The organism is Rugamonas rivuli, from assembly GCF_009380165.1.
GTDB lineage: Bacteria > Pseudomonadota > Gammaproteobacteria > Burkholderiales > Burkholderiaceae_D > Rugamonas > Rugamonas rivuli.
Map to the genome: position 1 here is coordinate 628,157 of NZ_WHUF01000002.1, position 225,727 is coordinate 853,883.

At 64.6% G+C, this 225,727-nt stretch carries 207 protein-coding genes, 9 tRNA genes and 2 riboswitches (2 of these 218 cut by a window edge); of the genes, 122 read left to right on the top strand and 94 right to left on the bottom strand.

The window, feature by feature from the left end; all coding sequences use genetic code 11:
* The 7 genes in view from GEV01_RS07975 to ispF are tightly spaced (at most 33 nt apart) and all read left to right on the top strand, a layout consistent with a single transcriptional unit that may run on beyond the window.
* Window positions 1-634 carry the 3' end of an NADH-quinone oxidoreductase subunit M gene (locus GEV01_RS07975; protein WP_008450331.1) on the top strand. The gene continues 872 nt to the left of window position 1, outside the view, so 634 of the gene's 1,506 nt are visible here — the last part of the coding sequence; its start codon lies beyond the left edge, outside the window; it ends in the stop codon at window positions 632-634.
* Window positions 635-650: 16 nt separating this feature from the next.
* Window positions 651-2,156 carry an NADH-quinone oxidoreductase subunit NuoN gene (gene nuoN / locus GEV01_RS07980; RefSeq protein WP_152803227.1) on the top strand — a complete coding sequence of 502 codons (1,506 nt, stop codon included), beginning with the start codon at window positions 651-653 and terminating at the stop codon, window positions 2,154-2,156.
* Window positions 2,156-2,461, top strand: coding sequence for a DUF2818 family protein (locus tag GEV01_RS07985; RefSeq protein ID WP_008450326.1), 306 nt, complete (start codon window positions 2,156-2,158; stop codon window positions 2,459-2,461). Before nuoN ends, GEV01_RS07985 begins: the two co-directional genes overlap by 1 nt.
* A 33-nt stretch (window positions 2,462-2,494) precedes the next feature.
* Complete coding sequence (locus tag GEV01_RS07990) at window positions 2,495-3,049, top strand: NUDIX domain-containing protein (protein ID WP_152803229.1); 555 nt, start codon at window positions 2,495-2,497, stop codon at window positions 3,047-3,049.
* Window positions 3,046-3,768: a hypothetical protein gene (locus GEV01_RS07995; protein ID WP_152803232.1), complete on the top strand. Its 723-nt coding sequence runs from the start codon at window positions 3,046-3,048 to the stop codon at window positions 3,766-3,768. Before GEV01_RS07990 ends, GEV01_RS07995 begins: the two co-directional genes overlap by 4 nt.
* A 5-nt stretch (window positions 3,769-3,773) precedes the next feature.
* A complete protein-coding gene (ispD, locus tag GEV01_RS08000) occupies window positions 3,774-4,487 on the top strand; it encodes a 2-C-methyl-D-erythritol 4-phosphate cytidylyltransferase (protein WP_152803233.1) in 714 nt (237 codons plus the stop codon).
* A gap of 15 nt (window positions 4,488-4,502) precedes the next feature.
* On the top strand, window positions 4,503-4,991 hold the full coding sequence (ispF, locus tag GEV01_RS08005; RefSeq protein WP_152803235.1) for a 2-C-methyl-D-erythritol 2,4-cyclodiphosphate synthase: 489 nt from the start codon (window positions 4,503-4,505) through the stop codon (window positions 4,989-4,991).
* Here ispF and GEV01_RS30920 read toward each other — a convergent pair.
* The 3 genes from GEV01_RS30920 to GEV01_RS08020 all read right to left on the bottom strand — a co-directional run bounded on the left by GEV01_RS30920 (window position 4,931) and on the right by GEV01_RS08020 (window position 6,468).
* Window positions 4,931-5,440 (bottom strand): DUF433 domain-containing protein, encoded by a 510-nt coding sequence (locus tag GEV01_RS30920; protein WP_217428373.1) that lies wholly within the window; start codon window positions 5,438-5,440, stop codon window positions 4,931-4,933. The genes ispF and GEV01_RS30920 overlap by 61 nt on opposite strands.
* Window positions 5,376-5,663: a BrnT family toxin gene (locus tag GEV01_RS31510; RefSeq protein WP_408014824.1), complete on the bottom strand. Its 288-nt coding sequence runs from the start codon at window positions 5,661-5,663 to the stop codon at window positions 5,376-5,378. The genes GEV01_RS30920 and GEV01_RS31510 overlap by 65 nt, the downstream gene beginning before the upstream one ends.
* Before the next feature lie 79 nt (window positions 5,664-5,742).
* Window positions 5,743-6,468: an SDR family oxidoreductase gene (locus tag GEV01_RS08020; RefSeq protein WP_152803239.1), complete on the bottom strand. Its 726-nt coding sequence runs from the start codon at window positions 6,466-6,468 to the stop codon at window positions 5,743-5,745.
* Window positions 6,469-6,605: 137 nt separating this feature from the next.
* Here GEV01_RS08020 and GEV01_RS08025 point away from each other — a divergent pair, with 137 nt between their 5' ends.
* The gene (locus GEV01_RS08025; protein WP_152803240.1) at window positions 6,606-7,511 is read left to right on the top strand and encodes a LysR family transcriptional regulator; all 906 of its coding nucleotides are present in this window, start codon (window positions 6,606-6,608) and stop codon (window positions 7,509-7,511) included.
* A gap of 55 nt (window positions 7,512-7,566) precedes the next feature.
* Window positions 7,567-7,869, top strand: a complete 303-nt coding sequence (locus GEV01_RS08030) for a hypothetical protein (RefSeq protein WP_008450309.1) — start codon at window positions 7,567-7,569, stop codon at window positions 7,867-7,869.
* Here GEV01_RS08030 and GEV01_RS08035 read toward each other — a convergent pair whose 3' ends face one another.
* A complete protein-coding gene (locus GEV01_RS08035; RefSeq protein WP_152803241.1) occupies window positions 7,870-9,114 on the bottom strand; it encodes an MFS transporter in 1,245 nt (414 codons plus the stop codon).
* A gap of 103 nt (window positions 9,115-9,217) precedes the next feature.
* On the opposite strand from GEV01_RS08035, the gene GEV01_RS08040 reads away from it, so the two are divergent.
* Window positions 9,218-9,829, top strand: coding sequence for a TetR/AcrR family transcriptional regulator (locus GEV01_RS08040; RefSeq protein WP_152803242.1), 612 nt, complete (start codon window positions 9,218-9,220; stop codon window positions 9,827-9,829).
* Between the two features lie 123 nt (window positions 9,830-9,952).
* Window positions 9,953-10,561, top strand: a complete 609-nt coding sequence (locus GEV01_RS08045; RefSeq protein ID WP_152803243.1) for a PEP-CTERM sorting domain-containing protein — start codon at window positions 9,953-9,955, stop codon at window positions 10,559-10,561.
* A gap of 72 nt (window positions 10,562-10,633) precedes the next feature.
* Here the strand turns inward: GEV01_RS08045 and GEV01_RS08050 are convergent, their stop codons facing one another.
* From GEV01_RS08050 to GEV01_RS08065, 4 genes are all read right to left on the bottom strand, one after another.
* On the bottom strand, window positions 10,634-11,626 hold the full coding sequence (locus GEV01_RS08050) for an FHA domain-containing protein (protein ID WP_152803244.1): 993 nt from the start codon (window positions 11,624-11,626) through the stop codon (window positions 10,634-10,636).
* Window positions 11,623-13,068 carry a S1 family peptidase gene (locus GEV01_RS08055; RefSeq protein WP_152803246.1) on the bottom strand — a complete coding sequence of 482 codons (1,446 nt, stop codon included), beginning with the start codon at window positions 13,066-13,068 and terminating at the stop codon, window positions 11,623-11,625. The genes GEV01_RS08050 and GEV01_RS08055 overlap by 4 nt, the downstream gene beginning before the upstream one ends.
* A gap of 20 nt (window positions 13,069-13,088) precedes the next feature.
* Window positions 13,089-13,742 carry a GTP cyclohydrolase II gene (gene ribA, locus GEV01_RS08060; RefSeq protein WP_116988059.1) on the bottom strand — a complete coding sequence of 218 codons (654 nt, stop codon included), beginning with the start codon at window positions 13,740-13,742 and terminating at the stop codon, window positions 13,089-13,091.
* 123 nt (window positions 13,743-13,865) lie between these two features.
* Entirely contained in the window at window positions 13,866-14,567 is a 702-nt protein-coding gene (locus GEV01_RS08065) for a pirin family protein (protein WP_152803248.1), read from the bottom strand.
* A gap of 121 nt (window positions 14,568-14,688) precedes the next feature.
* Between GEV01_RS08065 and GEV01_RS08070 the strand changes: the two genes are divergently transcribed.
* From GEV01_RS08070 to GEV01_RS08100, 7 genes are all read left to right on the top strand, one after another.
* Entirely contained in the window at window positions 14,689-15,633 is a 945-nt protein-coding gene (locus tag GEV01_RS08070; protein WP_152803250.1) for a LysR substrate-binding domain-containing protein, read from the top strand.
* Between the two features lie 68 nt (window positions 15,634-15,701).
* A complete protein-coding gene (locus GEV01_RS08075) occupies window positions 15,702-16,682 on the top strand; it encodes an EAL and HDOD domain-containing protein (RefSeq protein WP_152803251.1) in 981 nt (326 codons plus the stop codon).
* Entirely contained in the window at window positions 16,675-18,849 is a 2,175-nt protein-coding gene (locus tag GEV01_RS08080; RefSeq protein WP_152803253.1) for a putative bifunctional diguanylate cyclase/phosphodiesterase, read from the top strand. Before GEV01_RS08075 ends, GEV01_RS08080 begins: the two co-directional genes overlap by 8 nt.
* Window positions 18,850-18,927: 78 nt before the next feature.
* Entirely contained in the window at window positions 18,928-19,623 is a 696-nt protein-coding gene (locus GEV01_RS08085; protein WP_152803256.1) for a glutathione S-transferase N-terminal domain-containing protein, read from the top strand.
* A 100-nt stretch (window positions 19,624-19,723) separates the two neighbouring features.
* On the top strand, window positions 19,724-20,305 hold the full coding sequence (locus tag GEV01_RS08090; RefSeq protein ID WP_152803258.1) for a BPSL1445 family SYLF domain-containing lipoprotein: 582 nt from the start codon (window positions 19,724-19,726) through the stop codon (window positions 20,303-20,305).
* An 88-nt stretch (window positions 20,306-20,393) separates the two neighbouring features.
* Window positions 20,394-20,759 carry a glutaredoxin domain-containing protein gene (locus GEV01_RS08095; RefSeq protein ID WP_152803260.1) on the top strand — a complete coding sequence of 122 codons (366 nt, stop codon included), beginning with the start codon at window positions 20,394-20,396 and terminating at the stop codon, window positions 20,757-20,759.
* A complete protein-coding gene (locus tag GEV01_RS08100; protein WP_152803262.1) occupies window positions 20,759-21,148 on the top strand; it encodes a PPC domain-containing DNA-binding protein in 390 nt (129 codons plus the stop codon). The genes GEV01_RS08095 and GEV01_RS08100 overlap by 1 nt, the downstream gene beginning before the upstream one ends.
* Here the strand turns inward: GEV01_RS08100 and GEV01_RS08105 are convergent.
* Window positions 21,145-21,450 carry a protealysin inhibitor emfourin gene (locus tag GEV01_RS08105; protein WP_152803264.1) on the bottom strand — a complete coding sequence of 102 codons (306 nt, stop codon included), beginning with the start codon at window positions 21,448-21,450 and terminating at the stop codon, window positions 21,145-21,147. The genes GEV01_RS08100 and GEV01_RS08105 overlap by 4 nt on opposite strands.
* A 10-nt stretch (window positions 21,451-21,460) precedes the next feature.
* Entirely contained in the window at window positions 21,461-22,480 is a 1,020-nt protein-coding gene (locus GEV01_RS08110; RefSeq protein ID WP_152803266.1) for a M4 family metallopeptidase, read from the bottom strand.
* Between the two features lie 131 nt (window positions 22,481-22,611).
* On the opposite strand from GEV01_RS08110, the gene GEV01_RS30735 reads away from it, so the two are divergent.
* The gene (locus GEV01_RS30735; RefSeq protein ID WP_175022979.1) at window positions 22,612-22,788 is read left to right on the top strand and encodes a hypothetical protein; all 177 of its coding nucleotides are present in this window, start codon (window positions 22,612-22,614) and stop codon (window positions 22,786-22,788) included.
* Window positions 22,789-22,790: 2 nt separating this feature from the next.
* Here the strand turns inward: GEV01_RS30735 and GEV01_RS08115 are convergent, their stop codons facing one another.
* Window positions 22,791-23,009, bottom strand: coding sequence for a DUF3820 family protein (locus tag GEV01_RS08115; RefSeq protein ID WP_152803268.1), 219 nt, complete (start codon window positions 23,007-23,009; stop codon window positions 22,791-22,793).
* Window positions 23,010-23,184: 175 nt separating this feature from the next.
* On the opposite strand from GEV01_RS08115, the gene GEV01_RS08120 reads away from it, so the two are divergent.
* From GEV01_RS08120 to GEV01_RS08135, 4 genes are all read left to right on the top strand, one after another.
* Window positions 23,185-24,396: an MFS transporter gene (locus tag GEV01_RS08120; protein WP_152803271.1), complete on the top strand. Its 1,212-nt coding sequence runs from the start codon at window positions 23,185-23,187 to the stop codon at window positions 24,394-24,396.
* Between the two features lie 73 nt (window positions 24,397-24,469).
* A complete protein-coding gene (locus GEV01_RS08125; protein ID WP_152803273.1) occupies window positions 24,470-25,915 on the top strand; it encodes a sodium:solute symporter in 1,446 nt (481 codons plus the stop codon).
* 51 nt (window positions 25,916-25,966) lie between these two features.
* A complete protein-coding gene (gene sppA / locus GEV01_RS08130; protein WP_152803275.1) occupies window positions 25,967-27,850 on the top strand; it encodes a signal peptide peptidase SppA in 1,884 nt (627 codons plus the stop codon).
* Window position 27,851: 1 nt separating this feature from the next.
* Window positions 27,852-28,394, top strand: coding sequence for a GNAT family N-acetyltransferase (locus GEV01_RS08135; RefSeq protein ID WP_152803277.1), 543 nt, complete (start codon window positions 27,852-27,854; stop codon window positions 28,392-28,394).
* On the opposite strand, the gene GEV01_RS08140 is transcribed toward GEV01_RS08135, so the two are convergent.
* Genes GEV01_RS08140 through GEV01_RS08150 form a run of 3 tightly spaced genes read right to left on the bottom strand, consistent with a single transcriptional unit; the run spans window position 28,357 to window position 30,860 of the window.
* Window positions 28,357-29,634 carry a sensor histidine kinase gene (locus GEV01_RS08140; protein WP_152803279.1) on the bottom strand — a complete coding sequence of 426 codons (1,278 nt, stop codon included), beginning with the start codon at window positions 29,632-29,634 and terminating at the stop codon, window positions 28,357-28,359. The genes GEV01_RS08135 and GEV01_RS08140 overlap by 38 nt on opposite strands.
* Window positions 29,634-30,347 carry a response regulator gene (locus GEV01_RS08145; protein WP_175022981.1) on the bottom strand — a complete coding sequence of 238 codons (714 nt, stop codon included), beginning with the start codon at window positions 30,345-30,347 and terminating at the stop codon, window positions 29,634-29,636. Before GEV01_RS08145 ends, GEV01_RS08140 begins: the two co-directional genes overlap by 1 nt.
* A 42-nt stretch (window positions 30,348-30,389) precedes the next feature.
* Window positions 30,390-30,860 carry a Spy/CpxP family protein refolding chaperone gene (locus GEV01_RS08150; protein WP_152803283.1) on the bottom strand — a complete coding sequence of 157 codons (471 nt, stop codon included), beginning with the start codon at window positions 30,858-30,860 and terminating at the stop codon, window positions 30,390-30,392.
* 251 nt (window positions 30,861-31,111) lie between these two features.
* On the opposite strand from GEV01_RS08150, the gene GEV01_RS08155 reads away from it, so the two are divergent.
* The 6 genes from GEV01_RS08155 (at window position 31,112) to GEV01_RS08180 (ending at window position 44,779) form a co-directional block, all read left to right on the top strand.
* A complete protein-coding gene (locus GEV01_RS08155; RefSeq protein ID WP_152803285.1) occupies window positions 31,112-32,473 on the top strand; it encodes an efflux RND transporter periplasmic adaptor subunit in 1,362 nt (453 codons plus the stop codon).
* Window positions 32,473-35,580, top strand: coding sequence for an efflux RND transporter permease subunit (locus tag GEV01_RS08160; protein ID WP_152803287.1), 3,108 nt, complete (start codon window positions 32,473-32,475; stop codon window positions 35,578-35,580). Before GEV01_RS08155 ends, GEV01_RS08160 begins: the two co-directional genes overlap by 1 nt.
* Window positions 35,577-38,867 (top strand): efflux RND transporter permease subunit, encoded by a 3,291-nt coding sequence (locus GEV01_RS08165; protein ID WP_328595459.1) that lies wholly within the window; start codon window positions 35,577-35,579, stop codon window positions 38,865-38,867. Before GEV01_RS08160 ends, GEV01_RS08165 begins: the two co-directional genes overlap by 4 nt.
* A complete protein-coding gene (locus GEV01_RS08170) occupies window positions 38,864-40,291 on the top strand; it encodes an efflux transporter outer membrane subunit (protein WP_008450239.1) in 1,428 nt (475 codons plus the stop codon). Before GEV01_RS08165 ends, GEV01_RS08170 begins: the two co-directional genes overlap by 4 nt.
* A gap of 155 nt (window positions 40,292-40,446) precedes the next feature.
* Window positions 40,447-43,032, top strand: coding sequence for a chemotaxis protein CheB (locus GEV01_RS08175; RefSeq protein WP_235914278.1), 2,586 nt, complete (start codon window positions 40,447-40,449; stop codon window positions 43,030-43,032).
* 1 nt (window position 43,033) lies between these two features.
* On the top strand, window positions 43,034-44,779 hold the full coding sequence (locus GEV01_RS08180; RefSeq protein WP_152803288.1) for a sensor histidine kinase: 1,746 nt from the start codon (window positions 43,034-43,036) through the stop codon (window positions 44,777-44,779).
* Between the two features lie 30 nt (window positions 44,780-44,809).
* Here the strand turns inward: GEV01_RS08180 and GEV01_RS08185 are convergent, their stop codons facing one another.
* The 3 genes from GEV01_RS08185 to GEV01_RS08195 are packed head-to-tail and all read right to left on the bottom strand — an operon-like array spanning window position 44,810 to window position 47,624.
* Window positions 44,810-45,517 carry a hypothetical protein gene (locus GEV01_RS08185; RefSeq protein WP_152803290.1) on the bottom strand — a complete coding sequence of 236 codons (708 nt, stop codon included), beginning with the start codon at window positions 45,515-45,517 and terminating at the stop codon, window positions 44,810-44,812.
* On the bottom strand, window positions 45,517-47,100 hold the full coding sequence (locus GEV01_RS08190) for a hypothetical protein (RefSeq protein WP_152803292.1): 1,584 nt from the start codon (window positions 47,098-47,100) through the stop codon (window positions 45,517-45,519). Before GEV01_RS08190 ends, GEV01_RS08185 begins: the two co-directional genes overlap by 1 nt.
* A gap of 11 nt (window positions 47,101-47,111) precedes the next feature.
* Complete coding sequence (locus GEV01_RS08195) at window positions 47,112-47,624, bottom strand: SMI1/KNR4 family protein (protein ID WP_175022982.1); 513 nt, start codon at window positions 47,622-47,624, stop codon at window positions 47,112-47,114.
* 247 nt (window positions 47,625-47,871) lie between these two features.
* On the opposite strand from GEV01_RS08195, the gene GEV01_RS08200 reads away from it, so the two are divergent.
* On the top strand, window positions 47,872-49,980 hold the full coding sequence (locus tag GEV01_RS08200) for a S46 family peptidase (protein ID WP_152804028.1): 2,109 nt from the start codon (window positions 47,872-47,874) through the stop codon (window positions 49,978-49,980).
* Between the two features lie 91 nt (window positions 49,981-50,071).
* Here the strand turns inward: GEV01_RS08200 and GEV01_RS08205 are convergent, their stop codons facing one another.
* Entirely contained in the window at window positions 50,072-51,061 is a 990-nt protein-coding gene (locus tag GEV01_RS08205) for a hypothetical protein (RefSeq protein ID WP_152803296.1), read from the bottom strand.
* A 214-nt stretch (window positions 51,062-51,275) separates the two neighbouring features.
* Between GEV01_RS08205 and pnuC the strand changes: the two genes are divergently transcribed.
* The 3 genes from pnuC to GEV01_RS08220 are packed head-to-tail and all read left to right on the top strand — an operon-like array spanning window position 51,276 to window position 53,127.
* On the top strand, window positions 51,276-51,887 hold the full coding sequence (gene pnuC / locus GEV01_RS08210) for a nicotinamide riboside transporter PnuC (protein ID WP_152803298.1): 612 nt from the start codon (window positions 51,276-51,278) through the stop codon (window positions 51,885-51,887).
* The gene (locus tag GEV01_RS08215; protein ID WP_152803300.1) at window positions 51,884-52,405 is read left to right on the top strand and encodes an AAA family ATPase; all 522 of its coding nucleotides are present in this window, start codon (window positions 51,884-51,886) and stop codon (window positions 52,403-52,405) included. The genes pnuC and GEV01_RS08215 overlap by 4 nt, the downstream gene beginning before the upstream one ends.
* The gene (locus GEV01_RS08220; protein ID WP_152803302.1) at window positions 52,402-53,127 is read left to right on the top strand and encodes a hypothetical protein; all 726 of its coding nucleotides are present in this window, start codon (window positions 52,402-52,404) and stop codon (window positions 53,125-53,127) included. Before GEV01_RS08215 ends, GEV01_RS08220 begins: the two co-directional genes overlap by 4 nt.
* Here the strand turns inward: GEV01_RS08220 and GEV01_RS08225 are convergent.
* Window positions 53,124-55,262 carry a TonB-dependent siderophore receptor gene (locus GEV01_RS08225; protein ID WP_152803304.1) on the bottom strand — a complete coding sequence of 713 codons (2,139 nt, stop codon included), beginning with the start codon at window positions 55,260-55,262 and terminating at the stop codon, window positions 53,124-53,126. The two genes, GEV01_RS08220 and GEV01_RS08225, sit on opposite strands and share 4 nt — an antisense overlap.
* A gap of 53 nt (window positions 55,263-55,315) precedes the next feature.
* A riboswitch (TPP riboswitch) is annotated at window positions 55,316-55,414 on the bottom strand.
* Between the two features lie 175 nt (window positions 55,415-55,589).
* Between GEV01_RS08225 and GEV01_RS08230 the strand changes: the two genes are divergently transcribed.
* Window positions 55,590-56,087 carry an Imm26 family immunity protein gene (locus GEV01_RS08230; RefSeq protein WP_152803306.1) on the top strand — a complete coding sequence of 166 codons (498 nt, stop codon included), beginning with the start codon at window positions 55,590-55,592 and terminating at the stop codon, window positions 56,085-56,087.
* Window positions 56,088-56,105: 18 nt separating this feature from the next.
* Here the strand turns inward: GEV01_RS08230 and GEV01_RS08235 are convergent, their stop codons facing one another.
* From GEV01_RS08235 to ompR, 3 genes are read right to left on the bottom strand one after another with little or no spacing between them, the layout of a single operon-like run.
* Window positions 56,106-56,807, bottom strand: coding sequence for a hypothetical protein (locus GEV01_RS08235; protein WP_152803308.1), 702 nt, complete (start codon window positions 56,805-56,807; stop codon window positions 56,106-56,108).
* Window positions 56,807-58,168 (bottom strand): sensor histidine kinase, encoded by a 1,362-nt coding sequence (locus tag GEV01_RS08240; protein WP_152803310.1) that lies wholly within the window; start codon window positions 58,166-58,168, stop codon window positions 56,807-56,809. The genes GEV01_RS08235 and GEV01_RS08240 overlap by 1 nt, the downstream gene beginning before the upstream one ends.
* Before the next feature lie 15 nt (window positions 58,169-58,183).
* Window positions 58,184-58,951 carry an osmolarity response regulator transcription factor OmpR gene (gene ompR, locus GEV01_RS08245; protein ID WP_008450215.1) on the bottom strand — a complete coding sequence of 256 codons (768 nt, stop codon included), beginning with the start codon at window positions 58,949-58,951 and terminating at the stop codon, window positions 58,184-58,186.
* A gap of 171 nt (window positions 58,952-59,122) precedes the next feature.
* On the opposite strand from ompR, the gene GEV01_RS08250 reads away from it, so the two are divergent.
* The 3 genes from GEV01_RS08250 to GEV01_RS08260 all read left to right on the top strand — a co-directional run bounded on the left by GEV01_RS08250 (window position 59,123) and on the right by GEV01_RS08260 (window position 63,576).
* Window positions 59,123-59,521 (top strand): hypothetical protein, encoded by a 399-nt coding sequence (locus tag GEV01_RS08250; protein WP_152803311.1) that lies wholly within the window; start codon window positions 59,123-59,125, stop codon window positions 59,519-59,521.
* A 233-nt stretch (window positions 59,522-59,754) separates the two neighbouring features.
* The gene (locus GEV01_RS08255) at window positions 59,755-61,599 is read left to right on the top strand and encodes a flagellar assembly protein A (protein ID WP_152803313.1); all 1,845 of its coding nucleotides are present in this window, start codon (window positions 59,755-59,757) and stop codon (window positions 61,597-61,599) included.
* Window positions 61,600-61,731: 132 nt separating this feature from the next.
* A complete protein-coding gene (locus tag GEV01_RS08260; protein ID WP_152803315.1) occupies window positions 61,732-63,576 on the top strand; it encodes a flagellar assembly protein A in 1,845 nt (614 codons plus the stop codon).
* Here the strand turns inward: GEV01_RS08260 and GEV01_RS08265 are convergent.
* Entirely contained in the window at window positions 63,573-64,469 is an 897-nt protein-coding gene (locus GEV01_RS08265; RefSeq protein WP_152803317.1) for a LysR family transcriptional regulator, read from the bottom strand. The two genes, GEV01_RS08260 and GEV01_RS08265, sit on opposite strands and share 4 nt — an antisense overlap.
* 74 nt (window positions 64,470-64,543) lie before the next feature.
* Here GEV01_RS08265 and GEV01_RS08270 point away from each other — a divergent pair, with 74 nt between their 5' ends.
* A complete protein-coding gene (locus tag GEV01_RS08270) occupies window positions 64,544-65,308 on the top strand; it encodes a sulfite exporter TauE/SafE family protein (RefSeq protein ID WP_152803319.1) in 765 nt (254 codons plus the stop codon).
* Here GEV01_RS08270 and arfB read toward each other — a convergent pair.
* A complete protein-coding gene (gene arfB / locus GEV01_RS08275) occupies window positions 65,298-65,687 on the bottom strand; it encodes an alternative ribosome rescue aminoacyl-tRNA hydrolase ArfB (RefSeq protein WP_008450209.1) in 390 nt (129 codons plus the stop codon). The two genes, GEV01_RS08270 and arfB, sit on opposite strands and share 11 nt — an antisense overlap.
* Window positions 65,684-66,757, bottom strand: coding sequence for a CaiB/BaiF CoA transferase family protein (locus tag GEV01_RS08280; protein WP_152803321.1), 1,074 nt, complete (start codon window positions 66,755-66,757; stop codon window positions 65,684-65,686). Before GEV01_RS08280 ends, arfB begins: the two co-directional genes overlap by 4 nt.
* A 126-nt stretch (window positions 66,758-66,883) precedes the next feature.
* Here GEV01_RS08280 and GEV01_RS08285 point away from each other — a divergent pair, with 126 nt between their 5' ends.
* Complete coding sequence (locus tag GEV01_RS08285) at window positions 66,884-67,378, top strand: chemotaxis protein CheW (protein ID WP_152803323.1); 495 nt, start codon at window positions 66,884-66,886, stop codon at window positions 67,376-67,378.
* On the opposite strand, the gene GEV01_RS08290 is transcribed toward GEV01_RS08285, so the two are convergent.
* From GEV01_RS08290 to GEV01_RS08305, 4 genes are all read right to left on the bottom strand, one after another.
* Window positions 67,375-69,348: an ATP-binding cassette domain-containing protein gene (locus tag GEV01_RS08290; protein ID WP_235914279.1), complete on the bottom strand. Its 1,974-nt coding sequence runs from the start codon at window positions 69,346-69,348 to the stop codon at window positions 67,375-67,377. The genes GEV01_RS08285 and GEV01_RS08290 overlap by 4 nt on opposite strands.
* Before the next feature lie 114 nt (window positions 69,349-69,462).
* Complete coding sequence (gene prmB / locus GEV01_RS08295; protein ID WP_008450202.1) at window positions 69,463-70,350, bottom strand: 50S ribosomal protein L3 N(5)-glutamine methyltransferase; 888 nt, start codon at window positions 70,348-70,350, stop codon at window positions 69,463-69,465.
* 58 nt (window positions 70,351-70,408) lie between these two features.
* Complete coding sequence (gene dapE, locus GEV01_RS08300; protein WP_070268991.1) at window positions 70,409-71,542, bottom strand: succinyl-diaminopimelate desuccinylase; 1,134 nt, start codon at window positions 71,540-71,542, stop codon at window positions 70,409-70,411.
* Window positions 71,543-71,544: 2 nt separating this feature from the next.
* Window positions 71,545-71,898 (bottom strand): ArsC family reductase, encoded by a 354-nt coding sequence (locus GEV01_RS08305; RefSeq protein ID WP_152803328.1) that lies wholly within the window; start codon window positions 71,896-71,898, stop codon window positions 71,545-71,547.
* Between the two features lie 194 nt (window positions 71,899-72,092).
* Here GEV01_RS08305 and GEV01_RS08310 point away from each other — a divergent pair, with 194 nt between their 5' ends.
* The 4 genes from GEV01_RS08310 (at window position 72,093) to GEV01_RS08325 (ending at window position 76,709) form a co-directional block, all read left to right on the top strand.
* Window positions 72,093-72,743 carry a PEP-CTERM sorting domain-containing protein gene (locus GEV01_RS08310; RefSeq protein WP_152803330.1) on the top strand — a complete coding sequence of 217 codons (651 nt, stop codon included), beginning with the start codon at window positions 72,093-72,095 and terminating at the stop codon, window positions 72,741-72,743.
* A gap of 195 nt (window positions 72,744-72,938) precedes the next feature.
* Entirely contained in the window at window positions 72,939-74,237 is a 1,299-nt protein-coding gene (locus tag GEV01_RS08315) for a sensor domain-containing diguanylate cyclase (RefSeq protein WP_235914280.1), read from the top strand.
* The gene (locus GEV01_RS08320) at window positions 74,224-76,197 is read left to right on the top strand and encodes a TonB-dependent receptor plug domain-containing protein (protein ID WP_328595460.1); all 1,974 of its coding nucleotides are present in this window, start codon (window positions 74,224-74,226) and stop codon (window positions 76,195-76,197) included. The genes GEV01_RS08315 and GEV01_RS08320 overlap by 14 nt, the downstream gene beginning before the upstream one ends.
* On the top strand, window positions 76,194-76,709 hold the full coding sequence (locus tag GEV01_RS08325) for a YfiR family protein (RefSeq protein WP_152803332.1): 516 nt from the start codon (window positions 76,194-76,196) through the stop codon (window positions 76,707-76,709). Before GEV01_RS08320 ends, GEV01_RS08325 begins: the two co-directional genes overlap by 4 nt.
* A 6-nt stretch (window positions 76,710-76,715) precedes the next feature.
* On the opposite strand, the gene GEV01_RS08330 is transcribed toward GEV01_RS08325, so the two are convergent.
* The 3 genes from GEV01_RS08330 to dapC all read right to left on the bottom strand — a co-directional run bounded on the left by GEV01_RS08330 (window position 76,716) and on the right by dapC (window position 79,974).
* A complete protein-coding gene (locus GEV01_RS08330; RefSeq protein WP_008450190.1) occupies window positions 76,716-77,858 on the bottom strand; it encodes a PilT/PilU family type 4a pilus ATPase in 1,143 nt (380 codons plus the stop codon).
* A 62-nt stretch (window positions 77,859-77,920) separates the two neighbouring features.
* The gene (gene dapD / locus GEV01_RS08335; protein WP_008450189.1) at window positions 77,921-78,748 is read right to left on the bottom strand and encodes a 2,3,4,5-tetrahydropyridine-2,6-dicarboxylate N-succinyltransferase; all 828 of its coding nucleotides are present in this window, start codon (window positions 78,746-78,748) and stop codon (window positions 77,921-77,923) included.
* 11 nt (window positions 78,749-78,759) lie between these two features.
* Entirely contained in the window at window positions 78,760-79,974 is a 1,215-nt protein-coding gene (gene dapC / locus GEV01_RS08340; RefSeq protein ID WP_328595461.1) for a succinyldiaminopimelate transaminase, read from the bottom strand.
* A gap of 160 nt (window positions 79,975-80,134) precedes the next feature.
* Here dapC and GEV01_RS08345 point away from each other — a divergent pair, with 160 nt between their 5' ends.
* Both GEV01_RS08345 and GEV01_RS08350 read left to right on the top strand, forming a co-directional pair.
* Window positions 80,135-81,961, top strand: coding sequence for a DUF4153 domain-containing protein (locus tag GEV01_RS08345; protein WP_152803336.1), 1,827 nt, complete (start codon window positions 80,135-80,137; stop codon window positions 81,959-81,961).
* Window positions 81,958-82,503: a DUF7010 family protein gene (locus GEV01_RS08350; protein ID WP_152803338.1), complete on the top strand. Its 546-nt coding sequence runs from the start codon at window positions 81,958-81,960 to the stop codon at window positions 82,501-82,503. The genes GEV01_RS08345 and GEV01_RS08350 overlap by 4 nt, the downstream gene beginning before the upstream one ends.
* Here the strand turns inward: GEV01_RS08350 and GEV01_RS08355 are convergent.
* On the bottom strand, window positions 82,500-82,862 hold the full coding sequence (locus GEV01_RS08355) for a MerR family transcriptional regulator (protein ID WP_152803340.1): 363 nt from the start codon (window positions 82,860-82,862) through the stop codon (window positions 82,500-82,502). The genes GEV01_RS08350 and GEV01_RS08355 overlap by 4 nt on opposite strands.
* A gap of 78 nt (window positions 82,863-82,940) precedes the next feature.
* Here GEV01_RS08355 and GEV01_RS08360 point away from each other — a divergent pair, with 78 nt between their 5' ends.
* Window positions 82,941-83,336, top strand: coding sequence for a hypothetical protein (locus GEV01_RS08360; RefSeq protein WP_152803342.1), 396 nt, complete (start codon window positions 82,941-82,943; stop codon window positions 83,334-83,336).
* Between the two features lie 5 nt (window positions 83,337-83,341).
* Here GEV01_RS08360 and GEV01_RS08365 read toward each other — a convergent pair whose 3' ends face one another.
* Genes GEV01_RS08365 through GEV01_RS08380 form a run of 4 tightly spaced genes read right to left on the bottom strand, consistent with a single transcriptional unit; the run spans window position 83,342 to window position 88,260 of the window.
* Window positions 83,342-85,450: a TonB-dependent receptor plug domain-containing protein gene (locus GEV01_RS08365; RefSeq protein ID WP_152803344.1), complete on the bottom strand. Its 2,109-nt coding sequence runs from the start codon at window positions 85,448-85,450 to the stop codon at window positions 83,342-83,344.
* 28 nt (window positions 85,451-85,478) lie between these two features.
* Complete coding sequence (locus GEV01_RS08370) at window positions 85,479-86,894, bottom strand: PepSY-associated TM helix domain-containing protein (protein ID WP_152803346.1); 1,416 nt, start codon at window positions 86,892-86,894, stop codon at window positions 85,479-85,481.
* 57 nt (window positions 86,895-86,951) lie between these two features.
* Window positions 86,952-87,326 carry a DUF2946 domain-containing protein gene (locus GEV01_RS08375; RefSeq protein ID WP_235914282.1) on the bottom strand — a complete coding sequence of 125 codons (375 nt, stop codon included), beginning with the start codon at window positions 87,324-87,326 and terminating at the stop codon, window positions 86,952-86,954.
* Between the two features lie 16 nt (window positions 87,327-87,342).
* Window positions 87,343-88,260, bottom strand: coding sequence for a LysR family transcriptional regulator (locus GEV01_RS08380; protein WP_328595462.1), 918 nt, complete (start codon window positions 88,258-88,260; stop codon window positions 87,343-87,345).
* Between the two features lie 93 nt (window positions 88,261-88,353).
* Between GEV01_RS08380 and GEV01_RS08385 the strand changes: the two genes are divergently transcribed.
* The gene (locus GEV01_RS08385) at window positions 88,354-89,520 is read left to right on the top strand and encodes a mandelate racemase/muconate lactonizing enzyme family protein (RefSeq protein WP_328595463.1); all 1,167 of its coding nucleotides are present in this window, start codon (window positions 88,354-88,356) and stop codon (window positions 89,518-89,520) included.
* A gap of 6 nt (window positions 89,521-89,526) precedes the next feature.
* On the opposite strand, the gene GEV01_RS08390 is transcribed toward GEV01_RS08385, so the two are convergent.
* On the bottom strand, window positions 89,527-90,516 hold the full coding sequence (locus tag GEV01_RS08390; protein WP_152803351.1) for a dipeptidase: 990 nt from the start codon (window positions 90,514-90,516) through the stop codon (window positions 89,527-89,529).
* Window positions 90,517-90,637: 121 nt separating this feature from the next.
* On the opposite strand from GEV01_RS08390, the gene GEV01_RS08395 reads away from it, so the two are divergent.
* Window positions 90,638-91,903 (top strand): DEAD/DEAH box helicase, encoded by a 1,266-nt coding sequence (locus tag GEV01_RS08395; protein WP_152803353.1) that lies wholly within the window; start codon window positions 90,638-90,640, stop codon window positions 91,901-91,903.
* A 12-nt stretch (window positions 91,904-91,915) separates the two neighbouring features.
* Here the strand turns inward: GEV01_RS08395 and GEV01_RS08400 are convergent, their stop codons facing one another.
* On the bottom strand, window positions 91,916-92,905 hold the full coding sequence (locus tag GEV01_RS08400; RefSeq protein ID WP_152803355.1) for a GlxA family transcriptional regulator: 990 nt from the start codon (window positions 92,903-92,905) through the stop codon (window positions 91,916-91,918).
* Between the two features lie 107 nt (window positions 92,906-93,012).
* Between GEV01_RS08400 and GEV01_RS08405 the strand changes: the two genes are divergently transcribed.
* Window positions 93,013-93,630 (top strand): cysteine hydrolase family protein, encoded by a 618-nt coding sequence (locus GEV01_RS08405; RefSeq protein WP_152803357.1) that lies wholly within the window; start codon window positions 93,013-93,015, stop codon window positions 93,628-93,630.
* Here GEV01_RS08405 and GEV01_RS08410 read toward each other — a convergent pair.
* The 6 genes from GEV01_RS08410 to GEV01_RS08435 are packed head-to-tail and all read right to left on the bottom strand — an operon-like array spanning window position 93,627 to window position 97,886.
* Window positions 93,627-93,977 carry a translation initiation factor Sui1 gene (locus GEV01_RS08410; RefSeq protein ID WP_152803359.1) on the bottom strand — a complete coding sequence of 117 codons (351 nt, stop codon included), beginning with the start codon at window positions 93,975-93,977 and terminating at the stop codon, window positions 93,627-93,629. The two genes, GEV01_RS08405 and GEV01_RS08410, sit on opposite strands and share 4 nt — an antisense overlap.
* Before the next feature lie 27 nt (window positions 93,978-94,004).
* On the bottom strand, window positions 94,005-94,502 hold the full coding sequence (locus GEV01_RS08415) for a DUF2867 domain-containing protein (protein WP_152803361.1): 498 nt from the start codon (window positions 94,500-94,502) through the stop codon (window positions 94,005-94,007).
* Between the two features lie 44 nt (window positions 94,503-94,546).
* Window positions 94,547-95,197 (bottom strand): hypothetical protein, encoded by a 651-nt coding sequence (locus GEV01_RS08420; RefSeq protein WP_152803363.1) that lies wholly within the window; start codon window positions 95,195-95,197, stop codon window positions 94,547-94,549.
* The gene (locus GEV01_RS08425; RefSeq protein WP_152803366.1) at window positions 95,194-96,162 is read right to left on the bottom strand and encodes an MlaD family protein; all 969 of its coding nucleotides are present in this window, start codon (window positions 96,160-96,162) and stop codon (window positions 95,194-95,196) included. The genes GEV01_RS08420 and GEV01_RS08425 overlap by 4 nt, the downstream gene beginning before the upstream one ends.
* Before the next feature lie 13 nt (window positions 96,163-96,175).
* Window positions 96,176-96,964, bottom strand: coding sequence for an MlaE family ABC transporter permease (locus GEV01_RS08430; RefSeq protein WP_152803367.1), 789 nt, complete (start codon window positions 96,962-96,964; stop codon window positions 96,176-96,178).
* A 52-nt stretch (window positions 96,965-97,016) separates the two neighbouring features.
* Window positions 97,017-97,886, bottom strand: coding sequence for a LysR family transcriptional regulator (locus GEV01_RS08435; protein WP_152803369.1), 870 nt, complete (start codon window positions 97,884-97,886; stop codon window positions 97,017-97,019).
* Window positions 97,887-97,995: 109 nt separating this feature from the next.
* Here GEV01_RS08435 and GEV01_RS08440 point away from each other — a divergent pair, with 109 nt between their 5' ends.
* Complete coding sequence (locus GEV01_RS08440; protein WP_152803371.1) at window positions 97,996-99,384, top strand: MFS transporter; 1,389 nt, start codon at window positions 97,996-97,998, stop codon at window positions 99,382-99,384.
* On the opposite strand, the gene ribB is transcribed toward GEV01_RS08440, so the two are convergent.
* Window positions 99,381-100,043 (bottom strand): 3,4-dihydroxy-2-butanone-4-phosphate synthase, encoded by a 663-nt coding sequence (gene ribB / locus GEV01_RS08445; protein WP_070360301.1) that lies wholly within the window; start codon window positions 100,041-100,043, stop codon window positions 99,381-99,383. The two genes, GEV01_RS08440 and ribB, sit on opposite strands and share 4 nt — an antisense overlap.
* Window positions 100,044-100,140: 97 nt before the next feature.
* Window positions 100,141-100,290: riboswitch (FMN riboswitch) on the bottom strand.
* Between the two features lie 96 nt (window positions 100,291-100,386).
* On the opposite strand from ribB, the gene GEV01_RS08450 reads away from it, so the two are divergent.
* From GEV01_RS08450 to GEV01_RS08460, 3 genes are all read left to right on the top strand, one after another.
* Window positions 100,387-103,212: a M16 family metallopeptidase gene (locus GEV01_RS08450; protein WP_235914283.1), complete on the top strand. Its 2,826-nt coding sequence runs from the start codon at window positions 100,387-100,389 to the stop codon at window positions 103,210-103,212.
* Between the two features lie 52 nt (window positions 103,213-103,264).
* Window positions 103,265-103,465 carry a hypothetical protein gene (locus GEV01_RS08455; RefSeq protein ID WP_008450136.1) on the top strand — a complete coding sequence of 67 codons (201 nt, stop codon included), beginning with the start codon at window positions 103,265-103,267 and terminating at the stop codon, window positions 103,463-103,465.
* Window positions 103,466-103,598: 133 nt separating this feature from the next.
* The gene (locus GEV01_RS08460) at window positions 103,599-104,600 is read left to right on the top strand and encodes an alpha/beta fold hydrolase (protein WP_328595464.1); all 1,002 of its coding nucleotides are present in this window, start codon (window positions 103,599-103,601) and stop codon (window positions 104,598-104,600) included.
* Window positions 104,601-104,619: 19 nt separating this feature from the next.
* On the opposite strand, the gene GEV01_RS08465 is transcribed toward GEV01_RS08460, so the two are convergent.
* Window positions 104,620-105,012, bottom strand: coding sequence for a hypothetical protein (locus GEV01_RS08465; protein ID WP_152803376.1), 393 nt, complete (start codon window positions 105,010-105,012; stop codon window positions 104,620-104,622).
* A gap of 16 nt (window positions 105,013-105,028) precedes the next feature.
* On the bottom strand, window positions 105,029-105,421 hold the full coding sequence (locus GEV01_RS08470) for a VOC family protein (protein WP_152803378.1): 393 nt from the start codon (window positions 105,419-105,421) through the stop codon (window positions 105,029-105,031).
* 80 nt (window positions 105,422-105,501) lie between these two features.
* Between GEV01_RS08470 and GEV01_RS08475 the strand changes: the two genes are divergently transcribed.
* The 3 genes from GEV01_RS08475 to GEV01_RS08485 are packed head-to-tail and all read left to right on the top strand — an operon-like array spanning window position 105,502 to window position 107,968.
* Complete coding sequence (locus tag GEV01_RS08475; RefSeq protein WP_152803380.1) at window positions 105,502-106,935, top strand: cytochrome P450; 1,434 nt, start codon at window positions 105,502-105,504, stop codon at window positions 106,933-106,935.
* Between the two features lie 49 nt (window positions 106,936-106,984).
* A complete protein-coding gene (locus GEV01_RS08480; RefSeq protein WP_152803382.1) occupies window positions 106,985-107,509 on the top strand; it encodes an SRPBCC family protein in 525 nt (174 codons plus the stop codon).
* 18 nt (window positions 107,510-107,527) lie between these two features.
* Window positions 107,528-107,968 carry a hypothetical protein gene (locus GEV01_RS08485; protein WP_152803384.1) on the top strand — a complete coding sequence of 147 codons (441 nt, stop codon included), beginning with the start codon at window positions 107,528-107,530 and terminating at the stop codon, window positions 107,966-107,968.
* Here GEV01_RS08485 and GEV01_RS08490 read toward each other — a convergent pair.
* Window positions 107,965-108,984 carry an AraC family transcriptional regulator gene (locus GEV01_RS08490; RefSeq protein ID WP_152803386.1) on the bottom strand — a complete coding sequence of 340 codons (1,020 nt, stop codon included), beginning with the start codon at window positions 108,982-108,984 and terminating at the stop codon, window positions 107,965-107,967. The genes GEV01_RS08485 and GEV01_RS08490 overlap by 4 nt on opposite strands.
* Window positions 108,985-109,106: 122 nt before the next feature.
* Here GEV01_RS08490 and GEV01_RS08495 point away from each other — a divergent pair, with 122 nt between their 5' ends.
* From GEV01_RS08495 to GEV01_RS08510, 4 genes are read left to right on the top strand one after another with little or no spacing between them, the layout of a single operon-like run.
* Window positions 109,107-110,699 carry an FAD-binding oxidoreductase gene (locus tag GEV01_RS08495; RefSeq protein WP_152803388.1) on the top strand — a complete coding sequence of 531 codons (1,593 nt, stop codon included), beginning with the start codon at window positions 109,107-109,109 and terminating at the stop codon, window positions 110,697-110,699.
* Window positions 110,696-112,318 carry a glycerol-3-phosphate dehydrogenase/oxidase gene (locus GEV01_RS08500; RefSeq protein ID WP_152803390.1) on the top strand — a complete coding sequence of 541 codons (1,623 nt, stop codon included), beginning with the start codon at window positions 110,696-110,698 and terminating at the stop codon, window positions 112,316-112,318. The genes GEV01_RS08495 and GEV01_RS08500 overlap by 4 nt, the downstream gene beginning before the upstream one ends.
* Before the next feature lie 31 nt (window positions 112,319-112,349).
* Window positions 112,350-113,912 (top strand): FGGY-family carbohydrate kinase, encoded by a 1,563-nt coding sequence (locus tag GEV01_RS08505; protein ID WP_152803392.1) that lies wholly within the window; start codon window positions 112,350-112,352, stop codon window positions 113,910-113,912.
* Between the two features lie 49 nt (window positions 113,913-113,961).
* On the top strand, window positions 113,962-114,915 hold the full coding sequence (locus GEV01_RS08510; protein WP_152803394.1) for a hypothetical protein: 954 nt from the start codon (window positions 113,962-113,964) through the stop codon (window positions 114,913-114,915).
* A 9-nt stretch (window positions 114,916-114,924) separates the two neighbouring features.
* On the opposite strand, the gene GEV01_RS08515 is transcribed toward GEV01_RS08510, so the two are convergent.
* The 4 genes from GEV01_RS08515 to GEV01_RS08530 all read right to left on the bottom strand — a co-directional run bounded on the left by GEV01_RS08515 (window position 114,925) and on the right by GEV01_RS08530 (window position 119,372).
* Window positions 114,925-116,229: a diguanylate cyclase domain-containing protein gene (locus GEV01_RS08515; RefSeq protein WP_051077422.1), complete on the bottom strand. Its 1,305-nt coding sequence runs from the start codon at window positions 116,227-116,229 to the stop codon at window positions 114,925-114,927.
* Between the two features lie 325 nt (window positions 116,230-116,554).
* On the bottom strand, window positions 116,555-117,748 hold the full coding sequence (locus tag GEV01_RS08520; protein ID WP_008450111.1) for an aminotransferase-like domain-containing protein: 1,194 nt from the start codon (window positions 117,746-117,748) through the stop codon (window positions 116,555-116,557).
* 101 nt (window positions 117,749-117,849) lie between these two features.
* Window positions 117,850-118,311 carry a RidA family protein gene (locus GEV01_RS08525; protein ID WP_152803395.1) on the bottom strand — a complete coding sequence of 154 codons (462 nt, stop codon included), beginning with the start codon at window positions 118,309-118,311 and terminating at the stop codon, window positions 117,850-117,852.
* 107 nt (window positions 118,312-118,418) lie between these two features.
* Entirely contained in the window at window positions 118,419-119,372 is a 954-nt protein-coding gene (locus tag GEV01_RS08530; protein ID WP_175022986.1) for a DMT family transporter, read from the bottom strand.
* A gap of 118 nt (window positions 119,373-119,490) precedes the next feature.
* On the opposite strand from GEV01_RS08530, the gene GEV01_RS08535 reads away from it, so the two are divergent.
* The 3 genes from GEV01_RS08535 to GEV01_RS08545 all read left to right on the top strand — a co-directional run bounded on the left by GEV01_RS08535 (window position 119,491) and on the right by GEV01_RS08545 (window position 125,190).
* Window positions 119,491-121,137 carry an aminotransferase-like domain-containing protein gene (locus GEV01_RS08535; protein ID WP_152803397.1) on the top strand — a complete coding sequence of 549 codons (1,647 nt, stop codon included), beginning with the start codon at window positions 119,491-119,493 and terminating at the stop codon, window positions 121,135-121,137.
* Between the two features lie 68 nt (window positions 121,138-121,205).
* A complete protein-coding gene (htpG, locus tag GEV01_RS08540) occupies window positions 121,206-123,125 on the top strand; it encodes a molecular chaperone HtpG (protein ID WP_152803399.1) in 1,920 nt (639 codons plus the stop codon).
* Window positions 123,126-123,192: 67 nt separating this feature from the next.
* Complete coding sequence (locus GEV01_RS08545; protein ID WP_152803401.1) at window positions 123,193-125,190, top strand: CocE/NonD family hydrolase; 1,998 nt, start codon at window positions 123,193-123,195, stop codon at window positions 125,188-125,190.
* On the opposite strand, the gene GEV01_RS08550 is transcribed toward GEV01_RS08545, so the two are convergent.
* The 5 genes from GEV01_RS08550 to kynU form a co-directional block, all read right to left on the bottom strand.
* The gene (locus tag GEV01_RS08550; protein WP_152803404.1) at window positions 125,191-125,787 is read right to left on the bottom strand and encodes a CHRD domain-containing protein; all 597 of its coding nucleotides are present in this window, start codon (window positions 125,785-125,787) and stop codon (window positions 125,191-125,193) included. It lies immediately after the preceding gene.
* 58 nt (window positions 125,788-125,845) lie between these two features.
* On the bottom strand, window positions 125,846-126,391 hold the full coding sequence (locus GEV01_RS08555; protein ID WP_152803406.1) for an RBBP9/YdeN family alpha/beta hydrolase: 546 nt from the start codon (window positions 126,389-126,391) through the stop codon (window positions 125,846-125,848).
* A 98-nt stretch (window positions 126,392-126,489) separates the two neighbouring features.
* A complete protein-coding gene (locus GEV01_RS08560) occupies window positions 126,490-127,059 on the bottom strand; it encodes a hypothetical protein (RefSeq protein ID WP_152803407.1) in 570 nt (189 codons plus the stop codon).
* Between the two features lie 161 nt (window positions 127,060-127,220).
* Entirely contained in the window at window positions 127,221-128,084 is an 864-nt protein-coding gene (gene kynA, locus GEV01_RS08565) for a tryptophan 2,3-dioxygenase (protein ID WP_152803409.1), read from the bottom strand.
* A gap of 29 nt (window positions 128,085-128,113) precedes the next feature.
* Window positions 128,114-129,370, bottom strand: a complete 1,257-nt coding sequence (kynU, locus tag GEV01_RS08570; RefSeq protein WP_152803411.1) for a kynureninase — start codon at window positions 129,368-129,370, stop codon at window positions 128,114-128,116.
* Between the two features lie 590 nt (window positions 129,371-129,960).
* Between kynU and flhD the strand changes: the two genes are divergently transcribed.
* The 17 genes from flhD to GEV01_RS08655 all read left to right on the top strand — a co-directional run bounded on the left by flhD (window position 129,961) and on the right by GEV01_RS08655 (window position 144,750).
* Window positions 129,961-130,278: a flagellar transcriptional regulator FlhD gene (flhD, locus tag GEV01_RS08575; protein ID WP_008450090.1), complete on the top strand. Its 318-nt coding sequence runs from the start codon at window positions 129,961-129,963 to the stop codon at window positions 130,276-130,278.
* Window positions 130,279-130,304: 26 nt separating this feature from the next.
* Entirely contained in the window at window positions 130,305-130,850 is a 546-nt protein-coding gene (gene flhC / locus GEV01_RS08580) for a flagellar transcriptional regulator FlhC (RefSeq protein WP_152803413.1), read from the top strand.
* A complete protein-coding gene (locus GEV01_RS08585; RefSeq protein WP_328595465.1) occupies window positions 130,847-131,644 on the top strand; it encodes a class I SAM-dependent methyltransferase in 798 nt (265 codons plus the stop codon). The genes flhC and GEV01_RS08585 overlap by 4 nt, the downstream gene beginning before the upstream one ends.
* Before the next feature lie 131 nt (window positions 131,645-131,775).
* Window positions 131,776-132,636 (top strand): flagellar motor stator protein MotA, encoded by an 861-nt coding sequence (gene motA, locus GEV01_RS08590; RefSeq protein ID WP_008450084.1) that lies wholly within the window; start codon window positions 131,776-131,778, stop codon window positions 132,634-132,636.
* Between the two features lie 21 nt (window positions 132,637-132,657).
* A complete protein-coding gene (gene motB / locus GEV01_RS08595; RefSeq protein WP_152803415.1) occupies window positions 132,658-133,605 on the top strand; it encodes a flagellar motor protein MotB in 948 nt (315 codons plus the stop codon).
* Between the two features lie 38 nt (window positions 133,606-133,643).
* The gene (locus GEV01_RS08600; protein ID WP_008450081.1) at window positions 133,644-134,192 is read left to right on the top strand and encodes a hypothetical protein; all 549 of its coding nucleotides are present in this window, start codon (window positions 133,644-133,646) and stop codon (window positions 134,190-134,192) included.
* 65 nt (window positions 134,193-134,257) lie between these two features.
* Window positions 134,258-134,623 carry a response regulator gene (locus GEV01_RS08605; RefSeq protein WP_008450079.1) on the top strand — a complete coding sequence of 122 codons (366 nt, stop codon included), beginning with the start codon at window positions 134,258-134,260 and terminating at the stop codon, window positions 134,621-134,623.
* Between the two features lie 45 nt (window positions 134,624-134,668).
* Window positions 134,669-136,870 (top strand): chemotaxis protein CheA, encoded by a 2,202-nt coding sequence (gene cheA / locus GEV01_RS08610; RefSeq protein ID WP_152803417.1) that lies wholly within the window; start codon window positions 134,669-134,671, stop codon window positions 136,868-136,870.
* Window positions 136,871-136,889: 19 nt separating this feature from the next.
* Window positions 136,890-137,378 carry a chemotaxis protein CheW gene (locus tag GEV01_RS08615; protein WP_152803419.1) on the top strand — a complete coding sequence of 163 codons (489 nt, stop codon included), beginning with the start codon at window positions 136,890-136,892 and terminating at the stop codon, window positions 137,376-137,378.
* A gap of 139 nt (window positions 137,379-137,517) precedes the next feature.
* Window positions 137,518-139,245, top strand: coding sequence for a methyl-accepting chemotaxis protein (locus GEV01_RS08620; protein ID WP_152803421.1), 1,728 nt, complete (start codon window positions 137,518-137,520; stop codon window positions 139,243-139,245).
* Window positions 139,246-139,316: 71 nt separating this feature from the next.
* A complete protein-coding gene (locus tag GEV01_RS08625; protein WP_008450071.1) occupies window positions 139,317-140,186 on the top strand; it encodes a CheR family methyltransferase in 870 nt (289 codons plus the stop codon).
* A gap of 9 nt (window positions 140,187-140,195) precedes the next feature.
* Entirely contained in the window at window positions 140,196-140,795 is a 600-nt protein-coding gene (gene cheD, locus GEV01_RS08630; RefSeq protein WP_008450069.1) for a chemoreceptor glutamine deamidase CheD, read from the top strand.
* Between the two features lie 39 nt (window positions 140,796-140,834).
* Entirely contained in the window at window positions 140,835-141,905 is a 1,071-nt protein-coding gene (locus GEV01_RS08635) for a protein-glutamate methylesterase/protein-glutamine glutaminase (RefSeq protein ID WP_008450068.1), read from the top strand.
* A 143-nt stretch (window positions 141,906-142,048) separates the two neighbouring features.
* Window positions 142,049-142,438, top strand: coding sequence for a chemotaxis response regulator CheY (cheY, locus tag GEV01_RS08640; protein ID WP_008450066.1), 390 nt, complete (start codon window positions 142,049-142,051; stop codon window positions 142,436-142,438).
* Window positions 142,439-142,440: 2 nt separating this feature from the next.
* Window positions 142,441-143,088: a protein phosphatase CheZ gene (gene cheZ / locus GEV01_RS08645; protein ID WP_008450064.1), complete on the top strand. Its 648-nt coding sequence runs from the start codon at window positions 142,441-142,443 to the stop codon at window positions 143,086-143,088.
* A 45-nt stretch (window positions 143,089-143,133) separates the two neighbouring features.
* Window positions 143,134-144,342 (top strand): EAL and HDOD domain-containing protein, encoded by a 1,209-nt coding sequence (locus GEV01_RS08650; protein ID WP_152803423.1) that lies wholly within the window; start codon window positions 143,134-143,136, stop codon window positions 144,340-144,342.
* A 63-nt stretch (window positions 144,343-144,405) separates the two neighbouring features.
* Complete coding sequence (locus GEV01_RS08655) at window positions 144,406-144,750, top strand: hypothetical protein (protein WP_152803425.1); 345 nt, start codon at window positions 144,406-144,408, stop codon at window positions 144,748-144,750.
* Here the strand turns inward: GEV01_RS08655 and panC are convergent.
* From panC to GEV01_RS08670, 3 genes are read right to left on the bottom strand one after another with little or no spacing between them, the layout of a single operon-like run.
* A complete protein-coding gene (gene panC / locus GEV01_RS08660) occupies window positions 144,747-145,586 on the bottom strand; it encodes a pantoate--beta-alanine ligase (protein WP_070361329.1) in 840 nt (279 codons plus the stop codon). The genes GEV01_RS08655 and panC overlap by 4 nt on opposite strands.
* 45 nt (window positions 145,587-145,631) lie before the next feature.
* The gene (locus GEV01_RS08665; RefSeq protein ID WP_235914284.1) at window positions 145,632-146,552 is read right to left on the bottom strand and encodes a segregation and condensation protein A; all 921 of its coding nucleotides are present in this window, start codon (window positions 146,550-146,552) and stop codon (window positions 145,632-145,634) included.
* Window positions 146,553-146,572: 20 nt separating this feature from the next.
* Window positions 146,573-146,782 carry a DUF3460 family protein gene (locus GEV01_RS08670; RefSeq protein WP_008450053.1) on the bottom strand — a complete coding sequence of 70 codons (210 nt, stop codon included), beginning with the start codon at window positions 146,780-146,782 and terminating at the stop codon, window positions 146,573-146,575.
* A 147-nt stretch (window positions 146,783-146,929) separates the two neighbouring features.
* Between GEV01_RS08670 and GEV01_RS08675 the strand changes: the two genes are divergently transcribed.
* Window positions 146,930-147,829, top strand: coding sequence for a DMT family transporter (locus tag GEV01_RS08675; RefSeq protein ID WP_152803426.1), 900 nt, complete (start codon window positions 146,930-146,932; stop codon window positions 147,827-147,829).
* On the opposite strand, the gene GEV01_RS08680 is transcribed toward GEV01_RS08675, so the two are convergent.
* Complete coding sequence (locus GEV01_RS08680) at window positions 147,830-148,735, bottom strand: LysR family transcriptional regulator (RefSeq protein ID WP_152803428.1); 906 nt, start codon at window positions 148,733-148,735, stop codon at window positions 147,830-147,832. It abuts the gene before it with no gap.
* A gap of 120 nt (window positions 148,736-148,855) precedes the next feature.
* Here GEV01_RS08680 and GEV01_RS08685 point away from each other — a divergent pair, with 120 nt between their 5' ends.
* Entirely contained in the window at window positions 148,856-149,488 is a 633-nt protein-coding gene (locus GEV01_RS08685; RefSeq protein ID WP_152803430.1) for a glutathione S-transferase family protein, read from the top strand.
* Between the two features lie 12 nt (window positions 149,489-149,500).
* A complete protein-coding gene (locus GEV01_RS08690) occupies window positions 149,501-151,543 on the top strand; it encodes a 2Fe-2S iron-sulfur cluster-binding protein (protein WP_152803432.1) in 2,043 nt (680 codons plus the stop codon).
* Window positions 151,544-151,547: 4 nt separating this feature from the next.
* Here GEV01_RS08690 and GEV01_RS08695 read toward each other — a convergent pair whose 3' ends face one another.
* Together GEV01_RS08695 and GEV01_RS08700 are read right to left on the bottom strand one after the other, a co-directional pair.
* A complete protein-coding gene (locus GEV01_RS08695; protein ID WP_152803434.1) occupies window positions 151,548-153,287 on the bottom strand; it encodes an extracellular catalytic domain type 1 short-chain-length polyhydroxyalkanoate depolymerase in 1,740 nt (579 codons plus the stop codon).
* Between the two features lie 114 nt (window positions 153,288-153,401).
* A complete protein-coding gene (locus GEV01_RS08700) occupies window positions 153,402-154,337 on the bottom strand; it encodes a LysR family transcriptional regulator (RefSeq protein ID WP_008450047.1) in 936 nt (311 codons plus the stop codon).
* A 159-nt stretch (window positions 154,338-154,496) separates the two neighbouring features.
* Between GEV01_RS08700 and GEV01_RS08705 the strand changes: the two genes are divergently transcribed.
* The 5 genes from GEV01_RS08705 to GEV01_RS08725 all read left to right on the top strand — a co-directional run bounded on the left by GEV01_RS08705 (window position 154,497) and on the right by GEV01_RS08725 (window position 161,854).
* Window positions 154,497-155,288 carry a putative hydro-lyase gene (locus GEV01_RS08705; protein WP_328595483.1) on the top strand — a complete coding sequence of 264 codons (792 nt, stop codon included), beginning with the start codon at window positions 154,497-154,499 and terminating at the stop codon, window positions 155,286-155,288.
* Between the two features lie 83 nt (window positions 155,289-155,371).
* The gene (locus GEV01_RS08710) at window positions 155,372-156,643 is read left to right on the top strand and encodes an MFS transporter (RefSeq protein WP_152803438.1); all 1,272 of its coding nucleotides are present in this window, start codon (window positions 155,372-155,374) and stop codon (window positions 156,641-156,643) included.
* A gap of 36 nt (window positions 156,644-156,679) precedes the next feature.
* On the top strand, window positions 156,680-160,291 hold the full coding sequence (locus GEV01_RS08715; RefSeq protein WP_152803440.1) for a hydantoinase B/oxoprolinase family protein: 3,612 nt from the start codon (window positions 156,680-156,682) through the stop codon (window positions 160,289-160,291).
* A gap of 21 nt (window positions 160,292-160,312) precedes the next feature.
* The gene (locus GEV01_RS08720) at window positions 160,313-161,389 is read left to right on the top strand and encodes a porin (RefSeq protein WP_152803442.1); all 1,077 of its coding nucleotides are present in this window, start codon (window positions 160,313-160,315) and stop codon (window positions 161,387-161,389) included.
* 9 nt (window positions 161,390-161,398) lie between these two features.
* Window positions 161,399-161,854, top strand: a complete 456-nt coding sequence (locus GEV01_RS08725; RefSeq protein ID WP_152803443.1) for a cache domain-containing protein — start codon at window positions 161,399-161,401, stop codon at window positions 161,852-161,854.
* A 10-nt stretch (window positions 161,855-161,864) separates the two neighbouring features.
* Here the strand turns inward: GEV01_RS08725 and GEV01_RS08730 are convergent, their stop codons facing one another.
* Entirely contained in the window at window positions 161,865-162,344 is a 480-nt protein-coding gene (locus tag GEV01_RS08730) for a GNAT family N-acetyltransferase (RefSeq protein WP_152803445.1), read from the bottom strand.
* A gap of 8 nt (window positions 162,345-162,352) precedes the next feature.
* Window positions 162,353-164,542, bottom strand: coding sequence for a methionine--tRNA ligase (gene metG, locus GEV01_RS08735; RefSeq protein ID WP_235914285.1), 2,190 nt, complete (start codon window positions 164,540-164,542; stop codon window positions 162,353-162,355).
* A gap of 122 nt (window positions 164,543-164,664) precedes the next feature.
* Here metG and apbC point away from each other — a divergent pair, with 122 nt between their 5' ends.
* The 13 genes from apbC (at window position 164,665) to GEV01_RS08800 (ending at window position 170,448) form a co-directional block, all read left to right on the top strand.
* Window positions 164,665-165,753 (top strand): iron-sulfur cluster carrier protein ApbC, encoded by a 1,089-nt coding sequence (gene apbC / locus GEV01_RS08740; RefSeq protein WP_152803449.1) that lies wholly within the window; start codon window positions 164,665-164,667, stop codon window positions 165,751-165,753.
* A gap of 16 nt (window positions 165,754-165,769) precedes the next feature.
* On the top strand, window positions 165,770-166,162 hold the full coding sequence (locus GEV01_RS08745) for a DUF4399 domain-containing protein (RefSeq protein ID WP_175022988.1): 393 nt from the start codon (window positions 165,770-165,772) through the stop codon (window positions 166,160-166,162).
* A 116-nt stretch (window positions 166,163-166,278) separates the two neighbouring features.
* Window positions 166,279-167,295: a DUF3667 domain-containing protein gene (locus GEV01_RS08750; RefSeq protein WP_152803451.1), complete on the top strand. Its 1,017-nt coding sequence runs from the start codon at window positions 166,279-166,281 to the stop codon at window positions 167,293-167,295.
* 162 nt (window positions 167,296-167,457) lie between these two features.
* On the top strand, window positions 167,458-167,850 hold the full coding sequence (locus tag GEV01_RS08755) for a VOC family protein (RefSeq protein ID WP_152803453.1): 393 nt from the start codon (window positions 167,458-167,460) through the stop codon (window positions 167,848-167,850).
* Between the two features lie 30 nt (window positions 167,851-167,880).
* On the top strand, window positions 167,881-169,296 hold the full coding sequence (gltX, locus tag GEV01_RS08760; protein WP_152803455.1) for a glutamate--tRNA ligase: 1,416 nt from the start codon (window positions 167,881-167,883) through the stop codon (window positions 169,294-169,296).
* Between the two features lie 84 nt (window positions 169,297-169,380).
* Window positions 169,381-169,456: transfer RNA gene (locus tag GEV01_RS08765), tRNA-Ala, on the top strand.
* 23 nt (window positions 169,457-169,479) lie between these two features.
* A tRNA-Glu gene (locus GEV01_RS08770) sits at window positions 169,480-169,555 on the top strand.
* A 121-nt stretch (window positions 169,556-169,676) separates the two neighbouring features.
* Window positions 169,677-169,752: transfer RNA gene (locus tag GEV01_RS08775), tRNA-Ala, on the top strand.
* 42 nt (window positions 169,753-169,794) lie between these two features.
* Window positions 169,795-169,870 (top strand) — tRNA-Glu (locus GEV01_RS08780).
* A gap of 58 nt (window positions 169,871-169,928) precedes the next feature.
* A tRNA-Ala gene (locus GEV01_RS08785) sits at window positions 169,929-170,004 on the top strand.
* Window positions 170,005-170,026: 22 nt separating this feature from the next.
* A tRNA-Glu gene (locus tag GEV01_RS08790) sits at window positions 170,027-170,102 on the top strand.
* Between the two features lie 151 nt (window positions 170,103-170,253).
* Window positions 170,254-170,329 (top strand) — tRNA-Glu (locus GEV01_RS08795).
* A 43-nt stretch (window positions 170,330-170,372) separates the two neighbouring features.
* A tRNA-Glu gene (locus GEV01_RS08800) sits at window positions 170,373-170,448 on the top strand.
* A gap of 45 nt (window positions 170,449-170,493) precedes the next feature.
* Here GEV01_RS08800 and GEV01_RS08805 read toward each other — a convergent pair.
* The 3 genes from GEV01_RS08805 to GEV01_RS08815 form a co-directional block, all read right to left on the bottom strand.
* Window positions 170,494-172,509, bottom strand: coding sequence for a S8 family serine peptidase (locus GEV01_RS08805; protein ID WP_152803457.1), 2,016 nt, complete (start codon window positions 172,507-172,509; stop codon window positions 170,494-170,496).
* An 11-nt stretch (window positions 172,510-172,520) separates the two neighbouring features.
* Window positions 172,521-172,814, bottom strand: a complete 294-nt coding sequence (locus tag GEV01_RS08810) for a hypothetical protein (RefSeq protein ID WP_152803459.1) — start codon at window positions 172,812-172,814, stop codon at window positions 172,521-172,523.
* A gap of 103 nt (window positions 172,815-172,917) precedes the next feature.
* Complete coding sequence (locus GEV01_RS08815) at window positions 172,918-174,096, bottom strand: hypothetical protein (protein ID WP_152803461.1); 1,179 nt, start codon at window positions 174,094-174,096, stop codon at window positions 172,918-172,920.
* Between the two features lie 177 nt (window positions 174,097-174,273).
* Between GEV01_RS08815 and earP the strand changes: the two genes are divergently transcribed.
* From earP to GEV01_RS08830, 3 genes are all read left to right on the top strand, one after another.
* Window positions 174,274-175,428 carry an elongation factor P maturation arginine rhamnosyltransferase EarP gene (gene earP / locus GEV01_RS08820; protein WP_152803463.1) on the top strand — a complete coding sequence of 385 codons (1,155 nt, stop codon included), beginning with the start codon at window positions 174,274-174,276 and terminating at the stop codon, window positions 175,426-175,428.
* A gap of 132 nt (window positions 175,429-175,560) precedes the next feature.
* Window positions 175,561-176,136 carry an elongation factor P gene (locus tag GEV01_RS08825; protein ID WP_008450015.1) on the top strand — a complete coding sequence of 192 codons (576 nt, stop codon included), beginning with the start codon at window positions 175,561-175,563 and terminating at the stop codon, window positions 176,134-176,136.
* 192 nt (window positions 176,137-176,328) lie between these two features.
* Window positions 176,329-177,936, top strand: coding sequence for an amidase (locus GEV01_RS08830; RefSeq protein WP_152803465.1), 1,608 nt, complete (start codon window positions 176,329-176,331; stop codon window positions 177,934-177,936).
* 7 nt (window positions 177,937-177,943) lie between these two features.
* Here the strand turns inward: GEV01_RS08830 and GEV01_RS08835 are convergent, their stop codons facing one another.
* From GEV01_RS08835 to msrB, 8 genes are read right to left on the bottom strand one after another with little or no spacing between them, the layout of a single operon-like run.
* Window positions 177,944-178,678, bottom strand: a complete 735-nt coding sequence (locus GEV01_RS08835) for an ABC transporter ATP-binding protein (protein ID WP_152803467.1) — start codon at window positions 178,676-178,678, stop codon at window positions 177,944-177,946.
* Complete coding sequence (locus GEV01_RS08840) at window positions 178,668-179,426, bottom strand: ABC transporter permease (protein WP_152803469.1); 759 nt, start codon at window positions 179,424-179,426, stop codon at window positions 178,668-178,670. The genes GEV01_RS08835 and GEV01_RS08840 overlap by 11 nt, the downstream gene beginning before the upstream one ends.
* A 9-nt stretch (window positions 179,427-179,435) precedes the next feature.
* On the bottom strand, window positions 179,436-179,903 hold the full coding sequence (locus tag GEV01_RS08845; protein ID WP_235914286.1) for a cupredoxin domain-containing protein: 468 nt from the start codon (window positions 179,901-179,903) through the stop codon (window positions 179,436-179,438).
* A complete protein-coding gene (locus tag GEV01_RS08850) occupies window positions 179,900-180,484 on the bottom strand; it encodes an SCO family protein (RefSeq protein ID WP_152803471.1) in 585 nt (194 codons plus the stop codon). The genes GEV01_RS08845 and GEV01_RS08850 overlap by 4 nt, the downstream gene beginning before the upstream one ends.
* Window positions 180,481-181,530: an ABC transporter substrate-binding protein gene (locus GEV01_RS08855; RefSeq protein WP_152803473.1), complete on the bottom strand. Its 1,050-nt coding sequence runs from the start codon at window positions 181,528-181,530 to the stop codon at window positions 180,481-180,483. The genes GEV01_RS08850 and GEV01_RS08855 overlap by 4 nt, the downstream gene beginning before the upstream one ends.
* A 47-nt stretch (window positions 181,531-181,577) precedes the next feature.
* Complete coding sequence (msrA, locus tag GEV01_RS08860) at window positions 181,578-182,291, bottom strand: peptide-methionine (S)-S-oxide reductase MsrA (RefSeq protein ID WP_152803475.1); 714 nt, start codon at window positions 182,289-182,291, stop codon at window positions 181,578-181,580.
* A gap of 15 nt (window positions 182,292-182,306) precedes the next feature.
* Window positions 182,307-184,118, bottom strand: coding sequence for a cytochrome c biogenesis protein DipZ (locus GEV01_RS08865; protein WP_152803477.1), 1,812 nt, complete (start codon window positions 184,116-184,118; stop codon window positions 182,307-182,309).
* 15 nt (window positions 184,119-184,133) lie between these two features.
* Window positions 184,134-184,628 (bottom strand): peptide-methionine (R)-S-oxide reductase MsrB, encoded by a 495-nt coding sequence (msrB, locus tag GEV01_RS08870; RefSeq protein WP_152803479.1) that lies wholly within the window; start codon window positions 184,626-184,628, stop codon window positions 184,134-184,136.
* 151 nt (window positions 184,629-184,779) lie between these two features.
* On the opposite strand from msrB, the gene GEV01_RS08875 reads away from it, so the two are divergent.
* On the top strand, window positions 184,780-185,496 hold the full coding sequence (locus tag GEV01_RS08875) for a response regulator transcription factor (RefSeq protein ID WP_043481087.1): 717 nt from the start codon (window positions 184,780-184,782) through the stop codon (window positions 185,494-185,496).
* A complete protein-coding gene (locus GEV01_RS08880) occupies window positions 185,493-186,983 on the top strand; it encodes a sensor histidine kinase (RefSeq protein ID WP_152803481.1) in 1,491 nt (496 codons plus the stop codon). Before GEV01_RS08875 ends, GEV01_RS08880 begins: the two co-directional genes overlap by 4 nt.
* On the opposite strand, the gene GEV01_RS08885 is transcribed toward GEV01_RS08880, so the two are convergent.
* Entirely contained in the window at window positions 186,980-187,789 is an 810-nt protein-coding gene (locus GEV01_RS08885) for an AraC family transcriptional regulator (protein WP_152803483.1), read from the bottom strand. The genes GEV01_RS08880 and GEV01_RS08885 overlap by 4 nt on opposite strands.
* Window positions 187,790-187,851: 62 nt before the next feature.
* On the opposite strand from GEV01_RS08885, the gene GEV01_RS08890 reads away from it, so the two are divergent.
* Window positions 187,852-189,057 carry an MFS transporter gene (locus tag GEV01_RS08890; protein ID WP_152803485.1) on the top strand — a complete coding sequence of 402 codons (1,206 nt, stop codon included), beginning with the start codon at window positions 187,852-187,854 and terminating at the stop codon, window positions 189,055-189,057.
* A 6-nt stretch (window positions 189,058-189,063) separates the two neighbouring features.
* Here the strand turns inward: GEV01_RS08890 and dbpA are convergent, their stop codons facing one another.
* The 4 genes from dbpA to GEV01_RS08910 form a co-directional block, all read right to left on the bottom strand.
* On the bottom strand, window positions 189,064-190,473 hold the full coding sequence (dbpA, locus tag GEV01_RS08895) for an ATP-dependent RNA helicase DbpA (protein WP_008449985.1): 1,410 nt from the start codon (window positions 190,471-190,473) through the stop codon (window positions 189,064-189,066).
* Window positions 190,474-190,547: 74 nt separating this feature from the next.
* Window positions 190,548-190,772, bottom strand: coding sequence for a hypothetical protein (locus GEV01_RS08900; RefSeq protein ID WP_008449983.1), 225 nt, complete (start codon window positions 190,770-190,772; stop codon window positions 190,548-190,550).
* 78 nt (window positions 190,773-190,850) lie between these two features.
* A complete protein-coding gene (locus tag GEV01_RS08905; RefSeq protein WP_328595466.1) occupies window positions 190,851-192,515 on the bottom strand; it encodes an acid phosphatase in 1,665 nt (554 codons plus the stop codon).
* A 117-nt stretch (window positions 192,516-192,632) separates the two neighbouring features.
* A tRNA-Met gene (locus GEV01_RS08910) sits at window positions 192,633-192,709 on the bottom strand.
* Between the two features lie 225 nt (window positions 192,710-192,934).
* Between GEV01_RS08910 and GEV01_RS08915 the strand changes: the two genes are divergently transcribed.
* Window positions 192,935-193,642 (top strand): hypothetical protein, encoded by a 708-nt coding sequence (locus tag GEV01_RS08915; RefSeq protein ID WP_152803488.1) that lies wholly within the window; start codon window positions 192,935-192,937, stop codon window positions 193,640-193,642.
* 2 nt (window positions 193,643-193,644) lie between these two features.
* Here the strand turns inward: GEV01_RS08915 and GEV01_RS08920 are convergent, their stop codons facing one another.
* From GEV01_RS08920 to GEV01_RS08935, 4 genes are all read right to left on the bottom strand, one after another.
* Window positions 193,645-194,826 carry a methyltransferase gene (locus GEV01_RS08920; protein WP_152803490.1) on the bottom strand — a complete coding sequence of 394 codons (1,182 nt, stop codon included), beginning with the start codon at window positions 194,824-194,826 and terminating at the stop codon, window positions 193,645-193,647.
* 113 nt (window positions 194,827-194,939) lie between these two features.
* Window positions 194,940-195,875, bottom strand: a complete 936-nt coding sequence (locus GEV01_RS08925; protein ID WP_152803492.1) for a hypothetical protein — start codon at window positions 195,873-195,875, stop codon at window positions 194,940-194,942.
* Window positions 195,876-195,952: 77 nt separating this feature from the next.
* Complete coding sequence (locus tag GEV01_RS08930) at window positions 195,953-196,162, bottom strand: hypothetical protein (RefSeq protein WP_008449977.1); 210 nt, start codon at window positions 196,160-196,162, stop codon at window positions 195,953-195,955.
* 41 nt (window positions 196,163-196,203) lie between these two features.
* Complete coding sequence (locus tag GEV01_RS08935) at window positions 196,204-196,824, bottom strand: putative metalloprotease CJM1_0395 family protein (protein WP_152803494.1); 621 nt, start codon at window positions 196,822-196,824, stop codon at window positions 196,204-196,206.
* Window positions 196,825-196,970: 146 nt separating this feature from the next.
* On the opposite strand from GEV01_RS08935, the gene GEV01_RS30740 reads away from it, so the two are divergent.
* On the top strand, window positions 196,971-197,126 hold the full coding sequence (locus GEV01_RS30740) for a hypothetical protein (RefSeq protein ID WP_175022989.1): 156 nt from the start codon (window positions 196,971-196,973) through the stop codon (window positions 197,124-197,126).
* On the opposite strand, the gene GEV01_RS08940 is transcribed toward GEV01_RS30740, so the two are convergent.
* The 4 genes from GEV01_RS08940 to GEV01_RS08955 form a co-directional block, all read right to left on the bottom strand.
* Entirely contained in the window at window positions 197,116-198,267 is a 1,152-nt protein-coding gene (locus GEV01_RS08940; protein WP_152803496.1) for a serine hydrolase domain-containing protein, read from the bottom strand. The genes GEV01_RS30740 and GEV01_RS08940 overlap by 11 nt on opposite strands.
* Window positions 198,268-198,299: 32 nt before the next feature.
* Window positions 198,300-202,076: an AAA family ATPase gene (locus tag GEV01_RS08945; RefSeq protein ID WP_152803498.1), complete on the bottom strand. Its 3,777-nt coding sequence runs from the start codon at window positions 202,074-202,076 to the stop codon at window positions 198,300-198,302.
* Entirely contained in the window at window positions 202,073-203,314 is a 1,242-nt protein-coding gene (locus GEV01_RS08950; protein WP_152803500.1) for an exonuclease SbcCD subunit D C-terminal domain-containing protein, read from the bottom strand. Before GEV01_RS08950 ends, GEV01_RS08945 begins: the two co-directional genes overlap by 4 nt.
* Before the next feature lie 98 nt (window positions 203,315-203,412).
* On the bottom strand, window positions 203,413-206,070 hold the full coding sequence (locus GEV01_RS08955) for a diguanylate cyclase domain-containing protein (protein WP_235914287.1): 2,658 nt from the start codon (window positions 206,068-206,070) through the stop codon (window positions 203,413-203,415).
* Between the two features lie 144 nt (window positions 206,071-206,214).
* Here GEV01_RS08955 and GEV01_RS08960 point away from each other — a divergent pair, with 144 nt between their 5' ends.
* The 7 genes from GEV01_RS08960 to clpB all read left to right on the top strand — a co-directional run bounded on the left by GEV01_RS08960 (window position 206,215) and on the right by clpB (window position 217,472).
* Window positions 206,215-207,465, top strand: coding sequence for a winged helix-turn-helix domain-containing protein (locus GEV01_RS08960; protein WP_152803502.1), 1,251 nt, complete (start codon window positions 206,215-206,217; stop codon window positions 207,463-207,465).
* A 13-nt stretch (window positions 207,466-207,478) separates the two neighbouring features.
* Window positions 207,479-208,468, top strand: coding sequence for a DUF2804 domain-containing protein (locus GEV01_RS08965; RefSeq protein WP_152803504.1), 990 nt, complete (start codon window positions 207,479-207,481; stop codon window positions 208,466-208,468).
* 38 nt (window positions 208,469-208,506) lie between these two features.
* Window positions 208,507-210,915 (top strand): bifunctional acetate--CoA ligase family protein/GNAT family N-acetyltransferase, encoded by a 2,409-nt coding sequence (locus GEV01_RS08970; RefSeq protein WP_152803506.1) that lies wholly within the window; start codon window positions 208,507-208,509, stop codon window positions 210,913-210,915.
* Window positions 210,916-211,165: 250 nt separating this feature from the next.
* On the top strand, window positions 211,166-211,786 hold the full coding sequence (locus GEV01_RS08975; protein ID WP_235914288.1) for a hypothetical protein: 621 nt from the start codon (window positions 211,166-211,168) through the stop codon (window positions 211,784-211,786).
* Window positions 211,787-211,864: 78 nt separating this feature from the next.
* Window positions 211,865-214,351 (top strand): DUF349 domain-containing protein, encoded by a 2,487-nt coding sequence (locus GEV01_RS08980; RefSeq protein WP_152803510.1) that lies wholly within the window; start codon window positions 211,865-211,867, stop codon window positions 214,349-214,351.
* On the top strand, window positions 214,348-214,809 hold the full coding sequence (locus GEV01_RS08985) for a molybdenum cofactor biosynthesis protein MoaE (RefSeq protein WP_152803512.1): 462 nt from the start codon (window positions 214,348-214,350) through the stop codon (window positions 214,807-214,809). Before GEV01_RS08980 ends, GEV01_RS08985 begins: the two co-directional genes overlap by 4 nt.
* 74 nt (window positions 214,810-214,883) lie before the next feature.
* Window positions 214,884-217,472: an ATP-dependent chaperone ClpB gene (gene clpB / locus GEV01_RS08990; protein WP_152803514.1), complete on the top strand. Its 2,589-nt coding sequence runs from the start codon at window positions 214,884-214,886 to the stop codon at window positions 217,470-217,472.
* Here clpB and GEV01_RS08995 read toward each other — a convergent pair.
* Both GEV01_RS08995 and GEV01_RS09000 read right to left on the bottom strand, forming a co-directional pair.
* A complete protein-coding gene (locus GEV01_RS08995) occupies window positions 217,469-218,392 on the bottom strand; it encodes a GGDEF domain-containing protein (protein ID WP_152803516.1) in 924 nt (307 codons plus the stop codon). The genes clpB and GEV01_RS08995 overlap by 4 nt on opposite strands.
* Window positions 218,393-218,490: 98 nt before the next feature.
* Entirely contained in the window at window positions 218,491-219,279 is a 789-nt protein-coding gene (locus tag GEV01_RS09000; protein ID WP_152803518.1) for a helix-turn-helix transcriptional regulator, read from the bottom strand.
* A gap of 93 nt (window positions 219,280-219,372) precedes the next feature.
* Between GEV01_RS09000 and GEV01_RS09005 the strand changes: the two genes are divergently transcribed.
* The 4 genes from GEV01_RS09005 to aceA all read left to right on the top strand — a co-directional run bounded on the left by GEV01_RS09005 (window position 219,373) and on the right by aceA (window position 223,434).
* Window positions 219,373-220,593, top strand: coding sequence for an MFS transporter (locus GEV01_RS09005; RefSeq protein ID WP_152803519.1), 1,221 nt, complete (start codon window positions 219,373-219,375; stop codon window positions 220,591-220,593).
* Window positions 220,594-220,629: 36 nt separating this feature from the next.
* The gene (gene rraA / locus GEV01_RS09010; RefSeq protein ID WP_008449949.1) at window positions 220,630-221,127 is read left to right on the top strand and encodes a ribonuclease E activity regulator RraA; all 498 of its coding nucleotides are present in this window, start codon (window positions 220,630-220,632) and stop codon (window positions 221,125-221,127) included.
* 123 nt (window positions 221,128-221,250) lie between these two features.
* Window positions 221,251-221,853, top strand: a complete 603-nt coding sequence (locus GEV01_RS09015; protein ID WP_152803521.1) for a PEP-CTERM sorting domain-containing protein — start codon at window positions 221,251-221,253, stop codon at window positions 221,851-221,853.
* A gap of 285 nt (window positions 221,854-222,138) precedes the next feature.
* Window positions 222,139-223,434: an isocitrate lyase gene (gene aceA, locus GEV01_RS09020; protein ID WP_152803523.1), complete on the top strand. Its 1,296-nt coding sequence runs from the start codon at window positions 222,139-222,141 to the stop codon at window positions 223,432-223,434.
* 45 nt (window positions 223,435-223,479) lie between these two features.
* Here the strand turns inward: aceA and GEV01_RS09025 are convergent, their stop codons facing one another.
* On the bottom strand, window positions 223,480-223,707 hold the full coding sequence (locus GEV01_RS09025) for a hypothetical protein (protein WP_152803525.1): 228 nt from the start codon (window positions 223,705-223,707) through the stop codon (window positions 223,480-223,482).
* A complete protein-coding gene (locus GEV01_RS09030; protein WP_008449939.1) occupies window positions 223,704-223,961 on the bottom strand; it encodes a hypothetical protein in 258 nt (85 codons plus the stop codon). The genes GEV01_RS09025 and GEV01_RS09030 overlap by 4 nt, the downstream gene beginning before the upstream one ends.
* Before the next feature lie 177 nt (window positions 223,962-224,138).
* Between GEV01_RS09030 and GEV01_RS09035 the strand changes: the two genes are divergently transcribed.
* Complete coding sequence (locus GEV01_RS09035) at window positions 224,139-225,068, top strand: 23S rRNA (adenine(2030)-N(6))-methyltransferase RlmJ (protein WP_008449937.1); 930 nt, start codon at window positions 224,139-224,141, stop codon at window positions 225,066-225,068.
* Window positions 225,069-225,172: 104 nt separating this feature from the next.
* Window positions 225,173-225,727, top strand: the 5' portion of a protein-coding gene (locus GEV01_RS09040) for an EAL and HDOD domain-containing protein (protein WP_152803527.1). Its footprint extends 714 nt past the window's final position; only the first 555 of its 1,269 coding nucleotides appear in the window; the start codon lies at window positions 225,173-225,175; its stop codon lies beyond the right edge, outside the window.

Genomic DNA, 225,727 nt, shown 5'->3' on the forward strand with positions numbered 1-225,727 from the left:
CGCCGTGATCTACATCGGCCTGGTCGCGCTGGTACAGAAGGACATGAAAAAGCTGGTCGCCTACTCGTCGATCGCGCACATGGGCTTCGTGACCCTGGGCTTCTTCGTCTTCAACGCCATGGCAGTGCAGGGCGCCATCGTACAAATGATCTCGCACGGCTTCATCTCCGGCGCGATGTTCCTGTGCATCGGCGTACTGTACGACCAGGCGCACTCGCGCCAGATCGCCGACTACGGTGGTGTGGTCAACAAGATGCCGAAGTTCGCCGCGCTGTTCATCTTCTTCTCGATGGCCAACTGCGGTCTGCCTGCGACTTCCGGCTTCGTCGGCGAGTTCATGGTGATCCTGGGCGCCACCCAGTTCAACTTCTGGATTGGCCTGCTGGCCGCGACCGCGCTGATCTTCGGCGCAGCGTACTCGCTGTGGATGGCCAAGCGCGTCATCTTCGGCAAGGTCGCCAACCACCATGTGGCTGAACTGGTCGATGTCAACGGCCGCGAATTCCTGATGCTGGGCATTCTGGCTGTCTGCGTCCTGGCCATGGGTCTGTACCCAGCGCCGTTCACCGACACGATGCAAACCTCGGTTGCAGACCTGCTGGCTCACGTTGCACACAGCAAGCTGCCTTACTGAAAACGGAAACACATAAATGACTACTCCAATTCCACAAGCAGTTATCGACCTGGTGCCGCTGTACGCAGAGGTAGCTCTGCTGATCGGCGCCTGCGCGATCCTGTTGATCGATATGTTCCTGTCGCAGGGTAAGCGCTCGGTGACTTACGTGCTGTCGCTGATCACGTTGCTGGTCTGCGCCGCATTGAGCTACCACGACTTCGCGGCCGGCACCACGGTCTACACCTTCAATGGCATGTTCGTGTCCGACCCGATGTCGAACCTGCTCAAGCTGTTCACCTACCTGGCTGTCGGCCTGACGCTGGTCTACTCGCGCCAATACGCGGACGACCGCGGCATGTTGAGCGGTAATCTGGGCGGCGAGTTCTATGTGCTGGCGCTGTTCGCCATGCTGGGCCAGATGGTCATGATCTCGGGCTCCAGCTTCCTGTCCGTGTACCTGGGCGTGGAACTGATGTCGCTGTCGCTGTACGCGCTGGTGGCCATCCGCCGCGACAACCACAAAGCCACCGAAGCCGCGATGAAGTACTTCATCCTGGGCGCGCTGGCATCCGGTTTCCTGTTGTACGGTATCTCGATGCTGTACGGCGCGACCGGCACGCTGGACATCGCCAAAGTGGCAACCGCTGTCGCCGCCGGCACCATCAAGCCGACCATCCTGGTGTTCGGCCTGGTGTTCCTGGTCGCCGGCCTGGCGTTCAAGCTGGGTGCAGTACCGTTCCACATGTGGGTGCCTGACGTCTACGAAGGTTCGCCTACCGCAGTGACCCTGCTGCTGGGCGGCGCTCCGAAGATCGCCACCTTCGCCATCTGCATCCGCCTGCTGGTGGAAGGCCTGCTGCCGATGGCAGTCGATTGGCAGCAGATGCTGATGGTGCTGGCGGTTATGTCGCTGGCCATCGGTAACATCACCGCGATCGCGCAGACCAACTTGAAGCGTATGCTGGCTTACTCCACCATCGCGCAAATGGGCTTCGTGCTGCTTGGCCTGCTGGCAGGCGTCGCTGGCGCCACCGACCGCACCGGCGCCGCTTCGGCCTACAGCGCCGCGATGTACTACACCATCACCTACGTGCTGACCACCATCGGCAGCTTCGGCATGCTGATGCTGTTGTCGCGCGCCGGCTTCGAAGCCGAGACCCTGAACGACTTCAAGGGCCTGAGCAAGCGTAACGGCTGGTTCGCCGTGGTCATGTCCATCCTGCTGTTCTCGCTGGCCGGCGTGCCGCCGATGATGGGCTTTGCCGCCAAGTTCTCGGTGCTGACCGCCGTGCTGGGCACCGGTCAGATCTGGCTGACCGTGCTGGCTGTGATGTTCTCGCTGATCGGCGCGTTCTACTACCTGCGCGTCGTCAAAGTGATGTGGTTCGATGAGCCGGTCGACAATGCGCCGATCGTGGTGAAGGGCGACATGAGCTTCGCACTGAGCCTGAACGGCCTGGCCATCGTAGCCCTGGGCGTTCTGCCAGGCCCGCTGCTGGCGGCCTGCCTGAAAGCCATGACCCTGACGCTGAACACCTGATGGATGTTTCCGTCGCAAGCTGGTTGGTGATCGCCGCTGCACTGGTGGCCGCCAACCTGCCGTTCTTCAATGACAAAGTATTCGCACTGGTGGCCACTCGCTGGCCCCGCAAGCCGCTGTTCGTGCGGCTGGCGGAAATGACGGTGCTGTACTTTGTCGTTGGCCTGATCGGCTTCGCCCTCGAAGCGCAGATCGGCAATCGCTTCCAGCAGACCTGGGAGTTCTACGCCATCTCCGCCTGCATCTTCATCGTCCTGGGCTTCCCGGGATTCATTGTCCGCTACCTGCGCAAGCGTCACGGCTGATACACTATCGTTCTTCAACGACGTGGAGCAGGCATGGACAAGCATCTGACAGAAACCCGTATCGACGGTGAATTGGTCTACAACGGCCACTTCCTCAAAGTCCAACGCGACACTATCGAACTCCCCGACGGCAAACACACCGCGCGCGAATACGTGCTGCATCCCGGCGCCGTGGTGATCCTGCCGCTGCTGGACGACGGCACGGTGCTGATGGAACGCCAGTACCGCTATCCGCTGCACCAGGTGTTCATCGAATTCCCGGCCGGGAAAATCGATCACAACGAAGACCCGCTGGCCAGCGCCAAGCGCGAGCTGGAAGAAGAAACCGGCTACACCGCCAGCGAGTGGCAGTTCGTCAGTAAGATTCACAACGCCATCGCCTACTCGGACGAGCATCTGGACCTGTATCTGGCGCGCGGCCTCAAGGCCGGCCCGCAGAAGCTGGACGACGGCGAGTTCCTCGAAACCTTCACCGCCACCATCGACGAACTGCTGCAATGGGTACGCGAAGGGAAGATCACCGACGTGAAAACAGTCATCGGCATCTTCTGGCTGGACAAGCTGCGCGCGGGCGACTGGAAGCTATGAAGCCGCTGTGTGCCGCCATCGTTTTCGGCCTGTCGGCCGTTGGCGGCGCGGTGCATGCTGCCACTCCGGCTACGGCCGCTGCGGCGCGCACGCCGTTCCAGATTCGCTGCGAAGACAGTATCGCCAAGACAGTCTCCGTGCTGTCGGCAAAACAGAACGGCTACACCATTAACAACCAGCTGCCGTATCGTGCGCTGACCGCGAAGTCCGGCAATATGGACAACCGGATGGTGACGCTGGGGCTGACCGTCACCAAGGGCCAGTACTCGGTCGATCTTGGCGGGCCGGTTTTGCAGGATACCGCCAGCGGCTACGAGTGCATCGCGCCGCGCGTGGATGTGAAGCTCACTTACTCGCCGGTGCTGATCTATGTCGGCAACGAGTTCGCGCCAGGCACCTGCGGCTACAACGCGATCCTCGAACACGAGCAGCGGCATTTGCAGGCGTATATGGAAAACCTGGCGCGCGTGGAGAAGGTGGTGCGCGAAGCGCTGAACAAACGCTTCGAAGCCAAGCCGCTGTACGCGCCGTCCGGCACCGCGATGTCGGCGCTGGAGCATGAGATCAACGGCACCTGGTTCCCGTTCATCCGCGATGAATTCGAGAAGGGCCGGCCGAAGCAGACGGAGATCGATACGCCGGAAGAATACGCCCGCATGGGCAAGGTGTGCGATGGCGAGATCGCTGCGATCCTGCTGCGCCGCCATAAAAACAATTGAAGAATATGACTGCATCCAAAACGACACCACGCTACTTTGCACTGCTGCCCGCCGCCGGCGTCGGCGCGCGCATGGCGGCGGACGGACCCAAACAATACCTGACGGTCGGCGGCAAGCCGATGCTGCGCCACGCAGTCGACGCCTTCCGCGCCAGCGATCTGGTGGCGCACACCTATGTGGTGGTCAGCGCGGCCGACGGCCAGATCGACGGCGTGCTGCCGGCGGACCTGGACGGCGTGACGGTGCTGCGCTGCGGCGGCGCCACGCGCATGGACACGGTGCTCAACGCCTTGCGCGAGCTGCAGGGCGTGGTGGCCGGCGGCGACATGATCATGGTGCACGACGCTGCGCGTCCCGGCCTCACGCCGGCGCTGATCGCCAAGCTGATAGACGGCGTGGGCGACGATGCTGCGGGTGGCCTGCTGGCGCTGCCGGTGGTGGACACGGTTAAGCGCGCGACGGGTGTAGTGCCTGTGGCCGCGACGACGGTGTCGCGCAACGGCCTGTGGCTGGCGCAGACGCCGCAGATGTTTAGCTACGAGCTGCTGCTGCGCGCCCTGGGCAGCGCGCCGGATGCCAACGCCATCACGGACGACGCCAGCGCGGTCGAGATGCTTGGCCTGTCGCCACGCCTGATCGAAGGCCATCCACGAAATTTGAAAGTCACGCTGCCAGCCGACATCCGCATCGCGGAAATGTACCTGGCCGCCGGCGAATAACAGAGGATAGAAAACATGAGCAAACTCCCATTCCGCATCGGCCAGGGCTATGATTGCCACGCACTGGCGGAAGGCCGCAAGCTGATTATCGGCGGCGTCGACATCCCGCATCATGTGGGCCTGCTGGGGCATTCGGATGCCGACGTGCTGCTGCACGCGATCACCGATTCGATACTCGGCGCGGCTGCGCTGGGCGACATCGGCAAGCATTTTCCGGATACCGATCCGCAGTTCAAGGGCGCCGATTCGCGTACCTTGTTGAAGGAGGCGGCGCGGCGCGTGGTGGCCACCGGCTACAGCATCGGCAACATCGACGCGACCATCATCGCGCAACGTCCGAAGATGGCGCCGCACATCGCCAGCATGTGCGCGAATATCGCGGAGGATCTGGGCGTGGCTGTCGGCCAGGTCAACATCAAGGCCAAGACCAATGAGAAGCTGGGTTACTTGGGCAGGGAAGAGGGCATTGCCGCAGAGTCGATTGCTTTGCTGATCGCTTCGTAAAACAAGGTTGTCGCGTTATCCCTTACGCCGACGGCCATGTCGCGGGAGACCGATGGGTAGTCTGCTAAAAAGTCATCCATTGGTTTGTCCGCCAATAAATAGTCGAACATCCGCTTGATGGGTACCAGCGTGTTCTTGAATACAGGCATGCCGCCCAGAATATCGGGTTCCATCTGCACCAGCGGCGTGATTGACTTCATGTAGGCCAGCCATTCCGGGTCGAATGGATCTGTGGGGGATTTTCGTGGCGGAATGATCCTACCCTTGAATTTATGTACCGGCGTGGTGAAATATCTGGGATCGTATTCCGGCCCATCTTCATCGATTACGATTTCGTCGTCATAGTTTGGCATGACATTTAGCCAGCTATCTGGCGCTGGCTCGTCAAAATATTCTGTTTGCTTCTCGTCTCGTTGCTTTTCTAAATGAGATGATTCGTACTTCATCATTTTCCTCCGTGTAAGTGATAACAACAGGATAGACTTGGAAATAGCCATACGCGTTATAGCGGCGTTCGCTGTAACGGAAACGAGCGTCCTCAACAGTGCTATCCGCACTCTCTATCACCTGCGGCGCATCGGCGAAATCCAGGCCGTGCTTGCGCAGGTTGCTTAGACGCTTGGATTCGTTCCACGTGTACGTTGTCATTTCAGTGTAGTGGCTTGAGGACATCCTTCAAGCGGCACTGAAAAAAACAGGCGCAGGACATCGTTTTGATATCCTGCGCCTGCCATTCTCAACCGTCTTCGGTCTAGATCAATAGTGCTCCGCCGTCGACGATGTGGGTCTGGCCGGTGGCGAAGCCGCTGCTCATCAGGAACAGGTAGGCGGCGGCGATGTCTTCCGCCGAACCTACACGGCCAACCAGCAGCGCATCGCCGACATCGTCGAACATCTGCTGGCGCTGTACCTGAGGCATGTCCGCCCACAGGTTCGTCGCGGTCACGCCCGGCGACACGGCGTTGACCCGCAGCGGCGCCAGCTCCACCGCCAGTGCCCGCGTCAAGGCCTCCATGGCGCCGCACACGCTGGCCCCCAGCACCCATCCCGACTGCGGCCGCATCGCTGCGATGCCGGTCGTGAACGTGATCGAACCGCCCGACCTGATATGCCGCGCACCATGCTTGGCCGCCGCCAGCGCACCCCAATAGCGCACGTCAAATGCCGAACGCGCAGCGGTCAAATCGGTCCCGGACAGCGCGCCGATTTGCAGCGCATCGCCCGCCGTGTAGACCAGATGATCGAACGCACCGGCGGTGGCGAAGAAGCGTTCGATGGCCCGTTCGTCCAGCAGGTCCAGCGCGCAGCCTTGCGCCTTGCCGCCAAGGTGCTCCAGCGCCTTCTCGATCCGCGAGATCTGGCTCGACACCACCAGCACTTCTGCGCCTTCACGCAGCGCCTCGCGCGCCACCGCCAGCCCGATGCCCGACGAGGCGCCGAGTACGATCACGCGCTGCCCAAGCAGACGGCCGCTCATGCCAGTACCCATTTTTTCATTGCATCCATCGTGTTCTCCTTGAGTGAAGCGGTAAGTCCGCATGCAAGAATTCTGATGCAAAATCACCGATACTCCGATAGCATGCGACTCATATCATTCATGACCAATTGGCATATATGGCTTTCGACGAACGGGTAGTGAACGGCATGCGCGTGCTGGCGGCGATTGTCGATGCCGGCAGCTTCGTGCGCGCGGGCGAGGCGCTGGAGATGTCGCAGTCCGGCGTCAGCCGCGCCATCGCCAAGCTGGAGGCTCGGCTCAATATCAGGCTGTTCGACCGCACTACGCGCAAGGTCTCCCTGACGGACGAGGGGCGCCGTTTCTACGCACAGATAGGACCATTGCTGGCCGGGCTGGAAGAGGCGGTTGCCTCGGCGGGCGAGGGGGCGGTTGCAGTGCGCGGACGCCTGCGCGTCAACGTCGAGCCGCTGCTGGCGCGGCTGCTGCTGGGCCCCAAGCTGGGCGGCTTCCTGAAACGATATCCGGAGCTGGACCTGGATGTGGTGGCGCGCGACCAGCTGGGCGACATGGTTGGCGACGGCTTCGACCTGGCGATACGCTTCGGTCATCCGCAATCGTCGTCGCTGATCGCCCGCAAACTGCTGGACACCCGCGTACTGACGGTCGCCACGCCGGCCTACCTGCGCCGCCACGGCGTGCCGAAGAAGCCCTCCGACCTCGAAGGCCCGGAACACACCTGCATCCACTTCCGCAATCCGGCGACGGGTAAGCCTTACGAATGGGAGTTTCATCGCGGCGGCAAGACCACCATCGTCAACCCGCGCAGCCAGCTGACGCTGAACGACGCCGGCACCATGGAAAGCGTACTGCTGGCCGGCTACGGCCTGGCGCAGGTGATCGACCTGGCGGTCGAGCCGCTGCTGCGTTCCGGCGCCGTCGTACCGGTGCTGACGGCATGGCCGGACGAGCGCTTCCCGCTGTACGCCTACTACCCGTCGCGCTACCACCCGCCCGCGAAGACGCTGGCCTTCCTGGACTTCGTCGCCACGCTGGTGGGCTAGAGCGGCGCCGTAAGCGATCTGCTACCATGGCGCTTTTGACGGCAGGGGATGAACAATGGCGCGTGATATCTACGCTTATCGGCAGGTGGCGGTGCACTCGGTGGCGCCCGAGGGCAAGGTGGAGATCCATCCCGTGCCGGGGCAGGCGTTCTCGCCCGCGCTGCATGTGCAGTGCTCGCGCCGCATGAGCGACGTCGAGCTTTACCCGTTGGGCACCTGCTTCCTGCTGGACGCCAAGCTGACCGACCGCATGGGCGGCATGCAGTACCTGTATGCCTGGCACGGCGATGAAATCAAGGTGCTGTCAGCCAGTGAGACCGAGACCTTCCTGGCTGCCTTCAAACGCGGACGAATTTGATCAGTGCACGGCGTGCAGCTTGCCCAAAGGCTTGCCGTCGTCCTTGGCCCATGCAGCGATGACGGCTGCCATCGCCAGCGCGAACAAGCCGCCGACCACCATCGCACTCGATACACCCAGATGATCGACTGATATGCCGCCTACCAAGGCGCCGCTGGCCAGCGAGATCTGCGCGGTGGAGACGAATACCGCGCCGCCACTTTCCATCGCATCCGGCGCGGCCTTGAACATCCAGGTCTGCACCGAGATCGGCATCATGCCGAAGGCCAGGCCCCAGATCACGATCAACACCGTCGCACCGGCTGCGCTGGCGCCGAACAGCGGCATCGCCGCGGCCGACAAGCCCATGACGACGCCGGTGGCGATCAGCGAATTTTTCACGCTCTTCGCCACTGCCCAGCCGCCGATCAGATTACCGACGAAACCAGCCGCGCCGTAAATCAGCAGCAGCACGCTGATGCTCTTGGCGCTCAAGCCCGCGACCTGGCTCAGGAACGGCGTCACATACGTGTAGGCGGCGAACTGGCCGATGAAGATCAGCAGCGTGGCCAGCATGCCCAGCCGCGCCTTCTGCACGCGCAGCAGCGCAGGCAGTTGGCCGAAGGTCAGGGATGTCGTGGTCGGCAGGCGAGGCAGCAGCCACATTTGCGCGGCCAGCACCAGCAGCGAGACCGCAGTCGCGGCGAAGAAGGCCATGCGCCAGCCCACCAGTTCACCGATCATCGCACCGGCCGGAACGCCGGCCACAGTGCCCAGCGAGATGCCGGCGAAGATGATGGAGGTGGCGCGCGCGGCCGACGCCTCCGGCACCAGCCGGTTGCCCAGCGCGCCGCCAATGGCCCAGAAGCCGCCTACGCCTATGCCGAGCAGTGCGCGTCCGAGCAGCACCAGCGGATAGGAATGCGACAGCGCGACGATCAGGTTGGAGGCGATCAGCGTGGCGGTCAGGCCCCAGATCACGTAGCGGCGGTCGGTCTTGCCGACGCCTATCGTCACCAGGATGGCGGCGAAGGCGGCCACCAGGCCGGGCACCGTCACCATCATGCCGGCGACGCCTTCGGTCACGCCCAGCTCGGAGGCGATGGACGGCAGCAGGCCGACCGGCAGGAATTCCGTCGTCACCAGCGCGAACGAGCCGACGGCGACCGACAACACGGCCAGCCAGGCGGCGCGGGTGGGGGAGCTTGAGATGGGGAGGGGCGCGTCGTCGCGGAGGGCGGCTTGGGCGCTGGTGTTGTTTTTCATTTGAGATTTTTCCTATCGACTGTAAAAATACTTGAGTTTTTTACTGATCGGTTCATAATGATCTTCGCAGGGAACTTTGTCAATGAATTTTTAACCGAACGGTATGAAAGATAATTCCGCATCAGCACGCAAGTCGGGCCGCCCGCGCACTTTTGACGCGGAAACGGCCCTGGACAAGGCCATGAAAGTGTTTTGGGAGAAGGGCTACGAAGGCAGCTCCCTGCCGGAACTGACCGAGGCGATGGGGATGAACCGGCCCAGCTTGTACGCGGTATTCGGCAACAAGGAAAACCTGTTCCGCATGGCGCTGGAGCGTTACGGCGCGACCCACGATCCGCTGTTCAACGCGGCGCTGGCGCAGCCGACGGCGCGCGCCGTGGTCGAGCATTTCTTGCGCGGCAATGCCGACGCCCAGACCGAAACCGAGAATCCGCATGGCTGCCTGGTGATCAACGGCGCGCTGGCTTGCAGCGACGATGCGTTGCCGATACGCGACTCGCTGATCGAGCGCCGCGCCGCCAGCGAGGCCAAATTGCGCGCGCGGCTGGAGCAGGCCAAGGCCGACGGCGACTTGCCTGCCGACAGTTGCTCGGGCCAGATGGCGCGCTATGTGATGACGGTTTCCAATGGCATGGCGGTGCAGGCGGCGGCCGGCGCCACCCGAAAACAGCTGCAGGAAGTGGTGGATCAGGTGCTGCGCGGATGGCCTTCTTGACCTCGTAGAAATGTTGCCTTAAAAATATATTCAGTAACAAAATGAAATTTTAGTTGTGCTTTTGAAATTTATCGGTAGAATGGCTGCATTGGGTCGCCGTTCTATCTTTTTGAAAGTCACATCATGAAATTGTCTAAACTGTTCCTGGCTGCAGCTGTTACCGCATTGACCGCTTCGGGCGCTGCATCGGCCACCAACCTGATCCAGAATGGCGACTTTGAAAACGTCAGCGGCGTCAATCTGAACAACTACGTCCGCGTGGGCGCAGGCGAGGGCGCGATTGCCTTCTGGAGCGTCGGCGGCAACTCGGTCGACGTCATCAACAACAGCTACAACTCGATCTCGGGCAATAGCATCGACATGCTGGGCACGCCAGGTCCGGGCGTGCTGTCGCAATCGTTCAACGCCATTGCCGGCGTCACCTATACGCTGTCGTTCGACCTGACCCACAATCCATACTCGCACGGCGCCGGCCTGGACGTGTTCGTTGGCGGCAACCACTACGCGTTCGAAGGTAGCACCCCTGTCACCAACTACACCTTCAACTTCACCACCACCGGTGGTTCGCAAGCGCTGGTGTTCAGCAGCGTTGGTGGCGACGGTTACTCGGGCGCAGTGCTGGACAATGTGTCCGTCACCGCCGCCGTACCTGAGCCGGAAACCTACGCCATGATGCTGGCCGGCCTGGGCCTGGTAGGTGCCATCGCCCGCCGTCGCAAAGCCGCCAAGTAATTCGCTGGCTTAAAATTAAAGAAGGGGGCTGACCTGTCGGGTCAGCCCCCTTTTTCGTTGTGCGGCCTGGATTTACTCGGCGCCGTCGTCGTCGTCCTCTGTTTCCGGCGTGCCGTCCTTGATGGCGTGGGCGCGGGCTGCGTCGGCGCCGGTTTTCAGTTTGGCGGCATCGGCCATGAACTGGTCGACGCTGCGATCCGCGCTGTGCCGCACTTCAGGCGGCAGCAGTACGGACATGTACAGCTCGTCCGCGGCACGCCCTGTGCCTTGCAGGTTGGTCATCAGCATCAGCCCGGCCCCCGCCACCAGCATCACCCAGCAGCTGACCGCGAAACGTCGCGGATGGTGCGGCTTGATCGTGATGAGGTGGAAGAACAACATGCCGCAGGCGATCGCCAGCGTCACCAGGTTGCCGTAGCGCGTGAAGGTCTCGGCCGACCAAGCATAGGCCAGCGCCGCGCTGCCGATCTTCCACAATCCCACTGTCGCCAGGCCGCTGCCCAGGATGAACAGGTGCCGCCCCAGCCGCGCATGGCTGCCGAACAGGCGGTTGGCCAGCGCCCACAAGCCGCTCCACAGCAAACCGGCCGCCAGGCTGGACGCCAGCACCAGCAGGTAGCGTATCAGCGCGAACGGTTCGACGTCGGACAGCCAGGTCTCCAAGCAGGTGAAGATGGCGATCAGCGCCAAGCCGATGGCGGCCGGCACCGTGCCTTCCCAGCCGTGCATGGTGGTGTCCGCGATTTCGGCGGCCACCGGGAAGTCGGCCGCGCGCACGCGCAGCCGCGTGTGGCCCAGGCGCACCATGGTGTCGCCGCCCAGCACTACGCTGGTCTGGCGCTTGCCTTTCAGGTAGGTGCCGTTCTGGCTGCCCAGGTCGCGCAGCACCAGCTCGCCTTGTTCGTTGACGTCGACGATGGCGTGGGCGGCGGCGCTGTGGGCGTCGTCGAGGATGACGTCGTTATCGTAGCTGCGGCCCAGGCGGATCGGCAACGCGGCCACCTTGTGCCGGTGCAGCACGTCGCCGTTGCGGGCCAGGATTTCGATGAAGTAGGGGGCTTTCATCGCGCGCCTCCCTTGGCTGGCTTGGCGGGCGAGGCGACCACGGCGGGCTTCTTCGCCGCCGGCGCCAGGCCCAGCGAGTCGATGAACACGCGCGACAGGCGCAAGCCGTTTTCGTACGAGACGCCGCGCGCATCGAGCCGGCTTTGCAGGCTCATCAAGCCCTGGTCGGTGGTGGCGGTCAGCAGCGCGAAGTCGTACAGGCCGGCGAACTTGCGATAGGCGCGCACGCACAGCACGGCGCGCAGCGGCACGTCCTTGTTCTTGACGAAGTCCTCGGTGCATTGCGGGCCGGTCAGGCGGGTGTCCTTGTTGGTGCCGAAGTGCTCGTTCTTGAACGAGGCGCTGGCCAGTTGCGCGAAGCGCAGCTTGTCCAATCCGGTGCCGCGCAGGAACTGGTGGCGGATGCTGAGCTGGCCCGTTTGCAACGAACCGCTGATGAAGATCGCCGATTCCATCGCGCAGCTGGCGTCGTCCACCGTGAACGGCTTGTCGGCCTTGACGTTGGAGCGGCCCCAGCAGCGCATCTGTTCGGACTCGCGCACCGGCACCTGATAAGGCCCCATGGGCTTCAGGCTCAGCGGGCTGGCCAGCAGCTGGTCGACCATGGCGCGCTGGTGGTTCAGCAGCTGCGCGGCGACGATGGACGTGAAGTCGGTCGGGGTTTTCTTTTGCTGCTCCACGCGCTTGAGCAAGTCCTGGGCAAAGCGGGCCGGCACCAGGAAGCTGACCAGCTCGCCATCGAGGCGCTTGGAGACGTTGACGCCGGCCACCGCGCCATCGACCGTCACGCTGGGGCCGCCGCTCATGCCGGAGTTGATCGGGCCGGTGAACATCAGCTGGTCGTAGAAGCCGCGCGCGATCACGCCGTTGTAGGCGCCTTCGGAAATGGCGAAGCCCAGGTCCAGCGGATTGCCCAGCGAGTACAGGTACTGGCCCTGCGTCAGCTTGGCCAGTTGATCGGGAATCTTGAAGAAGCCGGTGCCGTTGCGGCTGACGCGCAGCACGGCCAGGTCGTGCAGCACGTCCACCGCCAGCAGTTCGACATTGCCGCGCTGGCCGCTGGTGTCCACCCATTCGCCGACGTAGGTGTCGGGATCGAGCGCGAATTGCGACACCACATGGTAATTCGTTACCACCAGGTTGCTGGTGCCGATCAGGAAGCCAGAGCCCACCGACGATTGCGTGCGGCCGCTCTTGAGCAGCGAGCGCACTTGCAGGATGTCGTTTTTGGCGGAACCGTAGAGATGCTGGGCCGCGCTGGAGGGCGGCGGCAGCGGGGCGGCGTCGGCATTGTCGGCGGCGGGCGCCGAAGCCTTGGCGGAGGACTGCGCCGCCGCAGCCAGTTGTGCGGGCGCGGCCGGCGGATGGTCGGCGGGCGCCGCCAGCGCGCCGGCGCTGGCCCAGGTCAGGGCGAGGGTAACGGCAAGCTTGTTAAATTTCATGCAGTCCTTAAAAATCAACCTTACAGCGCGCCATCCTCCACCGGGGCCGGGGTCAGCGGCGTCATCATGTGGCCCAGCTTGGCGGCCTTGGTATTCAGGTAGTGCTGGTTAAAGGCATTGCGGTTGACCAGCAGCGGAACGCGCTCGGCCACCTCGATGCCCAGTTTGGTCATGGCATCGATCTTACGCGGATTATTGGTCATCAGGCGCAGGCTTTTAACGCCGAATTGCGCCAGCATAGGCTGGACCAGCCCGTAGGTGCGCTGATCCGGCTTGAAGCCCAGCTGTTCATTGGCCTGCACCGTGTCGGCGCCGGCCTCCTGCAGGCGGTAGGCGCGGATCTTGTTGATCAGGCCGATGCCCCGGCCTTCCTGGCGCAGGTACAGCAGCACGCCGCGGCCTTCGGCGGCGATCTTCTTCAGCGCGCCTTCGAGCTGGGCGCCGCAATCGCAGCGCTGTGAGAACAGCACGTCGCCGGTCAGGCATTCGGAATGGACGCGCGCCAGCACCGGCTCGCCGTTGCCGATATCGCCCAGCACCATCGCCAGGTGTTCCTTGCCGGTGGCTTTTTCGACAAAGGCGTGCAGCGTGAACTGCGCCCAAGGGGTCGGCAGGGCGCACGAAGTCATGTAATCCAGTTCGTCGGTTGCCGGGGTTGCTGCGCTCTGCGACATAGCTATGCTCTTCAATTAGTGATATTCAAGGTGAAAAAGGCACGCCGGGCTGTTCAAACAGACCCGGCGTGCCCTTCATGATACCAAAACTGGCGGAAAGTTTTTTTAGGCCGCCCTCTAGCCTCAGGCGGGGAGGTCGAACAGCAGCACTTCCGCATCCTTGGCATCCTGCAGCGACACCAGCGTTTCACCGCTGATTTTCAGCGCATCGCCACCTTTCAGCGCCGTGCCGTTGACCGTCACCTCGCCACGGATCACGTGCACGTAAGCCTTGCGCCCGCCGGCCAGCGTGTGTTGCAGGCTGTCGCCGGCCGCCATGATGGTGGCGTAGATCGCCGCATCCTGGTGGATCAGCACCGAGCCTTCGCGGCCGTCGCTGGAGGCGATCAGGCGCAGCTGGCCTTGTTTGCTTTCCGGCGTGAAGTGCTTTTCCTCGTAGCTCGGTGGAATGCCGGTCTGGTTGGGCTGGATCCAGATTTGCAGGAAATGCACCCGCTCGTCCTGCGAGTGGTTAAACTCGCTGTGGCGCACGCCGTTGCCGGCGCTCATGCGCTGGACATCGCCGTAGTGCAGCACCGAACCGGTGCCCATGCTGTCCTTGTGGGCCAGCGCGCCGTCGAGCACGTAGGAAATGATTTCCATGTCGCGGTGGCCGTGGGTGCCGAAACCCTGGCCGGCCGCTACCTGGTCTTCATTGATGACCAGCAGCGGGCCGAAACCGACATGTTCAGGATCGTGGTAGCTGCCGAACGAGAAGGTATGGCGCGACTGCAGCCAGCCGTGGTTGGCGACGCCGCGTTCTTCACTTTTACGAATTTGCAACATGGTAGGGCTCCGTTTCTTTTAAATTAATGTGCGATAATTTCGCATCCATGAACCACAGTGTACGCCTGTGTTTTGGAATAAAAAAACGGAAAATTTACCACTCTACTATCGAAAAAATCGAATGCTCAGACTCAGCCTGGAAGCCCTGCAAATCGTCGACGCCATCGACCGTCGCGGATCGTTCTCCGCCGCCGGCAAGGAGCTGCACCGCGTGCCCTCGACCATTTCCTACACCGTCGGCAAGCTGGAGGACGATCTGGGCGTGCAAGTGTTCGAGCGCAACGGCCCGCGCGTGGAGCTGACGGCGGCCGGCGTCGAGCTGCTCAAGGAGGGGCGCTACCTGCTCAAGGCCGCGCAAGACCTGGAGCACCGGGTGCGCCGCGTGGCCTCCGGCTGGGAGACCGAACTGGCGGTCGGCATGGACAGCATGTTCTCGGCCAGCCTGTTCATCGATGATATCAACGCTTTCTACCAGGTCGCCCAGCAGACCCGGCTGCGCATCGTGCAGGAGGCGCTGTCCGGCACCTGGGAAGCGCTGCTGGACCGCCGCGCCGACCTGCTGGTGGGGGTGGCCGGCGACGGCCCGGCCGGCGGCGGCTATGTCTCCCTGCCGATCGGCAAGATCCCCTTCGTGTTCGCGGTGGCGCCGACGCACCCGCTGGCCTCGGTGCAGGGCAAGCTGGACCGCGTGCAGCTACAGCAGCACCGCGCCGTCAGCGTGGCCGATTCGGCCCGCAAGATGGCGCCGCGCACCGTCGGCCTGCTGCTGGGGCAGGACACGCTGACCGTGCCCGACATGAAAACCAAGTTCCAGTACCAGCTCGACGGCATGGGCTTCGGCTTCCTGCCGGAGCCGTGCGCGCGCGCCGCCATCGCCGCCGGCCTGCTGGTGGAAAAGGAAGTGGAGGAGCCGAAGCCGGCCGAAACCTTCTACCTGGCCTGGCGCAGCGGCGAGCACGGCGCCGCGCTGCAATGGTGGCTGGCCCGCATGAAACAGCCCGGACTGTTCGAACGGCTGCTCGCCCATCTGCCGCATCGTTTGATCTTGCCCGCTTCATTTCCATAATGTTGGCCGACGCCAATAATTTCGGAGTACCATAGCGGGATCACCGACTGTTATACGCTGGACATTCCATGACCGCTACGACTGCCATGCCGCCCGTGTTTTTGCATCCTCTGGCCGACCGCAACGGCGTGCCGTCGGCGCTGCTGCTCGACGCCGCCAGCCTGCAGGCCGGCGCGGTGCAGACCAGTCTGCTGCAGGAGCTGGCGTCGGGCAGCATGAGCTGCTACTACCGCGCCGGCCAGGCCGAGGCGGTCCATCAGATTCTGGACGAGGCCGGCTGGAAGCCGCTGCCCGCCGACAAGCTCCACCACAGCGACACCGCGCTGGCCGCCGACCTGCCGGCCAGCGTCGCCTGGATCGACGGCGACTGGTTCCTGGCGCCGCCGCCCAAGCCGGTCGGCAACCAGGCCGCCTCGCGCGCGCTGGCGCTGCAGCTGGTGCAGCTGGTCTCGGCCGATGCCGACACCCACGAAATCGAAGCGCTGCTGCGCCAGGATCCGACGCTGTCCTACCATCTGCTGCGGCTGGTCAATTCGCTGGGCATGGGCACCGGCCGCCGCGTCACCAGTTTTTCGCAAGCCATCCTCATCCTCGGACGCTCGCAGCTGCGGCGCTGGCTCAACCTGATGCTGTTTTCATCGCGCGAGGCCGACCAGCGCTCGGCCATGCTGCTGGCGCGGGTGTCGGTGCGGGCGCGGGCGATGGAGCTGCTGTCCAAGGCCGCCGGCCAGGACAAGCCGCACCAGGAGCAAGCCTTCATGACCGGCATGTTTTCGCTGCTGGGCGTGCTGTTCGGCATGCCGCTGGCCGAGGTGCTGAAGCCCTTGTCCATCAGCGTCTCGGTGCAGCAGGCGCTGCTCGCGCGCGAGGGCGAGCTGGGCCAGTTGCTCGACGTGGTCGAAGCAGCCGAGCACGACGACCTGGCCGCGCTGACGCAGGGCTTGCAGGCGCTGCAGATCGACAACGCCGGCTTCAACCAGATCCTGGCCGACGCCTACCTGTGGATGCAGGGCGTCTCGGTGGGCAAGGCGGGCGCTCCCCATGCGTGACATGCTGGAGCGTTGTCTGGCGCTGAGCCGGCAAGCCCGCAAAGAGTCGGGCACGGCGCTGGCGGCGACGCTGGCCGAGCTCGATGCATTGCTGGCGGCGACGCGCTCCGGCATCGCCGATGCGAACACGGAGCCGACCGCCGACGCCGAGCTGGAGCTGGACCTGGCCGGCTATCTGACCGGCTGGAGCGCCGGCGCGCAGCGCATGTTCGGCTACGCGCCCGAGGAGGCGCTGGGCCAGCACGTGCTGTTCCTGTACGCCGAGAACGACGACGACGGCAATATCGCCGAACTGTTCTTCGAGCCCAGCGCCGACAACAGCGGCGCTACCGGCGACGCCCGCACCGAGGTGCGCCGCCGCAAGAAGGACGGCGAGCTGATCTGGGTAAAGCTGCGCCTGCTGCTGCGCCACGACGAGGCCGGCGATCCGGTCGGCATGCTGGTCGAGCTGAACATGGCCGATGCCGCGCTGTCGGCCTCGGACAAGATCAACCTGCATGCGCGCATCATCGAGGACAGCGACCAGGGTGTGCTGATCACCGACGCGCACGAGCGCATCGTCTCGATCAATTCCTCGTTCACCCGCATCACCGGCTACACGCCGGAAGAATCGATAGGCAAGACGCCCGACCTGTTGCGCTCCGGCGTGCACGACGCCGAGTTCCGCGCCAAGGTGCGCTCGGCCATGCAGGGCGAGGGGCCGTGGCGCGGCGAGATCATCGGCAAGCGCAAGAACGGCGAGCTGTTCCCGCAATCCGTGACCATCAGCGTGGTGCGCGACGAGCAGGGCAAGATCAGCCATACCTTCTCGCTGTTCTCCGACATCAGCGTGCACAAGGACGCCGAGGCGCGCATGCAGCGCATGGCCAATTACGACTCGCTGACCGGCTTGCCGAATCTGTGCCTGCTGAACCAGCTGGTCGGCCAGGCGCTGACCGAGACCAAGCGCTCGCAGGAGCACGGCGCGCTGCTGGTGATCGACATCACCCGCATCGGCGCCATCAGCGACACGCTGGGCCACGAGGTCGGCAACGGCCTGCTGTGCGAGATCGGCCGGCTGTTCCGGCTGTCGCTGCGCGAGGCCGACGTGCTGGCGCGGCTGGACGGCCACAAGTTCGCGGTCGCGCTGCTGCACATCGAAAAGCGCGAACACGCCGCCATCGTCGCGCAAAAGCTGCTGACCGCATTGGCCGCGCCCATCGTCATCGGCACGCACAGCCTGCAGGTGGGCGGCCACATCGGCATCACCGTCTACACCGAGGACGGCACCGACGTCTCGACCCTGATACGCTACGCCGACGTGGCCATGAACAAGGCGGCGCAGAATATCGAATCGGCCTTCCTGTTCTACAGCGAGGAAATGAACCAGCGCGCCAAGGAGCACCTGCGCATCGAAAGCGAGCTGCGGCGCGCGCTCAGCAATAACGAGCTGATGCTGTACTACCAGCCCAAGGTCAGCCTGCGCAGCGGCCGCATCGTCGGCGCCGAGGCGCTGCTGCGCTGGCGCCATCCGGTGCGCGGGCTGGTGTCGCCGGGCGTGTTCATCCCGGTGGCGGAGGAGACCGGCCTGATCCTCGACCTCGGCAGCTGGGTGCTGGAGGAAGCCTGCCGCCAGGTGCGCGAGTGGAAGGACGCCAACCTCATCATGCCGCCTATCGCCGTCAACCTGTCGGCGCGGCAGTTCGACAGCCAGCTGCCCAAGCGCATCGCGGCGGTGCTGGAGCGGCACGGCGTGCAGCCCGACCAGATCAACCTGGAGATCACCGAGAGCCTGCTGGTGCGCGGCACCGACAATGTGATCGCCATCATGAACGAGCTGGTGGCGATGGGCATGGCGCTGGCGCTGGACGACTTCGGCACCGGCTACTCCAGCCTGGCCTACCTGAAAAAATTCCCGATCAGCACCCTGAAGATCGACCGCTCCTTCGTCATCGGCCTGCCGTACGAAGAAAACGATTGCGCCATCGCGCGCGCCATCGTCACCATGGCGCAGCAGCTGCGGCAGGAGATCGTCGCCGAGGGCGTGGAGACGGCCGAGCAGATGAGCTTCCTGCGCGAGCTGGGCTGCGACCAGCTGCAGGGCTATCTGTTCAGCCAGCCGATTCCGGCGGCCGACTTCGCCGGCATGCTGCGCGAAGGCAAGCGCCTGGCCTTTGGCAATCGTTGAAGTCCGGCCTGATTGGCCTCCTGAAAATTCCCGCGATTGGCATCCCGCCGGCGGGCCATCCCCGTGCACAATAAAACCATGATAGATCTCTACTACGCCGCAACGCCCAACGGCTTAAAAATGACCATGTACATGGAGGAGGCCGGTATCGACTACCGCCTGATCCGCGTGAACATCGGCAAGGGCGAACAGTTTGCGCCGGAGTACCTGCGCATTTCTCCGAACAACAAGATCCCGGCGCTGGTGGACCACGCACCGGCCGACGGCGGCGGGCCGCTGAGCATGTTCGAGTCGGGCGCGATGCTGCAATACCTGGCCGACAAGACCGGCTTCGGCCTGCCGCGCGATCCGCGTGCGCGGCTGGAGGCGCTGCAATGGCTGACCTGGCAGGTGGCCGGGCTGGGACCGATGGCGGGGCAGATCGGCCACTTCAACATCTACGCGCCGGAGACGGTGCCGTACGCCATCGACCGCTACACGCGTGAAGTCAGCCGGCTGTACGGCGTGCTGGACAAGCAGCTGCAAGGCCGCGACTTCATCGCCGGCGAGTTCTCGATTGCCGATATCGCCTGCTACCCGTGGATCGTGCCGCACGAGGGGCACGGGCAGACGCTGGCCGATTTCCCCGACCTGCAGCGCTGGTTCGAAGCCATGCGCGCGCGGCCGGCCACCATCAAGGCCTACGTCGGCGTCGAGAACGTCTACGCCCGCAAGGACCGCACCATGTCGGCCGAAGAGCGCGCCATCCTGTTCGGACAGGGACGCCCCGTTTGATACGGATGGGACAAAGCATGAAACGCCGGAAGATGACAGAATAGCGAGACCATGGCAATCATGGCAACCCGCCGCTCACTGATCTTTTACGGAGACTTCCATGCAAAAACGTACTTTCCTGGTCCGTAGCACCGCAGCGCTGATGTTCGCCGGCTTGACGCTGGGCGGCTGCACAACGACGACCTCCGCCGCCAAGCCCGATTCAGCCGCCGTCCGCACCGAGATCGAGCAGGGCTCGTACTCGACGCTGGAGCGCCTGTATTCCGAAGTCAAAGGTTCGCGCGAGCTGGTGCGCAAGTCCGCCGGTGTGCTGGTGTTCCCGCGCGTGCTGGCGGCCGGCCTGGTGGTGGGTGGCGAATACGGCAAGGGCGTGCTGCGCACGGGCGGCCAGACCGTCGATTACTACAGCGTGGCTTCGGTGTCGGTCGGCTTCCAGGCCGGTGCGCAATCGAAGGCCGTGGTGCTGCTGTTCATGACGCGCGAAGCGCTGGATAAATTCCGCAACAGCAGAGGCTGGACGGCCGGCGTCGATGGCTCGGTGGCGCTGCTGAAGGTGGGCGCCAACGGCGAGATCGATACCAACACCGCCAACAATCCGGTGCAGGCGCTGGTGCTGACCAATGCCGGCCTGATGGCCAACCTGAACCTCGAAGGCACCAAGATCTCCAAGCTGGAGCTCTGACCCGGCAAGCGCCGGCGCGGAAAAGGCTATGCCGCCGCGCCGGTTTGCGGCTACTCTTACGCTCATCTAACATTCATGAGGAATAACGATGAGCCGTAAAATCCTGGACGAAGCCCACATCCACCCAGCCGTGCGCGAACGCGTCAGCGGCTATCACCGCGATCTGGTGTCCGAAGTGCAGACCGCCGTAGCCGCCAACAAGGTGGTGGTGGTCGGCATGGGCTTGAATCCTTTCCCGCGCAAGGCCCGCAAAATCCTCGACGGCCTCGGCACGCCCTACACCTATCTGAGCTACGGCAACTACCTGTCCGAATGGCGTCCGCGCACGGCGCTGAAGATGTGGGCCGGCTGGCCGACCTTCCCGATGATTTTTGTAAAAGGCACGCTGATCGGCGGCGCCACCGACTTGCAGAAGCTGGTGGACAACGGCGAATTCGCGCGCATGGTGGCCTGATGCAGACGCTGGCGCTGCGGCTCAATCCGGGCGACGATTTGCGCGCATCGGTGGTGGCGGCGCTGGCCGCCAGCGGCCATCAGGCTGGCTTCGTATTGCAGGGCATCGGCAGCCTGGACGGCGCGCAACTGCGCTACGCCGGCATGCCGCAACCGGATGCGCTGCGCGGCGACCTGGAAATCCTGACCTTGGCCGGATCGATCTCGGCCGACGGCGCGCATCTGCATATGTCGGTGTCGGATGCGCAGGGGAGGGTACTGGGCGGCCATGTGTGCGCAGGCTGCACGGTGCGCACCACGGCCGAGCTGTTGCTGGCGCTGCTGCCCGGCCAGCGTTTTACGCGCGAACTTGATCCGCGCACCGGCTATCCGGAATTGAAGATCGGCTAGTCGGGCTCGACTTCGTTGAGCCTGTGCGTCAGCTCCTTGAGCGGCGCCGGCGCGGCGTCCAGATGGTAGCGCACGCAATGTGCCTGCTGGCCTTCGTCCACCTTGAGGTCGTACAGAAAATCAGACGATTGCGGCGCGGCCTTGGTCAATTTTTCCGGCAGCGTGAAGAAGCAGCTGGCCGTCAGCAACTGCTGCAATGCCTGCGCCTGCGGCTGCGGCAACTGCGATAGTTCGACGGTGCGCGTCTGCGCGCCGGCAGGTCCGGTGAAGCCGCCCGTGCACTTCAAGATCAAGCGTGTCATGACCATCCTTTCACACAACGCCAACCACTTTCCATGCCGCCTGCACGGCGTGCTGCTCGGCCGAATCGGCGCCATACAGAAGCACCGCCGCCTGCGCCGTTGCCTTGGCCATGTCGGCGAAGGTGGCGGTCGAGGTCAGCAGGCCGAGCGCCTTGTACCAGATGGGCCCGGCCTTGTCCCAGGCATTGCCCTTGAGCGCGATGGCCGCCGCATAGAAGGCATGGTTGGGGATGCCTGAGTTGGTGTGCACGTCGCCGCCGTCCACATATCCTGCCATGGTTTTAGGTTGTTCGTCGCCCGACCAGGTTAATTTCTTGTTGCCGGGATCGGCCATCGAGCGCAGCGCCTTGCCGACGCTGGCCGCCAGGATGCCCGAACCGATCAGCCAGTCCGCCTGCTCGGCGCTCTGCTTGAGCTTCCACTGCTTGACCAGGCTGCCGAACACGTCGGAGATCGACTCGTTCAGCGCGCCGCTCTGGTTTTCGTAGACCAGGCCGCCGGGCACGGCGTGCTGGGTGACGCCGTGGGTCAGCTCGTGCGCGATGACTTCGAGGGCGTGGGTGAAGCCGAGGAAGAGTTTGCCGTCGCCATCGCCGTAGACCATTTGCTGGCCGTTCCAGAAGGCGTTGTTGAACCTGGTTTGGTAATGGACGGTGGAGTCGATGCGCAGGCCCTTGTTGTCGATGGAATTGCGCTTCAGGACTTCGCGGAAGAAATCGTAGGTGGTGCCGGCGCCGTCGTAGGCCTGGTTGACGGAGACATCGGCCACCGCCATGCTGCCTTCCCCGCGCATCAGCTTGCCGGGCAGGGTGGCCTTGTGCCTGGCGTCGTAGACGGTGCGGCGCTTTTCGCCGGGGACGGCGGCGCCCATTGCCGTTGGCGCGACAGAACGCTGGCCGCGCAGGTAGGCCGACATTTCGCACTGGTCCAGCAGCAGATGGCGTTCGGCTGGCTCGGCTTCATCGGCCAGCTGGCGCAGCATGCGGGAAGAGATGATGAAGCAAGTGCAGCCGTGCGGCTGGATCGGCATGACGTTCTCCTTCACAAATGCAATGGTGTCTTTATACACTTGTTTTCATTGCCGCCATGTCACGATTGCTTTCGCAATTTTTTCATGCGAGTATGCAGAACGTTCCGTTCGAATAGTCCCTGGAGTTCACCATGTCCGAATATGTCCCCGCTTTAGTCTGGCTGCTGTCGGGCTTTGTGTGCCTCTACATTGCCAAGCGCCGCCACGTCCGGCCAACGACGCTCTGGGCGATGCTGGTCGCCGTGATCGGCCCCTTCGCCATTCCATTGGTCTTTGTCGCCAAGCCAGAGAAGCTCAAGCAGGCCTGAGGCTAAGACCGCGCCTTGCGCAGCGGATCGAGCAGGCTGCGCAGGTCGTTGTGGTCGAGCTCGTACATCAGCGCGATCAGGCCGCCCAGCTCGCCGGACGGAAAACCCTCGCGCGCGAACCAGCCCAGGTAGTGGCCGGGCAGGTCGGCGACGACGCGGCCCTTGTATTTACCATAGGGCATTTCACGCGTTAGCAGCAGGGCAAGTTTTTCAGAATTCATTATCGGCTTACAGTACAATCGGATTGTTATTTTAGCCAAGGTGGAGTGAGCAAGAAACGGCCCCAGCCTGCCCTATATTTGACTTGAAATCAAATATCTTTGCTATTTTAAGGTCTTTTTCTCAGTAAAGAATATCCCGATACTGCATGACATCAACTTTTCAGGAGTGAATGTCATGCCTATTGCCTTGCTGGCGCTGACCATCAGCGCGTTTGCCATCGGGACCACCGAATTTGTCATCGTCGGCCTGCTGCCGACCATCGCCGCCGACCTGGGCGTGAACCTGCCGTCGGCCGGGCTGCTGGTCAGCCTGTATGCGCTGGGCGTCGCCGTCGGCGCCCCGGTGCTGACCGCCCTCAGCGGCAAAGTGCCGCGCAAGACGCTGCTGGTGTCGCTGATGGTGCTGTTCACGCTCGGCAATCTGCTGGCCTGGAAAGCGCCCGGCTACGAATCGCTGGTGGTCGCCCGCATCCTGACGGGGCTGGCGCACGGCGTGTTCTTCTCGATCGGCTCGACCATCGCCACCTCGCTGGTGCCGAAGGAAAAGGCCGCCAGCGCGATCGCCATCATGTTCACCGGCCTGACCGTGGCGCTGGTGACGGGCGTGCCGCTGGGTACCTTCATCGGCCAGCACTTCGGCTGGCGCGAAACTTTCCTGGCCGTATCCGCGCTGGGCGTGATCGCCTTCCTCGGCAGCCTGTTGTTCGTACCCTCGACCATCAAGCACAGCAAGCCTGCCTCGCTGCTGCAACAGGTCAAGGTGCTGGGCGAGCCGCGCCTGCTGCTGGTGTATGCGATCACCGCGCTCGGCTATGGCGGTTCGTTCACCGCCTTCACTTATCTCGCTCCCATCCTGCAGGACATCACCGGCTTCAACGCCAACACGGTGGGCCTGGTGATGCTGGTGTACGGCGTGTCTGTCGCGGTCGGCAATATCTGGGGCGGCAAGCTGGCCGACCGGCGCGGTCCGATCGGCGCGCTGAAGATCATCTTCCTCGGCCTGGCCGCCGTGCTGTTCGTGCTGAGCCTTACCGCGCCGTACAAGTGGCTGGTGCTGGCGACCGTGCTGGCCTGGGGCGCCGTGGCCTTCGGTAACGTCGCCGGCTTGCAGGTGTACGTGGTGCAGCAGGCCGAGCACTTCACGCCGCGCGCCGTCGACGTGGCCTCGGGCCTGAACATCGCGGCCTTCAACGTCGGCATCGCCGGCGGTGCGTGGGGCGGCGGCCTGATCGTCGATCATTTCGGCCTGATCCATACTGGCTGGGTCGGCGGCCTGGTGGTGCTGGGCGCCTTGGGCCTGACCGCGCTCAGCGGCCGCCTGGACCGCTTGAACCCGCGTCCCGCCAGCATCGGCACCGAGAAATCGATCCATGCCGTAGCCCACTAAAACCGGGGCCGGCCGCGCAGCCAGCGCGGCCGGTGTATATTGGCGGCGAATCGAATCACTAAATCGCCTCCTCATGTCAGCTGTTTCCCTGTTCTGCCTGGTCTTCTCCTATTTCGCCTTGCTGCTGGCCGTGGCCTGGCGCACCTCCCGCAACGCCACCAACGACAGCTTCTTCATCGGCGACAAGCGCAGCAACTGGATGCTGGTCGCGTTCGGCATGGTCGGCACCACGCTGAGCGGCGTCACCTTCGTCAGCGTGCCCGGCGCCATCGGCCGCGACGGCTTCGGCTATCTGCAGGTGATACTGGGCTATGTGCTCGGCTACATCGCCGTGGCCTACGTGCTGCTGCCGCTGTACTACCGCCTCAAGCTGACCTCGATCTACCACTATCTCGACGTGCGGCTGGGCCGCCGTTCCTACCAGAGCGGCGCCGCCTTCTTCATCCTGTCGCGCACGCTGAGCGCGTCGGCGCGGCTCTACCTGGTGGTCAACATCCTGCAAGCGACCATCCTCGACAGCCTGGGCGTGCCGTTCTGGCTGACCACGCTGGTGATCCTGGCCATGATCCTGCTGTACACCTACGAAGGCGGCGTCCAGACCATCGTCTGGACCGACACGCTGCAAACCACCGGCATGCTGCTGGGCTTGCTGATCTGCGCGGGCTGGCTGCTGGGTCAACTGGGCCTGAGCCTGCCGGACAGCCTGGCCGCGATGGAGGCGCAGGGCTTGACCCGCGTCGTCACCAGCTCGGTCGACAGCCCCGCCTATTTCTGGAAGCAGTTCCTGGCCGGCTTCTTCATCGTGCTGGCGATGACCGGCATGGACCAGGAAATCATGCAGAAAAATATCTCGGTGCGGACGCTGCGCGATTCGCAAAAGAACATGCTGCTGCTGACCGTGATCCTGACCGGCGTGCTGCTGCTGTTCATGTTCCTCGGTGGCCTGCTGAGCCTGTACGCGCCCACGGTCGGCCTGGCCGCCAGCGGCGACAAGCTGTTCCCGGCCGTGGTGATGCAGCACATGCCGGCCGCCGTGCAGCTGGTCTTCTTCATCGGCCTGGTGTCGGCGCTGTTCCCCAGCGCGGACGGCGCGCTGACCGCGCTGACCTCGACCTTCTGCATCGACATCCTCGGCATCCAGCGCCGCAGCGATCTGCCGCCGGCGGCCCAGCTGCGCCTGCGCCACCGCGTGCACCTGGGCTTTTGCGCGCTGTTCCTGCTGCTGGTGCTGCTGTTCAAATGGGTGGACAACGCCAGCATGATAGGCCTGGTGCTGAAGCTGACCGGCTACACCTACGGCCCGCTGCTGGGCCTGTTCGCCTTCGGCATCCTGACCCGCCGCAGCGTGCGCGACCGTTGGGTACCGATGGTTGCGCTGGCCGGTCCCGCCATCTGCTACGCCATTGATTATCATCAGAAATTGCTTTTTGGCAGCTACCGCTTGGGCCTGGAGTTGCTTATCATGAACGGCTTGCTGGTGTTCGTCGGGCTGTGCCTGATTTCCAAACCGAGACAGTAGCAGTGGCATGCAGTATTATTCTTGTAATTTACGCAATCACCTGGAGTATCAATGAGCAGATCACCGTTTTCCTACATCCGCAGCGGCTTTGGCTTTTTGTGGCGAGCGCTGGATACCGGCCGCCGTGCGATATTGAACCTGCTGTTCCTGCTTGTGCTCATCGTGCTGGCCTACGCCATCTTCGGCGGCGGCGCCAAGCCGCTGCAGTCCAAGACCACGCTGGTGCTGAACCTGAAGGGCCAACTGGTCGAACAGTCCAGCGGCAACGCCCGCGACGCGCTGCTGACCAGCGTGCGCGGCGGCGAGAACCACAAGATGATGCAGCTGCGCGATGTGCTGTCCGTGCTGGAGACGGCCGCCAAGGATCCGGAGATCACCGGCGCCGTGCTGCTGACCGATGAAATGGAAGGCGGCGGCCAGGCCATGCTGCGCGAAGTGGCGGCGGGCCTGGAGCGCTTCAAGGCCGCCGGCAAGCCGGTGGTGGCGTGGGGCTCCAGTTACAACCAGCGCCAGTACCTGCTGGCCGCGCATGCCAGCGAAGTCTATCTGCACCCGATGGGCATGGTGATGCTGGAAGGTTTCGGCCGCTATCGCAACTACTACCGCGACGCGCTGGACAAGCTGGGCGTGACGGTCAACCTGCTGCGCGTCGGCACCTACAAGAGCTTCGGCGAACCGTTTATCGCCAACGGCCCTTCGCCGGCCGCCACCGAGGCCGAGGCCTATCTGAACAACGCGCTGTGGGCTTCCTACACCGGCGATATCGAGAAGGCGCGCAAGCTGCCGGAAGGCCAGGTCATGAAGACCATCAACGACCTGCCGGCGCAAGTGGCCGCGGTCAACGGCGACCTGGCCAAGCTGACGCTGTCGGTCAAGCTGGTCGACGGCCTGAAAACCAAGGATGAAGTGCGCGAGATGATGATCAAGCGCGGCGCCCGCGACACCGAAGGCAAGAGCTTCCGCCAGATCAGCTTTGACGACTACCTGGCCCGCGTGCACACCAAGCTGACCGGCGACGCCGTCGGCGTGATCGTGGCGCAGGGCGAGATCAGCGACGGCAGCACCGGTCCCGGCGCCATCGGCGGCGACTCCACCTCCAAGCTGATACGCGCCGCGCGCGAGGACGACCATATCAAGGCCGTGGTGCTGCGCGTCGATTCGCCTGGCGGCAGCGCCTTCGCTTCGGAGCTGATCCGCCGCGAGCTGGAACTGACCCGCGCCGCCGGCAAGCCGGTGGTGGTCTCGATGGGCAACGTCGCCGCATCCGGCGGCTACTGGATCTCGATGTCGTCCGATGAAGTGATCGCCGATCCGAACACCATCACCGGCTCGATCGGCGTGTTCGCCATCCTGCCGACCGCCGACAAGGTGATCGACAAGCTGGGCATCCACACCGCCGGCCAGCCGACCACCTGGCTGGGCGACGCCGGCAATCCACTGCGTCCGCTGGATCCGCGCTTCGGCCAGGTGATCCAGGGCAGCATCAACCACATCTACGCCGAGTTCACCGGCCGCGCCGCCAAGGCCCGCAAGACCACGCCGGAGAAAATCGACGCCGTGGCGCAGGGCCGTGTATGGACCGGCGCGCAAGCCAAGGAGCGCGGCCTGGTCGATACGCTGGGCAGCTACGGCGACGCGCTGAAGTCGGCCGCCAAGCGCGCCAAGCTGGCCGACTACCGCGTGGTCTACATCGAACGCGAAACCAGCAAGTTCGATCGCCTGGTCGAGATGGTGGGCGGCTCGGCCGCGCACGCGGTGGCGCAATCGGTCGCGCAGACCCTGGGCGCGCAGCTGAAGGTGGGCGTTACAGCCAGCACCGGCCTGCCGCCTAACGCGGCCGCCGGCATCGTCAGCGACCTTGGTTGGCTGTCGGAGATCACGGCGGCCCGCAAGCCGTTCACTGCGATCACCCACTGCCTGTGCGAATCGCCTTGATATGAGCGGCGAAATCGGCATCCGCGCCGCCGCGCGCGGCGACGAAGAAGCCTTGTCCGCAGTGGGCAAGGCCAGTTTTCTCGAAGCGTTTGCCGGCATCCTCGATGGCGGCGACATCATCGCGCACTGCGAACGCCAGCACGCGGCAGCCGTCTACCGCGACTGGCTGGCCGACGAGGACATGCGCATCTGGCTGGCGGAAGCCACGCCGGGCAGGGCGCCTATCGGCTATCTGGTGCTGGCCCCGGCCAAGCTGCCGGTGGCCGATCCGCATGAGGACGACCTGGAAATCAAGCGCATCTACCTGCTGCACCGTTTTCACGGCCAGCGCGTTGGCAAGCGCCTGATGGATGCGGCGGTGGCCGATGCGCGCGGGCGTGGCGCGGGCCGCGTGCTGCTGGGCGTCTACGCGGGTAACCACGATGCGCTGGCGTTCTACCAGCGCTGCGGCTTTGCGCAGATCGGCCAGCGCACCTTCCGTGTCGGCGATACGGACTACGACGATATTATTCTGGCGTTGCCGTTGCAGCCAGCGGCAGCGTAATCTCGAAGCTGCTGCGGCCATCCGGCATCAGGACGCAGCGCGCTTCGCCCCCGTGACGGCGGGCGATCTGGCGCACCAGCGCCAGGCCGAGGCCCGCACCGCTGTTGTCGCGTGTGCCGCGGCGGCGGTAGAACGGCTCGAACACCCTTTCGAATTCCTCTTCCGGTATGCCTGGGCCGCTGTCCCACACGGCCAGCGTGGCCGTGCCGTCGGCACTGGCGATGTTGACGTGCGCGGGCGGCACGCCGTGGCGGTGCGCGTTCTCCAGCAGGTTGCGCAGCAGCCGGCGCAGCAGGCGCGGATCGCCCTGCATCGGGGCGGAGGTGCCGTTCAGCACCGCGTCGTCGTAGCGCGCGCATTCTTCTGCCGCCAGGGCCAGCAGGTCCAGCTCTTCCAGTTCGGTATTGTCGCTGATCGCGCCCAGGCGGCTGGCCAGCAGGATCTCGTCCAGCAGTTCATTCAACTCGGCGATGTCCTGCTCCAGCCCTGCGCGCCGCTTGGGGTCGACATCGTCCTTGATCAGCTCCAGCGCCAGGCGGATGCGGGCCAGCGGCGTGCGCAGCTCGTGCGAGGCGTTGGCCAGCAGCGTTTTGTGCGCGCCTACCAGTTGTTCGATCTGGTCGGCGGCGCGGTTAAAGCTGCGCGCCAGCCGTGCGATTTCATCCTTGCCTTCGACCGGCACACGCGCCGTCAGGTCGCCGGCGCCCAGCGATTCCACGCCTTGCTGCAAGCGTTCCAGGCGCTTGGTGAGGCGCCGCACCAGCGGGAAGGCAGCGATACCTATGCCCAGCGCGAGCAGCAGCAGGGCGTTGTGCAGCATGGCCTTGGGCCGCGTGAAGCCCAACGGTTCGCTCGACAGCAAACGGCGGCCGTCCGGCAGCCGCACATAGGATTCCGGCGGCGGGGTGTCCATATTGTGCTGCCGCCAGTGGCGCGCCGGTATCTGCACGCCGACCACGGCCAGCGGCTCCCAATCGTGGGAGTACAGCGTCATGTGGGCGTTGAGGTTGGCGGCCACGCGTTCCAGCGCGGCCTGTTGTTCGGCGGGCGGGGCGTTGGCCGGCGCCAGCACGTTCTGCATCACCATCGCCAGCGTGGCGTTGGAGCGTTCCAGCGGGCCGCCGGTGCGGTTCCACACCAGGACCACGGCCAGCGCGAACAGCAGCAGGCTGAAAAGCAGCGCCGCGTAGAAACGGAAGTAGAGGCGCGGCAGGCCCCAGCTGAAGCGCGGGCCGGCCATCAGTCCTGCACCTTGGCGAACAGGTAGCCGGCGCCGCGCACGGTGATGATGCGGCGCGGTTTTTTGGGATCGTCTTCGACGGCGGCGCGGATGCGCGACATGTGCACATCGATCGAGCGGTCGAAGGCTTCCAGCGGTTCGCCCTTGAGCAGCTCCATCAGGCTGTCACGCGAGAGGACGCGGCCGGCGTGGCGGGCCAGTACCAGCAGCAGGTCGAACTGGTAGGCGGTCAGCTCGCAGGAGACGCCATCCAGCCTGGCCGCGTGGGCGGCAGGGTCGATCTCCAGCCGGCCGAATTGCAGCAATTCGCTGTCGCGTTGCGGCGCGGCGTCCGGCTGGTGGCGATGCTCGACGCGGCGGCGCAGGATGGCGCGCACGCGGGCCAGCAGCTCGCGTGGTTCGAAGGGTTTGGGCAGATAGTCGTCGGCGCCGATCTCCAGGCCGATGATGCGGTCGATGGCGTCCCCGCGAGCGGTCAGCATCAGCACCGGTATGTCGGAGACGGCGCGCAGCTGGCGGCAGACATCGAGGCCGTCCATATCGGGCAGCATCAGGTCCAGGATCACCGCGTCGACCTCGCCGGCCGCGATGCAGTCCAGCGCCGCGCGGCCGTTGGGCGCGTGCGTGACGCGGAAGGCCGCCTGGCCCAGATACTCTACGAGCATCTCGGCCAGGCGGGGGTCGTCTTCGACCAGCAGAATATGATCAGTCATGCGGATCATTCTACGGACAGGCGAGCCGCTTCACAAGACGGCTTAGCCGTGATGCCCATGGCGGCCATGCATCTGGCTCAGGTGCTCGGCCAGCTTCTGGCGCTGCGCCGGCGTCAGGGTGTCGCCCACGTCGGCCAGCAGCTGCACGATGCGCTTGGACGCCTGGTCGGCCAGCGCCAGGCCGTTGGCGCGGGTGGTTTCCAGCGCGGTGCGGTCGATGGTGGCGGCGGACATCTGCTCAATCAGCTGCGCGTGCAGCTGGTGCACCTGCTGGTGCAGCGGCTTGATGTCGGCCAGCGCGGCCTTCACCAGCGGCTCGATCTTGGCTTTCTGCGCATCGGTGGCGTCGACTTCGACGTACAGGTGCTTGAGCATGCGGTCCATATGGGCGCTGGAGTCGATGGCTGCGTGCGTGCCACCCATGTGGCGTTCGACAGCGACAGCGCCTACGCCCACGACCAGCGTGGAACCCAGCAGGAATGCGGCAACGGTTTGGCGGTTAAAGATACTCATGTTCTATCCTCGTTTGGTTGATTTGGGAGACAACGAGGCCAGTGTGCGCCGCCAGCGTGAAGCGGCGATGTCGCTCCGGTAAAGAAATGTAAAGCCAGATTAACGGAAGATACGCAAAGTCCTTGATTTGTAGCGAGTTTGTAACCCCGGACCGGCTGCGACTGACAGCGGCCGGATGCCTGTGCTAGAGTCCACGCATTGATCGCCATGGTAGGTTTGCCATGGACACGCACGCCACAAAAAGGACAAAGATGGACACACCAGCCAAGCCGAATCAGACCGCCACCCCGCCGCAGCGCAGCCGCCGCTCCAAAGTCGTCGGCAGCGTGATCGCTGTCGCCGCCATGGCGGGGCTGGGCGGGCTGGCCTGGTACCTGACGCACCAGCCGTCCGGTACTGGCGGTGCGCCCGGCGCGCCGGGGGCTGGCGCTCCAGGCGCGGGCGGTCCTGGTGGCCCTGGCGGTCCCGGTGGCGGCGGACGCCGTGGCGGTGCGCCCACCACGGTTGGCGTGGCGACCGCGGAGAAGGCCGATATCCCGGTCACGCTGGAAGCACTGGGCACGGTGACGGCTGCGGCCACCACCACCGTGCGGCCGCAGGTATCGGGCATCTTGCAGAACGTGCTGTTCAAGGAAGGCCAGATGGTCAAGGCTGGCCAGGTGCTGGCGCAGATCGACCCGCGCCAGTTTGAAATGGCGCTGTTGCAGGCTTCCGGCCAGCGTCAGCGCGACGAGGCGCAGCTGGAAAACGCCAAGCTGACATTGAACCGCTATCGCACGCTGCTGGGCCAGGACTCGATCGCGCGCCAGGATGTGGACACGCAGGCGGCGCTGGTCAAACAGCTGGAAGGCACGGTCATGACCGACCGCGCGCAGGAAGGCACGGCCAAGCTGAATCTGGGCTACACCAAGGTTATCGCGCCGATCACCGGCCGCGTGGGCCTGCGTGTGGTCGATGTCGGCAACCTGGTTGGATCGGGCGACGCCAACGGCCTGGCTGTGATTACCCAGCTGTCGCCTATCGATGTGGAATTCTCGATCCCGCAGGACAGCGTGCCTGGTGTTATGCAGCAGGTGAACGACGGCGCCTCGCTGACGGCGATAGCGCTGGACCGCACCCGCACCAATGCGCTGGACAACGGCAAATTCTCGGCCATGGATAACCAGGTCGATGTGCAGACCGGTACGGTGAAGGCCAAGGCGCGCTTCGCCAATGCCAAATCCAGCCTGTTCCCAAGCCAGTTCGTCAACGTGCGCCTGGAACTGCGCACCATCAAGGATGCGGTCATGGTGCCGGTGACGGCGGTGCGCCACGGCGCCAGCGGCGACTTCGTGTACGTGCTCAAGGCCGACAAGAGCGTGACCGTGCGTCCGGTGACGCGCGGCCAGGCCACGGTGGACAAAGTGCAGATCGCCAGCGGCCTGCAACTGGGCGAGCAAGTCATCACCGAGGGCGGCGACCGCCTGAAAGAGGGCGCCAAGGTCACGCTGCCGGGCGAAGGCGGCAAGGGCAAACGCGGTGGATCCGCCAGTGCTTCGGCCAGCGCCTCCGCTGACGCTTCGGCGCCGGCTGGTGAACGCCGTCATCGCAAAGAACAGGGCGCGGCACAATAATGAGTCCATCAGCACCCTTCATCCAGCGCCCGGTAGCGACATCGCTGCTGATGCTGGCGATCGTCCTGGCCGGCATCGTGGGCTTCAAGTTCCTGCCGCTGTCCGCGCTGCCGCAGGTCGACTTCCCCACCATCCAGGTGCAGACGCTGTACCCCGGCGGCAGCCCTGAAGTGATGGGCCAGACCGTGACCGCGCCGCTGGAACGCCAGTTCGGCCAGATGGCCGGCTTGCAGCGCATGAGTTCCACCAGCGCCGCCGGCGTCTCCATCATCACGCTGCAATTCGGCCTGGGCCAGACGCTGGACGTGGCCGAGCAGGAAGTGCAGGCCGCGATCAACGCCGGCGCCTCGCTGCTGCCGACCGATCTGCCGGCGCCGCCGGTCTACGCCAAGGTCAACCCGGCCGATGCGCCCGTGCTCACGCTGGCCATCACCTCGGACACGATGCCGCTGACCGAAGTGCAGAACGTGGTCAACACCCGCCTGGCGCTGAAGATTAGCCAGGTGTCCGGCGTCGGTCTGGTCACGCTCAGCGGCGGCCAGCGTCCCGCCGTGCGCATCCAGGCGGACACCAACGCGCTGGCGTCCTACGGCCTGGGGCTGGATACGCTGCGCACCGCGATCACCGCCGCCAACGCCAACGGCGCCAAGGGCAGCTTCGACGGCCCGACCCGCGCCTACAGCATCAACGCCAACGACCAGCTGGTGACGGCCAAGGATTACAAGGAACTGATCCTCGCCTACAAGAACGGCGCCCCGGTGCGCCTGAACGATGTCGCCATCGTCAAGGACAGCGCGGAAAACGTCGAACTGGGCGCATGGTCCGGCAACAAGCAGGCCATCATCCTCAACGTGCAGCGCCAGCCTGGCGCCAACGTCATCGCCACCGTCGACGCCATCAAGGCCCGCCTGCCGGAACTGCAAGCCGGCCTGCCGGGCGCGATGAAGGTCGAGGTGCTGAGCGACCGCACCACCGGCATCCGCGCCTCGGTCGAACATGTGGAGATGGAACTGCTGCTGGCCGTGGTGCTGGTGGTGCTGGTGATCTTCGCCTTCCTCCACAGTCTGCGCGCCACCGTGATCGCCAGCCTGTCGGTGCCGATCTCGCTGATCGGCACCTGCGGCGTGATGTACTTGCTGGGCTATAGCCTGAACAACCTGTCGCTGATGGCGCTGACCATCGCCACCGGCTTCGTGGTCGATGACGCCATCGTCATGATCGAAAATATCGCCCGCTACATCGAAGAGGGCGAAACGCCGATGGCCGCCGCGCTCAAGGGCGCCAAGCAGATCGGCTTCACCATCATTTCGCTGACGGTGTCGCTGATCGCCGTGCTGATCCCGCTGCTGTTCATGGGCGACGTGGTCGGCCGCCTGTTCCGCGAGTTCGCGATCTCGCTGGCGATCACCATCCTGATTTCCGCCGTGGTGTCGCTGACGCTGGTGCCGATGATGTCGGCGCGCTGGCTGAAGAGCCACGCCGAAGAGAAGCCGAGCCGCTTTGCGCGCCGCTTCCAGCAGTTCTTCGACTGGGTGGTAGGCCACTACGACCGTTCGCTGACCTGGGTGCTGAACCACGCAGGCCTGACGCTGCTGGTTGCTCTGGGCACGATGGCGCTGACGGTGCTGCTGTATGTGGTGATCCCGAAAGGCCTGTTCCCGACCCAGGACACCGGCCAGTTGCAGGCACGCCTGGAAACCGGCAAGGCCGTCTCCTACGCCAAGATGGCGGAGCTGCAGCAGCAGGCCGCGCGCCTGATCCTGGAAGATCCGGACGTCGGCACGCTCAGCTCCGTGGTCGGCGTGGACGCGGCCAACAACACCATGCTCCACACAGGCAGCATGCTGATCAACCTGAAGCACAAGCGCATCGGCAGCCAGCAAGAGACGATGGACCGCCTGCGCCAGCGCGTGTCGCAGATCGCCGGCCTGACGCTGTACCTGCAACCGACCCAGGACTTGACCATCGACGCCGAATCCGGCCCGACCCAGTTCCGCGTGTCGATCGAAGGCGCGGACAACGCCACCGTCAACCTGTGGGCTACCAAACTGGCGGAGCAGATGCGCACGCGGCATGAGCTGCGCAATGTGGTGTCGGACGTGGGCGCCAGCGCCAACGCGGCCTATGTCAGCGTGGACCGCGACAGCGCCTCGCGCATGTCGATCACCGCCGCCTCCATTGACGACGCGCTGTACAGCGCCTTCGGCCAGCGCATCGTCTCGACCATCTTCACCGAGACCAACCAGTATCGCGTAATCCTGGAAGCGCGCCGCGACGACATCACCACCCCGGCCGACCTGGGCAACCTGCAGCTTCGCACCGGCTCCGGCAAGGCCACGCCGCTGTCGGCGGTGGCCACCATCAGCGAGCGCGCCGCGCCGTTGCAGGTGACGCACGTGGCGCAGTATCCGGCCACCACGCTGGGCTTCGACACGGCGCCCGGCGTTTCTCTGGGCACGGCGGTGGATGGCATCAAGCAGGCCGCCGCCGAGATCCATTTCCCGGCCTCGGTCACGCTGACCTTCCTCGGCGCGTCCGGCGCCTACCAGGCCTCGCTGTCGAATCAACTGTGGCTGATCCTGGCCGCCGTGATCTGCGTCTACATCGTGCTGGGCGTGCTGTATGAGAGCTACATCCATCCGCTGACGATTCTGTCGACGCTGCCGTCGGCCGGCGTCGGTGCCTTGCTGGCGCTGCTGGTCAGCGGCCAGGATCTGGGCGTGATCGGCATCATCGGCATCATCCTGCTGATCGGTATCGTCAAGAAGAACGCCATCATGATGATCGACTTCGCCATCGAGGCGGAGCGGGAGCAGGGCAAGCCGCCGCGCGAGGCCATCCACCAGGCGGCGCTGCTGCGCTTCCGTCCGATTTTGATGACGACGCTGGCCGCGCTGTTCGCCGCCGTGCCGCTGATGCTGGGCTGGGGCGAGGGCGCGGAACTGCGCCGTCCACTGGGACTGGCCATCTTCGGCGGCTTGATCGTCAGCCAGATGCTGACGCTGTTCACCACGCCAGTGATCTACCTCGGCTTCGACAGCCTGGCACGCCGCTTCGGCCGCAAGGCTGCAAACTCGCCGGCGCAGATTGAAGGTGGTGCGCTGTGAACCTGTCTTCGCCCTTCGTCAAGCGTCCGATCGCCACCGTCCTGCTGACGTGCGGCCTGGCGCTGGCCGGCATCGGCGCGTTCTTCGTGCTGCCGGTGGCGCCGCTGCCGCAGGTGGACTTCCCGGTCATTTCGGTCAACGCCAACCTGCCGGGCGCCAGCCCTGCGACCATGGCGACCAGCGTCTCCACGCCGCTGGAGCGCCACCTGGGCGTGATCGCCGGCGTCAACGAGATGACGTCGCAATCGAACACCGGTTCCTCCAGCGTCACCCTGCAATTCGATTTGAACCGCAACGTCGACTCGGTCGCCCGCGAGGTGCAGGCGGCCATCAACGCCAGCCGCGTCGACCTGCCGGCCACGCTGCGCAGCAATCCGACCTACCGCAAGGCCAATACTTCCGGCATCCCGGTGATGATCCTGGCGCTGACGTCGGACACCCGCACGCCGGGCCAGATCTTCGACGCAGTCTCCAACACCGTGCTGCAACGCCTGTCGCAAGTGACCGGCGTGGGCGATGTGGAACTGGGCGGCAGCTCGCTGCCGGCGGTGCGGGTTGAACTGAACCCGTATGCGCTGAACCGCTACGGTCTGTCGGCGGAAGACGTGCGTGCGGCCATCCAGGCCACCAACGCCAACCGCCCGCGCGGCGCCTTGCAGGGCAATGGCCGCCGTTTGCAGATCTATTCCGTCTCGGCCAACGCCAGCGGCGGACGCTCCGCCGCCGACTACCGCAACCTGGTGGTCGGCTGGCGCAACGACACCGCCATCCGCCTGCAGGACGTGGCGCAGGTGATCGACGGCGTGGAAGACAACAACAACCTCGGTCTGTTCAACGGCAAGCCGGCGATCATCGTCATCCTGCGTTCGCAGGCGGGCGCCAACGTCATCGAAACCGTCAACAGCGTGCGCGCACAACTGCCACTGTTGCAGGCGCAGCTGCCGTCGGACGTCAAGATCGACGTCGCCAGCGACAGCACCAATTCGATCCGCTCGTCGCTGCACGAGATCGAGATCACGCTGATCATCTCCATCCTGCTGGTGGTGCTGGTGGTCAGCGCCTTCCTGCGCAGCGTGCGCGCCACCATCGTGCCTGCGGTGGCGACCGTGGTGTCGCTGCTGGGCACCTTTGGCGCCATGTATCTGCTGGGCTTCAGCCTGAACAACCTGTCGCTGATGGCGCTGACCGTGGCCACCGGCTTCGTCGTCGACGACGCCATCGTGGTGCTGGAAAATACCACCCGCCACATCGAGGCCGGGATGGATCGCTTCGAGGCGGCGCTGCTGGGTGCGCGCGAGGTGGGTTTCACCGTGCTGTCGATCAGCCTTTCGCTGATCGCTGTGTTCATTCCACTGTTGTTCATGGGCGGCCAGTTCGGCGCGCTGTTCAAGGAGTTCGCCGTCACGCTGTCGGCGGCGGTGATGATTTCGCTGGTGGTCTCGCTGACCACCACGCCGATGATGTGCGCGTGGCTGCTCAAGCCCGGCCATGTCCACGCCAAGCCGCCGGGCCGCATCGCCCGCTTCTTCGAGCGCGGTTTCGATTTCATCCTGAAAGGCTACGAGCATAGCCTGGACTGGGCGCTGTCCAGCGTGTGGCTGGTGATGCTGAGCCTTGTGTTCGTGATCGGCCTGAACTTCTATCTGTTCGCGGCGATACCGAAGGGCGGCTTCCCGCAGCAGGACACGGGCCAGATCAACGGCGGCATCCGCGCCGACCAGAGCATCTCGTTCCAGGCCATGCAGGGCAAGCTGAAACAGCTGGTCAACATCATCAAGGACGATCCCGATGTCGCCACGGTGGTGGGCTTTACCGGCGGCCGCAGGGCCGGCGGCGGCTTCATGTTCATCAATCTGAAACCGGCCAGCCAGCGCACGGTGGCGGGGCAGGCCGTGATCGCGCGCCTGCGGCCCAAGCTGGCCAAAGTCACGGGTGTGAGCCTGTTCCTCAGCCCCGTGCAGGATCTGCGGGCCGGTGGGCGCCAGGCCAATTCCAACTACCAGTACACGCTCAAGAGCGACAACCAGGCCGATTTGAAGAAGTGGGCCAGCCGTCTGGCCGATGCGATGAAAGGGCAGAAGGCGCTTACCGATGTCGATACCGACCAGGCGGACAACGGCGTCGAGACCTTCGTCACCATCGACAAGAACAGCGCTTCGCGTCTGGGACTGTCGGCGCGCGATGTCGACAACGCCTTGTACAACAGCTTCGGTCAGCGCCAGGTCGCCACGATCTATTCTGAGTTGAACCAGTATCACGTCATCATGGAAGTGCCGCGCGAGTTTGCCAAGAGCCCGGCGGCGCTGAACGATGTTCATGTACCGTCGAAAGGCCTGCCTGCGCCTAGCGCCAGCAATCCGAACGGCGCACCGGTGGCGCTGACGGTGGCCTCCGGCGCAACCGGCACCAGTACAAGCACCAGCGCGGCCAGCGCCACGCCGGCCAACGTGGCCGCGCCTGCGGTCAAGGATGCGTCCTCCGGCTCCGCGCTGAGCACCAAGGCCACCACGATGGTGCCGCTGTCGACGCTGGCCAGCTTCGCCGAAAGCTCGGCGCCGACGTCGATCAACCACCAGGACGGCGAACTGGCGACCACCATCGCTTTCAACCTGCAGCCTGGCACCAGCCTGTCCGACGCCGCTGAGCAGATCAAGGCGGCGGAGGCGGAAATCGGCATGCCGAACAATGTGCGCGGCAGCTTCCAGGGTTCGGCCAAGGCAGCGCAGGACAGCAACAAGTCGCTGCCGTTGCTGATCCTGGCCGCCATCGTGGTGATCTACATCGTGCTCGGCATCCTGTATGAAAGCCTGGTGCATCCGATCACCGTGCTGACCACGCTGCCGTCGGCGGGCGTGGGCGCGGTGCTGGCGCTGTTGATCTTCAAGATGGAGTTCTCGACCATTTCGCTGATCGGCATCTTCCTGCTGATCGGTATCGTCAAGAAGAACGCCATCCTGATCATCGACTTCGCGCTGGAGGCGGAGCGCTCGCGCGGCCTGACGCCGTTGCAGGCGGTGCGCGAAGCCTGCCTGCTGCGCTTCCGCCCTATCCTGATGACGACACTGGCCGCCGCACTGGGCGCGCTGCCGTTGGCGATCGGCTTCGGCGAAGGCTCTGAGCTGCGCCAGCCGCTGGGCGTGGCCATCATCGGCGGCTTGATCGCCAGCCAGGTACTGACGCTGCTGACCACACCGGTGGTCTACATCCTGATGGACAAGCTGCGTCGCCGCGGCACGTCCGAACAACATTTAAGCCGCATCCACAGCGAAGCGCCGAGCACACCATGAACACACACGCACCATCCTTCCGCTACACATTGATCGCGCTGGCGGCGCTGCTGGCCAGCGGCTGCGCCGTCGGCCCGGCCTACAAGCTGCCGTCCACGCCGCAGCCTTCGGCCTACAAGGAAACCGCCAGCGAGGCCGAGAAAGTCGCCGCCGGCTGGACCGCCGCCGCGCCGGCCGATACGCTGGAACGCGGCCCGTGGTGGCAGCTGTTCGGCGATCCGCTGCTGAACCAGATGGCCGACAGCATCGATGTCTCCAACCAGAACGTCGCCGCCGCCGTCGCCAACTACGCGCAGGCGCGGGCGCTGGTCGACCAGCAGCGCGCTTCGCTGTTCCCGGCGGCGACGCTGAACGGCAGCGCCAACCGCTCCGGCGGAGGCGGCAACACGCCGACCGCCAACCAGTACCGCGCCAGTATCGGCGGCAGCTGGGAGCCGGACATCTGGGGCAAGCTGCGCGCCGGCGCGAACAACGCCAGTGCCGGCATGCAGGCCAGCGCCGCCGAACTGGCCGCCGCGCGCCTGTCGGCGCAGGGCGAGCTGGCCACCAACTACTTCTCGCTGCGCCAGACCGACGCGCAGAAAGCGCTGCTGGACGCCACCACCGAAGGCTACGCGCGCGTGCTGCAGATCACGCAGAACCGCTTCGACGCCGGCATCGCCGCCAAGTCGGACCTGCTGCAGGCGCAAACCCAGCTGGCCAATGCGCGCATCGACCAGGTCACGCTGGGCCGCCAGCGCGCCACGCTGGAGCATGCGATCGCGGTCTTGCTGGGCAAAGCCGCCAGCGATTTCAGCCTGCCGCCGGCACCGTGGAAGGTAGTGGTGCCTGATGTGCCGACCGGCGTGCCATCGACGCTGCTGCAGCGCCGTCCCGACATCGCCGCCGCCGAGCGCCGCGTGGCCGCCGCCAATGAGCAGATCGGCGTGGCCCGCAGCGCCTACTTCCCGAGCTTGAACCTGACCGGCTCCTTCGGCTACGGTTCCGGCTCCACCGGCGGCTTGTTCAACGCCTCCAACAATCTGTGGTCGCTGGGCTTGTCGGCGGCGCAGACGCTGTTCGACGCCGGCGCCACCAAGGCCCGCGTCAGCGGCGCAGAGGCCGCGCGCGACGCCGCCATCGCGCAGTACCGCCAGACCGTGCTGACGGCGTTTGCCGATGTCGAGAACCAGCTGGCCGCGACGCGCGCGCTGGCCCAGCAGCAGGACTTGCGCAAGATCGCCTCCGAGGCGGCCGACCAGGTCGAGGCACAGATGCTCAACCGCTACCGCGCCGGCCAGGTCGGTTACAGCGATGTAGTGACGGCGCAGAACACGGCGCTGGCCGCGCGCCGCGCACTGGTGCAATCGCAGGCCGATCGTCAGACGACTGCGGTGGCACTGATCCAGTCGCTGGGTGGCGGCTGGCATGCCGCTAGCGAGTAGGGGTCTATAACAGCGGCCTGCAACAGCGGGGCGGCCGGCGCTTGGTTTTTGGACGTGGTGTTTGTATAATCATCTGGCAAGATGTAAACAAATACCATTTTCTCCGAGACGCCTGACCGCCGGTGCAGGGTTCTTCCGGCGGTGGCTATGCCACGATGACAAAACGTACCGCCCATGAACTGCTAGCTCCTCCAGTCGAAGATCCGGCGTCGATGCCGGACGGCGGTGCTGTGCCAGTGGTCGGCATCGGCGCATCGGCCGGCGGCTTCGATCCGATCTGCGAATTCCTGGCCTGCGTGCCGCCGGCCAGCGGCTTCGCCTATGTCGTCATCCAGCATCTCGACCCGATGCACAAGGCGCTGCTGCCCGAGCTGCTGCAGCGTGTCACCAGCATGCCGGTGCGCGAGGTCGAAGACGGCATGGCGGTCGAGGCAGCTCATGTGTATGTGATCCCACCCAACCACGATCTAGGTTTCGACGGCGACCGCTTTGCCGTGCTGCCGCCGTCCGGCTCACGCGGCCGCCGCCTGCCGATCGACAGCTTCTTCCAGGCGCTGGCTGTACGCGGCAATGAGCGGGCGGTGGCCATCGTATTCTCCGGCATGGGCGAGGACGGCACGCTGGGCTTGCGCGCAGTGCGCGAGCGCGGCGGCCTGACGATGGCGCAGCTGCCGGAGTCGGCGCGTTTCGATCCCATGCCGGCCAGCGCCATCGCCGCCAAGGTGGTCGATATCGTGGCGCTGCCGGGCGAGATGTCGGCCCGCCTGGCCGATTGGTGGCGCGGCGAGCCCACCGTGTTTCCGGCCGATGCGGCCGTCCATCGCAACGCGCTGCAACAGCTGTTCCACCTGCTGCTCAAGCAGACCGGCGCCGATTTTTCCGACTACAAGCAGAGCACCATGTTGCGCCGTATCGACCGCCGCATGCAGCTGCGCCAATGCGCCGCGCTGGCCGACTACGTCGCTGTACTGGCAGGGAACCCGGTCGAGATCGAGCTGCTGTTCAAGGAGCTGCTGATCGGCGTCACCAACTTCTTCCGCGATGCCAAGGTGTGGGAGTACCTGATGGCGACATCGCTGCCGCAGCTGCTGGCGGCGCATCCCGACGGCGCGGCGTTCAAGGCCTGGGTGCCGGCCTGCTCGACCGGCGAGGAAGCCTACTCGCTGGCGATCGCTTTCAACGAGGTGCTGGAGCAGCAGCGGCCCACGGCGCGCTACACGCTGCAGATCTTCGCCACCGATCTCGATGGCGACGCGATCGACCGCGCGCGCCAGGGCGTGTTCGACGCCGGCATCGAAGACCATGTCACGCCCGGCCAGCTGCAACGCTACTTCATACCGGCTGAAAATGGCGGCTACACCATCCGCAAGGATGTGCGCAACACCATCATCTTCGCGCGCCAGAACATCATTTCCGATCCGCCGTTCACCAAGCTCGATATCCTGTGTTGCCGTAACCTGCTGATCTACTTCACGGCCAAGCTGCAGGAACAGCTGATACCATTGTTCCATTACGCGCTCAAGACCGGCGGGCTGCTGATGCTCGGCAGCGCCGATACGCCCGGCCATTTCAACGAGCTGTTCGCGCCGATGAGCGGTACGGGCCGCATCTATCGCCGCCTGGACGCGTCCATCGAACGCGTCGCCAACTATTTTCCGACGCGCGTCAGCAGCGTATCGATTCCATTCGCCAGCGAGACTCAACACCCATCCATGAACGGTAATCTTCAATCCCAGGTCGAGCAGCAGCTGCTCAAGAAGCATGCGCCGGCCGCCGTGCTGGTCAACGCTCATGGCGACATCCTGTACATCCACGGCCGCACCGGCGCCTACCTGGAGCCGGCGGCGGGCAAGGCCAACTGGAACATCCATGCGATGGCGCGCGAGGGACTGCGGCACGAGCTGGCCGACCTGCTCAAGCGGGCGGTCCAGGGCGAGGGCATGATCGCGGTGCGCGGCCTGATCCAGCGCGACGACGCCGGCAAGCCGTCGCAGGCGCTGGACCTGACGGCGGAGGCCATGCCCGGCGATGGTCCCTTGTCCGGCAGCGTGCTTCTGACCTTTGCCAGCGTGCCGCTGCCGCCGGAAAAGCGCCGCTCGCGGTCCAGCAATCCCCACGTGCTGGAGCTGGAGCAGCAGCTGGCGCAGGCCAGGCTGGAGATCAAGGCGGTGCGCGATGAGATGCAGGCTTCGCGCGAGGAGCTCAAGTCGGCCAACGAAGAACTGCAGTCCACCAATGAGGAGCTGCAGTCGACCAACGAGGAGCTGACCACCTCGAAGGAAGAGATGCAGTCGCTGAACGAAGAGCTCTACACCGTCAACGCCGAGCTGCAATCGAAGGTCGACGACCTGTCGCTGGTGAACGGCGACATGAAGAATCTGCTCAACAGCACCGATGTCGCCACCATCTTCCTCGACGGCGAGCTGCGCATCCGCCGCTACACCGACCGCAGCACGCAGATCTACAAGCTGATACCGGGCGATGTGCACCGCCCGCTGAGCGACATCGTCAACGACCTGCAATACCCGGAACTGGAGCGCGACGCCCAGGAGGTGCTGCGCACGCTGGTGTTCCGCGAGCGGCAGATACCTACCCATAGCGGCGGCTGGTACACGGTGCGCATCATGCCCTACCGGACAGTGGAGAATGTGATCGACGGGGTGGTGGTCACGTTCATCAACATCAGCGAGTCGAAGCAGCTTGAAATGCAGCTACGCTCGATGCAGAGAGGCCTAGACTAGCATGCGCAAACGCCATCGTCCCGAACTCGATCCAGTGCAGCTGCGCCAGATCGCCGAAATGACGGTGGCGGCGCTGCCGGATGTCCGCCCACCATCGGCGGCGAGCGAAAGCGATGAGCTCAAACGCTGGCATGAGCTCCAGGTCAGCCAGATCGAACTGGACATGCAGAACACCGCGCTGGTCGAGCTGCAGCACGAGCGCGACCAGGCCGAGGCGGGGCGCGACCGGTACGCCGCGCTGTACGACCAGGCGCCGGCCGGCTATCTGTCGCTGGACGCCGGCGGCCGCATCATCCGCGCCAACTTCGCCGCCGCCGAAATGCTGGGCAGCGCGCGCCAGAATCTGCAGGGTAAGCGCTTCGAACAGTTTGTGGCGCCGCAATCGCAGGCGACGCTGCGCAGCTTCCTGCTGGCGTTGCGCCACAACGGCGGCCGCGCCGTGCTGGAGGTGCCGCTGTTCGATCCGCACGCCGGCGCGGCGGCCCGTTCGCTGCACCGCATCCGCATCGAAGCCAATATGGATATGGCGGTGCCCAAGTGCCGCATGATCCTGACCGACATCGGCAGCGACGATGTGCGCGACGAGGCGCGGCGGCGGGCCTTCCAGGTACTCGACAGCATCAACGAGGCGGTGCTGGTATGCGACGCCTTGCAGGACATCGTGTTCGTCAACCCTGCCTTTACCACGCTGACCGGCTACACGGTGGAGGAGGCGCTGGGCCGCAATCCGCGCTTCCTCGGCCGGCCCGGCGCCCATCCGGTCGGCTACCACGCCGAGGCGATGCGCTGCCTGCGCACCTACGGCAAATGGCAGGGCGAGGTGTACAACCGGCGGCGCGAAGGCACGCCTTACGTGGCCTCCATGTCGCTGACGGTGGTGCGCGACGACGACGGCATCATCAGCCACTTCATCGGCGTGTTCTCGGACGTCACGGCCCGCCAGCAGGCCGAGGCGGCGTTGCTGAAACTGTCGCGCGAGCTCGATGCGCGGGTGGAGGCGCGCACCGCCGAACTGACCGAGGCCAATCGCCAGCTGATGCTGGAAGTGGTCGAACGCAAGCGCGCCGAGGCCGCGCTGCACGAATCGCGCGAACAGCTGCGCAAGCTGGCCGAGCACCTGGAAGTGGTCAAGGAAGAGGAGCGCACCCGCATCGCCCGCGACATCCACGACGAGCTGGGACAGAACCTGCTGGCGCTGCGCATCGACATCTCCATGCTCAGCACCCGCACCAGCGCGCGCCATGCGCGGCTGCACCAGCGGGTGGACGCGGTGCTGGAGAACGTCGACACCACCATCAGCAGCGTGCGCGGCATCATGAACGATCTGCGGCCGGCGGTGCTGGACCTGGGCCTGCAGGCGGCGCTGGAGTGGCAGGTGGGCGAGTTCCGCAAGCGCAGCGGCCTAGCCTGCAAGCTGGTGCTGCCGGCGGACGCGGTGTTCGCCGTCATCGCGCCGGCGATGGAGATCGTGTTGTTCCGCAGCCTGCAGGAGGCGCTGAGCAATGTGCGGCGCCACGCGGGCGCCAGCCGGGTCGACGTGACGCTGCGGCGCAAGGGCGGCCGGCTGCTGTTCATCGTCAGCGACGACGGCATCGGCATCGCGCCCCAGCACCGAGGCAAGAGCGAGTCGTTCGGCTTGATCGGCATGGCGCAGCGGGCGGCCTCGCTGGGCGGACACCTCGATATCGGCAAGTACGCACCGGGCTCCGGCTGCACGCTGACGATGGATTTTGAGCTGCCCGCCTGACGATGGGCGCCGCTACGTTCCCGCGTGCGGCTATGGCCTGATAAAGTGCAAGGCAAGTGCAATCGTGGAGAGCAATCCCAAGCCGATGACAGCAACGGTTTGAAGACGTGCTCGCTGCAACTGCTGCTTTGCATGGGCCTCCACGTCGTTGCGCAACCCTTGAACCGCTGATTCGATACTTTGTTCGACTTGCACCACCCGGTCGATACAATGGATCAGCTCCTTCGCTTGGGTGTTGGTGAGCTTCGTGGCGTCCAGGAGTTTTTGGTTCGTAGCGTTGATCTCTACCTGTTGCCCCTCGATTACTTTCTGTTGCGCCTGAATCTGCTGATTTTGCTTGAGCAACTCGCCAGCTTGCTCCCGGAGTATCGATTGCTGTGCGATGAGCACATGCTGCTGCTCGCTGAGCATTTTTGATACCGCGCAGTTGACGACGATGAGAATAGAGGTTTTTTCAGAGAGGTTGCCGATCGAACTGTTGAGGTCAAGCTCGGCTTCGCGGATATATTCGTCGCGGTCTTTCCACCAGTTGCCGATAAAGTTGCCGTCGGCTTTTTCCCGGCGGCGAGATTGCAGCGTGTCGCCCTTGGATTTCATCGCCGCCGTCGCGACTTGGATATCTGCAATCATCGCCGGGATCTTGGCGGCATCGACAAGATCCCCGGGAATTTCCAGTTGAGAGAACGACGTGACGATTTCCAGGTGCTGCTCGGTTGGCGGTATGTTTTCTTCTTGCATTACAGTTTCTTCAGGAATGCTTCAATTTCAAGATGGTCGGATTCAAGCTGCTGCACCAGCGACTGGCTAGCCGCGATTTGGATGCCGGTCTGATCGCTGATCAGGCGCATGCTGGACAAGGTGTCGTTGGCGGCCTGGCCGGCCTGACCGTACACCTTGCCTATATCCTGATAGATGGCCATGGAAGCGGCGCCATTGCGCAGGTTGTCGATGGAGGCTTCAAGCTGTTGCGCCAGCGCGGCCGACATCGTTTCCAGTTTCGCGGCGTTATCCAGTTGCTGGTCGAGCCTGCTCTCATCGGATGTGTCCAGGTATTTGTCAAACAGGCGGTCAAGCAAATACGCCAGCAGCGAGGCAGACAGGCCAACGATGATGCCGGTCAGAACTGCTCCCACCGCATCGGCGATGACTGCCAGCGGGCCCAGCGAACTGACGAAGGTCACGACGCTTTGCTCCAACAGGATGCCTATCGAAGAGACAATCACGGTGATGAGCATTTTGCTTCCCGCGCGCACGCTGTCGGCGCGCGTCATGCCGACCGGCGGCATGACCAGCATCTTGAAGGCTTTGAACAAGCCAATTAAACCTTCGCGTATCACGCGTACCAGGCGCGCGCCGGTCGTGATGAAGCTATTGATGACGAAGGTTAGCAGGTTGCTGAGGAAGCCACTGACTCCGCCGTCCAGCAACGCGGACAGCGCATCCGGAAGCTTGGCCGCGACCGACGCTCCCACTTTCTGCAAGCGTTCCCCGATTTCCCGGAAAACCGATTTCCCGACCTCGAACCCGTGTCGTATCAACGCTTTCAGTTCCGTGAACAGCGCGTTGACCAGTTCAGTCAGGAGCAGGCCCATGGCCTGGCGCAACGCCATGCCAGCCGCCTGTTTGGCCCCGGTCGAGAGCAGCTCGCCGGCCTGTTTGCTGAGCAGCGCGGAGTTGACCGTGCCGTTGACGTGCGTTTGGGCGGCATTGTAGATTTCTTCCGCCCGTTCAGGATCGACACCAAAACGCTCGGCGTTGGTACGCCCGTCGTCGCCCGTCTTCATCATCCATTCTTTCAGATCATGGGAGTTCTTTGATCCGTTGAGCGCGGCATTGGTGATCGCCAGATTGGCTTCGTCGTTGGCGAGATTGATGATCGCTTTCAGATCGACGCCATCGGGACCGACCTTGCCCAGCGCGAGATGCGCAGCTGCATTGCCGGCAATCTCTTCCAGGGAAATGACATGGTCCAGGTGAGGCGGATCTTCCAGGCCGGCCAGTGTCTCCCCGGTATAGGCGTCGGTACCGCTTTGCATCTTTTCCTTGCGTAGCTCACACCATTCCTTCTGCGAGGCGCTGAAGTTTTTACGTTCAAAGTCCTTCTGGAAGTTCTCCTTGAGCGCCTGGTCGTTTGCGTTGGCGGTTGGGCCATCCTTGGACTCAAAGTTGTGCAAGGTGGTGACGTTGCCGCCAGCTTTGTCCGCAAACATGGCCCGCGACAAGCCGAAAGCGCCCAGCACTTGAGAGAAAACATGCTGCTGACATTCATTGAACAGCGCGTCGAGCCGTTGTTGTTTCAGTGCGGTGTTGGAAACTGGCATAAATGGCCCTGTCAGGTCAGGTGATTGGGTAAGTCGGCAAACCACGCGGCAAAACTGTCGGCGACCAGCGCGCGCTGGCCGTGGTCATGCCACACGCGAATGATCTGGCCGGACTTGCCGCCCGCAGCCGGGGACATATCCAGGCAATCGTGATCGCCACTGCCGTTGAAGGTGAGCGGTATCCAGTGCGGCGACCACCAAAGAGCGCGAACGCCGTGGTCTGGCTTCGCGTGCAGGTCGCGGAAATCCCCGTTTGCTGCCAGCTGCTGCCAGAGCGACCAGGTACGCGCTATACGCCTTGTCGACATGAATTCGCAGCCGGCAAACAGCCACGGCGCCTCCGGATCCTGGCCGTCGTGTATGCGCAGGCATTCCTTCAGCTGCGTGGGCAAGGGTGTGCCCAGATGCTTTTCCAGTTGCCGCACTTGCTCGTCAGTGGCCGGTGCGTTCAAGCCTTGAAGCAAGTTGGGGTCTTTTCGCTGGAGCGCCTGTTCGAAGACGTGCCAGTCATGGGCTATGCTCACGGAGTGTTCCCGGTGGTAATGATTAGTTTCGTGGTGCAATTTTACACGCCGAGCCGGGCGGAAAAATAACCAATTATCACGCCGGGAGAGGGCGTGTGAAGGCGCGCGTGTTTTCGACCATGCGAAACAGGCCTGAGACTATGGTGCAAAAAGCATTCTCAGCCTTCGGCAGAAGGCATATACTGCCGCCAGAACTCAAACTGGGGCTTATATCTTGTTAAAATATCTCATTCTTCCAGCGGCGCTGATGGCCGCCACCGCGGCCCAGGCCGACGAAGGCCAATGGCAACCGTACCAGCTGCCGCAGCTGAAATCCGAATTGAAGCGCATCGGCATCACCATCCCGGCCGAAAAACTGGCCGACCTGTCCAAGCATCCGATGAGCGCCATCGTTTCGCTGGGCGGCTGCTCGGCCTCGTTCGTGTCGGACGCCGGCCTGGTGGTGACGAACCACCATTGCGCCTACGGTGCGATCCAGCGCAACGCCACGCCGGAACACAACTACATCGTCGACGGCTACCTGGCCAAGACCCGCGCCGAAGAGCTGCCGGGCGGCCCGAATACGCTGGTCTACGTGACCGACAAGGTGGAAAACGTCACCGAGCGCGTGCTCAAGGGCGTGAGCGACACCATGAGCGGCAAGCAGCGCCACGACGCCGTGGAAAAATCGATCAAGGCGCTGATCGCCGAATGCGAGAGCGACAAGATCTACCGCTGCTCGGTGCCGGCCTTCCACCGCGGCCTGGAGTACTACCGCATCCGCCAGATGATGATACGCGACGTGCGCCTGGTGTACGCGCCGGCCGACATGATCGGCAACTTCGGCGGCGACATCGACAACTACGAATGGCCACGCCAGGGCGGCGACTACTCCTTCCTGCGCGCCTACGTCGGCAAGGACGGTCGCCCGGCCGATCCGTCGCCGGACAACGTGCCTTACCACTCGAAGGACTTCCTGGTGGTCTCCGCCGCCGGCCTGAAAAATGGCGATCCGGTGCTGCTGGCCGGCTACCCTGGCCGCACCAGCCGCTACAAGCTGCCGTCGGAAATCCGCGCCGCGCGCGACTCGGCTTATCCGGCCAAGGTGGCCGAGATCCAGGCCGACCTGGACGTGATCGCCGCCGCCACCAAGGGCAATCCTGCCGCCGCCGTGCGTTACGCCAGCGTCGACAAGAGCATGAACAACGTGATGAAGAAAACCCAGGGCCTGCTGGACGGCTTTGCGCGCAAGGACATCGCCGCCATCAAGGACGTGCAGGATGCGGAGTTCCGCGCCTGGTACAACAAGCAGGCGGGCGTGTCGAAAACCCTGCTGGCCGAACTGGACGCCGTGATCGCCGCCGACCTGGCGCTGAGCGACGAGGAATTCGGCTACAGCGTCGCCACCACCGGCGACCTGCTGAAAAGCGGCAGCACGCTGTACCGCCTGGCGCGTGAAAGCGCCAAGCCGGACGCGGAACGCGAGACCGGCTACCAGCAGCGCGACCTGACCTTCATCAAGGCCCGCCTGAACCGCCTGGAGCAGTCCTACGTGGGCAGCGTCGACCAGGCGCGCTTCGTGGCCGCATTGCAGCGCTACGCCAAGCTGCCGAAGTCCATGCACGTCAACGGCATGGACGCGCTGCTGCCTGCCGTCGATACGGTGCCTGCGCTGTTCGCCAAGTCGGAACTGGGCGACACCGCCAAGCGCCTGGCGTGGGTGGGCAAGGACGCCGCCGCGATTGCAGCATCCAACGACGCCTTCCTGCAGCTGGCCGTCAAGCTGGACGACGTGACCCAGCTGCTGAAGGAGCGCCGCAAGGAGTTGGACGGCAACCTGGAACGCGTGATCCCGCAATACATGCAGGCTGTGATCGCGTGGAAGAAATCGCAGGGCAAGCCGGTCTACCCGGATGCGAATTCGACGCTGCGCGTGACCTACGGCACCGTGTCGCCTTACTCGCCGAAGGACGGCATCACCAAGGGCCCGTTCACCACGGTCGAAGGCATCGTCGAGAAGAACACCGGCAAGGATCCGTTCAACGCGCCGCAGAAGCTGCTGGATGCGATCAAGGCCAAGCGCTACGGCCAGTTCAAGGATCCTATCCTGGGCACGGTGCCGGTCGACTTCCTGACCAGCGCCGACACCACCGGCGGCAATTCCGGTTCGGCGGTGATGAACCGTAACGGCGAGTTGATCGGCCTGAATTTCGATTCGACCTACGAGTCCATCACCAAGGACTGGTACTTCGACACCGCCATCACCCGCGCCATCCACATGGATATCCGCTACATGCTGTGGGTGATGGCCGAAGTGGACCACGCCGACAACGTGCTGAAGGAAATGACCATCAAGTATCCGGCCAAGTCCAAGTAAGCCTGGACGATCCCGATGCAAAAAGCCCCGTGTGGCGTGCGACGATCTTGAGCGTCGCATGCGCACACGGGGCTTTTTTTCTTGTCCGTGCTTAGCGCGGATCCTGGCATTGGCGCGATGGATTGGCGATGCTGCATTGCCACAGCCAGTACACGTGGACCTGCTCGCTCAGGTTGGCCGTGAAGTTCACGACCGGCGAGGTCAGCGTCAGCGTGATGGCGTCGCCGCTCAGGTCATAAGGCGGTTCGTTGGTGCCCAGCACCGGCTTCAGGTTGGCGCCGCTGCCCAGCTTCAGCGTGATCTGGCTGTTGGAGATCAGGTAGGGCAGGTTGTTGGCGATGTATTGACCCAACGGGAAGCTGCCGCCTGGGTAGCTGACGACCTTGTCGGCCGGGATCAGGCGATTCAGGCCCACCAGCCAGTTCTGGTCGCGCTTGAAGAAGAAGTTCTGCGTGACGCCGGCCAGACCATTTTGCACGGCGCTGGCGATGCCGGCATCGACCTTGCCTTCGGCCTTGTTGATCAGGATGTCGCCGAGCACGGGCAGTATCCAGCTGAGGTTGGAATCGCAATCGGTGGAAGTGTTCAGGGTGCCGTTGATGCCGACCTTGGTGGGCGGGATCACGCCATCGGCCGTGCCGTACTGTGCGGTGACGGTGATGTTGTTGTAGTCGGTGGTGTTGGTGCAGCTGTAGTTGATCACGCCCCACTTGGTGCCGCTGAAGGACGAGGTGACACGATAGCTGAGGCCGGTCATGGTCGCGAACACCACGCCGTTCGCATCGGGACGCAAGGTGAGGGTGGGGGTGCCGGTGACGGTGCCTTTGCCGAAGGTCGCGCCATGTCCGTTGATGGCGGCGGCGGCGGCGGTGTTCAAGCCGCTTTCGATCTGGCGGGGTACGTTCTGCGCGTCGACAATCAGGGCGCCCAGCGTGCCGTTGCCCCAGGGTTGCGAGTACGACAGGCTGCCGCCGTTCACGCTGACGGTGGCGACGTTTTGTCCGGATACGACGCGGGGAATGAAGTCGGCGTGTGCTGCGCCGGCCGCCAGGGCTGCGGCGAGAAACAGGATTTTTCGCATTCTTAAGCTCCATATGGATTAAAAGGATGTTGCCAATTAATAATGACATATGGGTAATTTCAAATCAATAATAATGTTTGATTTGTAATGTTATGTTTTTAAAAAATGTACGGGCGGCGGCCTGTCAAATCTTGCTTATTCAGCTGAAAACTCGCATACTGCCGCGGCGATATTTCCCACCCTGGCGGCCCTGGCCGCGCTACCTCCTGAACCGATGAACGATCCGCTTGTCCTGTTTGGCTTCGGCACTACGCCGCTTGAACTGCTCGGCTTTGTGCTGGCGGTGGGCACGGTGCTGTTCAACATCACCCAGCTGCACTGGGCCTGGTTGTTGTCGATCCTGTCGTCGGCGATTTACGGCGTGGTGTTCTACGACGCCAGGCTGTATGGCGACATGGCGCTGCAACTGGTGTTTATCGCGGTGTCGGTATGGGGCTGGAAGCAGTGGCTGAGCGGCGTGCCGAGCACGGCGGAATCGCTGCCCGTGACGCGGCTGGACCGCAACAGCGGCTGGCTGGCCGTCGGCGGCTGGCTGCTGGGTTTCGGGCTGCTGTGGTGGTTCCTGTCGCACTACACCGATACCGATGTGCCGATGGCCGATGGTTTCCTGACTGCCGGCAGCCTGCTGGGGCAGGTGCTGCTGTCGCGTAAAAAGCTGGAGAACTGGGTGGTATGGATCATCGTCGACGTGCTGTACGTGGCGCTGTACGTGCACAAACACCTGATGTTGACGGCGGTGCTGTATGCGGTGTTCGTCGCCATGGCGATGATCGGCCTGCGCGCCTGGAGCATGGACGGCAAGGATCGCCGCATGGTGCTGGAATGAGCGACGCGCCGCTGCGGGTGGCCGTACTGGGCACGACGTCGTCGGGCAAGTCGACGCTGGCCGCGGCGCTGGCCGAGCACTATCAAACGCTGTGGGTGCCGGAGTACCTGCGCGAATTCGTCGACACGGAAGAGCGGGTGCCGGTGGCGGAGGACCAGTTCCACATCGCCGCCACGCAGCGCGACCGCGAGGACGCGGCCGCGCCGCGCGCCCACAAGTATCTTTTTTGCGACACCGCGCCGTTGATGACGCTGGTGTACGGCCGCCATTATTTCGGCGGCTTCGACCGGCAACTGGCAGCGCTGGCGGCCACTCACCAGCAGGATTACGCCATCACGCTGGTGACGGCGCCGGACATCCCGTGGGTGGAGGAAGGCCTGCACCGCGAATCCGAAGAGGTGAGCGTGATTATCGACCGCATGCTGCTGGACGAGCTGGCGGCGCGTGGGATACCCTATCTGCTGGTATCCGGCGATCCGGCCGAACGACTATCCCAGGTGGAGCGGCATCTACGATGAAAAAGCAGCTGGCGGCGATGTTGATGTGCGTATCCCCGCTGGCGCTGGCCGATACCGGCTACTACCTGGTCTCCACCTACGACGTGGAAGGCCAGCTCTCCCTCGACTACAAATACTGGAACGCCCACTACAAGGGCAGGACCGTGGCCGCGCCGGAAATCGGCATCGGCTACGGCGTCACGTCGCGCTGGTACACCGAGGTCTATGCCAAGTGGGTCAAGATGAACGGCGGCGCCGGCCAATGGGTGGAGACGGCGTGGCAGAACGACTACCTGCTGACGCAAGGCCAGTACGACTTCGACCTGGCGCTGCACACCAAGCTGGAAAAGGCGCGCGACAACGCCGACGGCTACGCGCTCGAATGGGGACCGGTGCTGAAGACGGAAATCGGCCGCACGCAGTTCAACGCCAACCTGTTCTTCCAGCGCGACTATCGCGTGGCGCCGGGCGGCGGCGAGCATGCGATGGAGCTGACCTATCAGCTGCAGGTCAAGCACAACTGGAAGCCGTGGTTGCAGCCCGGCGTGCAGGCCTTCGGCGAGGTGGGGAAGTGGAATGACTGGCTGACATACCGGCAGCAGTCGCACCGTGCTGGGCCGGCGGTGTTCGGGCACCGCGATATCGGCCGGCAGGAGATCAAGTACGAATTCGCTTACCTGATCGGCAGGAACTCGGCGCGCGCAGCGAAGAGTTTTTCGATGCGCGCGCAGCTGATCTTTTAGAAGTCCATCTGGGCCGACACGCGGAAGGTCCGCGTGGCGCCCGGCATCAGGTAGCCGCCCAGATCCGGCGTCACATCGCGCCAGTAGAACTTGTCGAACGCGTTGTCGACGCTGGCGCGCAGCGTGGTCTGCATGCCGGCGATGCGGGTGGCGTAGGCGCCGCCCAGGTTCATCACGTGGTAGGCCGGCACGAATACCTGGTTCTCCTTGTCGAACGCTTTCTTGCCCGAGTAGACCCAGTTGGCGTTGACCGACAGCCCGGCCACCTGCGGCACGGCGTAGTCGGCGTACACGGTCGACTTGAAGGCGGCGACGTTGGTGACGCGCTTGCCGTCCAGGTCAGCCTGGCCGGTGTCGCGCTGGCGCGTGTTGAGCGCGGTGGCCGATACGCCCACCGTCAGATCGCGCGAGGCGCGGCCGTTCAGGGCCATCTCCAGGCCGCGGTTCTGCGCCTGGCCGTTGCGCACAAAGTACTTCTGCGCGTCGGTGTATTCGAGGCCCTTGCGGATCTCGAACAGGGCGACGCTGGCGCTCAGGTCCGGATGGATGTCGGCCTTGACGCCCACTTCAACCTGTTTCGATTTGCCGGGCGCCAGTGCGAGGCCAGCGTTCTTGGTGCCGATGCCGGCGACGCCGCCGTGCTCCAGGCCCTGCGCGTACGAGGTGTAGACCGAGACGTTGGGGCGCAGGCTGTACACCAGCGCCACGTTCGGCAGCCAGAAGCCGATATCGGTGTGGGCGAACGGCAGCGTGACGTCGACGATTTCGTCGCGCTTGACCTGCACGTAGCGCGCGCCGGCGTGCAGCTTCAGTTGCTCGTTGAGGCTCAGGATGTCCTGTGCGAACAGGGCGCGTTCGTTGTCGCGGCGGCGTTCGGAGACCGGGCCGCTGGTGCCGCCTGCCGGCAGAACCATGATCGGATGGTAGATGTTGCTGAACGCGGTGTGGTCCGGGTTGGCCTGCACGTACAGGTAGTCGCCCCATTTCTCGCTGTTCTTGAACAGCGATGCGCCGCCAGTGAAGGCGTGCGCGATCGAGCCGGTGGTGAATTTTCCCTGCACCAGCGCCTGCACGGTCAGCGGCGATTTCTTCTCGCCCAGGCTGACGTAGTCGTAGACGTCGTAGTCGCCATTGCCGCAGAAGCCAGGGTACAGGCCTTGCGCGCCGCAGCCGTAAGGGAAGGCGGTGTAGTCGTCGCGCTTGAAGTTGTGTTGGTTGGCGCTGACGGTGGCGCTCCAGTCGGACGTGAACTTGTACTCGAAGCGGGCGCCGATATTGCTGCTGGTGGTTTCCACCGGACGGCTCCACGGCTGGTTGTTGAGCATGGTGTCGGCTGGGATGTTCGGCAGCGTCAGGTTGTTCAGCAGCTGGAAGCCGGGCGCGGTCACTTGCGATTTCTTCTGGTAGTCGGCGTCCACTTGCAGCAGCGCCTGCGGCGAGATCTTCCAGTCGAAGGCGGCCGAGACGAACTTGCGGTTGCCGTCCGCGCCCTTGATGTAGGAGCGCAGGCGTTCGGCGGCGGCGTTGAAGCGGTAGCCGAAGCGGTTGTCTTCAAAGCGGCCGCCCAGGTCGACGGCGCCGTACAGCGTGCCGCGCTCGCGCTCTTCCAGCACCACGGTGCGCACCGGCGTATCGGTCGGGCGCTTGGTGACGTAGTTGACGATGCCGCCCGGCGCGGACACGCCGGCCTGCAGGCCGGACAGGCCTTTCAGCACTTCCAGGCGTTCCTTGTTTTCCAGCGGGATTTGCGTTTCGCCGGGGATGGCCATGCCGTCCTTGCGGTAGCTGGAGGAATTGTCCAGCTTGAAGCCGCGGATGGAGAACTGCTCCGAGTAGCCGACCGCGTTGTAGGCGTCGCTCAGGCTGGCGTCGTATTTGGCGGCGTCGGTGGTGGAGCGGATTTGCAGGTCCAGCATCTGCTGCGAGCTCAGCACGCTGACCGAGGCCGGGGTTTCCAGCAGCGGCGCGTTGGAGAAGCCGGCCACGGAGGCGCGGCTGGCCTGCGTCTTGGCGCCGGTGATCACCACTTCGGGCAGGGCTTGCTCGGCGGCGGAGGTTTCAGCGACGGCGGCGCCTGGAAAAGCCTGTAACACCGCCATGGCGATGACGGAAACTGCAAATTTTGGTGTGGACATATGGACTCTCTACGTGTTCGGCTGGAGCCGCGAAGAGAGCCATCAAAGGAGGGGAGAACTACTTTGCGCTTTCCTTCGCTGGCATTATCCAGATCAGGTACGAAGGGTATCTCTCACCCGGCAGCAAAGCTCCAGGACCCCTAGCGAGGCCGTAGTGTAGCACAGGCGCGGGCTGCGGTGCCGTGCGCCGCGTTCCGCGCCGCGCCGCTAAACTTGCGCTTTGCGCCGCAGGGCGCCAACGAAGCAGTCTCAGCTTTTATCGGAGGCGCCGTCATGTCGGTACATTTTGGCGACACCCTGCTGCATCGTGCAAGTGAAAGGTTAGGAATGAGGCAGTCGTATCACGAGGGAAGCTGGTTTGCCGTGCCGTTGCTGGATGGCGGCTACGGTTGGGGTTTGGTGGCGCGCTTGTCGCCGGGCAGCAAGATCATGCTGGCGTATCTGTTCGGCCCCAAGCTGCCGCGCCTGCCATCGCTGGAAGAGCTCGCCACGCTGCGGCCGCAGGATGCGGTCAAGGTGTTGCGCGTGGGCGATATGGCGCTGGCCAGCGGCCATTGGCCGGTGCTGGGCGATGCGCTGGAATGGGATCCGGCGCATTGGCCGGTGCCGCAGTTTCTGCGCCGCGCGGACGCGCTCAAGCGCGCCTGGCGCGTGACGTATTCGGATGCCGATCCGAGTCGCTCGGAGCGGGAGGAATCCGTGCCCTACGATACGCCGGGGCTGGAGACGGATTCGCTGTACGGCTACGGCTCGACCGAGCTGCTGTTGACCCGGCTGCTGGAGCCGCTGGACCATCCGATCAACCGCAGCGGCGCCAGCGCGTAGTTTCCGCTTGGTCGCAGCTTAGTCGCAGTCCACGTTCCAGGCCGCGTACTCGCCGCGGTGACGGCGCACGGCCACGCGGGCCACGGTGTCGCGGTCGCTTTCAAATACCAAACTGAACATCACGGGTGCACCGGCCGCCGGCGCCGCCGGTGCGATCGCGCGCAGCGTGAACGGCAGTGCGCGCTGGCGGATGCAGCGCGAGTTGCCGGCGAAGAGCAGGCGTGCGCGGCTCAGCAGTTCGGCATGCTGGCGCAGCAGCGCCACCACGTCCTCCGGCCGTACCGCCTGGTCCATCAGCACGGTGTGCTGGACGGCGCTGCAGATGGTGTTGGGCTGGGCCAGCCACACGTGCCAGGTCGGTTCCTGGGCCGTTTCGCTCCAGCGGCTGTCCTTGGGCGCCTTGGCGTCGAAGATGAAGCTGGAACGTATCTGCCGGCATAGGTCCACCGCCGAATGGCGCGGCGCCGAATCGACGCGGGCGATCACCTGCCATGGCTTGCCGCGCTGGCGCTCGATGTCGAAGGCCGGCGCGAACAGCGGCATCACCGGGCGGGCGCCGTGCGATTCGGCCACCATTTTCTGGTGGAAGTAGATGTCGAAGGAATTGCGTTCTTCTTCGGTCGGCGCGCGTTGTTCGATGCGCGGCGGCGCAGGCGCGGGTTTGGCGGCCATGGCGTGGCCGGCTGCGGTCAGCAGCAGTGCAATCGTCAGAGCCCGCATCAAACCGCCTTCATCACGATCTGGATCAGCAGGCCGCCGCCTTCGCGGTTGCGCACGTGCAGTTCGGCGCCATGGCGCAGCATGACGCGGTCGACGATGGCCAGCCCCAGGCCGGCGCCGTTGGCCTGGCCGCGCGCGGCGTCGAGCCGGGTGAAGGGCTTGAGCAGCTGTTCGATCTGGTCGTCCGGCACGCCGTTGCCGTGGTCCTGCACTTCGACCACCACGCGGCGCGAGGTGTGCATGCCCTTGATGCTGCATTTGATGTCGATCTCGGTCAGCTCGCTGCCGGGCGTCTTGCCGTAGCGGCGGGCGTTCTCGATCAGGTTGTTGATGACGCGCTTGATGTCGGTGGCGTTGCCCATCACGTGGGCGTTGGGTGCGATGTCGGTACTGATGCGCACGTCCGGCAGGCGCTCGGCTTCATGCGCGGTGTCGCTCAGCAGTTCGCTGAGGTCGACGTTGATGAAGCTCGACACCTCGGTCGGCTTGGCGTAGTCGAGGAACTGGCCGATGATGGCGTCCATCTGGCCGATGTCGGACTGGATGCCTTCGCGGGCCTCGTTCGACAGGTTGGCCATCTCCACTTCCAGCTGCATGCGCGCCAGCGGCGTGCGCAAGTCGTGCGAGATGCCGGCCAGGATCACGGCGCGGTCGGATTCCACCTGCTGCAATTGCACCACCATCTGGTTGAAGCTGCGGTTGGCTTCCATGATTTCCATCGGGCCTTTTTCCGGCAGGCGCTCGGGGCGCTTGCCCTGGGCGAAGGCGCGCGTGGCTTGCGTCAGGCGGCGCAGCGGCAGGTTGATCAGGCTGGAGATGAAGGCCGCGCCCAGCAGCGACACCACCGACACCACGCTGGCCCAGCCCAGCCACTGGATGCCGGTCAGGCCGCGGATGCGCTCGCGTTCCAGCATCAGCCAGTAGGCGTCGTCATCGATCTTGAAGCTGACCCAGAAGCCGGCCACGCCGTTGACGCGCGCGGAGAAGCGGGTGTCCGCACCCAGCTTGGCCTTGACCAGTTTCTGGATGTCGGGCATCAGCGCGTTGTCGGGCGGCGGATCGACCTTGTCGTCGTCCTCCAGCGTGAACACGCGGATGCCTTCGTTGGAGACCAGGTCGAACAGCAGCTCGCGCCGCAGTTCCGGCGCCGAGTGGGTGAGGGCGGCGTGCGTGATCGTCACCACCGAGATCACCTGGGAAGAGATTTGCTGTACCTGCGGCTCGTGCTGCACCACGCTGATCATGCCGACCCAGGCCGTCATGCTGGTGGTGGTCAGCGCGCCCAGCAGGAAGAAGGTGCGCCAGAACAGGCCGCTCTTGAGGCTGGCCGCTCGAAACGTGAAAGGGAACTTCGACTTCATGCGCGCGTCCGCGCCTTAGCGCGGCTGCCCCTCCGGAATGAACACATAGCCCAGGCCCCAGACGGTCTGGATGTACAGCGGGCTCGACGGATCTGGCTCGATCAGCTTGCGCAGGCGGGAGATTTGCACGTCCAGGCTGCGGTCGAACACTTCGTATTCGCGGCCGCGCGCCAGTTCCATCAGCTTTTCGCGCGACAGCGGCTGGCGGGCGTGGCGGGCGAATACTTTTAGTACCGAAAACTCGCCGGTGGTCAGCGGCACGGTCTCGCCGTTTTTCTTCAGCGTGCGGGTGCCCAGGTCCAGTACGAACTGGCCGAACTCGAACGATTGCGGGGTTTCCGACGGCGCGCCCGGGATCTCGTCCGGGCCGCGGCGGCGCAGCACGGCGCCGATGCGGGCCACCAGCTCGCGCGGGTTGAAGGGCTTGGGCAGGTAGTCGTCCGCCCCCATTTCCAGGCCGACGATGCGGTCCACGTCCTCGCCCTTGGCGGTCAGCATGATGATCGGCGTCTGGTCGCCGGCGCCGCGCAGGCGGCGGCAGATCGACAGGCCGTCTTCGCCCGGCAGCATCAGGTCCAGCACCAGCAGGTCGTAGCGCTCGCGCAGCCACAGCTTGTTCATCGCGGTGGCGCTCTCGGCGGTGAAGACGTTGAAGCCCTGCTCGGTCAGGTAGCGGCGCAGCAGATCGCGCAGGCGGACGTCGTCGTCCACTACCATGATCTTGGCCTGATGGCCATGCTGGTTGGCGGGGGTGTTGCCGGATTCAGTCGTTGTGCTAGTCATTTGGCTGCCAGATTTGTCATATTCATGTTGCTATGGTAACGTCATATTCGGACTTGCGAAAACGTCTGTGACAACCCATTACAAAGTGTTACAAACTTTACCCAATTCGTCTTACCCCCTCAGGTAAAGCATCATACACTCTGGGCATAGATTCAGCTTTTTAGGAACGCCATGGGCATCGATCACAAAAAACACTACGCAGCAGCAAGCGCAAATTTTTGCGTTCGTACCCTGCTGGGTGTTCTGCTGCTGAGCGGCAGCGCCATGGCCCACGATAGTTCGGCCGACCGCGACCCGCCGCGCCGCGAAGATCCGCGCAGCCTGCCTGCTTCACGCGATGTGCAGCCGGTGCGCCAGGAACGCATGGAACGCCAGGTTGAACCCCGTCAAATCGATCCGCGCAGCTACGACGCCCGCGCGGAAGAGCAGCGCCGCGCCATGCAGGAAGCCGGCCGCAACGCCGAAATGAGCCGCCGCGCCGGCCGCCTGACGCCCGACGAGCGCCGCGATCTGCGCCGCCAGATCAATGAAGTGGGTCAGGATATCTACGCCAACCCGCCGCGCCACTAGCCGCTTACTGTTGCGTATTGCGCCGATGTTATTTATTGAACATTGATGTGTAGCAATAAGTTCACAGTTTTATCGTCGATGTCACGAAAATCGCTTTCTTTTTCTTGGCCCAAGTGTAATATTAATTAATTACACGCAACGCCTTTCGGCCGCGTGCCGTTCGGAGGAAGACTGTGGTTCAACCGCTAGCACCTGCAGCGCCAGGAGAGGAGTCGCACGCTCCGGCCGCAGGCTTGCCCATCGGATTAGCCAAGCGCCCGGACGGTGTCTTTATCGACATGTCCTTGTCGCCGCTGACGCTGGCCGCAGCCATCAATGAAGTTTTCCATTCCCACAGTTATTTCGTTGGCCTGAACTACCCGGTGCTGGTCAAGGCGCTGTACGGCGTCGGCCCCGACCTGGGCACGCCGGGCATGACGCGGCTGGCGAACGATCTGAGCGTGATGTCGGACGAGCGCATCGCGCTGTACAAGCAGCCCAAGATGGGGCGCGGCTACGCCGAATACTATTTCGAGACGCTGTACCTGGATGAGATCACGCTGCCCGACGGCACCGTGATCCCCGAACGGCCGACCCGGCTCGATGTCGACGAATTCGTGGCCGAGATGTGGAACAAGGGCATCCTGTTCGGCATCGAGGTGGCGGCGGTGGCGGCTGCCATCGCGTCCACCAAGGCCGACCGCATCACCGTGGCCACCGAGCTGGAACCCGAACCGGGCCAGGATGCGACCGTGGTCGAGGTGTCGTCCGACCTGCACCGCAGCGACGCGCCCAAGGCCAGGGCCGACGGCCGCATCGACCTGGGCAGCTTCCAGAACCGCTTCCCGCAGATCAAGGCCAATGTGCGGCTGCTGAAAAAGCTGCCGGCGGTGCCGGGCCATCCGGGCTTCGACCTGGCCGGCCGTATGACGCCGGCCGAGCAGCCCAAGGATCTGACGCTGCGCTTCTTCGCCGGTGACGGCACCGAGGCCAAGGAGCTGGAGGACGGCGAATATCTGGTGTCGACCCGCGAAGGCTTCCTCAACGTCGATTCCAAGTCCAACCGCATTTCCATCACCGATAAAATCGTCAGCATGGATGGCGTCAGCGGACGCACCACCGGCAACCTGGAACTGGCCGGCGCCTACGAGGAATTCGGCGACGTGCAGGAGCAGCGCGACGTCACCGGCGGCGACATCACGGTGCACGGCAACGTCTACGGCAATATCCACTCGCGCGGCGGCACCGTGGTGCTGGACCAGAACCTGGTCAGCGGCAGCGTCGCCAATGTGGCCGGCAGCATTACCGTGACCGGCGTCGCCTCCAACTCGGTGATCCATACCGGCAAAGGCGCGGTGCATATCGGCCGCGCCGAGAACTGCGTCATCTCCGGCACCATCGTGACGCTGGGCGAGGCCTCCAACTGCGAGATCATCGCCGATGAAATCCGCATCGAGGTGGCCGAGGGCTGCGCGGTGGCGGGGCGCAACGTGGAAATCGACAGCGCCGGACCGCGCCGCCGCACCGAGATGGTGGTCTACGTTCTGGTGAAGGACGTCAGCCAGTTCGACCAGGAGATCGCCGACCTGGAACTGCGGGTGGCCGGCTTCGACCAGGCCAACCAGGGCTTCCAGCAGGAGGTGGACCGCATCGCCGCCATCCCGGACGTGCGCCGCTACCTGGCGCTGGCCGCCAAGCTGCGCACCCAGGAACTGCAACTGAATGCCGAGCAGGGCCAGCACCTGCGCAAGATCGCGGGCGCGGTGGCGGTCGAGCTGCAGATCATCGCCAAGCTGCGCACCGACCTGCAGGCCGGCCAGACGCAATTGAAGCTCTTGCAGGACAAGCTGGCCCGCGTGATCGAGCAGAAGGTGGAAGCGGCCGGCATCGCCCGTTGCGGCCTGCGCATGGTCAGCGGCGAGACCACGGTGCGCACCATGCCGTTCCAGGCCGACGTGGCGGCGCTGACGCAGCTGCCGGCCAAGGACATCAAGCAGCGCCTGCGCGGTACGCCCAGCGGCGGCGAACTGCTGTTCAGCGACGGCGCCGGCTCGCTGGACTGGCATTTGAATCCGCGTCTGCGGCCTGTGGCTGGCTAGCCATGGTGCGCGCACAAGGCCTGCGGTTCATGCTAATCTAGAAATAACATTAAAAAAGTGAAGAAGTGCCGCTACGGCGGCGTTTCGACGTACATCTTCCTGGGGATTACTGTGTCAGATGACGCGACGGCGATGGAACCAAGCGCGGAAAACGATCTGCCAGCAGCGATCGTCAAACGCGCCGACGGCGTCTATTTTGCGGCCGACGCTACGGCCGTGTCCTGCCTGTCGGCGGTCAGCCAGGTCTTCCTCGGCAGCGCTTATTTCGCCAACCTCGATTACGCGATCTTCATCAAGCTGCTCTACAATTGCGGCCCCGACCTGCCGGCCAACCTGACCAGCAAGCCGCTGGTGCGCTTCGCCGACAGCATCGAGCCTTTCCATCCGCCGCGCCGCGCGCTGTACAAGTCCGTCAAGATCATCAACGGCGAGGCCGAGTATTATTTCGAGCCGGTGTTCTTCGAGATTCCGGACATGCCGCTGCAACCGGCGCGCTTGAACTTCGACGAATTCGTCTCCGACATGTGGGTCAAGGGCATACGCTTCGGCATCGACGCGCCGGCCGTGCGCGACGTGATCACCAACGGGCGGCTGGCGCGCATCATCGTCGCGCGCCGCCTCAACGCCACGCCGGGGCGCGATGCTTCCATCGTGGAAGTGTCGGCCGATATCCATCGCAGCAATGCGCCGCGCGAAAAATCGGACGGCAAGCTTGATCTGCAGGCCTTCCAGAACCGCTTCCCGCAGGTGAAGCCCAACGTCAAGCTGCTGCGCAAGGTGCCGCGTACACCGGGTGTGCGCGGCTACGAGCTGTCGGGCATCGTGCTGGAACCGCCCGCGCCGAAGGACGTCGAATTGAGCAGCGTGGCCGGCGAGGGCACGGTGATCGAGAACCTGCGCGACGGCGAATTCCTGGTGTCGGCGGTGGAGGGTTTCCTCAGCGTGGACCCGGCCACCAAGCGGCTGTCGATCGGCCCCAAGATCATCAGCCGCGAGGGCGTCAGCGCGCGCACCACCGGCAACCTGCAGCTGACCGGCGAGTACGAGGAATTCGGCGACGTGCAGGAGCAGCGCTCTGTCGACGGCGGCAACATCACCATCCACGGCGACGTGTTCGGCATCATCAACTCGCGCGGCGGCGACATCGTCCTGAGCCGCAACCTGATGGGCGGCACCGCCACCAATGCCGATGGCGGCATACGGGTGCAGGGCGTGGCGTCGGGCGCGGTGCTGCAAACGAAACGCGGCGAGGTGACGCTGGCGCGCGCGGAGAGCTGCATCATCTCGGGCACGCGGGTGGTGATCGGCGAGGCAAGTAACTGCGAAATCATAGCGGAGGAAGTGGTCATCAAGGTGGCCGAGGGCTGCGCCATCGCCGCGCGCAAGATCGAGATCGCCAGCGCGGGGCCGCGCAAGCAGAACGAGATGCTGCTCTACACGCTGGTGCCGGACACCTCCAAGTTCGAGAAGAAGATCGCGGAGTTGCAGCCGAAGGTGCAGCATGCGGCGCACGAGGCCAATCTGCGCAAGGCGGAGATCGACGCGATCACCGGCCAGACCGAAGTACGCAACTACCTGACGCTGGCCACCCGCGTGCGCAAGCGCGAGGTGATGCTGACGCCCGAGCAGGAGCCGCTGTTCCACAAGATGGCGGCGGCGGTGGGGCCGTCGCTGAGGGCGGTGGCGAAGATTTCGCTGGCGATGAAGGCGGCGCAGGTGCAGCAGGAGCAGGCGCAGGAAGAAGTCAACCAGGTACAGCGCCAGAAGATGGCGATCATGCGCGGTTCGCGCTGCATGGTGGAGACGCTGACCGGCGACGTCCTGCTGCGCACCATGACCTTTGTGCCGGATGGCCCGCCGGCGTACGACCGTCCGGCCAAGGATGTCAAGGCCAAGGTGCGTACTACGGCGGCCGGCATGGTCACCATCTATTCCGGCGCCACCGGGCCTATCGCCTGGGCGCCGGAGACGGACTAATCCCGCCGCAGCGTCGCCACCAGTTCGCGGGCATGGCGCGGCAGCGCATCCAGGTCGCGCAAGCAGATCAGCAGCTTGCGGTCGGCCCATTCATCGCTTAATTTCAGTACCAGCAGACGGTCGGCATCGGCGCTGCGGCGGGCGGCTGTTTCCGGCATCAGCGCCACCCCGGCGCCGCTGGCCGCCATGCGGCACACCGCTTCGAAGCTGCGCAGGCGTATCTTGCAGTGCATGTGGAGTCCCAATCGCGATGCCTGGCCTGCGGCGTACTGCTGGAAGGCGCTGTCGCCGGCCAGGCCGATGAAGTCGTGGGCCAGGGCGTCGGCGTAGCGGATGCTGCTGCGCCTGCGGTACTGCCGCGCCAGCGGATGGCTGCGCGCCATCACCAGCGCCAGCCTGTCGTCGCGGAAGGCGAAGGTTTGCAGCGCCTCCGCATTGGCCGCGTCGCTGACGATGCCGATGTCGGCGGCGCCTTCGGCCACGGCCTGCACGATGTCGCGGCTCAGGCGTTCTTCAAGATCGATGCCCAGTTGCGGATGCGCGGCGAGGAAGGCGGCCAGCGCGTCCGGCAGGAATTCGGTCATGGCCGAGGTGTTGCACAGCAGCCGGATGCGGCCCTTGAGGCCGGAGGCGAATTCGGCCAGGTCGGCCTGCATGTCGTTCACCTGGCGGGCGATTGCGCGCGCATGGTGCAGCAGCGCGCGCCCGGCTTCGGTGGGCTCGGCGCCGCGCCGGCCGCGCTGCAGCAGCGGTACGTCCAGCGCTTGCTCCATGCCGCGTACGCGGGCGCTGGCCGAGGGCAGCGCCAGATGCGCCAGCTGCGCACCGGCGGTGATGCTGCCGCTTTCGGCGATATGGACGAACAGTTTGAGGTCGGTCAGGTCGAAGCGCATGGTCTCTGCCTATGGATTTTACGAAGTCTGGCTGAGTATATTCCAGATTTTCAGGTGCCGCGCGTTGCGCCACAATGGCGCTCATGGATACTTCTTTCATTTTTGTCGCACTGGTGTTTGTGCTTGCCGGGATGGTTAAGGGCGTTACTGGCATGGGCTTGCCGACGGTCGCGGTGGCGCTGTTGACGCTGAAGATGCCGCCGCTGGAGGCTGCCGCGCTGTTGATTGTGCCTTCGTCTGTGACGAATGTATGGCAGCTGGCGGCCGGGCCGGCGCTGTATCCGCTGTGGCGGCGCCTGCGGCCCATGCTGCTGGCGGTGTGCGCCGGCACGGCGCTGGCGGCGGTGCTGGCCGGCGCGGGGAATGGCGCCAGGGACGACGCCGCGTGGAGCGGGGCGGTGCTGGGACTGGCGTTGCTGGCCTACGGCGTGCTGGGACTGGCCGGCTGGCGCTGGCAGGTGGCGCCGCGCGCGGAACGCTGGCTTGGGCCGCTGGCGGGCTTCGCCACCGGCGCGCTGGCCGGCGTCACCGGCGTCTTCGTCATGCCGGCGGCGCCGTACTTGCAAGCGCTGGCGCTGGAGAAGGACGATCTGGTGCAGGCGATGGGATTGGCCTTCACCGTGTCGACGCTGGCGCTGGCGGTCATGCTGGCTTACCAGGGAGCGTGGCATGCGGCTGCGGCGGGAGCTTCGTGCCTGGCGCTGCTGCCGGCTGCGGGCGGCATGCTGCTGGGGCAGTGGCTGCGCGGGCGCATGGCGCCTGCTTTATTCCGCCGCTGCTTTTTCGCCAGCCTGCTGGCGTTGGGCGCGCACCAGTGTCTGCGGGTCTTTACAGGCTGACTTTGCCGCGCAGCTGTTTGCGTTCGCCGTCCTTGCTTTTGCCGTCCAGCCGCTTGCGCTGCGAGCTGCGTGTGGGCCGGGTAGGGCGGCGCACGGCGGGCAGCACGGCCACGCTGTCGACCAGCTCCTGCAGGCGACGCAGGGCTTCTTCCTTGTTGGCCTCCTGGCTGCGCGACTGCTGCGCCTTCAGCACCACCACGCCATCCTTGGTGATGCGCTGGTCGCGCATGGCCAGCAGGCGTTCCTTGATATGCTCCGGCAGCGACGAGCCGACGATGTCGAAGCGCAGATGCACCGCGCTCGAAACCTTGTTGACGTTCTGCCCACCCGGCCCCTGGGCGCGGATGGCGGTGAACTCCACTTCATTCGGATCGATCACGGCGCAAACCTGACCGGCTGCGCCACGGACCACGACTCGCCTTCGGTGTCGTGCATGCGGCGGCTGACGATGTCGCGGAACAGCGGGTGCTGCAAGGCTTCCTCGGTGCGCAGCACGGGCGTGACGCAGCAGTCGGCGTCGGCGAAGGCTTCCGTCCATTGCGCCAGCGTGCGCGCGGCGAACACCGCGTCCAGCTCCGCCTTGAGCGCCATCGCGTCTTCGCCGCCGACCTGCTGGCCCAACTGCCAGTGGCGCGGCTTCAGGTCCGGCCGTTGCAGCACGTCGCAGCAGCCCTGCCAGAACTTGAGCTCCAGCGCGCCGACCGCCATGTAGCGGCCATCGGCCGTGCGGTAGACGTTGTAGCAGGGGACGCCGCCAGTCAGCAGATCGCGGCCCGGCGCGGCGGGCGCTCCGTTGTTGACGCCCACCAGCGGCATGATGTTATGTGCCATGACGGCGGCGGTCATCGAGACATCGACCATGCGTCCCGCGCCACCCATCTTGACCGCGACCAGCGCCGCCAGGATGCCCTGCAGCGCAGACTGCGCGCCGCCCAGCAGATCGCCCACCTGCAGGTTGGGCAGCGCCGGCACGCCGTCGGCGCCGGCGTTCTGGTCCAGCATGCCGGCATAGCCGATGTAGTTGATGTCATGCCCGGCCAACAGCGCGTAGGGGCCGTGCTGGCCGTAGCCGGAGATCGCGCACATCACCAGCTTGGGATTGCGCTCGCGCAGCGTGTGCCAGCCCAGTCCCAGCTTGTCCATCACGCCGGGGCGGAAGCTCTCGACCAGCACGTCGGCCGTCTCCACCATCGCCAGCAGCTGCTCGCGGTGGGCGGCGTCCTTCAGGTCCAGGCGCTTCATCCGCTTGCCGCGATTGACGGCGACGAAGAACTGCGACACCTCATTGCGCACCGGTCCCATGGCGCGCGCGTAGTCGCCGGGACCGGGGTCTTCGATCTTGATCACTTCCGCGCCCATGTCCGCAAGGTGCATGGTGGCGACGGGGCCGGGCAGCAATCGCGTCAGGTCCAGCACGCGGATGCCGCTGAGAGGGAGTTCGGTAGTCATGGATTCATTGTAGCAAACCAGCAACCGCGAGCCCGGTGAATGTTGACGTTGCTCAACGACCGCTTTTGGGGGCAAAGGTAGGATGGCACATGCCTGTTACCGCACGTCCCGGACGAAAGGATCATCATGCCTTCATTGACTACGCAATCCGCCAGCGCCGACCCAACCGCCGTCGTCGCCGCCAGCCAGTATCTGGTGTTCCGGCTGGGCGGTCTCGATTACGCGCTGGATTTCACCAAGGTGCAAGAGCTGCGGCCCTTGAAGGCGCTGGAGCGCTTTTCATCGGAGGGGGAGATCGTGGCCGGGGTGGCCGTGTCGCGCGGCGTCATCATGCCGATCGTCGACATGCGCATCGCCTTCGGGCCCCGGCCGCCGGAGCACGATCCGCTGACGGACGTGATCATCCTCAAGCTGTCGAGCTGCGTGATGGGGATGGTGGTGGATGGGGTGACGGATATCGTCCCGCTAACGCTGGGACAGATCAAGCCGATACCGGGCGCCAGCGCGGTGGAGTACCTGGTCGGCATCGGTGAAGCGGACGGGCGCCGCTTGATCGTGGTCGACATCGATAAGCTGATGTCGATCCAGAAGGTTCAAGTCGGCGCCCGCCAGGCAGCTTAGGCGAGGGCTTCGAGCTGCTCCTGCAGCTCCAGCCACTCCGCTTCCAGCTGGCCGAGGTCCTTGGTGAAGAAGGATTGATCGGCCAGCAGCTGTTTCAGCTTGGCCTTGTTGGCCGCGTCGTAGATCGACGATTCGCCCAGGGCCGCATCCACATCGGCCTTCTGCGCGCTGCGCTTGGCGATCTGGTCGTCCAGGCGCTTGATCTTCTGCTCCAGCGGCTTGCGCAGCGTGGCCAGGCGCTGGCGGTCTTCTGCCTCCTTGCGCTTCTGTTCCTTGGTGTTGACCGCAGGCGCCGCTGCAGGCGGCGGTGCGACTGGCGAGGCGACAGGGAAGTCGGTCTTGTTTGCCTTGCCGGCGGCCGGCAGCACGTCGGTGCCTTTGCCCATCTTGGTTTGCAGCAGCCAGTCCTTGTAGTCATCCAGATCGCCGTCGAACGGTTGAAGCTTGCCGTCGGCGACGATGATGAACTGGTCGGTGGTGGCGCGCAGCAGGTGGCGATCGTGGGATACGACCACCAGCGTGCCTTCGAACTGCGCCAGCGCTTCGGTCAGTGCCTCGCGGGTTTCCAGATCCAGGTGATTGGTCGGTTCATCGAGCAGCAGCAGGTTGGGACGCTGCCACACGATCAGAGCCAACGCCAGGCGGGCCTTCTCTCCGCCGGAGAACGGCGCGATCGAACTGGTCACCATCGTGCCCGGGAAGTTGAAGCCACCCAGGAAGTTGCGTAGCTCCTGCTCGCGCACGGTCGGTGCGATCTTCGCCAGGTGCCACAGCGGCGATTCGTCGTGGCGCAGCATCTCCACCTGGTGCTGGGCGAAGTAGCCGATGTTCAGGCCCTTGCCCATGGTGGCATCGCCGGTCAGCGGCGACAGCTCGCCGGCGATGGTCTTGATCAGCGTCGATTTACCGGCGCCGTTCACACCCAGCAGGCCGATACGCTGGCCGATCTGCAGCGAGAACTTGATGTTGTTGACGATGGTCTTGTGCGTGATCTCGCCGGTTTTTTCGTCTTCGATCTTGTAGCCTGCGTCGACGTCTTCCATCACCAGCAGCGGGTTCGGAGCGCTGAGCGGCTCGCGGAATTCGAACGAGAATTCGGCTGCGGCGCGCAGCGGCGCCAGTTCCTCCATCTTGGCCAGCGCCTTCATGCGGCTCTGCGCCTGGCGGGCCTTGGAGGCCTGCGCCTTGAAGCGGTTGACGAAGGATTCCAGGTGGGCGCGTTTGCGCTGCTGCTTTTCCAGCGCGCCGGCGGCCAGGATCATCTGCGCCGCGCGCTGACGTTCGAAGGACGAGTAGTTGCCCGAGTAGCGTTTCAGTTTGCGCTCGTCGATGTGCACCACCACGTTGACCACTTCATCGAGGAAGTCGCGATCGTGGGAGATGATGAGCAACGTGCCGGCGTAGCGTTTGAGCCAGTCTTCCAGCCAGATGATCGCGTCCAGGTCCAAGTGGTTGGTCGGTTCATCGAGCAGCAGCAGGTCGGAAGGGCACATCAGCGCCTGCGCCAGATTCAGGCGCATGCGCCAGCCACCGGAGAAGCTGGCCACCGGTTGCTGCATCTGGTCGATCGAGAAGCCCAGGCCGAGCAGCAGCTGTTCGCCGCGCGATTGCACGGTGTAGGCGTCGGCATCGGCCAGCGCGCTGTAGATCTCGCCGATGGCGATACCGTTCTCGGACGATTCAGGCTCCGATTCAAGGCGGGCCAGTTCGGCCTCCAGCTTGCGCAGGGTGACGTCGCCGTCGATGGCGTAGTCGAGTGCCGCGCGGTCCAGCGGAGGGGTTTCCTGCGCCACGTAAGCGACGCGCCATTTGGCCGGGAAGTCGATCTCGCCCTGGTCCGGGTGCAGCTCGCCGCGCATCATCGCGAACAGGCTGGATTTGCCGGCGCCGTTGGCGCCGATCAGGCCAATCTTGTCGCCGGGGTTGAGGGTGACATCGACCTGTTCCAGCAGCGGCTTAATACCGCGCATCAGGCTTACTTGAATAAAGCGAATCATTGGAATCTTTCGTGCCGTCGTCCCCGCGCAAGCGGGGATCCATAGTCAGCATGGATTCCCGCTTGCGCGGGAATGACGCGGTTTTTTTTAGAGTTTAAGCTGGTCTGCGGTCAGCAGGAATACCATGTCGTCGCCGTTGCTGGTGGTGAGCCAGGTCAGGCCCAGTTCACCGAAGGCCGCTTCGGCGAACTCGCGCTCATTGCCGATTTCGACGATCAGGATGCCGTCGTCGGTCAGGCGCTCGGCGGCGCCGGCGACGATCTTGCGCACCAGGTCCATGCCGTCCTTGCCGCCATCGAGCGCCAGTTCAGGCTCGGCGCGGTATTCCATCGGCAGCTTGCTCATCGACGACGAGTTCACGTACGGCGGGTTGGTGATGATCAGGTCATACTTCTTGTCCGGCACATTGGCGTACAGGTCGGACTGGATCAGCGTCAGGCGGTCTTCCAGCTTGTAGGTGGCGACGTTTTTCTTCGCCACTTCCAGCGCGTCGGCCGAGATGTCGACCGCGTCCACATGCGCGTCCGGGAAGGCGTCGGCCAGCATGATGGCCAGGCAGCCGGAGCCCGTGCACAGTTCCAGCACATTGCTGACGTTTTCAGGCTCGTTGACCCACGGCGCGAAGTACTGCGGGATCAGTTCCGCGATGAAGGAGCGTGGCACGATGGTGCGCTCGTCCACGTAGAAGCTGTAGGTGCCCAGCCACGCTTCGTTGGTGATGTAGGCGGCCGGCACGCGCTCGTTGGTGCGGCGGTCGATGACGGCCATGACCGCAGCGATTTCCTCCGGCAGCAGCTTGGCGTCCAGGAACGGGTCCAGGTGGTCCAGCGGCAGCTTGAGCGTGTGCAGGATCAGGTAGGCCGCTTCATCGAAGGCTTCGACGCTGCCATGGCCGAAGAACAGCTTGGCGGTGTTGAAGCGGGTGACGGCATAGCGCAACAGGTCGCGCGGCGTGGTGAAAGGAGTCGTGTTCATGGCTATCTCGGTAAAACAGTAATCGGTTTGCGCACGCCGCGCCGCCAGCCTGCGTGACTCAGGCCAGCAGGTTTTCCAGCGTACGGCGGTAGATATTCTTCAGCGGATCGACAAAACGCAGCTCGATATGCTCGTCGATCTTGTGGATACTTGCGTTGGGAGGCCCGAATTCTATCACCTGAGGGCAGATCTGAGCGATAAAGCGTCCATCCGAGGTGCCGCCGGTGGTCGACAATTCGGTGTCGACGCCCGTTTCGGACTTGATCGCTGCGGCCAGCGCATCGCTCAAGGTGCCGCGCGGGGTCAGGAAGGGCAGGCCGCTCAGCGCCCATTTCAGGTCGTAGTGCAGATTGTGCTTGTCCAGGATGGCGTGCACACGGCGCTTCAGTTCCTCGTGGGTGCTGGCGGTCGAGAAGCGGAAGTTGAAGTCGATGACCATCTCGCCCGGGATCACGTTGTTGGCGCCCGTGCCGGCGTTAATGTTGGACATCTGCCAGGAGGTCGGCAGGTAGTACTCGTTGCCTTCGTCCCAGCGCTCGGCCACCAGGTCGGCCAGTGCGGGCGCGGCCAGATGGATAGGGTTGCGCGCCAGCTGCGGGTAGGCGATGTGGCCTTGCACGCCCTTGACCGTCAAACGGCCGGACAGCGAACCACGGCGGCCGTTCTTGATCATGTCGCCCAGGGTTTCGTCGGAGGTCGGTTCGCCGACGATGCAGTAGTCCAGCGTCTCGCCGCGCTCCTTGAGGATATTGCAGACCACCACGGTGCCATCGATGGCCGGGCCTTCCTCGTCGCTGGTGATCAGGAAGGCGATCGAGCCTTTATGGTCGGCGTGGGCGGCGACGAACTCCTCGCAGGCCACGACGAAGGCGGCGATCGAGGTCTTCATGTCGGCGGCGCCACGGCCATACAGCTTGCCGTCGCGGTGGGTCGGGTTGAAGGGTTCCGAGCGCCATTGCTCGACAGGGCCGGTCGGCACCACGTCGGTATGGCCGGCGAACACCAGCACCGGCGAGGTCGTGCCCCGGCGTGCCCACAGGTTGGTGACACCGTTCGATTCGATCACTTCGCAGGCAAAGCCCAGCGGCGACAGCAAATCGATCAGGTGCTGCTGGCAGCCTTTATCGTCCGGCGTTACAGAGGAGAGGGCGATCAGCTTTTCGGTCAGCGCCAGGGTCTTGGAAGGAGTCATGTTTATTTATCGAAGATTTGTTTGTACTGGGCGTCGGAGAAGGACACGGCGAAGGTGCCGTTCTTGTCCAGCACCGGGCGCTTGATCACGGACGGGTTTTCCAGCATCAGGGCGATGGCGCTGTCGTCGTCGACGATGGCGGCTTTGCGCTCGTCGGACAGCGCGCGCCAGGTCGTGCCTTTTCTATTGACCAGCACATCGCGCGACAGGTGTTGTAGCCAGCCGGCGACGATCTCGCGGGTCAGGCCCTGCTTTTTAAAATCGTGGAAGACAAAATCCTGCTGCTGGTCGGCCAGCCATACGCGGGCCTTTTTGACGGTATCGCAATTCGGGATGCCGTAGAGGGTGATTTTCATGTGCGTGCTTGCGAAAACGAGTGTTATAGGCGAAGGGCGACAGAATACCATGGCTGGCACTTGTTGATCTGCGCCGACGCTCCTTAGTTGCAAGCTATGCCTTCGCCATCGGGGGAAAGAAATATCGAATAGACACGACTGGGGCGGTCTGAAACAATATTAACTCTGGCCGCAACCCCTCACGGAGAAATAAGATGAAAAAGACTCTGATGGCCCTGGCGCTGGGTGGCGCCGCCGCATTGGCGCAGGCGGGTGTGATCGATTTCAATCCACCTTCGCCCGTGTGCAGCAACGCGGCCGATGGCAACGGCAGCATCGTCGGCTGCACCAACTATGGCACCATCGCCCAGTCCTACGGTGACGTGCCGGGCGTGCTGGATGTGCAGTACACGGCGCTGCGCGTGCGCGACACCAGTTTGAGCTGGTGGGACGCCGACTACAACACGCTGCGCGGGGTAGCCTGGGCGGTCGGCGGCGACGGCAACTCGGCGGCGCAGATCGACTTGCTGCCCTTGAACGGCATGGCCGTCACCGTCACCCACTTCGACCTCGGCTCGTATCCCAACATCTCGCGCGGCACCCACTTGACGGTTTCCGCGATCGGCGGCCCTGTGTTGTTCAGCTACGACGGCAGTGTCGGCGGCCTGCCGGGCAATATGCCCAGCAGCTTCGATGGCAGCTGGAGTTCGCTCAGCGGCGTTCGCATCGAGTGGCACGACAGCGCCTACAACGTCGGCATCGACAACATCACCTATTCCGTCGACGCGGTGCCCGAACCATCGGCCTGGCTGATGCTGGCGCTTGGCCTGGGCGCCATCGGCATCTCGGCCCGCCGGCGCACCTGATTTTGCCTCTTCAACCGGCGCGGGCGGCCCGCCCGCGCCCCATGGTGGCAGCGCCGCCACGACTCCCCAGCTTTCGCCCCACACTCCCCGGCTTTGCGCTTACAATTCCACTAAGAACATTCTTTGTGGAAATACCAATATTGGGGCCTTGCGGCGCTGCCGCGCCCTTTGCCGCCCACGCTGCCGACTGTATCCATGACCGAGTCCGAAGCCTCATTATCTCCACCCGCCGATTCGCTGGTACGGCGCCTGACCCGCATGAACCTGCAGCTGCTCAGCGTGACCATGCTGCTGACTTTCGCCTTGCTGGCCACGGCCACCTGGTACGTCGCGCGCGGCCGCCAGGTGCACGCGGCCCAACTGAGCGCGCAGCTGCTGGCCAACAGCGTCTCGCCGATGATGGTGTTTGCCGACCGTCCCGCAGCGCAAATCGAACTTGAAGCCTTCTCCCGCCGCAGCGACCTGCTGCTGGTGCAGGTGCAGACCCCGGCCGGTGCGGTGTTCGCGCAATGGCAGGCGGGCAGCGGTGCGCCGCTATCGCGCATAGCGCCGCCGCTCGCCGCCGCGCGACTGGCCGACGCGACGTCGGTGACGATGCAGGAACTGGAGGTATGGGCGCCGATCCGCCTGAAGGATGAAGTGGTCGGCGTGCTGGTGCTGCGCGAGAGCCTGGCCGGCCTGCGGATGGCGGTGCTGACGCTCAGCGCTGCCGCAGCGGCGTTGATCGCGGTCGCCATCCTGATCGCCTGGCGCGGCCTGCTGCTGGTGCAGCGCCGCGCGCTGGCACCGCTGGTGGAACTGTCCAACCTGGCCGAACACATCGCCCGCGAACGCGATTACGGCAAGCGCGCGGCAGTCTACCGGCGCGACGAAGTGGGACGTTTGACCGAACGCTTCAACGATATGCTGAAACGGATCGAAGTATGGCAGGCCGACCTGCACCAGCAACTGGAGCAGGAACAGGAGGCCGGCCAGCAGTTCCAGCAGCTGGCGCACAGGGACAGCCTGACAGGCCTGCCCAACCGCCTGTTCTTCCAGGGCGAATTGCAGCGCTACCTTGCCTTCAGCACGGAGCACGACGAGTTGATGGCGCTGATGTTCATCGACCTGGACAACTTCAAGACCGTCAACGACAAGCATGGCCACGACGCCGGCGACGCCGTGCTGTGCGAAGTGTCGCGCCGCATGGCCAGCGTGGTGCGCTCGCGCGATGTGCTGTGCCGCCTGGGCGGCGACGAATTCGCGCTGATCCTGCCGGCGCTGCCGGACCAGGAGGCTGCCGAGCACCTGGCGCAGCGCCTGATCGACGCGGTACGCGTAACGCTGACGATCAACGGCGTGGTGATGCCGATCGGCGCCACCGTCGGCCTGGCGTTTGCACCGGTGGACGCCACCGACGCCACGGCCTTGCTCAACGCCTCGGACCAGGCCATGTATGAAGCCAAGCGGGCCGGCAAGAACACTTACAGGAGGGCGCATAGTGCGGGGACTTAAGCCAGGCCTGTTGCTGGCTGCTGTGTGCTGCACCCCCGTGGCGCTGGCACAACAGCCGACGCAGCAGCAGGCGCCGGCCAGCCTGGAAGAACTGTTGCGGCAAACGCCGACCGACGTGACGCGCGATGTCGAGGAGTCGACCTCGTCGCGCTTTGCGCAGAACGCATCGGAGGCGCCGTCCATCACCTACGTCGTGACGGATACCGACATTGCCCGCCACGGCATGCGCAATATGGCGGACGTCCTGCGCAGCATGCCGGGCCTGTACGTGACGGGAGACGGCAACTTCGTCTATGTCGGCGCGCGCGGCCTGGGGCGGCCCGGCGACTACAATTCGCGCCTGCTGTTCCTGATCGACGGCATGCGCATCAACGAGAACATCTACGACGCCGGGCTGCTGGGTTCCGAGTTCTTTGTCGACGTCGACCTGATCGACCGGGTTGAATACGCACCGGGTCCGGGCTCCGCGCTATATGGGAACAACGCCTTCTTCGGCGTGGTGAACATCATCACCAAGGGCGTCGACAAGCTGCATGGCGTGCAAGTGCGGGCCAGCGCGGACTCCGACCGCCTGCGCGAAGTGCGCGCCAGCGTCGGCCATCGCTGGGAGCAGGGCGGCGAGGGCTGGCTGGCGCTGAGCGCCTTCAAGCAGAGCGACATCGCCGCGCAGTATCCGCTGCCGCCGGGCTTCGACAGGCCCGTCAAGGACCACAACTGGGACCGCGGCCAGCGCCTGCTGGGCATGGGACGCTACGGCGGCTTCACGCTGCGCGCGGGCCTCAGCCACCGCGAGCAGGGAGCGCCCGGCTTCCTGCCGCCGGAAGCGCCGGTGCCGATTGTGCAGAACCGGAATGTGTTCAACAACAGCTTCCTATCGGCGGAATACCAGCGCGACCTGGGGAGCGACTGGAGCCTGTACGGCGCGGTGTCGTCCAAGCGCAGCGACTACCTGCAGGCCTTCCCGTATGTGCACGAGGACATGACGCCGTTCGAATTCGACAAGCGCTCGCTGGGCCGCTGGTACAACGTCGACCTGCGCGTCAGCACCCAGCGCTGGCGCGACCATGAGTTGATGGCCGGTTTCGAGTACCAGTACGACCGCACGCAACGGATCGTCGCCGGCCCGGTAGGCGAGGAGCCCGACGCCGAGTTTTACGGTAACAACCGGCGGCGCGGCCTGTTCGTGCAGGATTCGTGGCGCCTCAACGATACCCATCGCGTGACGCTGGGCCTGCGCCGGGACGCCACTATGATGGGCGGCACCAACACCAATCCACGCTTCGCCTGGATCTGGAGCGGCGTGCCCGATGCGTCGCTCAAGCTGATGTACGGCAGCGCTTATCGCGAGGCGAACCTGTTCGAATACCAGGTCAACGCGCCGTGGGAGGCGCCGTTGCCGACGCCGGAACGGGTGCGCACGCTGGAACTGGCGTGGGACCACGCGTTGAACCATAACGTGCAGTACCGGGCTTCGGTGTATGCATCGCGGCTGCGTGACCTGATCAGCGTGGGCCAGGAGAGCGGCGTGTTTGAGAACAGCGGCTTGATACGCAGCGTGGGCGCGGAGCTGGGCCTGGAACGGCGCTGGGCCGGAGGCCAGCAATGGCAAACCGCGCTGTCGCTGCAACGCACCTCCGACGCCTTCGGTCATCGATTGAATAACTCGCCGCGCGCGCTGCTCAAGATGCTGTACAGCCAACCGCTGCAAGGCGATCGGCTGCGGCTGTCGTGGCAGGCGCTGAGCGAAAGCCGGCGCGTGACGGCAACGACGACCCTGCCCGGATACACTCTGCTTAACAGCACGCTGCTGTGGCGCCAGAGCGAGGGCCTTAACGTCGCCCTGTCGCTCTACAACATCGGCAATGTGCGCTATTTCGACCAGCCCGATGGCGTAGGGCCGCCGCTCCGGCAGGAGGGGCGCGTGTTGAGGTTATCGCTGACCAGGCAGTTCGGTCCATGAGGGCCTGGCGCAAAACATGGCTGCTGCTGCCGATGCTGGCGGCGCTGGCGTCGCCCGCGCGTGCGGGGCAGGATCAGTTGCAGCTGAAGGCGGCGTTCATCTACCGCTTCGCGCAGCTGACCCAGTGGCCGCCACCGCCGCAGCGCGAGTTCACCTACTGCGTGGCGGGCGACGCGCCCTTGCAGGACGCGCTGCGCACGCTGATGCAGTCCACGCCGGGCGGCATCCCGGTGCATACGCTGCAACTGAGCGAGCCGCAGCGCGTGCCGCAATGCCAGCTGCTGGTGCTGGGCGCGGGCGTGCGCGGCGATCTGCGGCGCTGGCACGAGATATTGGCGGACGATCCGGTGCTGGTGGTGGGCGACAGCGCGGAATCGTTCCGTAGCGGCGCCATCATCGGTCTGGTGATCGAGCCGAATGGCCTGGCGTTCCGCATCAATCAAACGGAAGCCAGGCGGCGTGGCCTGGCGATCAGCTACCAGATGCTGAAGCTGGCGCGCGAGGTGAAGTAGGGCGCTTCAGGTATTGAGCGTGAACTCGGTGAACGAGGCTTCGTCCGGCGAGGACTTGGCTTCCGGCTCGGCCTGGGCGTTCTTGCTGTCCGGGCCATTATTCAATAACCACAGCAGGTTGGTGGCGGAATCGGCGTTGGCCAGCGCTTCGTCCTGGCTGATCAAACCATCCTGCACCAGCTTGAGCAGGGCCAGTTCGAACGATTGCGAGCCGGGCGACATGCTCTTCTCCATCGCTTCCTTGATCTGGCCGATTTCGCCTTTTTCGATCAGGTCCGAGATGTAGCGGGTGTTGACCATCACCTCCACCGCCGCCGTGCGCGTGCCGCCGTTGATCGAGCGGACCAGCCGCTGCGAGACGATGGCCTTCACCGTCGACGACAGATCCTGCAGCAGCGCCGCGCGGTTCTCTATGGGGTAGAAACTGATAATACGGTTTAGCGCGTTATAGCTGTTGTTGGCATGCAGGGTCGCCAGCACCAGGTGGCCCGACTGCGCGTAGGCCAGCGCGGCGGCCATGGTTTCCTTGTCGCGGATCTCGCCGATCAGGATGCAGTCCGGCGCCTGGCGCATGGAGTTGCGCAGCGCGGTGTAGAAATCCTTGGCGTCGCTGCCGATCTCGCGCTGGTTGACGATGGACTTCTTGTTCTTGAACAGATACTCGATCGGGTCTTCCAGCGTCAGGATATGGCCGGAGCGCAGTTCGTTGCGGTGGTCCAGCATCGAGGCGATGGTGGTGGACTTGCCGGAGCCGGTCGAACCGACCAGCAGCAGCAGGCCGCGTTTTTCCATGATCAGGTCCGCCAGCACAGGCGGCAGCTGCAGGTCGGCCAGCAGCGGGATGGTGGCGGGCACGAAGCGGAACACGGCGGAGATGGTGCCGCGCTGCTTGAATGCGGACAGACGGAAGCGGCCCATGTTAGGCACCGACACGCCCATGTTCAGCTCATTGGTCGACGCCAGTTCTTCCATCTGCGCGGGAGAGGCGATCTCCGACAGCAGCGAGTGGATATTGTCCGGCTCCAGCTTCTGCTGATTGATGGGGATCAGGTTGCCGTTGATCTTGATGTGTACCGGCGAATTCACCGCAAAGAACATGTCCGACGCGTTCTTTTCCTTCATCAGCTGGAACAGTCGCTCCATGGCCATGGCACTCTCCTCAGTATCAAAAAAACGGGGACTGCGATGAGTCCCCGGTTCTTGTTGCCTGCTTAGATACCGCGCAGCAGTTCGTTGATGCCGGTCTTGGCGCGGGTTTTTGCATCCACGCGCTTGACGATGACCGCGCAGTACAGCGAGTACTTGCCGTCTTCCGAAGGCAGGTTGCCCGAGACGACCACCGAACCGGCAGGCACGCGGCCGTAGGTCACTTCGCCGGTGGCGCGGTCGTAGATCTTGGTCGACTGGCCGATGTACACGCCCATCGAGATCACCGAGTTCTCTTCGACGATCACGCCTTCGACGATCTCCGAACGGGCGCCGATGAAGCAGTTGTCTTCGATGATGGTCGGATTGGCTTGCATAGGTTCCAGCACGCCGCCGATGCCGACGCCGCCGGACAGGTGGACGTTCTTGCCGATCTGCGCGCACGAACCGACGGTGGCCCAGGTGTCGACCATCGCGCCTTCATCGACGTAGGCGCCGATGTTGACGTAGGAAGGCATCAGCACCACGTTCTTGGCGATGAAGGAACCGCGGCGCGCCACGGCAGGCGGCACCACGCGGAAGCCGCCCTTGGCGAAATCTTCTGCGGTGTAGTTGGCGAACTTGGTCGGAACCTTGTCGTAGAACTGCATGGTGCCGTCGGACGGCATCTGCACGTTATTCTCCAGACGGAAGGACAGCAGCACGGCTTTCTTGACCCACTGGTTTACAACCCAGTCGCCGGTGGTTTTTTCGGCCACGCGGATGGTGCCGGCGTCCAGGCCTGCGATGACGTGCGAAACCGCGTCGCGCAGTTCGGCGGTGCCGTTACCCGGGTTGATGTTGGCGCGGTCTTCCCATGCCTGGTCGATGATTTGCTGGAGTTGTTGGCTCATGATTTACTCAATTATTTGTTAAGGGACTTGCAGAATTGGACGATGCGCTGCGCAGCTTCCAGGCCTTCTTCCGTTTCGGCGACCAGCGCCATGCGGATGCGGTTGCGGCCCGGATTGGCGCCGTGGGCGTCGCGCGCCAGGTAGCTGCCCGGCAGTACCGTGACATTATATTCGGCGTACAGACGCTGGGCGAATTCGGTGTCCGACAGGCCGGTCTGGCTGACGTCGGCCCACAGGTAGAAGCCGGCGTCCGGCAGTTCCACCTGCAGCACTTCCTGCAGCAGCGGGGTGATGGCGGCGAATTTGGCGCGGTATTTTTCGCGGTTCTGTTCGACGTGGGTTTCGTCGTTCCAGGCCGCGATGGAAGCAGCTTGCACGGAAGGGCTCATGGCTCCGCCGTGATAGGTGCGGTACAACAGGAATTTTTTCAGGACGTCGGCGTCGCCGGCCACGAAGCCCGAGCGCATGCCCGGCACGTTGGAGCGCTTCGACAGGCTGCTGAACACCACCAGGCGCGCGTAAGGCTTGTCGATGGTAGACAGGCCCAGGGTGTGGGCCGCTTCCAGCGCGCCCAGTGGCGCCTTGTCGCCGTGGTAGATCTCGGAGTAGCACTCGTCGGCGGCGATGATAAAGTTGTAGCGCTCGGACAGGGCGAACAGGTTCTCCCAGTCGGTCAGCGTCAGCACGGCGCCGGTCGGATTGCCGGGGGAGCACAGGAACAGCAGCGATACGCGCTCCCAGACCGAGGTCGGGATGCTGTCGTAGTCGCAGCCGAAGTTGCGGGCCGGGTCGGAATTGACGAAGTAAGGCTCGGCGCCGGCCAGGTAGGCTGCGCCCTCGTAGATCTGGTAGAACGGGTTGGGGCTGACTACCAGCGATTTGGCGGCCGGGTCGATCACGGTCTGCGCCAGCGCGAACAGCGCTTCGCGCGAGCCGTTCACCGGCAGCACCTGGGTGGCGGGGTTCAGCTTGGGGATGCCGTAGCGGCGCTCCAGCCAGCCGGCGATGGCGCCGCGCAGCGCGTCCGAGCCGATGGTGGTTGGATAGCTGGCCAGGCCGTCCACATTGTCGATCAGCGCCTGCTGGATGAACTGCGGCGTCGGATGTTTGGGCTCGCCCATGCCCAGGCTGATGGCCTTGTGCTGTGGGCTGGCAGCCACCTGCGCGAACAGCTGGCGCAGTTTTTCGAACGGATAGGGTTGCAGCTTGTCGAGATGTGGATTCACTTGGCGGACCGGGTGCGGAACGTTGATAAAAGAGCAGGGTAGACAAGCATTATAGCGCCTCTGCACGGGTGTCGTCATACGACGGTTAGAAGCCTTGCTATCAATGCCAAATAATAAACGTGTGAGATACTTCGGCCCATGGTTCACGAAGAGGTTATGCATGGAACAGGATGAAACGATGCTGGACGCGGGCGTCAGCCGGCGCGTGATGGCGCTGCGGCTGGCGACGGGACTGGCGCAGGGCGCGCTGCTGTATTGGCTGTACCAGGCCGACCGGGGAGGCTGGTGGCCGGCCGGGGCGCCGTACGTGATGACGCCACTGCTGATGACCTGTGCGCTGCTGCCGGCGATGCTGATATCGGCCATGGGCCACATGGCGCCGAAAAAAGTGGCGCAGTGGATGCTGGTTGCTGTCGGCGTGGTGCTGGTCATGGCTTTGCATGCCGTGAGCCGCGAAGCCGGCTTGGCGCGGGGCGCCGGTGAGCTTGCGAAAGGCGCGTTCACGTCGATACCTGGCCCCATGATGGTTTTCGGCGCGGTCTTCATGTACATCGCCCATTCGCTGGTGATGGCGGGGGCTGCGGACAAGCGCCGCATCGCCAGCTACCACACGTATTTCGAGCTGGCGTGGAAGCTGGCGGTGCAGCTGATGTTCTCGGCCTTCTTTGTAGGCGCGTTGTGGCTGGTGCTGTTGATGGGCAGCGGCCTGTTCGCGATGGTGAAGCTGGACTTCCTCAAGCAGATGATGGGTGAGTCGTGGTTTGTGGTGCCGGTGATCTGCTTCGCCTGGTCCTGCGCGATGCACATCACGGACGTGCGGCCGGCTATCGTGCGCGGCATCCGCAGCCTGCTGCTGGTGCTGCTGTCGTGGATACTGCCGGTGGCGGCACTGATCGTCAGCGGCTTCCTGTGCGCGCTGCCGTTCACGGGGCTGGATGTGCTGTGGGCCACGCGCCACGCAACCTCGCTGCTGCTGGCGGCCGACGCGGTGCTGATCGTGCTGATTAACGCGGCCTTCCAGAATGGCCAGGCCAAGGCGGCGCTGGTGGTGCGCGTGAGCGCGCGCGTGGCTGCGTTGCTGATCCTGCCGCTGACGGCCATCGCCGTCTATGCCCTGGGTTTGCGGGTGCACGATTATGGCTGGACCTCGGACCGCGTGATCGCGGCCGCCTGTCTGGTGGTTGCAAGCTGCTATGCGCTGGGCTATGCATGGGCTGCGCATCGTTACGAGACTTGGCTGTGCCCCATCGCCAAGGTAAACGTGGCGACGGCCTTCGTGGTGCTGGCGGTGCTGCTGGCGTTGTTCACGCCAGTCGCCGATCCTGCACGGGTGTCGGTGAACAGCCAGGTGGCGCGGCTGGAGAAAGGCCGCACCAAGGCTGCGCAATTCGATTTCCATTATTTGCGTTTCGACGGACAGCGCTACGGCCAGGAGGCCTTGACGCGCCTGTCGCAGCAGGCCACCGGCCCGGATGCGGCGCTGATACGCGACTTGGCTGCCAAGGCCTTGAAGGAGACGAACCGCTGGAACGGCGGCCAGCAGGTGGCGCCGTTGTCGATTGCCGACAACGTCAAGGTGTGGCCGTCACCGACCAGATTGCCGGCCAGTTTTCTGACGCAGAAGTGGCATGACATGCCGGATGCGGTTCAGGCTCAGTGCCTGGTCACGCCCGGGCGCACTTGCGACGCATTGGTGATCGATGTCGACGGCGATGGCAAGCCGGAGGTGCTGCTGTTTAACACCGGCCCTTATACAAATCCGTCGCTCTTCGCTGAGCAGGCGGATGGAAAATGGAAGGCGGTCGGACACCTGGATGCGGACGAGAGCTTATGCGAACCGCTGATCGACAAGCTCAAAGCGGGGCAGTACACGTTGGTGACGCCGCGTCTGAAGGCGTTGGAGGTGGCTGGCCAGGTATTACAGTTCCAGTCGGAGTTCGGCTCTGACAACTGCAAACTTATCAAGGATTATAGAAAGAACCCATGAACCTGTCTTTGACCGAAGAGCAGCAAAATGAAATGCGCCACGCCTACTATGACGGCGCTCCAGGTATTTTCGTCTCCGGCCTTGTTTGGGTTGCGGCTACGTTTGTGTGTTATCTGGCCGGAATGAAGCAGGCGGTATGGACCCTGCTGATTGGCGGGGCGCTGATTTATCCGCTTAGCGCCGTCTTGACGAAGGTAATGGGGAGGCCAGCGAAGACCGGCAAGGACAACGCGCTGAACCAGCTTGTGATGGCTTCGACCTTTTGGCTTATCCTGTGTTGTGCAATGGCCTTTGGTCTTTTCCTTCTCCGGCCGGCGTTCTTTTTCCCCGCGATGATGGTGACAATAGGAAGCCGCTACCTGGTCTTCGCAAGCGTCTACGGCCGGTCTATTTTCTGGGTGATGGGTGGGAGCCTTATTGTCGCTGGAGTTGTGGCCTTCTTCTCGGCGTTGTCGCCTGGCGTGGCGGCGGGAATCGGTGGGTTGATTGAGGTGTTGTTTGCAGTCTTCGTGTTTTTAAAAGCGTCCAAGCCTGCGGTTTAGTCGCTCTGTAAAGGGCAAGTCTGCATGTCCGTTCCGAGCCTGCGCGCCAGCTCGCCGCGCAGCGTGTGCAGGCCTTCGATGCGTTTGTCGATGTCTTCCAGTTTGCGCTCCAGCGCTGCGCGCAGTTGAGGCGCGGACGATTCCGGCTCGGCCAGCAGCGGCAGGTCGGCTTCGATCTCGCCCAGCGTGAAGCCCAGCGTCTGCGCCAGGCGGATGTAGCGCAGCCAGTCCACCGCTTCAGGCGGATAGTCGCGATAGCCGTTGGCGCTGCGGCGCGCGCGCAGCAGGCCGCGCTTCTCGTAAAAGCGCAGGGTGTCGCGGCTTAAGCCTGTGGCGCTGGCGATTTCTCCGATTTGCATGCCCGGACTCCAAATATCGTTTGACCTTGGAGTGTACTCCAGGCTTTAGCATGGCTCCACCATATTTCAGGAGACGTCATGCTCGCACCATCCACCTTTCGCAAAATTGTCCTCGGCAGCGCCATCTACGATTTGATCGTGACGGCGCCTTTCGCCACGCCCTGGAGCTTCGCCTTCGCCCGCACGCAGTTGGACGGCATCAACCAGCTGCTGGGCGGCGCTGCGCTGCCTGCGTTCGCGCCTTTTCACGTGCTGTTTGCCTGCCTGCTTGGCAGTGTCGTGCTGGTGTGGGCGCTGCTGCGCATCAGCGACCCGCAGCAGCGCTTCGGCCGTTTCGACGGCGTGGCGCGGCTGCTGTTCTCGACCTGGATGATATGGACGCTCAGCGTGACCGGTGCACCGCTACTCTGGCTGTTTATCGTGCCGGAGATGGCCTTCTGTGTGGCTCAGTGGCTGCCGGTGCACAGGCGATGAGCTGCTTACAGATCGATGCTGAGGCCTATGTCGATCGAACGGCCATGTCCAGGCAGCGGGCGCAGTGTGCCGCCGTCGGCGCGCAGGCCTGACAGGTAGACGCCGCCCAGAGGATCGGCATACGCTTTATCCAGCAGGTTGCTGACGCCAGCCGACAGCCGCACGTTCTTCCGCACTTGATATGCGGTGCGCACGTTGAGGAGGGCATAGCCTGCGGTTTCCGGCTCCAGCCGGCGCGCATCGACGTTGTCCTTGCGGGCGACCAGTTTGGTTTCGATCTGGTTGTGCCACGCGCCGCTCGTGTGCTCCAGCGTCAGCAAGGTGTTGAACGGCATGATGCGATACAGGTCGCCGCCATCCGTGCGCTTTCCGCGCGCGTATGCGGCATTGCCGGTGAAAGTGAATGAGCCGAAGGAAGAGGGGCTGCCAACCGGCGCGCTCCAGGACAGGTTGGCGCCATACAGCTTCGCGTCATGGTTGGCAAAGCGCAGCAGCGCGCCGTTCGCGCTCATGCGCATGTAGGGATGGAACTGTCCCAGTACATCCACGTCGATATAGTCCTGCACGCGGTTGTAGTAGGGATTGAGCTTGACGAACCATGCCGCAGGCCCGGCACCATGCCAATGCGCGGTGAAGCCCAGCGTGTACGCGGTCTCCGGCTTCAGATCGACATTGCCGACATAGCCGTTGCCGTCGCCGAACCAGTTCGTCATGGTCATCGCCATCGTACCGCGCCCCCAGGAGTAGCGCTCGTACAGATTGGGCGAGCGGGTCTTGCGGGCCGCCGCCAGTTCATACGTGGTGGACGCATCGGCTTCGAAGCGCGCCAACGCGGTCAGGTCCAGATTGCCGTCGCGCTGACGGCGCGAGCGGGCGTTGAATGTCGCAGCGGCTGCGGCGTCGGTGGCGTTCATCATGTTGTTGGCGTAGGGCTGCACATCGCCTGCGTCCATGCGAACCGATTCCCAACGTGCGCCGAGCAGCGATGTCCATTGCGCGTTGTGTGCCGTTTCGGCCTCGCCGTACAGCGCGACGCGGTCACGCTGGCCGTCGTTGATGTTCACGTAGGTCTGCGGTCCCATCATCATCGATCCGGGAACGGCGGGCCAGTAGTCGTCCAGCCGGAAGGTGTGGTACTCGTGCCCGACGCGCAGCTTGCCGGCATCGCCCCAGGGCAGCGAGGCCTTGAGCGCGTAACCGGCGTTACGGCCACGCGTCACCATCGGCATCATGCCGCGCCGTTCCGGCGTGAAGAAGCCCATATCGTGGTTGGTCCTTTGCCAGTAGGCGCTGCCATCGAGCTCACCCCAGCCGAACCGGCCAACGTAGCCCAGGTTGGCGAACTTGCCGTCGTTGTCGGTCATGTCCATGTACTGGTTGGGGAAGCCTTGGTAGGGAATGTGCTGGACGCCGGCGCGCAGCGTGAGCTGCTGGTCTTTGCCGCGCAGGGCCAGTATCGCCGACTGGTTGATGCTTTCGTAAAGGCTGGCCAGCACGCGTTGGCCGTTGCCGTCTTCGTAGCTGTGGCCGCGCGCATAGGCTGCGCTGTAGCCCAAGCTCCAGCGGTCGCTGGCGATGCCGGCCGAGATGCCGCTGTTGATCGTCTCGCCGTTGCTACCTGCGTTCAGGGTGACGCGGCCCGTGCTGCGTAGCGCTTCGGCCGTTTCGGCGAACACCGGCGCGGTGGATTTGACGGTAACGGTGCCGCCTATGCTGTCGCCGCCGGCGCTGACCGGCGTTACACCTGCCAGCACTTCGATGCGGCCAACCTGGCTCGGATCGATGTACGACAGCGGGGCGTTCATGTGGTTGGCGCAGGCGGAGGTGATCTCCATGCCGTCGATACGGATCTTGAGGCGGTCGTCGCCAAGGCCGTTGACGAAGGGCAGGGCGGAGACGCCGCCAGCTTGTGCCGCGCTGTAGCCGGGCGTTGCGCTGAGCAGCAATGCGGAATCGCTGACGGCATTCGGTCGTTGCAGCCAGCCTTCGCCGATGGCGGAGACGATGACTTTGATGCGCGGCTCGGCGGCCGCTTCGTTGCCGGTTTGTGCATTGGCGGTTGCAGCGGCGGCGCTGGCGATGGCCAGGCAGGCGGTGAGGTAGTGCTGTTTCATGGTGAGTCCTTTGTTACTGTTTTTACTGTTATTGATAGTTTGTGTGCGGACGTCTGCGCAGCGCGACGATGAGCGTATCGAGCAGCAGCACGGCCAGCATGGATGCGCCGAGCAGCGGGAAGCAGCAGCCCAGCACCACGGCGATCAGCACGACGCCCCGCGCCAGCTGATCGCCGTTGCGGCGCTCGGGCGCGGCCAGCCTGCCGAAGGGGCGGCGCTTCCACCAGATGACGATGCCGCTAATGCAAAGCGCGATCAGAGCCAGGCAGCCGGCCAGCATGAGCAGCAAGTTGGGCGTGCCATACTCTCCGCCCTGATGCACGCTGACGCCCCATTCGGTGATGCGGCCTATCGCGCCGATGCGCTCCGGGCCGATATCCATCAGCACCTTGCGGCTGTATTGGTCGATGTGAATCACGCGCTGGTCCTCGGTGCGGCCGGTGCTGCGGATCGCGCTGTAGACGCCTCGGGGATCGCGCGGCAGCGCAAGCCGGTAGCCGCGGTCGATGCCGATCGACGCCAGTTGCGCGACGATGGCGTCCGGGCTGGCCGTGCCGGAGTGGCTTAGCAGGGCATAGTCGTTGGCGCTGGCCTTGTGCGGCATGGCCTTGTGATGCGCATGCGGATCGTCCGATTCGGGAACGGCGAGCTGCTGCTGGGTCCATGGCAGTTCGCCAATGGCTCCAGCTGGCAGCGTGGATTTGGGCACGCCTCGCCACATGCCGTTCGGGACACCGAGATCGTGCGCGGTCAGCCATGCGTTGACGTTCGCGCCCCAAAACACCGACCAAGGCATGCCGGTCAGCGCAAGGAACAGGATCACGATGCCGCCGAAGGCGCCGGTGACGGCGTGCAGATCGCGCCACCACGTTCGCCCCTCGGCTCCCGGCCGTATCGACACCACGCCCACGCGACGGCCTCGCGGCCACCACAGATAGACGCCGGTGGACATCAAGACGATGATCCAGCCGGCCACGATTTCAATCACCACCTTGCCGCCGTCACCGGCGATGGCCAGCGAATGGATATGCTTCACGATGGTCATGATGCGCTGGTCTTCGGCGATGGCGCCGGCAATCGTGGCGGTGGCGGGATCGATAAACACCTGCAGCGTGCTGCCGTCCGGCCGGATCACGTCTACCTGCGTGTTGTGCCGGTCGTCTGCCGGCAGGTTGAGTGCCTTGAGCCGCCCCGGATAGGAGTGCAATGCGGCGGTGATCAGCCGGGATGGCGGCTGCACGATATTGCTGGCCTGCGCGCGCAGCATCTGCGGGGCGTAGACCAGGTCGTCGATCTGGCGATGGAACAGGTACATGGCGCCAGTCACCGCCAGTGAAAAAATAAAAGGTACGCAAACCAGGCCGGCAAAAAAATGCCAGCGCCAGATGCGTCGATACAGGCCGGCGCGCGGAGCCGCGGCCGTAGCAGAATACGATGAGTTCATTGCTATCCTCGTCAGACAGATTGACCTAGCGCACAAAAGTGCGCACGTGGGCAGGGATCAGACGAGGATGGGCGGTGCGCGCGCGTGGGCCGCAGACCATGCGTGCAGCGGCTGCGGTGCGGCGTAAAAGAGGGAAGGGTAGATAGCGCGGCCGCCATCCGCAAGCAGCACGGTAGCCGGTGCGGTGGGGATGGCGTCGGAGCCGCCGTGGGTGGCGCAAAACGCGCAATGCTCCATGCCGTGCTTGGCGGATGCTGGGGCCTTGCCGTTGTCGCCAGGGGCGAGCTTGACCAGTTTGTAGCCGTTCACCGTGCAGACTTCCACGGTGTCGGCGCCGGCGGCTGCCAGCGCGTGCGAAATCGAAGGCGCGAGTGCGCTGAACAGGACTGCCAGCAAGGCTATCCAGATGTACAGCGTTTGTCGTTTTGCCATTTCGATCATGTTGCCATTATATCCGATGCCGTTTGTTTGCCGCTGCCGGCATGCTCTCCGCGAGGAAGTCGATGAAGGCGCGCACGCGGGCCGGCTGCTGCTGCCGGCTCGGATAGTAGACGTACAGGTCGGCCGACGGCAGCGTGTAGTCGGCCAGCACCACTTGCAGGCGGCCGCTGTCGAGGTACTTGGCGGCGTCCCATTCGGAGCGCAGCAGGATGCCGTGGCCGTCCAGCGCCCAGCCCAGCACCACGTCGCCGTCGTTGCTGGACAGGCTGCCGTGCACCTTCACCGTCTCGGCCTTGCGGCCCTTCTGCAGCTTCCAGGTGCTGTAGGTATCGTTGTTCTGGCGGTGCAGGATGCAGCTGTGCTGCGCCAGATCCTGCGGCAGGTGCGGCGTGCCGCGCCGCTTCAGGTAGGCCGGCGAGGCGCACAGGAAGCGCTGGTTGGACAGGATCTTGCGCGCACCCAGGCGCGTATCGGGCAGTTCGCCGAAGCGGATGCCCAGGTCGTAGGCATCTTCCACCAGGTTGATGGCGCGGTCGGTCAGTTGCAGCTGCACTTCCACGTCCGGATAGCGGCGCGCGAAGGCGGAGACAAGCGGCGCGATGGTGGTGCGGCCGAAACCCAGCGTGGCGTTCACGCGCAGCAGGCCCTTGGGCGCGGCGCGGCTGCTCGATACAGATTCCTCCATGTCGCGTATGTCGCCGAGAATGCGGGCGGCTTGCGTCAGGTAGGTTTCGCCTTCGCTGGTCAGGCTGACGCGGCGCGTGGTGCGGTTCAGCAGGCGTACGCCCAGGCGCTGCTCCATCAGCATCAGGCGTTTGGTGACGGCCGGCGGCGTGATGCCCAGTTCGCGCGCGGTGGCGGAAAGGCTGCCCAGCTTCGCCAGCAGCACGAAGAAGGACAATTCGGAGACGATATCATTATTCACTTGAAGTGTATAAAGGAGTAAATATCAGTGAATTATACGACTGCTTTTCAAGAGTAAGCTTGGTCCCATTCTTAGCCCACTGGAGACAGCACCGTGAAAATCGTCGAGATCCGCGAAAAGACCATCCCTATCAGCTCCCCCATCCGCAACGCCTACATCGATTTCAGCAAGATGACTTTGAGCCTGGTGGCGGTGATCACGGACGTGATCCGCGACGGTAAGCCGGTGGTAGGCTACGGCTTCAACTCGAACGGCCGCTATGGGCAGGGTATGCTGATGCGGGAACGCTTCATCCCGCGCATCCTGGAAGCCGATCCGGTCTCGCTGATGAGCGACGCCGGCACCAACCTCGATCCGCACAAGGTGTGGGACTGCATGTTCACCAACGAAAAGCCGGGCGGCCATGGCGAGCGCTCGGTGGCGATTGGCACCATCGACATGGCGATCTGGGACGCGGTGGCGAAGATCGAAGGCAAGCCGCTGTTCCAACTGCTGTCGGACCGCTACGGCAACGGCACGCCGGACAAGAAGATCTTCGTCTATGCGGCCGGCGGCTACTATTACCCCGGCCAGAGCCACGACGCGCTGAAGGATGAAATGCGCAGTTATATCGATCGCGGCTACACGGTGGTGAAGAAAAAGATCGGCGGCGCCTCGCTGGACGAGGACTTGCGTCGTATCGACTCCATCCTCAGTGTGCTGGGCGATGGCCAGAAACTGGCGGTGGACGCCAACGGCCGCTTCGACCTGGATACCGCCATCAAGTATGCGAAGGCGCTGTCGCAGTATGACCTGTTCTGGTACGAGGAAGCGGGAGATCCGCTGGACTATGAATTGCAGGCGACGCTGCGCAATTACTACGATAAGCCGATGGCCACCGGCGAGAACCTGTTTTCGATGCAGGACGCACGCAACTTGATACGCTACGGCGGCATGCGCGCAGACCGCGACTGGTTGCAGTTTGACTGCGCGTTGAGCTACGGCCTGGTCGAGTATCTGCGCACGTTGGACATGCTGCGCGAGCATGGCTGGTCGCCGAGCCGCTGCATCCCGCACGGCGGCCACCAGATGTCGCTGAATATCGCGGCGGGGCTGGGCCTGGGCGGCAACGAGTCGTACCCGGACCTGTTCCAGCCATTCGGTGGCTTCCCGGATGGCGTGACGGTCGATAACGGCTACATCACCATGCCTGACCTGGTCGGCATCGGCTTCGAGGGCAAGGCCAACCTGTATGCGGAGATGCAGGTGCTCAGCGCGTGATCGTCGTCAGGCCGCTTTCAACAAAGCCTGCGGCTTGCTCCAGACCTGCTGCGCCACGCGCATCATGTTGCGGCCCATGACAAGTTCGGTCTCGCTGTCGGTCATGCCGACCTTGCGCAGCGCGGCGGCCAGCTGGCGCCAGACTTCCGGCGGCGTGAAGGTCGGCGGGCGTTCGGCGCTGTAGCCTGCGGAGGCGGGCCACCAATGGCTCGGGTCGAAATCGCCGGGGGGCGTGTCGTCCAGGCCGGGCTGCTGGAAGCAGATGTCCAGGCCTATGCCGACGTGCGATACGCCCACCAGATCCGCCACATAGGCCGCGTGGCGCGCGACATCGTCGGCGCCCGGCCGTTCTTTACCCACGAACCACGACAGGCCGGATATGCACACCACGCCGCCGGTGGCGGCGCAGGCGCGTATCTGTTCGTCGGTGACGTTGCGGCCGTGCGGCACCAGCGCGTGGGGATTCGAGTGGCTGAAGATCACCGGCTGCGACGACGCGGCCATGATATCGAGGCTGCACATGCGGCCCGTGTGCGAGCAGTCCATCAGCATGCCGGCGTCGTTGACCGCCGCCACCATGCTGTGGCCCAGCGGGGTCAGGCCGCGCGGCAGGTCGTGGCAGCCGTCGGCGATGCTGTTGTTGCGGTTGTAGGCGAAGTGGATCTGGCGCACGCCCAGCTGGGCGTACAGGGCCACCATCTCCGGCTGTTCGAGCAGCGGCATCGCGCCTTCCAGGTCGAAGCTGATGGCCATGCGGCCGTCGGCTGCTGCCTGGATCACGTCGTCCACGCTTGAAACGAGCACGTAGCGGTCGGGATCGGAGGCGATGGTGGCGCGGTAGCCTGCGATGACCGACATCACCTGCGAGACCGGGTTCATGTCGCCGCCGACGTTGAGCGAGACGTAGTTCACCCCGGCGGCGTGCAGCCGCTGGACGGGCGTGAAGTCGGCCTGCGGATGCTGCGGCAGGCAAGCGTGGGCGTCCCAGTTGATCATGTTCTTAGGCTTTGTCAAAAATACTATGTTCCCACGAATGCGTGTCCAGGGCAAATCGGAGCGGCCGGGGTGTGGCGCGCATGCTTTATACTGGCGACAAATTCACATTATTAAGGCCAACATGTCTTTTTCTTCGCTGGGCCTTGCTCCCTCACTGATTAACGCTGTTACCGAAATCGGTTATCAGGAGCCGACCGCCATCCAGAGCGCCGCCATTCCCGCCATCCTGCGCGGGGAGGACGTGCTGGGCGCGGCGCAGACCGGGTCCGGTAAAACCGCCGCCTTCGCGCTGCCGCTGCTGCAGGCGTTGCTGGACAACCGCAGCGGCCCGCGCCAGCTGCATGGCCTGGTGCTGGTGCCGACGCGCGAGCTGGCGGCGCAGGTGGGTGAATCGATCCGCAAGCTGGCGTCGCACCTGTCGATGCAGGTCAAGGTGTCGATCGTGTTCGGCGGGGTGTCGATCAACCCGCAGATGATGGCCTTGCGCGGCGGCGCCGATATCGTGGTCGCCACGCCGGGACGGCTGCTGGATCTGATCGACCACAATGCGCTGAAGATCTCGCGCACGGCGATGCTGGTGCTGGACGAGGCGGACCGCCTGCTGGACCTGGGCTTCAGTGAAGAATTGAACCGCATCCTGGAGCTGCTGCCTAAACAGCGCCAGAACCTGTTCTTCTCGGCGACCTTCCCGCCGGCGGTACAGGCGCTGGCGGACGGCATGCTGCATCAGCCTACGCGCATCGAGGTGCTGTCCGAGCCGGTGAGCAAGCCGGATATCACCCAGCGCGCGATCATGGTCGATGTACCGCGCCGTACCATGCTGCTCAAGCATCTGATTCAGGAACATAAGTGGAGCAGGGTGCTGGTGTTCGTCGCGACCAAATACGCGGCCGAGCATGTGGCCGATAAGCTGAACCGCAACGGCATCCGCGCAGGAGCTTTCCACGGTGAGTTCAGCCAGGGTGCGCGCACCGAGGTGCTGGGCGACTTCAAGGCCAGCCGTCTGCAAGTGCTGGTGGCGACCGATGTGGCGGCGCGGGGCATCGACATTGCGCGTCTGCCGGCGGTGGTCAACTACGATCTGCCTCGTTCGGCGGTCGACTATACGCACCGCATCGGCCGTACGGGCCGTGCAGGCGAGAGCGGCGTGGCGATCAACTTCGTCAGCGCGGAGACGGAGCAGCATTTCCGCCTGATCGAGAAGCGCCAGGGTATTTTGCTGCCACGCGAGCAGATCGCGGGCTTCGAGGCGGTGGAGACGCTGCCGCCCGCGCCGGCCAATTCGGTGACGGACACCGTCAACGGCGGCATCAAGGGCAAGCGCAAGAGCAAGAAGGACAAGTTGCGCGAGGCGGCTGCGGCTGCAGGTACGGCTTCGGACGAGTAAGGACTCGCGCCGTCACTCCGGCGCGGCGGAGCGGTATAGCTTGCGGTACTCGGACGGGGACGTCCGCAGCGCCGCCCGAAAGTGCTGTCGCAACGACAGCGCAGAGCCGAATCCCGCCTGCTGCGCCACCACTTCGATCGATACTTCGCTGCTCTCCAGCAGATGCTGCGCGTGGGTTAGCCGCTGGTTCAGCAGCCATTGCTTGAACGAGGTGCCGGTGGCGTTGCGGAAGTGGCGCGTGAAATTCCGGCGGCTCATCAGCGCGCGCTCGGCCAGCGCGTCGATGCTGTGGTTTTGTGTCAGATCCTCTCCAACCCACGCCAGTACTTGTGCGAAGCGGTCGTCGCTGCCGGTGACTGGCAGCGGGCGTTCGATGAACTGCGCCTGTCCTCCCTGCCGGTGCGGTGCGACTACCAACTGCCGCGCCACCCGATTGGCGACCTCCGCGCCGCACAGCTGCCGCAACAGGTGCAGGCAGCAATCCAGGCCGGCCGCCACGCCGGCCGACGTCACCACTTTTCCCTCATCGACATACAGGACTTCGCGATCGACCTTGATCTTGGGGTAGCGCGTGGTCATGGTGTCTGCGCAGGCCCAGTGCGTGGTGGCCGTGTAGCCGTCCAGCAGGCCGGCTTCGGCCAGCGGAAACGCGCCTATGCACAGGCCTACTACCTGCGCGCCGCGCTGGTGGGCGCGGCGCAGCGCATGCAGCAGGCTTGCGGGAGCCGGGCGGCAGTCGGCGTGCCAGGATGGCAGGATAACGATGTCGGCGCGGGCCAGTGCGGCGAGGCTGTGGGTGGCGACGATATCGAAGCCGGCGGTGGTGCTCAGTGACGTGGCCGGGTCTTCCGCACAGACTTTTACGTCGAAGGTCGCGCTGCCGCAGTCGGCGCGCTGGGCGCCGAATACCTGGCACGGTACCGACAGGTGAAAAGGGTTGATGCCGTCGAAGGCGATGACGGCGATGCGGTACTTATGGATGGGTGGGGTGCGTGTCGACATGGCCTGATTATATCGTATGGTGGCCTTCGGGCCACTTTTGGAGAACGGTGCGGCGGCGCAGAATGTCACTCACCGGGCGCTTCCGCCTTATCCTACAGGAGAACAACATGACCGCAACCCCACGCCGTGCCTTGATCGTGATCGACGTCCAGAACGAATACTTCACCGGCAAGATGAAGATCGAGTATCCGCCGGTTGAGACCTCGCTGCCGAATATCGGCCGCGCCATGGATGTCGCGCGCGAAGCCGGTATCCCCGTAGTGGTGGTGCAGCACGACGCGCCGGAAGCTTCGCCGATCTTTGCGTTGGGTTCGGAAGGTTGGAAGGTGCATCCCGTAGTGGCGCAGCGCGCGCACGACCATTTCATCAACAAGAACATGGCCAGCGTGTTTGCCGGGACCGATCTGGCCGACTGGCTGAAGGAGCGTGGCATCGATACGCTGACTATCGCCGGCTACATGACGCACAACTGCAATGCGTCGACCATCTTCGAGGCGAAGCATCGCGGCCTGCAAGTGGAGGTGTTGGAGGATGCCACCGGTGCGCTGCCGTATGAGAATGCGGCGGGCAAGGTCAGCGCGGAAGAGATCCATCGCGTTTTCAACACGGTGTTCCATTCGAACTTCGGCGCGGTCGTGAGCACCGAAACCTGGCAGGCTGCGGTGCGTGACGGGCGCAAGCTGGAACTCGACAATATCTATCTGTCGAACCAGCGCACCCGCTAACCGCCTGTGCGCTTGGGCTGGTGGCCCTGTTTTTTCAGGGCTTCCATCACGAGGTCGCAGTGGTCGCCCTGAATTTCGATGACGCCGTCCTTGATGGTGCCGCCGGAGCCGCAGGCGCTGCGCAGCTGCTTGCCTAGCAGGGCGAGGGCGGTGGCGTCCAGCGCCAGGCCTTTGACCAGCGTGACGGTCTTGCCGCCACGTCCCTTGGATTCGCGCGATACGCGCACGACGCCGTCGCCCGTGGGTTTGGATTTGGCTGCGGCCTTGCAGCTGCAATCGGCGACAGGCTGGCCGCAGTCGGGGCACATGCGGCCGGTTTCGGTGGAGTAGACGAGACGGGTTTTCATAGAGCCGGAATTCTAGCAGAAGCCGACCTAGATAAAACGTGCGTTCCTCAGCGATGCCGGCACGATGCGGCGGTGCATGGGCGCGACGAACAGCATGTAGACGCGGCCCAGCAGGTTGTGGATGTGGACCACGGTGCTGACGGCGACCTTGTCCTGCAGCTTGCAGACGGAGACTTCGACGTGCAGGTGTTTGTCGGTGTCGCCGAGGATGACTTCCTGCTCGCTGAGGTAGCGGATGGTGAAGATGCCGACACGGTCGCCGATGCGGTAGTCGCTGGCCGGCTTGGCGGTGTTGATGTCGCCAAGGCCGCCAAGGTTTTTCAGGCCGACCAGCTGGACCACGCGATTACGCAGTGCCATCAAACTGTTGATCCATGCAGGCGTGCCTGCGACCACTTGCAAATACAAGTCCAGTGCGGAACGCGGGGTTGGTTTGATGGCCGTTTGGTAGCAGTCGTAGAAGTGCGCGCCGTCCAGGTGACGGGATATTTCGCTTTGTGGTGGGATGTCGATGGCGGAAATCATGGAGCTCCGGGGGGCACGAAAGAGTATGCCCAAACAGTATCACATTACGGCTTTTCGCCGACCAGGTCGATGCGGCGTTTGATGCGTTGGGCTTCGGCGGTGTCGCCCGATTTCTCGGCGCGCATGGCCTGGACGCCTAGCCATGCTAGCAGCGGACGACGCCAGCCTTGGGCGGAGGCGGTGTCCACGGCGTCGCTCAGCACCTGCGGCGTGGCTTTGCCGGTGCGGAGCAGGACGCCGCTGGCCACCAGTTTGGAGAGCGGGTCGGTGAAGGCTTGTGTGGTGCTGGTCCCTGCAGCTACCGGCTGGTGCTGGGGCGGCAGCAGCGCGATGTCGGCGGCGCTGGCGCGGCCGGAGAGGTAGGCGGCGTAGGCGCGGTCGGCCGGACCGGCATCCTGCGACAGTTTGTCGTAGCCGGTGCAGTCTTCGAACACCAGCGAGGCGACGCGCGCGGCGCAGCGTATCAGTTCGGCGCGTATCATCAGGTCTACCTTGCCAGTGCTGGTCAGCGCTTCACGGGCGCGCTGGTATTCGGCGGCTTCCACGCGGGCGTTGCCGGACATGTAGGCGGAGGTGCTGCGCTCGATGGAACTCTGCGCGTTCATCTGCCAGTCCGGTACAGGAGGGTTGTTGCCGCAGGCGGCCAGCAAGGTGATGGCGGTCAGTGCTGCAATCAGGTGAGCGGTAGTCTTCATGGCAGCTTGATCTCCGTGTCGCGCTTGAACGGCCATTTGCGGTTGATTTCATTGACCAGCTGTTCCACCCGGCGCAAGCTGCTCTCCACTTCGCCGCGCAGTACGCCCAGATCCGCAGTGGCTTCCTTGGTGTTGGCGCCGACCGCCTGCGCTTCGACCAGCACAGCGTCCATTTTCTTCAAGCTGTTGCGGGCATCCGCCAGCAGGCCGTTGAGTTGCACGATAGTCGCTTGCGCATCCGTCATCACGCCTTGCTTGCCGAAGACTTGCGTGTCGGCGTGGCCGATCAGGCTATCGGCCTTGGTGGCCAGTGCGTTCACGGTGATCAGCAGCTTGTTGGCGCGCTCCACCAGTTGTTGGGCGTTCTTGTCGTCGCCAGCGATCAGGCCCATGGCGCCTCCAGGGCCATTGAGCTTGCCGGTGACGCCCTGCACGTTGGCCAGGCTGGCGGCCAGCGCGGAATTTTCCGCTGTCAGCGCGCTGAGATGCTCCAGAAGCTCCTTGGCGGAAGCCAGCAGACGCGGGATTTCAGCTCCGGCATCGCCGACCAGTAACGAACGGGCGGCGCCGTCTTCCAGCGGCGGATCGGTCGGGATGCCGCTGAAGGCGCGCAGCTTGGCGCCGCCCACCAGGCCGCGTTCCAGCGTGAAGATGCTGGAGCTGCGCAGCCAGTGCGCGTCGTTGCGCGGCACGTCGACGATCACGCGCGCCTTGCCATCCTTACCCAGCTCTATGCGGCGCACGCGGCCGATCGGGAAGCCGGCGAAGGTGACGTCCATGCCGACGGTGACGCCTTCCGAATCGTCCGCCTGCAGCACCAGCGTTTGCGTCGATTCGAAAGCGCCGCGCGCATACATCAGGTACAGCGCCGAACCGGCCACCAGCACCACCATCAGCACCAGCAGCAAGGCCGCCTTGAATTCCGCGTTGCGCACCGGCGTCGCTTCGTTTGTCTGTTCTGTCATCGCTTTATTCCGCTCAGTAGTAGTTGCCCATCAAGGAGGCGATTTCGATCAGCAGCATCACGGCGAACAGGCGCACCATGTCGTACAGGCCGTGAGTGACTTTGGCGCGGTAGCTGCTGCTGAAGTAGAAGGAGGAAGCCATCGGTATCAGGCCGACCGCGAAACTGAAGAAGACGATCTTCAACACCAGGATCAGCGCCACCGCCGGGTTGAACACCTGGCCGACCACGCGCGTGTAGCCCGGCAGCGCCCATGGCGTGAAGCCGTACATCGACAGGTAAGCCAGCACCAGCGTCATCACGCAGCTGACGGCGGCCAGCATCCAGACGGCGAACACGCCTGCCGCCACGCGAGGGAAGAATTCCTGGCGCAGTTCCTCATCGCTGGTGTTGGCGGCGCTGTTGCGGCTTTGCGAGAATTCCAGCCCGGCGGGCAGGGTGGTGCGCAACGCGACGAAGGCGGCGGCGGTCAGCGGGATCAGCTCCAGCACCAGCACGCGCACCACCATCTCCAGCGCGAAGCGCGAGAGGCCGTAGCTCTGCGAAGTGACGACCACGATGCGGATCAACACCAGGCTGACCAGCGCGGACAGCACGCCATACCAGGCCAGGTTGGGCGCGGTGTCGCGCACGATGTGGCCCGCCAGCAGGTTGCGGTTGGCGCCGCGATAGCTGGCCGGGCTGAAGGCCAGCGGCAGCATCTGCACGGCGAATTGCAGCAGCCGCCACCAGCTGTTCAGCCAGGCGACGGTTGCGCGGATCAGGCGCCGCAGCGCCGGGGGGATAGATGCGTCCATGCTCATGTTGGCATCTTAGCACCGCGACGGCATGGGAAGGTGTCCGGCACGGCCGCGCCTATTCCTCTTCCGCGAAGGTGGCGATGATGGCGTCGGCCGTGGCGCGCACGCGGGCGCTGCGACTCAGGTCGGTGTGCATCACCAGCCAGACCTCGTAGTGGTCGACGCGTTCGGGCCAGACGCGCGTGAGCTGCGGATCGCCGTCGGCCATGTGGCAGGGCAGCTCGGCCACGCCCATGCCGCGCCGCGCCGCGTCCAGCATGACCATGCCGCTATTGACCTCGATCGCCACGCGGGCGTTGGCGATCGGCTCCAGGCACAGCTTCTCCTTGTGGCGCGGCGCCACCGAACCCTGGTAGACGATGATGTCGTGGCCCTGCATGCCGTTGCCGGGCACCGGCATGCCGCGCTGGGACAGGTAGGCCGGATTGGCGTACAGGCCCATGCTGCGCCGGGCCAGGTGGCGCGAGATCAGGTCGGGACTGGTGGGCTTGAGCGTGCGTACCGCCAGTTCGGCTTCGCGCCGGGTCAGGTTGCTGATCTCGGTGCTGGTGCTCAGGACCACGCGGATTTCGGGATGCATGACGTGCAGCCGCTGCATCGCGCCCAGCACGGAGTGGCTGGCGATGGTGTCCGAAGTGGCGACGCGCACGGTGCCGGAGAGGCGGTTGTCGATGCCTTGCATCTCGCGCTGGAACTGCAGGGCCGCGTGCTCCATCAATTCGGCGGCGGTGACGGCAAGTTCGCCGGCCGGCGTGGCCAGGTAGCCGGACGGCGTGCGCAGGAACAGGCGCGCGCCCAGCGAGGCTTCCAGCGCGTTGAGGCGGCGGCCGACGGTGGCCTGGTCGATATCGAGGAAGGCGGCGGCCGAGCGTAGCGTGCCTTTGCGGTAGATGGCGAGGAAAATCCTGGCGTTGTCCCAATCCATGCGGTGTATCCGAGGGTGATGCATTTTTGCATCGGAGTGCTGATATTATGCGTATTTACTGCATCATGCAAGCGGGCTAACATCGGCGCATCTCTCTAAAGGACGCACCATGACTACCCCTGTCTCCGTGGCGCCGGCGATCCAGCCGCGCCAGATTCCCGCCTTGCTGGTGTTGATGACACTGGCCATAGGCTTTGTGATGGCGATGATCGATGTCACCGCCGTCAATACCGCCTTATCCGATATCTCCGTCAACCTGGGCGTGCCGCTTACCGGCCTGGTTTGGGTGGTGGACGGCTATACGCTGACCTTCGCCGCGCTGCTGATGGCGGGCGGCGCGCTGGCCGACCGCTTCGGTCCGAAGAACGTCTATCAGGGCGGCCTGAGTGTGTTCATCCTCGGTTCGGTGCTGTGCGCGGTGGCCCCGAGCGGCAATGCGCTGATCGCAGCGCGCCTGCTGCAGGGTGCCGGTGCTGCGTTGTTCATGCCAAGCTCCCTCAGCCTGCTGACGCATGCCTATGAAGACCAGGCCACCCGCGCGCGCATGCTGGGGACGTGGTCGGCCATCGTCGGCTGTTCGTCGGCGGCAGGTCCGCTGGTGGGCGGCCTGCTGGTGCACTCGTTTGGCTGGCGCAGCGTGTTCTGGGTGAACGTGCCTATCGGCCTGCTCGGCATCGTGCTGACGCAGGTGGTGGCGCCGGCCACGCCGCGTCACGAGCGCGCGCTGTCGATGCTGAGCCATTTGCTGGGCGTGATCGCGCTGGCGGCGTTGAGCTTTGTGCTGATCGAAGGTCCGGCGCTGGGCTGGACTTCGGCGCCGGTGCTGGCTGCCTTTGCAGCGACGGTGCTGGCGGCCTTCATGCTGGTGCGGCGCGAACGCAATGGCGCGCATCCCTTGCTGCCACGGGCGTTGTTCGATACGCCGGCCTTCGCGGCGGCCAATGGCGTGGGCTTCCTGATTAACTTCGCGGTGTTCGGCCAGCTGTTCCTGTTGAGCCTTTTCATCCAGCAGTCCGGCGCGGATGCGCTGCATACGGGCTTGAAACTGATACCGATGATGGCCGCTTTCGCCGTCGGCAACCTGACCTCGGGACGCATCACGGCGCGTGTCGGCACGCGGCCGCCGATGCTGTATGGCCTGATGGTGGGGCTGATCATGGCGCTTGTGATGCTGGTCGGCCTGACGCCGCAAACGCCTTACTGGCTGCTGGTGCTGGGTGCGGTGGTGATGAATCTCGCCATCGGCATCGCGATTCCGGGCATGACGGCGACGGTGATGCTGGTAGCGGGCAAGGCGCACTCCAACAGCGCCGCCGCCGCGTTGAACGCCAATCGTCAGATCGGCGCCCTGGTCGGCGTGGCGATGATGGGCACCGTGATGCATATGGCGCCCGAGTGGGTCTGGCGTCTGCCGCTGTCGTTCTGCCTGATTACGGCGGCATACGCCGGGGCGCTGCTGCTGGTGTACCGCTACGTCAAACTGGGCAAGCCGGTTTAAACACCGTGCTTACGGCGCCATTCGATCATCTCGGCGATGGTCAGGATGGGCATGCCGTGCAGTTCGGCGAAGCTTTCGATGTCGGCGCCGCGCATCATGGTGCCGTCTGGGTTCATCAGTTCGCACAGTACGGCGGCGGGATTGAGGCCTGCCATCGTCGCCAGGTCCACCGAGCCTTCGGTGTGGCCTTTGCGGGCCAGCACGCCGCCCGGCGTGGCGCGCAGCGGGAAGACGTGGCCTGGATGGACCAGGTCATGCGGCACGGCGTCGGCCGCGATGGCGGTGCGGATGGTGGTGACGCGGTCGGCCGCCGAGACGCCGGTGGTGACGCCTTCGCGTGCTTCGATCGACACCGTGAACGGCGTGCCGTAACGGCTGCCGTTATCGGCGGCCATCATCGGCAGCTCCAGCGCGCGCACCTTGTCGGCGCTCAGGCAGAGGCAGACGATGCCGCTGCATTCGCGGATCATCATGGCCATCGACTGCACGGTGATCTTTTCGGCGGCGACGATCAGGTCCGCTTCGTTCTCGCGGTCGAAATCGTCGAGCAGGATCACCGGCACGCCGGCGCGCATGGCGTCCAGCGCCGCGGCGATGCGGCCTTCCAGATCGTCCGAAACGAGGGAATAGGGGGATACTGCGGATTGTTGGTCAAACATGTGGAACGCTCCTCGCAAAATTGGCGAAAAACGCGACAGGGCAAGCGAATACGCGCGGCCCGCCACACCGATCGCTCGGGCGGGAGGCCGCGTCACCGCACATCTTCTTTCATCCGGACTATACCGTCGGCTCTGGAGTCACACCAGATCTGCTGACCCTTTGCGATGGATTGCAAAGGCGCTCGCGGGCTTGGCCATCGCTGGCCTTACCGCCGGTGGGGAATCGCACCCCGCCCCGAAGACGTCGTTAAAACCTGCCGGCTGGCAGGCGAGCAAGGATTCTAGCCCAAATTAAGAATTTCGGTGTAAGGTAGCTTTTTTCCTTCCTAAAAATGCAATGGGTATGAAGCTGATGACAATGCGTAGCGCCACCGCCGCCGTTCTGCTGGCGTGTACTCTCATAGCGCAAGCCGCCGATCAGCCGCCGCTGAATTTGAGCGATCAGATTCCCATCGGGCCGCAGGTCAAGGTGGGCACGCTCCCCAACGGCTTGACCTACTACGTGCAAAAGAACGGCCGCCCCGAGAAGAAGCTGGAGCTGCGGCTGGTGGTCAAGGCGGGATCGATCCTGGAGGACGAGGACCAGCTAGGCCTGGCCCACTTCACCGAGCATATGGCTTTCAACGGTTCGACCCATTTCAAGCGCAATGAGCTGGTGTCCTATCTGCAGACGATAGGTGTGAAGTTCGGCGCCGACCTGAATGCCTACACCACCTTCAACGAAACCGTGTACGTGCTGCCGATACCGACCGAGAAGCGCGAGGTGGTGGAGCAGGGCTTCCAGGTGCTGGAGGATTGGGCGCACGGGCTGTCCTTCAACGATGCCGATATCGACAGCGAGCGTGGCATCGTGCTGGAGGAGCTGCGGCTGGGTAAGGGAGTGGACGACCGCATGAACAAGGTGGTGCTGCCGAAGGTGCTGAACGGTTCGCGCTATGCGCAGCGGCTGCCGATCGGTAAAGAGGACATCCTCAAGAACTTCAAGTACGACGCCATCAAGCGCTTCTACCGCGACTGGTATCGGCCGGACCTGATGGCGGTGGTGGTGGTCGGCGATATCGAGCCGGCCGATGCCGAGCAGCTGATCATGCAGCATTTCGGGAAGTTGAAAAATCCGCAGAACGAGCGGCCGCGCGAGTATGCCAGGATTCCGGAGCGCGCAGAGCCTGAGGGCGTGGTCTTTACCGACAAGGAGATCGGCACCAATTCGGTCTTCATCCGCTATCCGATTCAGTCATGGCAGCCCGGCACCACGATCGCCGATTACCGGCAGAAGATGATCGAGAATATCTACGGTTTCATCCTCGGCCAGCGCATGCATGAGTTGACGCAGCAGGCCAATCCGCCGTTCCTGCAAGGCTTTAGCGGTATGAGTGGCGTGATGCGCGGCTATCGCTCCTTCGTCGCGGGTGCGGTGCTGGGCAAGGGCGGCGTGACGCCGGCCATCAACGCGCTGGTTCAGGAAGACCAGCGCGCGCGCCAGTACGGCGTTACCGAATCCGAATTGGAACGCGCCAAGAAAGGCCTGCTGCGCAATTTCGAGCGCATGTACAACGAGCGTGACAAGTCCGATTCGTCCGGCTACGCGGCGGAGTACATCCGCAACTTCCTCGACAAGGAAAGCATCCCTGGCATCGCTGCGGAGTACCGCTACGCCAACGAGCTGATACCGGGCATCGCGCTGTCGGAGGTGAATGCCGCCGCGCGCGCAGCGATCCCCGATAGCCAGAACAAGCTGGTGGTCTACTCCGGCACCGCTGCGGCGGACGCGCTCACGCCGAAGGCTGATGAGCTGCTGGCCGTGGCCAGCGCCGCCGAAAAGATCAGCGTCAGTGCGCGGGAGGAGAAGGTGTACGCCAGCCAGCTGATGGCGGTTCCGCCCAAGGCCGGCAGCATCGTCAGCCAGACCGTCAATGCCAAGCTGGGATTCACCGAGCTTGTGCTGAGCAACGGCGTGAAGGTGGTGTTGAAGCCTACCGACTTCAATAACGACCAGGTGATCGTGACGGGCTTGCGTTTCGGCGGCTGGTCGCTGCTGGGCGACCAGGATTTGTTCAGCGCCCGCTACGCCAGCAATATCGTGCACCAGATGGGCGTGCAGAACTACACGCCGAGCGATTTGGTGAAGGTATTGGCCGGGAAGACGGCGGGCGCCAGTGCGAGTGTCAGCTCGCTTAACGAGATGGCGAGCGGCGTTTCCGGCAAGGGCGATGTTGAAACGATGTTGCAGCTGCTGTATCTGAACATGACGCAGCCGCGCAAAGATCCCGCCATCTACAGCGCGTATGTGGACCGTCAGCGCGAACTGGCGAAGAACAACCTGGCGCGGCCCGAGTCGATCCTGGGCGATACGATCACGGCTACGCTGTATAACAACAACCCGCGTGTGCAGCGTGCGCCCAAGCCGGCCGATTTCGACCAGCTGGGCATGGACCGCGCGGTGGACCTGTACAGCAGCCGCATGTCCAGCGCCAAGGGCTTCACCTTCTTCATGGCGGGCAGTTTCGATGTCGAGAAGGTCAAGCCGCTGATCGCCACGTATCTGGCCAGCCTGCCGGTGGGCGACATTCCCGTGGCGTTCAAGGACGAGGGTGTGCGGCCGGTGCGCGGCGTGGTCAAGAAGGAAGTGCACGCGGGTTCGGAGCCGAAGAGCACGATCTCGCTGTCCTTCACAGGCGAGACGCAGTTCTCCGCGCAGGAGCGCATGCGCTTACAGGCGTTGATCGAGGTGCTGAATATCAAACTGATCGAGGTGCTGCGCGAGAAGATGGGGGCGATGTACAGCGGCGGCATACGCGGCGGCATTGAGCGCATCCCGTACCAGCACTACGCGGTCACGGCCACCTTGCCTTGCGCGCCGGAGAATGTCGACAAGGTGCTGGCGGCGACGTTTGCGGAGATCGACAAGATCAAGGAGCGCGGCGCGCTGGACGCGGACCTGGAGAAGGTGAAGGCGACGTGGCTGAAGAACTATCGTAACGGCCTGCGCGAGAACGGCTACTGGATGGCGGTGATGATGAACGCCTTCGTCAATCAGTCCGATCCGGCCGAGGTGCTGACCTATGAATCGCGCGTGACGGCGCTGACGGCTGCGGAGTTGAAGGAGACGGCGCGGCGCTATTTCGACATGAACAACTACGTGCAGGTGGTGCTGTATCCGGCGAAGTAGGCGGGCCGCCTGTTACACTGGCGGCTTGTACTAACCGATGTAGAGGTAAATCATGGCAAAGAAAAAAGAAGAGCTGGATCCGGAAACCCTGGAATTGATCAACTGGTGTATCGAAGTGGAGGGCTTCCTGGTCAAGGGCGGCGCCACGCAGGAAGAAGCGCAGGAGCATATCGAAGAGCAGGTCGAGTGGTTCACCGACCAGTTCTACGAGGGTTTGACGCCTGAGGAAGCGGCGAAGGAAGCGCTGGCCTGATACCTTGTCCTTTGCTGGAACTGTCACGATGAGAATATACGCTGTTGTTTTGCTGTGTCTTGTTACGCTTTACCCTCAGGTCAAGGCCCAGGAGTGCCCGGCCGGGAAGTCATATGAACAGGCGAGGGCGGTTGTGCGCGACCTTCAGCGCATCGTCGCACCGGGCGGCGTCGATGAGTCGTACACGACGACCATCGGCGGCATCAAGCAGTGGCTCAACGTGCGCGGGCAGGATAGGTCCAATCCTGTCATCCTGTTCCTGCACGGTGGCCCTGCGGCGCCACTGACGCCGAGCATCTGGGAGTTCCAGCGGCCGATCGAGGAGTATTTCACAGTGGTCAATTGGGACCAGCGTGGGGCTGGCAAGACTTATCTGGAGGCCAAGCCCGAAGAGATCAGCGACAGCATCCACATCGACCGCTACGTCAAGGATGCCATTGAGGTCGCCGAGTTCATACGCCAGCGTTACGGCAAGAGCAAGGTGATCCTGATGGGGCACAGCTGGGGAACTGTCATCGGCATGAAGGCCGCGCTGGTGCGGCCGGACCTGTTTTATGCCTACGTCGGCATCGGCCAGGTGATCAACACGCCCGACAACGAGCGGCTCAGTTTTCAGTACGGGTTGGACCAGGCACGGGCGCATAACAATGCGGAAGCGATCGCGGAGCTCAATTCCATCGCGCCGTATCCGGGCAATACGCCGATCACGCGGGAGCGCATCATCATCGCCAGGAAGTGGCCGCAGTTTTACGGCGGCCTGAGTGCGTATCGGGATGGCGGCGCGAAGTACTATTTTGACGCGCCCTTGCTGTCTCCTGAATACGACTGCAAGTCAGCGAGCGCGGTCGATCAGGGCAGTCTGTTCACGCTAGACCGGATCCTGCCGGAGTTCCTGCAGGTCGACTACAAGCAGGTGCACAAGTTTCCGATTCCGGTGGTGATGTTCATGGGCCGCCACGACTACACGACGCCCTCGGCACCCACTGCAGCGTGGCTGGAGCAGGTGGATGCGCCCTATAAAAAGGGAGTCTGGTTCGAGCGCTCGGCGCACATGATTCCGTGGGAGGAGCCGGGGAAAACGCTCACTAGCTTGCTGGAGTATGTGCGGCCTTTGGCGATTCCTGCGAGTCGTTAAAGAAGCTGGCGAGGCGCTTTCAGCGATCGCGCAAAATCGGCGGGGCGATGACGAAATCGGCCCGCAGCCCCCATCGCGGCCCTCCACCTTGTGATGTCGAGAACGTGCCGCTTAGTAGCTTGCGTTTTGCCGTCACTTTAAAGCTGGCCCGATTGATCCAGGTTTCCTGCGCTATGCAGACCGAGGCGCCCGGGGCAAGAGAGTCGATCGTCGCTGTGCGTTGATGTTCGGGGACCGCATGCATATGCGTGTCGTCCAACCCGAACGCGCCGGGTCCCAGCAGCGGGTAGACGTCTAACTGTACATCCCACAATAACAAGTTGCCGTTATTCTCGACGACGAATTCGTAGGTATTCGGCAGCGGGCCGGGTCGCAAGACCACGCGCAGTCCTTCGTAGTTTGTGATGCTCATGCTGTAGGGCGGTTCCTTATACGGCGTCGTGACAGACCACGCAGATTTTGTTCCCCTCCGGATCGCGCAGGTAGGCGCCGTAGTAGTTGGCGTGGTAGTGCGGACGCAAAGCGGGCGCCCCTTCGCAGCGGCCTCCGTTCGCCAGCGCGGCGGTGTGGGCGCGGTCGACCGCCTCGCGCGACGGCGCCATGAAGGCCGTCATCTGGCCGTTGCCGCAGGCGGCCGGCTGGCCATCGTACGGTTTGCCGATGATGAACAAGGGCCGCGCACCTTCGGCCGGCTGCCAGCCTGCCCACGGCTTGGATGCATCGTTGAAGCGCAGGCGCGTGCCCAGCTCCGTCATCACCGCGTTGTAGAAGGCGAACGCCGGTTCGAAGTCGTTGGTCCCCACATAGATATGCGATAGCATCGGTTTCCCCGGTTGAGTGAGTAGATCGGCAACATTTCGGGGTATAGTGTACCCGGAGACTAATCGAATGGGGGAACACCATGGAACTGACGTCCGTCGCGCCGCCACCGCTGCGCCGCATCGCCGATTTGCCCGCGCCGAAAGCGCAGCTGTTGATGGGGAATGTGCGCGATATCAATCGCAAGCCTTTGCATCAGGTGCTGGAGGGGTGGGGCCGCGAGTTCGGCCCCATGTACCGCTTCCGCGTGCTGCGCAAGGAGATCGTCGTCACGTCCGACCGTGAACTGATCGCCAGCCTGCTGCGCGACCGTCCCGACGCGATGCGCCGCTCCAGCCGCACCGCCGATGCGCTCAACGAGGTGGGTACGCGCGGGCTGTTCACGGCGGAGGGCGAGGATTGGCGGCGCCAGCGCAAGCTGGTGATGCGCGCGCTGACGCCGGAAGTGATCCATAACTTTTTCCCCACATTGACCGCACTGACCGAACGCCTGCGCCTGCGCTGGGAGACGGCCATCGCCGCCGGCAGGCCGGTCGACGTGCTGCGCGACCTGAAGGCCTATACGCTGGACGTGACCATCGGCCTGGCGATGGGGCAGGACATCAACACGCTGGAGCTGGAAGAGCATCCGCTGCAGCGAGATATCGAATTCCTCTTCAAGCTGGTGGCCAAGCGCCTGACGTCGCCGTTTGCCTACTGGCGCGTGTCGGTGCTGCGGCGGGCCGACGACCATGAGGCGATTGCGGCGGCGGAGCGCATCCAGCGCGCCATCTTCGGCTTCATCGCCGAGGCCCGCAAGCGCATCGAGCGCAATCCCGCGCTGCGCCAGAAGCCGTCCAATATGCTGGAAGCGTTGATCGTCGCCCGCGACGAGCCGGATTCCGGCCTGACCGACGAGGCGGTGGTCGGCAATGCGATCACCATGGTGTTCGCCGGCGAGGACACGACCTCGAACACGACCGCCTGGCTGATCGATTTCCTGTCGACCCATCCGCAGGCCGCGCGCAGCATGGCGGCGGAGACGGAACAAGTCCTCGGCGCCAAGGCCGTGCTGGACGACTACCATCATCTGGAGCACCTGAAATACATCGACGCCGCCACGCGCGAGGCCATGCGCCTGAAGCCGGTGGCGCCCATCATGGCGGCCCAGCCGAACGAGGATGCGGTGGTCGGCGACCTGTCGGTGCCGAAGGGGACGGTGATCTTCCTGCTGCTGCGCCAAGCCTCCGAGCGCGACTGCGAACTGGCGCAGCCGGAACGCTTCCAGCCGGAGCGCTGGCTGGAGGGCGCCCACGGCAGCGGCGACGACCCGGCGCGCAAGCTGTTCCCCTTTGGCGGCGGGCCGCGTTTCTGCCCGGGCCGTTATCTGGCGATGGCCGAGATCAAGATGGCGATGGCGATGCTGGTCAAGAATTTCGAGATCGAGCGCGTGCCCGGCGCGGCGCCGGTCGAGGAGCGCTTCACCTTTACGATGACGCCGAGCGCATTGCCAGTGCGACTGATCAAAAAAACATGATAGGCTAGACATGCAGCGTCCATCCGCGTCTTAAAAAAAGGGAAAAATCATGCTGAAGAAGATCGCCATCGGTGTCGTCGTTCTGGTTTTGATCGTGCTGGGCCTGGCCGCCATGCAGCCGGACAGTTATCGCGTGCAGCGCACCATCGCCATCAAGGCGCCGGCCGAGAAGATCCTGCCGCTGATCAGCGACTTCCACAACTGGACGTCGTGGTCGCCGTGGGAAAAGCTGGACCCCGCCATGAAGCGCACCTTCAGCGGCGCTCCCAAGGACCAGGGCGCGGTCTACGCATGGGATGGCGACGACAAGGTCGGCTCCGGCCGCATGGAGATCACCGGCCTGACGCCGGCCAAGGTCGATATCAAGCTCGATTTCCTGAAGCCGTTCGAATCGCATTGCCAGACCGTGTTCGCACTGGAGACCAAGGGCGATATCACCACCGTGAGCTGGACCATGTCCGGCCCCAGCGAATTCATGACCAAGTTGATGGGCCTCGTGGTGAGCATGGACAGCATGATAGGCAAGGACTTCGAGGCCGGCCTGGCCAATATGAAGGCGGTGGCCGAGAAATAGCATATGCGGAGGTGGGCCATGAACTTGCGTCTGAGACGGGTGGTGGCGGTGCTGGCGATGCCGGCGGTATTGATGTCGGCCGCCGAAGCGGCGCCGCCGGTGCGGCAGAGCCATCCCGTCATCGGCACCTGGCGGATCACGATGCCCGATGGTTCATGCAGCGAGACCTACCGCATCCGCAGCGACGGCACCACGCTGGTGTTCAGCAACGAGGAGGTGGCCGAGTCCACCTTCTCCATCAGCGACCAGCCGGACAAGGACGGCTTCTACAAGGAGGTCGACACCATCGTCAAGGATAACGGCAAGCGCGATTGCCTTGGCGATGTGAGCGAGGTGGGACATTCGTCCACCACCTATCTGCTATTCCATCCCAGCGGCGACATGTTCCTGATGTGCGTGGAGCGGCGTACCGACAAATGCCTGGGGCCCTTCATCCGGGTCAAGGGCAACGCGATCTAGGCACGATAGGCGCCGGGATTGACGCCGGCCCATTCCTTGAACGCGTGGTTGAACGCGCTCTGCTCCTGGTAGCCCAGCAGGAAGGCGATATCCACCAGGCTCAGTTCCGGCTGGCGCAGATAGTCCTTGGCCAGCGCGAAGCGGGCCTGGTCCAGGATCTGCTGGAAGGTCGCGCCGGCCTCGCTCAACTTGCGTTGCAGCGTGCGCGGCGACAGTTTCAATTCTTCGGCGATGGACGCCAGCCGCACCTGGCCGTGGGCGAGGTTGCGGACGATGGCGGCATGCACCTGCTGGGTGATGGCGTTGTCGGGCTGCGCACGCTGGCGCAGCAGCTGTTCGGCGTGCTGCTGCAGCACCGGGTAGAGGCTGACGTCGGCGTTCGGCACCGGGTAGGCCAACAGGGCGGCGTCGAAGCTGGCGACGTTGGCCGCCGCGCCGAAGGCTGGCATGGCGCCCAGCACGCGCACATATTCGTCGCGGTCTGCGGGGGCGCCGCCGTCGTGGGTCAGGGTCAGCTGCGCGGCGGGCAGCGTGACGCCGGCCAGCCAGTTGCCGAACACGCGTATGCCGGCGAACACGCTGTCGGCCAGGTGGCGCTGGGCCGGGCCGTAGTTGCTGTGCCAGGTGTAGTGGGCCACGCCGTCCGCCACCGTCAAGGCCGAGCGGCCAAGGTCGTGCGCCAGCTGCTCGTAGCGCATGGTCTGTTCGAAGGCTTGGCCGAAGTCGCGGCAGCTCAGCAAAATCAGGCCGTAGACGCTGTAGGTGCCCAGCTTGACGCGCTCCCCCACGTGCAGGCCGAAATGCGGATCGCTGGCCAGTTGGGCGCCGATGTCGAGCAGGCGTACGTAGTCGTCGGCGTGCAGCGAGTCGGGCAGGGGCTGCAGGGCGCCGGACGGCATGCCGGCTGCGTGCTCCAGCGCCGCGGCCGTGACGCCGCGCGCTGCCGCCGCTTCGAGCAGGGGCTGCAGATAGGAGCCGGCCACGCGGCGCGTCAGGTCAGCGTGCGGGCTTGGCATGATCGAACAAGGCGGATGTCATGAAAGCGCAATACCAGGTGGGTTCGTTATCTTATTCTGTTGTCATTGAAACTCGGTGCGCGCCAGTATAGCAAGCGCTCCGCTACGCAGACAGGAAAACAATGAGACGCTGGAACGGTTGGGGTGACGATACGATAGAGTTTGCGCTGAATGACGATGCGCTGGGCTTTCTGGCGCAGCGCATAGGCAGGGGCTTGCCGGTGGCGGATGCGGCGTTCGAACAGGCTTGCGCGCAGATCGCGCCTTCGCGGCTGCCGCCGCACGCGCTGGTGGACACGGCCCCCGAGGTCCGGCTGCGCAGCGCGCTGGGCCAGAGCCTGCCGGACTGGCTGCGCCTGCGCTACGGCGTGATCGGCACGGCGCCGGATGGCGTGGCTTACCCGGAAAGCGCCGAGCAGGTAAGGGAGTTGATCGATTACGCGCAGCAGTTCGGCGTGGCGCTGATACCGCAGGGCGGCGGCACCAGCGTGGCCGGGCACTTGACCGCGCCGGCAGGCGCGCAGCCGGTGCTGTCGGTGAACCTGACGCGCTTGCGCCAGCTGCATTACCTCGATACCGAATCGCAGCTGGCGACCTTCGGCGCCGGCGTGTTCGGGCCGGACCTGGAGGCGCAGCTGCGCGCGCGCGGCTACACGCTGGGCCACTTCCCGCAGTCGTTCGAGTATTCGACGCTGGGCGGCTGGGTGGTGACGCGTTCGTCCGGCCAGCAATCCCTGCGTTATGGGCGCATCGAGCAGATGTTCAGGGGCGGCAAGGTGGAGACGCCGGCTGGCACGCTGGATATCCCGACCTTCCCGGCGTCGGCGGCGGGCACGGACCTGCGCGAGGTGGTGCTGGGCTCCGAAGGGCGACTGGGCATCCTGACCGAGGCCACGGTGCGCGTGACGCCGCTGCCGGAGTACGAGGCTTTCCATGCGGTGTTCTTCCCGAGCTGGGAGGCGGCGGAGACTGCGGTGCGGCAGGTGGTGCAGGCGGGGTTGTCGCTGTCGATGCTGCGTTTGTCGAATCCGTTGGAGACGACCACCATGCTGGCGCTGGCCGGCCACAAGAAATTGATCTCGGCGCTGGAGCGCTATCTGTCCTGGCGCGGCTGCAAGGACGGCAAGTGCATGCTGATGATAGGCGTGAGCGGACGCAAGGCCGCAGCCAAGGCGGCGCTGCGGGATGCGCTGGTGCTGGTGGCGCCGCACGGCGGCGTGCATATCGGCCGCAAGATGGGCGACAAGTGGAAGCAGAACCGCTTCCGCAACGTCTACCTGCGCAACGCGGCCTGGCAGCACGGCTATGCGATCGATACGGTGGAGACGGCGGTGGACTGGCCGCGCGTCGGCACGATGATGCAGGCGGTGGAGGCGGCGGCCGCCGATGCGCTGGCGCAGTACGGCGAGAAGGTGCACGCCTACACGCACTTGTCGCACCTGTATGTGCAGGGCGCCAGCGTTTATTCGACCTTTGTGTACCGGCTGGCCGGCGACTATGAACAGGACCTGGCGCGCTGGCGCACGCTCAAGCATGCGGTGAGCATGGCGATCGTCGAAAACGGCGGCACCATCAGCCATCAGCACGGCGTGGGCAGCGACCATGCGCCGTATCTGGTGGCGGAGAAGGGCGAGTTGGGCTTGGCGGCGATGCAGGCCTTGTTCAGCCACTTCGATCCGCAGCAGATCATGAACCCAGGGAAGCTGCTGCCATGACGGCGCACTGGCGCAATGGCGGGCGCTCCGCGTTGACGGATCTGCTGGCGCGCGAGTGGGATGTGATCGTGATCGGCGGCGGCATCACCGGTGCGGGGATATTGCTGGAAGCGTCGCGGCGAGGGTTGACGGTGCTGCTGGTGGAGCAGCGCGATTTTGCCTGGGGTACGTCGAGCCGGTCTTCGAAGCTGGTGCATGGCGGTTTGCGCTATCTGAAGGAGGGCCAGTTTGCGCTGACCCGCGAGTCGGTGCAGGAGCGGCAGCATCTGCTGCAGCATGCGGCCGGGTTGGTGGAACCGCAGAGCTTTGCGTTCGGCGATTACGAGGGGCGCAAACCGGGCAAGCGCATGTTCCTGCTTGGGCTGGCGATCTACGACCGGATGGCGGGGCAGAAGGGGCGGCATTACTTTGGATTGAACGAGTTCGGGGCGCTGGCGCCGAATGTGTCGACTGTTGGGCTCAAGGGAGGCATGGTCTACACCGATGCCAAGACCGACGATGCGCGGCTGGTCATGCGCGTGCTGCAGGAGGCGCAGCAGCTTGGCGGCGTGGCTGTCAATTACATGGCAGCGGAGTCGCTGCTGCGGGTGGATGGCGGTGGGGTTCGCGGCGTGAGGCTGCGCGACGGCGTGAGCGGCGCGGTGCACAAGGTGCGCGCGAAGCTGGTCATCAGCGCGACCGGTGCGTGGGCGGACGGCTTGCGTACGCAAGGCTCCTCGTCTGGCAAGGCCGCTGCGGCCAAGCCTCGGCTGCGGCCTTTGCGCGGCAGCCATCTGGTGCTGCCTGCCTGGCGCTTGCCGCTGGCGCAGGCGATCAGTTTGATGCATCCGCTGGATGGGCGGCCGGTGTTCGCCTTCCCGTGGGAGGGCGTGACGCTGGTGGGCACCACGGATGTGGATCACAAGGACGATCTGTCGCGCGAGGCTGCGATTACGCGGGCCGAAGTCGATTATCTGATGGCGGCGGTGCACGACCAGTTCCCGCAGCTAGGCTTGCAGGAGCGCGACGTGATCGCCAGCTATGCCGGCGTGCGCCCGGTGATCGACAGCGGCAAGGCCGATCCGTCGAAGGAGGGACGCGACCATGCGCTGTGGCTGGAAGACGGGTTGCTGACGGTGACAGGCGGGAAGCTGACCACGTTCCGCGTGATCGCGCTCGATGCGCTCAAGCTGGCGGCGACGCTGCTGCCGGAGTGGCGCGACAAGCTGGAGCCGCAGCCGGTGTTCGGCGCGGCTGCCGGTGCGACGGCGGCGCGTGGCCTGCCTTACCAACGGCATCTGCCGGCGGGCCAGGCGCGGCGTCTGCAAGGCCGTTACGGCGCGCTGGCGCAGGAGCTGATCGCGGCCGCACAGCCGGGCGAACTGGCGCTGATCGCGGGGACGGAGACCATCTGGGCGCAGCTGCGCTGGGCGGCCCGCTGCGAGTCGGTACAGAAGCTGGAGGACTTGATGCTGCGCCGCAGTCGTCTCGGCATCCAGCTGCGCGGCGGCGGCGTGGATATCCTCGGCCGCATACGCGCCATCTGTCAGCCGGAGCTGGGCTGGAGCGACGAGCGATGGGATGCCGAGCAGGCAGCCTATCTGGCATTATGGAATACCCATTACAGTCTGCCCGCATAAGTACGGGCAAACATAACGAGACTAGAGCGACATGGCCGACCAATACCTTCTTTCCATCGACAACGGCACCCAGAGCGTGCGCGCATTGCTGTTCGATTTAAACGGCAACCTCGCCGCCAAGGCGCAGGTGCATTTGCAGGCTTACTTCTCCGATCATCCCGGTTGGGCGGAGCATGACGCCGACGGTTATTGGAAGGCGGTCGGCCAGGCGTGCCAGCAGCTTTGGGCATCCACCGATATTCCGCGTTCCGCCATCAAGGGCGTGGCGGTGACGACGCAGCGCGGCACGGTGGTCAACCTGGACCGCGACGGCAAGGTGCTGCGGCCGGCGATCACGTGGCTGGACCAGCGGCGCGTGGGCAAGCAGAAGCCCTTGAGCTTCCTGTGGCGCACGGCGTTCAAGCTGGCGCGCGTGTCCGGCACTATCGAGTACTTCAGGCGCGAGGCGGAGATCAACTGGATCGCCGAGCATCAGCCGGACATCTGGGCCAGGACCGACAAGTATCTGCTGCTGTCGGGCTTTCTCAATTTCCGTTTGTGCGGACGGCATGTCGATTCCATCGGCTCTCAGGTGGCTTACCTGCCGTTCGATTACAAGCGCCACAAGTGGGCCGGCGCGCGCGACTGGAAGTGGGAGGCGCTGGCCGTGCGCAAGGAGATGCTGCCGGAGTTGGTGGAGCCGGGCACGGCGATCGGCGCGATCACCGCCGCCGCCGCCGAGGCGACCGGCATCCCGGAAGGTACGCCGCTGGTGGCCGCCGCCGCCGACAAGGCCTGCGAGGTGATAGGCGCCGGTGCGCTGGAGCCGCACATCGCCTGCCTGAGCTACGGCACCACGGCGACCATCAACACCACCACTAAAAAATACGTCGAGGTGACGCCGTTGATACCGCCTTATCCGGCGGCCATTCCCGGCGCCTACAGTACGGAGGTGCAGATCTTCCGGGGCTACTGGATGGTGAACTGGTTCAAGGAGCAGTTCGGACACTTCGAACAGATGGCCGGCGCGCAGCAGGGCATGGCGCCGGAGGCGATGTTCGATCTGCTGGTGAACGAGGTGCCGCCTGGGTCGATGGGCTTGATGCTGCAGCCTTACTGGAGTCCGGGCATCCGGACGCCGGGGCCGGAGGCCAAGGGGGCGATGATCGGTTTCGGCGATGTGCACACGCGCGCCCATATGTACCGGGCGATCCTTGAAGGCCTGGCCTACGCGCTACGCGAGGGCAAGGAGCGCATCGAGAAGCGCAGCGGCGTGCCGGTGACGGAGTTGCGCGTAGCCGGCGGCGGCTCGCAGAGCGATGCGGCGATGCAGCTCACTGCCGATATCTTTGGCCTGCCGGCGGCGCGCGCGCATGTGTACGAGACGTCGGGACTGGGCGCGGCGATTGCGATCGCGGCGGGCCTGGGGCTGCACAAGGACTTCGACAGCGCGACGCGCGCGATGACGCGGCCGGGCAGGGTGTTCCAGCCTATCGCGGCGAACCGGCAGATCTACGACAAGCTGTATCGGCGCGTGTACCTGAACATGTACCGGCAGCTGCAGCCGATGTATCAGGAGATCGCCGATATCACGGGTTATCCTGAGCAGCTTTGATGTCGCCTCGTGGCATAATATAAATTGAATAACAATTTATGTGTGGTGGATGATGAAACCTCTGGTTGCGTGTGTGTTCCTGCTGTCGCATTTTGCCGCCAGCGCCGATGATGCGTTGTTGGGTTGCTGGCGCAACCAGCAAGTGCATGTGACGCTTGCCGACCAGTCTTTCAATGACCAGAACCGCGACTGCGTTACCGAATACGATGCGCAATTCGTGCGTTCGCGCTGTCATGCCGCGTCAGGCCTGACGGAGACCTTGTCGGCCTATCAGCGGATTGGCGCGGACACGCTGCGCGTGACGCCGCTCGACCCGGTGAGCCGGGAAGCCAAGGGGGCGCCTTCGGAAGTTCGCTATCGGATTGAGGATCAGTGGCTGCTGATCGACCGGGAGTTCCCGGATGCCGGCGCCAAGGCGGCTGCGGCCAAACAGCCGCGCAGTGTGAAGTCGGTTTCCGTGCGCGTGCGGCCGAAGGGGCTTGCTCCAACCGTTGATTGCACGCCGCGCGGCGACAGCAAACTCAGAATCGGAAACGCGCCTGTCAGCTCGCTGGCGATGACCTTGCCGTCCGGGTGGCAGCCATTGCTGATCGACCCCAATACCGACAGGCGCCTGCACCCGGCCGTCAATACCAGCCTGTTTATCGGCGCGTTTATTCCTGCCGGCGCATCCGTCGATCAGCCAGGTCCGGCCCAGATGGTGCTGGTGCTTGATGACGTGCGGTCCGGGGCTATCGCCGTCCACGCGAAGGAGTTTGCCGCCATCAAGAAGCGCTTCGCCGCCGAACTGGGCGCGGCCAAACTGACGTGCGACGAAGTGGATAGAGTGTGCGCCTTTGTTCCCGAAGACGCAGGCGGGGCATACACAGAGATGCTCAACGTGAACGGGCGCGTCGCCATCGTCATCAGTTCGATGGTCCGCCCGCAAGGCGACGCCAAGCCGGCGCTACGCGAATCCGCACAGGTCTTCGCGCAGCGGCTGCGTGCCGATAACGCCCAATAATTCAAGATATCAGCGCATCACCAGCGCTTTGACCGCTTCCATCGCGGCGCTGCCGGTCTGGGTGGCTTGCACCTGATTGCGGCCGCCTTCCTTGGCCACGTACATGGCGCGGTCGGCGGCGACGAACAGCGATTCGGTGTTGTCCAGCTGGTGCGGCTTGATCGTCGCTACCCCTATGCTCACCGTCAGCCAGGCCGACGTGGTCGAGCGCGGGTGCGGGATCTGCAGCGACTCAACATGCGCGCGGATCGATTCGGCCAGCAGGTAGGCCGAGTCGCCGTCGGTCTCGGCGAACAGCAGCACGAATTCCTCGCCGCCGTAGCGCGCCGCCAGGTCGGTCGGGCGCAGCGCGTGCGAGGCGATGGCCTGCGCCACCTGCTGCAGACAGGCGTCGCCGGCCGGGTGGCCCAGCGTGTCGTTGTACAGCTTGAAGTGGTCGACGTCCAGCACCACCAGCGACAAGGGCAGGCCGCTGCGCATGGAGCGCTGCCATTCCTTCTCCAGAAAGGTGTCGAAGTGGCGGCGGTTGGCGATCTTGGTCAGCGGGTCGACCATCGCGGCGCGCTGTAGCGCGTCTTCCGATTGCTTGTGATGGGTGATGTCGTGCAGCAGGCCGATGAACAGCGGCTGGCGCAGATACATCGGCGTCAGCGTCAGGTCCATGCACACCGAGCTGCCGTTGCGGTGGCGGATGATCACTTCGCGCGTGCCGTGGCTGTGCGCCGTCTCCGGCGCGGCGGCGTAGCGTTCGAAGTAGTCCAGGTATTCCTGCGCCACCAGGGGATTGAGCAGCTCCGAGATGGCGCGGCCGGCCAGTTCGTTTTCCTGGTAGCCCAGGTATTTGTCGCAGGCCGGGTTGGTGAACTGGATGCGGCCGTCCGCTTCGATGATCAGCAGCCCCTCGGCCATGTTGTTGACGATGGTGCGCAGGCGCTCGGCCTGTTCTTCCTGGGTCTCGCTCTTGCTGCGGATGTGCAGCTGGGTGCGCACGCGGGCGCACACTTCGGCCATGCGCAGCGGCTTGCTGATGTAGTCGACGGCGCCGATGTCGAAGCCGGCCACCACGTCCTCGGTCTCGGTGCGGGCGCTCATGAAGATCACCGGGATGCCCTGGGTGGCGACGTGGCTCTTGAGCTGGCGGCAGGTTTCGAAGCCGTCCATGCCGGGCATCATGACGTCGAGCAGGATCAGGTCGGGATGGACGCGGCGGGCGATCTTCAGCGCCCGTTCGCCGGACGTGGCGACAAAGGTTTGGTAGCCCTGCTGGACCATCAGCTTGCGCAGTGCGCTCAGGTTCTCCGGCGCGTCGTCCACTATGAGTATCGCGGCATCGCGCCGCGTGGCAAGGATGGGATTTGGGACTGGGTTGAACAAAGGCTGGCCTGATTTGAAAGTGACTATCCGTTCAAATCATAACGCGTCGGCCCCGCTCCGGGTGAAAAAAAATCCGCTGTTTTTCGAGGATTGCTTCGGAATTGGCAAGCATGCCACGCCAGCATGCTATTGGCTTACTTAATGTTGATGGGATGCTATGGCTTTGCGCGGTTTCCGTGACTTTTGGTGATAAAGTCGCGGCGGCAGTGTTGTATTTCGGCGGGGGGGATGTGGGCGGCGGACGCCGCCCACGAGGTATGACGACTTAGATCTTGGCGGCGATCAGTTTGCCCAGGATCTCGATGCCGGTACGGATGCGGTCCGGCGCCACGGTGACGAAGGACAGGCGCAGCGTGTTGGTCTCCGGCTCGTTGGCGTAGAACGGCGAACCCGGTACGAAGGCAACCTTCTGGGCGATGGCTTCGTCCAGCAGTTTCATGGCGTCGATGTGCTTAGGCAGCGTGACCCAGATGAACATGCCGCCTTCCGGCTTGGTCCACTCGACGCCGGCCGGGAAGTGCTGGGCCATCGCGTCCAGCATGACTTGGCACTGGTCGCCGTACAGGGCGCGGATTTTCGGGATGTGGCGGCCCAGGAAGCCGTCCTTGATCACTTCGTGCACGACCATCTGGGTCAGCTGCGAGGTGTGCAGGTCGGCGGCTTGCTTGGCCAGTTCCAGGCGGCGCACCAGCGGCAGCGGGGCGACCACGTAGCCCAGGCGGATGCCAGGGGTCAGCACCTTGGAGAAGGAGCCCATGTAGATCACGCCGTCCGGGTTCATCGCCACCATCTTCGGCAGCGGGTCGCCTTTGTAGCTCAGGGCGCCGTACGGGTCGTCTTCGATCAGCGGCAGGCCGAGGCGGGCGCAGGTTTCCACCAGCTCCAGGCGGCGCTCGACGGACAGGGTGCGGCCGGTCGGGTTCTGGAAGTTCGGCAGCGCGTACAGCAGGCGGGCACCGGCGGCGACTTTGTCCAGCGACGACGGCACCAGGCCGTGTTCGTCGGTGTCGACCGATTTGAATTCAGGACGGTAGACCGAGAACGCTTGCAGCGCGCCCAGGTAGGACGGGGTCTCGACCAGCACGCGGCTGCCTTCGTCGATCAGCACTTTGCCCAGCAGATCCAGCGCTTGCTGCGAGCCGGAAGTCATCAGCACCTGTTCCGGCACGATTTTGGCGCCGTTGGTGGAGAGGGAGTCTGCGATCCACTGGCGCAGCGGCAGGTAGCCGTCGGTCGGGCCGTATTGCAGGGCGACCTTGCCGTTTTCGCTCAGTACCTTGTCGAAGGCGGCTTTCATTTCGTCGACCGGGAAGGTCAGCGGCGATGGCAGGCCGCCGGCGAAGGAGATGATCTCAGGCTGCTGGGTGATCTTCAGAATTTCGCGGATGAAGGACGATTGCAGCTGGTCGGCGCGTTCGGAGAAGCGCCACTGGATCGGATTCGGGTTTTCGATTTTCATACATGTCTCACTAGATGTGTGCCGGCACGGCCGGCTGTTCAACAAGCTCGCTTGTGGCGTGCTTTTATAAAAGGAACGACTCCGGATAAGGAGCCGCCCGCTTACGCGACTTCCGCGATCAGTTCGATTTCGACGCAGGCGCCAAGCGGGATCTGGGCGACACCAAAGGCCGAACGGGCATGCTTGCCGGCTTCGCCGAAGACTTCGCCCAGCAGTTCGGAAGCACCGTTGGTGACGAGGTGTTGTTCGGTGAATTCGGCCGTGGAGTTCACCAGGCTCATGACTTTGACGATGCGCTTGACGCGGGTCAGGTCGCCGCCGACGGCCGCTTGCAGGGTGCCCATCAGGTCGACGGCGATGGCGCGCGCGGCGGCCTTGCCTTCGGCGGTGTCGATGTTCTTGCCCAGCTGGCCGACCCACACGCTGCCGTCGGCGCGCTTGGCGATATGACCCGACAGGAACACCAGGTTGCCGGTTTGGGCGTACATGACGTAGGCGGCAGCCGGGGTGGCTGGCGCGGCCAGGGTGATATCGAGCGCTTTCAGTTTTTCGTAGACAGACATGTGTTATCCAAAGAGTAAGTGAGGGAATGCATTAGGCTAAGACCGATATTGTACGTCAGCGGCAGGGCATGCCCACAATCGGTGCAAAATCAAGATAGTCTACGGTTTTAGCCCCGTTTCACCTGCATTTTGCGGCCCGTACCCACGACGGCGATGATGGCAATTGCAAAAACGACAGTAGGCCATTCCAGCGCCTCGCCCAAAACCACGGCCGCGCCGAGCAGCGACAGGAAGGGCTGGACCAGCTGCACCTGGCCGACCCGGGCCACGCCGCCAAGCGCCATGCCGCGGTACCAGAAGAAGAATCCGATGAACATCGAGCACACGGAGACGTAGGCGAAACCGGTCCAGGCGGCGGGGCTGGCGGCGGCCAATTGGGCACCTTCGGCGCGGCACAGCCAGGCCACCAGCGGCAGCAGCACGGGCGCGGACAGCACCAGCGCCCAGCAGATGGTGTGCTGGCCGCCCAGGGTTTGCGACAGGCGGCCGCCGGCGGCGTAGCCCATGGCGGCCAGCAGCACGGCCAGGAAGATCGCCAGGTCGGCCCAGTGCAGGCTGCCGCCGCTCTGGCGCAGCGCAAATCCGACCACCAGGGCGGAGCCGATACTGGCCATCAGCCAGAAGCCGGACGAGGGTTTTTCGCCGGCCAGCACGGCGCCAAAGACGGCGGTGGCCAGCGGCAGGATGCCGACCAGCACGGCGCCGTGGGCGGCGGGCAGGCTGCGCATGGCGATGGAGGTCAGCCAGGGGAAGCCGATGATGCAACCGATGGCGACCATGGACAGGGGCAGCAGGGCGGAACGCGGCGGCAGCGGTGCGCGCTTCCAGGCCAGCCAGCCGCCGGCCAGTACGGCGGCCACCAGGGCGCGGGCGAGGGCGACGAAGGTGGGGGACAGGCCGGCGCCGCTTGCGCCGCCGCCCACGGCCAGGCGGGTGAACGGCAGTGTGAGGCTGAAGATGGCGACGGCGATCAGGCCTAGCAGCATGCCGGTGGTTTCGTCGCTCAGGCCGGGGCGGGTGGGGATGGCGACGGCGGCGGGCGGCGGGGCGCTGTGGGTCATGCAGGTCTCCGGTGGCGTTATGACTATGGTTATAAGCGGTATGGATGTATGCTACGTGACAAAACCAGTACAGTGCCAGTACACTTCGGCACATAATTTCTCATACTGTGACGGTAAAATGACCAATACACGTACGCGCACTTCACTTTTGGGCGCCGCCGCGTCGGCTGCGGCGGAGGCGGTGGCCGATGCGCTGGCGGCGGCCGAGGCGCGTTCGGCGGCCAAGGCGGCTGCGGCGCCGGGACCGGCCGTGACCTCGGTGGCCGTCGCGCCGTCGAAGGCTGCGAAGGCTGCGAAGACGGGGGCGATGGTGGGCTTGCTGTCGCGCGAATCCGGCGAGACGCTGATCGACCAGATCGTGCGTTCGGTGGCGGCGCGCATCGATGACCGCCTGCTGCGCGGCGGCGCGCGCATGCCGTCGATCCGGGCGTTCGCGGCGGCGCATGGGGTGTCGGCGTTCACGGTGGTGGCGTCGTACGACAAGCTGGTGGCCTCGGGCCATCTGGAGTCGCGCCGGGGCGCCGGTTTCTTCGTGCGCGAACCGGCGGCGCTGGAGATGGACCTGGCGCAGCGGCGGCCGGGCGGGCGGCGCCGGGCCGGGGAGAGCGAACGTGAGCGCGAACGCCTCGGCGTCCAGCCTATCGATGTGGTCTGGCTGGTGCGGAATATGTTCCGCCAGATGCCGCACGGGCAGACGCCCGGCACCGGCGTGCTGCCGCCGGACTGGCTGGACGGCGCGGCCATCGCCAACGCGCTGCGTTCGGTCAGCCGGCAGAACGCCAATCTGCTGGTGAGCTACGGCGTGCCGCAGGGCTTCCTGCCGCTGCGCCAGCAGTTGCAGCTGAAGTTCGCCGAGCTGGAGATCGCGGCGGCGCCGGAGCAGATCGTCACCACGGCCGGCGTGACGCAGGCATTGGACCTGGTGGCGCGCGAGTTCACGCGGCCGGGCGACACCATCTTCGTCGACGATCCGGCCTGGTTCCTGATGTTCGGCTCCTTCGCGGCGCTGGGCGCCAAGGTGGTGGGCATTCCGCGCCTGGGCGACGGTCCGGACATCGCCCAACTGGCCGAGCTGGCGGCGCTGCACAAGCCCAAGCTGTACATCATCAATTCGGTGCTGCACAACCCGAGTTCGACCTCGCTGTCGGCGGCCAAGGCCTTCCAGGTGCTGCGGCTGGCGGAGGAGCATGACTTCATCATCGTCGAAGACGACATCTATTGCGACCTGCATCCGGGCAGCGCGGTGCAGCCGGCCACGCGGCTGGCGGCGCTGGACCAGCTGCAGCGGGTGATCTACCTGGGCGGGTTTTCGAAGACGATGGCGGCCAATCTGCGCGTCGGCTTCATCGCGGCGTCGGCCGAACGGGCCGAGCGCCTGGCCGACCGCAAGATGCTGACCATGCTGACCACCAGCGATATCGGCGAGCGGGTGGTGTACAAGGTGCTGTCGGAGGGTTCGTTCCGCAAGCATACGGACCGGGTGCGCGCGCGGCTCGATGCGATCCGCGCCAAGACGATACGCCAGATGGAGCGGGTGGGGCTGAAGGTGGACGTGGCGCCGCCGGCCGGCATGTTCGTGTGGGCCGACGCGGGCTGCGACACCAATGTGCTGACCGAACGGGCGATGGCGCACAATCTGCTGCTGGCGCCGGGCAGCCTGTTCTCGCCCAAGCAGCTGCCGTCGACCCGCATGCGGCTGAACGTGGCGGCGATGCAGGAGCCGGCGGTGTGGCGTTTCTTCGAACGGGAGCTGGGCCGCTCTTGAAAACCCTCTTATAATCCCCACTTTCGTCCAACCTGTGTATCAACCACAAGACTATTGAGGCTTTTAAAATGGCAGACACCGATAAGCAAACCCTGGGCTTTCAAGCGGAAGTGAAGCAGCTGTTGCAGCTGATGATCCACTCGCTGTACTCGAATAAAGAGATTTTCCTGCGCGAGCTGATTTCGAATGCGTCCGACGCGTCCGACAAGCTGCGCTTCGAGGCGATCAACAACGACGCCCTGTATGGCAACGACCATGAACTGAAGATCAAGGTGGCCTTCGACAAGGCTGCGCGCACCATCACCATTTCCGACAACGGCGTGGGCATGAGCCGCGACGAGGCGATCTCGCACCTGGGCACCATCGCCAAATCGGGCACCAAGGAATTCTTCGGCAAGCTGTCGGGCGACCAGCAGCAGGACGCGGCCCTGATCGGCCAGTTCGGCGTGGGCTTCTACTCGGGCTTTATCGTGGCCGACAAGATCACGGTTGAAACCCGCCGTGCCGGCGCGGCCGCTTCCGAAGGCGTGCGCTGGGAATCCGAAGGCCAGGGCGATTACTCGGTCGAGCAGATCGAGAAGCCGGGCCGCGGCACCGACATCATCCTGCATCTGCGCGAAGGCGAGGACGAGCTGCTGTCGTCGTGGAAGATCAAGTCCATCATCCGCAAGTACTCGGACCATATCTCGCTGCCTATCGTGATGGCGAAAGAGGAGTGGGACGAGGAGAAGAAGGAAACCGTCGTCAAGGACGAGCTGGAAACCGTGAACCAGGCCAGCGCGCTGTGGGCCCGCAACAAGGCCGATATCACGCCGGAGCAGTACGAGGAATTCTACAAGCACGTGTCGCACGACTTCCAGGCGCCGCTGACGCATACGCACAACCGCGTCGAGGGCCGCAGCGAGTACACGCAGCTGCTGTACATTCCGGCCAAGGCGCCGTTCGACCTGTGGGACCGTAACAAGCGTGGCGGCATCAAGCTGTACGTCAAGCGCGTGTTCATCATGGACGATGCCGAGCAGTTGATGCCGGCCTACCTGCGCATGGTCAAGGGCGTGATCGATTCGGCCGACCTGCCGCTGAACGTGTCGCGCGAGATCCTGCAGGAGTCGCGCGATGTGAAGGTGATACGCGATGGTTCGACCAAGCGTGTGATCGGCATGCTGGAAGAGCTGGCGAACGCGGACGAGCAGGAGAAGAAGGACAAGTATGTCACCTTCTGGAAGGAATTCGGCCAGGTGCTGAAAGAGGGCGTGGGCGAGGATGCGGTCAACAAGGACCGTCTGGCCAAGCTGCTGCGCTTCGCTTCGACCGCCAATGACAACGATGAGCAGAGCGTCTCGCTGGAGCAGTACGTCGCGCGCCTGAAGGAAGGCCAGGACAAGATTTACTACGTCACGGCCGATAACTACGTCGCTGCGAAGAACTCGCCGCACCTGGAGATCTTCCGCAAGAAGGGCGTGGAAGTGCTGCTGCTGACCGATCGCGTGGACGAGTGGATGCTGTCCTTCCTGACCGAGTTCGAAGGCAAGGAGCTGGTGTCGGTGGCCAAGGGTGGTCTGGATCTGGGCGCGCTGGAAGACGAGGCCGAGAAGAAGGAACACGAAGAGACCGAGACTTCGTACAAGGATTTGGTCGGCAAGATGAAGGAAGCCTTGTCGGACAAGGCCAAGGATGTGCGTGTGACCTTCCGTCTGACCGATTCGCCGGCTTGCCTGGTGGCGGATGAGCATGAGCTGTCGGGCAATCTGCTGCGCATGCTGAAGGCGGCGGGCCAGAGCGCGCCGGAGTCCAAGCCTATCCTGGAGATCAATCCGAACCACCCGCTGGTGACGCGCTTGAAGTACGAGGAAGCTGGCACCGCGTTCAGTGATTGGGCCAACATCCTGTTCGATCAGGCGTTGCTGGCTGAGGGCGGTTCGCTGAGCGATCCGGCTACGTTCGTCAAGCGCCTCAATGAAATGCTGCTGAACGGCGCAAGCAAGTAATCTGGTAAGACCCGTCCCGGGAGTTGTGCTATGTTGAGGTTTCACTGGCTCAGCTCCCGGGATATTCATGAATAAGATCGTGCTGGCGCTGACTGGCGCCTTCGTTTTATCCGCACAGGCCGTCCTGGCCCAGAATACGCTGCCGGCATCGACGCCGGGCGTGGCGGCTTCCCCGATGTATCCCGCATTGCCTAGCGAGACGCCCGATGAGTTCAAGGCGCCGGTCGATGGCTATGACTATGTCAAGCGCAGCGTGATGGTGACTATGCGCGATGGTGTCAAGCTCAATACGGTGGTCATCGTGCCGCGCAATGCGCGCAATGCTCCTATCTTGCTGACGCGTACCCCTTACAACGCTGCCGAGCTGACCAGCCACAACGAGAGTTCGCAGATGGAGTCCATCTTGCAGGGCTATGACAATGCGGCCGATGTGGTCGTCGAGGGTGGCTATATCCGCGTGGTGCAGGATGTGCGCGGCAAGTATGGCTCGGAGGGCGATTATGTGATGAACCGGGCGCTCAGCGGCAGTGCGCTCAATCCGACGCCGGTCGATCATTCCACCGATACCTGGGACACCATCGACTGGCTGGTCAAGAATATTCCTGAGACGAATGGCAAGGTGGGCATCATCGGTATTTCCTATGATGGCTTTTTGCCGCTGATGGCGCTGGTGAATCCGCATCCGGCGCTGAAGGCTGCGGTGCCGATGAATCCGATGGTGGACGGCTGGCGGGGCGACGACTGGTTCCACAACGGGGCGTTCCGGCAGGTCAACCTGTCCTATGTGCTGGAGCAGGTAGTGACGCGGCGTAATGAGGCCAAGTGGTACACCAGCCATTTCGACGATTACGATATGTTCATCCGCGCGGGTTCGGTGGGCGAACTGGCCCGCCAGCGCGGGGTGGAGCAGAGTGGGTTCTGGCGCAAGATCGTTGCGCATCCGAGCTATGACGCGTTCTGGCGCGGGCAGGCGATGGACCGGATCCTGGCGGCGCAGCCGGTGGCGGTGCCGACCTTGCTGGTGCACAGTCTGTGGGATGCGGAGGATATCTACGGCGCCATCGCGGTGTACAAGGCGATCAAGCCGCGCGATCAGGATGGCAAGGTGTTTCTGGCGCTGGGGCCGTGGAATCATGGCGGGGCGATTGGCGATGGCAGCCGCTTGGGTGCGCTGCGCTTTAACAGTGATACGGCGCTGCATTTTCGGCAGGAGATATTGCGGCCTTTCCTGGACCGCTATCTGAAGGATGATGCGCCGGCGGCGCAGATCGCGCCGGTGTCGGCGTTCGAGACGGGCAGCAACAAGTGGCGCTCGCTGAATAGTTGGCCGGCCGGCTGCGTCAGCGGCTGTGCGATTGCGCCGGCCACGCTGAAGCTGGCGGCCAACTCGCGGCTGAGCTTGACGAATGTGGCGTCGCGGCCGGCTTCGGCGCCGGCGCAGCGGGCGGCGTTCGATGAGTATGTGTCGGATCCGGCCAAGCCGGTGCCTTATCGCGCGCGGCCTATCGCGCCTTACGGCTACGACGAGGCCAAGGGGCAGACGTGGCCGCGCTGGCTGGTCGACGATCAGCGCGAGGCGTCGGGGCGTACCGATGTGCTGACCTATACGACCGATGTGCTGACGGCGCCGGTGAAGATCAGCGGTGAGCCGGTCGCGCATCTGCTGGCTTCCACCAGCGGCACGGACGCGGACTGGGTCGTCAAGCTGATCGACGTTTATCCGGACCAGGTGGCGGCGCAGCCGGAGATGGGCGGCTATCAGCTGATGGTGTCGGGCGATATCTTCCGTGGCCGCTATCGCGAGAGCCTGGAGACGGCCAAGCCGATCGCTGCCAACACGGCCTTGCCGTACAGCTTCGCGTTGCCGACCGCGAACCATGTGTTCCTGCCGGGGCACCGCATCATGGTGCAGGTGCAGTCGAGCTGGTTCCCGCTGTATGACCGCAACCCGCAGACCTTTGTGCCGAACATCTTCTACGCCCAGCCGGCCGACTACAAGAAGACGACCCAGCGCATCTACCACGACAGTTACATCGAGCTGCCGCTGGTTGGCGCGACGCGCTAGTTACATCTTGCGGCGGCGCCGCGCCATCAGCAGCACGGCCGGCAAGCCCAGGCCCAGCATGGCGATGGTGGCTGGTTCGGGCACCGGGGCGGCCGCCAGGAAGCCGCGTATTTCGCCGCCCGGGTAGCGCTCGCTGTGGATGTTGAGGTAGGCCTCGCCGGCGTTCAATCCGGCCGCGAAGGCCGCTTCGGCGCCGGCCGTGGTGCCGCCGTGGCTGGTGAGGAAGGCCGGGTTCCAGCTGGCCGTCAACGAGGTGTTGTAGGTGTTGGTGTAGGCGCCGCTTGTTACGCCCATTGGGAAGCCGCCGAAGGTCGGCACTTCGGTCGCCACGCCGGCGACGCCGGCGCCGGGTGTGGTGGTGCAGCAATGGATGTGGGAGAGGGTGCTCGGCAAGATCAGGCCGCTGAAGGCGACGTCCACTTCCAGTATGTGGCTGGCGGTGTCGAACTTGACGACCGCCGCGCCGATGGCAGGTGAGGTGTTGGGCGGCGATTCCTGCGGGCCGGTGAGGATGGCGGTGTAGTTGGTGGCGCTGGCTGTTATGGCAGTCAGCAGCAGGGCGGCCGCCGCCGTGCAGTTGCGGATACGCTGGTTCATCTTGCTCCCCTCCTTATTCTTGATGACAGTTAGAGAGGGCTGGGGCGTGGAAGTTCGGTCAGCGATGCAGTTTTTCGCAGAAATCGTGCAGTAATTTTTCGCCTTCGGGCCAGGGGCCGTAGCCGGCGTCGCCGTTGATGTGGCCGGCGTTGCCGATCTCGACGTAGCCGCTGCCCCAGGCTTGCGCGAACTGGCGGGCGCGCTGCGGGCTGACGTATTGGTCGTCGCTGCTGGCGATCACCAGGCTGGGGAAGGGCAGGCGTTGCAGCAGCATGGGCTGGAAGCCGGTGGTGCAGTCGGGGTAGCTGGGGGCGTCGGTGTCGCTGGGGGCGACCAGGAAGGCGCCGGCGATTTTCAATTGCGAGCCGGAGGCGGCCCAGCGGCCGACCAGCGAGCAGCTCAGGCTGTGCGCGGCCAGCACCGGCGGGCGCTTGCATTGCGCGATGGCGGCTTCCAGTTCGGCTACCCATTCGGTGCTGTCGGGCGTGTCCCAGTCGCGGTGCGGGACGCGGACCCAGTGCGGATATTTAAGTTCCCATTGCGATTGCCAGTGGGCGGGGCCGGAGTTCCACAGGCCGGCCAGGGTCAGTACTTCGTAGTCCATGCGGGTTCCTTGCTGGGTAAGATGGTGTTTATCTTACTTCGGCGGGGGGCGCTTGTTTTGCCGGCGCTGGCAGTTTGCGCAAGCGTGGACAAATGTCTTCAATCGAATGCGACGTCTTCCAGGCGGAAGCGGTATTTTCTACGCTCGGGCTCGGTCCAGCTTGGGCCGGGGACGGTGTTGCGCGGTGGCTGCGGCATGGAGGGATTTGGCTCGGCGACCGGGGCGGCGGCGGCCGGAGTGGCGGCAGAGGTGGCTGCGGCGCGGGCCAGTTCGCGGCGGCGCGCGTCGGCCATTTTCCAGTTCTTTTCGCCGGGCATGCGAATGGAGATGTCTTGCCACGCGTTGCGCACGCTGTCGGCGTAGCCGCTGGCGAATTGGTTGGGCGAGATGGCGCGGCCTTTGTACATGATCTGGTCGCCTTCGACGATGGCGTATTCATGGTCGCCGCGGTAGGCCATGCGCAACCATGTGCCTTCGGGCAGGAACAGCGTTTTCCATTGGTAGCCGCGCGGTGCGGCTGGCGGTGCTTCGCTTGGGGCCGCGAGCCATAGCCGGATCGCGGCGTCGACGGCTTCGGCTGGATCGATGGTGGCGCCGGTTTCGCGCAGCCGCTCCATCAGCGCGAGTAGGGTGGTGGGGCAGACCTGCACGCTCGTTGTGGCAAACATACTGTTCTCCTTACTGAAATCTACTGAATTCTGCTGCTGGCTACTGAGTTAGACCGGTGCAGTAGCAGGAAGTTCAATTCAGTAGATTTCAGGAGAAGATTCAGTAGGTTTGCTAGAAGGAGAATGCGGTACTACCCATGGTGTGTATTCTCGCGGCAATCTCAGAGGGCGGTGCGCAGGGCGAACAGTTCCGGGAAGAGCACTACGTCGAGCATCTTGCGCAGGTAGCTGACGCCGGCTGTGCCGCCGGTGCCGGTCTTGAAGCCGATGATGCGCTCGACCGTGGTGACATGGCGGAAGCGCCAGAAGCGGAACGCGGTCTCCAGGTCGACCAGCTTTTCGGCCAGTTCGTACAGCGCCCAGTAGCGGCTTGGGTCGCGGTAGACTTCCAGCCATGCTTCCTTGACGGATTCGTCGGCGGCGGTCGGCAGCGTCCAGTCGGCGTTGAGGCGCTCGGCGGAGACGGGCAGGCCGTTGCGGGCCAGCAGCTTGATCGCTTCGTCGTAGACCGATGGCTCGCGCAGCGCCTTGTCCAGCACGGCAAACGCGTCGGGCGCGGTGGTGTGGACGTTGAGCAGGGCGGCATTCTTGTTGCCGAGGATGAATTCGATCTCGCGGTACTGGTAGGACTGGAAGCCCGACGATGCGCCCAGGTAGGGGCGGATGGCGGTGTATTCCGGCGGCGTCATCGTGGCGAGCACGTCCCATGCGTGCACCAGCTGGTCCATGATGCGGGCCACGCGGGCCAGCATCTTGAAGGCCGGCGCCAGATCGTCCGATTGCAGATGGGCGCGTACCGCGTGCATTTCGTGCAGCATCAGCTTCATCCATAGTTCGCTGGTCTGGTGCTGGACGATGAACAGCATTTCATTGTGGTTGGGCGACAGCGGGTGCTGGGCGGTGAGGATCTGGTCCAGGCCCAGGTAGTCGCCGTAGCTCATCTTGTTGCTGAAGTCCATATCCGCGCCGTGCCACTGCGCATCGGAGGCGTGCATCGGGCAGCCGGTTTCTTTGGAATCGCTCATATCGTTTATCTCGTTATTAAGTCACGCGTTCAGGTCACGGCATCGCGCTTGGCGTCGACGTTGTAGTCCTTGCGGTCCAGAATGTCGCGCAGGATCTCGACCGCGTCCCAGACGTCGGCAAAGCTGGTGTACAGCGGCGTGAAGCCGAAGCGCATGATGGCCGGTTCACGGTAGTCGCCGATGACGCCGCGCGCGATCAGCGCCGTCATCACCGCGTAGCCGTGCGGATGGGTGAAGCTGACCTGGCTGCCTCGGCGCGCATGTTCGCGCGGCGTGACCAGGCCCAGCGGATGATCGGCGCAGCGCTGTTCGACCAGGGTGATGAACAGGTCGGTCAGGGCCAGCGACTTGGCGCGGATGGCGGCCATGCTGGTCTGGTCGAACACGTCCAGGCCGCATTCGACCATGGCCAGCGACACTACCGGCTGGGTGCCGCACAGCGCGCGGCCGATGCCGTCGGCGGGGGCGAAGTCGGGCGCCATGGCGAATGGCGCGGCATGCCCCCACCACCCCGACAACGGCTGGCGGAAGGCGGCCTGGTGCCTGCGCGGCACCCAGATGAAGGCCGGCGAACCGGGGCCGCCGTTCAGGTATTTATACGTGCAGCCCACCGCGAGGTCGGCGCCGTCGTCGTTCAGGGCGACCGGCACCGCGCCGGCCGAGTGCGCCAGATCCCAGACGATCAGCGCGCCGGCGGCGTGGGCCAGGGCGCTGGTGGCGCGCATGTCGTGCTGGTAGCCGGTGCGGTAGTTGACGTGGGTGAGCATGACGACGGCGGTGTCGGCGCCGATGGCGGCCGGCAGTTCTTCCACCGAGTCGACCAGCTTGACGCTGTAGCCGCGCTCCAGCCAGCTGCTCAGGCCCTGGGCCATATAGATGTCGGTGGGGAAGTTGGAGCGTTCGGTGACGATCACGCGGCGTGCCTGGCGGGCCGGGTCCGGATCGGCAGCCTGCATGTGCAGGGCGGCGGCCAGGGCCTTGAACAGGTTGACCGAAGTGGTGTCGGTGACGACCACTTCGCCGTCGGCGGCGCCGATCAGCGGCGCCAGGCGGTTGCCCAGGCGCTTGGGCAGGTCGAACCAGCCGGCGGTGTTCCAGCTGCGGATCAGGTCATGGCCCCATTCCTGGGCGATCACCTGCTGGGCGCGGGGCAGCGCGGCCTTGGGACGGGCGCCTAAAGAGTTGCCATCCAGATAAATCACATGCGGCGGCAGGTCGAACTGGTCGCGCAGGGCGGCGAGCGGATCTTGCGCGTCGCGGGCCAGGCAGTCGTTGCGAGTTGTCATTGTGTAACTTTCTTGCAGGGTAGGTGGAATGCTTTAGGCTTCAATAAGTTGCCAGTGTAACCTGAAAAACCTGGCGACGGACCCTGTGCGGGGCCGGTCATCGGGCCGCAAACCAGCATGAATGCAGGGTTTGCGACTTTTTTTAAATTATTTTCGTTTTTTTTCAAAAAAACCCTAAAGTTCCCCAAAACGCTGCCGTTACCAGTTTCATGATGAGCGGAAAAGCGCCATCAGGTGGCAAGACGGAAGTCGAAAATACTTCAAAATATTTTTGCGGAAACCCTAAAGTTCCTCGAAATGCTGCCGTAACCGGGTTAGATGTAGCAAAAAAGAGTCGCCGTACAGACTATTTTTCGTTTCACGACAGGACTTTTTTGAAGATCTTGGACCTTATGAAACCCGCGCCGCAAGGGCGTGGATGAGCGATCTGCGAGTGTTTGTCAGACAAACACCGACGGGTCGTGCCCGCTATTTCCCGACGAAAAATACGGAGGACATCCTCTACTCGTATTTTTGTTGCTCCCGCAGAATGTATCTCACTGGAAACGCAATTGTGTTCCGCAGTGCAGATCACGGACTAGGAGATGGAAATGACCGCTAACGATATGATGGCTGAAATTCGCGACGCCAACCTGAGCTACCTGATGTTGGCCCAGCAGATGATACGCGCCGACAAAGTCACCGCGATCTTCCGCCTTGGCATCGCCGCAGAGATCGCCGACCTGATCGAGGGCATGAGCAACGCCCAGATCCTGAAACTGGCAGGCGGCAACATGATGCTGGCCCGCTTCCGCTTCGACGACAGCGCCATCCTGTCGATGCTGACCAACTACAATAAAGACCGGGTGCTGGCCCAGTCGCACGCCGCCATCCTGATGGCCGGCCAGGCCGTCGAAGAAATCGCTTAATTGAGCAGCCGCCCGGAGCACAGATCATGACCAAGAAAAGCGTAGTGACGGAAGCCCAGGAAATCCAGCTGGCCATCGAACTGATACAGCTGGGCGCGCGCCTGCAACTGCTGGAGTCGGAAGTGTCGCTGTCGCGCGAACGCCTGCTCAAGCTGTATAAGGAACTCAAGGGCGTGTCGCCGCCGAAGGGCATGCTGCCGTTTTCCACCGACTGGTTCCTGACCTGGCAGCCGAACATCCACGCTTCGCTGTTCATCAACATCCATAAATTCCTGACCGAGCACGCCGGCGCCACCGGCATCGAGGCGGTCATGAAAGCCTACAAGCTGTACCTGGAGCAAATGCCGCCGGAAGCGGGCGAGGAGCCGCTGCTGTCGCTGACCCGCGCCTGGACGCTGGTGCGCTTCTTTAGCAGCCGCATGCTGGAACTGGCGCCGTGCGGCAAGTGCCAGGGCAAGTTCGTGGTCAACTGCATGGACTTGAACGGCAGCTATGTCTGCGGCCTGTGCCACATGCCTTCGCGCGCCGGCAAGACCAAGAAGGCGCGCGACGCCGACGCTCTGGCCGCGTGAACCGGCCGTCCCGCCCCGACTCCTATCTCCGGCGCCTGGCCCGCGCGCCCGCCGTGCGGGCGCTGCTGATCCAGTGCGGCGCCGCGCCCCTGACCCTGGCCATCCTGTACGTGATGGCCAGTTTCCGTTTTGACGTCGACGGCCGCAGCCTGGTGCTGGTGCAGGGTCTGCTCGCGGCCGGCCTGAGCTGGAAGCTGGGCCTGGCCGTGTGGTGGCGCGCGATCCAGTTGCTGTTCCCGGCCGCGCTGCTGGCGGCGCTGGCGCTGCAGCTGCCGCCGTGGCTGTTCCTGGCGGCCTTCCTGATTTTACTGGGCCTGTACTGGTCGACTTTCCGCACCCAGGTGCCGTACTACCCGTCGCGTCCGGCGGTCTGGGATGCGGTACGTCAAGTGCTGCCGCCGCCGGCCGCCGGCCAGCCCCTGCGCGTGATCGATATCGGCAGCGGCCTGGGCGGACTGGTGCTGTACCTGGCGCGCCAGCGGCCCGACGCCGAGTGCTGCGGCATCGAACTGGCGCCGCTGCCGTGGCTGGCCAGCCGCTTGCGCGCCGCGCTGGCCGGCGGCCGCGCCCGCTTCACGCTGGGCGATTACGAGCGGCTCGACTTCGCGCAATACGAGCTGGTCTTCGCCTACCTGTCGCCGGCCGCGATGGACGGCCTGTGGCGCAAGGCCGCCGCCGAAATGCGTCCCGGCGCCATGCTGATCAGCTACGAGTTTGCCATCCACGCCCGCGCGCCCGATCAGACCATTCACGCCACAGAGGGCGGGGCCGCCCTCTACATATGGTACTTTTAAGCATCATTTCGCGTTATTCTCTTGCCCGCTCCCCCCGAGTCACGCTATTGTAGTTCTACATGTAAATTTATTGAAAACGGCCGTTTGTTAGGTATGATGCGTGCCGTTTTCATTCTGGGGAGTCAGCGCGCTTGTTAGTCATAATTGGATATGTAGTGGTCTGCGTCGGCGTGTTCGGCGGCTTCGCCATGAACGGCGGGCATCTGGCCGCGCTGCTGCAGCCGCTGGAGCTGGTGATGATCGGCGGCGGCGCGCTGGGCGCCTTCCTGGTCGGTAACAACGGCAAGGCGCTGAAAGCCACGCTGGCCGCCGTGCCGACGCTGTTCAAGGGTTCGCGCTACACCAAGGACTTGTACATGGAGTTGATGTCGCTGCTGTTCGACGTCCTCTCCAAGGTGCGCAAGGAAGGCTTGATGTCGATCGAAGGCGATATCGACAGCCCGGAGCAAAGTCCGCTGTTCAGCAAGTATCCGAGCGTGCTGGAAGACCACCACATCGTCGAGTTCATGACCGATTACCTGCGCCTGATGGTGTCGGGGAATATGGATGCGTTCCAGATCGAGAACCTGATGGACAACGAGATCGACACCCACCACCACGAGCACGCCGTGCCGGCGCATGCCATCGCCAAGCTGGGCGACGGCATGCCGGCGTTCGGCATCGTGGCGGCGGTGATGGGCGTGGTGCACACGATGGAATCGGTGGGCTTGCCGCCGGCCGAGCTGGGCATCCTGATCGCCCACGCGCTGGTCGGCACCTTCCTCGGGATTCTGCTGGCCTACGGCTTCGTCGGCCCGCTGGCCAGCCTGCTGGAACAAAAGCTCGATGAATCGACCAAGATGTACCAGTGCGTCAAGGTCACGCTGCTGGCCAGCCTGAACGGCTACGCGCCGGCGCTGGCGGTGGAATTCGGCCGCAAGGTGCTGTACTCGACCGAGCGCCCGACCTTCGCCGAGCTGGAAGACCATATCAAGAAATCGAAATCCAAGTGACAGCAACCTTAAGGAATCGCCATGGCTGAAGAGGGCTTGCGGCCGATTATCGTCAAGCGCATCAAGAAGGGCGGCGGCGGCCACCATGGCGGCGCCTGGAAGATCGCGTATGCCGACTTCGTGACGGCGATGATGGCCTTCTTCCTGCTGATGTGGCTGCTGGGCTCGACCACCAAGGGCGACCTCAACGGCATTTCCGAATACTTCAAGACGCCGCTGAAAGTGGCGATGCAGGGCGGCTCGGGCAGCGGCGACAGTTCGTCGGTGATCCCCGGCGGCGGCAAGGACTTGACGCGGCGCGATGGCCAGGTCAAGGCCAGCGACGATCCTCAGATCAAGAAAACCTTTAACCTGACCGCCGCCAAGGCCGCGCTGGAAGCCGAGGAAAACCAGCGCCTGAAAGCGCTGAAGGAAAAGATCGAAGCCAAGATCGAGGCCAACCCGCTGCTGAAGAAATACAAGGAACAGCTGCTGCTCGACATCACCAGCGAAGGCTTGCGGATCCAGATCGTCGACGAGCAAAACCGCCCGATGTTCGCGCTGGCCAAGGCCGAGCTGCAACCGTACACGCGCGAAATCCTGCACGAGATCGGTTTCGTGCTGAACGACGTGCCGAACAAGATCGGCCTGTCCGGCCACACCGATTCGACGCCCTACCTGAGCGACGCCGGCTACAGCAACTGGGAATTGTCGGCCGACCGCGCCAACGCCTCGCGGCGCGAGCTGATCGCCGGCGGCATGGCCGACGCCAAGGTGCTGCGCGTGGTGGGCCTGGCTTCGGCCGCCAACCTCGACAAGGCCGACCCGTTCAACCCGATCAACCGCCGCATCAGCATCATCGTGATGAACAAGCGCACCGAGGAAAACGTGATGCGCGACGGCGCGCGCCAGATGGAAGTGGGCGCCGAGGACGGCCAGCCGGCCGCGCCGCCGGCGCCGGCGCCGGCCGGCCCGCCGGTGCGCAAGTAGCACAGAGCAAGTACGGCAAGCGGAACAACGAGACTGTTATGACGAGAAAAAAAATCCTGGGCTCACATGTAAAACGCCTGCTGTCGGGCGTGTCTGACCATGGACGCAAGCATTTAACCGAGGTCGAGACCGACCTGATCCAGACCGGCCTGCTGCTGGAAGAAGCGATCGAAAAGCTGTCCTTCAACTTCATGGCCATCCACCAGGCGGTTGAGGCCGAGCAGGCGACGATCCAGCTGCTGCTCGACGGCGGCACCGCCAGCGCCGAGCAGCGCGCCCAGCTGGAGGCGCTGCAGGGCCAGGTCGGCGGCTATGTCAACGCCGCCATCACCAGCCTGCAGTTCCAGGACATGACCAGCCAGCTGATCGACCGCACCTTGAAGCGCGTGACCGGCCTGCGCGAGTTCCTCGGCACGCTTGGCGCGCACGGCGCCGAGATGCTGCCCGAAAGCGACAACGAGGAAATCGTCGCGCTGCTGGGCAAGGTCAGCATGGCGCTGGCGATCCAGAGCCTGGAATTGCGCAGCGTGCTGCGCAAGGCCGTCAGTCAACAACACCTGGAGAGCGGCGACATCGAACTGTTTTGAGCGCCGCGACCTACCGATTGTTTTAAAAACGGACCCCGTCCGCATTGATAAGAGTGAGAACCAAGATGGCCAAGACAATACTTGCAGTTGATGATTCCAGTTCCCTGCGCCAGATGGTGGCCTTCAGCCTGAAAGCGGCCGGCTACCTGGTGGTGGAAGCGGTGGACGGCCAGGATGGCCTGGAAAAAGCCAAGCTGCAAAGCGTCGACCTGGTGCTGACCGACCAGAACATGCCGCGCATGGACGGCCTGCAGCTGATCAAGCTGCTGCGCGAACTGCCGGCCTACCAGAAGACCCCGATTCTGATGCTGACCACCGAATCGTCCGACGAGATGAAAGCCAAGGGCCGCGCCGCCGGCGCCAATGGCTGGCTGGTCAAGCCTTTCGATCCCCAGCGGCTCATCGAGGTAGTGAAGAAGGTCATCGGCTGATAAGGCGCGTGCAATGATGCTAAGCGAAACTTACGGAGTATCCCCATGACCATCGATATAAGCCAGTTTTTCCAGGTCTTTTTCGATGAGGCCGAGGAACTGCTGGCGGAAATGGAACGGCTGCTGCTGGCCGTCAACGTCGAGCAGCCGGACCCCGAGGATCTGAACGCGATCTTCCGCACCGCCCATTCCGTCAAGGGCGGCGCTTCCACGTTCGGCGTCACCGACATGACGGAAGTGACCCACATCCTGGAAACGCTGCTGGACCGCATCCGCAAGGGCGAGATGGCGCTGACCTCCGAGCACGTGGACGCCTTCCTGGCGGCCAAGGACATCCTCAAGATGCAGCTCGACGGCCACCGCCACGGCGCGGCGGTCGACCAGGACGCGGTCGGCGACGTGCGCATGATGCTGCAATCGCTGGCGCAGGACGTGCCGCTGGCGGCCATGGCCCCGGTGGCGCCATCGTTCCACGCCGGCGAGGCCAAGGCGGTCGACCACAGCGGCGGCCGCCGCTACCGGCTGGAACTGCCGGCCATGGTGCACCGCGAAGTGACGGCCCTGGGCGCCGAGCTGGGCCTGATGGGCCACGTCTCGATCACGCCGCTGGACCACGACCGCAACGCCATGGTCGTCACCACCCACGAGAGCCTGGACGACATCATCGCCATCTGCTCCTTCGTGCTGAACCCGGACGACATGGTCGTCACCGAACTGCCGGCGCTGGACGCCAAACAGGCCAAGCTGGAAAACGCCGAACGCTCCAAGGTCGAGAGCGCGCTGGGCTATGGCTTCTTCGACGAGACCGAGCTGCATCCGGCCGGCAGCGACGGCGCCGCCGGCTATGGCTTCTTCCAGCCGCTGGAGCAGATCCGCGCCGCCGCCGAAGAGGGCGCGGACGATGCGCGCGGCTACGGCTTCTTCCAGCCGGTCGAGCAAATCCGCGCGGCCGCCGGCATCGTCGCCGAGGCGGCGCCGACCGTGCAGCAGCAGGCCGCCGCCGAAGAGGAAAAGAAAGCCGCCAAGAAGGAAGAGAAGGGCGGCCCCGGCCCCGGCGCCGAATCGTCGTCGATCCGCGTGTCGATCGAAAAGGTCGACCAGCTGATCAACCTGGTGGGCGAGCTGGTCATCACGCAAGCGATGATCGAGCAGCGCGTCGACACGCTGGACCCGATGGTGCACGAGCGCCTGTTGAACAGCGTCAGCCAGCTGACCCGCAACACCCGCGACCTGCAGGAAGCGGTGATGTCGATCCGCATGATGCCGATGGACTTCGTGTTCTCGCGCTTCCCGCGCATGGTGCGCGACCTCGCGGCCAAGCTGGGCAAGAAGGTCGACTTCATCACCAACGGCGCCGCCACCGAACTGGACAAGGGCCTGATCGAACGCATCGTCGACCCGCTGACCCATCTGGTGCGCAACTCCATCGACCACGGCATCGAAATGCCGGACGTGCGCCGCGCCGCCGGCAAGAGCGACGCCGGCCGCCTGTTCCTGTCGGCCTCCCACCAGGGCGGCAACATCATCATCGAAGTGTCGGACGATGGCGGCGGCCTGAACCGCGAACGCATCCTGGCCAAGGCCGAGCAGAACGGCTTGCCGCTGCACGAGAACATGAGCGACGCCGAAGTCTGGCAACTGATCTTCGCGCCGGGCTTCTCGACCGCCGAACAAGTGACCGACGTCTCCGGCCGCGGCGTCGGCATGGACGTGGTCAAGCGTAATATCACGGCGATGGGCGGGGTGGTCGACATCCGCTCGGCCAAGGGTTTCGGCACCACGATCTCGATCTCGCTGCCGCTGACCCTGGCGATCCTGGACGGCATGTCGATCCGGGTCGGCGAAGAGGTCTACATCCTGCCGCTGGGCTTTGTCATCGAATCGCTGCAGCCGGTGCCGGAAGACGTCAAGGAAATCTCCGGCAAGGGCAGGGTGATCAAGGTGCGCGGCGAGTACCTGCCGCTGGTGCCGCTGTACCAGATGTTCGGCATCACGCCGCGCTTCACCGACCCCTGCCAGGGCATCGTGGTCATCATCGAAACCGACGGCCGCAAGGCCGGCCTGTTCATCGACGACCTGGTCGGCCAGCAGCAGGTGGTGGTCAAGAACCTGGAATCGAATTACCGCAAGGTGGCCGGCATTTCCGGCGCCACCATCCTGGGCGACGGCGGCGTGTCGCTGATCCTCGACGTCGCCGCATTGATACGCTCATCCCGCCAGCTCGCTGACGAACAGATTTTTAGCTAATCCCATCAAGGAAACCATCATGGCAGACGTACTAACCACCGGGGCAAACGAGATCGCCGGCCACGAATACCTGGCGTTCACGCTGGGTTCGGAGGAATACGGCATCGACATCCTGAAGGTGCAGGAAATCCGCGGCTACGAAACCGTGACCCGGATCGCCAACGCCCCGGAGTTCATCAAGGGCGTGATCAACCTGCGCGGCATCATCATCCCGGTGGTCGACATGCGCATCAAGTTCAACCTCGGCTCGCCGGTGTACGACCAGTTCACCGTGGTCATCATCCTCAACATCAGCGGCCGCATCGTCGGCATGGTGGTGGACTCGGTGTCGGACGTGACCACGCTGACGCCGGAGCAGGTCAAGCCGTCGCCGGAAATGGGCACGGCCTTCAGTTCCGACTACATGATCGGCCTGGGCACCATCGATGAGCGTATGCTGATCCTGGTGAACATCGACAAGCTGATGTCGAGCGCCGAGATGGGCTTGATGGAACAGCTGGCGGCCTAGGTCCAAGCCTGAGGCCGGGCCCGGCAGCAACCCGCGACAGCGCCCGACAGAGTGCGCGCCGCAACGATAACAACGATACGGGGTCCGCAGGCAGTACCCGGCGGACAACAGAACAGACAGCAATAGGGGAGAAAACCACATGAATTTACGCGACTTCAAGATTGGCGCACGACTGCGCATCGGTTTCGGCAGCATTCTTGCCATCCTGGTGCTCATGGTCCTGATGACCAACTACCTGAACTACAGCAACAAGAGCAAGCTGACCGGCGGCCTGGAGCTGTCGACCGAGAAAAACCTGGAAGCGGGCACGATGAAGAGCGCGATGCTGGAGACCGGCATCGCCATGCGCAACATCGGCCTGCAGTCCGACGTCAGCCTGATGCAGAAGGAAGAGCAAAAGGTCAAGGACCAGCGCGCCCGCTACGACAAGGCGCTGGCCAGCCTGAAGGCGCAGGGCTTGAACGAGGCCGAGAAGAAAGTGCTGGCCGATATCGCCGCGCTCGACACCGATACCGACAAGGCGTTCAAGGAAGCCATCGGCCAGGTGCTGGCGTTTAACAGCGAAGGCGCGGCCAAGGTCATTTCCGGCCGCATCGACCCGCTCAACCAGCAGACGCTGGCGCTGATCAACAAGCTGGTCGACATGCAGCAGGCCGCCGCCAAGGACGTGATGGCCGGTTCGGTCACGGCCGACCGCAGCCTGATGATGATGCTGTTCCTGCTGGGCGCGATCGCGGTGGCGATCGGCATCGCCTGCGCCGCCGTCATCACCCGCTCGATCACCGGCCCGCTGGCCGGCGCGGTCGAAGTCGCGCAAAAAGTGGCGGCCGGCGAGCTGACCTCGCAAGTCTACGTCGAAGGCAAGGACGAGACCAGCGAACTGCTGCAGGCATTGAAGGACATGAACGACAGCCTGGCCAAGACCGTCGGCGACGTCCGCACCGGCACCGAGCTGATCTCGACCGCCTCGCAGGAAATCGCCTCCGGCAACGCCGACCTGTCGGCCCGCACCGAATCGCAAGCGAGCTCGCTGGAAGAGACCGCGTCGTCGATGGAAGAACTGACCTCGACCGTCAAGCAGAACGCCGACAACGCCCGCCAGGCCAACCAGCTGGCCGTGACCGCCTCGTCGGTGGCGGAAAAGGGCGGCACCGTGGTTTCGCAAGTGGTGGAAACCATGGGCTCGATCAAGGCCAGCTCCAGCAAGATCGTCGACATCATCGGCGTGATCGACGGCATCGCCTTCCAGACCAACATCCTGGCGCTGAACGCCGCCGTCGAAGCGGCCCGCGCGGGCGAACAGGGCCGCGGCTTCGCGGTGGTGGCCTCCGAGGTGCGCAACCTGGCGCAGCGCTCGGCCGGCGCCGCCAAGGAAATCAAGGAGCTGATCGGCGACTCGGTCAACAAGGTCGACGCCGGCAGCAAGCTGGTCGACGAGGCCGGCCAGACCATGGACCTGATCGTCACGTCGATCCGCCAGGTGGCCGACATCATGGGCGAGATCACCGCCGCCACCCAGGAACAGAGCAACGGCATCGAGGAAGTCAACCAGGCCATCACCCAGATGGACGAGATGACCCAGCAGAACGCCGCGCTGGTGGAAGAAGCGGCCGCAGCGGCCGAGAGCATGCAGGAGCAGGCCGAGTTGCTGGCGCAGGCCGTCAGCATCTTCAAGCTGTCGCACGACGAGTCGGGCCGTCGCCCGGCCGTGCGCGCGGCTGCGCCGGCAGCTCGTCCGGCCGCCGCGCCGGCGATCCAGCGTGCCCCGGCGCCGGCCCCGCGCCCGGCGGTGGCCGCCGCCAAGCCGGTCGCGCCCAAGAAGCTGAGCGCAGCACCGGCCGCCGGCGACGAATGGGAAGAGTTTTAAGCAGCAGCAAGCGGCGTCCCCTGCGGGACGTCGCCGCAGGCATTGTTAGTTTAGATTAAGGAATACAGAACATGCCGCAAACCAAAGACACCGTCAAAGAGTTTGATTTCAACGCCAAGGACTTCGAACGCGTCCGCGGCCTGATCTACAAACGGGCCGGCATCTCGCTGGCCGACAGCAAGCAAGAGATGGTGTACAGCCGCCTGGCGCGGCGTTTGCGCGCCACCGGCATCGCCTCCTTCGCCAAGTACCTGGACGACCTGGAGGCCGGCCGCCTGGGCGAGGAATGGGAGTCGTTCACCAACGCGCTGACCACCAACCTGACCTCGTTCTTCCGCGAAGCCCACCACTTCCCGCTGTTGGCCGAGCACATCAAGCACAAGCGCGAACCGATCACCATCTGGTGCTCGGCCAGCTCGACCGGCGAAGAACCGTATTCGATCGCCATGACCGTGTGCGAGGCGTTCAACACGCTCACGCCCAACTGCCACATCATCGCCACCGACATCGACACCAATGTGCTGGCCACGGCCGCCAACGGCGTCTACTCGATGGACCGGCTGGACAAGATGTCGCCCGAGCGCTCGCGCCGCTTTTTCCTGAAAGGCAAGGGCGACCGCGAAGGCATGGCCCGCGTGCGGCCCGAGCTGCGCAATATGATCACCTTCAAGCAGCTCAACCTGCTGGCCGACGGCTGGCCGATCAGCGGCCAGTTCGACGTGATCTTTTGCCGCAACGTCATGATTTACTTTGACAAAGCCACGCAGCGTAAAATCCTGTCCCGCTTTGTCCCATTGATGAAACCGGACGCCCTGCTGTTTGCGGGCCATTCGGAGAATTTCCTCTACGTGTCGGAGTCGCTCAAACTACGCGGCAAGACGGTGTATGAGCTGGACGAACAACACCGTGGCGCTGCTCAAAAAGCATCGCAACGCACATGAGAGTAAAACATGGACCTCGAACAATTTGCCACGAACGTTTATTACGATAGAACGTTCGACTGCGAAGCCGCCAAGATACTGCCGGGCGAGTACTACTTCACCAACAAGGACATGTTGATCGTGACGGTGCTCGGCTCCTGCGTGTCGGCCTGCATCCGCGACCGCGTGACCGGCCTGGGCGGCATGAACCACTTCATGCTGCCGGACGGCGGCGGCGACAACGGCAGCCCGGTGTCGGCCTCGGCCCGCTACGGCACCTACGCGATGGAGATCCTGATCAACGACCTGCTCAAGGCCGGCGCCAAGCGCGAGAACATGGAAGCCAAGGTGTTCGGCGGCGGCGCCGTATTGAAGGGCTTCACCGCCATCAACGTCGGCGAGCGCAACGCCGCCTTCGTGCTGAACTTCCTCAAGGTCGAGAAAATCCGTGTGGTGGCCGAAGACTTGAACGACATCCACCCGCGCAAGGTGTACTTCTTCCCGCGCACCGGCAAGGTGCTGGTCAAGAAACTGATGCAGACCCATAACGACACGCTGGCCAAGCGCGAAATCGAGTACGCCAGCCGTCTGAAGAAAGCGCCGGTGGGTGGCGATATCGATCTGTTTTAATGTAAGTAGTGGGGCCTTTTGCCCGGAAAGTAGCTTTTTATGAAGATCAAAGTCCTGATCGTCGACGATTCCGCGCTGATCCGCAGCGTGATGAGCGAGATCATCAACAGCCAGCCCGACATGGAAGTGGTGGGCGTCGCCCCCGACCCGCTGGTCGCGCGCGAGCTGATCAAGCAAACCAACCCCGACGTGCTGACCTTGGACGTCGAGATGCCGAAAATGGACGGCCTGGATTTCCTCGAAAAACTGATGCGCTTGCGGCCGATGCCGGTGGTGATGGTGTCCTCGCTGACCGAGCGCGGTTCCGAGATCACCATGCGCGCGCTGGAACTGGGCGCGGTCGACTTCGTCACCAAGCCTAAGATCTCGATCCAGGCCGGCATGCGCGAGTACACCGACCTGATCACCGACAAGATCCGCGCCGCCTCCAAGGCGCGCGTGCGCGCCCGCACGCTGCCGCAGCCGGGCGCCGAAGGCCAGGCGCCGTTGCCGCAGCTGCGCAATCCGCTGACCTCGTCGGAAAAACTGATCATCATCGGCGCCTCCACCGGCGGCACCGAGGCGATCCGCGAATTCCTGATGCAGATGCCGTCCGACTGCCCAGGCATCCTGATCACCCAGCACATGCCGGAAGGTTTCACGCGCTCGTTCGCCAAGCGCCTCGATTCGCTGTGCAAGATCTCGGTGCAGGAAGCGGCCGGCAACGAGCGGGTGCTGCCGGGCCACGCCTACATCGCCCCCGGCCACTCGCACCTGTACCTGACCCGCAGCGGCGCCAACTACATGACCAAGATCGACCAGGCCGAGCCGGTCAACCGCCACCGGCCGTCGGTCGACGTGCTGTTCCGTTCGGCTGCCCAGTGCGCCGGTAAAAACGCGGTTGGGGTTATCCTGACCGGCATGGGCAAGGATGGCGCGGCCGGCATGCTGGAGATGAAGGGCGCCGGCGCGTATAATTTTGCCCAGGACGAAGCCAGCTGCGTGGTGTTCGGCATGCCGCGCGAAGCGATCGCGGTCGGCGCCGCCCACGAAGTCGGGGCCTTGCAAGCCCTGCCGGGCATGGTGCTGGGCTATCTGGCGGCGCACGGCATGCGCGCGCTGCGGGTCTGACGGGAGCAAATGCGCTTTAAATCGTCAAGTGTGACGTTTTACTGCTACTTTGTTCGCCTTAAAGCAACGAAAATGCTATCCTACAACTTGCTGGCAATTGTAGACACTATTAACAACCGCGTAGAGAAACAACGGAGTAATTCATGGCTGATCCAAAGATGAAATTTTTAGTCGTTGACGATTTTTCGACGATGCGCCGCATTGTCCGGAATCTGTTGAAGGAACTGGGTTATGCCAATGTCGACGAGGCAGAGGACGGCGTGATGGCGCTGGCGAAGCTGCGTGCCGAATCGTTCGACTTCGTCGTGTCCGACTGGAACATGCCGAACATGGACGGCTTGACGATGTTGCAAAACATTCGTGCCGATCCTGCGCTGGCCAAGCTGCCGGTGTTGATGGTGACGGCAGAAGCCAAGAAGGAAAACATCATCGCGGCGGCCCAGGCCGGCGCCAATGGCTACGTGGTCAAGCCCTTCACCGCTGCAACGCTGGATGAAAAACTGAACAAGATCTTCGAGAAACTCGGAGCTTGATGATGGTTGAGCAACAAAACGGCGCCATCGCAGGCACTGCGGTGGAGCCGAATGAGGAGTTTTTGTCGCGTATCGGCCACATGACGCGGGCCTTGCATGAAAGCCTGCGCGGCCTGGGTCTGGATAAATTGATAGAAAAAGCGGCGTCGGACATCCCCGACGCCCGCGACCGTCTCGATTATGTGGCGCGGCTCAGCGAAGACGCGGCGCAGAAAGTGTTGAACGCCACCGACGCCGCCAGTCCCTTGCAGGACCAGATCGCCGGCGATGCCAAACAGCTGAGCGCTTCCTGGAACGGCTTGCTGGCCGGCGACGCTTCCGACGCGCAATGGCGCGCGCTGGCGCAGCAGACCATCGCCGCGCTGGACGGCGCCACCGCCGGCACCTCGCAGACCAAGGCGCATCTGATGGACATCATGATGGCGCAGGACTTCCAGGACTTGACCGGGCAAGTGATCAAGAAAGTCACCTCGATCGCGCAAAACCTTGAAAAGCAGTTGGTGCAGATGCTGATCGACTTTGCGCCTGAACAGATGAAGAAGGAAATCGACAACGGCTTGCTGAACGGACCGCAGATCGATCCGACCCGCGAGAACGTGGTGGCTGACCAGGAGCAGGTGGACGACTTGCTGGATAGTCTGGGCTTTTGATCTGTACCGGCCCGTTCGCCACGGGCCTCCTCCCATACGAGCATCATGCATCAGACCAATTTTCTCGTTCGTGAGCCGCTGCTGGACCCCAAGCAGCGGGTGGTTGGGTATGAGATCTGCTGGCAGCGGCAGGGCGCTGCGCCGTCCTCGCCCGCCGAGCTGGAAGCGCTGGTGGCCTTCGTCGCCGGCCAGGTGCTGGATGCCGACGGCAACTGGGCCTTGCGCGACAAAATCCTTTTCCTCGAAGCGGTGCCGGCCATGCTGTCGACCGATGCCTTGCATCAGTTGCCGCCGGAACGCACCGTCCTCTCGATCAAGACTTCCGAACTGGCCCGTCCCGACACGCTGACCGCCGTGCAGGCGCTGCGCGCCGGCGGCGTCGGCATCCTGCTGCGCGAGGCCGACATTGCCCGCATCGGCAACCGCCTGCCGACCATCGCCTCGTATGTTGAAGTACGCTTTTCCGGCGCCGACGTCGGCACCCAGGCGCGCGCCTACGCCGCACTGAAGCAGTCGGCGGTGGGCATGGTGGCGCGGCCGGTCAGCAACTGGGCCGACTTCGACGCCTGCGCCGCGCTGGGGCTGAACGCCTTCGTCGGCAAGCTGCACCTGACACCCCGTCCCAGCACCGACAGCAAGGGCTTGAATCCGGCCCAGGCCATCATCATGCAACTGATGCAGATGGTGCGGCAGAACGCCGACATCGCCCAGCTGGAGGCGGTGCTCAAGCGCGACGCCACGCTGTCGTACAAGCTGCTGCGGTTTATCAATTCTGCCGGCTTCGGCGCCGGGCGCGAGATCCAGTCGCTGCGCCAGGCGCTGACCTTGCTGGGCTACACGCCGCTGTACCGCTGGCTGACCTTGCTGCTGGCGACGGCCAGCACTTCCGGCTATTCGCCGGTGCTGCTGGAGACGGCGGTGGTGCGCGGCCGCCTGGCCGAGCTGCTGGCGGTGGGCGCGCTGGGCAAGAGCGAAGCGGAAAACGTCTTCGTGGCGGGCATGTTCTCGCTGCTGGACCGGCTGCTGGGCATCAGCATGCAGGAAGTGCTGGCCAACATCCAGCTGTCCGACGATGTGGTGGCGGCGCTGCTGACGCGCAGCGGCAAGTACGGGCCGTATCTGGCGCTGGCCGAGGCTTGCGAACTCAATTCCGACCTGGTGGCCTCGCTGGCCGCCTCCCTCAAGCTGAGCCCGGAAGATGTGAACCAGGCCCACCTGTCCGCGCTGGCCTGGGCGCAAAACGTCGCCGCCTGATCCGTCGGAAACGGCGTCCGTGCGGGCGTTGACAGGGGCGGTTGCGGGGCGGATTATCGGCGGATGAACGCGAATTCCGACAAAGAGTATATCGACGCCAGGGCGGATGGCCTCCGGGCTGTGCTCGACGAGCGCACCGAGGCGATTCGCGACTCGATGGAGGCGATGCGGGTGGCGGTGGAGGCCAAGATTGTGAGTACCGTCGAAAGCGCGGTTTCTCAGTTCGTCAAATGGCTGGTAGGGTTGTTTATTGCTTCGATCACCATTTCCGTCACGGTGATCACCTTCGTGCTGAACAACGCTGTGCCCAAGGCGCAGCCGGCCGCGCCGGCGACGCCGGCCGTGATCATCCAGGTGTCGCCGCAGGGCGTCAGCGTACTGCCGGCGGCCCCGCCGCCTAAACCTTAAATTTCCAGATTGTCGATCAAACGGGTCGAGCCCAGCTTGGCGGCGGCCAGCACCACCAGCGGCGTGCCTTGCGCCAGGTCGCCGGCGCTCGGCGGTTGCAGGTCGATGCGCTTGCGGATCGAGATGTAGTCAGGCTTCCAGCCGCGCTGGGCCAGATCGTCCATCGCCTTGTGCTCCAGCTGGAAGATGTCCAGGTGGCCGGAGCGCACTTCGGCCGCGACCGAGTTCAGGCTCTGGTACAGGGCCGGCGCTTCGGCGCGCTCGGCCGGCGACAGGTACATATTGCGCGACGACAGCGCCAGGCCGTCGTCGGCGCGGTAGGTCTCGGCGGCGATGATCTCGGTCGGCAGCGCGAACTGGCGGCTCATGTTACGCACGATCATCAGCTGCTGGTAATCCTTCTTGCCGAACACGGCCACGCGCGGCTGCACGCAGGAGAACAGCTTGAGCACCACGGTGGTCACGCCGGTGAAGAAGCCCGGGCGGAACTCGCCCTCCAGCGTGTTGCCCAGGTCGTCCGGCGGACGCACGCGGAATTCCTGCGGCTCCGGGTACAAATCCTTTTCGGTCGGCGCGAACAGCACGTACACGCCTTCCTTCTCCAGCTTCTCGACGTCGGCCTGGAAGGTGCGCGGGTATTTGTCGAAATCCTCGTTCGGGCCGAATTGCAGGCGGTTGACGAAGATCGACGCCACCACCGGGTCGCCGTGCTTGCGCGCCAGGCGCATCAGGGACAGGTGGCCCTCGTGCAGATTGCCCATGGTCGGGACGAAAGCGGTGCGCAGTTGGCCGCTGAGTTGGTCGCGCAGTTCTTCTATGGAGGTGACGATTTTCATGACATGGTCGCTATGAGCGTAATGGGAATTCAGGGGCGCCTGCCGTCAGGCGGGCGAGTAGGCCAGCCGCACGTAGATGGGCGCAAACGGTTCGGCCTGGGTAATTTCGATCAGCGTTTCCTTGGCCAGCTCCAGCAGCGCGACAAAGTTCACCACCACCACCGGCACGCCGCCGGCGCCGTCGAACAGGTCGGCGAACTCGACGAAGCGGCTCGATTGCAGGCGCCGCAGGATGCCGGTCATGTGCTCGCGCACCGACAGTTCCTCGCGGCTGATCTTGTGGTGCTGGGTCAGCTTGGCGCGCTTGAGAACGTCCAGCCAGGCTTGCTGCAGGTCGATAGGCTCCACGTCCGGCCAGGTCGGCACCAGGCTTTGCTCGATGAAGATCTGGGTGCGGACGAAGTCGCGGTCCAGCTGCGGGATCGTGTTCAAGTCGTAGGCGGCCAGCTTGATCTGCTCGTACTCCAGCAGGCGGCGCACCAGCTCGGCGCGCGGGTCGTCGCTCTCGATGTCGAGCTCGGACTGGCGCTGCGGCAGCAGCATGCGCGATTTAATCTCGATCAGCATGGCCGCCATCAGCAGGTACTCGGCGGCCAGTTCCAGGTTGGACAGGCGGATCTGGTCGACATATTTCAGGTATTGCAGCGTCAGCTGCGCCATCGGGATGTCGAGGATGTTGAAGTTTTGCTTGCGGATCAGGTAGAGCAGCAAGTCCAGCGGGCCTTCGAAGGCTTCGAGGAAGATTTCCAGCGCGTCGGGCGGGATGTACAGATCGTTGGGCAGCTTGAGCAGCGGCTCGCCGTACAGGCGGGCGAGGGCGGCCACCTCGGTGGTGACGGCCGCCGCCTCGACCGCTGCGGCCGCCGTGGCCAGCTCCGCCGCCTCGGGCGACGGCTGTGCCACTGCCTCGGCGAGGACGCCGTCGGCTGCTGGCGGCTGGACTTCAGCCATATCGTCTGGCAACATGCTTGCCGCCCCGGGGGTGCTTAGACCTTGTTCTGGTAGACGTAGGCTTGTTGCTTGATGGCCGATTTCAGCTGGCGCTCCTGCTCATCCAGCGATACCGGCGGACGATCCCACAGCAGCGCGCGGCCTTGTTGCTGGCCAGCTTCCATGCCCGGGTTCTTTTCCTTCAACGCCTTGATGAACAGGGTGTGCTCGGATTCGTACATCGAATGTTGTTTAGAGAGTTTCATATTTTCTAAGTGGGTGGATCAGCAACGCGTATTTTACCGCGCCGCGGCGGCTGGGCGCTAATGCTATCGCTCGCCGCCAGCGGGAAATGGCGGAATCGGCTATGCTCAAGTTGCAATATTGCATAGTTCTTACACAAAAAGTACCCGATGAGCACCCGCCTGACGCCCCGCACCGTATTCCTGCTGACCTTGCCGCCGCTGCTGTGGGCCGGCAACTCGATAGTCGGCCGCCTGGTGCACGACCAACTGCCGCCGGTGTTGCTGAACCTGCTGCGCTGGGTGATCGCGTTCGCGCTGCTGTGGCCGCTGGCCGGACCGGTGTTCCGGCGCGAGGCCGGCCTGTGGCGCTACTGGAAGCATTACGCGCTGCTGGGCCTGTTCGGCATCGGCCTGTACAACACGTTGCAATACATGGCGCTGCAAACCTCGACGCCGATCAACGTTACCTTGGTCGCCTCCGGCATGCCGGTGTGGATGATGCTGACCGGCTGGCTGTTTTTCGGCGTGCCGGTCAGCCGGCGCCAGGTGGCCGGCGCCGTGCTGTCCATCGCCGGCGTGCTGCTGGTGCTGGCGCGCGGCGAATGGCGCCACGTGCTGGAGCTGCGGCTGGTGGCGGGCGATCTGTTCATGATACTGGCCACCATCGCCTGGTCGTTCTACAGCTGGCTGCTGATGCGGGTGCGCGAACCGGCCGCGCTGCGCGCCGACTGGGCCGGCTTCCTGCTGGCGCAGGTGGCGTTCGGCGTGCTGTGCTCGGGCGGCTTCGCGCTGGGCGAGCAGGCGCTGGGCGCGGCGCCGGTGCAGTGGAGCTGGACGCTGGCGGCGGCGCTGCTGTACGTGGCGGTGGGGCCGGCGGTGATCGCCTTCCGCTGCTGGGGCGAGGGCGTGCAGGCGGCCGGGCCGTCGATAGGCGCCTTCTTCGTCAACCTGACGCCCTTGTTCACCGCCGTGCTGTCGTCGGCCTTCCTGGGCGAGGCGCCGCATGGCTACCACGCGGCGGCGTTCGCGCTGATCGTCGCCGGCATCGTGGTGTCGGCGCGGCGCTGATCAATCGCCGGCGGCCAGCTTCAGCGCATCGATAAACACCCGCACTTTCTGCGGCAGGTGCGGCGAGGCGGGGAAGACCGCGTGGATGTCGCTCTCCGGCAGCGTCCACGCCGGCAGCAGCCGCACCAGGCGCCCGGCCGCCAAATCCTCCCGCACCGAAAACTCGGTGGCCCGCAGCACGCCGTCGCCGGCCAGCGCGGCGGCGCGGCAGACGGTGGCGGTGTTGGTGGCGAAGACGGTGTTGAGCATGCGTACCGCGTGCTGGCGGCCGTCCGCGTGCTCCAGTGTGAAGCTCTGCGGCTGCTGCAGCACCGTCAGCGCGATGTAGGGCAGGGCGGGCAGCGCTTCCGGCCCGTCCGGCATGCCGTGGCTGGCGACGAAGGCGGGGCTGGCAACCAGCCAGCGCCGCAGCCGTCCTACGCGCGCGGCCATGTAGCCGGAATCGGCCAGCTTGCCCAGCCGGACGGTGACGTCGATGCCCTCGGCGATCAGGTCGATCAGGCCATCGCCGCAGACCAGTTCCACCTTCAGTGCCGGATAGCGCGCCCGCAATTGCGACAGCAGCGGCGCCACCACCATCACGCCGTAATCGATCGGCGACGCCACGCGCAGCGTGCCTTGCGGGATGTCGCGGCTGCTGCGGGCCTGTTCGATGGCTTGCTCGGCCTGTTGCAGCAGCTGGCGGCTGGCGTCGTAGAAGGCGCGGCCGGCTTCGGTCAGCGCCAGCTTGCGGGTGGAGCGCAGCAGCAGGCCGACGCCGACCTCGGCCTCCAGCAGCTGCATGTGCTTGCTGACCATGGACTTGGCCAGCCCGAGGCGCTCGGCGGCGGCCGTCAGCGAACCGGCTTCGACGACGGCGACAAAGGTGATCAGGCGGTTCAGGTTGACGCTGCTAAGTTCGACCATGGCGGGGTGGTGGTGGTTATTGTTCACCTAGAGTGAACTGAGATTCTGTTTTTGTCCAGCTTATCAGCACGATGAGGGCTGCCTATACTGGGCCATCTCTTCACTCTGACGGAAACCACCATGAAACTCTACGGCGCCACCCTGTCCGGCCACACCCACCGCGTACGGCTGTTCCTCAGCCTCTTGAACCTGCCCTACGAGTTTGTCGAGATCGACATGCGCGCCCGCCAGAACCGCTCGCCCGAGCATCTGGCGCGCAATCCGTTCGGCGAAGTGCCGGTGCTGGAGGATGGCGATGTGACGCTGGCCGATTCGACCGCGATCCTGGTCTACCTGGCCTCCCGCTACGACGACAGCGGCCGCTGGCTGCCGCGCGAGCCGGTGGCGGCGGCTCGGGTGCAGCAGTGGCTGTCCACGGCGTCGGGCAAGATCGCCTACGGTCCGTGCGCGGCGCGGCTGGTGACGGTGTTCGGGGCGCCGCTGGATCATGAGCGGGCCAAGGACATCTCCACGCGCCTGTTCGATGTGCTGGAGCGTGAGCTGGCCGGCCGCCGCTATGTGCTGGGCGATCACGCCAGCATCGCCGACATCGCGGCCTTCAGCTACATCGAGCATGCGCCGGAAGGCGGCGTGTCGCTCAAGCCGTATCCGAGCATCCGCAATTGGTTGGCCAATGTGCGCGCGCTGCCGGGCTTTGTGGCGATGCCGGCTACGCAGGCCGGATTGGCACCGGAATCGCCGGAAGCGGCTTAAGCGGGGGCGCCCATGGATACCTCTCCCTTCCACCCCGGCGAGCTGGCGATCCAGCAGCGCGTGGGCGTGCGCGAGCAGATGGCCGGCGCAGGCGCTGCCGGTGTGCGCGACTACATGCCGGACCAGCATCGCCAGTTCTTCGGCGAGCTGCCGCTGTTCTTCATCGGCGCGCTGGACGAGGCGGGGCAACCTTGGGCGACCATGCTGGTCAACGACGCGGGCTTCATCACGACGCCCGATGCGCGCACGTTGCACATCACCGGCGGCATGCTGGCCGGCGATCCGTTGCAGGGCCAGTTGCGCGTGGGCGCTCATCTCGGCGGACTGGGACTGGTGCCGACCACGCGGCGGCGCAATCGCGTCAACGGCGTGATCGAGGCGATGGATGCAGGCGGCATGCGGGTGGCGGTGTCGCAGAGCTTCGGCAACTGCCCGCAGTACATCCAGGACCGTGTGCAGACGCCGGTGGCGGCCGCGCCCGTCGCGCAGGTGCTGAGGGCCGCCGCGTTGAGCGCGGAGGACCGTGCGCTGATCGCCCGCGCCGACACCTTCTTCATCGCCAGCGCCAATCTGGATGCGCAGGCGAGGCGCGGGCAGGGCGTCGATGTTTCGCATCGCGGCGGACGGCCGGGCTTCGTGCGCGTGGACGATGAGCGCACGCTGACGTCGCCCGAATTCGTCGGCAACTTCTTTTTCAACACGCTGGGCAATCTGCTCGGCCATCCGCGCGCGGGCCTGCTGTTCATTGACTTCGACAGCGGCGACATGCTGCACGTGGCGGTGGAGGCGGAGATCATCTGGGAAGGCCCGCAACTGCAAGCTTTCGCGGGCGCCGAGCAACTGCTGCGCTTTCATGTGCGCGAAGTGGTGCGCAATGTGGGCGCGCTGCCGTTCCGCTGGAGCGCGCCCAAGCCAGCTTCGCAAGTGGCACGTACCGGCCGTTGGGAGGAAGCCGACCGCGCGCAGCAGGCGGCAGCGCTGACCGGCAGATGGCGGCCGTACACCGTCACCGAAGTGGTGCGCGAAAGCGCCAGCGTGCAATCGTTTTATCTGGAGCCGGCCGATGGATTGGGTGTCGCCGCGCATGTGCCGGGCCAGTTCATTTCACTGCGGCTGCCGGGCGATGCCGAAGCCGGAGCCGCCGCGCGCATCCGCAGCTACACGTTGTCCGACGCGCCCAACGGCCGCCGCTACCGCATCAGCGTCAAGCGCGACGGCGCGGTCTCAAGCTGGCTGCACGAGCATCTGGCGCCGGGCGCGCGCGTCGAGCTGCAGGGGCCTGGCGGCGATTTTGTTTTCGAGCGGGGCACGCGGCGCCCGGTGGTGCTGCTATCGGCCGGCATCGGCATCACACCGATGATCGCCATGCTGAACGGCTTGCTGGTGAACGGCAGCCGCACGCGCCACCGGCACGCCATCCACTTCTTCCACGGCGCCCGCAACCGCGACGAGCAACCGTTTGCCGAGCACCTGAAAACGATGGCGGCGGGCCACCGCAACCTGAATGTCCACATACGCTACAGCGGCGCCGACGGCGTGGCCAGCGACATCGTCAACTGGCAGGCCAGCAGCGGCCGCATCGACATCGATTGGCTGAAGACGCAGCTGCCGTTCGACGACTACGATTTCTACCTGTGCGGCCCGGCCGCGTTCATGCAGCAGATGTATGACGGCCTGCGGGGCCTGAACATCGCCGACGAGCGCATACGTTTCGAAGCCTTCGGCCCGGCCAGCGTGCGGCGCAATGCAGCGCCGGCGGCCGGAACAGCCCGACGCGCAGGGCCGGCGCAGCACGTGCCGGTGCAGTTCACACAGTCGGGCACGTCGGCGCTGTGGGACGGCAGCGCGGCCAGCTTGCTGGCGCTGGCGGAATCCAAGGGCATCGCGGCCGAAGCGAGCTGCCGCTCCGGCCAGTGCGGTTCCTGCGCGGTTGGCCTGCTCTCTGGCGAAGTCGAATATACCCGCCAGTGCAGCGCCGACATCGCCCCTGGCCAGGTGCTGCTGTGCTCCACCGTCCCCGCCGCCGGCAGCGCCGCGCTCACGCTGGCGCTGTAGCGGCTCAAGGACAGGCGCCGATGATGTAGTAACCCGCCGCCGTCTGCGCCAGCACGCTGCTGTAGAACAGATTGTCCAAGCCCATGTTCTGATTGGAGCCGTTGGCCAGCGCATAGCCGCCGCTGTCGTGCGCGCGTCCGGCCTGCACGTGCGCATAGTTGCTGGCGTTGACAGTGGTGCAGCTCCACGCCGGCGCGGTGGTGACGTTGATGGCCGCCGACAGCGCGCTCTCGCTCGACGCGCCCACCGCCGATACGGCGAAGCTGTACGTGGTGGCCGCCGCCAGCCCGCTTGCGGTGTAGCCAGTCGCGGTCAACGGCGATGCGGTCAGCTTGGCGCCGTTGCGATACACGTTGTAGCCACTGGCGCCGCTGACCGCGTTCCAACTCAAAGGCACGCTGCTGGCGGTTGGCGTGCCGGCGGCCAGGCCGGTCGGCGGTTGCAGCACCGGTGCGCTGCCGACCAGGAATTGCGCCAGCGGACATCCGGTCGAGACCTGGCCCAGCGTGTCGGTGGCGGTGACGCTGCCGGTGTAGTAGCCGCTGGCCAGGTTGTAGGTCTTGCTGAAGCTGGCGCCGCTACCGGCCGCGTTGTCGTTGATGGTGCTCGGCCCGTTCAGTAGCACGCCGTAGCTGGCCACGCCTCCTGTGGCCGTGCCCGCGCCGCTGATGGTGACGCCGCTGCCGCTGACCACCGTGCTGCCGCAGGAGGTCATCTCCGGTCCCGGCGTCGCCGGCGCCCGCAGATTATTCTTGAACCAGAAATCCATGACGAAGGCCGGGTAGTTGACCCGCGTGCTGTCGACATAGTTGGTGTTCTGGCCGCCGCTGCCGGCCGGCCACGCATGGCCCATGCCGCTCACCGTGATCTCATGCGTGCGCAGCTTGCCGTTGCTGTCGATGTAGGGGACGTTGCTGCCGCCGCCAGCCACCGCTACTGCGGCGCCCTTGGTGTAGCTGCCGCCGTAAGCCAGGCGGATGCCGGCCGTGTCGATAGGCCCGTAGCCCTGCGCCACCGTGAAGTCGGACGTGCCCCACACCGCGCCGGCGATCTGCGTAGCGAAGGCACCGGCGTTGGCGCCCGCCATGGCCTTGCACTTGCTGCCCGCCGTGGCGGCCGTATAGCCGGAGGGTACAGCGCCGATCTGCAGCGTGGTGGTGCCCGGCGGCGGCCCCGCATTGATGCCGACCCCGGCGAAGATGTCCGGCGCCAGGCAGCCCAGCACCATGGTCTCGCCGCCGCCCGACGACAGGCCTGTGACATAGACCTGATTCGGGTCGATGGCCAATTGCGGATCGTTGACGAAGCGGCCGACCAGGTCGAGCAGGATGGCGTCGTGCCCGGCGGCGCTGCGGTTGTGGGTGGTGTTGGCGTAGTCCCAGCAATGGTTGTTGTAGACATTGCCGGTGGCGTTGGGCGCCACGATCACGGCCCCGTATTGGTCGGCAGCGGCCTTCCAGTTGTAGCCGCCGTCGCCGGTGGTGTTGATTACGTCCCCGCCGGCCGTTTGCAGGCAACCGTGCAGCACCAGCACCAGCGCGCGCTTGCCGCCCAGCGTGGGCTGCGAGGCGGGCCAGTAGAAATAGCCGGTCAGGTTGCCGCCGTTGACGCTGTCGGCGGCCCAGGTCTGCTGCACGCTCCAGGCGCCGGGGCCGGCAGTCACTGCTTGTGCCGTGCAGACCGTCAGCAGCAGGATCGCAGCGGCGAGCACACGCGACATCAAATGCTTGATGTTGATTGCCATGATTTGTCTCCGTGATTGTGGGTGCGCCGGCAGGAAGATAATAGTGCAAATAAAACCATGCACAAGCACCCCAGTATTTTTACTGTTGCGCGATGGCGGCTACGAACTTGGGACTTAGCCCAGCGACTTGATGTAGCGGGGATCGACCTGTGCGCAGTAGCTGGCGCAGGACTGGCGGGCGGCGTTGGCGGCGGCGTGCACCAGCATCTCGGCGTTGGAGTGGAAGCACATCGACACGATAATGGCCGGCGGTTCCGGCTGCACCGGCAGTTCGATGAACTCGCCGCTGTTGAGCGCATCGACCACGAACAGGCTGGGGATGGCCGCGACGCCGTAGCCGTCCTTCACCAGCTGCACGATGGCCGCCACCGACGGCGAGCAGGTGATGCGGGTCTGCTCCAGCGGCACCATCGCCAGGTTGGCCATCTTGCTGACGATCTCCTCGATCATGCGCTGCGGCGCCGTGCCGCGCCCGAAGGTCAGGATGGGCAGGGCCAGCAGGCGCTGGTTCAAGCCTTCCTTGCGCGTGTCGACCAGCCCTTTGCGGGCGATCCAGTGCAGCGGATACACCGCCAGCGCTTCGGAGACGATGTCGCTGCTCTCCACGCCCTCTACCTGGATCACCAGATCGAGTTCGCGCGCGCGCAGCCGGCGCTCCAGCACATTGCTCATGTCGACCGCCAGATCGACTTCCAGTTCGGGATAGGTGGTGTTCAACTCGCGGATATACTGCGCCAGCCAGCTATGGACCACCGATTCGATCACTCCCACGCGCAGGCGGCCTCGGATCGCGCTGTCCTTCTGCGCCGCCGCCGTCAGCCGGCGCGTGGCGTCGACCACCGCCTTGGCGTGGGCCAGCAGGTATTCGGCGTTGGCGGTCAGGCGGAAGTCCTTGCTGGCGCGGTCGATCAACTCCGTTTGCAGCTCTTCCTCCAGCGTCTTGATGCGCAGCGAGATGGCGGCCGGCGTCGCGTGCAGCGCGCGCGCCGTGGCGCGGAAGCTGCGCAACTGGGCGAGAGTGACGAAGGTCTCCAGGAAGCGGGTGTTCATGGCAGACAAGAATACCTTAACCCGGCGCACCAAGATAGCGCGGAGTGGTAAGAAAAACTATACAACAACAGCAAAAATAACTAGATGGCGTGTAGGGTTATTCAAGTTTATTCTTAACTCATGCAAGTTAATCATGACTTTTAAACGATAAGAACGACGATAAAAGCGAGACACGCCATGACCCCACTTCAATTACGTCACCAGGTGCGCAGCGGCGAGTTCCGCCTGCCCACCGCCGGCTACTGCGGCGCCTACGCCCAGGCCAACCTGGTGATCCTGCCGCAGGCGCATGCCGACGCCTTCCTGCTTTTCTGCCAGCGCAATCAGCGCGCCTGCCCGCTGCTGGCGGTTGGCGAGCCGGGACAGTGGAACGTCAGCGCGCTGGGCGCCGACATGGACCTGCGCAGCGACACGCCCGGCTACAACATCTACCGCGACGGCGAACTGGCCGCGCAAACGCACGCGCTGCACGACCTTTGGCGCGATGACCTGGTGGTGTTCGCGATCGGCTGTTCGTTCTCGTTCGAGCAGATGCTGATCGACGCCGGCATCAAGCTGCGCCACATCGAGCAGCGCCGCAACGTCGCCATGTACCGCACCAATATCCGCAACCACGGCGCCGGTCCTTTCGGCGGCGAGATGGTGGTGTCGATGCGGCCGATGAAGGCCGCCGACGCGATCCGCGCCATCCAGATTACCAGCCGCTTCCCTGCGGTGCACGGCGCCCCGGTGCATCTGGGCGACCCAGCATTGATCGGCATCGCCGACATCAACCGCCCCGAGTACGGCGACGCGGTCGAGATCATGCCTGACGAAATACCGGTCTTCTGGGCATGCGGCGTCACGCCGCAGGAAGCCATCCGCCACGCGCGCCTGCCGCTGGCGATCACCCACCAGCCGGGGTACATGCTCGTCACCGACATCCTCAATTCATCCTTAGCAGCGTTCTGACTTAAAACCACAGTGGCACCCACGACGGACCCGCAGCGCGCGTCCGAACGGGGAGTGCTGCGCCTGAAAAATAGGGGAGCACAATGAACACCACAGCACTATCGACCGCCGAGAAAGAAGGATTCTTCTCCTGGTTCCACGCACTGACCGGCAAGGAGCGCCGTACCTTCTGGAGCTGCAAGATCGGCTACGCGCTCGACGCGATGGACACGCAGTTCCTCAGCTTTGTGATCCCGACGCTGATCGCCACCTGGGGCCTGTCCAAGGGCGACGCCGGCTTGATCGGCACCGTCACCTTGCTGACCTCCGCCGCCGGCGGCTGGATCGCCGGCATCCTGTCGGACCGCATCGGCCGCGTCAAGACGCTGCAGCTGACCATTCTGTGGTTCGCCTTCTTCACCGTATTGTGCGGACTGGCGCAGAACTTCACGCAGCTGCTGGTGGCGCGCGGCCTGATGGGCTTCGGCATGGGCGGCGAGTGGACCGCCGGCGCCATCCTGATCGGCGAGGTAATCCGCGCCAAGGACCGCGGCAAGGCGGTGGGCATGGTGCAGGCGGGATGGGCGATCGGCTGGGGCGTGTCGGCGCTGCTGTATGCGCTGATGTTCTCGCTGCTGCCGGCCGACTGGGCCTGGCGCTCGCTGTTCCTGCTGGGGATACTGCCTGCGCTGTTCGTGATCTTCATCCGCCGCTTCGTCGACGAGCCGGAAGTCTTCGTCGCCCAGCAGAACAAGGTGGCGCCGCAGGACCGCGTCTCGTTCGCCGCGATCTTCGCGCCCAAGATGCTGAGCACCACGCTGCGTGCCGTGCTGCTGACCACCGGCGCCCAGGGCGGCTATTACGCCATCACCACCTGGCTGCCGACCTTCCTCAAGACCGAGCGCCATCTGACGGTGCTGGGCACCGGCGGCTACCTGGCGATGGTGATCGTTGGCTCCTACGTGGGCTACATCGTCAGCGCCTTCCTGACCGACTATCTGGGCCGCAAGAAGAACTTCATCCTGTTCGCCACCGGTTCGATGTGTATCGCGCTGGCCTACACCCGGCTGCCGGTGACGGACGGCGTGATGCTGTTCCTGGGCTTCCCGCTGGGCTTCTGCGTGTCCGGCGTGTTCAGCGGCATGGGTGCCTTCCTCACCGAATTGTTCCCGACCTCGATACGCGGCTCCGGCCAAGGCTTCAGCTACAACATGGGCCGCGCCATCGGCTCGCTGTTCCCGCTGATGATAGGCATGAGCAGCCAGTCGATGGCGCTGGGCGAGGCGATCGGCGTGTTCGCCGGCACGGCCTACGGCGTGATGATACTGGCCGCGCTGACGCTGCCCGAAACCGCCGGCAAACAACTTGAATCCTGACTTAGTACAGCTAACAGTAATAGCAGAGGCCACACCATGAAAAACGACATCCCCGCCCAACCACTTCGCTGGCAGTTCTGGGTAGACCGCGGCGGCACCTTCACCGACATCGTCGCACGCCGCCCGGACGGCAAGCTGGTGACGCACAAGCTGCTGTCCGAATACCCGGAGCGCTACGAAGACGCCGTCACCCAGGGCATGCGCGACCTGCTCGGGCTGAAGACCGGCGAGCCGTTGCCGGCCGAGCAGATCGAAGTGATCAAGATGGGCACCACCGTCGCCACCAACGCGCTGCTGGAGCGCAAGGGCGCGCGCACGGCGCTGGCGATCACCCGTGGTTTCGCCGACCAGCTGCGCATCGGCTACCAGGACCGGCCGGACATCTTCGCCATGCGCATCGAGCTGCCGGACCTGATCTACGAAAAGGTGATCGAGATCGATGAGCGCATCGGCGCGCGCGGCGAGGTGCTGGAAGTGCCGGACGAAGAGCGGCTGCGCGGCCAGTTCGTGGCGCTGCGGGCGATGGGCATCGACGCCATCGCCATCGTGCTGATGCACGCCTACCGCTTCCCGCAGCACGAGCAGCGGCTGCGGGCGCTGGCCGAGGAGACAGGTTTCACGCAGATCTCCGTCAGCCATCAGGTCAGCCCTTTGATGAAGATCGTCGGCCGTGGCGACACCACCGTGGTGGACGCCTACCTGTCGCCGGTGCTGCGCGACTACGTGTCGCGGGTGTCGGCCGATACGGGCGATGTACGCATCATGTTCATGCAGTCCAACGGCGGCCTGACCGACGCCCGCCGCTTCCAGGGCAAGGACGCGATCCTGTCCGGCCCCGCCGGCGGCATCGTCGGCGCAGTCAAGAGCTGCGAGGCGATAGGCCTGAAACAGGTGATCGGCTTCGACATGGGCGGCACTTCGACCGACGTCGCCCACTACGACGGCGCCTACGAGCGCGTGTTCGAGACCGTGGTTGCCGGCGTGCGGGTGCGCGCGCCGATGATGCACATTCATACCGTGGCTGCGGGCGGCGGCTCGATTTGCAGCTTCGAGAACGGCCGCTTCAAGGTGGGGCCGGAATCGGCGGGTGCCAATCCGGGGCCGGCCAGCTACCGCAAGGGCGGCCCGCTGACCGTCACCGACTGCAACGTGATGCTGGGCCGTATCCAGCCGGAGCACTTCCCCCGCGTGTTCGGCCCTAACGGCGACCAGCCGCTGGACCGGGACGTGGTGGTGCGCGCCTTCGGCGAACTGGCCGAGAAGATCGCCCGCGAAACCGGCACCCGGCTGTCGCCATCCGCCGTGGCCGACGGCTTCCTGGCGGTGGCGGTCGACAATATGGCGCAGGCCATCAAATCGATCTCGGTGGAGCGCGGCTATGACGTCAGCCGCTACGCCATGTGCTGCTTCGGCGGCGCCGGCGGCCAGCACGCCTGCCGCGTGGCCGATGTGCTGGGCATGACCAAGATCGTCATCCATCCGTTTGCCGGCGTGTTGTCGGCGTTCGGCATGGGGCTGGCCGATATCCGCGCCATGCGCGAGGGCGCCGTCGAGCAGGCGCTCAGCGACGCCACGCTGGCCGAGCTGGGGCCGCAGCTGGTGGCGCTGGCGCGCGACGCCGCCACCGAACTGCTGGAGCAGCAGGTGGCGCAGGAAGACATCCGCGTTGAACTGTGCGCGCGGCTCAAGTACCAAGACAGCGATTCGGCCTTCGTCATCCCGCTGGCCAGCATGGCCGAGATGAGCGAGGCCTTTGCGACGCTGTATCGCGGCCGCTTCGGCTTCGTCATGGAAGGCCAGCCGCTGGTGATCGAGTCGGTGTCCGCCGAAGCGATAGGCGCGGGCGACGGCGCCGGCTTCGTCATCGAAGTGCCGGCTGGCGGCGGGGGCGATTCTCCCGGCCGCGTCTACAGCTACGTCGATGGCCAGACCGTGCCGATCGCGCTGCACGTGCGCGCCGAGCTGCCGGTGGGTAGCCGCGTGGCCGGGCCGGCGCTAATCCGCGAGGAGATCGCCACCACCGTGGTGGATGCCGGCTGGACCGCGCGCGTGCTGCCCGACCACACGCTGTTGCTGGAACGCGGCGTGGCCGCAGGCAGCGCGCACAAGATGACCACCGCCGTGCATCCCATCCATCTGGAGATCTTCAACAACCTGTTCATGGCGATCGCCAAGCAGATGGGCACCACGCTGGAGAACACCGCCTACTCGGTCAACATGAAGGAGCGGTTGGACTTCTCCTGCGCCATCTTCGACCGCCACGGCAATCTGATCGCCAACGCGCCGCACATCCCGGTCCATCTGGGCTCGATGAGCGACAGCGTGTTGTGCGTGATCCGCCAGCATGCGGCCACGATGGCGCCGGGCGACGCCTATGTGCTGAACGTACCTTACAACGGCGGCACGCACCTGCCGGACATCACGGTGGTATGCCCGGTGTACGGCGATGGAGAGCAGCCGCTGTTCTACGTCGCCGCGCGCGGCCACCACGGCGACGTCGGCGGCATCACGCCCGGCTCCATGCCGCCCAACAGCACCAGCATTTTGGAAGAGGGCGTCCTGCTCGATAACATCAAGATCGTCGATCGTGGCGTGTTCCAGGAACCGCTGGTGCGCGGCCTGTTCGCCGCCGGGCCTTGGCCGAGCCGTAACATCGACCAGAACATCGCCGACCTGATCGCCCAGCTGGGCGCCTGCGAGACCGGCGCCAACGAACTGCTGAAGGCCACCGCCTGCTACGGCGAGGACGTGGTGCTGGCCTACATGGGCCACGTGCAGGACAACGCCGAAGCGGCGGTGCGCAAGGCCATCGGCGGACTACGCGACGCCAGCTTCTCCTACGAGATGGACGACGGCGCCGTGCTGCGCGTGAAGCTGACCATCGACCACGCCAGCCGCAGCGCCACGGTGGACTTCACCGGCACCAGCGAGCAGCGGCCGACCAACTTCAACGCGCCGCTATCGGTCTGCAAGGCCGCCGTGCTGTACGTGTTCCGCACTCTGATCGACAGCGACATCCCGATGAACGAGGGCGTGCTCAAACCGCTCAAGCTGATCATCCCGGAAGGCTCGATGCTCAACCCGCGCTACCCGGCGGCCGTGGTGGCTGGGAATGTGGAAGTGTCGCAGTACGTCACCGACGCGCTGTATGGAGCGCTGGGTGTGATGTCGGCCTCGCAGGGCACGATGAACAACTTCACCTTCGGGAACGCGGAGCACCAGTACTACGAGACCATCGCCGGCGGTTCCGGTGCGGGGCCGGGCTTCGACGGCACGGCCGCCGTGCAAACGCACATGACCAACTCGCGCATGACCGATCCGGAGGTACTGGAATGGCGCTTCCCGGTGCTGGTCGAAACGCATGCGATCCGGCGCGGCAGCGGCGGCGAGGGCGCGCAGCGGGGCGGCGACGGTGCGCTGCGCCGCATCCGCTTCCTGGAGGCGATGACGGCCAATATCCTGGCCGGCCACCGCCGCATCGCGCCGTTCGGGCTGGAGGGAGCGGCGCCGGGAGCGCTGGGCCGCAACTGGGTCGAGCGCGGCGACGGCACGGTAGAGGAATTCGGCGCCACGCACACGGCCGAGATGCAGGCGGGCGACGTGTTCGCCATCGAGACGCCGGGTGGCGGCGGCTTTGGTACCAAGTAAGCAAATCAACTGGAGATAACAATGAAAAAAACTATGCTTGCGTTCACCCTGGGCGCGTTGGCGGGGACTGCGGCGGCACAATCGAACGTGACGGTGTACGGCATTGTCGATATGGCGGTGGTGCGCGAGAGCGGCGGCGTTGGTGCCGCGGCCTCCAGCACCAAGTTGACCAGCGGCGTGGAGGCGGGATCGCGGCTGGGCTTCAAGGGTAATGAAGATCTGGGCGGCGGCTTGTCGGCCATCTTCCTGCTGGAGAACGGCTTCCAGGCCGACACGGGCGCCATGGGGCAGGGCGGTTTGCTGTTCGGCCGCCAGGCCTATGTCGGCCTGCAGAGTAAAACGGCCGGCACGCTGACGCTGGGCCGCCAGTACACGCCTCAGTATCTGGCGGTGGCGGCGGTCGATCCCTTCGGCTCCGGCACGGCCGGCGACACCAAGAACCTGATGGCCTCCACCGGCAATAGCGCCAGCCGGATGGACAACGCGGTCAAGTACGCGTCGCCGGTGGTCAATGGCTTCAATGCGGAGGTGGTCTACGGCGTCGGGGAGGTGGCTGGCGACAGCAAGGCGCAGCGCCAGTTCGGCGGCGCGGTCGCGTACACCACTGGCCCGCTGGTGGTGCGTCTGGCGCATCACAACCGCAACAACGACACGGCCACGCTGAAGAGCACCAGCAGCGCCAAGAACACTGTGCTGACGGCGCTGTACGACTTTGGCGTGGCGAAGGCGCATTTCGCGTATGGGGTCGACAAGGGCTTGAACAGCGCCTTGCCGCGCAATCTGAACAACCCGTTTGGCTACGCGGTGGCGCCGACGCCCTCCATCGACAGCAGCGTGGTGCTGCTGGGCGTGACGGTGCCGCAGGGTTTCGGCACGTGGATCGGCTCCTACATCCGCAAGAACGACAAGACCAGCTTCAATCAGGATGCGGAGCAGCTGGCCGCGGGTTATCGCTACTACCTGTCGAAGCGTACCGATTTGTACGGTGTGTACGCGTACATCCGCAACAAGAACGGCGCCGGCTATACGGTTGGTAGTGCGATCGAAGGCGGCACGGGCAATCGTGGTCTTAATCTCGGCATTCGCCACATTTTCTAAGGAGCTCACATGAAAAAATTGATACTGGCCTGCGTCATGATGGTGGCGGCGCTGTGCGCCGGCGCGGCGGAAAAAGGCACTGCTGATGAAGCGGTGGCGATGGTCAAGAAGGCCAGCGAGTTCTTGAAGAAGAACGGCAAGGAGAAAGCCTTCGCCGAGTTCAATAATCCGAAGGGGCAGTTCATCAGCAAGGACTTGTACATCTTCGCCTTCGGCGCCAACGGCGACGGCGTGGAGCTGGCCAACGGCGCCAACATCAAGCTGGTCGGGAAGAATGTGCTGGAGATGAAGGACGCCGACGGCAAGTTCCTGATCAAGGATATCCTGGCGCTGGGCATGAGCAAGGAAGGCAAAGGTTGGGTCGATTACAAATGGCCCAACCCCAGCACCGGCACCGTCGACGGCAAGCGCACCTACGTCGAGCGCGTGGACGACGTCGTGATCGGCTGCGGCATCTACAAATAACCCTTGGTGTTCAGTATTTGAGCGAACGCCGCATCACCAGCGGCGGTGGCTCCATCGGATTGGCGTGCGAGTATTCGAGTTCCTCGGCCAGCTCGAATTCGAAAGCGGTATAGAAGTCGATCAGCTTGGGCTGGTCGCCGCGCACGGCCAGCCGAACCTCTTCCACGCCGGAAGCCAGGCCGTGATGGATCACCGCCTCCAGCAGATGCTGCGACAGATTGCTGCCCCGGTACTGCGGCAGCACGCCCATGCGGCATACTTCCCACACATCCGGCTCCGCATCGAGCGGCAGCCAGCGCACCGAACCCACCGGCTGTTCGTCGACCAGCAAAACAAAACCGCCGCCCGCACGCAGATGTTCTGCGACGAGTACGGCGGTTTCGCGGTGTCCGCTGGAAGTGACGTTGACCTTGCCGGCCCACGCGGCGCGCGTGAGGTCGGCGATCAGCCTGGCATCGTCATTCGTCGCTTCGCGGACCACGATGTTCATGCAAGTCCTTAGCGGATGCGCATGCCCGGCTCAGCGCCCGGCCATGGATTGAGGATGTAGATGCCTGGATTGGCTTTCTCGTCCTTGGCCGAGCCGGCCAGCACCATGCCCTCCGATACGCCGAACTTCATCTTGCGCGGCGCCAGGTTGGCCACCATCACGGTCAGCTTGCCGACCAGTTCTTCCGGCTGATACATGGACTTGATGCCCGAGAAGACGTTGCGCAGACGGCCTTCGCCCACGTCCAGCGTCAGGCGCAGCAGCTTGTCCGAACCGTCCACGTGTTCGCAGTTGACGATCTTGGCCACGCGCAGGTCGATCTTGACGAAGTCGTCGATGCTGATCTGCGGCGCCAGTTCTTCCACGCCTTCCGGCATCGGCAGCGCCGGGGCGGCTGGTACGGCGGCAGCGGCTTGCTTGGCAGGCTTGGCGGCGGCAGCCGGTGCTGCAGCGGCGGGCGTCCCTGCGGACGCCCCTTGCTGTGCCGGCGCGTCGAACAGGTCTTCGATCATCTTGGCGTCGACGCGGGTCATCAGGTGCGCGTAGGCGCCGATGGTACGGCCCAGCATCGCGCTCGACACCACGCCGCTGGCGACGTCGGTATCGGCCCACACCAGCTGCTCGTCGTTGAGGAACTTGGACACATTCGCGGCCACGCCCGGCAGCACCGGCGACAGCAGAATGGTCAGCTGGCGGAACAGGATCAGCGCCGCGGTGCAGACGTCATGCAGCTCGGCCAGCTTGGCCTCGTCCTTGGCCAGTATCCACGGCTTGTTTTCATCGACATACTGGTTGGTGATGTCGGCGATTTCCATGATCTCGCGCAGCGCCTTGCCGAACTCGCGTGCCTCGAAATTGGCGGCGATGCTGGCCTGGCGTTCGATGCCGTCAGCGGTGATCAGTGCGCGCTTGATCCAGCCCTGCGCGCCGTCGGACAGCGACGACGCCAGCTTGCCGTCGAATTTCTTGGCGATGAAGCCGGCGCAGCGCGAAGCGATGTTGACGTACTTGCCGATCAAGTCGCTGTTGACGCGGGCCACGAAGTCGTCGCCGGTGAAGTCCAGGTCTTCCACCTTGGAGTTCAGCTTGAAGGCGATGTAGTAGCGCAGCCATTCCGGGTTCATGCCCAGGTTCAGGTAGCGCAGCGGCGAGATGCCGGTGCCGCGCGACTTCGACATCTTCTCGTTGTTGACGGTCAGGTGGCCGTGCACGTTGACCTTGAGCTTGTCGATCACCGGATGGTCGGCGAAGTTCAGCATGGCCGGCCAGAACAGCAGGTGGAAGGAGACGATGTCCTTGCCGATGAAGTGGATCTGCTCGGTGCCCGGATCTTTCAGCAGCGCCTCGTAGTCGATGCCTTTTTTCTCGCAGTAGTTCTTCAGGCTGGCCAGGTAGCCGACCGGCGCGTCCAGCCACACGTAGAAGAACTTGCCCGGCGCGTCAGGAATCGGGATGCCGAAGTAGGGCGCGTCGCGCGAGATGTCCCAGTCCGCCAGCTTCTCGCCGGCTTCGCCCAGCCATTCGCTGACCTTGTTGACCATCTCAGGCTGCAAGCGGCCCGGCGTGTTCAGCCAGTCCTTGAGGAACTGGTAGCAGCGCGGGTCGGACAGCTTGAAGAAGTACTGCTCCGAATCCTTCAGAATCGGCGTGGCGTTGGTGAACACCGAGAACGGATTGATCAGTTCGGTCGGCTGGTAGGCCGCGCCGCACACTTCGCAGTTGTCGCCGTACTGGTCCTTGGCGTGGCAGGTCGGGCACTCGCCCTTGATGTTGCGGTCCGCCAGGAACATGCCTTTGACCGGGTCGTAGAAGCGCGGCACGATCTTGGTCTGGATCAGGCCGTTATCGCGCAGCTTGCGGTAGATGCCCTGCGACAGTTCGACGTTTTCCGGCGAGTCGGTCGAGTACCAGTTATCGAAGGCGATATGGAAGCCGTCCAGGTACTGGGCGCGGCCGGCCGCGATCTTGGCGACGAATTCCTGCGGCGTGATGCCTTCTTTTTCGGCAGCGATCATGATCGGCGTGCCGTGGGTGTCGTCGGCGCCGACAAAGTGCACCACGCGTTGGGCGTCGCCGTCGCGCTGCATTCGCTGGAACCGTACCCAGATGTCGGCCTGGATGTACTCCATCATGTGGCCAATATGGAAAGCGGCGTTAGCGTAGGGCAGGGCAGTGGTGACGAACAGCTTGCGGGTCATGGTTGATGCACTTTGTGGGTGGAAAAAGAGCATTTTAACAGTGGAAGCCGCTACTGCGCACGTTCGAGGGGATTTCTGTCGCGATGCGCTAGAATGAGGGCACATTTTACGGAGAGAGTTACATGAGCATCACAGTAGAAGACGTCAAAGCCGCGCTGTCCAAAATCGTTGACCCAAATACAACGAAAGACTATGTGTCCGGCAAGGCCGTGAAGAATTTGAAGGTCGAAGGCGCGGACATCTCGCTCGACATCGAGCTGGGCTACCCGGCCAAGAGCCAGTTCGACGCCATCCGCGCCAGTGTCATTGCCGGCTTGCGCGCGCTGCCGGGCGCGGGCAATGTCAGCGTCAGCGTGCACAGCAAGGTCATCTCGCACACCGTGCAGCGCGGCCTCAAGCTGATGCCGAACGTGAAGAACATCATCGCCGTGGCCTCAGGCAAGGGCGGCGTCGGCAAATCGACCACCGCCGTCAACCTGGCGCTGGCGCTGGCCGCCGAGGGCGCTTCGGTCGGCCTGCTGGACGCCGACATCTACGGCCCGTCGCAGCCGATGATGCTGGGCGTGTCCGGCCGTCCGGAAACCAAGGATGGCAAGACCATGGAGCCGCTGGAAAACTACGGCGTGCAAGTGTCGTCGATCGGCTTCCTGATCGACCCGGACGAGCCGATGGTGTGGCGCGGCCCGATGGTCACGCAGGCGCTGCAGCAGCTGCTGGAGCAGACCAACTGGCGCGACCTCGATTACCTGATCGTCGACATGCCGCCCGGCACCGGCGACATCCAGCTGACCCTGTCGCAGAAAGTGCCCGTCACCGGCGCTGTCATCGTCACCACGCCGCAGGACATCGCGCTGCTGGATGCGCGCAAGGGCTTGAAGATGTTCGAGAAGGTCGGCATCCCGATTCTCGGCATCGTCGAGAACATGAGCACGCACATCTGCTCCAACTGCGGCCACGCGGAGGAAATCTTCGGCGCTGGCGGCGGCGCCAAGATGTGCAAGGACTTCAACGTCGAATTCCTCGGCGCCTTGCCGCTGACCTTGGCGATCCGCGAGCAGGCCGATTCCGGCAAGCCGACCGTGGTCGCCGAACCGGACGGCCAGGTCGCCGCGATCTACAAGGACATCGCCCGCAAGATTGCAGTGCAGGTCTCGGAGAAGGCCAAAGACATGACCAGCAAGTTCCCCAGCATCGTAATCAAGAACGACTAACCACGGAGATCCCCACATGATGAAGAAATTCGCAGTCGCCGCAGCCTTCCTGGGCCTGAGCGCCGCCGCCTTTGCGCAGCAATCGGTATCGTTTGTCGAGCCGGCCGACGGCGCCACCGTCACCAGCCCGTTCAAGGTCAAGTTCGCCGTCACCGGCATGGAAGTCAAGCCGGCCGGCGACATGACGGCCAACACCGGCCACCATCACCTGCTGATCAACGCCGCGCCGGTCAAGGCTGGCGAAGTCGTGCCTGCCGATGAGCACCACATCCACTTCGGCAAGGGCCAGACCGAAACCGAAGTCAAGCTGGCGCCGGGCACTTATGTGCTGTCGATGCAGTTCGCCAACGGCCTGCACCAGTCCTACGGCCCGGGCATGGCCAAGGACATCAAGATCACCGTCAAGTAAGGCGATCGCCGCGATGGTTGCGCGCAGCCCACACTGCGCGCAGTTTTTCCAAAAAAAGTATTAAAAAACGCAACTCCATGGGTTAGCATGCGGCTTTCTTTTGCCGAGAGCCTGCCTTGACATCGACCCATCTGCACGCCGTCCCCGCATCGGCCGCGGACCACGCCGCCCCTGAATTCTGCCCCGGCTGCCAGACCCGTCTCGGCGTCAATTTCTGCCCGCAATGCGGCCAGGAGGCCGTGCTGCATCCGCCCAGCATGGGCGAATTCGTCGCCGAGTTCATCGGCCATTACGTCGCCATCGAAGGCAAGCTGTGGCGCACAATGGGCCAGTTGCTGCTGCGTCCGGGCGGCTTGACCAAGGCCTATATGGCGGGCAAGCGCGTCAACTACATGCAGCCGCTGCGCCTGTTCCTGACGCTCAGCGTGATCCTGTTTGCGCTGCTGCAGTTCAGCGGCTTTTCGGTGGGGGAGAGCGCCAGGGAAGGCAAGGCCGAGAAGGCGCCGTCGGTCAGCGCGGATATCGGCAAGGCAGAGGCGCGCGAGGCGGGCGCGGCCGACATTACCCGCTACGAGGTCAAGCTGGGCTATTACAACTTCGGCGTCGACATCACGCCGGACGGCAATCACGTCAACTTCGGCATGACGCTGCCCAGCACGGATAATCCATCCCTGGCGCTGACCGCCTTGCGCACCGTGTTCCCGACTTTCCAGCAATCGCTCGACCGCTACTACGCCTTGCCTCCCGAGCAAAAGGCCGAGCGCATGACGCATGGTTTCTTCGCCCGCATGCCGTATGTGATCTTCTTCATGGTGCCGGTGTTTGCCTTGTTCCTCAAGCTGCTGTATCTGCCGTCGGGCCGGCGCTACGGCGAATATCTGCTGTTCGCGCTGCACGTCAATGCCTTCGCCTTCTTCGTCATGGCGCTGGCGCACCTGGCGCCGTGGCGGTGGGGCGTCCGGCTGCTGCTGGCCGTGCTGTTCCTGTATATCGTCCGGGCCATGCACAATGTCTATGGCGGCGCAGCGCTGGCGACGATCGCCCGCTGGCTGGTGCTGATGGTTGCCTACCTGTTGACGCTGGCCCTCATCATCCCCCAGGTGATGCTCTTCATATCGCTGACCTCGGTTTGATGGAAAAGCGAATGGCGTCACGGCGCCTTGGCTGATCTAAGCCGCAAGGCCTTGTTTTGAAACCGGTTTTTCGCCGCCGCCCGCCGGCCGGATAGCGAATTGCCGGTGCCGGGCGGACTCCGTAAGCTGTGGCTTTCATTCACCACATCGACGGAGTCCACCATGCGTTTGAATCACCTGAGTTTCCCATCCAACGACGTCGCCGCCAGCGTCGCCTTCTTTGAGCGCCAACTGGGCTGCCGCGTCGAACTGGCCGGCCCGGTCAGCATCCTCAAGCGCGATGGCTTCGACATCGTCATCGAAGACTGCGGCGACCGCACCACCGTCTGGCCGCACAACTTTCATCTCGGCTTCGAGTTGCCCAGCGCCGACGAAGTGCGCGCCATGTACCAGCGTTTCAAGCAGGACGGCGTCACCATGAAAACCGAGGTGTTCTATCATGAACGCGGCTCGCGCTTCTTCTGCGAAGCCCCCGGCGGCCTGCTGTTTGAGATCAACACCCGCGCCGACGCCGAAGAGCGGTATCGCCGCACCTTCGCCGACGCGGTAAAATAGCTGCTTTTACACATAAGCATTCCTACTTCGATGACTACTGCACCAGCCAAGCCAGTCCGCACCCGTTTCGCACCCAGCCCAACCGGCTACCTCCACCTGGGCGGCGCCCGCACGGCGCTGTACTCCTGGGCCTACGCCCGCCACTTCGGCGGCACCTTCGTGCTGCGCATCGAGGACACCGACCTGGAGCGCTCGACTCCGGAAGCGGTGCAAGCCATCATCGAAGGCATGGAATGGCTGGGCCTGAGCCACGACGAAGGCCCGTTCTACCAGATGCAGCGCATGGACCGCTACCGCGAAGTGGTGGCGCAGATGCTGGAAGCCGGCACCGCCTACCATTGCTACTCGTCGCCGGAAGAAGTCGAAGCGATGCGCGAGCGCATGCGCGAAGCCGGCGAGAAGCCGCGCTACGACGGCACCTGGCGTCCTGAGCCGGGCAAGACCCTGCCGGCCATCCCGGCCGACCGCAAGCCGGTGGTGCGCTTCAAGAACCCGCTGGACGGCGAAGTGAGCTGGGACGATTTCGTCAAAGGCACCATCACCATCGGCAACAAGGAACTGGACGACCTGGTCATCGCCCGCCCGGACGGCACGCCGACCTATAACTTCTGCGTCGCCGTCGACGACTGGGACATGGAAATCAGCCACGTGCTGCGCGGCGACGACCACGTCAACAACACGCCGCGCCAGATCAACATCCTGCGCGCCATCGGCGCACCGCTGCCGCTGTATGGCCACCTGCCGATGATCCTGGGCGCCGACGGCCAGAAGATGTCCAAGCGCAAGGACGCCGTCAACGTCATGGATTACCCGGCGCAAGGCTATCTGCCGGAAGCGATCCTGAACTACCTGGCGCGCCTGGGCTGGAGCCACGGCGACGACGAAGTGTTTTCGATGGAGCAGGTATGCGCTTGGTTCGACGGCACCCACCTGTCGAACTCGGCCGCGCAGTTCAACATCGAGAAACTGAACTGGCTCAACAACCACTACATCAAGCAGGCCGACAACGAGCGCCTGGCCGCGCTGGCGCAGCCGCGCATGCTGGCCGCCGGCGCCGTGCTGGAAGGCGAGGGCGCTCCGTCGTTGCCGGCCGTGCTGGCGCTGATGAAGGAGCGCGTCAGCACCGTCAACGAACTGGCCGACGCCGCCATGCTGTTCTTCCGCACGCCGCAGCCGGACGCCGCGCTGATGACCCAGCACCTGACCGACGCCGTCAAGCCGGCGCTGGCGCAGTTTGCCGGGCGTTGCAAAACGGTGGAGTGGACCAAGGAAGCGCTGGCCGCGATGATCAAGGAAGTATTGGCCGCCAACACGCTGAAGATGCCGCAGATGGCGATGCCGCTGCGCCTGATCGTCACCGGCCAGCTGCAAACCCCGGCCATCGATGCGGTGCTGCAGATCTTCGGTCGCGACGTCATCCTGGCCCGCCTCGCCAAGTTTCTGTGATTCTGCATTGAATCCTGAGCAAAGTTGCAAAAGGGTATTTGCATAGTGCAGCTTCTTTGCTATACTCTTGTTTCTGCAGCAAACGGGGGTATAGCTCAGCTGGGAGAGCGCTTGCATGGCATGCAAGAGGTCAGCGGTTCGATCCCGCTTACCTCCACCACGTTGCAGAATTGGTTGTTCGCAGTCCCCATCGTCTAGAGGCCTAGGACATCACCCTTTCACGGTGAGTACGGGGGTTCGAATCCCCCTGGGGACGCCAAGTTGTAGATGTTGTAGTTGACGTTGTTTGTACTGATTTGTTTGATGTTTGGCTTTATGCTGGATAGATACAAGTAGTGAAAACAAAAGTCGCGCAAGCGGCTTTTATTGTTTCTGCGCCCGGGGGTATAGCTCAGCTGGGAGAGCGCTTGCATGGCATGCAAGAGGTCAGCGGTTCGATCCCGCTTACCTCCACCACTGCGCGGAGATGATGACGCATGTTGTTACCGTAGTTCCAAGGTCCCCATCGTCTAGAGGCCTAGGACATCACCCTTTCACGGTGAGTACGGGGGTTCGAATCCCCCTGGGGACGCCAGCTTTGCCAGGCTGATGAGTAGTAAAAACGTAGTACGACAGAAGACTTTCTGCGCCCGGGGGGTATAGCTCAGCTGGGAGAGCGCTTGCATGGCATGCAAGAGGTCAGCGGTTCGATCCCGCTTACCTCCACCATTAGCGCAGGAAGCACCGACATGTCCCCATCGTCTAGAGGCCTAGGACATCACCCTTTCACGGTGAGTACGGGGGTTCGAATCCCCCTGGGGACGCCAGCACAGCAAAGCCGCCTTGAGCGGCTTTTTTGTTTTTGCGGCGTTTGCCCGCCTGTTGCAAGCCCGACTATGTTTCGGCTTTTTCCTGTAAAAACAAGGGTTTGCTATTGCCAAGTGCGATAGAGACTGCTATGATTCGCGCCTTGGAAAAGTCCCCATCGTCTAGAGGCCTAGGACATCACCCTTTCACGGTGAGTACGGGGGTTCGAATCCCCCTGGGGACGCCAGTGTTACAGGACTTTTCCAATATCGCAGTACGGACAGATTTCTGTCCCCATCGTCTAGAGGCCTAGGACATCACCCTTTCACGGTGAGTACGGGGGTTCGAATCCCCCTGGGGACGCCAGTTGATGCAAAAAGCCGCCTAGTGCGGCTTTTTGCATTTCCGGGCCTACCACATGATGGGGTTGTACGGCTTGGGCAGCGGGAAGGCGCCCACATGCAGCGGCGGCCAGCCGCCATAGGCCGCGAATTGCGCGCGCGCCATGTCCAGCGCCAGCGGATCGTAGACCTGCGCACCACCCAGATTGCCCATCAGGCTGGCGAAATTATTGCCCAGCGGCTGCCCCGCCATCATCGGCGCCAGCGTGGCGGCCTGCGGCGCCACCGCCTGCGCCGGCTGCTGGCCGGCCTGCGTCTGCAAGCCCACCGCCACCAGCACATCCGGCAAGCCGAAACCGGTGCGGCTCTGGTCGCCCAGGCTGACGCGGTGCGCGCTGGCGCGTATCAGCTGGAACAGCCGCTCGACCCGCTCGGCGCCGCGCGCCTTGTACTGCGGCGTCTGGAAGTCCGGGTGGTGGGCCAGCGTCAGCGCCGCCAGTCCCGTGATGTGTGGCGTCGCCATCGACGTGCCGTCCCAGGCCGCGAAATTATTCGGCGGCACGCAGGACGTGATCGCCACGCCCGGCCCGCACACCGCCACCTGCGGCCCGAAGCAGCTGAACTTGGCCGTGAAATAACCGTAGGCGTCGACGTTCTGGTCCAGCGTCTGCGCGTGGTAGCTGTCGGGCGGGAACTCGTCGAGCTTGCCGATCGCCGCCACCGCCAGCACATTCGGCGACGAGGCGGGATACTGCACTGCGCCGCCCGAATTGCCGGCCGCGACAATGCAGGCGATGCCGGCCCGCTTGGCGCGCACGATCTGCTGCTCCAGCGCCTCCGACACCTCGTTTCCGCCCAGGCTCAGGTTGACCACGTCGATCTCATTGTCGATGCAGTACCCCAGCGCATCGATCAGTTGGCTCACTTGCCCGCCGGGGAACAGCTTGCAGACGTGCGCCTCGGCGTCCGGCGCGAAGCCGCGTATGCCCGAGGCGATGTCGGCCGCCACGATCACGCCCGCGCAGTGTGAGCCGTGGCCCAGCGTGTCCTGTTTCCAGCCGTCGGGATTGGTCTTCTTGTTCAACACGTCGAAGCCGGCCTTGATGCCGCGCAGGTTGGCGTGCGTGGTGGCCGCGCCCGAATCGATGATGGCGATCTTGATGCCCTGGCCGCGGTAGTTGCCCGGCAGCTGGTCCAGCCGCATCGCCTTCTGGCCCCAGCCGTAGGCGCGCTGGCGCGGGAAGCCGGCCAGCGACGGCCAGTCCGACAGCGCCCGCAGCGTCACCACGTTGGCTTCTTCGGTGCTGATGTCGGGATCGCTTTGGTAAAAGCTCCAATAGTCGGCCTTGGGCTTGACGTACAGCCCGCGCACCGATTCCCGCGTCTCGCCGAACAGCGACAACGTGACCTGGCCATTGGCGTCTGTCACTCCGCTGGCCGGCAGCATGCTGCCGAACAGCGATACCTCGGCCTCGGCCTGCGGCGCACCGTCCTTGCCGATCACGCTGATGACGGCGCTGAACACGGGGCCTTCGCCCGCCGGCATCAGGCCCGTCACCATCACAGGCTGGCGCAGCGCCGGCTCCATCAGGTTCAGGTGGTGGTCTTGCTCGACCAGCAGCCGGCCCTGGCCTTGCTGGTGTAGCAAGGCGGCCTTCTGCACCGTCATGCGAGCCACCAGCACGTCTTTTACGTCGCCCATGCCGTTGGCCAGCGTGTGGAACCCGGATTTCGGGCCGACCGTGTCGACCACCTCGATATCGTTACTGCTGCGCAGCCTGCGCTCCAGATCTGCGAATTGCAGTGGTTGGAAGTTCATTGCCTGCAGACCGTCCGGCTGGCGTGGGGTGATCACATACTGCTTTTTGCGCGCGCCGATGGCGCGGCCAGCGCCAGCGCCGCTGCTGCCGACGGGCTCGGCTACCACGCGCGCTTCGTTGCCATTGGCGCTGGACGGGCCGGAACTTCCGGCAACAGAGCCGCGGCCGGAGCGGCCGCCGCCTTCGATGGGCGCGGCGCCTTCAGCGCCGCCGGAAGGAGTGGAGTCCGACGGTGATGAAACGCCGTCGTTGGTGGTTTTGGCCATGAACATTCCTTTCAAATTGGCCCGGTCTGCGTGCTATCGAAGAGCGACAGCGGCTGGTCCGGTTCTATCGTTAATTGATGGGAGGGCGTGCCGGTGCTGCGGAAGTGCAGCTCCAGCACGCGGGCTTTGTCGGCGCTGATTTCGACGACTACCGTATGCGGCGCGTCGTGCGGGCCGATCACGTCGACCACCGTGATCTCGGGGTCGATCTCGGCCAGCGCCAGAAAATCGACCACCGGCGCACCGTCGACGGCGTGGATCAGATACCGCGCCTTCCTGCTCGGCGCGGCTTGGGCTTCTGTCATGGGAATCTCCTTAAAAAGAACGGCGCCCTCCGCGGCCGTGGCCGTCGGAGGGCAGGGGCGGCGCACGGACGCCGCCCCGTTTGCGGCTCAGGGCGTCAAACGATCAGTGCAGCGTTTGGCCGCCGTACAGCGCGTTGTTGCCGGCGTTGGCTTGCTGGGCCAGTTGCGCCAGTTGTGCCTGCTGCTGCGCATAGGCCGCCGTCACCGGATCGACCGCGAACGGCAGCATGCCGCCCAGCTGGCTGGCGATGCCGCCGATGGTGTTGCCCAGGCCGGCATTGCCGAAGGCGCCGCCGATCGCGCCGCCCAGCGGCTGCGCCACGTTCTTGATCAGGTTGCCGAACCAGCCTTGCGGCGCCAGGCCTTGTAGTTGTTGTAGTTGCGCGTCCTGGGCTTGCTGCGCATACGCTTGCGAGACGGGATCGGCAGCGAACGGCAGCATGTTGGCGATGCCGGGGCTGGAGTAGCCGATGCCGGGGCTGCCGATGGGGTTGCTGAAGATGGGTGGGCTGATGATGCCGGTGTTGGCGCGATGGCGCAGCAGGTTGCCGAAGTAGCCTTGCGGTACCAGGCCTTGCGATTGCAGCTGCACGTCCTGCAATGCGGCCGCCTGCTCGGCCGGATCGACCGAGAAGGGCAGCATGCCGCCCAGTTGGCTGGCGATGCCGCCGATGGTGTTGCCCAAGCCGGCATGGCCGAAGGCGCCGCCGATCATGCCGCCCAGCGGACGGCCCACGCTCTTGATGATGTTGCCGAACCAGCCTTGCGGCGCCAGTCCCTGTGCTTGCAATTGCTGCAGCTGTTGTACTTGCGCGGCCTGTTGCGCATAGGCTTGCTGCAGCGGATCGGCCGCGAAGGGCAGCATGCCGCCCAGCTGGCTGGCGATGCCGCCGATGGTGTTGCCCAGGCCGGCGTTACCGAAGGCGCCGCCGATCGCGCCGCCCAGCGGCTGCGCCACGCTCTTGATGATATTGCCGAACCAGCCTTGCGGCGCCAGCTGGGCTTGTTGTAGTTGTTGCAGTTGCTGTTGTTGCTGTGCTTGTTGTGCATAGGCCGCCGTCACGGGGTCCACGCTGAACGGCAGGAAGGCGCCGCCGATGCCGCCGGCCGCCTGGCCGATCTGGTTGCCGAGGCGGGAGTTGCCGAACAGACCGCCGATGCCGCGGCCGATCAGCCCGCCCAGCGGCGCACCCAGCAGGCCGCCGAAGAAGCCTTGCGGCGCCAGGCCGCCCAGTTGTTGCGGCGCTAGTTGCTGACCATAGTACTGTTGAAACTCATTCATGGTATCTCCTTGTTGTGGTTGGTGTTGGCCAGCGTGGCTCGGCCCGCCGCATGCGGGCTGTCATCACCTGCGCTGGAAGGGATTGGACTGGGACCGTCCGCAGAAGTTTTGGTATTCTTGGTGGCTGTCTCGCGTTAATCAGGTATCATCCAGCCTCGCATTTTTTCGCTATCCGCCATGAACCAACTCCGCCGCCTCGATCTGTTCTGCCGTGTAGTCGACAACTACGGCGACATCGGCATTTGCTGGCGCCTCGCGCGCCAGCTGCGGCGCGAGCACGGCCTGGCCGTCACGCTGTGGGTCGACGACCTGGTCAGCTTCCACCGCATCTGCCCCGAGGTCGACCGCGCCGCCGCCAGCCAGCAGCTGGACGGCGTCATCGTGCGCCATTGGCGCGACCAGGATGGCGTCTTCACGCCCGCCGACGTGGCCGACATCGTCATCGAATTCTTCGCCGTCGACATCCCGCCCGGCTACATCGAAGCGATGGCGCAATGCGAGCCGCGCCCGGTTTGGTTCAACCTGGAAGGCTTGACGGCGGAAGAGTGGGTCGAAGGCTGCCATCGCCTGACCTCGCCGCATCCGCGCCTGCCGCTGACCAAGCACTTCTTCTTCCCCGGCTTCACCGGCAAGACCGGCGGCCTGCTGTGCGAAAGTGAACTGGATCAAGCGCGCCGCAGCTTCCAGTCGTCGCCGGCGGCGATGGCGGATTTTCTGGCCCGCTTCGGCGTCACGCCGGCCGAGATGGCATCGACCAAGGTCACGCTGTTCTGCTACCCGCACGCGCCGGTGTCGGCGCTGCTGGACGTGTGGACCGCAGCCGCGCAGCCGCTGACCTGTCTGGTGCCGGAAGGCGTGGCGGCCGAGGCGGTGCAAGCCTTTCTCGGCGCCGAAGCCAAGGCCGGCGCCAGCGCCACGCGCGGCGCGCTGACCGTGCGCGTGCTGCCCTTCGTGCCGCAGCCGGACTACGACCAGCTGCTGTGGGCCTGCGACCTGAACTTTGTGCGCGGCGAGGATTCCTTCGTGCGCGCGCAATGGGCGGGCCGGCCTTTCGTCTGGCACATCTATCCGCAGGACGAAGACCTGCACCACAAAAAACTGCGCGCCTTCCTGCAGCGCTACGCCGGCGAGCTCAATGCGCTGGCCGAGTTTTCGCTGCGCTGGAACGGCGCACCGACGGCGGGCGAGGGCGCCGACTGGTCCGCGCTGTGGCAGGCGTTCGAACGCCAGATGCCGGCCATGGCGCAACGCGCCGCCGCATGGCAGGCGCAAATGCGGGCCAACGGCGATCTGGCCGCCAATCTGATGGCGTTCGCCGCCACGCTGAGATAGGCGGTGCGGGAAAAACAAGGTATAATGCCGGGTTAATCTCTAGCGCATTTTTACCTGATCAACCGTGAGCTTTGGGCTTCCCGCCTGGCGACAGATGATTTTTACGCAACCTACTTTTTACGTACACTCTCTATGAAACCTGCAAAAGAAATTCGTGTTGGCAACATCATCATGGTTGACAGCAAGCCTATGATCGTTCTGCGTTCCGACGTCAACGGTTCGAGCCGCACGGGCTTCACGTACAAATGGAAGATGAAAAATCTTCTGACCAACACCCCGATGGAAAACGTCTTCCGCGGCGATGACAAGTTCGACGTAGTGGTTCTGGACAAAAAGCCAGTGACCTACTCGTACTTCGCCGACCCACTGTACGTCTTCATGGACGCTGACTACGAACAGTACGAAATCGAAGAAGAAAACCTGGGCGAAGCGCTGAACTACCTGAAAGACGGTATGGAATGCGAAGCCGTGTTCTACGACGGCAAAGCAATCTCGGTTGAACTGCCAACCACCATCGCGCGTCAGGTTGTGTACTCGGAGCCTGCGGTCAAAGGCAACACTTCGGGCAACGTCCTGAAAGAAGCCAAGATCGAAAACGCTATCGAATCGAAGCGTCACACCGTTCAAGTGCCACTGTTCGTGAGCCAGGACGACGTCATCGAGATCGACACCCGTACCAACGAATACAAGCGTATCGTTCGTAACTAATCGGTTTCAGTGCTAAAAAAGCACGCCAGCGTATGTGAAACACATGCCGGCGTGCTTTTTTTATTGGATCTTAGGAATTATTTGCTGATTTGTAATAATTTTTGTGGTGTAGGTGTCAACACGCTGATATATTTATGCGACGCAACAAATAGTGCGCATAGGTGATCAGTACAAACCAATCACGAGGATGGCATGGATCGCAGGGAATTCGTTCGGATCGGCGTAGCGGCGGGTGCCGCGGCGGGTAGCAACCGGGTGTTGGCGACGCCTGCCGGTGCGGCGTCCAAGCTCGGCAGCGGCGGCATCCTCGACGCCGGCGTCTGGGAACAGCAGCAGATGATGGAGGCCGGCAAGCTGACCTCGCACTCGCTGACGTCGCAATACCTGGCCCGCATCAAGACCATCGACAAGTCCGGTCCCCGCATCAACGCCATCATCGAAATCAATCCCGAAGCGTTGAAGATCGCGCTGGAAATGGACCGCGAACGCAACCTCAAGCGCGTGCGCGGCCCGCTGCACGGTATCCCGGTTCTCCTCAAAGACAATATCGCCACCGGCGACCGCATGAGCACCACCGCCGGCTCGCTGGCGCTGAACGGCATCCGCGCCGCGCGCGACGCGCATGTAGCCGCGCAACTGCGGGCGGCCGGCGCCGTCATCATCGGCAAGACCAACCTGAGCGAATGGGCCAATATGCGCTCGCCGCACTCGGTCAGCGGCTGGAGCGGGCGCGGTGGATTGACCTTGAACCCGTATTCGTTGGACCGCAACTGCAGCGGCTCCAGCTCCGGCTCGGGCGCGGCGATCGCCGCCGGCCTGGCCACGCTGGCGGTCGGCACCGAGACCGACGGCTCCATCGTCTCGCCGGCCTCGATCTGCGGCTTGGTCGGCATCAAGCCCACGCTGGGGCTGGTCAGCCGCAGCGGCATCATTCCTATCGCCCACTCGCAGGACACGGCCGGCCCGATGGCGCGCAGCGTCGCCGACGCCGCGCTGATGCTGGCCGCGATGACCGGCGTCGACGCCAGGGATCCTGTCACGCAGGACAGCGCCGGCAAGACCGGCGACTACCGAGCCGCGCTGCAGAAGGGCGGCTTGAAGGGCCGGCGCATCGGCGTCGCCCGCAACTTCTTCGGCAGTAACGACGAGCTGGATGCGGTGATCGAGAAGGCGCTGCAGGATTTGAAGGCGCAGGGCGCGGAGCTGATCGACACTGAAGTACCCAACGTCGGCAAGTACGGCGACAGCGAGACCGAAGTGCTGCTCTACGAATTCAAGGCCGACCTGGCGGCCTACCTGAAGGAATACGCGCCGCATGCGCCGGTGTCGAACATGGCCGACGTCATCGCCTACAACCAGAAACACGGGCAGCAGGAGCTGCCGTACTTCGGCCAGGAATACCTGGAGCGCTCGCAAGCGAAGGGCGACCTCGACACACCAGCCTACCGCGAAGCGTTGGCCAACAACCAGCGCTACTCGCGCGCCGAAGGCATCGACCAGGTCATGCGCGAACACCGGCTCGACGCGCTGGTGGCGCCGACCGGCGGGCCGGCGTGGCTGACGGACTTCATCAACGGCGACCATTTCGGCGGCAGCTTCTCGTCGCCGGCGGCGGTGGCCGGCTACCCGCACATCACCGTGCCGGCCGGGCATGTGCATGGCTTGCCGGTCGGCCTGTCCTTCGTCGGCGCCGCCTACAGCGAAGCGGCATTGATCGGCATGGCCTACGCCTACGAGCAAGCCACGCTGCACCGCCGCGCCCCGCAATTCCCCGCCAGCGTCTCGCTGGCTGTGCGCTAGTCAGCCCTTAGATAGTCACACCCAGCTCGCGCAGGATCTGTTCCTTCATCTCCTGGAACTGGGGCTGCGACAACTTGCGCGGATGCGGCTGCGGCACTTCGAAGGTCGCCTGTATCCGCGTCGGCCGTGGCGACAGCACCAGGATGCGGTCCGCCATGAACAGCGCTTCCTCCACATCGTGCGTGATCAGGATGACGGTGTGGCGCTCCTCGGCCAGGATGCGGAGCAGTTCGGTGCGCATCTTCAGGTTCATCAACGCATCCAGTGCGGAGAAGGGCTCGTCCATGTACAGGATCTCCGGCTTGACCACCAGCGCACGCGCCAGCTCCACCCGTTTCAGCATGCCGCCCGACAGCTCGTGCGGATAGCTGCTCTCGAAACCCTTCAGCCCCACCATCTCCGCGTAGTGATCGGCCAGCGCCGACTTGTCGCCGTGGCCATCGCCGGTCAGGCCGAACATCAGGTTTTGCTGCACCGTTAGCCACGGGAACACCGAGCCATGCTGCGAGATCGAGATGCCCTTGGGATTGGGCCCGCGCCGCACCATGCCGTCGATGCGCACCTCGCCCTCGGTGGGCTGCTCGAAGCCGGCGATGATCTTCATCAGCGTCGACTTGCCGCAGCCGGACGGACCGACGATGGCGACGAACTCGCCATCCCGCACATCGAGACTGACGCCGCCGACCACCGGCAAATCCTTGAAGCTTTTCTTGATTTCCTTGACGACGATTTTAGCGTCCATAGCGCCACCTTACCGATTTGAGGCCTTCGAGTTTGCGCATCACCGCGTCCAGTATCAGGCCGATGACGCCGATGATAATCATGCCGGCGATGACCAGGTCGTAGCGGTTGCCGGCATTGCGCGAGTCCATGATGAGGTAGCCCAGGCCGGAGCGCAGCGCGATCATCTCCGCCGCCACCACCACCAGCCACGCCACGCCCAGCGCGATGCGCATGCCGACGATAATTTCCGGCAGCACCGCCGGGATGATCACCTGCCGGAACAGCGTAGTGCGCGAGACGCCGAAGTTCTCCGCCGCCCGCAGATAGCGCCGCTCGATGGTGTGCACGCCGGCCGCCGTCTGCACGATCATCGGGAACACGGCGGCGATAAAGATCAGGAACACCGGCGACAGATTGCCGACGCCGAACCACAGGATCGCCAGTGGTATCCACGCGATCGGCGATATCGGCCGCAGGATCTGGAAGATGGGATTGAGCGTGATGTAGGCGCCGTCCACGCGCCCCATCCACAGGCCGAGCGGAATCGCCACCGCCGCCGCCAGCCCGAAGCCGGTGCCGACCCGGAACAGCGAAGCGCCGATGTGCTCCCACAGCGTACCGTCTTCCGCCAGCTCCAGCGTGCCCGTCACCACTTGCAGCGGCGTTGGGAAGATCACGCTTTCGGTCTGCACCACGACGATCCACCACAGTGCGATCAGCGAGGCCAGCACCGCCAGCGGCGGCAGGATTTTCTTGAGTTTTTCCATGGCGTCCATTCAGGTTGAAAGCAGGTGCGGCGCGCGCGTCCAGGCGTGCAAGGCCCGCCACTTCAGGCGCGGCCAGCCGGCGGCGGGCAGGGCGTCGACCACCACCCGCATTTGCCCGCTGGCGTGTGCGGTGCAGGCGAAGTCGTTGATGGAGACGGTTTCGAACGGCAGCCGGAAACTCTGGCCGGGCATGATCAGCACCGGCCCGAAAATCTGCGGCACGCTGTCCTTGTTGCGCAGCAGGAGTACGTCGTTGGCGCCCTGGGTCAGGTGAATTTCGGACGGCAGGATCTCCACCTTGTCGCCGGCCATGCGGCGTGCCCAGGTGCCGTTGGGGATTTCAAACAGCTCGTCGCGGGAGGCCAGGGCGATGGGCGCCAGCGCGGCCCACGCGCATAACGCAGCAAGACCTGCTGCGGCGAGGCTCAACGCGATAACGGCTGCGCGTGCGCGGCGGCGAGGCTGATGCGTACTCAATTCTTCAACAGCAGCGTGGCGTCGTGCACCACGTCGGCGGCGGTGCGTCCGAACGGCAGCAGCGCGCGCAGGCTGCCCTTGCGGTCGACGAAGTACAAGTAGGAGGAATGGCCGACGGTGTAGTCGGTCTTGCTGCCATCGATCATTTTCTTGGTGGCGGTGATGCCGTAGTCCTGGCGTACACGCGCCATCTGCTGCGGCGTGCCGGTGGCGCCGATGAAGGTCGGATCGAAGGCGCGCAGATAGTTCCGCATGCGGCCGGGCGTGTCGCGCTCGGGATCGACGGTGACGTAGATGACCTGCAGCTGGCTGGCCTGCGCCCCCATCTGCCGGCGCGCTTCCGCCAGCATGCCCAGCGAAACAGGGCATACGTCCACGCAGGACGTGTAGCCGAATTCCAGCAGCACCAGCTTGCCCCGGTACTGGCTCAGTTTCAGCTCCTTGCCGTCCGAGCCGCGCACCGTGAAGTCCGGCGCCATGCGCGGCGGATCGAACACGCCGGCTTTCAGGCCCAGGGTGTCGGCGGCCTGCGCGCCGAACGCGATCGACATCGCCAGTAGTGCTATTCTCAACTTGCTCATATGTTGATGGCGACCGGCTTGATAGCCTTGACGAAGCTCTCGTCCACGTACGATTCGTAGGCGACAGGCCGCTTGATGGTGCCAGCCTCGATCGACAGCTGCATCAATTCATCGAACTCCGCACGTATCATGCGCAGGTCGCCGTAGGTCACGCGGTCGGTGGGATTCTGCATCACGAAGCGCAGGATGTTCGGGTCTTGATTGAAGTACTTGCGGCCGGCGGCGATGGTGATCGCCTTTTCGCGGCTGACCGGCGCCGAATCGAGCCAGCTGCCTGCGGCCTGCACGTAGTTGACCAGCTCCTGCACCAGCGGCCGGTTCTCCTTGATCAGTTCCTCGCGCACCGTCAGCACGCAGCAGATGTAGTTGCGCCACTCGTCTCGCGTCATCGCCAGCGGACGGGCGTAGCCAGCGCGCTGCGCGGCCGCGCCGAAAGGCTCGCCGGTGCAGTAGCCATCGACCGCCTTGGCGTACAGTGCGGCCGGCATGTCCGGCGGCGCCATCTCGACGATCTCGATATCCTTCGGCGTCATCTTCTCGCGCGCCAGCATTTTTCGCAGGAAGAGGAAGTCCACCGCGAAGCGGCTCGGTATGGCGATGCGCTTGCCGCGCAGGTCGGAGAATTTTTTGTGCGGCGAATCGGTGCGCACCATGATGACGGCGCCCGAACGGTGGCCCAGCGAGACGATCTTGACGGGGATGCGCTTGTCGGCCAAATCCATCACCAGCGGCGCCAGCATGTAGGCCGCCTGGATGCGGCCCGTCATCAGCGATTCCTTGACCTCGGGCCAGCCGTTGTATTTGCTGTACTCGAAGCCGCGCGGCAGCGCGCCAGGCTTGCCTGCATCGGCGGCCTTCGCCATGCAGGCCACCGGCAGCGTCAGATTGCAGGTGACGGGCAGGCCGCCGACCTGGATCGGCGCGTCGGCCGCGCTGGCGCTGGACGGCAGTATCAGCGGCAGCGTGGGCGCCGCAGCGGACAGCAGGCCGCCCAGCAGCCGGCGCCGCAGCGGTGAATCGGGTGAAGGATCGTCTCGGTGGTCCATGGCTCTTGGCCTGTCGTAGTTTCCTGTAATTGTACTACAGGCATGCACTACAACCCTTTACGCACCAGCACCGGATCGGCGCGATAGACATCCGGCGCGATACGTTTCAGGTTCTCGACCTTGGGCAGGTCGTTGAAGGCGATGTAGGGATCGCTGGGGTGCAGCGTCAGGTAGTTCTGGTGATAGGTCTCGGCCGGGTAGAAGGCCTTGTTCATTTCGATCTTGGTCGCCAGCGGCTTCTTGAACGCGCGCGAGGCATCCAGCTGGGCGATGTATTTTTCCGCCACGCTGCGCTGCACCGGCGTTTGCGGGAAGATCGCGGAGCGGTACTGCGTGCCGCTGTCCGGTCCCTGGCGGTTCAGCTCCGTCGGATTATGCGCCACCGAGAAGAAGATCTGCAGCAGCTTGCCGTAGCTGATCTGCGCCGGATCGTAGGTGATCTTCACGCTCTCCGCGTGGCCGGTGTCGCCGCCGCTGACGGCTTCGTAGCTGGCGCTGCGGCCGTCGCCGCCGGCATAGCCGGAGACCGCATTGCTCACGCCCTTCACGTGCTGGAACACGCCCTGCACGCCCCAGAAGCAGCCGCCGGCAAAGATGGCGGTGGCCGCGTGCTCGCTGCCTGCCGGCTCGTCGACGGCCGGCGGCGCGATCACCACCGCGACTTCCGCCGATTCCGCCGGCTGCTGCCACAAAGCCACGCCGAAGATCGCTGCGCTGACCAATGCGGCCGGGCCGCCCCAGTTTTTCAGTATGCTGTTCATAGTTCGCTCTCCATTTCAACCAAAGGTAAAGGCGTAGGCTTGTACGCCGGGATCGAGGAATTCAATGCTGAAGGTGCGGTCGCCGATGCTGCCGGACTGCCGCACCAGCTGATACAAACGCTGGCCGGTGATGGTGCCGCTGCCGTCGGCGGCTACGTCGGTGCCGTGGTTGGCGCCCGGCGCAGCGCCGTCTATCGTCACGCGGAAGCGTACCGGTTTGCCGTCCTTGCCGGGGCCGAGCACCAGATGCAGGTCGCGAGCGTGGAAGCGGTAGACGATGCGGCCGGTGCCTTGGTTCAGCGTCACCTGGTCCGGCTGCGACAACCAGCTGCCCGCCAGGCCCCATTGGTTCAGCGATGGTTTGGCAGGCGCGGTGTAGCTGCGGGCCTGGTCCGCGGCCTGGCTTTCCGGCGAGGCGAAGTTCTGTGCGCGTTCGTAGCCCAGATAGGTTTCCGGTGAGGCCACTTGTCCCATGTCGGCGGCCTGCTGCACGCCCTTGGCGTCTTCCGCGCTGACCACGCTGTTGGCGACATCCTTGTGGCCCGCTTCTTCCAGCAGCTGCTGGATCACCTGTTCAGATTGGGCGTATTCGCCTTCGCCGAAGTGGTGGTGACGGATCTGGCCCTTGGCGTCGATGAAGTAGTGCGCGGGCCAGTACTGGTTGCCGAACGAGCGCCAGATGGCGAAGTTGTTATCGACCGCGACAGGGTAGGTGATGCCGAGGTCCTTGATCGCCTTGCGCACGTTGCCGATATCGCGTTCGAAAGCGAATTCGGGAGCGTGCACGCCGATCACCACCAAGCCCTGGTCGCGGTATTTTTCCGCCCAGGCTTTCACGTATGGCATGGTGCGCAGGCAGTTGATGCAGGAGTAGGTCCAGAAATCGACCAGCACCACTTTGCCTTTCAACTGCTCGGCGGTGAGTGGAGTGGAGTTCAGCCATTCGACCGCGCCGGTCAGCTGCGTCAGTTTGCCTTCCACTGGCAGCGTGCTGCCGCCGGTTGCCACGGCATGCATGGCTGTCATGGCAGGGCCATTGCCCGTCATCGCCGTCCGCGACATCATCGCGCCATCTTGCGGAGGGCGAGGCGACAGCTTGTCGATCAGCTTCTGCTCCAGCCCCGCCGTAGCGACCGTGGACACCTTCGTTAGCAATCCCGTATCCAGTCCGCTCGCAATCGCCGCCACGCCGCCGAGCATCGCCACGCCCAATCCGCGCCGTACCCATTCGCCCGCGCCCAGCGAGCGCTTCATCGCAGTGAAGACTTTACCGCCGATGAGCAGCGCCAGTCCCAGCGAAGTCGCTGCACCTGCCGCATACGCCAACAGCAGCAGCGTAGTCTCCGCACTGGCCCCGTTCAACGCCGCTCCGGTCAGCACCAGGCCCAGAACCGGTCCCGCGCAAGGCGCCCACAACAAGCCAGTCGCAATCCCCAGCAGGAAGGACGCCCGCGTCCCCGACCACGCGCTGCCACCAGTCGAGTCATCGGCCTGCTGCGCCTTGTTCGACAGTTTGTCGCCCAGCGCCACCAGTGGCTTGGTCAGCCTGTCCGCCAGATGCGGCAGCATCAGCGTCAGGCCGAAGAAAGCCATCAACGCCACGGCGACCCAGCGCCCATATTGGTTAGCCTGTACCACCCAGCCACCGCCGACGGCAGCCAGCGTCGCCACCAGCGCAAAGGTCAGCGCCATCCCGGCCAGCAGCGGCAGGCCGCTGCGCACAAACGGCTGCCCCGTGCGCGTAAACACAAACGGCAGCACCGGCAAAATACAAGGGCTGAGTATCGTCAGCGCCCCGCCTAGATAGGAAAGAAGTATCAGCAGCATAGCGATCGCCCTCCCTTAAGCCGCGCCAGGCGTGAACACCAGCGCCAACCCGTCGATGCAATACCGCAGACCGGTCGGTTCCGGGCCATCGTCGAACACATCGCCCAGATGCCCCCCGCAGCGGCGGCACTGCACCTCCGCGCCACGGAACCCCAGCGATGTGGTGCGGGCGGTGTAGACGCCGCGCTCCAGCGGCTTCCAGAAACTGGGCCAGCCGGTACCGCTATCGAACTTGGTGGAAGACGAGAACAGCGGATTCTGGCATCCGGCGCAGAAGAACTTCCCGGTGCGGTGCTCCTTGTAGAACGGGCTGCTGAACGGCCGTTCCGTACCGCCGCGCCGCAGAATCTCGTACTGCGCAGGCGACAGCAAAGCACGCCATTCCGCATCCGTGTGGGTCACTTCCCATGCTGCAGCCGGTGCCGCATGCGCGGCATGCCAACGTAAAGTCACGGCGCTTGCCACCAAGGCTGCGCCGCTAGTGAAGAGAAATTTGCGTCTGGAAGTCATACAAACTCCGTAAAGTGAAATGTCGATGCAGCCATTCTGGCCCCGAAGCGCTGACGAAATCCTCACGTAAACTTCAATTAAATGTGATACTTTCCTGCGCAGGAATCCCTCACAATGGCGGCATTCCGACTTTTACCCGGCCCGACAGACTATGGATTTACCAAAACGCGTCCTGATCGTAGAGGATGATATGCCCATTGCCGACCTGCTGCGCCTGCATTTGCAGGACGAGGGCTACCAGGTCACGCACTGCGCCGACGGCAACCAGGGCCTGGCCCAACTGCGCACCGGCGGCTGGGATGCGCTGATCCTCGACCTGATGCTGCCCGGCGTGGACGGACTGGAGATCTGCCGTCAGGCGCGCGCGATGGCGACCTACACGCCCATCATCATCACCAGCGCCCGTTCCAGCGAAGTGCACCGCATCCTCGGCCTGGAGCTGGGCGCGGACGACTACCTCGTCAAACCGTTCTCGGTGCTGGAGCTGGTGGCCCGCGTCAAGGCGCTGCTGCGTCGCGCCGACGCCATGGCTCGCAACCAGCGCAACGAAGCCGGCGCACTTGAGCTGAACGGCGTCCGCCTCGACCCGCTGACCCGCCAGGCCCAGGTCGAAGGCCGCCCGCTGGACCTGACGCCGCGTGAATTCGACCTGCTGTACTTCTTCGTCAAGCACCCGGAAAAAGTGTTCTCGCGGCTGGACCTGCTCAACCAGGTCTGGGGCTACCAGCACGACGGCTACGAACACACCGTCAACACCCACATCAACCGCCTGCGCGCCAAGATCGAAGCCGATCCCGCCGACCCGGCCCGCATCCTCACCGTCTGGGGCAAGGGCTACCGCTTCGCCAACGGCGCACCTGCGGCATGAACCTGAGCCTTTCGCAGCGCCTGTCGCTGGTGTTTTCGGTGCTGCTGCTGGCCTGCTGCGGCGCCTCCGCCTGGCTGCAGATCCGCGCCAACATCATGCATGAGAAGGAAGTGGTGCAGGGCCTGTCGCGCGGCCTGGCGCGCAGCATCGCGCTCGACGCACAGCTGATGCACGCCGACAGCGATCCCGCGCCAACCGGCGCCCCCGCAAGCGAAGGCCTCGGCCCCGAAGCCGTGCGCCGCCTGTTCGGCCAGCTGATGGTGGTCAATCCCAACGTCGAGGTCTACCTGCTGGACATGGAAGGCCGCATCGTCGGCCACGCCGCGCCGGCCGGCCACCTGAAGCGGGACCGCGTGAACCTCGACCCCATCCGCCGCCTGCTGGACAACCAGCCCTTGCCGATCCAGGGCGACGATCCCCGCAGCGACAGCGGCCGCAAGGTCTTCAGCGCTGCCGTGCTGCGCATGGACGAACGCAAGGTCGGCTACATCTACGTGATCCTGCAAAGCGAAGAGCACGACCGCCTCGCCGCACGCGCTACCGCCAGCTCGGCGCTGCGCACGACCCTGTGGTCGATGGCGGTGGTGGCGCTGCTTGGCCTGCTGGCCGGCCTGGTCGCCTTCCGTCTGATCACGCGGCCGTTGAATCGCCTTGCCGCGACCATGGGCCAGCTGGACACCAAGGCCGAACAACTGCTGCTGCCGCCGCCCAACGCCGGCGGCCGCCGCGACGAAATCGCCATCCTGGAGCGCACCTACAGCGAGATGGCGGAGCGCATCAACGAGCAATGGCAAACCGTGCGCCAGCTGGACCACGAGCGCCGCGAAGTGGTGGCGAACATTTCGCACGACCTGCGCACGCCGCTGGGCTCACTGCACGGCTATCTGGAGACGCTGTCGCTGAAGGATGAGACGCTGGACGCGGCGGGCCGCCAGCACTATCTCGGCATCGCGCTGGCGCAGAGCCGCAAGGTGGGCCGCCTGGCGCAGGCCTTGTTCGAACTGGCCCGCCTTGAACACGGCGCGGTGGCGCCCGAGATCGAAGCCTTCTCGCTCAGCGATCTGATACAGGACGTGTTCCAGAAATTCGAACTGCGGGCCGAGGAAAAGCTGCTGCACCTGAATGCCGTACTGCCGCACCCCGCGCCGATGGTGAGCGCGGACCTGGGCATGATCGAGCGCGTGCTGACCAATCTGTTCGACAACGCCATCCGCCACACGCCCACCGGCGGCACGGTGGAGATTGCGGTGGAGGCCAACGAGCAGGGACAGGTCCGCATCACCGTCGGCGACACCGGCCCAGGCATCCCGGCGGACATGGAGGACGTGCTGTTCCGCCGTCCGTTCGCGCTGCGTGGCGAACATAGGGAAGGGGGCTTGGGCCTGCTGATCGTCAGCCGCATCCTGCAACTGCACGGCAGCACCATCGAACTGGTGCGCGTGCCGCAGCGCGGTGCCGTGTTCCGCTTTGCGCTGGCGGCGGCCTAAGTCCCTGCGTTCTGCAAGGGCGCGCGCCAGCCGCTCAGATAGTGCTGCGGCGTCTTGCCGAGGATGCGACGGAACATCGCACTGAACGCGCTCGGACTGGCGTAACCCAGTGCCGTCGCGATCTCGCCCACGCTGTCGCCGCGTGCCAGCCGGCCGAAGGCTTCGGCCAGATGCACCTGCTGCACCCACTGGCGGTAATGCAGCCCTGTCTCTTTCGGGAACAGGCGTATCAACGTGCGCGCACTGGCGCCGGCTTCGGCGGCCCAGTCCTCGATGGTGCGCGGGCTGCCCGGATCGTCGACGATGCCCTCGCACACAGCCAGCAGGCGCCGGTCGCGTGGCCAGGGGATCGCTATCGGCACCGTCTCCGCCGCCGCCAGCTCGGACAGGATCAGCATCGCCAGATGCTTGCCGCGTCCCGGCAGCGGATATTCGATCGGTTCATCCAGCAGCGACAAGATCAACTCCCGCAACAGCGGGCTGACTTCGATCACGCGGCAGCTGTCGCCGAACGCCTGCGCCACCTTGGCCTCGATGTAGATGGTCCGCATCGTCACGCGGCTCATGGAGGTCCATTGGTGCACCACGCCGGGCGGGATGAACAGCGCCCGGCGCGGCGGCAGTATCCACACGCCGAAGGCCGTCTTCACCTTCATCAGCCCCTCGGTCGCATACAGCAGCTGCGCGCGTTCGTGGCTGTGCGGCGCCACCGACACGCCATGCACCTCGTCCCGCGCCATGGCCGTGACGACGCGTGGCACGCGCTGGTAGTCGCGGTGGTCGCTGCTGCGTTTAAGGGCTTTCATATGTCACTTATTCGACGAAATATGGAATAGATCGGATTTTTAGCCATATTACACTGGACGGCATGAATACCTCGACTATCTCCGCTTCCAGCCGTCCCCACGGCGACACCGTCATTTCCATTCTCGGCGCGGTCGCGCTGGTCCATCTGCTGAACGACCTGACGCAAGCCATGCTGCCATCGATCTACCCGATGCTGAAGGCGCAGTTCGGCCTGACGTTCGCGCAGGTGGGCTTGATCACGTTGACCTTCCAGTGCACCGCCTCGCTGTTGCAGCCGTGGATAGGCCTGTACACCGACCGCCGTCCCATGCCATGGCTGCTGCCGATGGGGATGGTGTCCACGCTGATCGGCGTGCTGATGATGTCCGTCGCCGCCAGCTTCCCGGCCTTGCTGCTGGCCGCAGCGCTGATCGGCGTCGGTTCTTCGACCTTCCACCCGGAGGCTTCGCGCGTGGCGCGCATCGCCTCGGGTGGGCGGTTCGGTTTTGCGCAATCGCTGTTCCAGGTCGGCGGCAATGTCGGCTCGGCGCTCGGCCCCTTGCTGGCCGCGGCCATCATCATCGGCCGGGGGCAGGGCAATATCGCCTGGTTCGCGCTGCTGGTGGCGGCCGCGATCCTGGTGCTGGTGCGCGTGAGCCGCTGGCACAGCGCCCATCTGGCCGGGTTGCCGCGCAAAGCCGCCGCACATGCCGTATCGCCCTTATCTAAAGGCCGCGTTTATGGCGCACTGGCGGTGCTGGCGCTGCTGGTCTTCTCCAAGTACATCTACATGTCCAGCTTGAGCAGCTACTACACCTTCTACCTGATCGATAAATTCGGCCTGTCGGTGTCGTCGGCGCAGATGTACCTGTTCCTGTTTTTGGCGGCGGTGGCTGCTGGCACCTTCATGGGCGGGCCTATCGGCGACCGCATCGGCCGCAAGCGCGTGATCTGGATATCGATACTCGGCGCCGCGCCGTTCACGCTGATGCTGCCTTACGTAAGCCTGTTCTGGACGGCCGTGCTGTCGGTGGTGATTGGCTTTGTTATTTCGTCGGCGTTCTCCGCCATCGTGGTGTTCGCGCAGGAGCTCATGCCGGGCAAGGTCGGCATGATTGCGGGGATCTTCTTTGGATTGATGTTCGGCGTGAGCGGCATCGGCGCCGCCGCCATGGGGCATATCGCCGACGTGGCCGGCATCGCCTATGTGTACAAACTGTGTTCGTTCCTGCCGCTGCTGGGCATCCTCACGGTGCTGCTGCCGCATATCGAGCAGCCGCACCGTTGAACGACATCAGGATTCGATAAAGCGCATCTTGAAGTTGCGGCCTTTGATGGCGCCGAAGTCGCCGCCCAGCGGATTGTTCCGGCTGAGGCGTTCGAAGGCGTCGTAAGCCACGCGGCGGTCGATCGCCACGTAGGTCTGGAACTCGAACACGTTGATCTTGCCGACTTGTTCCTTGGAGAGGCCTGCGTCGCCGGTCAGTGCGCCCAGCAGGTCGCCAGGACGCAGCTTGTCCTTTTTGCCGCCCGAGATCACCAGCGTCATCATCGGCGCAGGATCGACGCCGTACTCGTTGTCGTCCAGGCTTTTCAGGTCGAACCATTGGACTTCGGATTGCTGGTATTCCTCGATCAGCTTGACCCACTTCTTCTCGTTCGGCGCGCACAGCGACAGGGCCAGGCCCTGTTCCGTGCCACGGCCGGTGCGGCCGATGCGGTGGATGTGCACCTCGGTGTCCTTCGACACGTCGACGTTGATCACCGCTTCCAGATTCGGGATGTCCAGGCCGCGCGCGGCGACGTCGGTGGCCACCAGCACGGAGCAGCTGCGGTTCGAGAACAGCACCAGGATCTCGTCGCGTTCCTTCTGTTCCAGTTCGCCATACAGCGCCATCGCGGAGAAGCCCTTCGATTGCAGCTCTTCCACCAGCTCGCGGCACTGCACCTTGGTGTTGCAGAAGGCGATGGCCGATACCGGCTTGTAGTGGCCCAGCAGGCGCGCGACGGCGGCAGTGCGCTGGTCGAAGCCGATTTCGAAGAACAGCTGTTCGATCTGGCTGTTGTCGTGCTGCGCTTCGACCGTCACTTCAACTGGATCGACCAGGAAGGAATCGGTGGCGCGGCGGATGTCGTCCGGGTAGGTGGCCGAGAACAGCAAGGTCTGGCGACGCTTAGGGCAGGCGCTGACGATGCCGGCGATTTCGTCGTAGAAGCCCATGTCGGTCATGCGGTCCGCTTCGTCCAGCACCAGCGTTTCGACCTTGGACAGGTCCAGCGTGTTGCGGCCCAGGTGGTCGCGCACGCGGCCGGGCGTGCCGACCACGATGTGGGCGCCGTGTTCCAGCGACGCGATCTGCGGACGCATCGGCGAGCCGCCGGTCAGCACCAGCACCTTGACGTTGCCGGTGGCGCGCGCCAGGCGGCGCAGCTCATTGGCCACCTGGTCGGCCAGTTCGCGGGTCGGGCACAGCACCAGCGCCTGCACGGCGAACCACGCGGGATTGAGCTTGGCCAGGATGCCGATGCCGAAGGCCGCGGTCTTGCCGCTGCCGGTCTTGGCCTGGGCGATCAGGTCGCGGCCTTCCAGCACCGACGGCAAGCTTTGCGCCTGGATCGTGGTCATCTCTTTGTAGCCGAGCGAATCGAGATTGTCGAGCAGGGTAGGGGCCAGCGGCAGGCTGGAAAAGGCGGTGGATGTCATGGTGTCAGACCTGTTCAAAAAGGACGTGGTCACAGTCTAACAGGCTCGCTGACGCTGTGATAATCGGGTTGTTATTAGTTTGGCGCCCACACCGGCAAGCCGGTGAGGTCCAGGTTTTCGTCGCGCACCCAGACCGGCAGGCCGGAGGTGTCGGTCGGTTCGAGCAGTTCCAGTTGCACTTGCTTGAGTGTGGCGCGCTTGCCGCGTGGCGGCGGCGGACGCTTTGCTTCCGGTTCGAGCGGCGCGGCCGGGCTGAAGCCGGGCAGGTCGAACGTAGCGTTATCTTTTTTATCTCTCATCTGAAAAAAAACAAAAGCCCGGCTGCAGCAGTCGGGCTCAGTGTAAGTTAGGGGCGAAGTGTAACACAAAGCCCAAACTCAACGGAAGCTCAGCGCTCCCGTCAGGTCGCCCGGCGGCAGCGCGTTGCGGGCGGCGAAGGCGTCGTTGCGCAGCTTCAGGCCTTCCAGCAGCGGCAGGCCGTGCAGGCGGGTGATGAAGCGCATGATCGACGTGGTGTCGTAGAAGGTGTGGTCGACCTGGCCTTTTTTCGCGTACGGCGAGATGACGATGGCTGGAATGCGCGAGCCCGGACCCCAGCGGTCGCCCTTCGGCGGCGCCACGTGGTCCCACCAGCCGCCGTTCTCGTCGAAGGTGATCACTACGACCATGTCCTTCCACTGCGGGGACTTCTTCAGGTGCTCGATCACGTTGGCGATGTGGGCGTCACCGGACTCGATGTCCGAGTAGCCGGCGTGCAGGTTCAGATTACCCTGCGGTTTGTAGAACGTCACGGCGGGCAGCTTGCCGGCGATGGCGTCGGCGATGAACTTGTTCGAGATCGGGCTGTCGCCCAGGCCACCGTCGCGCAGGTGCTCGGCGCGTGCGGCGGTGCCGGGAGCGAACTGCTTGAAGTAGTTGAACGGCTGGTGGTGGTACTGGAAGTTGGGCTTCTCGCCGCCGCCGCGCGCATCCAGCGCGGCTTGCCACGCGCCGCCGTACCACGCCCAGCTGACCTTCTTGGCCGACAGCAGGTCGCCGATGGTGTCGTAGCTTTGTGGCGGCAGGGTGCCGGAGTCGTTCGGATCGGCCAGCAGTGGATCGCCGTCGTAGGCGGGGCGGATGTAGCTCGGCTGGTAGGGCGGGGCCATGGTGTTGACCGCGTAGCCGTCCGGCGTGATGGCGCCGTTGTTGACGAAGTGCGGCTGGCCGTCCATCGCCGAGGCGGGGCTTTCCTTGGTCACGGACAGGCGGAAGCCGGTAGGGCCGTCGTCCAGCACCGCGATCTTCTTCTTGGCCGCGGTGTCCTTGGCGTTGAAGTACTCGGGCGTGCGGCCGGAGATCAGGAACTGGTGGTTCAGGTAGGAGCCGCCGAAGGCCGCCATGAAGAAGTTATCGCACAGCGTGTACTGTTCGGCGATCTTCCACAGACCGAGGTTTTTGCTGGTCTCGCCGTAGTAGCCCATGACCATGCCGCCGGTGTTGCCCCAGGCCGCGAAGCCGTCGTTCTTGCCCGCGTTGATCTGCATCTGGTTCTGGTAGAACAGGTGCCACAGGTCGCGCGTGATCACGGCTTCCGGCAGCGGCTTGCCTTCGGTGTCGACCAGTTTGAACGGCGCGTTCGGCAGGCCTTTGACGTCGTCTTCCTTGAGCGCGTATTTTTTGCCGCCGATGTCCTGGGTGTTCGGCACCATGCCGCCCCAAACTTTCGGCAGCGCCGGCAGCACGGAGCCGTCGCGGTCGCGCTGCTGGCAGGCGGCGGCGGTGGCGGCCGACAAAGGCCAGGCGGTGCCGGGGAAGTTGGCGAACAGGTTGTTGAAGCTGCGGTTTTCCAGGTAGATCACCACCACGTTCTTGACGTGGGCTTGAAGCTTGGCGTCCAGCGAGCCTTTGACGGCGGCCGGTTTGACGGTCGCGGCCTCGCCCAGCGAGGGCAGGGAAGCGGCCATGCCGGTAGCGGCGGCGGCCTGGAAGATGCGGCGGCGTGATGGATTGACTGGAGCGTCCTGCTCCTGTTGTGCTGATACCTGAACTTGATCCTTCACACACGCCTCCCTGGCTAACCAAAAGGAGTGATTGTGACAGTTTTGTGACGGCTTGGGTATGGCCGCAAATGTAAAAAGCCGCTGATTCTTTTGCAAGAATCAGCGGCTTTTCGGATCTGGTTGCGGGGACAGGATTTGAACCTGTGACCTTCGGGTTATGAGCCCGACGAGCTGCCAGACTGCTCCACCCCGCGTCTGAGGCCCGAATTATACATAGGCCTTTTGCATTCCGCAAGGGTCAAAATAAGAGCCACTTATATTTTCCGGGATTTTTTAAGTGATGCTTATGTTTATCGCATCACTACGCCGCTGTCCAGCCATGTTGCTTGGGGATACGGTGTATTTGTTACAAAGAACGTATTTTGGACCGTCGCCTATAGGTAGACTCCCTGCAGCTTTATCAATAACAAAGGAAAAAAATGATGCCAGTAGTGGAATTTCGTCTTGTGAAACAACTGTTCGTGATGGCGCTTGCGGCGTGCATGCTCCTGGGTTGTTCTAATCCCCATAACTTCGAGGTTGCGAAGCTGACGGATGAGCAAAAAGAGGAAATGGGCAAGAAACTTACCGCCGACGAAGGGGCCAAGCTCATGGGCTACGTCGGGCGGACCATCCTCTCAGGGCAAGAGGTGCCCGCCGGCGTAACGGTCGGCCAGGCAATCAAAGAGCAGGAAGCGTGGCAGGCGAAGGAGGAAGCCGAGGCAGCGAAAGCGGCGGAGTTAAACAAGAAAGCGGAAGCCGAGCGCAAGGCCCAGCAGGATGCCTTGGCGAAAATGCTGGCGGTCAAGCTGATCGGGAAGCGTAACTCGACCGGGGAATTTCAGCAACGCGTGGTGTTCATGGACCTTGCCTTCACCAACAAGGGCGACAAAGACATCGCTGGCTTCAAGGGCATTCTTCATTTCACCGACATGTTCGGTGACAGCATCATCGACATCACCTGGTCCAACGACCACGGCGTCGAAGCCAGGCAAGGCATTTTGCAGAAGGGAGCCGGCATGACGATTAATCAGTTCTTGCCGGATCATATGAAAATGTGGAATGCCGAGGCAGACAAGATCAAGCTGAGCTTTGAAGTCCAGGCCATCGTGTTCAAAGATGGCACCCGGCTCGACGCACCGGGCTAAACTCAGCTTCCAGCCTGGCTGGCGGCCAGGCGCCACAGCGACGTGACTTCGGCAGCGCGGGCGGCGTGCAGCGGGTCGGTGGCGTCGGCGGCGCGCGGATGGGTAGGGCGCACGTCCTGGCGGTCGATGACTTTCAGGCCGGCGGCGGCGATCCATTCCATCAGCTCTTCGCGTGGACGCAGGCCCAGGTGCTCGGCCAGGTCCGACAGAATCAGCCAGCCTTCGCCCCCCGGCGTCAGGTGGGCCGACAGGCCGGCCAGGAAACCGCGCAGCATGCGGCTGTCCGGATCGTAGACCGCGTATTCAATCGGCGAACTCGGACGCGCAGGCACCCACGGCGGATTACACACCACCAGCGGCGCGCGGCCTTCCGGGAACAGGTCCGCTTCCAGCAGTTCGACCTGGCCGTCCAGGTCCAGCCGCGCCAGGTTCTCGCGTGCGCAGCTCAACGCCCGCTGATCCTGGTCGGTGGCGACGATGCGCGCCACGCCGCGCTTGGCCAGCACCGCCGACAGCACGCCGGTACCGGCGCCGATGTCATAGGCCAGCTTGACGCCCGAAGGCAGCGGCGCATTCGCCACCAGTTCCACATACTCTCCGCGCACCGGCGAGAACACGCCGTAGTGCGGGTGGATGCGCGCGTCCAGCGCCGGGATCTCCACCCCGGTGCGGCGCCACTCGTGCGCGCCGATCAGGCCAAGCAGCTCGCGCAGCGAGGCGATGAACGGTTCTTCGAAGCGGCCGTATGCCTCGTTGCAGGCCAGCTGCACGTCCGGCGCGCGGCGCAGCGGGATTTCGTAGCCGGCGTCGAATGGAATCAGCAGCATCGCCAGCGTGCGCGCCCGCTGCGATTGCGCCTGGCGATGCAGGTGGAAGGCTTCGGTCGCCGTTGCAGGCACTTTGGCCGGCTTGGCTTTCTTCGACGGCTTGCCCTTGTGGTCCGCGCGGCGTGCCAGCGCTTGCAGCAGTTGGCGGGCGTTCTGGAAATCGCCGCGCCACAGCAGCGCCGTGCCTTCGCAGGCCAGGCGGTAGGCTACGTCCGCATTGGTGGTGTCGTCGGCGATGACGACGCGCTTAGGCGGCGGCATGCCCGCTTCGGAGCGCCAGCGCGCGGCGCACTGCACGCCGTTCTCCTCCCAGTGGATCTGTTGCGGCGTAGGGGAGGTGGTGATTTGTGCGGACATGTCGGGGCAATCGGTAGGTGTAATAAGCTGAATGGACCAACACAAAAAACGCCGGGGATGGTGTCCATCCCTGCCGGCGTTTTTGGTGCTGCGGTGCTTATTATACTTGGCGCTTAGCTTGTCGCGTCTTTGGCGCCCGGTGCGAGCGAGATCGGATCGTCGGCCGGCGCGGGCGTCGCGCTGGTTCCGGCGTTGGTTCCAGCACTGGTGCCAGCCTCCGGCGCAGCGGTCTGCGAACCGTAAGCGTCGGCGATCGACTTGGCCTTGTCGGCGGCGGTCGGTGCGGTGTAGGTGTTGGTGTCCTTGCTGTCGACCAGGTTGAGCAGGCGCAGCGACAGGCTGCGCAGGGTGTTGCGGTCGATGCCGTCGCTGGTCTGGCTTGCCGAGCTGTCGCCGGTCGACAGCGCCGATTGCAGGTCGCGGCCTATCAGTTTGAACAGGTCGGCCAGCGTGCCCGGGAAGTCGATGTTCGGCACCTGCACGGTCGGCAGGTTCTCGGTGCTGGCGCCGTTGCTCGCCACCGGACGCTTGGCGGCGGCTTCGTTGGCCTTGTCGCTGCTGGTGGACGTGGTCTGGCTTGCGGCGCCGCTCAATTCGGCGTTGTACTGGACTTCCACTTCAAAATCGAATTTGCGGCCGTCGGCGGTGGTGATCGTGCCCTTGCCGATGAAGTGCGAGCTGTCGGTCAGCTGGAAGGCGGCGGCGTCGCTGCTGCCCTTAGGCCCGGAGCTGTGCTCCACGCCGACGGCGAGGGTGGACGAGGTATCCAGGCTGGCCGAGTTGAAATCGATGACCGCACCCTTGGCGGCGTCGCCGAACAGCGATTTGGCGAAGCTGCCCAGGAAATCCTGTGCGAAGTCGATGGTCGCATTGCCGACCGAAGCCACGTGCTTTTCCAGGCCGTCGTTGGACAGTGAAATCGGCGAGGAATCGACCGGTTTCACCTGTCTGGCGGCGGAAGTGCCGGCAGTCTTGCCATCGTTAAGCGGGTTGGCGCCGTAGAGGGACGCCGGCAAGGTGCGGGCGCCGAGAGCAGGTAGGATAGACATGGCAGGTTCCAGCGGATTCGGTTTGATAATACTTCTATAACGGTCCCCCGGCCGATTTCTTGAGGGTGCCGCAAAGATTAATGGTGATGGGTCCAGCCTTCCGGGGCTGCCAGGTAGGAAGCGACGGCGTCTTTCTGGCCGATGGCGTGGTGTTTGACTTCGCCGCAGGCGCAAATACCCAGGTAAGGCTGGATGTGCGAGCAGGCCGATACTTTTTGCAGGCGGACCTGCACGGCTTTGGCGCATTTGGCGCATTTGAAGGTCAGGGTGCGTGGTGCTTTTAACATGGTTGCTCTTTGAGTGGCTTGCAAAGGCGGGATTCTAACATTCAGGCGTAGATATCCAGCTTGGGCGGCACCAGCGGCGCCACTTCGTAGGTGCGCCGGACCTTGGCGGCGTCGCCTGCTACAGGCGCCGACCCCTGAGTGCGCGCCGTGGCCTGTTCCACCTGCTGCGTCGCCAGTTCGGCGCGGGCTTGCAGTTCCAGCTGCTGCGCCTGGGCCGCCACGGCGCGGTCTGCGCCGGAGGGATCGGCCGGGGCCAGCGCCGCGGCCTGGATCGTGTGGGCGCGTTCGATGGTTTCCTGTGGCGTGCGGCCTGGCGATGTATCGATATGCACCTCGCCGCCGATGGCGTAGTCGACGCCATTCGGGCCGCGCTGGTAGGTGTAGGAGGCGCCGGACGTGGCCAGGCCGCCGGCGGTGGCCAGGTGTGCCTGCTCGTGCTGGCGCACCTCGGTGTCGCGGGCTTTGAGCTGGGCGACCAGGGCCAGCGCTTCCGGCGTCAGGTTGGTGGCCGAATCGCTGCCGGAGAAATTGGTGTTGGGGGATGAAGCGGTCGACGCGGAGGCCGGCCCCGCAGGCGTCGCCGACGACGCAACCTGCACCGGAGGCGTTGCACGCGCCGGTGGCTGGCTGGCGGAACTCGGTGCTATGGCGCCTATGCTCATGGTGGTGTGCGCTGCCTCCTGCTCGTCTCAATGATAGCAAATCTGTAGCAAATGGTTGCAAATTCGCAGACGCCTGCCGGTCAACTGGCGGGTCTGGCCCGCGTTGAAGGTCTCAGGGATCGTTCTTCCACCAAAGAGGCAAGGCCATGGACCAAAAGAAGCAACCGAGCAAAGAATCAGTGCGGCAGTGGTTGCAGACGCAGATCGCGGAACGGCGCCCACCGCCGGATGCTGAGCAAATCCGCCGCGAACTGGGGTGGGAGATGCTGAAGATGGAACGCAAGGACCGTACTACTCGCTGACCGTGGCGATCAAGGTGTGCAGCAGCTGGTTGACCTTCGCGCCCATCGCGTCCGACCCGTAGTCGCCGGCGGTAATCACCACCGTCAGGTCCAGCTCCGGCACGATGAAGATGCGCTGGCCGCCGTTGCCGAAGGCGGCGCTCCACGGCGTGCGCCGGCCGTGCCAGGCCGCCGTGCCGTCCCACCACTGATAGCCGTAATGCAGTTCGTCCGGCTGATTACCCGGACTGCGGAAGCCCACGCTCAGGCGCGGCTTGAGTGATTCGTCCACCCATTCCTCGGCCACGATCTGCTGGCCGTTCCAGCGGCCGCGGTTGAGCATCAGCCGTCCGATCTTGGCCATGTCGCGCGGACGCAGGCGCAGTCCGGCGAACGGCGCCGGCCGGCCGCGCAGGTCCGTCACCCATTCCCACTGCACGATGCCCAGCGGTTCGAACAGCTCCTTGCGCGCGACCTCAAGCCACGGCTGGCCGCTGACGCGGGTGACGATATCGGCCAGGATGGTGGTGCCGCCGCCGTTGTAGTTCCAGACGGTGCCGGGCGGCGCCACCACAGGGCGCTCCAGCACGTAGCGCAGCTGGTCGGCCTTCCAGAACAGGCGCAGTTCGTTGTTGGGCTGCGCGCCTTCATCCCATTTCCAGCCGCCGCTCATGGTCAGCAGGTGTTCGAGGTGGATGGCGTTCAGCTGCGGCGAGCGCAGGTCGTGGTATTCGGGGTAGTAGTCCAGCACCGGCGTGGTGAGCGCGGCGATTTTGCCGTGCTGCTTCTCGATGCCGACCAGCAGGCTGATGACGCTCTTGCCGATCGAGCGCACGTCGTGCAGCGTGTCCGGGCCGAATTCCACCGTCGGCGCGAACGGCGGCCACACGCCCAGCCCGCGCCGGATCGAGTGGTCCTTGCCGCTGCGGTACATCTCCGCCACCAGCTTGCCGTGGCGTTCGACGATGATGCCGTGGATGTTGTCCTTGCCCTGCGCCAGCGCGGTCAGCGTGACGCACAGCGCATTGGCGTTGAAGCCCGATGCTTCGGGTGCGGCGAGTTCCCAGCCGTCCGCCTGCTTGAACGGCGCGGCGCAGGTCGCCGCGTGCGCCACCGGCATGGTCAGGGACAGGCAGAAGCACAGACGAAGCAGCAGTTTCATGGGCCGACCTGGATTGGCAATAAAGCACTATTCTACTGCACTGTGACCGTGCTCTTGCCGCCCGCTGAAGGCTGGACCAATATTTTGACGGCGATCCGCTCCGTCATCTCCTGCACGTGCGAGATGACGCCGACTTTGCGGCCCATTGCTTGCAGGCCGTCCAGCGCGTCCATCGCCACGCGCAGGGTCTCGGCGTCCAGGCTGCCGAAGCCTTCGTCGATGAACAGCGATTCCACGCGCACGCGGTTGGACGACAGCGAGGCCAGTCCCAGCGCCAGCGCCAGCGAGACCAGGAACGATTCGCCGCCGGACAGCGAGTGCACCGAGCGCATCTCGCCGCCCATGTCCTGGTCGCGCACCAGCAGCGCCAGTGATGGTGCGGCCGGGTTGTCGATGCGTTCGAGCTGGTAGCGGCGCGAGAGGTGGTTGAGGTGGGCGTTGGCATAACCCAGCAGGACGTCCAGCGTGAACTGCTGGGCGTAGTTGCGGAACTTCTTGCCGTCGGCCGAGCCTATCAGGTCGCTCATGCGCGCCCAGCGCTGTTCGATTGCTTCCTGGCGCTCGATCTCGGCCAGCATGGCTTGCGATTGGCGGCGTTTGGCGTCGTCCTGCGCCAGCGAGAGCTGCAGGGAGGTGGCAGTGTCGTGGGCGGTTTTGCGTTCGGCCATCAGCGTGTTCAGGGCGGCGGCCAGCAGGGCGATCGGCGACTGGGCGTCGGGCTCCTCGCTGCGGGCGGGAGGCGCGGACAGCTGGTGCTGTTCGCGTTGGCGCTGGCGTTCCTTGAGCACTGCGGCGGCGTTGTCGGCGGCGCGGTCGATGGTTAGCAGCGCGGCGCGTTCGGCATCGATGTCGTCGGCCGAATGCGCCAGCAGCAGGTGCAGGTGATCGATATCGCGCAGGCCAGCATCGGGCTGGCGCTGCTGGAAGGCCGCGACCCAATCCGACAGCGCGGCCGCCGCCGTGGACGACGCACCGTGCAGAGCCACCAGCCGTTGCGCGGCCTGGGCCAGCGCCTCGTCTGCGCGAACTCGAGCCTGGGCCGCCTGCTGCGCGGCAGTCTGCAACCCTGCCAACCGTTCCCTGGCCGCGTCGATGGCGGCGATAAGCGCCGCTTCGATATCGCGCACTTCCTTGCCGTTCCACAGCGCCATGCGCTGCTGCTGCATGTCCTTGAGCGCGGCGTCCGCGCTGCTGTAGGCCACGCGGGCGTTGACGGCGTCCATGCCGGCCTTGGCCTGCGCCTCGCCCAGCGCCTTGACTTCCACATCGATGGTGGCAATGACGGCGGCGCGTTCGTCATGCGCTGCGCGCTGCGCCAGCCATTGCCTGCTTTCGGCCTGGCGGGCTTCGTGGAAACGCGCGGGGCCGGCCTTCCAGTCGTCCTTCCACTCCTCGCTTGGCATGTCGCCGCCACTGAAGGCCGGGTCCAGATCGGCAAGCAGGGCGCCCAGCGTTAGCGCGACTTCGATGCGCTGGTCGTCGAGCGCCTTGTGTTCAGCATTGGCTTGCGCCAGCGCGGTCTGCGCGTGCGAGGCCGCGCTTTGCAAACGCGTATGCTCGGCCGCCGCCACATCGCACGCCGATTGCGCCTGGTCGCGGGCGATGCGGGCGGCGTACAGCGCTCCTTCCTGCCGCTCGATGGAGTGCAGCGCATCGCGCACCTGTTCCAGTTGGTCGACGAACCAGCCGGTGCGCTCCGGCTCGGGCGGCAGCGCCGACGGCAGCGATGCCGATTGCCACGCAGCGGCGACGCGTTCCAGCGCCTGCGCTACCGTACGGCCCTCGGCGGCCAGCGCGTTCAGTTGTTCCAGGCTAGCCTGCTCGGTGGCGCGCTGCGCAGCCTGGCGATTGACGTTGGCCTCCATCCGCTGCCGGCAAGCGGCGACGTCGGCCTGCAACTCGGCCAGCAACGCGTGCAAGCCGCCGTCGTCCTGCCGGTACGGATGCTCCTGCGATCCGCAGACCGGGCAGGGCGTACCGTCTTCCAGCGCGGCCCGCAGCGTTTCCACGTTCTTGGCGCAAGCGGCTTCCGCCAGCTTCAGCGAACGTTCGGCCTGCGAGAAGGTCGCCAGGATGCCGACGCCTTCCTGCTGGGCCGCCTGCAACTGCAACTCGGCCGCAGCCACGGCCTGCCGCAGCTGCGCGGACTGGGTTTCGATATGTGCATGGCGGCTCTGGCGCGCATCGAGCTCGATCCAGAGTTTTTCAGTTGTAGCCAACTGATCGCGACGCTGCTCCAGATCGCGGCGCGATGCCTGCAACTGCTCGGCCGGAAGGGCCGCCAGCACGCGCACCGCTTCCTGGCGCTGCGCTTCCAGCGTTTGCAGCGCGGCGCCGGATGCGGCCAGCTTGGCGCTGGCCTCCGCCTCGTCGTCGCGGTGCGCATTCGCGTTGCGCTGGACGCGGGCCAGTGCGGTGTTGAGCTTCTCGGCTTGCGCGGCGGCTTGGCCGGCCTGCACGAACAGCACATCCCAGCGCTCCCACGATTGCGCCATCGTTTGCCATTGCTTGTGCTGCGCCAGCCAGGCGACGCCGGCTTCATGCTGCGCACCGAGGCGTTTGCGCTCGTCCTGACGCTCTTGCAGCGCGGCGCGGGCGACGGCGTCGGCCTGGTCGGCCAGCTCGCACGCGGCGGCGGCTTGGCGATAGGCGGGCAGCATGGCTTCGATGCGGGCGTCCAGCGCCTTGGCCTGATCCAGTCGCGGTGCGGCGGTGCGCTGGGCGGATTCCGCTTCCCGCACCTGCGTCGCTGCCTGCGCCTGCGCCGTCATAGCGAGTTCCAATGCCTGCGCCGCCATGGCCGCATCCTGCGTACCGGCCGTGATGGTGGCCTGCGTGGCGGCGATGTCGGCAGCGATGCGGCGGATATCTTCGGCCAGCGGACGCGCCGGCTGCACGGCGGCGATGCCTGCCAACGCGGTGCGGCGTGGCGCGGCCGCCTCCACATCGGCGATGGCGGCCTGGCTGGCTTGCTGCGCCAGTTGTTCGTCCTCGGCCAGCTTCTCGGCCTGCTTGTGCCAGCGCAGTTCCTGCTCCAGCTCCGCCTTGTGCTGCTCCAGCGCCTGCAACGCGGCCGCTGCGGCGGCGCTTTGCGTTTCCAGCTCGCCGCGCTGCTCAAGGCTCAGCGGCTTCTGGTCGGCCAGGCGGGCGTTCAGGTTCTGCAAGGCCGCCTGTTCCAGCTTGGCGCGCTCGAAGGCCCGCATCGAAATCTCGGTGTAGACGGTACTGCCGGTCAGCGTCTCCAGCAGTTCGCCGCGCTCGTTGTCCTCGGATTTGAGGAAGGCCGAGAACTCGTTCTGCGCCAGCAGAACGGCCCGCGTGAACTGCTCGAACGACAGGCCGATGCGCTTCTCGATCTCCACTTTGACTTCGGTCTTGGTGCCGCCTATCGGTTGCAGGGCCGGCAGCAGGTGCAGCGTCATCGCGGTCGGCTGCAACGCGCCTTCGACCTTGGTGCGCGAACGGCGCACGCTCCAACGGGCGCGGTAGGACGCGCCGTCGTTGCCGACGAAATCGACCTCCGCATAACCTTCCGCCGTGCCGCGACGCAGCAGCGTGCGCGTGTCCTGGGTGGATACGGTCTCCGCGCCCACATCGGACAGATAGCTGCGGCCCGCAACCTTCAACAGGCGCGGCGTGGCGTCGTACAGCGCAAGGCAGAGAGCATCGAGCAGCGTGCTCTTGCCGGCGCCGGTCGGCCCGCTGATTGCGAACAGGCCGGTGGACGCCAGCGGCTCCTGCTCGAAGTCCACGCCGAATTCGCCCGCCAGCGAGGCCAGGTTCTTACCACCGATTCTCAGGATTCTCATGGCTGCCCCGGCGTCAGCATGAGTTCCGCGAAGGCGCTTAACTGCTCGGGCGGCGCGTCGTTGTCGAAGCGCTGCCGGTACAGCTGGCGGAAGATGTCGTCCGGCTTGAGCTGCTCCAGCTGGTCCAGCGTCATCACGTCGTCGTCGATGGACGCGCTGCGCGCTGCGCTGGAGGTTTCGATCTTGGCCAGCCGCACCGGCTTGCCGTCCAGCGCCGCCTCGACGCGCGTGCGCAGGCCTGGCTCCGGAGCGTCCAGCAGCACCCGCACTTCAAGGAAGGGCTGCTGTTCGGGTTCCGCCGGCGCCAGGTCCAGCGCCGCCAGTTCTTCCAGCACCTGCGCCAGCGGCGCCGGTTTGGCGGGAACGCGCAGCAGCTCGACCGCGCGCGGCACCGGCAGCGAAACGATCTCGCGCACGTCCGCGCCGTCGATATCGATGCGCAGTACCTGGTGCTGATAGCCCACCTCCGCAAACGACAACGGAATCGGACTGCCGCAGTAGCGTATGTGCTCCTTCTTGCCCACGCGCTGCGCCAGATGCAGGTGGCCCAGCGCCGCGTAGACGATGGCCGGGTCGAAGATCCCCGCCGGCAGCATCTCGGTGCCGCCGATGACGATGCGGCGTTCCGAATCGTTGGACATCTGGCCGTCGACCATGTGGCAGTGGCCCATCGCCAGGATGGCCTGGCCGTCCGCGCGCTTGCTCAGCGCCAGTTCCAGCGCCTGCCGGTAGAGCAGGGCGATGCCCGCCAAATAGGGATCGGCGCCGTCCTCCGTCTCTGCGATGCGCGGCACGTCGCCGGGACGCAGGAAAGGCACGGCCAGGCACCACGCCTCCACCGCGCCGCTGCGGCCTGTCAGCGGCAGCACCAGTTGTTCGAGGTCGATCTCGCCATCGGCCTTGCGCTGCACGCTGCCGATGACGCGTGTGCCATGCGCTTCCAGCAGCGGTCCCGGGGCTTCCAGCCGGCCCGGCGAATCGTGGTTGCCGGCGATGACCACCAGGTTCAGATGCGGCAGGCGCTCCCTGGCCTGCTGCAGGAATCGGTACAACTGCTTCTGCGACGCCGCCGACGGATTGGCGTTGTCGAAGATGTCGCCGGCGATCAGCAGCGCGTCCGCCTGTTCTTGGACGAGGGTGTCCAGCAGCCAGTCCAGGAAGCGCTGGTGCTCGTAGCTACGCTCGAAATTATGCAGGGATTGGCCGAGATGCCAGTCGGAAGTGTGCAGCAGACGCATGAAGGTGAGTAGTCAAAACAGCCGGGAAGCGCACAATATAGCGCAAGATGGCGTCGGACGAGTTGATAAAAGTGGCGCCGCCGCGCCGTGGCGGTCCGTCAAGCCGCGTTGCTGGCCGCCGGCGGCAGCGCCGGGCCGGCGCGGTAGGTGTTGCGGCCGCCCTGTTTGGCCTCGTACAGCAGCACGTCGGCGCGGTTCAGCAGTTCGGCCGGGGAGACATCCTCGTCGCGGTAGTAGGCCATGCCGATGCTGGCCGAAATCGACACCACCGTGCCATCCAGGTCGAACGGCGGCTGCATCGCTGCCACGATCTTGGCCGCCAGCGCCGCGGCGTCGTCGTAGCGGGCGACGCGCTCCATGATGATGGTGAACTCGTCGCCGCCCAGCCGGGCGATGGTGTCGCTGGCGCGCATGGCGTGCGTCAGCCGTCCCGAGAACGCCTTCAGCAGCGCGTCGCCGACGCTGTGGCCGAAGGTGTCGTTGACCGGCTTGAAGCGGTCGATGTCCATGTACATGACCGCCATCAGGCTGTGGCTCTCGCGGCTGGCGGCCATCGCGTCCTGGAGCTTTTGCAGGAAGCCGGCGCGGTTGGTCAACCCGGTCAGCGCATCGACCTGCGACAGTTTCAGCAGGCGCTGCTTCTCGCGCTTTTGCGCCGTGATGTCCTGCCGCATGACGTGGAAGCCGATCACGGTAATGCCGTCTTCGTCCATCTGCGGGATGTAGACCACCTCGAAGGTGCGGTCGACGGCGGCGCCGGGATCGTCCTCCTCGAAGGTCAGCGTTTCGCCGGCCAGCGCGCGCTTGATGTAGGGCGCCAGGAACTGGTAGCGCTCCGTGCCCATGGTCGCCTCGATCGACTTGCCCAGCACCGCCACGCCGGTGCGGTTGAATTCGCGCTCGTAGGCGACGTTGTGGAAGCGGTAGATCTCTTCCGAATCGATGTAGGCCACCATCGCCGGCAGCGTGTCGGCGATGGTGCGCAGGCGCGATTCGCTTTCGCGCAGCGCCATCACGGACTTGCGCACGTGGGTGATGTCGTCCACCGTGCCGACGTAGCCGTAGATCTGGCCGTCCACCACCATCGCGGCGATCTTGAACGAGATCCAGATCATCATGCCGTCGGGGTGCACGCAGCGCACCGTGTCCTGGAAGGGCACGCGGGTCTTGGCCATGTGCTTCAGGGCCGTCTTCAATACCTCGCGGTCGTTGGGGTGCACGGCACGCATCCACTGATCGCCCAGCGCTTCCTCGCGCGTCAGCCCGGTGATGAATTCGAAGGTGCGGTTGACGTAGGTGCAGTGGCCGGCCGGATCGGCGCGCATCAATCCCAGCGGCGAGGCGTCATTTACGGCCGCCAGCTCCGCCTGGTTCTTGCGCATCGCCAGCTCGGCCTCCTTGCGCGGCGTGATGTCGCGCGTGGTGACAGCCACGCCCTCGTCGATGGCGACGATCTGGTGGTGCAGCCACAGATGGCCGCTGCCGGGCAGGAAGTCGACCTCGAACTCCTCTTCCAGCGGACGGCCGGAGATCAGCACCGTCTTGTATTTTTCGATGAAGCCCTTGGTGTGCAGCGCAGGCAGCACCTCGATCAGGCGCTTGCCCTTGACCTCGTCGGCGGTGGAACCCAGCAGCGCGGCGCCGCGTTCATTGAGGTCGGCGATGGTGAAGTCGACGATCTCCTTGCCCGGCCCGCGCACGCGGCAAGCCTTGATCAGGTAGACCGCGTCCATGCTGGCGTCGGCCGCCGCGCGCAGCATCGCCTGCGCCTCGGTGATCATGCGGGCGCTGCGCCGCAGGCGATAGGCTTGCTGCATCAGCAGGCCGATAAACAGCAGCACCAGCACCGAGGCGATGGCGGCCGCGCCGTAGTAGACGTTGCGCCGCTGCTCGAAGCGCGCCATCGCCGATGTGACGGGATTGCCGACCACCGCCAGCAACAGGTAGCGCGGCATCTCGGTATAGCCGTAGATGCGCTCGACGGCGTCGAAGGGATGCGCCAGCAGCAGCTCGTCGGGCTGCTGGGCGCCGCTTTGCGCCGCCGTGAAGTCGATCGCATCGCTGATGATCAGCTGTTCGTCGACGCGGGCGGTGGACATGCCGTTCTCGCGGCTCACCAGCAGCACCGCGCCGCCGGGATCGACGTTCATGCGGTCGTAGTCTTCGACGAAGGAGGCCGGGTCGACCATCACCATGATGATGCCGGCGAATTCGCCCCGGTGGTTGTTCAGCCGGCGCGTAATCAGGATCTGCCATTTCTTGGTGCGCGGCTCGACCACCGGCGTCGATACCTGCGGCGTGTCGGCCGGATTGGATGCGTGCTGGCGGAAGAAGGCCTGGTCGTGCTGGTCCGGCGCGAAGTAGCCGTTGCGGCTGTCGATCAGGCGGCCTTCGGCGTTCAGCAAGGCCAGCGGCAGGTCCAGCTTGGACGGCAGCAGCGAATCGAGCAGGCCGTTGCGGCGCGTGAACTCGGCCAGCCGCAGCGCGCCGTCGGTTTCTTCGAACTTGAGTTTGAACAGTTGGGTCGCGTGGTCGATCTGGCGCAGCAGGTGGTTGGTGTGTTCGGCCAGCGTGCGCGCCAGCGATTGGCTGTGCAGCACCGCCTCGTTGCGGGCGGTCTGCTTTTCCTGGCCGATCTGATAAGTCACCGCCGCCCACATGGCCGCCAGCAGCACCAGCGCAAACACGGGCAGCAGGACCGCCCGGTACAGGCGGCGCAAGAACATCACGATCGGGCGAGTGGCAAATTGGTTCATCGAAAGTCTACATTCCCCGCGAAATGGTAGCGGCACGCCATCTGTGGATATTCTGCACGGAAATGTCACGTTTGTGGCTGGCCGGTCAAAAAAAACCCCATTCCGATCACAGGCAATGTTGATTTCTTTATTAGAATAGCGCTCATGACCGAATTGATAATCAGCCTGGCCGCGGCGCGGGCGCTGCATCTGGCGGCGCAGGGTTTGCTGCAGCCGCGCCGCCGCAAGGCACGCCAGGCCGACGTGGTGGACGCGATACGGCAAATGGGCGTGCTGCAGATCGACACCATCCACGTGGTGGCGCGCAGCCCCTATCTGGTGTTGTGGAGCCGCCTGGGCGACTATCCGCAGCCGTGGCTGGAACAGGCGCTGGCCGCCGGCCAGCTGTTCGAGTACTGGGCGCACGAGGCCTGCTTCGTGCCGATCGAGGACTACGGCCTGTATCGCCACCGCATGCTCGATCCGGCGGCGATGGGCTGGAAGTATTCGGAAACCTGGATGCGCGAGCGCCGCGCCGAGGTGGACGCGGTGCTGGACCACATCCGCGTCAACGGCCCGACCCGCTCGTCCGATTTCGAGCGCACCGACGGCCAGAGCGGCGGCTGGTGGAGCTGGAAGCCGGAGAAGCGCTCGCTGGAAGTGCTGTTCACCGCCGGCGCGCTGATGATCGCCGAACGCCAGAACTTCCAGCGTATCTACGACCTGGCCGAGCGCGTGCTGCCCGGCTGGGACGACAGCCGCATGCCGCACATGGACGACACGCGCCGCACGCTGGTGCTCAAGGCGGTCAAGGCGATGGGCTGCGCGCGCGCCGGCTGGATCTCCGACTACTTCCGCACCAAGCCGCCGCGCCTCGATCCGGAAGAACTGGTCGGGCAGGGCGCCTTGCTGCGCGCCTGGGTCGACGACTGGGACGATCCGATCTACGTCCATCCGGACCACGCGGAGCTGCTGGCCGCTGCCGCCGCCGGCACGCTGGCGCCGACGCTGACCACCATCCTGTCGCCGTTCGACCCGGTGGTGTGGGACCGCCGCCGTGCGCTGGAGTTGTTCGGCTTCGACTACCGGCTCGAATGCTACACGCCGGCTGAGAAGCGCCGCTACGGCTACTTCACGCTGCCCATCCTGCGGCGCGGCGCGCTGGTCGGGCGGGTCGACGCTAAGGCGCACCGGCGCGGCGGCGTGTTCGAATTGAAATCGCTGGTGCTGGAACCCGGCGCGCGCATCAGCGACCGCTTCGTGCGCGACATCGCCGGCGCCTTGCAGCGCCTGGCCAACTGGCACGAATGCCCCGACATACAGATCGTCCACGCCGCGCCGGAAGGCTTTGCGCCGCTGCTGCGCGCCGCGCTGGATCTCAACACGAAAGACACGAAAGAAATGGAAGCCGCATGATAGTAGGAGTTCTATGAGTCTGCCCGCCGCACCCGCCAGCCTGCTGGGCCCCGACGGACAACCGCTGTTCGGCCGCTACGCTGGCCAGGTAGGCCACATCGACTGGAGCAAGCTGGCCGCGCCGTTTGCGCGCAACCGTTTCTGGCGGCGCTTCCACCACAAGCGCTGGCATTACGTGGCGCTGTGCACGGAGCAGGTGTTCTGCGCGGTCGCCATCGTCGACCTGGGCTGGACCAGCACCGCCTTCGCCTACGCCTTCGACCGCAACGACGGCGACATGCTGGCCAACTTCTCGCAGGACGGCTTGCCCGGCCTGTCGGCGCGGCTGGCCGACCATGCCGGCGGATCGAGCAGCTTCAAGACCCGCAAGAGCAGCATCGCCATCGACAGCCGCGCCGACGGCAGCTACGGCCTGACGCTGCGCTGCGACTACCTGGAGATCGACGCCGAATTCGGCCCGGGCGCCGCGCCGCTGCTGCTGGCCACCGGGCCGGTCGAGCAGGGCTCGGTGCATGCGACGCAGAAGTCGTCCGGCCTGCCGCTGAGCGGCGAAGTGCGCACCTTCCGCGAAGACTACCCGCTGGCCGGCGGCGTCGCCAGCTTCGATTACTCCAACGGTCTGCTGGCGCGCAATACGGCGTGGCGCTGGGCGTCGGCGCATAACCTGGAGCTGGGCTTCAATCTGCAGGCGGGCTACTTCGGCGGCCACGAAAACGCGCTGTGGCTGGACGGCCAGGTGCACGCGCTGGCGCCGGCGCACTTCATCTACGACAGCAGCGATCCGCTGTCGACTTGGCACATCTTCACCGAAGACGACCAGCTGGAGCTGTACTTTACGCCGGAAGGCGCGCGCCGCGACAACAAGAACCTGGTGGTGGCGGCCAGCCGCTACCTGCAGCCGATCGGCACCTTCACCGGCTGGGTGCGCAGCGCGCCGGACCAACCCAAACGCATGGTCACGCAGATGATGGGCGTGACCGAGGACCACGCTTCACGCTGGTAAGCTGGTAAATCACGCTGGTAACAAGGGGCATCGCCGCCATGAGCATCAGGAATCTCGACCGCATGTTCCAACCCCGCTCGGTGGCCGTGATCGGCGCATCGGACAACCCGCAGCGCATCGGCACGCGGGTGCTGGCCAACCTGGTGGAAGCCGGATTCGCCCGCGACGGCGGCGCCATCTGGCCGCTCAATCCCAAGCACCAGCGCCTGCACGACCTGCCGTGCTACTCCCGCGTGGCGGCGCTGCCGGATGCGCCGGACCTGGCGATAGTGTGTTCGCCGCCGTCGACGATACCGGGCCTGATCGCCGAACTGGGCGCGCGCGGCACCCGCGCCGCCATCGTCATGACGGCGGGGCTGGAGAACCTGCGCGCCGGCAGCCGCAGCCTGCAGCAGGCGATGCTGGAGGCGGCCAAGCCGCACCTGCTGCGCGTGCTGGGACCGGGCAGCGTCGGCCTGCAGTCGCCGGCGCTGGGCCTGAACGCCAGCTTCACCCACATCGCCGCCGATCCCGGCAAGCTGGCCTTCGTGTCGCAATCGGGCGCGCTGGGCACGGCGGTGCTGGACTGGGCCAGCCTGCGCGGCATCGGCTTCTCGCGCTTCGTCGCCATGGGCGAAGGCTCGGACGTCGATTTCGGCGACCTGCTCGATTACCTGGCCGGCGACGCCGACACCGAGGCCATCCTGCTGTGCATCGAGGACGTCAGCAGCGCCCGCAAGTTCATGTCGGCGGGACGGCTGGCGGCGCGCGGCAAGCCGGTGATCGTGCTCAAGGTGGGACGTGATCCCGCGCCCGGCGCCGACCTGGTGTTCGACGCCGCCATCCGCCGCGCCGGCATGCTGCGGGTGCATTCCACCGAGGACCTGTTCGACGCCGTCGAAACGCTGGCCCGCCAGCGCCCGCAGCGCGGCGAGCGGCTGGCCGTGCTGACCAACGGCGCTGGCCTGGGCCTGATCGCCGCCGATGCGCTGGCCTGCGGCGGGGCGCAACTGGCGCCGCTGTCGGCCGAGACGCTGCGCCTGCTGCGCCGCGCCGACGCGCCGCTGGCCAATCCGGTCGACCTGCTGGCCGACGTGCCGGTCGAGCGCTACACCAGCGCGGTGGAAGCGCTGCTGCGCGAAACCCAGGCCGACGCGCTGCTGTTCCTGCACGCGCCGACCGCCATGGTGCCCAGCAGTTTGATCGCGGCGGCGGTGGCGCCGATGATGCGCTCGGCCTCGAAGAACGTGCTGTCCTGCTGGCTGGGCGGGCGCTCGGCGGCGGCCGCGCGCCAGGTGTTCGCCGACGCCGGCCTGCCCACCTACGACACGCCGGAAAAAGCCGTGCATGGCTTCCTGCAGATCGCCCAGTACCGCCGCAACCAGGAGCTGCTGATGGAGGTGCCGGCCCGCCTGCCCGCCACCGCCGCGCCGGAACGGGCGGCGGCGCAGGCCCTGGTGACGGCGGCGCTGGCGGCCGGCCGCAGCGAGTTGTCCGACAAGGATGCGCGGGCGCTGCTGGCGGCCTACGGCATCGCGCTGGCGACGCCGCAGCAGGCGGCGCTGACCGGCGCCACGCTGGCCGCCGCCCGCATCCAGATCGGCACCGACGCGGTGTTCGGGCCGGTGGTGTTCTTCGGCCAGGGCGGCATCGCGGCGGAAGTCGCGGCCGACCGCGCCGCCGGCCTGCCGCCGCTGAACATGGTGCTGGCGCGCGACATGGTGGGCCGCACCCGCGTGGCGCGCCTGCTGGCGCAGGGCCAGACCGATGCCGACGCCGATGCGCTGTGCCGCACGCTGGTGCAGGTGGCCGACATGGTGGCCGATCTGCCGCAACTGGCGGAGCTGGATTTGAATCCCTTGCTGGCCATCGGCGGCGGCGTGGTGGCGCTGGCCGCGCGCGTGCAACTGGCGCCGGTAGGCCGTGGCCGGACGCTGGCGATCCGTCCGTATCCGCTGGAGCTGGAACAGGAAATCGACTGGCGCGGCGGCCGCCTGCTGCTGCGGCCGATCCGGCCGGAGGATGCGCCGCAGCACCAGGTGTTCTTCGCCGCGCTCGATCCGGACGATGTGCGGCTGCGCTTCTTCACCGCCATGCGCGAGCTGCCGCCGGCGCAGCTGGCGCGGCTGACGCAGATCGACTACGACCGCGCGATGGCCTTCATCGCCACCCGCAACAGCGCCGGCGGCGAGCCGGAAACGCTGGGCGTGGTGCGCGCCGTGGCCGATGCGGACAATCAGTCCGCCGAATTTGCCATCATCGTGCGTTCCGATTTGAAAGGGCAGGGGCTGGGCTACATTTTGTTCCAGAAATTGATCGATTATTTCCGCAGCCAGGGCACGGGCGAGATCATCGGCGACGCGCTGGCCGAGAATCTGGGCGTGCAAAAACTGGTACGGCATTTCGGCGGCGTGGTATTGCCGCATCCTGAAGCAGGAATGGTGCGACTTCAGTTGTCTTTGCGATAGCATTCGAGGCCAGCTTGTTATATATTGGAGTGCACCACGCAGGGGCGTACGTTTGTTCTAGCTCAAGGCGTGTTTGTCGGCTTTATTTACACTTTTACTTCCGCTCTTGCCGCTCATCCGGGCGCGCGCAACTTCAGCTTTGGGAGTCAGAATGTTAACTGCCACATATACTCTGGTAGCACTGTCGGTGGAACATGCCAGTGTCCGCCTCAGTTTGTTATCGTTCCAAAAGTATGTGCGCTCCACGCTGATGCATCAAAACCGCATCACCCTGTCGCAGCTGGAATATGCCTGCGAGAATCTGAACAGCCTGTACCAGGCCTGCCACTGGCGCAAGACCGAGATGTACCTGATCCCCGCGCTGCGCGAAGCGACCGAACGGGCGGACCAGTTGCTGGACGAGCTCAACCGATTGAACCAGGCCGCGCTGCTGTCGATCCGCATGTTGCAGGACAAGCTAGGCTCGCTGGCCGATGTGCGCGACGACCAGGTCAACCTGATCTGCGACAGCATCGAAACCTTCTGCTCCTCGCTGCTGAAGCGGCTGGAAAAGGAGGAGCAGGAGCTGTTCGCCATCGCCCGCAACGCCATCGCCGGCGAAACATGGTTTTCCATCGCGAATCAATTGATGATGCATGACAAGCATCTGGAAGAAATGAAACGTGCCGGCCTCGCGCCGGGCGCCGCCGTCGAGGCAACACCGAAGGCGGCCGCACGTAGCACCGTCAACGCCTTGCGGGTCGTGGATGATGGCCAGATCAGTATTCCCGGCTTGCAAGTATTGCCGATAATAAGCATCGATGAAACCGGGGCACATCCGTCCCCGAGCACCGTCGCCCGATCGACCCGGCAAATGCCGGCGATGAAATAGCCGCCCAATTAGCATACGCCTCGGGCAAATCCCCTTCGCTTTGCTATGATGGTGGTTTTAGCCATCTCATAGCGCACCATGTTCGATTTCATCTTTAAGCGAACTACCGACCAGGCGGCCGAACTCCAGGCCGCCGTGGCGACACCCGAGCAGGGCGCCGCCGCTGCCGCATCGGCCAGCCGCCGCGACGAGCAGGCGCAGTGTGCCGCCGGGCTGGCGGGCAATGAAGCCGCCGCCGTCCAGCTGATCTTGCAAAGCGAATTTGCCGGCGTGCGCCTGGCGGCTGCCGAGCACGTGCAGTCGCAGGCCTATCTCGAACAGGTGCTGCAGGCGATGCGCAATACCGACCGCCGCGTCGCCAAGCTGATGCAGGGGCGGCTGGATGCGATCCGCTACCAGCAGGCCGAGCGGCAAAAAGCCCAGGCCTGCCTGGAGCTGGCCCAGCGCCTGCTGCAAGATGAAAAACTCACGCCCAACCAGGTAGCCGATCTGGACCGCCAATGGCAGGTGACAGCGGCCGTGCCGGAGCTGGCCGAGCCGTTCGCCAGCGCGCGCGCCGCGCTGGCGGCGCGTTTGCAAGCGCAGGTCGATCTGCAGCGCGCCATCATCGATGCGCTGGCGGCGCTGCGCCAGCTGCCGTCGGCCGGATTGCCGCCGGAAGAGGCGCAGCAGGCGCTGGAGCGCCACGTCGCCGCGCATGCCGGCTACCAGCAGGCGCCCGAACACAATGCCTTGCCCAAGCATCTGCTGAGCGATTTCGCGCAGGCGCTGGAGCAGAGCCGCGCCGCGCTGGCCAGCGCCGCAACTGCCGCCACCACCGCCGGCCAGCGCGCCGCCGCTGCACCGGAAACGTTGCCAACGGCTGGCGAACCGGCCGTCGCCGCAGCGCCAGCCGGCCAAGTTGAGGTCCCGGCCAAGTCGTCGACCCCGGCCGCGCGCCCACCGAAGCAGCCCGCCGCGCCCAAGGAAACCGACAAGAAATTCCTGGAAACGCTGGATGCGATGGACGCTGCGCTGGCGCAAGGCTTGCTGCACGCCGCCGCCGACCACGACAAATGGCTGAAGGAACACAAGACCCGCCTGACTCCGGCCCAGACCGACCGCTTGAACCATGTGCGCGCCGAGCTCAAACGCCTGGGCGACTGGGCACGCTGGGGCGGCAACGTCTCGCGCGAAGAGCTGGTCAAGGCGGTGGAAGAACTGCCCGCGCTGGGCCTGGCGATGAGCGAACTGGCCAAGAAGGTCGGCAGCATGCGCGAGCGCTGGAAGTCGCTGGACGCCGTTTCCGGCCATGCGCCAAAGAGCTTGTGGGAACGTTTCGACACCGCCTGCACCACGGCCTACGCGCCGGCCGCCGCCCATTTCAAGCAACTGGCCGATGAGCGCCACGCCAACGCCGCCAAGGCGCAGGCGCTGGTGGACGAAACCCGTGCCATGGCCGCCAGCGCGGCGGGCGAGGGCGCGGACCTGAAAAACGTAGCCGCCGCCGGCCAACGCCTGCGTCAGATGTGGGGCCGCCTCGGCACCATCGACCGCAAGGAAAAACGTAAGCTAGATCAAGCTTTCGACAAAGCGCTATCGCAAATGCTGGCCCCACTGGCCGAACAACGCAAGATCGAAACGGCCAAGCGCGAGCAACTGATCGCCGAAGCGGAGCAGATGCAGCCGGGCGACCGTCACACGCTGGACCACCTGCGCCGCCTGCAGGAGCGCTGGCAGGAGCAGGCCAAGGCGCTGCCGCTGGAGCGCAAGGCTGAACAGGCGCTGTGGCAGCGTTTCCGCGCCGCCTGCGACACCATCTTCAACAAGCGCAAGGAAAGCGCCCACGCGGCCGACCACGAACGCAAGGCCCACCTGCACGCGCGCGAGGCGCTGTGCCAGGAACTGGAAACGGCCACCTTCAGCGGCGACGACAAGGCACAACTGGCGGCCATCGCCAAGACGCTGCGCGACGCGGCATCAACCTGGCATGCGTCTGGCGGCGTGCCACGCGCCGCCGAAGCCCGTATCCTGCAGCGCTACAACGCGGCGCTGGCGGCGGTGCAGGGCCAGGCTGACGCCATCAAACGCCGCGCTGGCGCCGCTCAGGCCAACGCGCTGCGCGACAAGCTGCGCCTGTGCCAGGCACTGGAAAGCGCGATCGGCACGCCGGCCGACGGCGCCGCCATCGACGGCGCCGACTGGCAGTCGCGCTGGTCGGCGTTGCCGCCGCTGGCCGCCGAGTACGAACGCGCGCTGCACGGCCGCTTCAACGCCGCGCTGGCGGCGCTAGATGGCAAGCGCAGCGCCTACGCCGAGCAGCTGGAGCGCAACCGCACCAAGCTGCTGGACGAAGTGCTGCGGCTGGAAATCGTGGCCGGCGTCGACAGCGGCGCCGAGTTCGCGCGCGAGCGCTTGAAGATGCAGGTCGAAGTGCTGCAATCGTCGCTCAAATCCGGCCAGAAGCCGCAGAGCGCCGGCAGCGCCTATCTGCAACTGTGCGCGATGCCGGCGCTGGCCGACGCCCGCACCGCCAGCCGCATTGAACAGCTGTTCCGCCGCATCGGCGCTTCGGAGCGCGCATGAGCTTAGTCCAGGTCCGCATCCAGGCGGAAGACTTCGATCTCAGCGCAGAACTGGCGCGGCTGCGCGCAGACAATCCCAAGGTCGGCGCCATCGTCAGCTTTGTCGGCACCGTGCGCGACCTGAACGAGGGCGCCAGCGTGGCGGAGATGGAGCTGGAACACTACGCCGGCATGACCGAGCAATCCATCCTTGCCATCATTGAACAGGCCAGGCAACGCTGGCCGGTATTCGGCGCGCTGGTGATCCACCGGGTGGGGCCGCTCAAGCCGCTGGAGCAGATCGTGCTGGTGGCGGTGACGTCGGCGCACCGCGGCGAGGCCTTCGCCGCCTGCGAATTCATCATCGATTACCTGAAGACCGAGGCCCCGTTCTGGAAGAAGGAACAGACCCCCGACGGCGCGCGCTGGGTCGACGCCCGTGTCAGCGATGATGTCGCATTGAATAAATGGAAAGTTTAATTCCGGGCGGTCTCCTTGAAAACTGATTGCCCAGCCCTATCTGTGCGATAAGTAAAATTCATCGGAGCATCACCATGCGGCAAGACAAACTCACCACCAAACTCCAGGAAGCCCTCTCGGACTCGCAGAGTCTCGCCGTGGGCAACGATAACCAATACATCGAACCAGTGCACCTGCTGACCGCGCTGCTGAACCAGAATGATGGCAGCGCGCGCTCCCTGCTGCAGCGCGCCGGCGTCAATGTCGGCGGCCTGACCAAGGCGCTGGGCTCTTCGCTGGAGCGGCTGCCCAAGGTGTCCGGCACCGGCGGCGACGTCCAGGCCAGCCGCGAGCTGGTCTCCGTGCTCAATCTGGCGGACAAGGAAGCGCAGAAGCGCGTCGACCAGTTCATCTCCAGCGAGATGGTGCTGCTGGCGCTGACCGAGGACAAATCCGACGCCGGCCAGCTGGCGCGTGAAAATGGACTGACCCGCAAGTCGCTGGAAGCGGCCATCGACACCGTGCGCGGTGGCGCCAAGGTGGACAACGCCGAAGCGGAAGGCCAGCGCGAAGCCCTGAAAAAATACACGCTGGACCTGACCGAGCGCGCCCGCTCCGGCAAGCTCGATCCCGTGATCGGCCGCGATGACGAGATCCGCCGCGCCATCCAGGTGCTGCAACGCCGCACCAAGAACAATCCCGTGCTGATTGGCGAACCCGGCGTCGGCAAGACCGCCATCGTCGAAGGCCTGGCGCAGCGCATCGTCAACAACGAGGTGCCCGACTCGCTCAAGGGCAAGCGCGTGCTGTCGCTGGACATGGCGGCGCTGGTGGCCGGCGCCAAGTATCGCGGCGAGTTCGAGGAACGCCTGAAGGCCGTGCTGAAGGAGCTGGCCATGGACGAAGGCCAGACCATCGTCTTCATCGACGAGATGCACACGATGGTCGGCGCCGGCAAGGCCGATGGCGCCATGGACGCGGGCAATATGCTCAAGCCTGCATTAGCGCGCGGCGAGCTGCATTGCGTCGGCGCGACCACGCTGGACGAATACCGCAAATACATCGAGAAGGACGCCGCGCTGGAGCGCCGCTTCCAGAAGATCCTGGTCGACGAGCCGTCGGTGGAAGCCACCATCGCCATCCTGCGCGGCTTGCAGGACAAGTATGAGTTGCACCACAAGGTCGCCATCTCGGACGCCGCCATCATCGCCGCGGCCGAGCTGTCGCACCGCTACATCACGGACCGCTTCCTGCCCGACAAGGCCATCGATCTGATCGACGAAGCCGCATCCAAGATCAAGATCGAGATCGATTCCAAGCCGGAGGTGATGGACAAGCTGGAACGCCGCCTGATCCAGCTGAAGATCGAGAAGGAAGCCGTCAAGAAGGAGAAGGACGAAGGCTCGCGCCGCCGCCTGGACCTGATCGACGAGGAGATCGTGCGTCTGCAACGCGAGTTGAACGACTACGAGGAAATCCTCAAGGCCGAGAAGGCGGTGGTGCAGGGCAGTACCCACATCAAGGAAGAGATCGAGCGCATCAAGCTGCAGATGGAGCAGGCCACGCGCGACAGCAACTGGCAGCGCGTGTCGGAACTGCAGTACGGCCGCCTGCCGGAGCTGGAGGCGCAGCTGAAACAGGCCGAGAGTGTGAACCTGAAAGCCGGCGAAGCCGCCAAGCCGAAACTGCTGCGCACCGAAGTCGGCGCCGAGGAAATCGCCGAGGTGGTGTCGCGCGCGACCGGCATCCCGGTGTCGCGCATGATGCAGGGTGAGCGCGACAAGCTGCTGCACATCGAAGCGAAGCTGCACGAGCGCGTGGTCGGCCAGGACGAGGCTATCGACGCCGTGTCCGATGCGATCCGCCGTTCGCGCGCCGGCCTGTCCGATCCGAACCGTCCGTATGGCTCCTTCATGTTCCTGGGGCCGACGGGCGTGGGCAAGACCGAGCTGACCAAGGCGCTGGCGGGCTTCCTGTTCGACACCGAGGAATCGATGATACGCATCGACATGAGCGAATTCATGGAGAAGCATTCGGTGGCCCGCCTGATCGGCGCGCCGCCCGGCTACGTGGGCTACGACGAGGGCGGCTATCTGACCGAAGCCGTACGCCGCAAGCCGTACAGCGTGATCCTGCTGGACGAGGTGGAGAAGGCGCATCCCGACGTGTTCAACGTGCTGCTGCAAGCGCTGGACGACGGCCGCATGACGGATGGCCAGGGCCGCACGGTGGACTTCAAGAACACGGTCATCATCATGACGTCCAACCTGGGTTCGCACAAGATCCAGGCGATGGAGGATTCCGATCCCGGCGTGGTCAAGCTGGCGGTGATGGCCGAGGTGCGTTCGCACTTCCGTCCGGAGTTCATCAACCGTATCGATGAAATCGTCGTGTTCCACGGCCTCGATGAGAAGAACATCGGCGCCATCGCCAAGATCCAGCTGGCGATTCTGGAGCAGCGCCTGGCCAAGATGGAGATGACGCTGACGATCACCGAAGGGGCGCTGCACAAGATCGCCGAGGCGGGCTACGATCCGGTGTATGGCGCGCGGCCGTTGAAGCGGGCGATCCAGCAGCAGATCGAGAATCCGCTGTCCAAGCTGATCCTGCAGGGCCGCTTCGGTCCGAAGGACATCATCCACATCGACGCCGATCCGGTGAACGGCGAGCTGACCTTCAGCTAAGCTTCAAGGTGGACGATGCGGTTGCGGCCGTCGCGTTTGGCGCGATATAGCGCGTCGTCCGCCCGTTTCAGCACGTCTTCGAAGGAGCTGTCGCCGGGGAGCAGTTCGCTTAGGCCGCCGCTGATGGTGGCGCCGTCGCCCAGCGTGCCCAGCGTGCGCAGGGCTGCCGGCACCTTTTGCCGCAGCCGCTCGGCGATCGGCTTGGCCTGCTCCCAGCCGGTGTGCGGCATCAGGATGACGAATTCGTCGCCGCCCAGCCGGGCCGGGAAGTCGGTAGTGCGCAGCTCGCGCCGGCAGACATCGGCCGTGGCCTGGATCGCCTTGTCGCCGCTCAGGTGGCCGTAGGTATCGTTGATGTTCTTGAACTTGTCGATGTCGAAGATCAGCACCGAGGCCGGCGTCTGGTAGCGGGCGAACAGCTCGTAGTTGTCGGTGAGGGCCTGCATCAGTTTGCGGCGGTTGGCCAGGCCGGTCAGCGCGTCGGTTTCGCTCTGCATGCGCAGCAAGGCTTCCAGCTTTTTGCTGGCGGTGATATTGCTGGCTACCCACAACACAGCATCTTCTCCCTGTACACGGTACTCCAGCGCCTGCACGCGGCCTTCGAACCAGATCGTGTCTTCCGGGCCGTCGGCGTCGAGGCCTTTCACATCCTTGCGGTTTAGCTGGTATTCGATGACGTGCAAGCCTGTCTTGGCCAGCGCGATGGCGATCTGCGCGATGAACCACGCGGCCTTTTCGCCGTTCAGCACGTCCGGGATGCTCTTGCCGACCAGGGCGCTGCCGTCGTGGTAGTAGCGGGCGTCGGTGCCGCCGAACAGGGCGGCGTACTTGCCGCTGCGGGTGAGGATAAACGCCGGATCCGGTAACGCGGCGAGCAGCGCGGCAATCTGCTCGTTCGAGAATAGCGACACGTCGGTCATGCGATACCGTTTTTCGAGTTGTTGAGTTTCCACTAATGTACCGTACTTTCGTCCAAGTCAACGTTAACGGTGTATTAATCGAAAACTTAACCGTTTATCTACTTTTCAGCAAAAAAAGATGTCGGCGTGCTGCCAAAGGTTTTCTTGAACATGGCCGAGAAGGCCGACTGGCTGGCGTAACCGAGCTGCGCCGCCACCTGCGACAGCGGCACGCCGCGCGCGATCAGCGGCGCCGCGTGCGCCAGCCTGGCTTGCTGGCGCCACTGGCTGAAGCTCATGCCCAGCTCGCGTTCGAACAGGCGGGTCAGCGTGCGTTCCGAGGCGCCGACCTGGCCGGCCCATGCCGCCAGCGTGTGCTCGGCGCCGGGATCGGCGACTAGCGCGTCGCACAGGGCCTTCAGGCGCTTGTCGTGCGGCAGCGGCACGCGCAGCGGACGGGCGGCGCAGCGCGGCAACTCATCGAGGATCATTTCGCCCAGCAGGCGTTCGCGGCCGGACTGTTCGTCCTGGTCGTGCTGCTCCAGCGCGGCCAGCAGCTCGCGCAGCAGGCCCGACACTTCGACCACCTTGCAGGCGTCCGGAAAGGGCGAGCGGCTGGCGTGCACGCACACCGGACGCAGCCGGGTCGGCTCCAGCACCGTAATGGCGTGCTCGACATCCGGCGCGATCCAGATGGCGCGCTGCGGCGGCACGATCCAGCTGCTGTGGTTGGCCGTCACGCGCATCACGCCCTGCATGGCGTAGGTGAACTGGCCCCACGGATGGTCATGCGGCAGCAGCACGGCGTCGGCCGGCAGGTCGCGGCCGGACATGGTCAGCGGCCGGGCGGCGGTGGGGAAGTCGCAATTCCAATTGAACTGGGTGTGCGTGACGACCGGTATCGGCATGGCGGGATTTCGATAAAAGTTGACCTTCTATCTTAAATCAGACGCGCGCGAAATGCTTACACTAGGCCTTCTTTTTTGAAGCAGGGAGGCGGCATGAACGATACATCGTTGCTGCGGCAGGACGCCCGGGTCATTGGCCTGGTCGGGCTGGCGCACGGCACTTCGCACTTTTACCACGTGATCCTGGCGGCGCTGATCCCTTGGCTGAAGCCGGAATTCCATCTGAGCTACGCCGAGCTGGGTTTGCTGATGACGGTGTTCTTCACCGTTTCCGGCGTGGGGCAGGCGATGGCCGGCTTCATCGTCGACCGCTACAGCGCGCGCGCCGTGCTGTTCAGCGGCATCGGGCTGCTGGGGCTGTCGGCGGTGATGCTGTCGAGCGCCCACAGTTATGCGCAACTGATGCTGGGCGCCTTCCTGGCGGGCTGCGGCAACAGCGTGTTCCATCCGGCCGACTACACGCTGCTGAACCAGCGGGTGTCCAAGGGGCGGCTGGCACACGGCTTTTCGGTGCACGGCATCAGCGGCAATATCGGCTGGGCCATCTCGCCGCTGTTCCTGACCTTTGTAGCCAGCCGCACCGACTGGCGCACGGCGCTGCTGAGCGCGGCCCTGTTGCCGCTGGCGGTGCTGGCGCTACTGGTCTGGAACCGCCATGCGCTGCGGCCCGGTTCGGCTGCGGCGCCTGCGGCCTCGGCCGGAGCGGGCCAGGGCGGCGCGTTCGGCTTCCTGCGCCTGCAGGTGGTGTGGATGTGCTTTGCCTTCTTCCTGATCTCGGCCGTGGCGCTGGCCGGCATCCAGAGCTTCGCGGCGACCAGCCTGGTGAGCCTGTACGGCATGTCGCTGGCCTGGGCCACGACGGCCTACACCGCCTACATGATCGCCTCGGCGGCCGGCATGGTGTACGGCGGCTTCCTCGGCGCCGGCAGCGGCCATCACGACCGCATCATCATCATGGCCTTCGGCACGGCGGCGTTGCTGTCGCTGGTGCTGGCCACTGCCGTGGTTCCTGCGTGGATGGCGGTTGCGCTGATGGGCCTGATCGGCCTGGCGACCGGCATTTCCGGCCCCTCGCGCGATCTGCTGATACGCGGCTCGGCGCCGGCCAACGCCACCGGCCGCGTGTTCGGCGTCGTGTATTCGGGCCTGGACAGTGGATTGGCGCTGGGCCCGCTGCTATTCGGCGCGCTGATGGACGCCAACCATCCGTCCGGCGTGTTCATCGGCATCGGCGCGTTCCAGGCGCTGGTGATCCTGACCGCGCTCGGCGTCGGCAGCAAGACCCGCTTGGTCGCGGCTGCCAAAACAGCATAGAATCATTGTTTCCTTCACCATATGCACGGAACGACAATGAATTTCGCCACCACCGATTTATGCGACGACAACGCCAATCTGCTGGAGGACGGCCGCCTGGCCGTGCTGCCGCCGGTGTTCCGCCACTTTGGCAAGCAGGTGCAGTTTTCGGGCCGCGTGACCACGCTCAAGGTGCATGAGGACAACGCGTTGGTGCGTTCGGTGCTGGAGACCCAGGGCGGCGGCAATGTGCTGGTGATCGACGGCGGCGGCAGCCTGCGCCGCGCGCTGGTCGGCGGCCAGCTGGGCTTGCTGGCCCAGGACAATGGCTGGGCCGGCATCATCGTCGATGGCTGCATCCGCGACACCGACGAGATCAACTCCTGCGAAATCGGCGTGCGCGCGCTGGGCGCCCATCCGCAGAAGAGCAGCAAGAAGGGCGCGGGCGAGCGCAACGTGCGGGTGCACATCCAGGGCGTGCCGGTGCAGCCGGGCGACTGGATCTATGCCGACGCGGACGGCATCCTGGTGGCTCAGCAAATGCTAGTCTCATAATGTTTTCTATATTGAAACGTTTGTGGTATTTTTGCAATGAATATTGACACTGATGTGGCTGCATGTAAAAATTACAATGCATCAATTTTTGGTGCATAAGTGCAGGTTCATCAGGAGTCTTCCATGAAGAAACTTACTTTTGCAGTGTTATGCGCACTGGGGCTGTCCGCCCAGGCCGCTCCGGTGACGTCGATCCCGGGCGGCACGGTTTTACCTATGCCGGTACTGCAGTATTTTGGCGCCGGTCCACAGGTTTTGGCGCCGGGCGTGATCTGGAGCAGCGCCAACAACAGCTCGGTCTACGGCTACGACGCCGGCTACGGCTTTGCCAACAACGGTTTCTGGACCGGCCTGTCGATGGCCGGCACGAACGATTCGACCAGCACCATGATGCTGGCGTTCTCGCAAGCCGTCAGCGGCGTGGGCGCTTTCCTCAATTACGCCGCACCACGCAATTATGGTACGGCGACGATTGCGGCCTATGACTCGACATTTACGCTGATCGAGTCGACTACCTTGACCTTCCTGACCAACGGCGGCACGAACCAGGGCGAGTTCCATGGTTTCATGGAAAACACGCCGTCGATCAGCTACTTCACGATGACCGGCGCCTACATCGGCGCGACCGAGTTCACCGTGCTCGCTGTACCTGAACCGGCAACCTACGGCATGCTGCTGGCAGGCCTGGGCCTGGTGGGGATGGCTGCCCGCCGCCGCAAAACCTGATACCGATTGCACTACTGCGCCGACACCCCGCAAGCCGCAAGGCTTGCGGGGTGTTTGCTTTTCATCAGGCGCGGCGTTCATTTCACATTGCGGGAAGTGCTGGCGGTGAGTTGCGGAGTTCTCTTTCGTTTTGAGAAATATTATTTCGCATCCTGAAAAATTATAATTATCCCATTGATTTTTATGGATAAATATCTGGTTATATGTCTTATATAAGACTGTTTGCGCAGGCGAAAAAAAGTCTACTATTTGTATAACGGATTTCGTTTTAAATAGGAGAACGTCATGACAACTCGTGAACAGCAAATCGCCGCCCTGCAAAAAGACTGGGACACCAACCCGCGCTGGCAGGGCGTCACCCGCAGCTACAGCGCCGAAGATGTGGTGCGCCTGCGCGGTTCCTTGCAGATCGAGCATACGCTGGCCAGGCGAGGCGCCGACAAGCTGTGGCACCTGCTCAACAACGAGCCCTTCGTCAACGCGCTGGGCGCGCTGACCGGCAACCAGGCCATGCAGCAGGTCAAGGCCGGCCTGAAGGCGATCTACCTGTCGGGCTGGCAAGTCGCCGGCGACGCCAACCTGGCGGGAGAAATGTATCCCGACCAGTCGCTGTATCCGGCCAACTCGGTGCCCATGGTCGTCCAGCGCATCAACAACACCTTCCAGCGCGCCGATCAGATCCAATGGTCGGAAGGGAAGGACGAGATCGACTTCTTCGCGCCCATCGTGGCCGACGCCGAAGCCGGTTTCGGCGGCGTGCTCAACGCCTACGAGCTGATGAAGTCGATGATAGCGGCCGGCGCCGCGGGCGTGCATTTCGAAGATCAGCTGGCGTCGGTCAAGAAGTGTGGCCACATGGGCGGCAAGGTGCTGGTGCCGACGCGCGAAGCGGTGGAAAAACTGACTGCGGCCCGCCTGGCGGCCGATGTCATGGGCGTCTCGACGCTGGTGATTGCCCGCACCGACGCCGAGGCGGCCGACCTGCTGACCTCGGACGTGGACGACAACGACCGCCCGTTCTGCACCGGCGAGCGCACCGTCGAGGGCTTCTACAAGGTCCGGCCGGGCCTGGAGCAGGCGATAGCGCGCGCGCTGGCCTACGCGCCATACGCCGACCTGGTCTGGTGCGAGACCGGCAAGCCTGACCTGGCCTTCGCCAAGCAGTTCGCCGACGCCGTGCACGCCAAGTTCCCCGGCAAGATGCTGGCCTACAATTGCTCGCCCTCGTTCAACTGGAAGAAAAACCTGGACGACGCCACCATCGCCCGCTTCCAGAAGGAGCTGGGCGCCATGGGCTACAAGTTCCAGTTCATCACGCTGGCCGGCTTCCACGCGCTGAACTACGGCATGTTCAACCTGGCGCACGGCTATGCGCGCCGCCAGATGTCGGCTTTCGTCGAGTTGCAGGAGGCGGAGTTCGCCGCCGCCGAGAGGGGCTTCACGGCGGTCAAGCACCAGCGCGAGGTGGGTACCGGCTATTTCGACGCCGTCACCCAGTGCATCCAGAACGGCCAGTCTTCGACCACCGCCTTGCACGGTTCGACCGAGGATGAGCAATTCTTCGACCGGAAGGTGGCCTGATGCCGCGCACGCGGCGGTGGTCCGTCCGCGTGCGCGGTGCTGGCTTCAGGGCTGCGTGCCCAGGTGCTGATGCAGGTGCTGCTTCAGGCGCCGCTGGAAGTCATCCACGTCGTGGATGGTGGCCAGGTCGTCGTCCACCTCCAGCATGTGGGTCTTGTGGCCTGGCGCGAACGAGACGTTCACTTCCATCTGACCCTGTTTCGCCGACAGGGAATGGCCCTGCACGGCGCCCAGGATGTTGTTCTGGTCGTCGGTTACGATGGTCATCTTCATGACATGCCTCCTCCTTGCAGGTTGTGGAAGGCGCCGCCTATGCCCTGGTTGTGGATCTGGACGAAATAGGTGGCGTCGCCATTGTTTTCCTTGCGCTTGCTTTGCTGGTCCGCCATGTGGACCGCGCCCTGGTTGGGCGCCTTGACGTCGGCCGAGGCGAACTGCGTGCCATGGTCGCTGGGATAGCTGTAGCTCCAGAACGCCGTCTGCCCCGGCGCCAGGAAGGTCAGCGGACCTACGTTATTGAATGCCATAATGTCCTCCATGAAAGGTCGCCGCGCCTGCGGATGCAGAACGGCCGTTCCATGTTAGTCACCATCCCGGTGCACGCTTTGATGCAAACGATATGGGCGCATTTTTGGCTGGCGGCGCTTTCTAGTGGATAATGCGGGATTGTTCTGCACCACCACTATTTAGGAAGTACCAAGCTTATGTTGAGTTACCGCCACGCCTTTCACGCGGGTAATCACGCCGATGTGTTGAAGCATTTCGTGACCATCCAGTTGATGCAGTATCTGAATCAGAAAGATACCGCCTACAGCTACATCGACACCCATTCCGGCGCCGGCGTGTATGCGCTCGACGGCTCCTTCGCCTCCAAGAACGCCGAATACGACACCGGCATCGGCCCGCTGTGGGAGCGCACCGACATGCCCGCGCCGCTCAAGGAATATGTCGACCTGATCCGCGCCATGAACCCGAGCGGCAAGATGCGCTACTACCCAGGCTCGCCCTACATCGCCGACCAGGTCGCGCGCGAGCACGACCGCCTGCGTCTGTTTGAACTGCATCCGGCCGATTCCAAGCTGCTGGCCGATAACTTCCGCAAGCTCGACGAGCACGCTGCGCAGCAGGGCATCCGCCCGACCACGCGCGGCAAGCGCGTGCTGGTGACGCGCGGCGACGGCTTCCAGGCGCTGAAGGCGCTGCTGCCGCCGCCGTCGCGCCGCGCGCTGGTGCTGATCGATCCGCCATATGAAGACAAGCAGGACTACAAAAAGGTCAAGGACACGCTGGCCGAGGCGCTGGTGCGCTTCCCGACCGGCACCTACGCGGTCTGGTATCCGCTGCTGCAGCGCATGGAGTCGCGCCAGTTCGCCGACAAGCTCAAGCAGCTGCAATGCAGCGACTGGCTCAACGTCGTGCTGACCACCAACACGCCGATGCCGGACGGCTTCGGCCTGCACAGCAGCGGCATGTTCATCCTGAACCCGCCGTACACGCTGGAGCCGATGTTGAAGGAAGTGATGCCCTACCTGGTCAAGGTGCTGGGCAAGGACTCCGGCGCCCGATTCACGCTGGAAAGCGGCAAGCCGACGGGTACGCGCAACACTGCGGTGCGCCGGCCGGTCAGTCGCTAGAAAAATGTTGTCAGGACGGTATAGCAGGGTATAGTCTGCTAGTTAGCGGGTTGCCGCTTGAGACGGCAACCCGAATTAAGCAGATTGCAGATTGGGAGCTTCCCATGATGATGACGTCGTCAACGGTGCCGTCCAAGCTTGCTGACAACTTCTTTCTTGCGCGCCAGCCCATCCTCAACCGGGGACAGCGGCTGGTGGCATATGAGCTGCTGTTCCGCGACGCCCGCTTGCGCAACGAAGCCACCATCACCGACGACGCCGAGGCCACCGCCACCGTGATCGCCCACGCGTCCGAGCTGGGCATGGAGCACGTGGTGGGCGACCAGATGGCCTTCGTCAATGTCGACGCCATCGGCCTGATGAGCGACTTCATCCGCTTCCTGCCGAACGACAAAGTCATCCTCGAAATCCTCGAAACCGTCAAAGCCACGCCGGAAGTGCTGGACCGCATACGCGAGCTCAAGCAGGCCGGCTTCAAGTTCGCGCTGGACGATGTGATCGGCCAGTCCGAAGACGTGCAGAAATTCCAGCCGCTGTGCGACGTCATCAAGGTCGACATCAAGGAAATGCACCCCGGCACCTTGCCGGCGCTGGCGCGCGTGCTGAAGAACCCCAAGCAAAAGCTGCTGGCCGAGAAGGTCGAGACGATGGAGGAGTTC

Bases quoted from the DNA above. Each gene is read 5' to 3' on its own strand.
- nuoN (WP_152803227.1), top strand. From the start codon at position 651: ATGACTACTCCAATTCCACAAGCAGTTATCGACCTGGTGCCGCTGTAC.
- GEV01_RS07985 (WP_008450326.1), top strand. From the start codon at position 2,156: ATGGATGTTTCCGTCGCAAGCTGGTTGGTGATCGCCGCTGCACTGGTG.
- GEV01_RS07990 (WP_152803229.1), top strand. From the start codon at position 2,495: ATGGACAAGCATCTGACAGAAACCCGTATCGACGGTGAATTGGTCTAC.
- GEV01_RS07995 (WP_152803232.1), top strand. From the start codon at position 3,046: ATGAAGCCGCTGTGTGCCGCCATCGTTTTCGGCCTGTCGGCCGTTGGC.
- ispD (WP_152803233.1), top strand. From the start codon at position 3,774: ATGACTGCATCCAAAACGACACCACGCTACTTTGCACTGCTGCCCGCC.
- ispF (WP_152803235.1), top strand. From the start codon at position 4,503: ATGAGCAAACTCCCATTCCGCATCGGCCAGGGCTATGATTGCCACGCA.
- GEV01_RS30920 (WP_217428373.1), bottom strand. From the start codon at position 5,440: ATGATGAAGTACGAATCATCTCATTTAGAAAAGCAACGAGACGAGAAG.
- GEV01_RS31510 (WP_408014824.1), bottom strand. From the start codon at position 5,663: ATGTCCTCAAGCCACTACACTGAAATGACAACGTACACGTGGAACGAA.
- GEV01_RS08020 (WP_152803239.1), bottom strand. From the start codon at position 6,468: ATGAGCGGCCGTCTGCTTGGGCAGCGCGTGATCGTACTCGGCGCCTCG.
- GEV01_RS08025 (WP_152803240.1), top strand. From the start codon at position 6,606: ATGGCTTTCGACGAACGGGTAGTGAACGGCATGCGCGTGCTGGCGGCG.
- GEV01_RS08030 (WP_008450309.1), top strand. From the start codon at position 7,567: ATGGCGCGTGATATCTACGCTTATCGGCAGGTGGCGGTGCACTCGGTG.
- GEV01_RS08035 (WP_152803241.1), bottom strand. From the start codon at position 9,114: ATGAAAAACAACACCAGCGCCCAAGCCGCCCTCCGCGACGACGCGCCC.
- GEV01_RS08040 (WP_152803242.1), top strand. From the start codon at position 9,218: ATGAAAGATAATTCCGCATCAGCACGCAAGTCGGGCCGCCCGCGCACT.
- GEV01_RS08045 (WP_152803243.1), top strand. From the start codon at position 9,953: ATGAAATTGTCTAAACTGTTCCTGGCTGCAGCTGTTACCGCATTGACC.
- GEV01_RS08050 (WP_152803244.1), bottom strand. From the start codon at position 11,626: ATGAAAGCCCCCTACTTCATCGAAATCCTGGCCCGCAACGGCGACGTG.
- GEV01_RS08055 (WP_152803246.1), bottom strand. From the start codon at position 13,068: ATGAAATTTAACAAGCTTGCCGTTACCCTCGCCCTGACCTGGGCCAGC.
- ribA (WP_116988059.1), bottom strand. From the start codon at position 13,742: ATGTCGCAGAGCGCAGCAACCCCGGCAACCGACGAACTGGATTACATG.
- GEV01_RS08065 (WP_152803248.1), bottom strand. From the start codon at position 14,567: ATGTTGCAAATTCGTAAAAGTGAAGAACGCGGCGTCGCCAACCACGGC.
- GEV01_RS08070 (WP_152803250.1), top strand. From the start codon at position 14,689: ATGCTCAGACTCAGCCTGGAAGCCCTGCAAATCGTCGACGCCATCGAC.
- GEV01_RS08075 (WP_152803251.1), top strand. From the start codon at position 15,702: ATGACCGCTACGACTGCCATGCCGCCCGTGTTTTTGCATCCTCTGGCC.
- GEV01_RS08080 (WP_152803253.1), top strand. From the start codon at position 16,675: ATGCGTGACATGCTGGAGCGTTGTCTGGCGCTGAGCCGGCAAGCCCGC.
- GEV01_RS08085 (WP_152803256.1), top strand. From the start codon at position 18,928: ATGATAGATCTCTACTACGCCGCAACGCCCAACGGCTTAAAAATGACC.
- GEV01_RS08090 (WP_152803258.1), top strand. From the start codon at position 19,724: ATGCAAAAACGTACTTTCCTGGTCCGTAGCACCGCAGCGCTGATGTTC.
- GEV01_RS08095 (WP_152803260.1), top strand. From the start codon at position 20,394: ATGAGCCGTAAAATCCTGGACGAAGCCCACATCCACCCAGCCGTGCGC.
- GEV01_RS08100 (WP_152803262.1), top strand. From the start codon at position 20,759: ATGCAGACGCTGGCGCTGCGGCTCAATCCGGGCGACGATTTGCGCGCA.
- GEV01_RS08105 (WP_152803264.1), bottom strand. From the start codon at position 21,450: ATGACACGCTTGATCTTGAAGTGCACGGGCGGCTTCACCGGACCTGCC.
- GEV01_RS08110 (WP_152803266.1), bottom strand. From the start codon at position 22,480: ATGCCGATCCAGCCGCACGGCTGCACTTGCTTCATCATCTCTTCCCGC.
- GEV01_RS30735 (WP_175022979.1), top strand. From the start codon at position 22,612: ATGTCCGAATATGTCCCCGCTTTAGTCTGGCTGCTGTCGGGCTTTGTG.
- GEV01_RS08115 (WP_152803268.1), bottom strand. From the start codon at position 23,009: ATGAATTCTGAAAAACTTGCCCTGCTGCTAACGCGTGAAATGCCCTAT.
- GEV01_RS08120 (WP_152803271.1), top strand. From the start codon at position 23,185: ATGCCTATTGCCTTGCTGGCGCTGACCATCAGCGCGTTTGCCATCGGG.
- GEV01_RS08125 (WP_152803273.1), top strand. From the start codon at position 24,470: ATGTCAGCTGTTTCCCTGTTCTGCCTGGTCTTCTCCTATTTCGCCTTG.
- sppA (WP_152803275.1), top strand. From the start codon at position 25,967: ATGAGCAGATCACCGTTTTCCTACATCCGCAGCGGCTTTGGCTTTTTG.
- GEV01_RS08135 (WP_152803277.1), top strand. From the start codon at position 27,852: ATGAGCGGCGAAATCGGCATCCGCGCCGCCGCGCGCGGCGACGAAGAA.
- GEV01_RS08140 (WP_152803279.1), bottom strand. From the start codon at position 29,634: ATGGCCGGCCCGCGCTTCAGCTGGGGCCTGCCGCGCCTCTACTTCCGT.
- GEV01_RS08145 (WP_175022981.1), bottom strand. From the start codon at position 30,347: ATGACTGATCATATTCTGCTGGTCGAAGACGACCCCCGCCTGGCCGAG.
- GEV01_RS08150 (WP_152803283.1), bottom strand. From the start codon at position 30,860: ATGAGTATCTTTAACCGCCAAACCGTTGCCGCATTCCTGCTGGGTTCC.
- GEV01_RS08155 (WP_152803285.1), top strand. From the start codon at position 31,112: ATGGACACACCAGCCAAGCCGAATCAGACCGCCACCCCGCCGCAGCGC.
- GEV01_RS08160 (WP_152803287.1), top strand. From the start codon at position 32,473: ATGAGTCCATCAGCACCCTTCATCCAGCGCCCGGTAGCGACATCGCTG.
- GEV01_RS08170 (WP_008450239.1), top strand. From the start codon at position 38,864: ATGAACACACACGCACCATCCTTCCGCTACACATTGATCGCGCTGGCG.
- GEV01_RS08175 (WP_235914278.1), top strand. From the start codon at position 40,447: ATGACAAAACGTACCGCCCATGAACTGCTAGCTCCTCCAGTCGAAGAT.
- GEV01_RS08180 (WP_152803288.1), top strand. From the start codon at position 43,034: ATGCGCAAACGCCATCGTCCCGAACTCGATCCAGTGCAGCTGCGCCAG.
- GEV01_RS08185 (WP_152803290.1), bottom strand. From the start codon at position 45,517: ATGCAAGAAGAAAACATACCGCCAACCGAGCAGCACCTGGAAATCGTC.
- GEV01_RS08190 (WP_152803292.1), bottom strand. From the start codon at position 47,100: ATGCCAGTTTCCAACACCGCACTGAAACAACAACGGCTCGACGCGCTG.
- GEV01_RS08200 (WP_152804028.1), top strand. From the start codon at position 47,872: ATGGCCGCCACCGCGGCCCAGGCCGACGAAGGCCAATGGCAACCGTAC.
- GEV01_RS08205 (WP_152803296.1), bottom strand. From the start codon at position 51,061: ATGCGAAAAATCCTGTTTCTCGCCGCAGCCCTGGCGGCCGGCGCAGCA.
- pnuC (WP_152803298.1), top strand. From the start codon at position 51,276: ATGAACGATCCGCTTGTCCTGTTTGGCTTCGGCACTACGCCGCTTGAA.
- GEV01_RS08215 (WP_152803300.1), top strand. From the start codon at position 51,884: ATGAGCGACGCGCCGCTGCGGGTGGCCGTACTGGGCACGACGTCGTCG.
- GEV01_RS08220 (WP_152803302.1), top strand. From the start codon at position 52,402: ATGAAAAAGCAGCTGGCGGCGATGTTGATGTGCGTATCCCCGCTGGCG.
- GEV01_RS08225 (WP_152803304.1), bottom strand. From the start codon at position 55,262: ATGTCCACACCAAAATTTGCAGTTTCCGTCATCGCCATGGCGGTGTTA.
- GEV01_RS08230 (WP_152803306.1), top strand. From the start codon at position 55,590: ATGAGGCAGTCGTATCACGAGGGAAGCTGGTTTGCCGTGCCGTTGCTG.
- GEV01_RS08235 (WP_152803308.1), bottom strand. From the start codon at position 56,807: ATGCGGGCTCTGACGATTGCACTGCTGCTGACCGCAGCCGGCCACGCC.
- GEV01_RS08240 (WP_152803310.1), bottom strand. From the start codon at position 58,168: ATGAAGTCGAAGTTCCCTTTCACGTTTCGAGCGGCCAGCCTCAAGAGC.
- ompR (WP_008450215.1), bottom strand. From the start codon at position 58,951: ATGACTAGCACAACGACTGAATCCGGCAACACCCCCGCCAACCAGCAT.
- GEV01_RS08250 (WP_152803311.1), top strand. From the start codon at position 59,123: ATGGGCATCGATCACAAAAAACACTACGCAGCAGCAAGCGCAAATTTT.
- GEV01_RS08260 (WP_152803315.1), top strand. From the start codon at position 61,732: ATGGAACCAAGCGCGGAAAACGATCTGCCAGCAGCGATCGTCAAACGC.
- GEV01_RS08265 (WP_152803317.1), bottom strand. From the start codon at position 64,469: ATGCGCTTCGACCTGACCGACCTCAAACTGTTCGTCCATATCGCCGAA.
- GEV01_RS08270 (WP_152803319.1), top strand. From the start codon at position 64,544: ATGGCGCTCATGGATACTTCTTTCATTTTTGTCGCACTGGTGTTTGTG.
- GEV01_RS08280 (WP_152803321.1), bottom strand. From the start codon at position 66,757: ATGACTACCGAACTCCCTCTCAGCGGCATCCGCGTGCTGGACCTGACG.
- GEV01_RS08285 (WP_152803323.1), top strand. From the start codon at position 66,884: ATGCCTTCATTGACTACGCAATCCGCCAGCGCCGACCCAACCGCCGTC.
- GEV01_RS08290 (WP_235914279.1), bottom strand. From the start codon at position 69,348: ATGCGCGGTATTAAGCCGCTGCTGGAACAGGTCGATGTCACCCTCAAC.
- prmB (WP_008450202.1), bottom strand. From the start codon at position 70,350: ATGAACACGACTCCTTTCACCACGCCGCGCGACCTGTTGCGCTATGCC.
- dapE (WP_070268991.1), bottom strand. From the start codon at position 71,542: ATGACTCCTTCCAAGACCCTGGCGCTGACCGAAAAGCTGATCGCCCTC.
- GEV01_RS08305 (WP_152803328.1), bottom strand. From the start codon at position 71,898: ATGAAAATCACCCTCTACGGCATCCCGAATTGCGATACCGTCAAAAAG.
- GEV01_RS08310 (WP_152803330.1), top strand. From the start codon at position 72,093: ATGAAAAAGACTCTGATGGCCCTGGCGCTGGGTGGCGCCGCCGCATTG.
- GEV01_RS08315 (WP_235914280.1), top strand. From the start codon at position 72,939: ATGACCGAGTCCGAAGCCTCATTATCTCCACCCGCCGATTCGCTGGTA.
- GEV01_RS08325 (WP_152803332.1), top strand. From the start codon at position 76,194: ATGAGGGCCTGGCGCAAAACATGGCTGCTGCTGCCGATGCTGGCGGCG.
- GEV01_RS08330 (WP_008450190.1), bottom strand. From the start codon at position 77,858: ATGGCCATGGAGCGACTGTTCCAGCTGATGAAGGAAAAGAACGCGTCG.
- dapD (WP_008450189.1), bottom strand. From the start codon at position 78,748: ATGAGCCAACAACTCCAGCAAATCATCGACCAGGCATGGGAAGACCGC.
- GEV01_RS08345 (WP_152803336.1), top strand. From the start codon at position 80,135: ATGGAACAGGATGAAACGATGCTGGACGCGGGCGTCAGCCGGCGCGTG.
- GEV01_RS08350 (WP_152803338.1), top strand. From the start codon at position 81,958: ATGAACCTGTCTTTGACCGAAGAGCAGCAAAATGAAATGCGCCACGCC.
- GEV01_RS08355 (WP_152803340.1), bottom strand. From the start codon at position 82,862: ATGCAAATCGGAGAAATCGCCAGCGCCACAGGCTTAAGCCGCGACACC.
- GEV01_RS08360 (WP_152803342.1), top strand. From the start codon at position 82,941: ATGCTCGCACCATCCACCTTTCGCAAAATTGTCCTCGGCAGCGCCATC.
- GEV01_RS08365 (WP_152803344.1), bottom strand. From the start codon at position 85,450: ATGAAACAGCACTACCTCACCGCCTGCCTGGCCATCGCCAGCGCCGCC.
- GEV01_RS08370 (WP_152803346.1), bottom strand. From the start codon at position 86,894: ATGAACTCATCGTATTCTGCTACGGCCGCGGCTCCGCGCGCCGGCCTG.
- GEV01_RS08375 (WP_235914282.1), bottom strand. From the start codon at position 87,326: ATGGCAAAACGACAAACGCTGTACATCTGGATAGCCTTGCTGGCAGTC.
- GEV01_RS08390 (WP_152803351.1), bottom strand. From the start codon at position 90,516: ATGATCAACTGGGACGCCCACGCTTGCCTGCCGCAGCATCCGCAGGCC.
- GEV01_RS08395 (WP_152803353.1), top strand. From the start codon at position 90,638: ATGTCTTTTTCTTCGCTGGGCCTTGCTCCCTCACTGATTAACGCTGTT.
- GEV01_RS08400 (WP_152803355.1), bottom strand. From the start codon at position 92,905: ATGTCGACACGCACCCCACCCATCCATAAGTACCGCATCGCCGTCATC.
- GEV01_RS08405 (WP_152803357.1), top strand. From the start codon at position 93,013: ATGACCGCAACCCCACGCCGTGCCTTGATCGTGATCGACGTCCAGAAC.
- GEV01_RS08410 (WP_152803359.1), bottom strand. From the start codon at position 93,977: ATGAAAACCCGTCTCGTCTACTCCACCGAAACCGGCCGCATGTGCCCC.
- GEV01_RS08415 (WP_152803361.1), bottom strand. From the start codon at position 94,502: ATGATTTCCGCCATCGACATCCCACCACAAAGCGAAATATCCCGTCAC.
- GEV01_RS08420 (WP_152803363.1), bottom strand. From the start codon at position 95,197: ATGAAGACTACCGCTCACCTGATTGCAGCACTGACCGCCATCACCTTG.
- GEV01_RS08425 (WP_152803366.1), bottom strand. From the start codon at position 96,162: ATGACAGAACAGACAAACGAAGCGACGCCGGTGCGCAACGCGGAATTC.
- GEV01_RS08430 (WP_152803367.1), bottom strand. From the start codon at position 96,964: ATGAGCATGGACGCATCTATCCCCCCGGCGCTGCGGCGCCTGATCCGC.
- GEV01_RS08435 (WP_152803369.1), bottom strand. From the start codon at position 97,886: ATGGATTGGGACAACGCCAGGATTTTCCTCGCCATCTACCGCAAAGGC.
- GEV01_RS08440 (WP_152803371.1), top strand. From the start codon at position 97,996: ATGACTACCCCTGTCTCCGTGGCGCCGGCGATCCAGCCGCGCCAGATT.
- ribB (WP_070360301.1), bottom strand. From the start codon at position 100,043: ATGTTTGACCAACAATCCGCAGTATCCCCCTATTCCCTCGTTTCGGAC.
- GEV01_RS08450 (WP_235914283.1), top strand. From the start codon at position 100,387: ATGAAGCTGATGACAATGCGTAGCGCCACCGCCGCCGTTCTGCTGGCG.
- GEV01_RS08455 (WP_008450136.1), top strand. From the start codon at position 103,265: ATGGCAAAGAAAAAAGAAGAGCTGGATCCGGAAACCCTGGAATTGATC.
- GEV01_RS08465 (WP_152803376.1), bottom strand. From the start codon at position 105,012: ATGAGCATCACAAACTACGAAGGACTGCGCGTGGTCTTGCGACCCGGC.
- GEV01_RS08470 (WP_152803378.1), bottom strand. From the start codon at position 105,421: ATGCTATCGCATATCTATGTGGGGACCAACGACTTCGAACCGGCGTTC.
- GEV01_RS08475 (WP_152803380.1), top strand. From the start codon at position 105,502: ATGGAACTGACGTCCGTCGCGCCGCCACCGCTGCGCCGCATCGCCGAT.
- GEV01_RS08480 (WP_152803382.1), top strand. From the start codon at position 106,985: ATGCTGAAGAAGATCGCCATCGGTGTCGTCGTTCTGGTTTTGATCGTG.
- GEV01_RS08485 (WP_152803384.1), top strand. From the start codon at position 107,528: ATGAACTTGCGTCTGAGACGGGTGGTGGCGGTGCTGGCGATGCCGGCG.
- GEV01_RS08490 (WP_152803386.1), bottom strand. From the start codon at position 108,984: ATGCCAAGCCCGCACGCTGACCTGACGCGCCGCGTGGCCGGCTCCTAT.
- GEV01_RS08495 (WP_152803388.1), top strand. From the start codon at position 109,107: ATGAGACGCTGGAACGGTTGGGGTGACGATACGATAGAGTTTGCGCTG.
- GEV01_RS08500 (WP_152803390.1), top strand. From the start codon at position 110,696: ATGACGGCGCACTGGCGCAATGGCGGGCGCTCCGCGTTGACGGATCTG.
- GEV01_RS08505 (WP_152803392.1), top strand. From the start codon at position 112,350: ATGGCCGACCAATACCTTCTTTCCATCGACAACGGCACCCAGAGCGTG.
- GEV01_RS08510 (WP_152803394.1), top strand. From the start codon at position 113,962: ATGATGAAACCTCTGGTTGCGTGTGTGTTCCTGCTGTCGCATTTTGCC.
- GEV01_RS08520 (WP_008450111.1), bottom strand. From the start codon at position 117,748: ATGAAAATCGAAAACCCGAATCCGATCCAGTGGCGCTTCTCCGAACGC.
- GEV01_RS08525 (WP_152803395.1), bottom strand. From the start codon at position 118,311: ATGTCTGTCTACGAAAAACTGAAAGCGCTCGATATCACCCTGGCCGCG.
- GEV01_RS08530 (WP_175022986.1), bottom strand. From the start codon at position 119,372: ATGACCCACAGCGCCCCGCCGCCCGCCGCCGTCGCCATCCCCACCCGC.
- GEV01_RS08535 (WP_152803397.1), top strand. From the start codon at position 119,491: ATGACCAATACACGTACGCGCACTTCACTTTTGGGCGCCGCCGCGTCG.
- htpG (WP_152803399.1), top strand. From the start codon at position 121,206: ATGGCAGACACCGATAAGCAAACCCTGGGCTTTCAAGCGGAAGTGAAG.
- GEV01_RS08545 (WP_152803401.1), top strand. From the start codon at position 123,193: ATGAATAAGATCGTGCTGGCGCTGACTGGCGCCTTCGTTTTATCCGCA.
- GEV01_RS08550 (WP_152803404.1), bottom strand. From the start codon at position 125,787: ATGAACCAGCGTATCCGCAACTGCACGGCGGCGGCCGCCCTGCTGCTG.
- GEV01_RS08555 (WP_152803406.1), bottom strand. From the start codon at position 126,391: ATGGACTACGAAGTACTGACCCTGGCCGGCCTGTGGAACTCCGGCCCC.
- GEV01_RS08560 (WP_152803407.1), bottom strand. From the start codon at position 127,059: ATGTTTGCCACAACGAGCGTGCAGGTCTGCCCCACCACCCTACTCGCG.
- kynA (WP_152803409.1), bottom strand. From the start codon at position 128,084: ATGAGCGATTCCAAAGAAACCGGCTGCCCGATGCACGCCTCCGATGCG.
- kynU (WP_152803411.1), bottom strand. From the start codon at position 129,370: ATGACAACTCGCAACGACTGCCTGGCCCGCGACGCGCAAGATCCGCTC.
- flhD (WP_008450090.1), top strand. From the start codon at position 129,961: ATGACCGCTAACGATATGATGGCTGAAATTCGCGACGCCAACCTGAGC.
- flhC (WP_152803413.1), top strand. From the start codon at position 130,305: ATGACCAAGAAAAGCGTAGTGACGGAAGCCCAGGAAATCCAGCTGGCC.
- motB (WP_152803415.1), top strand. From the start codon at position 132,658: ATGGCTGAAGAGGGCTTGCGGCCGATTATCGTCAAGCGCATCAAGAAG.
- GEV01_RS08600 (WP_008450081.1), top strand. From the start codon at position 133,644: ATGACGAGAAAAAAAATCCTGGGCTCACATGTAAAACGCCTGCTGTCG.
- GEV01_RS08605 (WP_008450079.1), top strand. From the start codon at position 134,258: ATGGCCAAGACAATACTTGCAGTTGATGATTCCAGTTCCCTGCGCCAG.
- cheA (WP_152803417.1), top strand. From the start codon at position 134,669: ATGACCATCGATATAAGCCAGTTTTTCCAGGTCTTTTTCGATGAGGCC.
- GEV01_RS08615 (WP_152803419.1), top strand. From the start codon at position 136,890: ATGGCAGACGTACTAACCACCGGGGCAAACGAGATCGCCGGCCACGAA.
- GEV01_RS08620 (WP_152803421.1), top strand. From the start codon at position 137,518: ATGAATTTACGCGACTTCAAGATTGGCGCACGACTGCGCATCGGTTTC.
- GEV01_RS08625 (WP_008450071.1), top strand. From the start codon at position 139,317: ATGCCGCAAACCAAAGACACCGTCAAAGAGTTTGATTTCAACGCCAAG.
- cheD (WP_008450069.1), top strand. From the start codon at position 140,196: ATGGACCTCGAACAATTTGCCACGAACGTTTATTACGATAGAACGTTC.
- GEV01_RS08635 (WP_008450068.1), top strand. From the start codon at position 140,835: ATGAAGATCAAAGTCCTGATCGTCGACGATTCCGCGCTGATCCGCAGC.
- cheY (WP_008450066.1), top strand. From the start codon at position 142,049: ATGGCTGATCCAAAGATGAAATTTTTAGTCGTTGACGATTTTTCGACG.
- cheZ (WP_008450064.1), top strand. From the start codon at position 142,441: ATGGTTGAGCAACAAAACGGCGCCATCGCAGGCACTGCGGTGGAGCCG.
- GEV01_RS08650 (WP_152803423.1), top strand. From the start codon at position 143,134: ATGCATCAGACCAATTTTCTCGTTCGTGAGCCGCTGCTGGACCCCAAG.
- GEV01_RS08655 (WP_152803425.1), top strand. From the start codon at position 144,406: ATGAACGCGAATTCCGACAAAGAGTATATCGACGCCAGGGCGGATGGC.
- panC (WP_070361329.1), bottom strand. From the start codon at position 145,586: ATGAAAATCGTCACCTCCATAGAAGAACTGCGCGACCAACTCAGCGGC.
- GEV01_RS08665 (WP_235914284.1), bottom strand. From the start codon at position 146,552: ATGTTGCCAGACGATATGGCTGAAGTCCAGCCGCCAGCAGCCGACGGC.
- GEV01_RS08670 (WP_008450053.1), bottom strand. From the start codon at position 146,782: ATGAAACTCTCTAAACAACATTCGATGTACGAATCCGAGCACACCCTG.
- GEV01_RS08675 (WP_152803426.1), top strand. From the start codon at position 146,930: ATGAGCACCCGCCTGACGCCCCGCACCGTATTCCTGCTGACCTTGCCG.
- GEV01_RS08680 (WP_152803428.1), bottom strand. From the start codon at position 148,735: ATGGTCGAACTTAGCAGCGTCAACCTGAACCGCCTGATCACCTTTGTC.
- GEV01_RS08685 (WP_152803430.1), top strand. From the start codon at position 148,856: ATGAAACTCTACGGCGCCACCCTGTCCGGCCACACCCACCGCGTACGG.
- GEV01_RS08690 (WP_152803432.1), top strand. From the start codon at position 149,501: ATGGATACCTCTCCCTTCCACCCCGGCGAGCTGGCGATCCAGCAGCGC.
- GEV01_RS08695 (WP_152803434.1), bottom strand. From the start codon at position 153,287: ATGGCAATCAACATCAAGCATTTGATGTCGCGTGTGCTCGCCGCTGCG.
- GEV01_RS08700 (WP_008450047.1), bottom strand. From the start codon at position 154,337: ATGAACACCCGCTTCCTGGAGACCTTCGTCACTCTCGCCCAGTTGCGC.
- GEV01_RS08710 (WP_152803438.1), top strand. From the start codon at position 155,372: ATGAACACCACAGCACTATCGACCGCCGAGAAAGAAGGATTCTTCTCC.
- GEV01_RS08715 (WP_152803440.1), top strand. From the start codon at position 156,680: ATGAAAAACGACATCCCCGCCCAACCACTTCGCTGGCAGTTCTGGGTA.
- GEV01_RS08720 (WP_152803442.1), top strand. From the start codon at position 160,313: ATGAAAAAAACTATGCTTGCGTTCACCCTGGGCGCGTTGGCGGGGACT.
- GEV01_RS08725 (WP_152803443.1), top strand. From the start codon at position 161,399: ATGAAAAAATTGATACTGGCCTGCGTCATGATGGTGGCGGCGCTGTGC.
- GEV01_RS08730 (WP_152803445.1), bottom strand. From the start codon at position 162,344: ATGAACATCGTGGTCCGCGAAGCGACGAATGACGATGCCAGGCTGATC.
- metG (WP_235914285.1), bottom strand. From the start codon at position 164,542: ATGACCCGCAAGCTGTTCGTCACCACTGCCCTGCCCTACGCTAACGCC.
- apbC (WP_152803449.1), top strand. From the start codon at position 164,665: ATGAGCATCACAGTAGAAGACGTCAAAGCCGCGCTGTCCAAAATCGTT.
- GEV01_RS08745 (WP_175022988.1), top strand. From the start codon at position 165,770: ATGATGAAGAAATTCGCAGTCGCCGCAGCCTTCCTGGGCCTGAGCGCC.
- GEV01_RS08755 (WP_152803453.1), top strand. From the start codon at position 167,458: ATGCGTTTGAATCACCTGAGTTTCCCATCCAACGACGTCGCCGCCAGC.
- gltX (WP_152803455.1), top strand. From the start codon at position 167,881: ATGACTACTGCACCAGCCAAGCCAGTCCGCACCCGTTTCGCACCCAGC.
- GEV01_RS08805 (WP_152803457.1), bottom strand. From the start codon at position 172,509: ATGGCCAAAACCACCAACGACGGCGTTTCATCACCGTCGGACTCCACT.
- GEV01_RS08810 (WP_152803459.1), bottom strand. From the start codon at position 172,814: ATGACAGAAGCCCAAGCCGCGCCGAGCAGGAAGGCGCGGTATCTGATC.
- GEV01_RS08815 (WP_152803461.1), bottom strand. From the start codon at position 174,096: ATGAATGAGTTTCAACAGTACTATGGTCAGCAACTAGCGCCGCAACAA.
- earP (WP_152803463.1), top strand. From the start codon at position 174,274: ATGAACCAACTCCGCCGCCTCGATCTGTTCTGCCGTGTAGTCGACAAC.
- GEV01_RS08825 (WP_008450015.1), top strand. From the start codon at position 175,561: ATGAAACCTGCAAAAGAAATTCGTGTTGGCAACATCATCATGGTTGAC.
- GEV01_RS08830 (WP_152803465.1), top strand. From the start codon at position 176,329: ATGGATCGCAGGGAATTCGTTCGGATCGGCGTAGCGGCGGGTGCCGCG.
- GEV01_RS08835 (WP_152803467.1), bottom strand. From the start codon at position 178,678: ATGGACGCTAAAATCGTCGTCAAGGAAATCAAGAAAAGCTTCAAGGAT.
- GEV01_RS08840 (WP_152803469.1), bottom strand. From the start codon at position 179,426: ATGGAAAAACTCAAGAAAATCCTGCCGCCGCTGGCGGTGCTGGCCTCG.
- GEV01_RS08850 (WP_152803471.1), bottom strand. From the start codon at position 180,484: ATGAGCAAGTTGAGAATAGCACTACTGGCGATGTCGATCGCGTTCGGC.
- GEV01_RS08855 (WP_152803473.1), bottom strand. From the start codon at position 181,530: ATGGACCACCGAGACGATCCTTCACCCGATTCACCGCTGCGGCGCCGG.
- msrA (WP_152803475.1), bottom strand. From the start codon at position 182,291: ATGAACAGCATACTGAAAAACTGGGGCGGCCCGGCCGCATTGGTCAGC.
- GEV01_RS08865 (WP_152803477.1), bottom strand. From the start codon at position 184,118: ATGCTGCTGATACTTCTTTCCTATCTAGGCGGGGCGCTGACGATACTC.
- msrB (WP_152803479.1), bottom strand. From the start codon at position 184,628: ATGACTTCCAGACGCAAATTTCTCTTCACTAGCGGCGCAGCCTTGGTG.
- GEV01_RS08875 (WP_043481087.1), top strand. From the start codon at position 184,780: ATGGATTTACCAAAACGCGTCCTGATCGTAGAGGATGATATGCCCATT.
- GEV01_RS08880 (WP_152803481.1), top strand. From the start codon at position 185,493: ATGAACCTGAGCCTTTCGCAGCGCCTGTCGCTGGTGTTTTCGGTGCTG.
- GEV01_RS08885 (WP_152803483.1), bottom strand. From the start codon at position 187,789: ATGAAAGCCCTTAAACGCAGCAGCGACCACCGCGACTACCAGCGCGTG.
- GEV01_RS08890 (WP_152803485.1), top strand. From the start codon at position 187,852: ATGAATACCTCGACTATCTCCGCTTCCAGCCGTCCCCACGGCGACACC.
- dbpA (WP_008449985.1), bottom strand. From the start codon at position 190,473: ATGACATCCACCGCCTTTTCCAGCCTGCCGCTGGCCCCTACCCTGCTC.
- GEV01_RS08900 (WP_008449983.1), bottom strand. From the start codon at position 190,772: ATGAGAGATAAAAAAGATAACGCTACGTTCGACCTGCCCGGCTTCAGC.
- GEV01_RS08915 (WP_152803488.1), top strand. From the start codon at position 192,935: ATGATGCCAGTAGTGGAATTTCGTCTTGTGAAACAACTGTTCGTGATG.
- GEV01_RS08920 (WP_152803490.1), bottom strand. From the start codon at position 194,826: ATGTCCGCACAAATCACCACCTCCCCTACGCCGCAACAGATCCACTGG.
- GEV01_RS08925 (WP_152803492.1), bottom strand. From the start codon at position 195,875: ATGTCTATCCTACCTGCTCTCGGCGCCCGCACCTTGCCGGCGTCCCTC.
- GEV01_RS08930 (WP_008449977.1), bottom strand. From the start codon at position 196,162: ATGTTAAAAGCACCACGCACCCTGACCTTCAAATGCGCCAAATGCGCC.
- GEV01_RS08935 (WP_152803494.1), bottom strand. From the start codon at position 196,824: ATGAGCATAGGCGCCATAGCACCGAGTTCCGCCAGCCAGCCACCGGCG.
- GEV01_RS30740 (WP_175022989.1), top strand. From the start codon at position 196,971: ATGGACCAAAAGAAGCAACCGAGCAAAGAATCAGTGCGGCAGTGGTTG.
- GEV01_RS08940 (WP_152803496.1), bottom strand. From the start codon at position 198,267: ATGAAACTGCTGCTTCGTCTGTGCTTCTGCCTGTCCCTGACCATGCCG.
- GEV01_RS08945 (WP_152803498.1), bottom strand. From the start codon at position 202,076: ATGAGAATCCTGAGAATCGGTGGTAAGAACCTGGCCTCGCTGGCGGGC.
- GEV01_RS08950 (WP_152803500.1), bottom strand. From the start codon at position 203,314: ATGCGTCTGCTGCACACTTCCGACTGGCATCTCGGCCAATCCCTGCAT.
- GEV01_RS08955 (WP_235914287.1), bottom strand. From the start codon at position 206,070: ATGAACCAATTTGCCACTCGCCCGATCGTGATGTTCTTGCGCCGCCTG.
- GEV01_RS08960 (WP_152803502.1), top strand. From the start codon at position 206,215: ATGACCGAATTGATAATCAGCCTGGCCGCGGCGCGGGCGCTGCATCTG.
- GEV01_RS08965 (WP_152803504.1), top strand. From the start codon at position 207,479: ATGAGTCTGCCCGCCGCACCCGCCAGCCTGCTGGGCCCCGACGGACAA.
- GEV01_RS08970 (WP_152803506.1), top strand. From the start codon at position 208,507: ATGAGCATCAGGAATCTCGACCGCATGTTCCAACCCCGCTCGGTGGCC.
- GEV01_RS08975 (WP_235914288.1), top strand. From the start codon at position 211,166: ATGCATCAAAACCGCATCACCCTGTCGCAGCTGGAATATGCCTGCGAG.
- GEV01_RS08980 (WP_152803510.1), top strand. From the start codon at position 211,865: ATGTTCGATTTCATCTTTAAGCGAACTACCGACCAGGCGGCCGAACTC.
- GEV01_RS08985 (WP_152803512.1), top strand. From the start codon at position 214,348: ATGAGCTTAGTCCAGGTCCGCATCCAGGCGGAAGACTTCGATCTCAGC.
- clpB (WP_152803514.1), top strand. From the start codon at position 214,884: ATGCGGCAAGACAAACTCACCACCAAACTCCAGGAAGCCCTCTCGGAC.
- GEV01_RS08995 (WP_152803516.1), bottom strand. From the start codon at position 218,392: ATGACCGACGTGTCGCTATTCTCGAACGAGCAGATTGCCGCGCTGCTC.
- GEV01_RS09000 (WP_152803518.1), bottom strand. From the start codon at position 219,279: ATGCCGATACCGGTCGTCACGCACACCCAGTTCAATTGGAATTGCGAC.
- GEV01_RS09005 (WP_152803519.1), top strand. From the start codon at position 219,373: ATGAACGATACATCGTTGCTGCGGCAGGACGCCCGGGTCATTGGCCTG.
- rraA (WP_008449949.1), top strand. From the start codon at position 220,630: ATGAATTTCGCCACCACCGATTTATGCGACGACAACGCCAATCTGCTG.
- GEV01_RS09015 (WP_152803521.1), top strand. From the start codon at position 221,251: ATGAAGAAACTTACTTTTGCAGTGTTATGCGCACTGGGGCTGTCCGCC.
- aceA (WP_152803523.1), top strand. From the start codon at position 222,139: ATGACAACTCGTGAACAGCAAATCGCCGCCCTGCAAAAAGACTGGGAC.
- GEV01_RS09025 (WP_152803525.1), bottom strand. From the start codon at position 223,707: ATGAAGATGACCATCGTAACCGACGACCAGAACAACATCCTGGGCGCC.
- GEV01_RS09030 (WP_008449939.1), bottom strand. From the start codon at position 223,961: ATGGCATTCAATAACGTAGGTCCGCTGACCTTCCTGGCGCCGGGGCAG.
- GEV01_RS09035 (WP_008449937.1), top strand. From the start codon at position 224,139: ATGTTGAGTTACCGCCACGCCTTTCACGCGGGTAATCACGCCGATGTG.